This is a genomic window from Microbacterium sp. NPDC058021 (assembly GCF_042885955.1).
In the GTDB taxonomy this organism is placed as follows: domain Bacteria; phylum Actinomycetota; class Actinomycetes; order Actinomycetales; family Microbacteriaceae; genus Microbacterium.
The window spans coordinates 409,791-636,992 of the sequence record NZ_JBHVRF010000001.1; the positions used below are offsets into that span (position 1 = coordinate 409,791).

Consider the following 227,202-nt stretch of genomic DNA (forward strand, 5'->3'; position numbering starts at 1 on the left):
CGACGCCGGCGAGAAGCTCGCGGCGTACCTCATCGAGAACCGGCTGGCGTGAGGGGAATCCGCGACATGACTGACTTTGCAGCAGATTCGATCCTCGTCCACCTGGACGTGCTCCCGAGCGGCGAGCTGGCCAAATCGGCCGCGGGCCTGGTCGGCGCGGCCGCGTCGATCGGCACCCCGGTGGCGCTCGTCGTCGCCGGCGCCGAGCAGCACGACGCGCTGGCATCCGCCGCCGCAGCCCTCGGTGCGCAGGCGGTGTTGACGGCCGACCTCGGCGGAGCCGATACGGCGCTGACCGTGCCGCTCGTCGACGCGCTCGTCGCGGCATCCGACCTCGTACAGCCCGACGCGGTGCTGGTGTCCAACTCCATCGAAGGTCGCGACATCGCCGGGCGCTTCGCCGCCCGCACGAAGCGCGCACTCGCGGTGGATGCCGTCGGCGTCGCCCGCGACGACGAGGGCGTGGTCGCACAGCACTCCGTCTACGGCGGGGCCTACAACGTCACCTCCGCGCCGACGTTCGGCGCCTACGTCGTCACCGTGCGTCAGGGCGCGGTCGACGCGCGCGCCGAGGCCGTCGCGAGCCCCGCGATCACGCGGCTCGACGTGACGCCGTCGGGGGCTCCTGCGGCGACGATCGAGTCGTTCGAAGAGGCCGTCGTGGCATCCTCGCGCCCCGAACTGCGCGGCGCGGCCAAGGTCGTCTCGGGCGGTCGCGGTCTCGGTTCGGAAGAGAAGTTCGCCCTCGTCGAGCAGCTCGCCGACACGCTCGGCGCCGCGATCGGTGCTTCGCGCGCCGCCGTGGATGCGGGCTACGTGCCGTACTCGTACCAGGTCGGTCAGACCGGCGTCTCGGTGTCGCCCCAGCTGTATGTCGCTCTCGGTATCTCGGGCGCGATCCAGCACAAGGCGGGCATGCAGACGGCGAAGACCATCGTCGCGATCAACAAGGACGGCGACGCGCCGATCTTCGACATCGCCGACTTCGGCGTCGTCGGCGACCTGTTCACCGTCGTGCCGCAGCTGATCGCGGCCCTCGAAGCGAAGAAGGCGTAGCGACGGATGGCGACTTACGGGCGTACGGTACGTCGCGGTCTGCCGCGGGTGACCGGCGGCGAGCCGTGGCCGCCGGCGGGCACCGCGCCCGAGGGGGTCGGCGCGGAGGCCGCGCCCGTGGCGCCGGTCGCAGCATCCGCTGCCGCGCCCGCGCCCGCGCCTGCGCCTGCTGAGCCCGTGGCCCAGGCTGCCCCCGCTGCGGCGGCTCACCCGTCGCAGGATGCGCCTTCCGTGCCTGCGAAGCGACAGGATGCGACAGGCGAGCCGGATACGGCCGGCCGAGCGTTGCGTCGCGGTCTGCCGCGCGTTCCCGGCGGCGAGCCCTGGCCGCCCGCCGGCGCCGCCTCCGCCGCCGCGTCCGCGCCGCCCGCCGCGCCGCCCGCGCCCGCGGCCAGCGCTGCTCCGGTGTCGGTTGTGGCGGGTGTTTCGGCCGCGGACCGTGCGGAAGTGACACTCGAGCAGCCCGCGGCGCAGCCGCCGGCGGGGGCGGAGGGTGTCGCGCTCCGGCGCGGACTGCCCCGCACCGTGGGTGGTGACCCCTGGCCGCCGGAAGGCGTGGCACGCCCCGCGTCGGCGACGACGACGGATGCCGCGACGGCGGATGCCGCGACAACGGATGCCGCGACGGCGGATGCCGCGACGACGGATGCCGCGACGGACGCAAGCGCGCCCGTGGCTCCAGCCGCAGCGACGACCTCACCGGCTGCCGCGACCACCCCCGCGACCCCCGCCCCCGCACCATCGACCGAGGTCGCGACCGGACCTCGCCCGCCGCTCACGGTGCCGCGCACCGTGTGGCCGGGAGCCGCGGCATCCCGTCGCCCCGCCCCGAAGCCCGAGCCGAAGCGCATCGGGCCGTTCACGCGCGGCCAGTGGGCCGGCGTCGTGGTCGTCGGCGGCGGCGGCCTGCTCGTCGCCGCGGCGATGGCGGTGTTCTTCGTGCGGTGGTTCCTGAGCCTCGATTTCATGCAGGACTTCCTCGTCACCTACCCGGGCGAGTACCACCTGCCCGAGGGCGCGCCGGTCGGCTTCCCCGCGTGGCTCGGATGGCAGCACTTCTTCAACGCGTTCTTCATGGTGCTGATCATCCGCACCGGCCTGCAGGTGCGCACCGAGAAGCGTCCCGCGGTGTTCTGGACACCGCGCGGCGACAAGAAGGGCAAGACCAGCCTCACGATCTGGCTGCACCAGTCGCTCGACCTCCTCTGGATGGTCAACGGTCTCGTGTTCCTGGTGCTGCTGTTCGTCAGCGGCCAGTGGATGCGCATCGTGCCCACCAGCTGGGAGGTCCTCCCCAACGCACTGTCGGCGGCGCTCCAGTACGTCTCGCTGGACTGGCCCACCGAGAACGGCTGGGTCAACTACAACGGGCTGCAGCAGCTGGCGTACTTCTCGACGGTGTTCATCGCCGCCCCGCTCGCGATCATCACCGGCTACCGCATGAGCGGACTGTGGCCCAAGAAGAACGCCCGCCTGAACAAGGCGTACCCGATCGAGTGGGCGCGCGCCGTGCACTTCCCGGTGATGCTCTACTTCGTGGCGTTCATCATCGTTCACGTCGCGCTCGTGTTCGCCACCGGGGCGCTGCGCAACCTCAACCACATGTACGCCGCGCAGGGCTCGGTCGACGGTGTCGCGTACGCCGACAACTGGACCGGGTTCTGGATCTTCATCGCCTCGCTCGTCGTGATGGCCGGCGGGTGGATCGCCGCCCGCCCGCTCGTGGTCGCCCCGATCGCGCGGCTGTTCGGCACGGTCAGCGGCCGGTAGTCATGACGGATGCCGCGGTGCGCTGGACCAGGCTGGTCACGCGCGTGCAGGCACCCAACGCCGGGCCGATGACGCTCGACGGCACCAACTCCCTCGTGATCGGCGCGCCCGGCGGAGGAGGGGTGGTGGTCGTCGACCCCGGTCCCGAGGATGCCGGCCACCTGCGGGCTCTGCAGCAGTTCGGCCCGGTGGAGCTGATCCTCCTCACCCACCACCACCACGACCACACCGAGGCGGCACCCCGGTTCGCCACGCTCACCGGCGCCCCGGTGCGCGCGTTCGACGCGGCGCTGTGCCTCGATGCGTCGCCGCTGGTCGACGGGGAGCGCATCGAGGCGGCGGGCACGGTCGTCGAGGTCGTCGCGACGCCCGGACACACCGCCGATTCGGTGTCGCTGCACCTGCCGGCGGATGCCGCCGCGGCCGATCCCGCGGCATCCGTCACCGGCAGCATGCTCACCGGAGACACGATCCTCGGGCGCGGCACGACCATCATCGCCTCCCCGGACGGCTCGCTCGCCGACTACCTCGCCTCCCTCGACCGACTGCGCGGGTACGGCGCGATCCCGGCGCTGCCTGCGCACGGTGCGATGCTGCCCGACCTCGCCGCCGTCAGCCGCATCTACGCCGCACACCGCCGCACGCGGCTCGACGAGGTGCGCGCGGCGCTCATGGCCCTCGGCAAGCCCGCATCGACGGATGCCGATCTCATCGCCGCGGTCACCGACGCGGTCTACGGGAGCGTCGACCCCGCGGTGCGCTTCGCCGCCGAGGCGTCGGTGCGCGCCCAGCTGGTGTACCTCCGCGACACCCCCGCGCCCTGACGCCCCGCGGCCCCGACGCCCCGCCCCGCCCCGCCCCGACGCGCGGCCCCGCCACCCCGCCGCCCCGAGGCGCCGACCCGGACGAGGGGATCTGCCGAATCGAGGCCGGTTGCGCTCCGGAAGGCCGCATCCGGGCAGATCTCCGCATCTCGGCAGGCGCCGGTACCGGCGGCAGACCCCGACGGATGCCACTGCCCGACGCGCCGTTCGTTCCCGCAGCCGCCGCGACTACACTGTTCGCACCGCTCACACCGCCTCGGCCAAAAGCCTGAACAGGATGGAACGACGATGACGTCGATGCTGACCGACCCGCCCGCGCTCGAAGACGACGACAGGGCAGCGATCCTCGCCGCGGTGCGGGAATTCGCCGCCGCCGAACTCGCCCCCCACGCCCTCGAACGCGACACCCACGAGATCTTCCCCCGCGAGACGCTGCGCCGGGCGGGGGAGCTGGGACTCGGCGGCATCTGCGTCCGCGACGACGTCGGCGGGGCGGGGCTCGCCCGTACCGATGCCGTCGCCATCTACGAGGCGCTCGCCGCGGGCGACACCGCCGTCGCCGCCCACATCTCGATCCACAACATGGTGGCCGGCATCATCGACGTCTACGGCACCGAGGCGCAGCGCACCGAGTGGCTGCCCCGGCTGGTGTCCCTCGAGGCGGTCGGCGCGTACTGCCTCACCGAACCCGGCGTGGGCTCGGATGCCGCCGCACTCACGACGACGGCCGTCGCCGACGCCGACGGGTATGTGCTGACGGGCGTGAAGCAGTTCATCTCCGGTGCGGGGGAAGCCGCCGTGTACGTCGTCATGGCCCGCACCGGCGACTCGGCCGACCCCGCCACCGCCGGTTCACGTGGCATCTCGGCGTTCCTCGTGCCCGCCGAGGCCGCAGGGCTGAGCTTCGGCGCGCTGGAGCACAAGATGGGGTGGCGCGCCCAGCCCACTCGGCAGGTGCTGCTCGACGGTGTGCGCGTGCCGGCATCCGCGCTCATCGGGGAGCTCGGGGAGGGCTTCCGCATCGCGATGGCCGCGCTCGACGGCGGCCGCCTCGGCATCGCCGCGTGCTCGCTCGGCGGCGCGCAGTGGGCACTGGACCGCGCGGTCCGCTACGTGCAGGAGCGCCACGCGTTCGGTGAAGCGCTCGCCGAGAAGCAGTCCGTCGTCTTCACCCTCGCCGACATGGCCACCGAGATGCACGCCGCGCGCGGCCTCGTCGAGCGGGCCGCCCACGCCCTCGACGCCCGGGCCGACGACGCCGCGGTGCAGTGCGCGATGGCCAAGCGCTACGCCACCGACGTCGGGTTCCGCGTCGCCAACGACGCGCTGCAGCTGCACGGCGGATACGGCTACCTCAGCGAGTACGGGCTCGAAAAAGTCGTGCGCGATCTGCGCGTGCACCAGATCCTCGAGGGGACGAACGAGATCATGCGGGTCATCGTGGGCCGTGACGTGCTGCGCCGCGGGCGCATGCCACGATGAGCGTATGACCGCATACGAGACGCTCATCGTCGAGACCCGTGACCGCGTCGGCTGGATCACGTTGCACCGCCCTGACGCGCTCAACGCATTGAACTCCCGGCTCACAGAGGAACTGGGGGCGGCGGTGGCCGCGTTCGACGCGGATGAGAACATCGGATGCATCGTGCTCACCGGGTCGGAGCGTGCGTTCGCCGCCGGCGCCGACATCAAGGAGATGGCCGACAAGTCGTCGCACGACATGACGATGCACAACCCCTTCGTCGGGCTGGAGGCCGTCGCCCGCGCCCGCACGCCGCTCGTGGCCGCGGTGGCGGGCTTCGCGCTCGGCGGCGGGTGCGAGCTGGCGATGATGTGCGACGTCATCCTCGCCGCCGACACCGCCCGCTTCGGCCAGCCCGAGATCAACCTCGGCGTCATCCCCGGCATCGGCGGCACGCAGCGGCTGACGCGCGCGATCGGTGCGTACAAGGCCGCGGAGCTCGTGCTGACCGGTCGCATGATCGACGCCGCCGAGGCGGAGCGCGCCGGCCTCGTATCGCGGGTGGTTGCGGCATCCGACCTGCTCGACGAGGCGGCCAAGACCGCCCAGGCGATCGCGTCGAAGTCGCTGCCGGTGGTCTACGCCGCCAAGGACGCCCTCCGCGCGGCGCAGGAGACGAGCCTCGCCGAGGGCCTGCGGCTGGAGCAGCGGATCTTCACCTCGCTGTTCGCACTCGAGGATCAGAAGGAGGGCATGGCGGCCTTCCGCGAGAAGCGCTCTCCGCGGTTCCGCCACCACTGAGCCCTGATGCGCCCCTAGGATGCCCACGTGAGCGTCGATCGGGCGGACGGGGAAGCTCAGGGCATCATCGCCCGGGCGGCCCGACTGGATGCCGCGCTCGAGCCCATCGACTGGAGCGTGCTGCCGCCCGGGGTCGATCGCGACACGGTGCCGGCTCCCAGCGGGGATCTGGCCCGCATCACCGCCGGCCCCGTCGACGGTCCGCGTATCGTGCTCGTGCCGGGGGTGACGGGGTCGAAAGAGGATTTCATCCGCATGATGCCGCTGCTGGCGACGGCAGGGTACCGCGTGGAGTCGTTCGACATGGCGGGGCAGTACGAGTCCCACGCGGCGGGCCCCGAGAACCTGCATCCGCCGCAGCGCCACTACACGCTGCAGCTGTTCGTCGACGACCTGCTCGCCGTGCTCGCCACGGGGGCGACGCCCGCCCACGTGCTGGGATACTCCTTCGCCGGCACCGTGGTCTCGGCGACCGTGGTCGCCCACCCCGAGCTGTTCGCGAGCGTCACGCTGCTGTCGGCGCCGCCGCTGTCGGGGCAGGTGCTGCGCGCCTTCAAGATCCTGGGTCCGCTGAGCGGGCCCGTGCCGGCGCGCACCGAGGCCAGGCTCATGATGTGGGGCGTGCGCAACAACCTGCACCACGGGCCACGCGATCGCGCCGTGTTCGTGCGTGCCCGGTTCGCCCTGACCCGCCGCGCCAGCGTCGAGGACATCTTCTGGCTCATGAAGCACACCCCCGACCTCGCCGATGCGATGCGCGCGCTGGGGCTGCCGATGCTGGTCGTCACCGGCACGGGCGACGTCTGGCCCGTTGAGGCGCATCGGGCGTTCGCCGAACGGCTGGGGGCGGACATCGTCATCATCGACACGGGGCACAGCCCCTGCGAGTCTGCGCCCTATCAACTCACCGAGGCGATGCTGACGCACTTCCCGCGATGATCCGCTGCTGCGCCCGCCGCCGGCGGCGCCCCTGCGCGCAGAGCAGGTGGCGTCGGGCCCAGCCGATGTCGCGCCAGTTGACGGCGACGACGTGGAACCCCCACGAGGCGCGGCGGCGGAAGCCGGCGAACGAGTCGAACGGCCGGGCGGAGACCCGCACGCGCAGCCGACGGTCGAACTCCACGCCCGTGCCGGGATCCAGCGCGAAGCTGATGTCAAGATCGTCATGCATCCGGGGGTCGTCCAGGTGCACGCGGCGTCGGGCGTCGAGCCAGGTGTCGCGACGCAGCGCGAAGCTCGAGCCGAACAGCGGCACGTGGCCGATCATCAGCCGCATGAACCAGAAGTACCCGCCCAGGTAGCCGAAGCGGCCGACGACCCGCCACCCCAGCCCCTTGCCGTAGAAGCTGCCGGTGCCGGTGAGCGCGCCGAGGGTGGGGTCGGCGTCGAAGCGTTCGACGAGGCGGGCGATCCAATCCGGGTACGGGAGCGAATCGGCATCCAGCCGGCCGATGATGTCGCCCGAGGCGGCGTCGAACCCGGCCGCCGTCGCGAGCAGCACACCGCGCCGCGGCTCGCGCACGACGACGGCACCGGCCGCACGGGCGACCGCGGCGGTGTCGTCGGTCGAACCGTTGTCGACCACGACGATCTCATCCGGCGGGCGCGTCTGCGCGGCGAGGGAGGCGAGGCAGTTCGCGAGCATGAGCGCATCGTCCAGAGACGGGATGACGACGCTGACGGTGCTCATCGAGCGCCAGCCTAGGCCCTGCCGCGCGTCTGGGGCGGGGGATCGCTCACCCGGCGCGTCGCCCGGGCAGTCGGTCCACGAGAGGGGCCAGCGCTCCCCGCAACAGCCCGACGAGCCCGAACGGGACGAAGAAGGCGAAGAGGATGAGCACGATGCCATAGGTCGCGCCGGTCGCGGCCGGGCTGATGCTCGAGGTGAAGGCCGGCACGTACTGGATGAAGAGCGCTCCGAGCACCGCACCGGCCACGGTCGCGAGACCGCCCACGACGATGAGCGTCACGAATGAGATCGACAGCATGAGCCCGAAGTTCTCCGGGCCGACGAACTCCAGCAGCAGTGCGTAGAGGCCGCCCGCGACGCCCGCGTAGGCGGCCGAGCTCGCGAACAGCCGGGTCTTGGTCTGCCACACGTCCACCCCGAGGGTCTCGGCGACGAGTTCGGCGTCGCGCACCGCGACGAACGACCGCCCCAGGCGTCCCCGCGCGAGCCTGCGGGTCACGACGTAGGCGAGTGCCGCCGTCGCGAGCGCCAGGTAGTACACCCACTGGTCGTGGGCGAGGGGGATGCCCGCCGGTGGGCTGGCGTCGATCGAGATGCCGCGGCTGCCGTGGGTCACCGGCTCCAGCGCGCGGATGACGGCGGGCGTCGCCATGGCCATCGCGATCGTGACGAGGCCGAGCTGCAGCCCACGCAGCCGCAGCGCCGGTAGCCCGATGAGGTAGCCGACGGCGAAGGGCAGGATGCCGGCGATGACGAGGGTGAGGGGATGGGCGATGCCCGCCTCGCCCGCGACGGCGACCGCGTAGGCGCCGATCGCGAAGAACGCCGAGTGCCCGAGCGAGACCTGCCCGCCGTAGCCGACGAGCAGGTTGAGGCCCAGCCCCACGATCGTCCAGATGCACACGAGGGTGACGGCGAGGTTGATGTAGCTCGGGTTCACCAGCGGCAGGACGACAAGCCCGGCCGCCAGGGCCCCACCGAGCACGATGGCCAACCACCGCGGCGGGGCGAGCGGCGGGCGGGGGCGGCGCAGCCATTCGGCGGCCGAGGTGCGCCGGGTGTTCGCCGCCAGCAGTGAGCGGATGGGGGAGGTGACCATGGTCATGCGCGTACCAGCTCTCGTCGGCCGAACAGTCCTTGGGGTCGCACCAGCAGCACCACCACGATGATCAGCAGGGCCACCAGCTGCTTGAGCTCAGACCCGACGGCCGGCAGGTAGCTGCCGGCGAGGTTCTCGATGATACCCACCGCGACGCCACCGACGAGCGCGCCGACGGGGGACTCCAGCCCGCCGAGCGTCGCGGCGGCGAACGCGTAGATCAGCACCGGCGTCATCATGCCGGGGTGCAGGAACAGCTCCGGTGCGATGAGGGTGCCCGCAAGCGCCCCCACCGCGCCGGCCACGGCCCAGCCGACGGTCATGGTGCGCCCGGTCGAGATGCCCGACAGCTCCGCCGACTCCGGAGCGGAGACGGCGGCGCGCATGCGCAGCCCGATACGGGTGAACCCGAACAGCGCCGCGAGCACGAGGGCGGCGGCCAGCACCGTGAAGACGATGCCGATGTCCTGCCGCGACACTGCGACCCCGCCCGCGACGAGCGCGCCGGAGCCGAACAGCGCGGGCACCTCCTTGGTCTGGTACGACCAGACCCACCCGATCAGGGCGTTGAGGGCGATCATGAGGCCGAGGCTGACGATGATGAGCGGGAGATGCTGATGGCGTCGCACGAGCGGGCGGAACAGCAGCCGTTCGATGCCGGCCGACAGCAGCGCGAGCGCGACCATCGAGATCGCCAGTGCCACCCCGATGGGCAGCCCCCACACGGTGAACTGCCACGACAGGTAGGCGCCGAGCAGCGCCAGCTCGCCCTGGGCGAAGTTGAGGGTGCGCGACGCGCGGTACACCAGCACGATCGCGAGGGCCAGTGCCCCGTAGATCGCCCCGGTGGCGATGCCGTCGACAAGCTGCTGCAGGAACATGGGTCGGTCCTCACACCCCCAGATAGGCGCGACGCACGTCGTCGTTGTCGCGGAGGTCGGCGGCGGTGCCGCGCACGGTGACGCGACCGCTCTCGATCACGAGGGCGGTCTCGGCGATGCCGAGGGCGAGCTGGGCGTTCTGCTCGACCACGAGCATCGCGGTGCCGCGCTCGCGCGCGAGGTCGTCGAGCGTCGCGAACAGTTCGGCGGTGATCTTCGGCGCCAGCCCCAGCGACGGCTCGTCCAGCAGCACCAGACGCGGGGCCGACATGAACGCCCGCGCGATGGCGAGCAGCTGCTGCTCGCCGCCGCTGAGCCCCGACGCCGGCCGTGCGCTGCGCTCCGCCAGGCGCGGGAAGCGCTCGAGCCAGCGGTCGGCTTCGGCGGCGGCTTCGCGCCGCGGGCGGGTGATGCCGCCGGCGAGGAGGTTCTCGCGCACCGTCAGCTCGGCGAAGGTGCCACGCCCCTGGGGGACGTGCGCGATGCCGGCTGCGGCGATGCGGTGCGGCGCCCACCCGGTGATGTCGCGCCCGCCGAAGCGGATCGACCCCTCGGTGCGGCACATGCCCGAGATCGTGCGCAGCGTCGTGGTCTTGCCGGCTCCGTTGGCGCCGAGGATCACCAGCCGGCCTGCGTCGCCGACCTCGAAGGCGAGGTCGCGCAGGATGGTGACGGGGCCGTAGCCGGATGCCGTGACGTCGACGGTCAGCACGCTCATGCCGCCGCGCTCCCGAGGTAGGCGGCCACGACGTCGGGGTCGCGCGCGACGGCGTGCGGGTCGCCCTCGGCGATGAGGCGGCCGAAATTGAGGACGACGACCCGGTCGCAGACGCTCGTCACGAGCCCCATATGGTGCTCGACGAGCAGGATCGCCGTGCCCCGCTCGGCTGCGAGACGCCGCAGGGTGGTGCCGAGCTCCGTCACCTCGCCGTGGATGAGGCCGTTGGCCGGCTCGTCGATCAGCAGCAGCCGCGGTTCGCTCAGCAGGGCGCGGGCGAGTTCCACCCGCTTGAGCGTGCCGAAGGGCAACGTGCCGACGATGCGGGTGGCCAGCCGTTCGAGGTCGAGCTCGGCCAGCAGCTGCAGGGCGGTGCCGCGCAGGCGCCGCTCGGTGCGCGCGAGCGCGGGGAGTGCGAGGGCGCTGGCCCAATACCCGCCGCGCGTGGCGTGATAGGCACCGGCGAGCACGTTCTCGAGCACCGTCTGGGATGCCAGCAACCCGAGGTTCTGGAAGGTGCGCCCCACGCCGAGGCTCGCGATGCGGTGGCGGGGCAGCCGCGTCACCTCGGTGCCGGCCACCCGGATGCTGCCGGACCTCGGCCGGTACAGCCCGCCGATGCAGTTGAACAGGCTCGTCTTGCCGGCGCCGTTGGGACCGATGAGGCCCACCACCTCGCCGTCGGCGACCTGCAGGCTCGGACCGTCGAGGGCCTGCAGGCCACCGAACGACAACCGCACGTCGGTGACCTCGAGTAGTGCCGGCATCGGCGTGCTCCTTTCAAGACAGGGGCGGCCGGGTCGGGGCCGCCCCTGCGGGTCAGTCGAGGGTGTAGGTGCTCGCGGAGAGGTCCCACGTCTCGCCGTTGAACACCTGCACCCCGAGCTCCCGGAACACGAACGGGTAGTCGGGGGTCGTGGTGATCGGCACGGTCCCGAGGTCGAGCTCGAGGCCGTCGAACGACGTCGCCGCGGCCAGCAGATCCTCGCGGGTGCAGCCGTCCATACCCACCAGCGCCGCCTCCAGCAGCTGCGCGGTCTGGTAGCCGGTGGCCGCGGGCGCGAGCATCGGATTGACCTCATCGGGGTGGGCGGCAGCGAACTCGGTCCAGGCGTCGAAGCCGGGATCGCCCGCCTGCGAGAGGTCGGTGATGTCGCGCGTGAACGCGATCGACACCGCGCCATCCGCGGCGCCGGGGCCGGCCGGCTTCAGGAAGAACGTGGCATCCGCCGATGTGGAGCTGATGATGGGCGTGGCATCCCATCCCAGCTCCAGCTTCTTCTTGAGCGACTGCGTCGTGAACGCTCCGGTGGCCCAGTTGAGGAACACGTCGGCGCCCGAGGACGCGAGCGCCGTTACCTGGCTGTCGACGGTCGCCGCGCTGAGCTCGTACGGCTCGGCCGCGACGAGCTCCACGTCGGTGCCCTCGAACGCGGCGTCGAAGCCCGCCCGGATGCTCTCGCCGAAATCGTCGTTCTGGTAGAGGATCGCGGCCTTCGCGCCCGGGTGCTCCTCGGCGATGTAAGCGGCGAGGGTCTCGACCTCGAACGCGTACTGCGGCAGGTAGGCGGTGGTCCACATCGTGTCGGTGTGCAGCGTCGGGATGGCGTCGCTGCCGGTGCCGGTGAACAGGTTCGGCACTCCGGCCTCTTCGATGAACGGCGCCACGCCGATCGCGGCGCCGGTGCCGAGCACGCCTGCCAGGGCGAACACGCCGCTCTGCTCGACGAGGGTGCGCACATTGGTCGAGGTCTTCGCCGGGTCGTACCCGTCGTCCATGATCTCCACCGTGACGTCGCGTGAGACGCCGTCGGCGAACTCCAGCCCGCCGGCGGCGTTGATGTCGTCGAAGTACAGCTTCATGGTCTGGGCGATCGCGCCGTAGGCGGCGGCGGGTCCCGAGAGGGCGATGCTGTTGCCGATCTTCACCTCGGTGTCGGTGAAGCCGGGGCTGCAGGCGGCAGCATCATCGTCGGTGTCGGCGACGGGGGCCGCTTCGCGTCCGGCGCAGCCGGAGAGCACGAGGGCGGCGAGGGTGCCGGCGACGACGGCCGGCGCGAGTCGGGTTCGGGTGGTGCGCAGGGTGGACATGATCATTCCTCCTCGAATGATTCGGGTGCTGCAGGCTTCGGGTGCGAACGGCGGACGGGTGGCGGGATCTCGACGGGGCGGTCGACGGCCCGTTCGAGCAGGAAGTAGTAGAGGCGGCCGGCGTCGGCGGCATCCCGGCCCGTCATCACGCCCAGCACCGCGTCGGGGGACAGGCGCGTGAAGTGGTCGATGATCGGCTGACCGTCGTAGCTCATCGACGCGGTGGGGATGCCGTCGTGGACCACCGTGCGCAGCATGGCGCCGCCGCGGGCGAGGGCGCGGTCGGCCGCGAGTGTGCCGTCGGGGCGCTCGCAGACGAGCGGGGCCACGTCGTCGGCGGAGGTGAAGAGCTTGCCGAACCAACCGCTCGCGGCCAGCAGTCGGTGCACGCGGTGGCCGGTGCTGAGGCCCTGACCGCGCCAGAGGCCCCGCAGCTGCGCGGGGGCGACGGCGGGCAGCGACCGCCACAGGTGCGGCAGGTCGTCCTCGCGCACGCGGCCCTCGCGCAACTGGGCGAGCAGGTCGCCCTTCACGGTCGGGGCGGGGTCGATGGCGGGGACCATGCGCAGCACCGGCTTGATCGCGGCGCCGGTGCGCACGGCGTCGACGGCGGCGGCGATCTCGGCGAACGGGAAGGCGGTGACCAGGCGCTCGACCGGCAGCCGGCCGGTGCGCCACAGCGCCGCGAGGAGCGGGATGTCGCGGGAGATGTCCGCGTCGCCCTCGATGACCCCGACGAGGCTGCGACCCCACAGCAGCCGGGACTGCGAGACGCTGATGCGATTGGATCCCGCCCGCAGGGCCACCGTCGCGCAGATGCCGTGCGGGGCGGCGGCGAGAAGCCCCGCGTCGATCGTCGACTGCACGCCGACGGTGTCGAGCACGTGACCGGCCTGCACCCCCGCGGCGGCGAGGTCGTCGGGGGTGAACGCCTCGGTGGCGCCGAGATCGAGCGCGAGCGCGCGGCGGTCGGCGGACGGCTCGCTCACGACGATGCGGGTGACCCCGCGGTGCCGGGCGGCCATGACGGCCGCGAGTCCCGTGGTCCCGGCGCCGAGCACGACGAGCGTGTCGCCCGGCCCGGGGCGCAGCACGTTGATGACGGCGCCGGCGCCGGTGAGGATGCCGCAGCCGAGCGTGGCCGCGACGTCCCACGGGATGTCGCGGTCGATGCGCACCGCGTTGGACTCGCGCGCCACGACGTGCGTCGCCCACGACGACTGCGCCATCCAGCCGGTGGTCGCCGCCCCCGCCTCGCCCACCGCGTCGGCTCGGGCGCCGTAGTTGAGTTCGGCGAAGCGTGCGCAGTACGCGGGATGGCCGGCGGTGCACGAGGGGCACTGCCCGCACGAGTCGAAGCCGAGCACGACGCGGTCGCCCGCCCGCACACCGGTCACGCCCTGGCCGATGCGCTCGACGATGCCGGCGCCCTCATGCCCGAACACGGCGGGGAAGCGGTCGCCCGCCGACCCGGCGATGCCGAACAGGTCGGTGGGGCACACCCCCGATGCGGCGATGCGCACCAGCAGTTCGCCCTGCCCGGGTTCGCGCACGGCGACGTCGGAGAGCGCGACGGATCCGCCGCGCTCGTGAACGAGCGCGGCCACGGCGGCTGTCATCTCTAGGCCGGTGCCAGCTCGCGGTCGGCTGCGCGCAGCGCCACCTTGTTCACCTTGCCGCCGGCGTTGCGCGGCAGCGCCGGTACGAGCACGAGGTCCTTGGGCTGCTTGAAGCGGGCCAGTTTGTCGCTGAGCCACTCCTGCAGCTCCTCGAAGGTCAGCCGCTGCTCGGGCATGAGGGCCACCGCCGCGACGGGAACCTCGCCCCAGCGCTCATCGGCGCGGCCGTAGATGGCGGCCTCGAGCACCTTCGGGTGGCCGGCCAGCACGTTCTCGACCTCGGCGCAGTACACGTTCTCGCCACCGGAGATGATCATGTCCTTCTTGCGGTCCACGACCCAGACGAAGCCCTCCTCGTCCTGGCGCACGAGGTCGCCGGAGTGGAACCACCCGCCCTCGAACGCCTCCGCCGTCTCGGCGGGTTTGCGCCAGTAGCCCTTCATGAGGTTGGGGCCGCGGTAGAGGATCTCCCCCACCTGGCCACGGGGGACGTCGTTCATCTCGTCGTCGACGACGCGGTACTGCAGTGTCGGGATGGGCTTGCCCACCGAACCGAGCTTGCGCAGCGAGTCCTCGCCGCTGAGGGCGCAGGTGATCGGCGTCATCTCGGTCTGGCCGAACACGGCGACGTTCGTGGCATCCGGGAACGTGTCGGCCATCTTGTGCAGCAGCGTGTCCGAGGCGGGGGCGGCGCCCCAGCTGATGATGCGCAGATGCAGGTCGCGGTCGTGCACCGTCGGGTCGGCGCAGATGACCTGCCACTGCTGCGGCACATTGAACACGACCGTGGCCCGTTCGCGCTCCCAGGCGTCCAGCAGCTCGGTGGGGTTGAACGCGCCGAGCGGATGCATGACCGTCGGGATGCCGATGACGAAGTTCGGCGCGATCGAACCGAGCCCGGCGATGTGGAACAGCGGCGCCGTCATGAACGCGATGTCGTCCTCGTCGAAGGTCTGGTTGACCCGCAGGAGCGTGAGCGACTGCGCGAACAGGTTGACGTGGTCGAGCATGGCGCCCTTGGGGCGGCCGGTGGTGCCGGAGGTGTACATGATGAGGCAGGTGGTGTCCTCGGGGACGTCCGGGGCCTCGAAGTCGCCGGCATCCTCGGCGATGAGGTCGGCGAACGACTCCTGCCCTTCGCCGGCCTCCCCGATGACGATGACCCGGCTGATGCGGTCGGTGACCTGCGCGACCGCGCCCACGAGCGGCGCGAGCGCCTGCTCGACGATGAGCACGTCGGCGTCGGCGTCGTCGACGATGTAGGCGATCTCGGGCGGGCTGAGACGGATGTTGATCGGCACCGCGATGGCGCCGATGCGGTTGATGCCGAACACCGCCAGCACCACCTCGGTGCGGTTGAGGGTCAGCAGCAGCACCCGGTCGCCGGCCTTCACGCCGCGCCGCTGCAGGGCGGCGGCGAAGGCGTCCATGCGATCGCGGGTCTGCCGCCACGTGGTGACCTCGCCCAGGAACTTGAAGGCGGTGGCATCCGGCTTCATCTCGGCATGGGTGGCCACCTGGTTCATCCAGTGGTTGCGGCGCGCAGCGGCGGGAATGGCGCTGGGAATCTGATCGGTCATCGGGTCGTCCCTTTTACGTCGTCGTAAGGCTGCCGCAACGCTGCGGCCGGGCTTGGGATGAGTATGCCAGGCACTGCGCGCGTTGTCACCACTTTTTGTTAACAGAGATTCACATTCGGGAGCCGCCGAAGTGAACCGACGATCACGTTTGGCGATGTGCGCGGCGATAGACTGCGGGGATGACCGTCGCCGAGGACCCGATGCGCCCGCGCACCCGGCCCCGCGACCGCAAGCGCCACATCGAGCAGGCCGCGGCACTGGCCTTCGCGCGGCAGGGCTACCACGCCGTCAGCATGCAGGACATCGCCGTGGCGGTCGGAATCTCGGCTCCGGCGCTGTACCGCCACTTCCCCAACAAGTACGCGCTGTTCGTGCGCACCGCGATGACGCTGGCCCATCGGCTGACCGAGGCCACCGACGCGGCGGCATCCGCGGCGCTCGAGTCGGCGGCCGACGCGAAGGCCATGCTCGACGAGCTGCTGGATGCCGTCATCGCCACGACCGTCGAGCTGCGGGCCACCGGCGGGATCTACCGCTGGGAGGGGCGTTACCTCGACCGTCCCGACCGCGCCGCGCTGACGGCGGAGTTCCTGCTGCTGCGCGCGCGGTTCGAGGCCGCACACCGCTGCTACCGGCCCGAGGTGGGCGACGAGGACCGCCGCGTGCTGGTGCTGGCGGCGCTGAGCGTGGTCGCGAGCATCACCGCGCACCACACCGTCGTCGCCGCGCGGACGCTGCGCGGACTGCTCAAGACCGCGGCCTGGCGTGCGCTCGACGGCGACCTGTCGATCGAGGGTCCGTCGTGGGAGCCCGCGCCGCCCGCGGTGCACGCCGCCGAGGGGCGGCGCGAGCGGCTCATCGACTCGGCCGTGCGGCAGTTCGCCGCCCGCGGCTACAACGAGGTGACGATCGAGGACCTCGCCGTCGAGGTGGACCTCACCCCGTCGGGGGTCTACCGTCACTTCGACGGCAAGCCCGCGCTGCTGCTGGCTGCCTGCGACCGGGCGGCGGTGGAGCTGGAACGCTCCGTGCTGCAGGCGCGCGAGTCGGCATCCATACCGCTCGAGGCGCTTCAGCGACTGTGCCGTGTGTACGTGGCGCACAGTTTCGCGCACCGCTCGCTCATGCGGGTGTATTTCTCCGAGCTCGGCAACCTCGCGCCCGAGCAGCAGCGGCGGCTGCGGGCGCTGCAGCGGGCGCATGTGGCCGACTGGGTCGCGCTGCTTCAGGCGGTGCGACCCGAGCTCGGCGGTCGCGAGGCGGCCGTGCTCGTGCACGCCGGCCTCGGCGTCGTCGCCGACCATGTGCCGCTCGCGGCGTCGTCCGATGTCCTCGCCCAACGCCGGCTGACGCGCCTCGTGGAGATCGTGCTCGGCGTGGCCTGAGTCGCGGCATCCGGTCGCCGTGTCGTGTCGTGCTGGTCGGCGGCATCCGTCGCCGTGGTTCGCCCGAAGTGGCGCGGATGCCATCGGGCGGCGCCCCGGGAACCCCCACGCCTCGGCATCCGCCATGTTCTCGGTCATCGCCACTTCTTCGGACCGGTTTCGGCGCTCCGGTCCGAAGGACCGGCTTTCTCCGAAGAAGCGGCGGGGCGGATGCCGAGGGCGGCGGGTCAGCGGCCTTTGCCGTGCAGCATCGGGATCATCTTGGCGACCAGGTGCATGTCGCGCTCGCTGCGGTGCATCGTGAGGAGGTTCAGCGCGGCCTTGCGGGTCTGCCGGGCGACCGACTTCGGAGAGGCGAACTCGCGCAGGCCGTCGGCGCCGTGGATGCGGCCGAAGCCCGACCCGCGCACGCCACCGAACGGCAGCGACGGGATCGAGGCGAAGCCCAGCACCGAGTTGATCGTGACGACGCCCGCTCGCAGCCGCGCGGCGACGGCCTCGCCGGTGCGCGCATTGCGGGTGAAGACCGCGGCGCCGAGGCCGTACGCGGTGTCGTTGGCGCGGGCGATGGCCTCGTCGAGGTTCGCGACCGCATTGACGACCACCGTGGGGCCGAAGGTCTCCTGCTGCACGGCGTCGGCGTCTTCGGGGACGTCCACGAGCACGACCGGCGACACCCGGCGGCCGTCGACCGACTCCGCGCCGCCCAGCACGGCGCGACCGCCGCGGGCGACGGCGTCCTGCACGTGCCCCGCGATGACCTCCGACTGCGAGCCGAGCGTGAGCGGGCCGTAGGAGGGGTGGTCGCCGTCGAGCCGCAGGCGCTCGGCGCGCTCGACGATCTTGGCCACGAGGGCCTCGTGCACCGGGCGCTCGGCGTACACGCGCTCCACGCCGACGCACGTCTGGCCGGCGTTGCCCATCGCACCGAACACGACGAAGTCGGCGGCGGCGTCGAGGTCGGCATCGGCCGCGACGATGAGGGCGTCCTTGCCGCCGCACTCCGCCACGAGCGGGGTGAGGGTCTCGGCGCACGCGGCCATGACGCGCTTGGCGCTGGCCGTCGACCCGGTGAAGGCGACCTTGTCCACGCCCGCCCGCACGAGGGCGGCGCCGGTGTCGCGGTCGCCCGTGGCCACCTGGAAGACGGGCCGGTCGCACACCTCGTTCCAGCGCGCCTCGATCCACCGGGCGGTGCCCGGGGTGAGCTCGCTCGGCTTGAACACGATCGCGTTGCCCGCCGACAGGGCGTAGGAGATCGACCCCATCGGCGTGTAGAGCGGGTAGTTCCACGGGCCGATGACCCCCACGACGCCGTAGGGCTCGTAGCGCAGCGTGGCGCGCTGGTTGTAGTTGATCAGCCCCGCCTTCATGCGCCGCGTGCGCAGCACCCGCTCGGCGTTCTTGGCCGCCCAGTCGAGGTGGCCGAGGGTCAGCATGACCTCCAGCAGCGCGTCGCCGCTGGGCTTGCCGGTCTCGCGCGAGATGACCGCCGCGAGCGATGCCGCATCGCGCGCGATCGCGCCCTTCCAGGCCAGCAGCACGCGGCGGCGGCCGTCGAAGCCGAGTTCGGCCCACCAGTGGGCCGCCTCGCGGGCGACGGTGACGCGCTGGGCGACCTGCGCGGCATCCTCGAGGGCATAGCTGTCGATGACCGATCCGTCGCGCGGATCGTGGGTCGGGTATGTAGTGGCCTGATCGCCGCCTGCAAGGATCGTCATGATCTCGCCTTCCGCTCTCCGTTGAGCATAAGTGAATCGAGATTCACACTAGGCCCGCGCTCGTGCCCGCACAAGGGGCGGATGCGGAGATTTTCGAATCGTCATTAGAATGATCGGCGGAGGTGCCATGACGCAGGAAGCGCCGTCGAAATCGGTCCGTACCAGGGAGCGCATCCTCGATGCGGCCGCCGAGGTGCTCAGCCGCAAGGGGTATGCCGGCACCCGCCTCACCGACGTGGCCGAGGCCGCCGGCGTGCAGGCGCCCGCGATCTACTACTACTTCGCCTCCCGCGACGACCTCGTCGAAGAGGTCATGTGGACCGGCGCCCACCGCGTGCGCGCCCACCTCGAAGAGGTGCTGGCGGCGCTGTCGGCCGACACCGAGCCGCGCGACCGGCTGCTGGTCGCCGTCGAGGCGCACCTGCGGTACGAGCTGCAGATCTCCGCGTACACGACCGCCGCCGTGCGCAACGCCGGCCAGGTTCCCGAGCACCTGCGCGAGCGCCCCGCTGCGGAGGAGAGCGCCTACAGCCGCCTGTGGCGCGAGCTGTTCCGTGATGCGCAGGATGCCGGTCAGCTGCGGGCCGACCTCGACATCAACGTCTTCCGGCTGCTGCTGCTGGGCTCCATGAACTGGGCCGTGGAGTGGTGGAACCCGCGCACCCGGTCGCTGGACGACCTGGTGCGCGCGACACAGGACATGGTGCGCCACGGCACCTTCGCGCACCCCTGAGCGGGCACCGGAACAGGACATGTGCCCGGCGTAGGACGAATCCACGTGGATCGGTCCTACCGCGAGCACATCCCCTACCCGCGGCGCGGCGCGGCGCGGTGCGGTGCGCGGTGCTCAGCCGAACGCGGCCAGCCGCGCGGTGAGCACGTCCCGCGCCTGTGCGACGGTGCGGCGCACCACCTCGCCCGCGGTGGGGATGTCGCGGATGATCCCCTGCACCTGCCCGACCGTCCAGATGCCGGCATCCAGGTCGCCGTCTTCGAACACGCGGCGCCCCCGCGCGCCCGCCACGAGCGGCTGCACGTCGGGGAACCGCCCACCCGCGGCGAGGATCTGCACCACCTCGTCGGAGACGGCGTTCTTGGCCACCCGCGCGGTGTTGTGCAGGCTCCGGAAGATGAGGTTGGTGTCGAGCTCGGATGCCGCGACGATGCGTTCCTTCACCGCCTGCGCGATCGGCGACTCGACGGTGCACATGAAGCGCGAGCCCATGTTCACCCCGTCGGCGCCGAGGGCGAGGGCCGCCGCGAGCCCCCGGCCGTCGGCGAACCCGCCGGAGGCGATGAAGGGGATCTCCAGCGCGTCGGCGGCCGCCGGGATGAGCACGAGGCCCGGCACGTCGTCCTCGCCGGGGTGACCGGCGCACTCGAAGCCGTCGATCGACACCGCCGTCACGCCCACGCTCTGGGCCTTCAGGGCGTGCCGCACCGACGTGCACTTGTGGATCACGCGGATGCCGGCATCGCGGAACATCTCCATGTGCGGCTCGGGGCTCGATCCCGCCGTCTCGACGATCGTGACCCCCGCGTCGATGATGGCGCGCCGGTACTCGTCGTACGGCGGCGGGGTGATCGACGGCAGGATCGTGAGGTTCACTCCGATCGGCTTGTCGGTGAGCGTGCGGGCGCGCTCGATCTCGGAGACGAGGTCGGCGGGCGTGGGCTGGGTGAGCGCGGTGATGATGCCGAGCCCGCCCGCCTCGGACACCGCCGCGGCGAGCTCGGCGCGGCCGACCCACATCATCCCGCCCTGCACGACGGGGTACTCGATGCCGAGCGCCTCGGTGAAGCGCGTGCGCAGCCGCGGCGTCGCCGTGACTGCGGCGGTGGTGGCCGTGTCGCTCATCGGTACTCCTCGCCGGCCTCGGCCCGCGCCACGAGCGACGCCGGCGGGGTGAAGCGCTCGCCGTAGGTCGCGGCGAGTTCGCGGGCCCGCGCGACGAAGCCGGGGAGCCCCCCCTCGTACTGGTTGACGTACTGCAGCACCCCACCGGTCCAGGCGGGGAAGCCGATGCCGTAGATCGAGCCGATGTTCGCGTCGGCGACCGAAACGAGCACGCCGCTGTCGAGGCAGTCGATCGCATCCAGTGCCTCGGCGAACAGCATCCGCTCCTGCAGGTCCTTCAGCGGGATGTCGGTGCGGCCCGAGCCGTACTTCTCGCGCAGGCCCGGCCAGATGCCGACCCGCTTGCCCGTTTCGTCGTAGTCGTAGTACCCCGCGCGCGCCTTGCGGCCGGGGCGGCCGGCCTCGTCGACCATCCAGTCCACGACCGCCTCGGACGGGTGTTCGACGTAGGTCTTCCCCTCCGCCTCCTCGGCAGCCCTGGTCTCGATGCGGATCTTCTGCGTCAGCGACAGGGTCAGCTCGTCCTGCAGCTGCAGCGCGCCGGCCGGGTAGCCCGCCTGCAGGGCGGCCTGCTCCACCGATGCCGGCTCGACGCCCTCGCCGACGGCCGCGACGGCTTCGCCGATGAGCTTGCCGATGACCCGGGACGTGAAGAATCCGCGAGAGTCGTTCACGACGATGGGGGTCTTGCGGATCTGCTGCACGTAGTCGAACGTCTTCGCGAGCACCTCGTCGCCGGTGTTGTCGCCGCGGACGATCTCGACGAGCGGCATCTTGTCGACCGGGGAGAAGAAGTGGATGCCGATGAAGTCCGACCGCCGTTTCACACCTTCCGACAGCAGGGTGATCGGCAGGGTCGACGTGTTGGACCCGAGCACGGCATCCGGCTTCACGATGTCCTGGATCTCCTGGAAGACCTGCTGCTTGACCGGCACCGATTCGAACACCGCCTCGATGACGAAGTCCACACCGGCGAAGTCCGCCGGGTCGCCGGTCGGGTGGATGCGGTCCAGCAGCGCCCGGCTGCGTTCCTCGGTGGTCTTGCCGCGGGCGAGCGCCTTCTGCTCTAGCCCCCGCGCGTAGTCCTTGCCCGTCTCGGCGGCCTCGGCCGAGACATCCTTGAGGACGACCTCGATGCCCGCCTTGGCGGAGACGTACGCGATGCCGGCGCCCATCATCCCCGCCCCGATGACGCCGACCTTCGTGGCGGTGAACCGGGGGTAGCCCTCCGGGCGGCTGCCGCCGGAGTTGATCTCCTGCAGATCGAAGAAGAACGCCGTGATCATGTTCTTCGCGACCTGGCCGTGGGTCAGCTGCACGAGGTAGCGCGATTCGATCGTCGACGCGGTGTCGAAGTCGACGTACGCACCCTCGACCGCAGCGGCCAGTGCCGCACGGGGAGCGGGCATGGGCGCACCCTTGAGCTGCTTGCGCAGCATGGCCGGCAACGCCGGCAGCATGCTTGCGACCCCGGGGGAGGTGGGTGCGCCGCCGGGGAGACGGAAGCCCTTGGCGTCCCACGGCTTCACGGGCGCCGGGTTCGCGGCGATGAAGGCGCGCGCCCGGGCGTCCAGCTCCGCCGCGGGGGCGACCTCGTCGACGATGCCCACCGCCAGCGCGTCATCCGCGCTGAAGCGGGTCGCCGGCAGGATCACTTCCTGCAGGGCCCGCTGCAGTCCCAGCATCCGCACCAGGCGGGTCACGCCGCCGCCGCCGGGGAGCAGCCCCAGCGACACCTCGGGCACCCCGAACCGGGCGCCCTTGGCGTCGGATGCCGCGATGCGGTGGTGGCAGGCGAGCGCCACTTCCAGGCCGCCGCCCAGCGCCGTGCCGTTCATCGTCGCGACGACCGGCTTGCCGAGCTTCTCCACGCGGCGCAGCAGCGCCTTGACGTGCTCGATGTGCGCGGTCTCCTCCGCCGATCTGGCGGGGTCGGCGGCACGGAGCAGATTCAGGTCACCGCCGGCGAACCAGCTGCGCTTGGCCGAGGTGAGGATCACCCCGGCGATGTCGTCCCGCTCCGCCTCGAGCCGGTCGACCGTCGCCTCCAGCGCCGACACGAAGTGCGGGTTCATCGTGTTGACGGCGCTGTCCGGGTCGTCCATCGTCACGGTGACGACGCCGTCGGCATCCTTGTCCCAGGCGTATCCGGTGTACACGGCGATGTTCTCCTCGGTCGACATGCTCAGACCCTCTCGATGATGGTGGCGATGCCCATGCCGGCGCCGACGCACAGCGTCGCGAGGCCTCGGCTCAGGTCGCGACGCTCGAGTTCGTCGAGCAGCGTGCCCAGGATCATGGCTCCGGTCGCTCCCAGCGGGTGGCCCATCGCGATGGCGCCGCCGTTGACGTTGACCTTGTCGTCGGGGATGCCGAGGTCCTTCTGCCACTTCATGACGACGGCGGCGAAGGCTTCGTTGAGCTCGAACAGGTCGATGTCCTCGACGGTGAGTCCGGCGCGGTCCAGCGCCTTCTGCGTCGCCGGGGTCGGGCCGGTCAGCATGATGGTCGGCTCGGAGCCCGTGACGGCGGTCGCGATGATCCGCGCCCGGGGGGTCAGGCCCGCGGCGCGGCCGGCTGCGGCGGAGCCGATGACCAAAAGCGCTGCGCCGTCGACGATGCCGGAGGAGTTGCCCGGGCCGTGGATGTGCTCGATCTTCTCGACCCAGTGGTACTTCTGCAGCGCGACGGCGTCGAAGCCGGCCTGCTCGCCGATGCCGGCGAAGCTCGCCGGCAGCCGGCCGAGCGATTCGACGGTCGAGTCGGGGCGGCGGTGCTCGTCGTTGTCGAGCACGACGACGCCGTTGACGTCGCGCACCGGGACGACCGACCCCGCGAACCGGCCTTCGCGCCACGCCGCGTCGGCGCGTTGCTGGGAGCGCACCGCGAAGGCGTCGACGTCTTCGCGGCTGAAGCCCTCGGTCGTGGCGATGAGGTCGGCGCCGATGCCCTGCGGCACGAAGTAGTTGTCGTAGCCGGTGGTCGGGTCCTGCGCGTACGCGCCGCCGTCCGAGCCGATCGGCACGCGCGACATGGACTCCACGCCGCCGGCGAGCACGAGGTCTTCGAATCCGGATGCCACCTTCTGCGCGGCCAGGTTGACCGCTTCCAGCCCCGAGGCGCAGAAGCGGTTCACCTGCACGCCCGCGACCGATTCGGGAAGCCCGGCAACGAGCGCCGCGGTGCGGGCGATGTCGCCGCCCTGCTCGCCCACGGGGGACACGACACCCAGCACGATGTCGTCGATCGCGGACACGTCCAGGTTCGGGTTGCGCTCGCGCAGCGCGTCGATCAGGGTGACGACCAGGTCGACGGGCTTGGTGCCGTGGAGGGCCCCGCCCTTGTTCTTGCCGCGCGGCGTGCGTACGGCGTCGTAGATGTATGCGTCGGCCATGATGCCTTCCTTCTCAGAGCCCGAGCTCGCGGCCGACGATCTCTTTCATGATCTCGGTCGTGCCGCCGTAGATGGTGGTGATGCGGGAGTCGAGGTAGTCCTGGGCGATGCGGTACTCCTGCATGTAGCCGTAGCCGCCGTGCAACTGCAGGCAGCGCCCGACGATCTGGACGTACTGCTCGGTCGTCCAGAACTTCGCCGCCGCGGCATCCGTCGCCGACAGCTCTCCGGCGCAGTGCTGGCGGATCGCGCGGTCGATGTAGGCGCGGCTGACCGCCGTCGCCGTGGTCATGTCGGCCAGCTCGAACCGGGTGTTCTGGAACGAGCCGATGGGCTTGCCGAACGCTGTGCGCTCCGTCACGTAAGCGAGGGTACGCTCGAGCACCCCTTCGCTGGAGGCCACTGCGCCCGCCGCGATCGACAGGCGCTCCTGCGGCAGGTTGCGCATGAGGCCGAGGAACCCGGAGCCCTCGGCGCCCAGCAGGTTGGCCGCGGGGACCCGCACGTCCTCGAACACCAGCTCGCTGGTGTCCTGCGCGTGCAGTCCGATCTTGTGCAGATTGCGACCTCGGGAGAACCCGGCCATGCCGGATTCGACCACGAGCAGGCTGAGCCCCCGGTGCGGGTCGGGCGAGGTGCGCACCGCCACGGCGACCAGGTCGGCGTTCTGTCCGTTGGAGATGAAGATCTTCGAGCCGTTGACGATGTAGTCGTCGCCGTCGCCGTCGCGGATGGCGGAGGTGCGGATGCCGGACAGGTCGCTGCCGGTGCCCGGCTCCGTCATGGCGATCGCCGTGATGAGCTCGCCTGCGGCGATCCCGGGCAGCCACCGCTGCTTCTGCGCCTCGTCGGTGAGGTCGGTGAAATAGGGGATCACGATGTCGTTGGACAGGGCGATGCCGGCCATGCCGCTGGAGACGGGGTTGCGGGCCAGCTCCTCGGCCATGATCGCGTTGAAGCGGAAGTCGTCCGCCCCGCCGCCGCCGTACTCCTCGGGGACGGCGAATCCGAGGATGCCGGCCTCGGCGGCCGCCGTGAACAGTTCGCGGTCGACCGCTCCCTGCTCGTCCCACCGCTCGACGTGGGGCTTGGCGTGCTTCTCGACGAAATCACGCACGATGTCGCGGAAAGCCTCGTGCTCTTCGTCGTACAGATCGCGGGTCAGCGCCATCGCTCGTCCACCTCTCGGCCGCTTCGATGCGGCGAATGTTTTTATTATGCATTAGAAATAGCACAACGCAACTCAGGTCCAACGCCGAGGATACGGCTTGCGGTCGACAAGGTCTTTAATCAGGATTAGACAAATTCGCTCATCGAAGGAGATGCCATGCCGGATGCCGCGTTGCAGGGGCGCGTCGCGCTGATCACCGCCGCCAGCCGGGGGATCGGACGGGCGATCGCCGAGCGCCTGGCCGCCGACGGCGCGTTCGTGTGCTTGACCGCCCGCAGGGCCGAGGGCCTGGACGAGGAGGTCGTGGCGATCGGCCGCGACCGCGCGATCGCGGTGGCCGGCGCCGCCGATGACCCCGCCCACCGGGAGGAGGTGTTCGCGCGCATCGAGGAGGAGTTCGGGCGGCTGGACATCCTGGTCAACAACGCCGGGATCAACCCCGTCTTCGGGCCGCTGGCCGGGCTGGACCTGGATGCCGCGCGCAAGATCCTCGAGGTCAACGTCATCGGCACCCTCGCCTGGACCCAGGCGGCGCTGCGCAGCGGGCTCGGCGCGCAGTCGGAGCAGGCGGCGGTGGTCAACCTCGCCTCGGTCACCGGGCAGGTGCCCTCGCCCGGCATCGGCTGGTACGGCGTCAGCAAGGCGGCTGTGGCCCACCTCACCCGCACGCTGTCGGTGGAGCTGGCCCCGCGCGTGCGGGTCAACGCGGTGGCCCCGGCGGTCGTGAAGACCCGCTTCGCGCGGGCACTGTACGAGGGTCGAGAAGAGGAGGTGACCGCCGACTATCCGCTCGGCCGGCTCGGCGTCCCCGATGATGTGGCCGCAGCGGTCGCCTACCTCTGTTCGGACGGCGCCGCCTGGGTGACTGGCCAGGTGCTGACCCTCGACGGCGGACTGCTCAACGCGGGGGGAACGGCATGAACGCGGCATCCATCGATCTCGTCGCCCGCACGCGGGCGTTCGTGCGCGACGTGGTGATCCCCGCCGAGCCGGCGTGGGGCGAGACGCTGCGCGAGGACGCACTGGCCGCACTGCGCGCCGCCGCGCGTGACGCCGGCGTGTATGCCCCGCATGCGCCGGTGGAGTACGGCGGGCTCGGGCTGGCGCTGCCGGAGTGGTCGCCGGTGTTCCAGGAGGCGGGGTACTCGCCCATCGGGCCGGCGGCGCTCAACTGCATGGCGCCCGATGAGGGCAACATGCGCCTGCTGGAGGTCGTGGCCGGCCGGGAGCAGAAGGAGCGGTATCTGCGACCCCTCGTGCAGGGCGGCATCCGCTCGGCGTTCGCGATGACCGAGCCGCACCCCGGTGCCGGATCCGACCCGGAGGCGCTCGCGACGACCGCGCGGCGCGTGGACGGCGGCTGGGTCATCGACGGCGAGAAACGGTTCATCTCCGGCGCCGAGGGCGGAGCGTTCGCGATCGTGATGGCACGCACCGAGGCCACGGGGGAGTTCGGCGCCGGTGCGACGATGTTCCTCACGCCGCTGGATGCCACCGGCGTGCGGGTGGGCCCGGGGATCGGAACGATCGAGGCGGCGATCGCGGGCGGGCACCCGCACGTGGTCTTCGACGGGGTGTTCGTCCCCGACGCCGACGTGCTGGGGCAGCCGGGCGAAGGCTTCCGCTATGCGCAGGTGCGCCTGGGGCCGGCGCGGCTGACCCACTGCATGCGGTGGCTCGGCCTGGCCCGCCGCGCGCACGACATCGCGCTGGACCGCGCCGCGAACCGGCAGCTGTTCGGTGCCCGGCTGGGGGACCTGGGGCTTGCCCAGGCGCTCATCGCGGAGAGCGTGATCGACCTGGAGACCACGGATGCCCTCATCGACAAGGCGGCGCGCGTGCTCGAGGCGGACCCCCGCGCCGGTGCCGCACTGTCGTCGGTGGCCAAGGTGCACGCCTCCGAGGCGGTGTACCGCGTGATCGACCGGGCGGTGCAGCTGTGCGGCGGTGACGGGGTGAGCTCGGGGCTGCCGCTGATCCAGTACCTCAACGAGGTGCGGCCCTTCCGCATCTACGACGGGTCCAGTGAGACGCACCGCTGGGCGATCGCCCGGCGCGCGATGCGTGCCCGCGACCGGGAGGTCGCCGCGGGCGAGCCGCGCCGCGACCGTGTCGACCCCGGGGCGTCGCGGTGACCGCCGTCGGCCGGCCGCGCCGCGACGTCGTGGCCGCGGGGGAGCGGCCGTGAGCGCGGCGCTGGGCGCGTGCGTCCGGCCCGTGGCCGTGGTCGTCGCCCCCGGTTCGGGGCGCGTATCGGGTACCGAAGCCGGTTCCCGGGGGGTTTGGGGCGCGTATCGGGCAACGGGTGTGGGGTCGGTGGTTGCTCGCGCCGGGGTGGGGCGCGTATCGGGTACCGAAGCCGGTTCTCCCGGGGTTTGGGGCGCGTATCGGGCAACGGGTGTGCCCGAACCGCGGTTCGGGGCGCGTATCGGGCGCCCGGCCGCGGTGCCGACCGCGGTGTCCCGCACAGCCCCGGGGGTGGCGCGGTGAGCGCGGTTGGCGGCGCCGACATCGCGCGCACCCGCGCGGAGGCGAACCGGATGCCGCTGCCGCCGCTCCTGGTGATCGATCCGCTCCGCGAGTATCTGGCATCCGTCGGGCTCGACGGAGCCGGCGAACTTCACGCGCGACGCATCGGCGACGGACACTCCAACGTCACGTTCGCGATCGAGGTGGCGGGACGCCGCCTGGTGCTGCGCCGCGGACCGCGGCCCCCGCTGCCGCCGACGACCCACGACATGCTGCGCGAGGCGCGCGTGCAGCGGGTGCTCGCCGGTGCCGGCGCGCGCGTGCCCCGCATCGTCGCGGTCTGTGACGACCCCGCTGTGCTCGGAGGGCCGTTCTACGTCATGGAGCACCTCGACGGCGTCGTCGTGACAGACCGCATGCCCGCCCACCTCGACGATCCGGCCGCGCGACGCGAGATGGTGTTCGCGGCCGTCGACGCGCTCGCCGAGCTGCACGGCGTGGATGCCGCGGCCGGCCCGGTCTCGACCCTCGGGCGCCCCGACGGCTACCTCGCCCGGCAGGTCGACCGGTTCGCCGCGCTCTGGCCGACGGTGTCGCGCCGCGTGCTCCCTACCGTCGACGCGCTCGCCGATTGGCTCGCGGCCCACCGGCCGGCGTCGCTGCGCGCGAGCGTGGTGCACGGCGACTACCGCATCGGCAACCTGATGTTCGAGCCCGCGGCGCCCGTGCGGGTGCAGGCGATCCTCGACTGGGAGATGGCGACGTTGGGTGATCCGCTCGCCGACCTCGGGTACATGGTGGCCACGTATGCCGAGTCAGGGGCGGTGGCCACGCCGCTCGAGCTCACGCCCGTGACTCGCGGCGACGGCTTCCCGTCGCGGGCGGACCTCGTCGATCACTACGTCGAGCGCACGGGCGCCGACGTGGCGGCGCTGGCCTGGTACCAGGTGCTGGCGCTGTGGAAGGCGGCGGTGTTCTGCGAGGCGATCCACACCCGCTGGCTCGACGGCGAGCGTCCGGGGGACGCCTTCGCTCCGACGCTGGAGCGTGGTGTGCCGGTGCTGCTGGGGGAGGCGGCGCGGCTGGCGGGGATCGCGGGGGACGCGCGGCGCTGACACGATGAACGCCGCCGCCCCGCTGCAGCGAGGTGGCGGCATCCGTGTCGGCGGTCTGTCACGTCCGCGGCTAGGAGATCTTGCGCTTGTAGATGTTCATCGCCAGGACGAAGGCGACGATGAGGATGCCGACGCACCACGCCAGCGCGACCCAGATGTCCGTGCCCACCGGCTCCCCGGCGAACAGGGCACGAGTGGTGTCGACGATGGAGGTGACCGGCTGGTGCTCGGCGAACCAGCGCACCGGGGCGGGCATGGTCTCGGTGGGCACGAACGCGGAGCTGATGAACGGCAGGAAGATCAGCGGGTATGAGAAGGCGCTGGCGCCGTCGACGGTCTTCGCCGACAGCCCCGCGATCACGGCGATCCAGGTCAGTGCCAGGGTGAACAGCAGCAGCATGCCGATGACCGCGAGCCACTCCAGCACCCCTGCTCCGGTGCGGAATCCCATGATCAGCGCGACGCCGACGACGATCACGAGCGAGACCGCGTTGGCGACCATCGATGTCAGTACGTGGCCCCACAGCACGCCGGAGCGGGCGATGGGCATGGACTGGAACCGCTCGAAGATGCCGCCCTGCATGTCCAGGAACAGCCGGTACGCGGTGTATGCGATGCCCGAGGCGATCGTGATCAGCAGGATGCCGGGCAGCATGTAGTCGATGTACGACTCGGGGCCGACGTCGATCGCTCCCCCGAAGACGTAGACGAACATCAGCATGAGGGCGATCGGGGTGACGGCCGTGGTGATGATCGTGTCGGGGCTGCGCAGGATGTGGCGCAGCGACCGGCCCGTCAGCACGGCGGTGTCGCCGAGGAGGTGCGTGGTCATGAGCGTTCCCTACTGGTGGGCGCCGGCGCCGTGGCCGGAGCGGTGGCATCGCTGCCGATGATGGCGAGGAAGACCTCCTCGAGGGTGGGCTGCTTTTCGACGTATTCGACCTTCGCCGGCGGCAGCAGCTTCTTCAGCTGTGCCAGCGTGCCGTTCGCGATGATGCGGCCCTGGTGCAGGATCGCGATGCGGTCGGCGAGCTGTTCGGCCTCGTCGAGGTACTGCGTGGTCAGCAGCACGGTGGTGCCGCCGCGGGCGAGCGCGCGCACCGCCTCCCACACCTCGAGCCTCGCCTCGGGGTCGAGCCCAGTGGTGGGCTCGTCGAGGAAGATCACCGGCGGGTCGCCGATGAGGCTCATCGAGATGTCCAGCCGTCGCCGCATGCCGCCGGAGTAGGTCCCGGTCTTGCGGCCTGCGGCATCGGTGAGCGAGAAGCGGGCCAGCAGCGCGTCGGCGATCGCGCCCGGGTCCTTCATGTGCCGGAGCTTCGCGATCAGGATCAGGTTCTCCCGGCCGGTGAGGACCTCGTCGACGGCGGCGAACTGGCCGGTGAGGCTGATCGATTCGCGCACCGCGGCCGCCTGCCCGACCACATCGGCACCGTTGACCGTCGCCGTGCCGGCATCCGCCTTGAGCAGCGTCGAGAGAATGCGCACGACCGTGGTCTTGCCGGCGCCGTTCGATCCCAGGAGGGCGAAGATGCTCCCGCGTTCGACGTCGAAGTCCACGCCCCGCAGCACATGCAGGTCCTTGAACGACTTCTCCAGTCCCGCCACGCGGATGGCAGGAGTCTGTGTGGCGGTCATGACTCCGCTTCCTTTCCGGCGGTGTCGCCGGTCACGGCGTCGATGGCCTTGACCAGTCGGGCACGCTCCTTGTTGATCCACTGCCCGGCGGTGTAGTTGCGCATGAACTCCTCGGCGAACTCCACCGGGTCCTCGCCGACGATCGCGCGGATCGGCGTGCCGTCGGCCGCAGCCCGCTCGAACAGATCGGCGAGGTCGCCGAGCATCGCGACCAAGATGTCGCCCTTGGTGATCGAGCCGTAGTACATGAGGTAGCGCTCCAGTGCCGCGGTGGCGGTGCGGTAGTCCGCGGGCAGTTGCGCCACGCGTGCCTTGTACTGCTTGTACTGCTTCTTCTCTTCGATCGGTCCGGTGACCTTTTCGATCCAGCCTGCGGCCATGGTCATTTCCCCCCTCGGTGGAGCTGTTCCAAACGTTCTGCCAGGAAGCTCCACGTCCTCCAGAACTCTTCGAGCTGTTCGTGTCCCTGCACGTTCAGCGAGTACACCTTGCGCGGCGGTCCCTTTTCGGACGTGACCTTCTCCACGTCCACGAGGCCGCGCTGTTCGATGCGGACCAGCAGTGCGTAGACGGTGCCTTCGGCGATGTCGGAGAACCCCTGCTCACGCAGCCAGGTGGTGATCTCGTAGCCGTATGCCGGACGCAGCGCGAGGATCGCCAGGACGACCCCCTCGAGCGTGCCCTTGAGCATCTCGGTCATCTGCTTTCCCATCGCCACCCTTTACTACTCAGTGTTGTTGACTACCGGTAGTCAGTATCACTGAATACCGAAGGATGCACAAGGGGCGGATCCTCCGGTCGCTCCGGTCGCTCCGGTTCGGGGCGCGTATCGGGTGACGAAGCCGCTCCGGCGCCGGTTCGGGGCGCGTACTGGGCGACGGAGGCCATCAACCCCGGGTTCGGGGCGCGTATCGGGTCACGAGGCCACCGGCCCCGGGTTCGGGGCGCGTGTCGGGCGCCGGCGGCCGCCAACCCCGGGTTTGGGGCGCGTATCGGGCGCCGGCGGCCACCGGCCCCGACTTTGGGGCGCGTACTGGGTGACGAAGTCGCTCCGGCGCCGGTTCGGGGCGCGTATCGGGCGAGGGGGCGGATGCCGCGCGTCAGCGCGCGGCGAGCCCGGCGGCGTAGCCCTGCGCGTATGCCTCGTCGGCGCCCAGGTGGAAGAAGTCCCGCTGCGCGGGGCGCACGATCGAGCGGGCGCCGGGGAGCTCGAGCGACCCCACGAGGTCGGCGCGGCCGCGCACGACGGCCACGGGACGCCGCGACGCCTTGCCCTTCACGAGGTCGCCGGCCGCGGCCAGCTCGTCCGCGACGCACGGCATGGTCACCACGAGCGGGCGACCCTCGGCATCCGTCTGTCCGCGCAGGTCCTCCATCACGACGACACCGCCGGCGCCGATCGCGTGGTCGGTCTGCCCCTCGCGCCACGCGCGGCCCAGGGTGTCGGAGACGATGACGCCCACCTGCACGCCGAGCCGCTCGCGGAGGCCCCCGGCGATCGCGCGGGCGGAGGCATCCGGATCCACCGGCAGCAGCAGCACCGTGCCGTGCGGGGTGTTGGAGGCATCCACCCCCGCCGCCGCCGAGACGATGCCGAGCCGATTCTCGACGATGCGGGTGACATGACCGGATGCCGCGGTGCGCGAGGCGACGACGCGCACCGTCTCGGCGGTGATCGCATCCTCGCGGTCGTCCGCGCGGATCATGCGGCCCTCCGCCTTGGACACGATCTTCGAGGTCACCACGAGGATGTCGCCGTCGGCGATGGTGCCGCCGGCGGCATCCGCGATCAGCGCGACGAGGTCATCGCCGGCCGTGATCTCCGGGATGCCGTCGAGCGCCCAGGCCTGCAGCACGACGCTCAGCGGACGAAGCGGACTTCGGTCAGCGTCTCGCCGAGGAAGGGTTCGGTGTGTGCGGCGCCGTCGAGGGCGAAGCCGTTGCGCTGGTAGAACCGGTGCGCGCGGGGGTTGTCCTCGGCGACCCAGAGGTAGGCCTCTTCGTCGGGGTGGATGGCGGCGTCGAAGAGTCGCTGGCCCACGCCGGTGCCCTGATACCGGGCGAGCAGGTAGATGAAGTACAGCTCGCGGCTGCGCGGGGCGTCGCGGTCTCGGGCCGGACCCGAGCCGACGAATCCGACGATCTCGCCGTCGTCGAGTGCGGCGTGCATGCGGAAGTCGGGGCCCTGCTGGGCCCAGTGGGTCCACAGTTCCGCCAGGCGCCGGGGGGAGACGTTCTCGAGCGCGGCCTTGCTGATGAGGTGGTCGTAGGTCTCGTGCCAGCACGCGGCGTGCACGCGGCCGAGGGCCTCTGCGTCCACATCCCGCACCGGACGGACGACGATGTCGGTCTGGGTCTCGCGTTCCATGCCGCGACTCTACGCGCGGGCCGCGTGGCCGCGAAATCGGGATCGCCGGGGTTAATGGGCGGGGTGCGAGCACGGGGGAACGGCCCTACGCGCTCGTTGTGCGGATCCTCAACGCGATTGCCCGAACCGTCGTCGATCCCGCTAGCATCACGCCTCGTGAACGTGTGGTGGCGGACTCTTCTGACGATCCTGCGGGCCAAGGTCCGGCTGCGGCGCAACGGGCCGATCGAGCCGACCGCGGTCGGCCGGGTTCGCCTGCGCACGTTGCCCACCGACATCGACCTGCTGGGACATATGAACAACGGCCGCTACGCGTCGCTGTTCGACCTCGGCCGTTTCGACCTGCTGGTGCGCACCGGCATGTGGGACCTCGTCAACGCCCGCGGCTGGTACGCCGTCGTCGCGAGCGAGACCATCACGTTCCGCAAATCCCTCGGGCTCTGGCAGCGGTTCACCGTGGAGTCGCGGCTGCAGGGACACGACGACAAGTCGGTGTACATGATCCATCGCGCGGTCGTCGGCGGCGAGATCTACGCCGAGATGCTGGTGCGGGCACGCTTCCTGCGCCGCAGCGGCGGCATCGTGCCGCTGGACGAGCTGTTCGAGGCGCTCCACAGGCCCGACGATCTGCCGGCGATGGCGCCGTGGGTGGCCCAGTGGGCGGCGGCATCCGCCCTGCCCTCGACCAAGAGCCCCGCGCCCAGCACCTGGGACTGACCCGCCCCCGGCGGGCAGCCCACGCCGTGATCAGCTCAGCGCGGTGAACACCGGAGCGGCTTCACGCGTGAAGACCCCGATCGTGGCATCCGGGATCTCCTCCCAACGGCGTCGGGAGGCGTGCAGTTCGAGCGGCTCCGAGACGACGAGTTGTGCGTCGTCGGGGAGTTGTTCGGTCACCCCCTTCGCCACGTGCAGCGTCTCGGGCCCGATGCTGTGGAACAGCGACGGCGGCGGCAACTGCGGGGCGTCCGGGCTCGACCAGCGCAGCACCACGAGGCGGCGTCCATCCGACGCGCACATCGCGCCGCGGAAGGCCGCGGCGATGCCGCGGTCGCGACGAGCCGTCTCGACGCGTTCGACCATGCGCCTGAGTGCGGCGACAGGATCGGTGTCCAGCCCGTAGGTGAGGGCGAGGAAGAAGCAGACCTCGCTGTCGGTCGTGCCCCGGATGAACGGGTACAGCTCCGGCGCCACCTCCATCGTCAGTTCGCGCTTGAGATCGGCGAATCCGCCGATCTCGCCGTTGTGCTGGAACATCCACTTGCCGTACACGAAGGGATGCGCGTTCTGATCCGAGATCGTTCCGCCCGGCGCCGCACGCACGTGGGCGAGGAAGCACCCCGATTCGATCTCCGCGGCGAGGTGGCGCAGGTTGTCGCTGTCCCACGCCGGAGTGGACTGGCGGTACTGGCCCGGGGTGTCCCGCCTGCCGGACCACGCGAGTCCGAAGCCGTCGCCGTTGGTGGGGAAGGCGTGCCCACGGAACTGCGACGACATGGCGATCCCGGGCAGGTATAGCTTTCGGGCGACCAGGCTCTGGTCGATCAGCGAATGGTCCGGACGCACGAGCACGTCCTCGACGGGCAGCGGAGAACCCAGATAGGCGACCCAGCGGCACATGTGCCCTCCCTCGCTCGCATTGTGCGGCCATGATCGCAGGGGATCGTCGGCGCGTCGACGCCCCTTCCGCGCCGGAATTCAGGCCGGCGGGGCGTGGAGCGGCCGAATCGGGTCGGATCAGCGCCCAGAGCCTGAATTCCGACACCGCCCGCGGGTGCGTCCGCGGACACCGCCCGCGGACACCGTCCGCGCGACGCGTCCTCCGGCCCGGCAGCCCGCCGCCGACCTAGGCTGGGCGCATGCCGCAGACGCCCCACGATCCGCCGCGCTCCGAGGGGGAACCGCTCGCCCAGCGCGCCGTCGAGCTCGCGCAGCGATGGGTCACCGAGTCGGCGAGCGTCGAGACCGACCCGGCTGCCCAGCGCCTCGCGGGCGTGCTCAAGGACCCCCGCGGCCTGCCGTTCACGATCGGCTTCGTCGACGGCGTCATGCGTCCGGAGAGCCTGTCGGCCGCGGCCTCCCACCTCACCCGCATCGCCCCGCTGGTCCCCGACTTCCTGCCCTGGTACCTGCGCGGAGCCGTGCGCGTGGGCGGGGCGGTGGCGCCCGTGCTGCCGACCCCCGTCGTGCCCATCGCCCGCCGCGTGCTGCGCGAGATGGTGGGGCACCTCGTCGTCGACGCGCGCCCCGACAAGCTCGGCAAAGCCATCGCCCGCATCCGCGAGTCGGGCGCCCGGCTCAACCTCAATCTGCTCGGCGAGGCCGTGCTCGGCGACACCGAGGCGCTCCACCGCCGCGACGGCATCCACGACCTCATCCGCCGCGACGACGTCGACTACGTCTCGGTGAAGGTCTCCGCGATCATGCCGCGCATCTCGCTGTGGGCGTTCGATCAGACGGTGGATGCCGTCGTCGAGCGGCTGCTGCCGCTGTACGTCTCCGCGGCATCCGATGGCACCTTCATCAACCTCGACATGGAGGAGTACCGCGACCTCGATCTCACGATCGCAGTGTTCACGCGCCTGCTCGAAGACACGCGCCTGGCGGGCCTGGAAGCCGGCATCGTGCTGCAGGCCTACCTCCCCGACGCCCTCCCCGCGCTGCAGGAGCTGTCGGCGTGGGCGCGCGCCCGCGTCGCCGACGGCGGCGCCCGCATCAAGATCCGCCTCGTGAAGGGCGCCAACCTCGCGATGGAGCGGGTGGATGCCGCCATGCACGACTGGCCGCTCGCGACCTACGACACCAAGCTCGACACCGACGCGAACTACCTGCGGTGCCTCGACTGGGCGCTGCAGCCCGACCGCACCGCGGCGGTGCGCATCGGCGTCGCCGGTCACAACCTGTTCGACATCGCCTACGCGTGGCTGCTGGCGGGGGAGCGGGGCGTGCAGGACGACATCGACATCGAGATGCTGCTGGGCATGGCCCAGGCGCAGGTGCACGCCGTGGCCCGCGAGGTCGGCCCCGTGCTGCTGTACGTGCCGGTCGTGCGCCCCGACGAGTTCGACGTGGCCATCAGCTACCTCGTGCGCCGATTGGAGGAGAACGCCTCCAGCGAGAACTTCCTCTCCGCCGCCCTCGACCTCGGCGCCGACCCCGCGCTGTTCGAGCGTGAGCGCGATCGGTTCCTGGACTCCCTCGACCGCAGCACCGAGCCGGGCCTGGCGACAGGGCCCCGCCGCACGCAGGACCGCACCGTCGCCCCCGGCGCGGGGCCGCACGCGATCGTGCGCGAGGCCGCTGCCGCGGACGACGACGGTCTCACCCAGGCGGTGCTCGGCATCGCCCGCTCGGCCACGACCGACCCCGACGACACGGTGCCCGTGGAGCCCGCCGTCGATGCCGTGCTGTTCGGCGGTCACGAGTTCGTCGAGACCGCCGTGTTCGCCCCGCGCGAGACCCGCCGCGCGCTCGGTGCCCCCGGCTTCCGCAACGCACCCGACACCGACCCCGCCGTCCCCGCGAACCGGGCGTGGGCGGATGCCGTCTACGCGCGCATCGAGGTGAGTGCGGCGGGGGATGCCACGATCGACGCCGCACGCGTGACCGACATCGGCGATCTCGAACGCGTCATCGCGACCGTGACCGCGGCGGCTGGCGCCTGGGGTGCGCGCCCCGCCGCGGACCGCGCCGTCGTGCTGCTGGCCGCCGGCCGCGCCCTCGAGGCGCGGCGCGCGGAACTGATCGAGGTCGCCGCCTCCGAGACGGCCAAGGTGCTCGCCGAGGCCGATGTCGAGGTGAGCGAGGCCGTCGACTTCGCCGACTACTACGCCGCCACGGCGCGCGAGCTCGACCGCGTCAGCGGTGCGGTGTTCGAGCCGTCGCGGCTGACCGTCGTCGCCCCGCCCTGGAACTTCCCCATCGCCATCCCCGCCGGCGGTGTGCTCGCCGCGCTCGCCGCCGGGTCGGGCGTCGTGCTCAAACCCGCACCGCAGGCGCGACGGTGCGCCGCCGTCATCGCCGAGGCGCTGTGGGCGGCGGGCGTGCCGCGCGACGTGCTCGCCCTGGTCGACCTCGACGAAGGCGAGCTGGGGGAGCGGCTCATCTCCCACCCGGCTGTGGACCGCGTGATCCTCACCGGGTCGTGGGACACCGCGGCGCTGTTCGGGTCGTGGCGCCCCTCGCTGCCGCTGCTGGCCGAGACCAGCGGCAAGAACGCGATGATCATCATGCCCACCGCCGACCTCGACCTCGCCGCCGCCGACCTCGTGCGCAGCGCCTTCGGTCACGCCGGTCAGAAATGCTCGGCCGCGTCGCTGGCGATCCTCGTCGGCCCAGTGGGGCGGTCGCCGCGCTTCGCCCGGCAGTTGGTGGATGCCACGCGCTCGCTGCGCGTGGGGGTGCCGACCGACCCGCGCACCGAGATGGGCCCCCTCATCGAGGTGCCCACCGGCAAGCTCGACTGGGCGCTTCATACGCTCGAGGACGGCGAGAAGTGGCTCGTCGAGCCGCGCCGCATCGACGACGTCGACCCGGAGTACGCCGGGCGCCTGTGGACCCCGGGCATCCGCGTGGGCGTGCAGCCCGGGTCGCGCACGCACCTCGAAGAGTTCTTCGGGCCGATGCTCGGCATCATGCACGCCGGCTCTCTCGCCGAGGCCATCGAGCTGCAGAACGCCGTCGCCTACGGCCTCACCGCGGGGCTGTACACGCAGCACCCCGACGACCTCGCGCTGTGGCTGTCGCGCGTCGAGGCCGGCAACCTCTACGTCAACCGCGGCACCACCGGCGCGATCGTGCAACGCCAGCCCTTCGGCGGGTGGAAGCGGTCGTCGGTGGGCGCGGGCGCCAAGGCGGGCGGCCCCAACTATCTCGTGGGACTCGGCTCCTGGCGTCCCTCGACCGGTGGCTCGGCGTCGTCGACACTGCACCTGCGCGGGCTCGACTCGCGCATCACCGCGATCATCGAAGCGGCCCAGCCGACGCTGGACTACGAGGGGTTCGACTGGCTGCGCCGCGGTGCGCTGTCGGATGCCATCGTCTGGGACCGCGAGTTCGGTGCCGTGCGCGACGTGTCGCAGCTGGGCGTGGAACGCAATCTCTTCCGGTACCGGCCCGCCCAGGGCGTCGCGGTGCGGGCGACGGCGGATGCCACGTGGCAGACGGTGCTGCGGGTGGTCGTCGCCGGCATCCGGGCGGGAACGCCGTTCACCCTCAGCGCGCCGGTGGGCCTGCCCGCAGCGGTGCGTCGCGCGCTCGGTGACGTGGGCGCGTCGGTGCACGTCGAGACCGACGAACAGTGGCTGCAGCGCATCGTGGGCGCCGGCGTCGATGCGGCATCCGCAGACCTCGGGATGCCCTCCGGGCGTCCCACCCGCGCCCGCCTGGTCGGCCCGCGGGAGTCGGTCAGCTCGCTCCACCGGGCGCTCGCCGAGGCGGTCGCCGGCGACCCCGACCTGGCGGTCTACGACAACGAGGTGACCACGGCGGGACGGCTGGAGCTGCTGCCGTTCCTGCGCGAGCAGTCGATCACCATCACGGCGCACCGCTTCGGCAACCCCGACCCGTGGAGCGAAGCGGTGATCTGAGCTTCCGCAGGTGGGCTCTGCAACGTTGTAGGGTGACCCGGGGGAGGTGGCCATGGCGGCGACACTGCATGACGTGGCACGGCTGGCGGGCGTGTCGATCAAGACGGTCTCCAACGTCATCAACGACTATCCCCACATCCGCCCGGCCACGCGCGAAAAGGTGGAGAAGGCGATCGCCGAGCTGGGCTACACGCCCAACCTGACGGCGCGCAACCTCCGCTCCGGGCGCACCGGGGTGATCGCCCTCGCCGTGCCCGACCTCGGGCTGGCGTACTTCGCCGAGCTCGCCGCCGCCGTCATCGCCGAGGCCGAGCGGGCGCACCTGGTCGTGCTCATCGAGCAGACCGGCGGCGACCGCGACCGCGAACTCGAGCTGTTGCGCAGCGGCCGCCTCAAGCTCACCGACGGCCTCATCTTCAGCCCGCTCGGTATGGGGCAGGACGACGTGGCGGCGCTGTCCGTGCCGTATCCGCTGGTCGTGCTCGGCGAGCGGATCTTCGACGGGCCCGCCGACCACGTGACGATGCGCAACGTGGAGGCCGCCCGCGCGGCGACGGAGCACCTGCTGGCATCCGGCCGCCGACGCATCGCGGTCGTCGGCGCGCACGAGGGCGAGGTGATCGGCTCGGCCGGGCTGCGGCTGCGCGGCTACGCCGAGGCGCTCGAGGCGCACGGCGTGCCGTACGACCCCGACCTCATCGGCTACACGACCCTCTGGCACCGCTCGAACGGCGCCCGCACGATGCGGGAGCTGCTGGAGCGCGGGGTCGAGTTCGATGCCGTCTTCGGCTTCAACGACACGCTGGCCCTGGGGGCCGCGCGCGTGCTGCAGGAGGCGGGGCGCACCGTTCCCGGCGACGTCGCCGTGATCGGCTTCGACGACCTCGACGAGGCGCAGTACTCCATCCCGTCGCTCACGACGGTCGATCCCGGGCGCGACTGGATCGCCCGGACGGCGGTCACGACGCTGCGCGAGCGCATCGCGAACACCGACCCCGACGCCCCGCCTCGGCTGCTCCTCGCCGACTTCCGCCTCGTCGAGCGCGAGTCTGCCCCGGCATCGCCCTCCACCACCCGCTGATCGTGTCGCCGCGGCGACCCTTGACAGCGCCCGCTGCTTTCCTCCATCATCTGTACAACGTTTACTTTCTAACGTTGTAAGTCGCGCTCGCCGGCACAACAGGAAGATCGCTCCATGACCCACGCACGTCTCACCGTCGACCCCGCCTTCGCGATCGGCCCCATCCGGCGCCAACTCTTCGGCGGCTTCGTCGAGCACCTCGGCCGGCACGTGTACGACGGCATCTACGAGCCCGGACACCCGAGCGCGGATGCCGAGGGGTTCCGCACCGACGTGATCGAGCTGGTGCGCGAGCTCGGTGTCTCCACGATCCGCTACCCCGGGGGCAACTTCGTCTCGGGGTTCCGGTGGGAGGACTCGGTGGGACCCCGCCAGGACCGCCCGCGCCGGCTCGACCTGGCCTGGCACTCGACGGAGACCAACGAGGTGGGCCTGCACGAATTCTCATCGTGGCTCGACAAGGTCGGCAGCGACCTGATGCTGGCGGTCAACCTCGGCACGCGCGGGACGCTGGAGGCGATCGACCTGCTCGAGTACGCCAACATCCCCGGCGGCACGACGCTGTCCGACCAGCGCATCGCCAACGGCCGGATCGCGCCGTTCGACGTGCGCATGTGGTGCCTGGGCAACGAGATGGACGGGCCGTGGCAGCTGGGCCACCGCTCCGCCGACGACTACGGCAAGCTCGCCGCGCAGACCGCGAAGGGCATGCGGCAGCTCGACCCGGACATCCAGCTCGTCGTCTGCGGATCCTCCAGCGCCCACATGCCCACCTTCGGCGAGTGGGAGCGGGTGGTGCTGACCCACACCTACAACGACGTCGACCTCATCTCCTGCCACGCCTACTACGAGGAGCGCGGCGGCGACCTCGGCAGCTTCCTCGCGTCCGCGGTCGACATGGACGGCTTCATCGAGACCGTCGTCGCGACCGCCGACCACGTGAAGGCCGTCAAGGGCAGCGACAAGCGCATCGACATCTCGTTCGACGAGTGGAACGTCTGGTACATCGACCGCTTCCACGGCGTCGACAAGATCGAAGGCATCGACAACTGGCCGGTCGCCCCGCGTCTGCTCGAGGACGTGTACTCCGTGGCGGATGCCGTCGTGTTCGGCAGCCTCATGATCTCGCTGCTCAAGCACGCCGACCGCGTCACGAGCGCGTCGCTGGCGCAGCTGGTCAACGTCATCGCGCCGATCATGACCGAACCCGGCGGGCCCGCGTGGCGCCAGACCACCTTCTTCCCGTTCTCGCTGACCTCGCGCCTGGCGCGGGGCGAAGCGCTGCGGGTGAAGCTGGCGTCGCCGGAGTACACCACTGCCGTGTACGGCGAGGTGCCCCTGGTCGACGCCGTGGCCACGCACGATGCCGCGTCGGGGGACAGTGCGCTGTTCCTCGTGAACCGCAGCCTCACCGAGGCGATCACCGTCACCGCCGACATCGCCGCGCTCGGGGCGACCGGCATCCTCGAGACGCACACCCTCACCGACGACGATGTCAACGCCAAGAACACGCTGGAGGACCCGGAGCACGTCGCGCCGCGGGAGAACACGTCGGCCGCGATCTCCGACGGCATCCTCACCATCACCCTGCCGCCGGTGTCGTGGACGGCCGTCGCACTCGGAACCACGGCCGGGATGTAAATAATTCTTGACATGGATGCCACGGCGTCCGATACTCGGGAGTGTCAAAGATTCTTGACACCCCCGAGGAGGACGCCGTGGTCTACCAAGAGCGGAACACCTGGGCGGGACTCATCGTCCTGCCCTTCGTGCTGACGGGCTACGTCATCGCGATCCTGCAGGCCGCCGACGGTGGTCCGCTCACCGAGGTGCAGTGGTGGCCGATCATGCTGTGGGCGATCGGCGGCGGCATCGTCGGCTCGATCGTGCTGAGCATCGTGTGGGGGATCCTCGCCGGTCTGCGCGACCCCGAGGGGGCGAGCGCTTCGGATCTGCGCGACCGTGACATCGCGCGCCTGGGCGACCGGGTCGGCCAGGCGTTCCTGGTCATCGCGGGCCTCGGTGTGATCGCGCTGTGCGCGCTGGAGGCTGCGTGGTTCTGGATCGCGAACGCGATGTTCCTCGGGTTCGCGATGTCGGCCCTCGTCGGCGGCATCGCCCAGGTCATCGCCTACCGCCGGGGCCTGGCCTGATGGTCAAGCCCACGAAGGTCACCAACGACATCCGCGGGCTGCGCGAGGCCGCGGGCCTCACCCAGGTGGAGCTCGCCCGGCGCATCGGGGTGACGCGGCAGACGCTCATCGCGATCGAGCAGGGACGATACTCGCCCACCTTGGAGCTCGCCTTCCAGATCGCGCGCGTGTTCGGCACGCCACTGGATGCCGTGTTCCGCTACCCCGACGAGGAGTCGTCATGAGCACTGAAGCCATCCCCACGACCATGACCGCGTGGCGGCAGCACCGCTACGGCGACGCGGACGCTGTGGCCCCCGAGAAGGTGCCTGTGCCCGCGCCGCGCGCCGACGAGGTGCTGGTGCGCGTCGCGGCGACATCGCTGAACTCCGCCGATGCACGCGTCATGCGCGGCGACCCGCTGCTGCTGCGCCTCGCGTTCGGGCTGCGGCGCCCCCGCACGATGGTGCAGGGGCGCGACATCGCCGGCACGGTGGTTGCGGCGGGCGACGGCGTCACGACGCTGCGGGTGGGCGACGCGGTGCTGGGCGAGGCCACCGGCGGCGGGCTCGCACCCTTCGTCGCGGTGCCGGCTGCGCGGCTCGTGCGGCGCCCCGACGGGCTGGAAGACGTCGTCGCCGCCGCGCTGCCGATGGCCGGCGGCACAGCGTGGCAGGCACTCGCGCTCGCCGGTGTCGAGGGCGAGACCGCCCGTGGCGCCCGGGTGCTGGTCGTGGGCGCCGGCGGTGGCGTGGGGCACTTCACCGTGCAGCTCGCGGCGCGGCGCGGTGCCGAAGTCACCGCACTCGCCGGCCCGCGGGCCCTCCCCGTGCTCACCGGGCTCGGAGCCGCGACCGTGCTCGAGCACCGTCGCACGGACCTCGCCCAGCTGCCGGCGGCATCCTTCGACGCCGTCGTGGTGATCGCCGGCGACCATCCGCTGCGGACGCTCCGGCGCCTGGTCGTGCCCGGCGGCACCGTCGCTCTCGTGAGCGGCGGCAGCGGTCCCGTCATCGGTCCGCTCGGCGTCATCGCCCGGGCGATGGTGCTGTCGCTCTTCGGGTCGCGGCGACTGCGTCCCCTCGCGGCCACCGCCAAGCCTGACGTCACCGCCGAGCTCGCGCGTCTCGCCGCGGCGGGCGACCTCGTGCCGCACATCGAGCGGGTGTGGCCGCAGTCCGAGTCCCGTGCCGCGCTCGCGCACATCGACGCCGGACACACGATCGGCAAGATCGTCGTGCGGGCGGAGGATGCCGGATGACGATCACCGCCACACCGGGGCATCCGTCGTGTCACAATGGTCCCGGCGTGTCCGGATCGACCTTTCCCCGCGGCTGACGAACCACGGGTCGAAGGGCCACCGGGCCAGAGGACGGCGTCCGCCGCGTTTCGCGAAGGAGCATGATGTCCACGCACCCCACCCTTGCGCAGCCCCGGTCGACGCCCGAACCCGTGGCCCCGCAGCGCATCGCCCAGCACCGCCGCTACCTGATGTGCCGGCCGGAGCACTTCACCGTCAGCTACCGCATCAACCCCTGGATGGAGCCCGACCGGCCCACCGACACCGCCAAGGCGCTGCGGCAGTGGCAGGACCTGCACGACACCTACGTGCGCCTCGGCCATGAGGTGGAGCTGATCGACCCCGTGCCGGGACTGCCCGACATGGTCTACACCGCCAACGGCGGGTTCATCATCGACGGGCGCGCGCTGGGCGTGCGCTTCCGCGTGCCCGAGCGTCGCGGCGAGGAACGGCCGTTCATGCAGTGGTTCGCCGACCACGGGTTCGACGTCGTCGAGCCCGTCGAGGTGCAGGAGGGGGAAGGCGACTTCCTGCTCGTGGGCGACACGATCCTCGCGGGCACCGGGTTCCGCTCGGTCGGCGACAGCCACCGGGAGGTGGCCGAGGTCTTCGGTCGTGAGGTCGTGAGCCTGCGTCTGGTCGACCCCCGGTTCTACCACCTCGACACCGCGATCGCCGTGCTCGACCCGGTTGAAGGGCCCGGCGGCGTCGAGCGGGCGACCATCGCCTATCTTCCCACCGCGTTCGACGAGGCCTCGCGGGCGATCCTCGCCGAGCGCTACCCCGACGCGATCCTGGTCGACGACGCCGACGGCGCCGTCTTCGGGCTCAACACCGCCAGCGACGGCCGCAACGTCATCGTCTCCCCCCGGGCGGTCGGGTTCATCGCGCAGCTGCGCGAGCGCGGCTACGTCCCCGTGACCGTCGACCTGTCCGAGCTGCTGCTCGGCGGCGGCGGCATCAAGTGCTGCACCCTCGAGCTGAGAGGCTGACATGACCACCGCTTCGCAGAACCTCGACACCGGGGCGCTCCGCGTCATCGCCGCAGAAGAGGCGCACGTCGCCCACAACTATCACCCGCTCCCCGTCGTCGTCGCGACCGGCGAGGGCGTGTGGGTCACCGACGTCGAGGGCAAGCGCTACCTCGACCTGCTGTCGGCGTACTCCGCGATGAACTTCGGCCACCGGCATCCCGACCTCGTCGCCGCCGCCACCGAACAGCTCGGACGCATCACCCTCACCAGCCGCGCCTTCCACAACGACCGGCTCGGCCCCTTCGCCGCGGCGCTGGCGGACCTGTGCGGCAAGGACCTCGTGCTGCCGATGAACACCGGCGCCGAAGCGGTGGAGACCGGCATCAAGGTCGCCCGCGCGTGGGCGTACCGCGTCAAGGGCGTGCCGGCGGATGCCGCGACGATCATCGTGGCGAACGACAACTTCCACGGCCGCACCACGACGATCGTGGGCTTCAGCGACGACCCGACCGCCCGCGACGACTTCGGGCCCTACGCGCCCGGGTTCGTCTCAGTGCCGTTCGGCGATGCCGCCGCGATCGAGGCCGCCATCGACGACACCACCGCGGCGGTGCTCGTCGAGCCGATCCAGGGCGAGGCGGGCGTCATCGTGCCGCCGGAGGGCTACCTCGCCGCGGTGCGGGAGATCTGCACGCGCCGCGGCGTGCTGTTCATCGCCGACGAGATCCAATCGGGGCTCGGCCGGGTCGGGGCGACCTTCGCCTGCGACCGCGAAGGCGTCGTCCCCGACGTCTATCTGCTCGGCAAAGCGCTCGGCGGCGGCATCCTGCCGCTGTCGGCGGTGGTCGCCGATGCCGACGTGCTCGGGGTCATCCGCCCCGGCGAGCACGGCTCGACCTTCGGGGGCAACCCGCTCGCTGCGGCGGTGGGCCTCCGCGTGGTCGAGATGCTCGCCACCGGACGCCTGCAGACCCGCGCGCAGGCGCTGGGGGAGCACCTCGACCAGCAGTTGCGGGAGCTCATCGGCCACGGCGTGACCGCCGTGCGGACGGCCGGCCTCTGGGCCGGCGTCGACATCGACCCCGCCCGCGGCACCGGCAGGGAGATCGCCGAACGGCTGCTCGGACGCGGGGTGCTCGTGAAGGACACCCACGGCCAGACCATCCGCATCGCACCGCCGCTGGTGGTGCGCGCGACCGAGCTGGATTGGGCGGTCGAGCAGTTGCGGGTGGTCCTCGGCTGACCCCGGCATCCCCTCGTTGCAGACGGGGGATGCCGCGCCCGCTGTCAAGTCCACGCCGCCGAAACACCGCGGCAATGCGCCGCGGTTAGGGTGAATGCATGGGTGACCTGTTCGACGGCTACGGCTCTACGCTGGCGCCCCGCAAGACGCCTTCCGGCGTGCCCGCGTTCGACGAGATGTTCGGTCGTCCCGATCACCCCGGAGCCCCCGCGCCGTCGCGTCGGGCCTACCGTGAGCTGTACCAGGCGCTGGCCCAGATGACCCAGGAAGAGCTGCGCGGTCGCACCGATTCGCTGGCCAGCTCCTACCTCGCGCAGGGGGTCACGTTCGACTTCGCCGGCGAGGAGCGGCCGTTCCCGCTCGATGCCGTGCCGCGCATCATCGACTACGACGAGTGGTCGCGCATCGAGGCGGGGGTGAAGCAGCGCGTGCTGGCGCTGGAGGCCTTCCTCGACGACACCTACGGGCACCAGCACTGCGTGCGCGACGGTGTGCTGCCGGCCGGGCTCATCGCCTCGTCGCAGTACTTCTACCGGCAGGCCGCCGGCATCCACACCGCCAACGGCGTGCGCATCCAGGTGTCGGGCATCGACCTCATCCGCGACGAGCACGGCGAGATGCGGGTGCTCGAGGACAACGTGCGCGTGCCGTCGGGGGTCAGCTACGTCATCTCCAACCGCCGCGTCATGGCCCAGACGCTGCCGGAGCTGTTCGTGTCGATGCGCGTGCGCCCCGTCGGGGACTACCCCAACAAGCTGCTCGCGGCGCTGCGCGCCTCTGCGCCGTCGGGGGTGGAGGACCCCAACGTGGTCGTGCTCACCCCGGGCGTCTACAACTCCGCCTACTTCGAGCACACCCTCCTCGCCCGGCTCATGGGTGTCGAGCTCGTCGAGGGCAGGGACCTGCTGTGCGTGGGCGGCAAGGTGTTCATGCGCACGACCCGCGGGCCGCAGCGCGTCGACGTCATCTACCGTCGCGTCGACGACGACTACCTCGACCCGCTGCAGTTCCGCGCCGACTCGATGCTCGGCGCCCCCGGCCTCATGCTCGCGGCTCGTCTCGGCAACGTCACCATCGCCAACGCCGTCGGCAACGGCGTCGCCGACGACAAGCTGCTCTACACGTACGTGCCCGACCTCATCCGCTACTACCTCGCCGAGGAACCCATCCTCAAGAACGTCGACACGTGGCGGCTCGAAGACCCCGCGGCGCTCGAGGAGGTGCTCGACCGGCTCGACGAGCTGGTGGTCAAGCCCGTCGACGGCTCCGGCGGCAAGGGGCTGGTCGTGGGGCCGGATGCCTCGCCCGCCGAACTGGACAAGCTGCGCACGCAGCTGCGCGCCGATCCCCGCGGCTGGATCGCGCAGCCGGTGGTCATGCTCTCCACCATTCCGACGCTCGTCGAGGACGGGATGCGCCCGCGTCACGCGGACCTGCGTCCCTTCGCCGTCAACGACGGCGACGACGTGTGGGTGCTGCCGGGCGGGCTCACCCGCGTCGCGCTCCCCGAAGGGCAGCTCGTGGTCAACTCCAGCCAGGGCGGCGGCTCGAAGGACACCTGGATCGTCGGCGGCTCCGCCCCCGGCCGCGTGGAGTACGGGCAGGGGCAAGGCCTCTCGGGTCTCGTCGCCGACCAGGCGGCCGTGACCGAGGCCATCCCGATCGTCTACGACGGGCAGCCGGAGCCCGCCCACTCCCCGCAGGACCGCCCGCGCTCGACCACCGAGCAGCAGGAGCAGCAGCAGCAGACCCGCGAGGAGGGGACAGATGCTCTCGAGGATCGCTGAGAGTCTCTTCTGGATCGGGCGGTACATCGAGCGCTCCGACGGCACCGCCCGCATCCTCGACGTGCACCTGCAGCTGCTGCTGGAGGACCCGTGGATCGACGAGGACACCGCGTGCCGGTCGCTCCTGAGCGTCATGGGCTCGGCCACCCCCGATGCCCTCGACAAGGTGGAGCGCCAGGACGTGCTCGCCCGCCTGGCCGTGGACCGCAACAACCCGTCGAGCATCGCGTACTCGCTGCAGGCCGCGCGGGAGAACGCCCGCCGCGCCCGCGAGATCGTCTCCACCGAGCTGTGGGAGACCCTCAACACGACCAATTCACGGATGCCGCGGCGGCTGCAGTCCGAGAAGGTGCATGAGTTCTTCCAGTGGGTGCGCGAGCGCTCCGCGCTCGCCGTCGGCATCGTCGATTCCTCCACGAGCCGTGACGAGGCGTGGCAGTTCTTCACCCTCGGCCGCAGCATCGAACGCACCGACATGACGGCGCGCATGCTCGCGACGCGGTCGCTGACCGAGGCATCCGGCCCGTCGTGGACGACCATCCTGCGCTCGTGCGGCGCGTACGAGGCGTACGTGCGCACCTACCGGGGCATGCCGAGCTCCCGCAACGCCGCCGAGTTCCTGCTGCTGGACCGCCTGTTCCCGCGCTCGATCATCTACTCGATCCAGCGCGCCGAGGAGTGCATGGCCGCGATCGACCCGCGCGCCGACCGCGTGGGGCACTCCAACGCGGTCGCCCGTGCGCTGGGGCGCATCCGCAACGACCTCGAATACAGCCCGATCGGCGACATCCTGGGGGAGCTTCCCGAACACATGGAACGCGTGCAGACGGTGACGCGGGAGGCATCCGAGGCGATCCGCCACCGGTTCTTCCCGACGCAGGCCGAGCCCGGCTGGGTGGGGGAGATCTCATGATGCGGCTGCGGATCGAGCACGCCACCGGGTTCACGTATCCGGGGGAGGTGTCGGCGTCGTACAACGAGGCGCGGATGCTGCCGGTGTCGACCGAGAACCAGTTCGTGCTCAGCTCGTCGCTGGACATCGAGCCCTCCTCGAGCGTCAACCAGTACGTGGACTACTTCGGCACGCGGGTGGCGTCGTTCGACGTGCTGTCGGCTCACACCGCGCTGAGCATCACGGCGCGCTCGCTCGTGGAGGTCCGCCCGCGCCCGCAGGACCACCCCGCGATCTCGTGGGAGGACCTCGCCGCCGAAGCGCAGCGGGCCGTGTCGACCGTGGAGATGCTCGCGCAGTCGCCGCGCACGGCGCCGCACCCCGAGGTCGCCGACCTCGCCCGCACGATCGCCGCCCGCCACGACCGCCCCGCCGCCGCGGCGCATGCGATCGCCGTCGCGGTCGGCGAGGCCATGACGTACATGTACGGCGTCACCGGCGTGCAGTCCACCGCGGCCGAGGCCTGGGAAGCGCGCACCGGGGTGTGCCAGGATCTCGCGCACATCACGCTCGGGGCCCTGCGCGCCGTCGGGATTCCGGCGCGGTACGTCTCGGGCTACCTTCACCCCGACCCCGAGGCCGAGGTGGGGGTCGCCGTCACGGGCGAATCGCATGCCTGGGTGGAGTGGTTCGCGGGCGACTGGCAGGGGTTCGATCCCACCAACAACACCGAGATCGGTGAGCGTCACGTGCTGGTCGGCCGCGGCCGCGACTACAACGACGTCCCTCCGCTGCGCGGCGTCTACGGCGGCACGTTCACGAGCGACCTGCACGTGAAGGTGACGATCACCCGCGAGGCCTGACCCGGCCGCCGAGTGAGTATTCGCGGCGCCGAGTGAGTATTCGCAGCGCCGAGTGCGCACTCGTCCGAGTACTCACTCGACGCGATGGATACTCACTCGCGGGCGGGAATGCTCACTCGGGAGCGGTCAGCGCGGGGCGGTCGATGCGCGCACGATGAGCTCCGGTGGGAACACCGTCTGGCGCGGGATGCTGGCGGGGTCCGCCGCCTCCTCCAGCACGATGCGCAGCGCGGTGCGCCCGATCATGCGGCTCGGCTGGCGGATCGACGACAGCGGCACCGCGGCCGCCGCGGCGAACGGGATGTCGTCGAAGCCGATGATGGCGATGTCGTCGGGCACGTGCGCGCGCCCGTCGACCACGAGCGACTGCAGCAGGCCGAGCGCGACGAGGTCGTTGGCGGCGAAGAGCGCGTCGGGCCACTCGTGACGCGGCCGTGCCAGCAGACGCGCGCCGGCGCGAGCGCCCTCATCCACCGTCATCGCGCCGGTCGCGACGACCTCGAGGTCGACCGGCGTGCCGGCGTTCTCGGCCGCCGCCCGCGCCCCGGCGAGCCGGTCGGTGACCTGGCGGATGTCGAACGGACCCCCGACGAAGGCGATACGCCGCCGCCCCGTCTCGATGAGATGCGTCACGGCCAGTCGGCCGCCGGCGATGGAGTCCACCGACACCGAGGAGAATCGGCCGTCCCCGCTGAACCGGTCCACCAGCACCGCCGCGATGCCACTGGCCCGCAGCCGCTGCAGCCGCGAGGTGACATCGCCGTAAGGCGCGATGAGGAGCCCGCGCACCTGCTGCTCGTGGAACAGGTCGATGTACAGGCGCTCGCGCGAGACGTCCTCGTCGGTGTTGCCGTAGAGGATCGCGATCCCGTGACGGGTCGCCTCGTCCTCCGCACCCCGCACGACGTCGGTGTAGAACGGGTTCTGCCCGTCGAGCACGACGAAACCGACCGTCGTCGACACCCCCGCCCGCAGCTTGCGCGCCGCGTCATTGCGCACGTAGCCCAGCTCGTCGATCGCCTGCGTGACGCGCTCGACCGAGTCGGAGGACACCTCGTCGGGGCGGTTCAGCACGTTGGAAACGGTGCCCACCGAGACGCCCGCCCGTTGCGCGACATCGCGGATGCTGACCGGCATGGCACCTCCGTTGTGTCGTCGGATCACGATTCGATCACTGTCGTCTGGCGACTTGACCGCCCCTGGCGGCATCCATAGAGTAGCCGTGAACATGACCTGAATCGATTCAGATCATTCAATCACACCCGATGTGCACCCTCGAAGAGGAGGAGTAGACGTGGCTTTCGACGCCGATACGCCCGATCCCCCGCACGCGCTCGAATTGAAACGCGTCGTGAAGTCGTTCGGGCCGGTGGTGGCGCTGCGCTCGGGCAGTCTCACGCTCGACCGCGGATCGATCCACGCGCTCATCGGCGAGAACGGCGCCGGCAAGTCCACGCTCGTGAAGATCATCGCCGGGCTCTACCGTCGCGATGCGGGCGATCTGCTGCTGGAGGGCGAGTCGGTGGACTTCACCAGCACCGCACAGTCCAAGGCCGCCGGCATCGCGGTGATCTACCAGGAGCCGACGCTCTTTCCCGACCTGTCGGTGACGGAGAACATCTTCATGGGCCGCCAGCCCACCAACCGCTTCGGCCGCATCGACCGCAAAGCCATGCGCACCGAGGCGGTCGAGATCTTCGGGCGCCTCGGCGTCGCGCTCGATCCCGACCGGGTGACCGAGGGACTCTCGATCGCGGACCAGCAGATCATCGAGATCGCCAAGGCCATCTCGTTGGATGCCCGGGTGCTGATCATGGACGAGCCGACCGCGGCGCTGTCGGGTGTGGAGGTGGAGCGACTGTTCGCCGTCGCCCGGAGCCTGCGCGACGAGGGCCGGGCGCTGCTGTTCATCTCCCACCGCTTCGACGAGGTGTTCGCGCTGTGCGACACCGTCACCGTCATGCGCGACGGGTCGTACGTCGAGACGACGCCCATCGCCGAGACCACCGTCGACGAGCTCGTCCGCCAGATGGTGGGGCGCGACGTCACCGAGATGTTCCCGAAGCAGCCCGCCGCCATCGGCGACGTCGTGCTGCAGGTGGAGGGCCTCACCCGCACCGGTGTCTTCCGCGACATCTCGTTCACGCTGCGTCGTGGGGAGATCGTCGGGCTCGCCGGTCTCGTCGGCGCCGGCCGCAGCGAAGTGGCGCGCGCGGTGTTCGGGGTGGACACCTACGAATCCGGCCGCGTCGTCCTCGACGGCGCGGTGCTGCGCAAGGGCGACCCCCGCGCGGCCACGGCACGCGGCATCGCGCTCGTCCCGGAGGACCGGCGCAAGCAGGGCCTCGTGCTCGACGACGGCGTCGCCCGCAACATCACCCTCACGATCCGCTCGAAGCTCGCCAGGTGGGGGCTCATCTGGAACCGGCTCGAGAACGAGGCGGCACGGGTGTGGGCCAGCCGGCTCGAGGTGAAGACGGCCGCATTGGATGCCGAGGCCGGCACCCTTTCCGGGGGCAACCAGCAGAAGGTCGTGCTCGGCAAATGGCTCGCCACCGAGCCCATCGTGCTCATCGTCGACGAGCCCACCCGTGGCATCGACGTCGGCACGAAAGCCGAAGTGCACCGCCTGCTGAGCGAACTGGCCCAGCAGGGCATCGCGATCCTCATGATCTCCTCGGAGCTGCCGGAGGTGCTGGGCATGGCCGACCGCGTGCTGGTGATGCGCGAAGGGCGGCTGACGGCGGAGCTCCCGCGCGCCGAAGCCACCCCCGAAGCTGTGATGTTCGCCGCGACCGCCCCGGCGGAGGCCGCCGCATGAGCACCACCCTGACTCCCGTGCAGCCGGGCACGAGCGGCGCGTCGCGCATCGTGCGGCGCATCGCCACCGCGCGTGAGACCGGCATCGCCGTCGCCCTCGTGCTCGTGATCGTGGCAGCGACCGCGTCGAACCCGACGTTCCTGTTCTCCTCCGACGGATTCCGCGACCTGCTGCTGACGCCGTCGCTGCTGCTGCTGGTCGCCGTCGGCCAGGCGTTCGTCATCATCACGCGCAGCGTCGACCTCTCGGTCGGATCGGTGGTCGGCCTCACCGCCTACCTGACCGGCCGGCTGTTCATCGACATCCCCGGCATCCCGATCATCGTCGTCTTCGTCGCCGGGGTCCTCCTCGGCGGCCTGCTCGGCGCCGTCAACGGCGTGCTCGTGGCGTGGGCCAAGGTGCCGGCGCTCGTGATCACGCTCGGCACGATGTACATCTACCGCGGCATCAACGTCGCCTGGACCGGCAGCGACCGCATCAACGCGTCCGACCTGCCCCGCGATTTCCGCGGTCTCGGCACCGAGCATCTCCTCGGCATCCCGATCCTCACGATCATCGCGCTCGTGGTGCTGGTGGCCGCCGCCTGGTACCTGCGGAACATCCGCGGCGGCCGGGAGCTCTACGCCATCGGGTCCGATCCGGATGCCGCGCACCTCTACGGCCTGCGCGTGAGCCGCCGCATCATCACGGCGTTCGTCGTGTCGGGGGCCCTCGCGGGCCTTGCCGGGGTGCTGTACGCCGCGCGCTACGGCACCGTGAGCTCCGCTGCCGGCTTCGGCTGGGAGCTGCAGGCGATCGGCGCCGCCGTGATCGGCGGGGTGGCGATCTCCGGCGGCGTGGGGACGGTCTGGGGCGCGGCGATCGGCGCCTTCCTGCTGCTGACCATCAACCGGGCGCTGCCGATCCTCGGCATCGACGATTTCTGGCAGCGGGCCGTCGTCGGCGTGCTGATCCTCGGCTCGATCGTGCTCGATCGCCTGCTCGCGGTGCGCCAGCATCGACGACTCATCGCCCAACGGGAGGTCGACCGATGACCGTCGTGACGGATGCCGCCACCGCGCGGGTCTACCAGGCGCACGCGCGTCCCGCGTGGCGCCGGCTGCTGCTGACGCGCGAGACCGCGATCATCGCCCTGCTCATCGTCGTGATCGTGGTGGCGCTGGCATCCGTGCGCAACTTCGACAGCCCGCTCACGGTCACCTATCTGCTGCGCGACATCGCGCCCATCCTGCTCATCGCGCTGCCGATGACGCTCATCATCATCACCGAGGAGATCGACCTGTCGGTCGCGAGCATCGTGGGGCTGTCGAGCGTCATGACCGGCATCCTGACGCAGGCGGGGCTCCCGTTCCCGCTCGCGGCGGCGCTGGCGGTCGTGGTTGGCGCGGTCGCGGGGGCGTTCAACGGCTTCCTCGTGACGGTCGTGGGGCTGCCCTCGCTCGCGGTGACGATCGGCACGCTGGCGCTGTTCCGCGGCATCGCGGTGGGGCTGCTCGGAACGACGGCGATCACCGGCTTCCCCGAGGAGTGGACCGACCTCGCCAAGGCGAACATCCCGGGCACGCCGGTGCCGATGATCATGATCGTGTTCGTGATCCTCGCGGCCGTGTTCGCCGTGCTGCTGCACTTCACGCCGTTCGGCCGGTCGCTGTACGCGATCGGGCTCAACAAGGAGGCCGCCCACTTCTCGGGCATCGACGTCGGGCGGGCGAAGTTCACGCTGTTCGTGCTCTCGGGCGCGGTCTCGGGGTTCGCCGGGGTCTACTTCACGCTGCTGTACTCCAATGCCCGCGGCGACAACGCCATGGGGATGGAGCTGCAGGTGATCGCCGCCGTGCTCCTGGGCGGCGTGTCGATCTTCGGCGGCCGCGGAGCGCTGCACGGCGTGATCGCCGGTGTGCTGCTGATCGGGACCCTCGGCAGCGCGCTGCGCCTGGCCGGCATCACGAGCGACATCATCAACGTCATCACCGGAGTGCTGCTCGTGCTCTCGGTGGTGTCGGCAAGCCTTCTGGCCTGGCTGCATCAGCGGAGATCCGCAGCCGTCGGAAGACGAAGGGGAAGACGCAGCGCCGAAGGCGGCGCTGCCGGTGACGAAACCCACAACCATGCGAGCACCTCGCACCAAGGAAGGAAACAGAGATGATGGGAATGAAGCGGAACCGGCGCGCAGGCGCCGTGGTCGCGCTCACCCTGGGCGCCCTGCTCGTGGCCACCGGCTGCGCCGGCAGCGGAGGCGACGACGGCGGCAGCGGGGGCGGCGACGGCGATGCGGAACTGTCGATCCAGTTCCTGCCGAAGAACCTCGGCAACCCCTACTTCGACACGTCGAATGCCGGGGGCGCAGAGGCCATCGAGGAGTTCGGCGGGACGTACGAGGAAGTCGGTCCCACCGAGGCGAGCCCCACCTCCCAGGTCAGCTACATCCAGACCGCCGCCCAGCAGGGCGTCGGCGGTCTCGTGGTGTCGGCGAACGACCCCGAGGCCATCTGCGACGCGCTGGACGAGGCGCGCAGCGCCGGAGTGAAGGTCGTGACCTTCGACTCCGACACCAACCCCGACTGCCGTGACCTGTTCATCAACCAGGCCACCGCCGAGGGCATCGCGCAGGTGCAGGTCGACCTCATCGCCGAGCAGATCGGCGACGCCGGTCAGGTCGCGGTGCTGTCGGCCTCGGCCAATGCGACGAACCAGAACGCCTGGATCGAGCTGATGCAGGAGGAGTTCGCCGCGAGCCACCCCGACATCGAGGTCGTCGAGGTCGTCTACGGTGACGACGACGACCAGACGTCGTTCGACAAGACGGCGGCGCTGCTGCAGACCTACCCGGAGCTGAAGGGCATCATCTCCCCGACCACGGTGGGCATCGCCGCCGCGGCGCGGTACCTGTCGACGTCGGAGTACAAGGGCAAGGTGGCGCTCACCGGGCTCGGCACGCCGAACCAGATGCGCGAGTACGTCGAAGACGGCACCGTCACGGCGTTCGCGCTGTGGAACCCGGCCGACCTCGGCTACCTCGCGGCGTGGGCGGCGCAGGCGCTCATCACGGGTGAGATCACCGGCGAAGAGGGCGACACGTTCGAAGCCGGCAAGCTCGGCTCGTACGAGGTGGGTCCCGACGCCACCGTGCTGCTGGGCGACCCGTACGTGTTCGATGCGGAGAACATCGGCGACTTCGACTTCTGAGTCACCGGCGGACCGGGCCCGGTGGGGGAGATCCCCTGCCGGGCCCGGTCGCGTCAGGCCGGCGGGCTGTCGGGGTCGAGGGTCTTCAGCGTCTGCTCCTCGGCCTCGTTGTCGGCATCCAGCTGCTCTTCGGTGGTCTCGTCGCCGCCCAGCGGCGCGTCGTCGTCGATCGGCTCGTTGTCGCGTTCCATGCCGCCAGGTTATGCCGCCGAGTGAGTATTCGGGTGGTCGAGTGAGCATTCATGACGCCGAGTGAGCATTCGCGCCGAGTACTCACTCGGCGCGACGAATACTCACTCGGCGCGACGAATGCTCACTCGGCGCGACGAGTGCTCACTCGGCAGCGGGCGGGGCGGCGGTGCTGCGGCGGGTCTCGAGGCGTGGCTGGAACACGACGTTGTGCTCGGGTGCTGCGCCGCTGATGAGCGACTGCATCCGGCTCCACGCCAGCGTGCCGAGCACGTCGTGCGGCACCGACGCGGTCGTCAGCGACGGCGAGAGGAACCGCGCGAACGGGATGTCGTCGAACCCGGTCACCGAGATGTCGTCGGGCACGTGGATGCCGCGCTCGACGAGGCCGTGCACGAGCCCCACTGCGACCAGGTCGTTGAAGGCCAGCGCCGCCGTCGCCCCCGACCGGATGACGGCCTCGACCGCCGCGAGACCGTCCTCGCTGCCCGCACCGCCGGGGACGTGGGTGATCGTCACGTCGGCGAGGTCCTCCGCGAAGTCGCCGAGCCCCTTCACGCGGTTGGCGTTGGCGACGCCCTCGGGGCCGGCGACGTAGACGAGGCGTCGGTGCCCGAGGCTGTAGAGGTGCTGCGCGATCAGCTCGAATCCGGCGCGCGAATCGACCGACAGCGTCGGAGCGCTCACGCGAGGGCTCGACCGGTTCATCAGCACCACCGGGCCCAGCGTCGCTGCGGCGCGCTCCAGATCGTCCTCACTCATCCGCGGCGCGCACAGCACGATGGCGTCGCAGCGGCTGCGCACCTCGGCGGCCAGCACCGGCTCATCGTCGGGGGACTCGGCCGAATCGGCGACGAGCACGCGGTACCCGTCGGCGGCGGCGGCCTTGCTCAGCCCGGCCAGCACCGTCTGGAACGCGGGGTTGGCGAGGTCGGGGACGAGGAACGCGATCGCCTTGGTGCGGCCCAGCGCGAACGAGCGCGCCAGGTGATTGGGGGAGTAGTCCAGCTGCCGGGCCGATTCCCGCACGCGCTCGGCGATCGCCGGTTCGCCGAGGAAGTTGCCGTTCATGACCCGCGACACGGTCGCCGGAGAGACCCCGGCGTGCGTCGCGACGTCGGAGATCGTTGTGGCGCGCGGGCGCTTGGCCATCGGGTCCCTCCCGGACCGGTGTCGGCGTCATCGCCGCGGTCCGAGATCATCCTAGAAGCTGAAACCGCTTTCCCGCGAAGAACCGCGCGCTGCACCACAGAATCCGTGACCGAACGCCACCGCGCGAGAAAGCGGTTTCTTGTAGGCTGGCGCGAACACGACACAAAGGAGCGCCGTGACCACTCTCGATTTCCTCGCCGTCTCCGGCACCGACCTCGTCGACTCCACCGGAACCCCCGTGCGCCTGGCGGGCGTGGGTCTGGGCGGCTGGATGAACATGGAGAACTTCATCACCGGCTACCCGGGCGACGAGGGCACGATCCGCCGCCTCCTGCGCGACCGGATGGGACGCGAGGCGTACGACGCGTACTTCGACGCCTTCACCCGCGACTTCTTCGACGAGCAGGATGCCGCGCACCTGGCATCCCTCGGGTTCAACAGTGTGCGCATCCCGATCAACTACCGCCACTTCGAAGACGACGCGGCGCCGTTCGAGCTGAAGGAGGACGGCTTCGCGCGGCTCGACCGCGTCGTGACGCTCTTGGCACGTCACGGGATCTACTCGATCATCGATCTGCACGCACTCCCCGGCCGGCAGAACCAGCACTGGCACAGCGACAACCCCACCCACCGCGCCGAGTTCTGGAACCAGCGGCACTTCCAGGACCGCGTCGTGCACCTGTGGGAGGCGCTGGCCGACCGCTACAAAGACCGCCCCGAGGTCGCGGGCTTCAACCCGATCAACGAGCCGAGCGACCCGAGCGGCCGAGCCCTGCCGGCGTTCTACGAGCGGCTCGAACGCGCCATCCGGGCGATCGATCCGCGGCACATCCTGTTCCTCGACGGCAACCGGTACTCCACCGATTTCTCGTTCCTCGACGCCCGCGCCGAGCCGATGGCCAACACCGTCTACACCGCGCACGACTACGCGCTGCCGGGGATCACGAGCGCGACGGCGTACCCGGGCGTCACGCGCGGCGAGTACTTCGACCGCTCGGTCGTGGAGCAGACGTTCCTGCGCCGCACCGAGTACATGCGCCGCACCGGCACCCCGATCTGGATCGGCGAGTTCGGGCCGGTGTACTCCGACGATCGCACCCAGGATCCCTGGCGCCTGCAGCTGCTGCGCGACCAGCTGGAGATCTACCGCGAGCACGGCGCGAGCTGGGCGCTGTGGACCTACAAGGACATCGGGCTGCAGGGCCTGGTCACGGCGCGCCCCGGCAGCGTGTACCTCGAGCTCGTGGGCGACCTGGTGGAGAAGAAGCGGCGGCTGGGCGTGGACTCGTGGGGCGGGTCGGATGCCGGGGTGCGCGAGGTGCTCGACCCCATCGACGCCCTCTTCGATCGCGAATTCCCCGACTACGCCCCGTACCCGTGGGGTCGCCAGCCGCACATCGCGGTGCTGGTGCGCCACATCCTGTTCGCCGAACCGCTCGCCGAGCAGTTCGCCGACCGCTTCTCCGGGGCGACGCCCGAGCGCGCCCGCGACCTGGCGGCATCCTTCCGTTTCGACGCCTGCGATGAGCGGGAAGGGCTCTCGGCGGTGATCCGCGAGCACCTGCGCAGCTGAGGGTGACGGGCGGAGCCCCCGCCCGCCCGGCGTTCACCTGTCGCGCAATGTGCCTTGCCCTCTGGTGAAGGGGCATTGCGGGACGGGTGAGCCCGGGCATCCCGCCGCGCGGGGGAACGGCGTGGACTGCCCGTCGGAGCCCGGCGCTCCCCCTCGGGTCACGACCGCGGCGGGGTGAACCCGCGCGAGACCACGTCACCCGCGCGACCGCCGGTGACCGTCACGCGGTCGTTCGGGGCGAGGTCCAGGGCGATCCCGGGGTCGGCGCCGGCCATCGACAGGATGCCGCTCACCCGACCCGCCGCGAGCCCCACCACGGCCGCGACCTCGCCCCGCGCGTCGAGCACGACCCGCCACCCGCGCGGGAAGCCCAGCCATAGCGTGCCGTCACGGTGCACCTCGATGCGCTCGTCGTCGCCGACGAGTTCGTAGTGGATGCCGCGCACGGTGCGGGCGGCGCCGGTGGCGGTGGCCGCCTGGCCGTGGCCGAGCCGGGCGGGCACCAGGCCGCTCAGCCACACCTCGCCGTCGGGACGGGGGAGCACCCCGGCGGCCCGCTCGAGCGCATCGAGCAGCCACAGGATCGAGGGGGAATACGCCTCGGTGTACCCGGCGTCGGCCGACCACGGGTCGTAGCACTGTGCGAACCGATCGTGCCCGGCCATCGCCGCCAGCAGCGGCTCGTGGGTGAGGGCGAGTTCGGCGACGCGACCGTGGTGCTCGAAGGCGTGCGGCGCCCGCAGCAGGCTGAGGGCGTTGACGGGGCCCGCCCACGAGTTGCGGGTGTGGTCGCCGTCGAAGCGCGGATCGTCCATCGCGATGGAGGCGAAGCCGGCTTGCGAGAGGAACCGCCGCGTGTTCATGAGGTGGTCCTCGAGGGCGGTGGCGAACAGGTCGTCGTCGCCGATCTCGCACGCCAGCACCCGCAGCAGCACGTCGGAGTCCACGCGTACGTGGCTGCCGTCGGCGGCCCGGTCGTAGAACATGCCGCCCCGGTGGCACTCCCGCATGAGCGCGCCGCGGGATGCCGCGGCCTTGCGGGTCCACGGCGCCGGATCCTCGCCCAGCTCCGCGGCGATGCGACCGAGGTACTCGCGCTGGCAGGCGACGTTCGCGGTGAGATCGGGGGCCACCAGCGGCAGCAGCGGGGCACCGGGGTCGTAGGTCGCGGCATCCCCGTGATGACAGCGCTCGGGCAGGTGCCAGAAGCGCGGGGACAGGTCGTGTCCGGTGTCGAACGTGCAGAACGCCTCCACGCCACCGGTGCCCCGCGTGTCGCGATGCGCGGCGAGCCACGCATCGTTGCGCACCATCGCGGCGTGCATGCGGGCGAGGTAGTCGCGGTCGCGCCCGGTGAGCAGGTAGTGATTCCAGACGCTGCGGGCCAGCGGCGTCACGGTCTGGATCTGCGTGAACGCCGCGCCGTCGGGGGTGAGCTTGTACGGCAGCAGCCCGTCGTCGCGCTGCGCGGCGGCGAAGGCGAGGTGCGTGGCGCGGGTCACCGAGGGGGCGAACCGGTCGAGCACCTCGGCGTTGATCGTGGCGGTGCTCTCCAGCCACGCGCCGTCGTACGCGCCGCCCTCCCGCAGCAGCGGCTCGCCCGCGCCGATCGGCGCGATGCACCCCCGCAGCTCCTCCCACGCGCGCTGCCAGCGTTGTTCGAGGCCGCCGCCGAGGGCGACGAAACGGATGCCGCCGGCGCGGATCTCCCGCGCGACGGCGTCGTCGTCGCCCGCGTGCGGCAGCGGCGCACCGGTCTCACGCAGGCGGGCGAGCGCCCGGTCGATCGCGGTCATGGCATCCTTCATGCTGATGTCGGCGGGATCACGGTGCCGTCTCGGCGGCGGCGCCCGCAGACGCCGGATGGGCGGACCTCTCACGAGGCCCACCCACCCGGTGCCGCTCGGGTTCAGTCGTCGGCGAGAGCCGCCGACAGTTCGTCGATCCACTGCTGCGCGCCGTCTTGGACGCTGGTGTTGCCGAACAGGATGTCCGACTCGATGCGCTGCGACAACTCGTTGAGCATGGCGCCGCCGGCCGGCTGCGGCGGTGCGTGCACGCCCACCTCGAGCACGGTGCCGAGGTACTCGGCCGACTGCGCGTCGGCGGGGGCCAGCAGCGGCTCGACCACGGCGAGCGTCTCGGGGTTGAACGGGAGGCCGCGGTTGGCGAGGATCAGCTCGGCCGCCGCGGGCTGGTTGAGCAGCCAGTCCACCAGCAGCGCCGCCGCCTCGGGGTGCTTCGACTCCGACGCGATGGCCCAGAACTGCGACGGCAGCACGGCGACGCCCGAGACATCGGTCGACGTCGGCGGCGTGAGGATCTGCACCTCGGCGCCGGTGCCCGCGCCGTATGCGCCGATCTGGTTGCTGTAGGCGAAGGACATGCCCGCCTTGCCGGTGCCGAACAGGCTGAGGTCGGGAGTGACGTTCCAGTGCTCGACGATGACGGACGGGTCGGGCAGGCCTCCGGATGCCACGAGCTCCTGCTCCATCTCGTACCACTGCTGGATGATGTCGGCATCCACCGACAGGTCGCCCTCCCAGTCGTAGATGCCGGTTTCGGTGTACTGCGCGACGTAGGTGCCCAGCACGTCTTGCACGCGCAGGTCGAGCCCGACGATGCCGTCGCCGGCGTTGGCGGAGATCTCATTGGCGATCTCGCCGAACTCCTCCCAGGTCCACGACTCGTCGGGCAGGTCCACGCCCGCGGCCTCGAAGATCGCGGGGTTCACCAGCACCCCGATCGCATTGCCGCCGGTGGGGAGGCCGTAGAGGGTGTCGTCGACGGTCGCGCTGGTGAGGGTGAAGTCGGGGTACGCGTCGGTGGGCAGGTACTCCTGCACCGTCGCGAGGTCCAGCAGCGCGCCGGCCGCGCCGTACTCCTGCGGCTTGGCGCCGCCGAGGGCGAAGACGTCGGGGGCGGTGCCGGAGGCGAAGTCGGTCGCGAGGCGGTTGAAGAGGTCGTCGGGAGCGCCGACGGGCTCCTCCACCACCGTGATGTTGGGGTACTCCTCCTCGAACAGGTCGATCGCCTCGGCCATGATGGCCGAGCGTTCGTCATTGCCCCACCAGGCGATGTGGAGTTCGATCTCGGCTTCGGGGTCGAAGCCCGCTTCGGCAGGGGCGGGTTCGGCGGCGCCGCCGCAGCCCGCGAGGGCGAGGGCGGTGACGAGGATGGTTCCGGCGGCCGCGCGGGCCGCGAGGGGTCGTGCTGAACGCGTCATTGCGCCTCTTTCCATGTCGTGTTCCGGGGGAGCCGGCTCTGGCGCCCCTCGTCCGGCGACGGGGCGCCGGTCGGGCATGCACGCGGCATCCGCAGAAACCGCTTTCACCGGAAAGTAGCAGCGAGCCCCGTCCCTGTCAATTGTTGTTGCATTGTCGTTATTCCGGGGTGATCGGGGTCTGCCGCGGCATCCGCACTGTTTCAAGGGCTGCGGGGCGTTTGACGTCATCGCCGCTGGTGGTCCATACTGATCGGCGCACGTGAAAGCGGTTTCTTCTCACGTGCCGGAACGAGGACGAGGAGGTCTTTGTGAGCAGCATCGGCGAACTGCGCAAAATCGCGATCCGACCGCGCCGTACGGCCGGTGCGGCCCGCGGACGCGCGCGCAACCCCGACAACAAGGCGGGGTATCTCTTCCTCGCGCCATGGCTGATCGGGCTGATCGTCTTCACCGTCGGACCCATGCTGGCCTCGCTCTACCTGGCCTTCACCGACTACAACCTGCTGCAGCCGCCGGAGTGGTCCGGGTTCGACAACATCGTGCAGATGTTCGGCGACGCGCGGCTGTGGAACTCCCTCCGGGTGACGCTCACGTACGTCTTCGTGTCGGTGCCGCTGCAGCTCGCCCTCGCGCTCGCCGTCGCGATGCTGCTGGACCGCGGCATGCGAGGGCTCGCCTTCTACCGCTCGGTGTTCTACCTGCCGAGCCTCCTGGGCGGCTCGGTCGCCATCGCGATCCTGTGGCGCCAGGTGTTCGGCAAGGAGGGGATCGTCAACGGGTTCCTCGCCTGGTTCGGCATCGAGGGCCCTGGCTGGATCTCCCACCCCGACTACGCGCTCGCGACGATCATCATCCTGCACGTGTGGACGTTCGGGTCGCCGATGGTCATCTTCCTGGCGGGGCTGCGGCAGATCCCGGAGATGTACTACGAGGCCGCGCAGATGGACGGCGCCGGCAAGGTGCGGCGGTTCTTCGCGATCACCTTTCCGCTGCTGACACCGATCATCTTCTTCAACCTGGTGCTGCAGATCATCTTCGCGTTCCAGTCGTTCACGCAGGCCTACATCGTCTCCGGCGGCACCGGCGGCCCGTCCGACTCCACGATGTTCTTCACCCTCTACCTCTACAAGGAGGCGTTCACCGAGCTCAACATGGGCTACGCCTCGGCGATGGCCTGGTTCCTGCTGCTGATCATCGCCGCCTTCACCCTGCTGAACTTCTGGCTGTCGAAGTACTGGGTGTTCTATGACGACTGAGCAGCCCGTCCCGACGTTGACCCGCGCGGAAGAGAGTGCCATGACCACGACCACCGACGACACCCTCGCCGTCGTGCTGCCCGACGCGGGCGAGGAGGCCCGCCGGCGGATGCGGCGACGATCGAGCATCCGCTCGGTGTTCAAACACACCGGCCTCATCGCGCTGTCGATCGTGATGATCTACCCGCTCATCTGGCTGGTGGTGTCCTCGTTCAAGCCGAACAACGAGATCTTCACCGACCTCGGCATCTTCACCACCGATCTCACGGCGGACAACTACGTGCACGGCTGGACGGCGCAGCAGCTGCCGTTCACGGTGTTCCTCGGGAACTCCACGATCCTGGTCGTCGGCGCCATCATCGGCAACCTGGTGTCGTGCTCGCTGGCGGCGTACGCCTTCGCGCGGCTGCGGTTCTGGGGACGCAATGCGTACTTCGCGATCATGCTCGGCACGATCATGCTGCCGTTCCACGTCGTGCTCGTGCCGCAGTTCGTGATCTTCCGGGAGCTGGGGTGGCTGGAGACGTTCCTCCCGCTCATCGTCCCGAAGCTGCTGGCGACCGACGCGTTCTTCATCTTCCTGATGGTGCAGTTCATCCGCGGCATCCCGAAGGAGATCTTCGAGGCGGCCCGCATCGACGGGGCGGGGCACGCGCGCATCTTCGGGCAGATCACCCTGCCGCTCATGGTGCCCGCCCTCGCGACGACGACGATCTTCACCTTCATCTGGACGTGGGGTGACTTCTTCGGTCCGCTCATTTATCTGCGCACGCGCGAGAACTTCCCGGTGTCGGTCGCGCTCAAGGGCTTCATCGACGCGCAGTCGTCGTCGAACTACGGGGCGATGTTCGCGATGTCGGTGGTCTCGCTCATCCCGCTGTTCCTCGCCTTCCTGATCGGTCAGAAGTACCTGGTCAAGGGCATCGCGACGACGGGCATCAAGTGAGCGGCGGCACCCTGACCGCGCTGACCCGCTATGCGCTGGTCGGTACCGGCAGCCGGGCGCAGATGTACATCGACGCGCTCGCCGGACCCTACGCCGACACTGCGGAGCTCGTCGCCTGGGCCGACCCCAACCCGGGCCGGGTGGACTGGTACGAGCGTCGGGTGACGGATGCCGGTGCCGCGGCGCCCGCGCGGTTCGATGCGGCGGAGGTCGGGGCCGCGGTCGCGCGTCATGGCATCCAGCGCGTCATCGTCACGAGCCCCGACTGGACCCACGCCGACATCGTCGTGGCGGCGCTGGAGGCCGGCGCGGACGTCGTGGTGGAAAAGCCCCTGACGACCACCGAGGAGGGGGTGCGGCGCATCGCGGATGCCGCCGAGCGCACCGGGCGCCAGGTGATCGTGACCTTCAACTACCGGTATTCGCCGCGCAACGCCGAACTCAAGCGCGTCGTGGCATCCGGGGAGATCGGGGAGGTCACCTCGGTGCACTTCGAGTGGGTGCTGGACACCGCGCACGGCGCCGACTACTTCCGCCGGTGGCACCGCGACAAGCAGTGCTCGGCGGGGTTGCTCGTGCACAAGGCGTCGCACCACTTCGATCTGGTCAACTGGTGGATCGACGACACCCCGACGCGGGTGTTCGCCAGCGGGGGACTGCGGTTCTACGGGGCCGACAACGCGGCGCGCCGCGGGATGGGCCCGCGGCCCGAGCGGGGGACGACCGACTCGCCGCTCGGTGACGCGTTCAGCCTCGATCTGCGCGACGACCCGACGCTGCGGGCGCTGTATCTCGAGCAGGAGCACCACGACGGGTACCTGCGCGATCGCGACGTGTTCGATTCCGGCATCACGATCGAGGACAACCTCTCGCTCGTGGTGGACTACGCCCGCGGGGCGTCGATGTCGTACGGGCTCAACGCCCACGCGCCGTGGGAGGGGTACGTCGTCGCGATCAACGGCACCCGCGGGCGGGCGGAGCTGTCGGTCGTGGAGCGCGGCGCCGTGCTGCTGGGCGACAACGGCCGGCCGTCGTCGATCGTGGACCCGAGCGCGCGACCCGAGCATGTGGCCCGCAGCGCCGCGCGGCCGGTGGCGGAGCGGCTGCTGGTGCAGCGGCACTTCGAGGCGGCGCGGGAGGTGCCGATCCCGGTCGGTGCCGGCGGGCACGGCGGCGGCGACGCGCAGCTGCTGGACGACGTCTTCCGCGGCGTCGGGGACGACCCGCTGGGTCGCGCGTCGACCTGGCGCGACGGCGTGCGGTCGATGGCCGTGGGTCTCGCCGGCAACCGGTCGCTGGCCACCGGCCAAGCCGTCCCCACCGCCGCCCTGAACCTCCCCCTGGCTCCCGAGTGAGCATTCGTCGCGTCGAGTGAGCATTCGTCGCGCCGAGTGAGTATCGGCGCGAATACTCACTCGCGACCGCGAATGCTCACTCGGGGGTGGGAATGCTCACTCGCGTGGGGCCGGGGTAGGAGGCGGACTCGGTCACCAGCGTCGTGCCCGCGGGAACCTGCACGTGCACGGTTCCGGGTCGGGCATCGGTCACGATGTCACCGTGAGGCGTGGGGGTGACCGCCGCGGCCCACCCCAGCGACCCCAGGCAGGGGGCGACCGTGAACCTCCGCCATCCGTCGGCCAGGGGACGGATGCCGAGGACGAGCTCGGGCAGCAGCGCCGCCGGCCCCGCCGACCACGCGTGGCACAGGCTCTTGCCGAACGGGCGCCCGTACATCTGCCACGCCGTCCCCTCGGCGTCGAAGTCCTCCCAGAACGTCGTCGCCCCGGCATCCAGCATGCCGGACCACAGCCGGCGCACCTCGGCCACCGCGGTGGCGCGCTCGCCGAGCCGGCCCAGCGCCATGAGGGCGAACGCGCGCATGAAGGGTGTCCCGGTGGACGAGCGCGCGATGAGGTCGGATGCCGCGGCGGGGGAGCCGACGGTGATCCCGGCCAGCACGGCGAGGAAGTTCGGGTAGGCGCTCGCGCACTCCGCCTCGTCGAGGTATTCGCTCCACAGCCCGGCCTCGGCTCGCCACGCGCGTGTCGCCAGCGTCGCCCGCAGTCGCGTCGCCATCGCCGCCCACTCCGGCGCGCCCGGGTGCCCGGCCACCTCCAGCACCGCTCTGGCGCTGGTCAGCGCCCAGTACCAGAGCATCTGGAGGGCCGTGGACACGCCGTCCTCGCGGACGGTCACGCCCCAATCGAGGAAGACCGCACCGGGGCCCGCGTGCGCGAAGGATCCCGCGGCCCGCGGCGGACGCAGCACGCCGTCTGCGTCGGCATGCGCCGCCAGGTCGGCCACGAACGCGTGCAGGTGCGCCGCATCCGCACGGGCGAACGCGGCATCGCCGAACTGCCGCTGATACTGCCCGTGCGAGATGACCCACCACAGCGAATAGTCCGAGATGCCGTTGACGTACCCCTCGCGCGGCCGCCCCAGCGCACGCAGCGTGGTGCGCACGATCTCGGCGTCGCCGAGAGCGGCGGCATCGGTCAGGACGCCGAGGGCGTGATCGCCCATCCACGGCATGCGATCGCGCTTGATGCCGTCGACGAGGAAGGTCTGCATGCACAGCCGCAGCGTGTACGCGCTCGTCGCCCAGATGCTGTTCAGGGTGGGGTCGTCGGTGAGGAACGCACCACGCCGGGATGCCGGGCGCACATGGGCGTGCACCGTCACGGCATCCGCCGAGGCGCCGGTGATCGAGGCGTACCGGAAGCCGAGCGCATGGTCGCTCAGGTAGACACCGGGGGCGGTCTCGGTGAGGTCGAACCGGCTCTCGCCGGCAGCGGGGCCCGCAGCGGCCTCGGCCTCGGATTCCCCCGTCGTGAGCACGGGTCGCGTCGCCGCGACGATCTCCACCCGCCCGAGCACGGGCGCCGGCAGCGCGTACATCGACGGCGACGTGGCCGTCAGCGGGAGGGCCACGGTGGGCTCGCCGCGCTCATGCGGGGGCACGTCGTCGCCCGCGCGCGCCTCCACCGGCTCCCACTCGTCACCGTCGAGGGACGCCTCCCACCGCCAATCGTCCTCGGGCAGGGCGGCGGCAGGCGGCACGGTGTCTCCCGCGGTACGCACCTCGATCTCGAGCACACCGCCGAGGGCGTCGCCCGAGAGCTCCACTTCCCCGCCGGGACCGATGGGCGCCGTCATCCCGTTCACCCGCACGACGGCTTCGCCGGTCGTGTGCAGGGCGAACGGCGCGGCGGACCGCGGGACGACCGAGCGGAACACCGCCCGCACCGCGGTGCCGCCCACGTTCTCGGCGTAGTCGACGTGCCGATTGGCCCGGCGCCCCTCGTCGATCACGCGGTGGAGGGCGCCGGCCTCGTACTGCTCCCGCGGGTAGAACCATGCCCGGCCGGATGCCGCGACCGGCGCGTCCGGCAGCGTGTCGGCGCCGGCCGCCCGGGAGAGGCGCACGAGATCGTCGCGCTCCCACCGGGCGGGCGGCGCGGCCGGCAGGGGATCGGTCACGTCGACGGGGCGTCGCTGGGGACGACCGCGGCGGCGGTCACGACGACCCGGTGGGTGCCGTGGGTGAGGAAGGTCGGTGCCGCCCCGCCGTCGACCGTCACGGTCGACGCGTCGGTCGTCGGCAGGTCGAGCTCGGCGCGCACGCCGAACGGAACCGTGATCTCGGCGGTGAGTGCGCCGCCGGCGGAGACGGTCCAGTCGATCGCGAGCGCACCGTAGGACGTCTGCACCCGGGCCCGCGCGTGGCGCAGGCTCTCGGCCGGGCGCGGCGCGATCCGCACGACGCGGTACCCCGGTTCGACGGGGTCCAGGCCCGCGACCGTGCGGTAGACCCAGTCGATGACGGCACCGTAGGCGTAGTGGTTGAAGGAGATCATGGTGTCTCCCTCCTTGGAATCCATGGCACCGGTGTGGATGGTGCCGTCGGGGCGGATCGCGTCCCACCGCTCCCACACGGTCGTGGCACCGCGGTCGACCTGGTACAGCCACGACGGCGCCTCGCGACGCAGGAGCATCCGGTACGCCTCGGTGAGGTGCCCGTTGCGGCTCAGCGCGAACAGCACGAGCGGCGTGCCGAGGAACCCGGTGGCGATGCGACCGTTCTCGGCCCGCACGTTCTCGGCGAGGGATGCCGCGAGGGTGGCGCGCTCGGCGGCCGGGACGATTCCGAACTCGAGGCACAGCGCGGCGCCGGTCTGCGTGCGCATCGCCTCGTCGCCCCAGCGCTGCCACACCGCCTCGGCGACGCGGGCGGCCAGGTCGGCGTGCGCCTCGGCGCCCTCCTCGCCGAGGATCGCCTCGGCGCGCGCGAGGAGCGCAGCCGACTGCACGTAGAAGCAGTTCGCGACGAACAGGGGCGACGTCTTGGCCTCCCACGGGCGGTCTCCCGGAGCGTCGGGGTCGAGCCAGTCGCCGTATTGGAACGGCTCTTCCGGCAGCAGCACGTCGTCGCCGGCGCGCCGGCGCAGGTGGTCGACCCAGCGACGCATGCTGTGCAGCTGGGTGCGCAGCACGTCGGTCGAGCCGTAGGCGTCGTAGGTGGACATCGGCACGATCGTGGCGGCATCGGCCCACCCGGCGCGGCCCATGTCGTCGACGGCCTCACCGCCCATCAGCAGGTCACCGGGACGGATGATGTTGGGCACGAGGGATGCCACGGCGCCGTCGTCGTTCTGCTCGACCTCGAGGTCGCGCAGCCACGACGCCCAGAACGACTCGCTGTCGAAGAGCGTGTTCGCCGTCGCTGCGAATGCCTGCGCGTCACCGGTCCAGCCCAGTCGCTCGTCGCGCTGGGGGCAGTCGGTGGGCACCGAGACGAAGTTGTCGCGCTGGGACCACACGACGTTCTCGTGGAATCGGTCCAGCGCCGCGTGGGAGCTGCTGAATTCGGAGCGGGGGGCCAGGTCGCTCGAGATGGCGACGGCGGTCGCCGACAGCACGCGCACGTCGCCGGTCACCTCGGCGTAGCGGAAGCCGTGGAAGGTGAAGGCCGGCTCCAGCATCTGGCGCCCGTCGCGGCCGAGCACGTAGGTGTCGGTGGCCTTGGCGGTGCGCAGCGCCGCGGTGTGCAGGGCGCCGTCGGGCTCGAGCACCTCGGCGTGGCGCACGGTCACGGTATCGCCGCGGCGGCCCTCCACCTCCAGCCGCACCCAGCCGGAGATGTTCTGACCGGCATCCAGCGCGACCGCTCCCGCTCGCTCGGTGGCCGACATCGGCAGCGCCTGCACTTCGCGCACCGGCGCGACCGGGCGCGGCACGAACAGGGCGCGGTCGAAGGGGACCGTGCGCGCCGGCATCCACTCGGCGTCGTCGAACCCGACCACGTCGCTGTCGACGGCGAGGGTGAGGTCGGTGTGCGTGCCGTCGTAGATGCTCGCCGATCGCACGGCGCCGAAGCCGCCGCGCCACGACGGATCGGTCACGATCGTGGCGCGCGCGCCGTCGGCGTCGGTCACCTCGAGCTGGGCGACGGGGCCGATGCGGTCGCCGTAGATCTCGCGGCGGTCGGCGAAGCCCATGCGGCCGCGGTACCAGCCGTCACCGACGGTGATCTCGATCGCGTTCTCGCCCGTGCGCAGCAACGGCGCCACGTCGAGCGTGTCGAGCAGGATGCGTTCCTGGTACGACGTCCACCCCGGGTTCAGGATGCCGTCGGTGGCGCGCTCGCCGTTGATGCGCACTTCGTAGACACCGAGCGCGGAGATGTACAGCCGGGCGCGCCGGGGCGCTGTGGTCAGGGTGAACTCCCGCCGGAAGATCGGCGTCGGCCCTTCGGTCTCACTGGCGATGTCGATGACGTCGGCGTGGAGGTCGGCCCCGGAGAGGGCTCCCTCGACGACGAGTTCGTCGCTCCACGGCGTCCACCCGGCCTCGGTCACCAGGCGCACGCGGTAGCGGCGGACCTCACGGGGGAGAAGCGCTTCAGTGCCGGCCTGCACGTCGATGGCCGCGTCACTCGCGACGGGCTCGCCCGTGATCCAGGCGCCGTCGCCGCGACGCCACTGCAGCTGGTAACCCTGCTGCGTCAGGCCCGGGGTCTCGGAGGCGACGCTCCACCGCAGCCGGATTTCGCCGGACGGGACCGCGACCAGCCGGGGGTCGAACTGCGAGCGCAATTCGGTCACTCGCGTGTGCGCGTCGGACTGGGTGGTCGACAAGACGGTCATCGTCTGCTTCCTCTCGGGCGGCCGGCGTTGCCGCAGGTATGGGGTGCCAGCCGCGTGATGCGGTGCCGGCTTGAATCGCTTCAAGTACGCATTCCCGACTGTACGGTCGAGCGGGCTTGATCGTCAACCGCAGTCCAGATGCGGGAAAAATGCGGAACTTCGCGCCATTGTTGCGATGTCGTAACGACGTCGGCTCTCGCGCGGAAAAACAAGGAAGTGCTGTTTGACAGCACCGTCACGGGGGACGTACATTCACCGTGAAGTGAATCGCTTCAATCAATCGCCGGAACGAAGACGACGGCGAGGTCTACAGGGAGGTAAACCGTGGGAACTACCCCATCGCGCCGCTGGGCGCTGGGAGCGACCGGAATGGTCGCCGCGCTCGTGCTCACCGGCTGCGCCGGCGGCGGAGACACCGATGACGCAAGCGAGTTGTCGGTCTACATCGACAGCAACCCCTCGTCCACCGCACTGTGGGATGCCATCGTCGACGCGTACGCCGAGGTCAACCCCGACGTGACGCTCACGGTCGAGACGCACCCCGCCGGCGGCGAGGGTGACAACCTGATCAAGACCCGCCTGTCCACCGGCGACATGAACGACATGCTCTGGTACAACTCGGGCTCGCTCCTGCAGGCGCTGAACCCGGACCAGCAGTTCATCGACTTCAGCGACGAGGAATGGGCCGACAAGCTCGACCCCAACTTCGTCAAGGCCGTCTCCACCGACGAAGGCCTGTACGGTCCTCCGGTGGGTGCGTCCTTCGCCGGCGGCATCACCTACAACAAGGACGTCTACGCCGAACTCGGGCTCTCCGTCCCCACGACGTGGGACGAGTTCATGGCCAACGCGCAGGCCGTCACGGACGCCGGGCTCGTGGGCGTCATCCAGAGCTACGGCGACGCGTGGACCTCCCAGGTCCCCGTGCTCGGTGACTTCTTCAACGTGACCGCTGCCGACGCCGACTGGGCGGAGCAGTACACCGCCGGTGAGGCGAAGTTCGCCGACGAGCCGGCCGTCGCCGGCTTCCAGCACCTGCAGGATTTCCAGGATGCCGGGCTGCTCAACCGTGACTTCGCCTCCGCGAGCTACGACGACGCCGTGCGCATGCTGGCCGAGGGTGAGGGCGCGCACTACCCGATGCTCACGCAGAACGTCATCGAAGCGGTGGGCGCGAACTACCCCGACGCGCTGGAGTCGATCGGGGTGTTCCCGATCCCCGGTCCCGACGCCGACACCAACGGTCTGACGGTGTGGATGCCCAACGGCGTGTACGTGCCCAAGACCACCGAGGGCGCGAAGCTCGACGCGGTCAAGGAGTTCCTCGCCTGGCTGGTCACCCCCGAGAGCTGCGAGGTCCAGGGCGCGGCGACGACCCTCGGCGGCCCGTTCGTCGTGGACGGCTGCGACGTCCCGGCCGACGCCGCACCGCTCGTGGCCGAGATGCAGCCCTACTTCGACGAGGGTCGCACCGCCGTCGCGCTGGAGTTCCTCTCCGCCATCAAGGGCCCCTCGCTCGAGCAGATCACCGTCGAGGTCGGATCCGGCATCCGCCCGGCCGCCGACGGCGCTGCGCTGTACGACCAGGACGTCATCAAGCAGGCCAAGCAGCTCGGTCTGGACTGGTAACACCACCCGATAACGCGAGGTGGGGCCGGCTGCGGCCGGCCCCACCTCCAACGGAGGAGAACTGATGGCATCCGCGACCATCGCGCCCACGCGTCGCAGTCGACGCACCGCAGGCCCGCAGCCCAAACGCGGGCACAATCCGTACCCGCTGTGGTTCCACATTCCGGCCGGCGTGTTCTTCGTGGCGCTGTTCGTGATCCCCACAGCGGCATCCTTCTACTTCTCGCTGACGCGATGGACGCTGTTCGAGGTCGAGTTCATCGGGCTCGACAACTTCGTGCAGTTCTTCCGGGAACCCGCCCTCGTGCGCGGGTTCACCAATACGTTCATCTACGCGTTCCTGACGTCCGCCGCCAAGGTCGTGCTGGGGCTGCTGCTGGCGATCCTGCTCACCTCGCAGATCATCGCGCGCGGCTGGCTGCGCTCGGTCGTCTTCTTCCCGGTGCTCGTGAGCACGATCGGCGTCGGCGTCACCTTCACGGTGCTGCTGGACCCGTTCGACGGCATCGTCAACCAGCTCCTCGGCCTTGTGGGCATCGAGGGCCCGGGCTGGCTGACCGACCCGAACCTCGCTCTGCTGTCGGTCGCGATGGTCGACATCTGGAAGGGCGTGGGTCTGGCGACCCTCATCTACATCGCTGGCATCGTCGCGATCCCGCAGGAGTACTTCGAGGCCGCGCGCATGGACGGCGCGACGTCGTGGCAGAACTTCCGCTTCATCATCCTGCCGCTGGCGCGCCCGGCGACGGTGACGGTCATCATCCTCTCGCTCATCGGCGGGCTCCGCTCGTTCGACCTCATCTGGGCGATGACCGGCGGCGGCCCCGGCTTCACCAGCGATGTGATCGCCTCCGTCATCTACAAGCAGTACCAGGCCGGATTCTTCGGCCTGTCGACCGCCGGCAACGTGGTGCTCTTCCTCGTCGTCGCGGCGATCGTCGTCCCGCTCTCGTTCTGGCTCAACCGAAAAGGCAGCGAATCGTGAAGACCCGACAGAAGAAGGGCGTCGTCGTCGGCGTCATCGCGATCGTGCTGAGCGCGATCGTCTTCCTGGTGCCCTTCGCCTTCATCGTGCTGACGGCGGGCAAGACGCAGCAGGAGGCGTCCCGGCTGGAGTTCTCCTGGCCGACCGAATGGGTGTTCTTCGAGAACCTCAAGGCGGTCATCGAGACCAACGACTTCATCATCATCCGCGCGTTCATCAACAGCGCGATCCTCACGATCGCGGCCGTGGCGATCATGGTGGTCCTCGGCGCGATGGTCGGCTACGTGCTGCAGCGCCGCCAGTCCCGCTGGAACGGCCTGATCAACATGCTCGTCCTCGCCGGACTCATCATCCCACCGGCTGTCGTCCCCACCATCTGGGTGCTGCAGGGCACGGGGCTGTACGGATCGCTCGGGGGCCTCATCGCGGTGCACGTCGCGTTCGGGCTGTCCTTCTGCATCCTGTTGTTCAAGGCGTTCGTCGGCACGATCCCGCGGGAGCTGGACGAAGCGGCTCTCATCGACGGAGCGGGGCCCATCCGCCTCTTCTTCCAGGTGATCTTCCCGCTGCTGCGCTCCACCATCGTGACGGTGATCGTCGTGCAGGCCGTGACGGTGTTCAACGACTTCACCTACGCGCTGTACTTCCTCCCAGGGGCGGACGGCGCGACGGTGCAGCTCACGCTGTACAACTACCAGTCGCAGGGGCTGAACCAGTGGAATCTCCTGTTCATGGACGTGCTGCTGATCACGATCCCGCCGCTGATCATGTTCATGTTCTTCAACCGCCAGATCGTCGCCGGTATGACCTCCGGAGCGATCAAGGGGTGACCGGACTGCGCTACGGTGACAGTCGAGATGAGGAGCCGCGTGCCACGTGAGTCGGATGCGCCCCCCAAGCTGCGTGACGTCGCGCAGCATGCCGGGGTGTCGATGGGAACGGTCTCGCACGTCCTCAACCACCCGGGAAAGGTGAGTCAGAAGACGCGCGACCGGGTGCGGGCCTCGATCGAGGCGCTCGGCTTCGTGCGCGATGCCAACGCCAGCTCGCTGGCGGCCGGAGGTTCCCGCAGCATCGGTCTCGTCGTGATCGACCTGGCCAACTCGATGTTCGTGGACGTCGCGCTCGGCTCGCAGCAGGTCGCGCGGGAGCGGGGACTCAACGTGCTGCTCGCGGGAAGTCAGGACGATTTCGAGCTGCAGGCCGCGAACGTCGACTTCTTCGACGAGGCGCGCGTGGCGGGGCTGCTGCTGGCGCCGATGCGCGATTCGGCGGGGCAGATCAGCAAGATCCGCAAGCGCGGGTGCCCGGTCGTGCTGGTCAACTACGACCCCGGCCCCGGGGACGACTGCTGCGTCGTGGTGGACAACGAGCAGGTGGGCTACCTCGCAGGGCGCCACCTGATCGACGAGGGCTGCGACCGGCTGATGTTCGTGGCCGGGTCCGACCCCTCGCTGCAACCCGTGGCGCTGCGCCGCGAAGGGCTGCGCCGCGCGGTGCGCGAAACGGCAGGAGCGGTGCGGTTCGAAGAGCTCCACGTCGCCGACCTCACCGAGGCCAGCGGCGTGCGGGCGGCCGAACGCATCGCCGCGCGCGGGCCCGACACGCGCCCCAACGGCGTGGTGGCCGTCACCGACACCCTCGCCGCGGGCTTCATCGCGGAGATGACCCGCCGCGGCGTCGACGTGCCGGGGGAGATGGCCGTCATGGGGTGCGACCACAATTCCACGGCTACGGTCACCTCGGTGACGCTCACCACCGTGTCGATGCACGGTGAGCGTCTCGGTGCCGCCGCGATGGGGCTCCTCCTCGAGGAGATCGCCGACCCCGACGGGCACCTGCATCAGCGGGTCGTCGTCGAGCCGCAGCTGGTGCGCCGGGGTTCGACCACCGGCTTCCGCCGCGCCGCCCTGGCCGCCGAGTGAGCATTCGTCGCGTCGAGTGAGTATTCGTCATCCCGAGTGAGCATTCGTCGCGCTGAGTGAGTATCGGCGCGGGGAGGGCGCTCGCGCACGCGAATGCCGACTCGGCGGCGTGAGTACTCACTCCGCGGCGTGAGTACTCTCTCGCGATCGAGCGCGCCGGCGCAGTTCAGGCGCCGGCGACGATGGCGTTGTCGAGTTCGTCGGCGTCGACGCCGGGCCGGTCGATCCGGTTGGTGAGAAGGACGTAGGCGACACCGGCGGACGGGTGCACCCAGAACTCGGTGCCGGGCCATCCGGAGTGTCCGTAGACGTCGCGGTCGACGAGACCGGGAGCGCGCGTGCGCAGATTGAACGTGAAGCCCCAGTCCTGCCCGCTCTCGGCGGGGTACGGCTCCAGCCGGGGGATGTCTCCGGTGAGCGGTCGGCGCATCATCGCGTGCGTCTCGGGCCGCACGATCTCGCCAGCATCGCGCAGCAGCGCCGAACCGACCGCCAGCAGATCGGTGGCCGTGCCGATCATCCCCGCGCCGGGATGCCGTTGCGTCGCGAACGCCGCGATGTCCACGCCCGCAGCGTCGGCGTCGACGATGGGATGCGGGTCGGCGCCTTCGTCGAGCGTCAGGCCGTCCGCCCCGATCGACTGCGCCCACGCGGCGACATCGGCATCCCAGGTCTGCCCGGTCGCGTGGGAGACGAGCGCCGCGATGCCCTCAAAGGCGAGGGTGGAATACCTGGACGCGGCCCCGGCGGCGAAGTCGCGACCCGGTGTCAGGAGAGCGTCCTGCAACGGTGTCGCGTCGTCGAGCTCCGGCTCGGGGATGCCGGAGGTGTGGCTCACCAGATGCTCGAGCCGCACGATGTCGTCGCGCCACGAGCCGAATCCTGCGACGGCATCAGACAGCGGGGTTTGGAGCGCGAGCCCTCCGCGTTCCACGGCGCGCGCTGCGGTGAGGCCGGTCAGCACCTTGGTGATGGAGAAGAGCCGGTAGGCGTCGTCGACGCTCACCCGGCGACGGGCGTCGCCCCCGAACGCATCGAGCGCGACGACGCCGTCGGCCGTCGCGACGCCGAGCACCGCCGACGGCAGGCGACCTGCCTGCACGTGTCGGCGGGCCCAGTCGAACGCCGCGGCATAGTCCGTCATCGCATCCATCCTCGAATACTCACTCGGAACCTCGAATACTCACTCGGGGGCGAGAATACTCACTCGGCGACCCCAGTACTCACTCGGCGCGGGGGAGGTACTGGAGCGGGGCGTGGGTGCGGGCGACGAGGTCGCGCAGCGATTCCAGCGAGCCGGCCACGAGACCGGCGGCACGCGCCTGCACCAGCAGGTTGCCGAGCGCCGTCGCCTCGACGGGGCCGGCGAGCACCGGCATCCCGGCGCGGTCGGCGGTGCGCTGGCACAGCAGCCGGTTGAGGGACCCGCCGCCGACGATGTGGATCGTCTTCACATCCACGCCGCCGATCGCGCCCGCGAGGCGCGCGGTGTCGGCGAACGCCTGCGCGAGGGATTCCACGATCGAGCGGGCGTACTCCGCGCGGGTGCGCGGGGCCGCGACGCCGTGCTCGGCGCACCACGCGTCGATGCGCGCGGGCATGTCGCCCGGCGGCAGGAAGCGCGCGTCGTCGACGTCGAACACCGGCACGGATGCCGCATCCACCTCGGCCGCCGAATCCAGCAGGGTCGGCAGGTCGATGTGATGTCCCTCCCGCTCCCAGCCGCGCACCGTCTCGCTGAGGACCCACAGGCCCATCACGTTGTGCAGCAGGCGGGTGCGCCCGTCGACGCCGCCCTCGTTGGTGAAGTTCGCCGCGAGGGCTTCGGTGCTCAGCACGGGGCGCTCGACCTCCACGCCCACCAGCCCCCACGTGCCGCACGAGATGTACGCGGCCGACTCGGCCTGCATCGGCACCGCCACGACCGCGGAGGCGGTGTCGTGCGAGCCGACGGCCGTGACGCCCGCCGACGGTCCGGCGCCGAGCGAGGCGGCGACGGCGGGCAGCAGCGCACCCAGGTGATCGCCGGGGGCGATGAGGGTGGGAAGGATGCCGCGGGGGAGCCCGAGCGACGCGATGAGTTCGTCGTCCCACGCAGCCTCGCCGCCGCGGAGCAGCCCGGTCGTGGAGGCGTTGGTGAGTTCGGCGCGGGCCTGGCCGGTGAGCCAGTAGCCGACGAGGTCGGGCACGAGCAGCGCGGTGTCGGCGAACGCCAGCAGGTCGGCCGGCTCCGCGGCCAGCTGGTACAGCGTGTTGAACGGCAGGAACTGCAGTCCGTTGCGGCCGTACAGTTCGGCGTGCGGCATCCGCTCGTGCACCGCGGCGACGCCCTGCTCGGAGCGGGCGTCGCGGTAGTGGAACGGCGTCCCTACCAGTCGGCCCTCACGCAGCAGCCCGTAGTCCACCGCCCACGAGTCCACGCCGATGCTCGCGATCTCGGGGGCGACGCGGAACGCTTCGCGCAGTCCCACGAGGGCGGCACCGTACAGACCCAGCAGGTTCCAGTGCAGCCCGTCGGGGGTGGCGACGGGGTCGTTGGCGAACCGGCCGACGGTGGTCGCCTCGAGCGTGTCGGGCCCGACGTGGCCGACGATGACCCGGCCGCTGGTGGCACCGAGATCGACCGCCGCAACGGTGCCGACCACGGCCGAACCCGACCCGCTCATCGCAGGAACGCGGCGGCGACGCCGGAGTCGACCGGGATGTGCAGACCCGTCGTGCGGGACAGCTCGGGCCCGGTGAGCACGTACACGGCATCCGCGACGTTCTCGGGCACGACCTCGCGCTTGAGGATCGTGCGGTTCGCGTAGAACTGGCCGAGGTCCTGCTCGTCCACGCCGTAGGTCGCGGCGCGGTTGGCGCCCCAGCCCGAAGCGAAGATGCCGGAGCCGCGCACGACGCCATCGGGGTTGATGCCGTTGACGCGGATGCCGTGCTCGCCCAGCTCCACCGCGAGCAGGCGCACCTGGTGGGCCTGGTCGGCCTTGGTCGCCGAGTACGCGATGTTGTTCGGGCCGGCGAAGACGGAGTTCTTCGACGAGATGTAGATCACGTCGCCGCCCATCTTCTGCTCGATGAGGGCCTTGGCCGCCGCCTTCGCGACGAGGAACGAGCCCTTGGCCATGACGTCGTGCTGCAGGTCCCAGTCCTTCTCGGTGGTCTCCAGCAGGGGCTTGGACAGCGACAGGCCCGCGTTGTTGACGACGAGGTCGACGCCGCCGAACGCGAGGAGGGTGGCGTCGATCGCGGCCTGCACGCCCGCGGCATCCGCCACGTTCGCCGCGACGCCGATGGCGACGTCGGTGCCGCCGAGCTCGGCCGCGACGGCCTGGGCCTTCTCGAGATCGAGGTCGGCGACGACGACGCAGGCGCCCTCGGCGGCCAGGCGTGTGGCGATGGCCTTGCCGATGCCGGAGGCTGCGCCCGTGACGAACGCGATGCGCCCCTGGTGGGTCTTCGGCTTCGGCATGCGCTTGAGCTTGGCCTCTTCCAGCGCCCAGTACTCGATGCGGAACTTCTCGGCATCCGAAATGGGGCTGTAGGTCGACAGTGCTTCGGCGCCGCGCATCACGTTGATGGCGTTGACGTAGAACTCGCCGGCCACGCGGGCGGTCTGCTTGTTGGCGCCGTAGCTGAACATGCCCACGCCCGGGATGAGCACGATGAGCGGGTCGGCGCCGCGGATGGCGGGGCTGTCGGCCGTGGCGTGCGCGTCGTAGTAGCCCTGGTAGTCGGCGCGGTACTCCGCGTGCAGCTCCTGCAGGCGGGCGATCTGCTCTTCCACCGACGCGGATGCCGGCAGGTCGAGGATCAGCGGCTTGACCTTGGTGCGCAGGAAATGGTCGGGGCAGCTGGTGCCGAGGGCGGCGAGGGCAGGGGCCTTCTCGGAGGCGAGGAAGTCCAGCACCGCGGCGCTGTCGGTGTAGTGGCCCACCATGGGCTTGTCGGTCGAAGCGAGGCCCCGGATCGTGGGGGCGAGGGCCGCGGCGCGGGCGTGGCGCTCCGCCTCGGGCAGGGCTTCGAAGCCGGCGCGCACGCCGCCGAACGGGTCGGCCTTGCCGTTGCTCGCGATGTAGTCGGCGGCGGTGTCGATGATCCACAGCGAATTGCGCTCGGACTCCTCGGAGGTGTCTCCCCACGCGGTGATGCCGTGGCCGCCGAGGATGCAGCCGATCGCCTGCGGGTTCTGCGCCTTGATCTCGGCGATGTCCAGGCCCAGCTGGAAGCCGGGGCGGCGCCAGGGCACCCACACGACCTTGTCGCCGAAGATCTCCGTGGTGAGCTTCTCACCGTCGGCGGCCGTCGCGATGGCGATGCCCGAGTCGGGGTGCAGGTGGTCGACGTGTGCAGCATCCACCAGCCCGTGCATCGCGGTGTCGATCGACGGCGCGGCGCCGCCCTTGCCGTGCAGGCAGTAGTCGAACGCGGCGACCATCTCGTCTTCGCGCTCGACGCCGGGGTAGACGTTCACGAGCGCGCGCATGCGGTCCAGGCGCAGCACGGCCAGGCCCTGCTCGGTGAGGGTGCCGAGGTCCCCGCCGGAGCCCTTCACCCACAGCAGCTCGACCGGGTCGCCCGTGACCGGGTCGGTCTCGGTGCCCTTGGCGGAGGTGTTCCCGCCGGCGTAGTTGGTGTTCTTGGGGTCCGCTCCGAGGCGGTTGCTGCGAGCGATCAGGTCGGCTGCGGCGGGATTGGTCATGAGGAGGTCACCTTTTCAGTGTTCGTTCGATTGTGACGATGAGGGGCGGGGCCCGCCGGTTCGGTGGCGGACCCCGCCGCAGGATCAGACCGTGGTGGTCTCGCGCGCCGGTGCGGCGCCGAGGCGGGCCTGCGGTGCGCCGTAGCGCTCGAGCTCGATCTCTTCGAGCGTCTTGCCCTCGGTCTTGGGCGCCCAGATGGTACCGATCAGCAGCGCCGCCACGAGCAGGCCGATGATGAGCAGGCCCAGCTGGCCGAGCCCGATGCTGTTCAGCAGCACCGGGAAGACGAGGCTGAGCAGCCCCACCATGACACGGGCGAGCATGAACAGCATGCCCTGGGCGCTCGCGCGGTAGCGGGTGGCGAACAGCTCCGCCGTCCAGAGACCGTAGAACGCCTGCGCGCCCAGTCCCGCCGAGATGCCCCACGCGCACGCGAAGAACAGCAGCGAGAAGACTCCGGGAGGGGCGAAGACGAGGACCACCCAGGCGATGACGCCCAGCAGCGCGCCGCCGAAGTACAGCCAGCGCCGGCTGACGCGGTCGCCGTACCGCATGAACCCGAAGTAGGTGGCCAGCGCCGTGAGCGTCCACACCAGCACCTGCAGGAGGTTCTGTGCGGCGGGATCCTCGAGGCCGGCGGCGGCATACACGCGCGGCTGGAAGATGCCCGCCTGGCCGGCGACGGTGTTCCAGAGGCCATAGACGCCGATGAGGAACGCCAGCGCACCGAAGTTGCGACGATCGGACAGCAGCCCCTTGATGCCGGAGAACAGCGACAGCTTGTCGCCGTTGGCCACGTCTGCGTCGCGGCCTTCCTTCCAGCGCTTCGATTCCGGGAGACCCCGGCGCACCCACCACGTGACCGCCGCGATGACGAACAGGTGGAAGAAGATGAGCCGCGACCCGACGATGCCCAGCGGCAGCACGAGCACGGCCAGGAGGAACCCGACCGCAGGGCCGATCGACCAGGCCAGCTGGGCCGTGCCGACGTGCGCCGCGCGGTGCTCGCTGGGCGCCTCTTCGGCGATGTAGGTCCAGGATGCCGGGACGCCCGCGCCCACGGCGATGCCCATCATCACGACACCGACCAGCAGCACGGCGAAGTTCGGGGAGAACGTCACCATGAGCGCGCCCACCATGAACAGGATGAGGTCGTAGGTGTAGATGAACTTGCGGCCGAGGCGGTCGCACAGCGGGCCGCCGATCGCCGCGCCGATCGCGGCACCGAACGCGTTCGCGCTCAGCGCCGCGACGAGACCGACGGCCGCGTCATCGAATCCGAACTCCTGCTGCCACAGCACGAGGCTCGTCGCCAGCGCGATGATGGCGCCGGCCTCGATGTAGTTCGACATGGCCACGGCGATCGTGGCCTTCCACGCCGTCAGCGGACGGCGGCTCTTGACTGCACTGCTCATCGTGCTTAGGCCCCCCAGCCGGCCTGGGTGCCGCCGACGCGCTCGGACTCGATCTTCTCCTGGTAGCCGGACGCGGCGAACGCGGCCATCGGGTCGGCGGGCAGACCCCGCGACTCGCGCCACTCGGCCAGTGCCGGGCGCACGTCAGTGGAGAAGGCGTCCATGAAGACGGCGTGGGCGCCGAGCACGTCGTTGGCGGACTGCGCCGCCGCGAGGGCGTCGCGATCGACCAGCAGGGCGCGCGCGGTCATCTCCTGCACGTTCAGCACGGAGCGGATCTGGCCGGGGATCTTGGCCTCGATGTTGTGGCACTGGTCGAGCATGAAGGCCACATCGGGGTTGTTGAGGCCGCCGCCGCGGATGACCTCGAACAGGATGCGGAACAGCTGGAACGGGTCGGCGGCGCCCACGATGAGGTCGTCATCGGCGTAGAAGCGCGAGTTGAAGTCGAACGAGCCGAGCTTGCCCAGGCGCAGCAGCTGCATGACGATGAACTCGATGTTCGTGCCGGGGGCGTGGTGGCCGGTGTCCAGGCACACCATCGCGCGCTCGCCGAGGGCGGCGACCTGCACGTAGGAGGTGCCCCAGTCGGGAACGTCGGTGTGGTAGAACGACGGCTCGAAGAACTTGTACTCCAGAACCAGGCGCTGCTGGCCGGTCAGGCGGGCGTAGATCTGCTGCAGGGAGTCCTGCAGGCGGTCCTGGCGAGCGCGCATGTCGGTCTGGCCGGGGTAGTTCGAGCCCTCGGCGAGCCAGATCTTCAGGTCGCGGGAGCCGGTGGCATCCATGATGTCGATGCACTCGAGGTGGTGGTCGATCGCCTTGCGACGCACGGCCTCGTTCTCGTTCGTCAGGGCGCCGAACTTGTAGTCCTCGTCCTGGAACGTGTTGGAGTTGATGGTGCCGAGCGTGACGCCGAGGTCCTCGGCGTAGCTGCGCAGCGCGGCGTAGTCGTCGACCTTGTCCCACGGGATGTGCAGCGCCACCGACGGGGCGAGCCCGGTGAACTTGTTGACCTGGGCGGCATCGGCGATCTTCTCGCGCGGATCGCGGGGGGTGCCCTCGGTGGTCCACACGCGGAAGCGGGTGCCGGAGTTTCCGAACGCCCAGCTGGGCAGTTCGATGCCCTGCTGAGCAAGCGTGCTCTGGATGTCGGGGGAGAGGATGCTCATCAGTGGGTGCTCTCAGTCGTGTCGGTGGTCGCGCCGGACGCGGCCAGTTGGTCGTGGAGGTTGAAGACTTCGGTGAGGGGGGTCGCTGCCTGGTCGGGGCGGCCCTCGAGGCCCTCGAAGAACGGGGCCATCTGGGCCTCCCACCGGGTGGCGACCTCGGAGGCGGCGAGATAGGCCTGGGCGGCCACGTCGTCATCGGTCTCGTAGTAGCCGATGAGGCGGCCGCCGTCGCCGAGGAACAGCGAGTAGTTGCGGCGACCGGAGGCCGCGATCTCCGCGAGCATCTCCGGCCAGACCGGGCTGTGACGGCGGATGTACTCGTCGAGCATGTCGGGTTTGACGCGCAGCTGGAAGCAGACGCGTTGCGTCGGGCTCGTCATTGAGGTCTCCTGGGTTCGGGGCGGAGTGAATCGTTTCAACAGCGTAACCCACCCCCGCGGCGTCCTGCAACGGGAAGCTGCTCGGCTCCTCGGGAGTTGGACGGGCCGCAAGGTGCGAGCGCTAGGCTCGGAAACAGATTCATAAACGAATGGATATTTATGAATGGCAAGGGTGCCGGACCGATGACGAACTACTGGGAGAGCACCGCACCCGGCGAAGGTCGACGGCGTCCGCGCGCGGACGCCGTGTCGGATGCCCGCATCCTGAGCCTCAACGGCACCTGGCGGTTCCGCCTTTCGCCGACAGTGGCCGGCACCGGCGACGCCTTCGTCGCCGACGATTTCGACGACTCGGCCTGGGATGCGATGCCCGTGCCGTCGCACTGGGTGCTCGAAGAGTTCACGCCCCTCGCCGGCGGGCCCGCGCGGTCGATGCTCGGCACCGCTGAGGGCCCGTTGTACACGAACACCGCGTACCCGATCCCGCTCGATGCCCCCCGCGTGAGCACTGAGAATCCGACGGGCGACTACCGCGTCGCGTTCGACGTGCCGGATGCTTGGGCCGGCGGCGTGCTGCGCTTCCAGGGCGTCGATTCCTGCGCGAAGGTGTGGCTCAACGGGCATGAGCTCGGGTGGTCGATGGGCAGCCGGCTGCCGTTCGAATTCGACGCGCCCGTGCGGCCCGGACGCAATGTGCTCGCCGTGCGGGTGCACCGCTGGTCGGCGGGCACCTACCTGGAAGACCAGGACATGTGGTGGCTGCCGGGGATCTTCCGCGATGTCGAGCTGATCGAACGACCTGCGCAGAGCATCGACGATCACTTCGTGCACGCCGACTACGACCATGAGACCGGAGTCGGGATGCTCCGGGTGGAGGCATCCACCTCGGGCATCGTCGAGATCCCCGAGCTCGGCATCCGTCTGGCCACGGGGGAGACGGCGACCGTGCCGGTCGAGCCGTGGAGTGCGCAGTCGCCGCGCCTGTACCGGGGAACCCTGCGTTCCCCCGGCGAGACCATCGAGTTGGCAGTGGGCTTCCGCCGCGTCGCGATCGTCGACGGCGTCTTCACCGTGAACGGCCGGGCGCTGACGTTCCGCGGAGTCAACCGCCACGAGCATCACCCCGACACCGGGCGCACGCTCGATCGCGACACGATGATCCGCGACATCGTCATGATGAAGCGCGCCAACATCGACTCGGTGCGCACGAGCCACTATCCGCCGCATCCCGAGTTCCTGCGCCTGTGCGACGACTACGGGATCTGGGTCGTCGTGGAGAACGACCTCGAGACGCACGGGTTCATCTACGCCGGGTGGGAGGGCAATCCGCCCGCCGAGGCCGTCTGGCGCGACGCGCTGCACGACCGCATGCAGCGCACGGTCGAACGCGACAAGAACCATCCCAGCGTCGTGGTGTGGTCGATGGCCAACGAGAGCATGACGGGCGACGCGTTCGAGGAAATGCGGCGCTGGATCGAGGAGCGCGACCCTTCGCGTGCCGTGCTGTACGAACGCGATCCCAGCTACAAGGACTCCGACTTCTACTCGCTGATGTATCCGTCGCTCGAGCTGCTCGAGCAGATCGGTCGCCGCGAGGAGCCCCGTGGCGGACGTCTCGGGATGCACGGCATGGTCGTCGGAGATGCCACGGCGCCCTTGCCCGACGGCGTGACAGAGGCGGACGAGGAGCGTCGCCGCGGCCTTCCCTTCCTCCTCGTCGAGTACGCGCACGCGATGGGCAACGGACCAGGATCGCTGCAGGACTACTGGCGCATCATCCGCGCGCACGACCGCTTGTGCGGCGCCTTCGTCTGGGAGTGGATTGACCACGGCTTCCACGCGGTGACGGCCGACGGCACCGCGCACGTGCTGCATGGCGACGATCTGGACTACGAACCGCGCGGCGGGCGCTTCAGCCTGCACGGACTGGTCTTCAGCGATCGCACGCCCACTCCGGGCCTGGTCTCCCTCGCGAAGGCCCATGAGCCGGTACTGGTGGAGATCGGCGACGCCGTGGAGATCTCCAACATTCGCCATTGCGCCGACACAGCCGATCTTGCGTGGCGCTGGCGGGTGGAGGTCGAGGGGCACGAGATCGCGGCGGGAGCGCTCGAGGTGCCGGTCGTCGCGGCTGGCTCTTCGGTGAGTGTGATGCTGCCCGACAGTCCTGACGCGGGAGGTGCGGGTGAGGTCGTGCTGACGGTCGAAGCCGTGCTCGCCCACGATGAGCTGTGGGCGGATGCCGGACACGTCGTCGCGTGGGGGCAGGGCGTCGTCGTGGAGCGGGCTCTGCCGGCGGTGCCGTCGGCGCCGACACAGGCTGGTGCCCCGGCGTCGTCGGGAGCAGTCGCTGTCGGACCCGCGCGGTTCGATGCGGCATCCGGTCGTCTCGTCTCGCTAGGTGCACTCGAACTGGACGGGCCGTGGATTGACGTGCATCGCGCGCCCACCGAGAACGACCACGGCCAGGGCTCGCTCAACGACCTCGCGTCGCTGTGGACGGCAACCGGCATCGATCGGATGCTCCCTCGCACGGATCGCGTCGAGCGCGGCGAGGGGTGGCTCCGCGTCGAGGGCCGCACGGCGCCGACGACGCATCCCCACGGCATCGCCTGGTCGATGCTGTGGCAGGCCGACGGCGAGGGCGTCGTGCTGACGACCGCTGTTGACTTCACAGGCCCGTGGCGCGATACGCCGTACATGCACCGCGATATCCTGCTGCCGCGCCTCGGCCTGCTGTTCTCGCTGCCGGCGGGCTTCGATGAGGTCCAGTGGTACGGGCGCGGGCCCGGGGAGACCTACGTCGACTCGTTCGAGGCGTCGCCTCTCGGACGGTTCTCGTCGTCGATCGACGGGCTGCAGACGCCCTATCCCGTGCCGCAGGAGAACGGCAATCATGTGCAGACCCGCACCCTGGCGGTGTCCGGGGAGGGGATGCCGCAGCTGCGCGTCGACGGTATGCCGGTCTTCGACTTCACGGCGCGACGCTGGACGTCGCACGACCTGCAGCGGGCGGCGAAGCCGTACGAGCTCGGGGACTCCGGCCGAGTGTGGCTCAACATCGACCACGCGCAACAGGGGCTCGGCTCGGCATCGGTGGGTCCTGCCCTCCCCGAGCAGTACCGCGTCCCGCGCGAGCACACGGCCTGGAGCGTGCGCCTGGCCGCCGACTGATGTGGACGGTGCGCCGGCACGGGTCAGAGCGCCCGCACGCGCTCCAGCAGGTCGGCGTCGCCGACCTGGCCGCCCTTCAGCAGCAGCTCCAGGCCGTCGATCGCGGGGTCGTCGGCGTGCGCGCGCAGCAGCACCACGTTCGCCCACGGATTCGCGACGATCGACAGCGAGTCGACGCCGAGCAACCGCGTGACCCGGCTCGAGGTGTCCCCGCCGCACACCACCACCCGGCGTACCACTGCGGCATGCGCGGCCGCCGCGACGACGGATGCCGCGGCCTCGGCGATCACCGCGAGAATCTCGTCCGGCCGCACGCCCGAGGCATCCGCGTCGTCCGATGTCAGGACGACGCTGCGTCCGGCTGCGAGGGCGGAAAGCACGTCGTCGAAGGAAGCCGCATCGGCGCCGAATGCGAGCGGACGCACCCACCAACCCGCCGCACGGGCGGCATCGACCTGCCGCCGCGTCTGCGCGGAACGGCTGCCGGAGACGGCGAGCACCGGTCCATCGGTGGGTGTGGTGGTGGGAATCGACCGACCCATGCCGGGAGTCGCCGCCGCGACCGCGTGGCTCAGCCCGCCCGAACCGACCGCGAACACCGGCGTCGGCAGCAGCCCGACCGCGGCACCGAGCAAGTCCAGATGCCGGTCGTCGAGAGTGTCGAGCACGACGGCCGCGGCCTCCGTCGTCGAAAGCCCCGCCGCGATCGCCTCGGGGGACGTGTATGCCGTGTACGGCATGCTGGTGATCGGCAGATCGGTCTGGTGTGACAGGTGCACGGCGAGGTCGGACTCCGTCATCGGCGTGGACGGGTGCGTCGACATCGTCGGCTGCTGGTCGAGCCGGTAGACGACGCCGTCCTCGGCAGCGAAGTGGTGTCCGAAGACGGTGTAGCGGCCGAAGTCAGGCTGCGCGAAGAGCATCGGGACGGGGCGGTCTTCGCACACCAGGGCGCGCCCGAGCTCGATCACGCGGCCGAGGTTGCCGATCGACGGGGAGGAGTCCGCGGTCGAGCACGCCTTGTACTGCACGAGGTGGGGCTTGACGCTTACGAGCGCGCGCAGCGCCGGCTCGAGCTCCGCGTCGAGGTCGGACACCGCGAGCGAACGCGCGATCCCGGCGATCCCGATGACATCAGCCTCGGCCGCGGCGGCGCCGAGCGCCTCTGTGGGCGGCACGCCCACGAACAGGCGCCCCGTCCATCCGCGGCGCTCGAACTGCAGCAGCGCGTCGACGCTGCCGGTGAAGTCGTCGCCGTAGAACGCGGCGCGGACACCGCTAGACACGGACCGGGCCGAACCTCTCGGCCGCCCGACGCAGGGCGCCGGATGCTTCGAAGGCCGCGGCGGCCGACTCGCCGCGCTCGGCGGAGGCCCAAGCCTCACGCATACTCGCGACCCCACCTGTCGCGCCGTCGGGGTGCCCGTGGATGCCGCCGCCGGCGAGCACGAGCAGGTCGGTCGTGCCGACGGCATCGTACGTGGCGTGCGCGAGGCCCGCCCACTGGCCGGAGGAGAGCACGGGCAGTGTCGGCGTCAGCCCGAGGAGGGGTTCGCGCACGGCGGCGATGGAGTCGAGCACTTCGGCGTCCGATTCGTAGAACTTGTTGCTGATGCCGTTCGTGTGCAGGTGGTCGGCGCCGGACAGCCGGGCGAGCTTCTGCCACGCGCGGTAGGCGATGCCGACCTGCTGCGAGCGGCTTATCGCTCCGAGCATGGCACGGTGCGCGTGAATCGGGACGGCGCTGAAGGTGCGCAGGTACTCGATGCCGGCGAGGCCCACGAGGTTCACGCACGCCATCACGGAGGTGCCGCCGGCAGCGACGACGAGGTCGTGGTTCGCTTCGAGGCGTCCGATGTCGTCGGTGATGTTGAACGCGTACATCGGCTTTACGCCGGTGCGGTCGGCGTGACGCTCAAGCACCGGCATCACCGCCTTCACGCGCTCGGCCAGCGGTGCGGAGGGCCCATTGGCCTGTAGCTCATCGTCCTTGATGAAGTCGATGCCCGCCTCGGCCAGCTGACCGGTGAGCTCAGCGAGATCCGCGGGGGGGAGCCCGATTGACGGCTTGACGATGGTGCCGATCATCACGCCCTCGGGGCGGCTCATGAGCCGACGCGTCCCGTCGACGCCGAACGCAGGACCGGCGTAGCGCGCTGCGAAGGAGGACGGCAGATCGATGTCGATCAGGCGGATCGCGGCGAGCTCCTTCAGCTCGAAAAGATTGCCCGCGACTGCGGCGAGCAGGTTCGGCAGCGACGGCCCGAAGTTGTCCAGCGGGAAGCGGAGTCGGAGTATGGCCCGACGGCGCAGCGCCGGGTCGCCGACGGTGCCAGGCAGCGGGCCAGCACCGGTGAGCGGGATCTCCTGGACGCTCTCGACCTGGGCGGCGAAGCGTGCCCGCAGGTCGTCGGACTCGCGTTCAACGCGCACGAACGTGCCGGTGGACTGCTCGCCCGCGAGCACCTCGGCGGCTGCCATCAAGGGAAGGGACGTCTCGATGACGTAGGTGGCGATGACGTTCTGGGTGCTCATGATCGCGCCCTCACCACACCACGGGAAGCCAGACGGACATTTCGCCGGCCCCTCGGTTGCCCCACGCGAAGTAGGGGACGAGTCGGGCGGGGATCGTCTGCAGTGGCGCGTCGTCGATGTCGCGGTAGAGACCGGATGGCTCGCCGGACGGCAGGACGGTGAGCTCGGTGTCCAGTGCGACGACGCGGTGGCCCGCGACATCCGTCTCCACCGGCTCGAGAGCGGTGCCCCGTCGGAACGCCGCCTGCTCGAGGAGGACGCCGTCAGGCAGATCGGCGCTCTCCAGCGCGTAGACGAGGGGGCCGCGCTGCACGGCGACCTGGTTGGTGATCTCCTCGGCGAGGCGGTGTCCGCGCAGCACGCGGATCGGCATCGGCAGATTCAGCTCGACGACATCCCCGGCCTGCCACTCGCGCTCCACGCGCGTGTAGGTGCCAGGTGGGGAGACCTCGACGGGAGATCCGTTCAGGGTGAGCGAGACATCCGTCGACCACCCCGGAACGCGCAGGTGCAGCGGCAGGGCCCCTGAGGCGTCGGTCACCGTGAAGGTGATGCGCCCGTCCCACGGGTAGTCGCTGTCCTCGCGGAGAGCCAAGCGGCCGGCGTCCCCGGCGACGTCGAGGTCGCTGCCGCCGTACTGGTGTACGTGCAGCCCGTCGGCCGACAGCGAGGCGATGCGCTCGTGGAACTGCGCCAGGGTGCGCGCGATGTTCGGCGGGCAACAGAAGCAGGTCAGGTATTCCTGGCGCAGCCGTTCATCCGACGGCGGCGGCGGCGGCACGATCGGCTGGCCCGTGTCACCGGGACGGCGGAGCGGGTACGGAAGTCCGCGCACCTGGCGGAGTGCGTTGGTGTAGAAGTACTCCGAGCCCGCCAGGCTGATGCTCGCGAGCAGTGCGTTGTAAGACACCTGCTCGATCACGTCGGCGTAGCGCGCATCCGGCGCACCGAGCGCCAGCATCCGCTCGCTCCACAGGATCAGGCCGATGTTCGCGCACGACTCCGCGTGGGCGGTCGTGTTGGGCAGCTGGTACGCGCGGCCGTAGGCCTGGTGCACGCGGCTGATCTCGCGCTGCCAGGGGTGCCCATCGGGGGACGCGCCGTCGTAGAGGGCACCGCAGCCGCCGGTCAGGTAGAGCTTGGTGTCGACGACGTCGGCCCAGAGACGCTCGAGGACTGCCGTGATCTCGGGATCGCCGGTCTCGGCGACGAGGTCGGCGAGGCCCGCGTAGAGGTAGTTGGCGCGCACGGCGTGGCCGGCGACGACGGTCTGCTCGCGCACGGCGACGCGATCCTGATTGTCGTCGCCGCCTTCCTCGAAGTCGTCGCGCACGCGCACGAACGACTCCGCGAGGCGCAGGTAGCGCTCGTCGCCGGTGGCGCGGTAAAGCTCGATGACGGCCATGTAGTGCGACGGGCAGATGGCGCTGCGGGCAAGCTCCACGGGCTTTTCGGTGGCCAGGCTCTCCAGAAAGGAGGCCGCCTTCTTGGCCGCAGCCAGGAGCGTCTCGCTGCCGGTGACCTGCCAGTGCCGGATGCCGGCGGTGATCAGGTGACCGAGGTTGTAGGTCTCGAAGTTGAAGCGATCGGCGAGGGCGACGACGTCTTCCTCATTCCGCTCCGCGATGAAGGTCGGAGTGTGGAGGTAGCCGTCGTCGCGCTGCACGGACGCGATGAGCGCGGCGAGGTCTTCGAGGCGCGCCTCGAGCGTGGCATCCGGATCGGTCTCCAGCCGCGCGACGGCCGCCTCGAACCATTTGTAGAAGTCGCCGTCCATGAACGGCGGGCCGACGTGCGATCCGGAGGCGAGGCCGGCCGCCATGTGGAAGTTCGCCAGGCCGGGGCTCGTGTCGGGGTCGCTCAGCGACTCCCAGATGCGGGGGACGGTGACGTCGCGGGTGCGCGTGTGTAGCTCGCCCCAGAATCCCCGCGCCCACCGGGCGTGTGCGGCGTCGAGCGGCCGCAGGGGTGCGTGGGCTCGAAGCTCGGTCGTGGGGGGCATGGGATGCGTCCTTCCAGGAGTGTGGTTCAGCCTCGCGCTGAGACGGATCACCCGGCAAGCGCAGCACTGCTTCGACGATTCAGTCACAAAGTGAATAGAATTTCAACCCCGACTGTTGACACACTTCCCAACTCGACCTACTGTCACTGATGTACCCGCACTCACTTCCGCATGTTCGTCGTCAAGGAGGACGCTATGAATACCCGCAGCACGCGGCGCAGCATGATCGTGACCGGTCTCGCACTCGCCACGATCATCCCTCTGGTGGCTTGTTCCTCTGGGGCCGCCACCCCCGCCTCGAGTGACCCGGCCGCGGCCGAGGGCAACTTCCCCGGCACCGACCCCGATACCTTCACGGTCCTCACCGCCAACGAGAACGCGACCCTCGAGGCGCAGCTCACCGCGCTGAGTGAAGACCAGTGCAAGGCCGAGAACGAGGCACTTCCGCTCGTTCACGAGAAGACGGCACAGGCCGACGTCGTGCAGAAGGTCACTCTCCTCGCCAGCCAGGACGCACTGCCCGCCCACTTCATCGCCGGAACCGCCATGGTGCGTCCGACCGGTGACCTCGGCGTCGCAGGGCTCGTCGTCGACTACGAAGAGATCCTGACCGAGACCGGCGCGTGGGACAACGTGCTTCCCGCCGCGTCATCCACCGTCAACAACGTCTACGGCCAGATGGTCTCGCTCCCGTACCAGTACAACCTCGAAGGCATCTGGTACAACAAGGAGATCTTCGCCGAGCTCGACCTCGAAGAGCCCCAGACGTTCGACGAGCTGATGGATGCCAGCGAGGCGATCAAGGCGGCCGGCTACACGCCGTTCGCGCAGGCCGGATCGCAGGGCTGGCCCCTGACGCGCCTCATGGGTCTGTACATCTTCCGCAACGCGGGTCCGAACGCGATGATCGACATCCGTGACGACAAGGCCAAGCTCACCGACGAGGCGTACGTCGCCGGTGCCGAGGCGCTGCAGACGATGGCCGAGAATGGCTTCTTCGGCGAGGGCTTCAACTCCCTCGAGGCAGACGCCGCCACCGCGGCGTTCCTGACGGGCAAGGCCGCCATGAAGTACGACGGCACCTGGATGCTCAGCAACATCAACGATGAGGCGCAGAACCAGATCGGCGCCGAGAACGTCGGCTTCATGCCGTTCCCGTCCGTTAAGGGTGGCAAGGGCAGCAGCGACGAGTGGCCCGCGAACGCCGGTACCGCGATGGCTGCGAACCCGCAGACCACCGGCCCGAAGGTCGCTGCCTGGTTCTCGTGCATCGCGGAGAACTACGGCCAGCAGGCGCTGCAGGACGCCGGCGTGCTGTCGGGCTTCAAGGTGAACGGCGAGGTCACCGACATCCCCGAGACCACCACCATGGTGCAGGAGAAGATGGCTGAGATCTCCGACACCGTGCTCTGGTTCGAGGCTCTGCTGGACGCCAAGTCGAACTCGCTCGCCTCGACGAACGTCACGCTGCTCACCACGGGTCAGATGACGGCCGAGCAGTACATGACCGACCTCCAGGCCAGCGTCGACGCCAACCGCTGATCGACCTGAGGCCCGACCATCCGCGCTCGGACGGTCGGGCCTCCCTCATCATGGAACCGGGAGGGCTCCGCCGATGAACCGTGTCTTCGGGGACCGCAAGACGATCCTCATCCTCCTGCTGCCGCCACTGGCGATCTACGTCCTGCTCAAGGTCGTGCCGGTGCTGTGGTCGCTGGGGCTCGCATTCTTCCAGGGCAATACGCTCCGGGGCTTCGAGTTCGTCGGAGTGGAGAACTTCACGACTTTCCTCACCGACAAGGCGGCGCTGCAGTCCCTGTGGGTGAGCGTGAGCTTCGCGATCATCGCGACCCTCGCCCAAGTCGCCCTGGGTTACCTTCTCGCACTCCTGTACGTCTTCGTGCTCCGCAAGGGCTCGGCGTTCGTGCGCACCGCAGTCTTCTTCCCGATGGTGCTTCCCACCGTTGCGGTGGCGCTGCTGTTCCGCAGCTTCGTCGCGGTCGGCGACAACCAGGGCCCCGTCAACGACATCATCAACTTCTTCGGAGGCGAGAGCGTCGAGTTTATGGCCTCGACGGCGGGCACGATGTCGACGGCGATCGTCATGACGCTGTGGAGCTCGATGGGCTTCTACGCCGTGCTGCTGTACACCGGCCTCCTCGACATCCCCGACGAGATCATCGAGTCCGCGCGGATCGACGGCGCCGGGGGTCTGCGCCTCGTGCGTCACATCATCGTTCCCCTGTCGGCGCCGATCCTGCTCTCGTCGATCATCTTCAGCCTCAACTCGACGCTCAAGGTGTTCGACAGCCTGCTGGCCCTCAACAAGGGTGGACCCGGGACGTCGACCTCCCCACTGACCCTGTACATGTACCGGACCGCCTTCGAGTACGCCGAGTACGGCTACGGCTCCACGATCGCTCTCGTGCTGACGCTGCTGTGCCTCGTATTCACCCTGACCGTATTCAAGTCATCAAGCAAGCGTGTGGAGGACTGAGATGACCGCCACCCAGACCCTGACCCAGGCGCGGCCCTCGTCGCGCAAGGCGCCCCTCCGTAAGCTCCCCTCGGGGCGCCCGCAGCCGCTCGGACGCCGCGTCATGCGCATCGTCCGCCGTCTGCCGATCTGGATCCTCGTGACGATCGTGCTGGTCGTCGTGCTGTACCCGATGCTGTGGATGATCCTCGGATCGTTCAAGACGCAGACCGAGTTCTTCGAGAACTCGACGTGGGCGCTGCCCGAATCATGGAAGTTCGACAATTACGTTGCCGCGCTCACGCGCGGCAACGTGGCGACCAACTACCGCAACAGCATCCTGGTCACCTTCCCCTCGGTGTTCCTGATCATCCTGCTTGGCGTCGCCGCCGGCTACGTTCTCGAGGTGATGATCTGGAAGGGCCGCCACAAGGTGCTGCTCTTCATCCTCGCCGGCGTCATGGTGCCCGGCCAGATGATCCTGGTGCCCCTGTTCACGGTGTACTTCCGCCTCGGGCTCACCAACACGCTCTGGCCGCTGATCCTCACGTACACCGCGATGGGCCTGCCGCTGACGACCTTCCTCATGGCCGCGTACTTCCGGTCGATGCCGAGGGAGATCTTCGAAGCCGCGACGATGGACGGTGCCAGTCCGCTGCGCTCGTTCTTCGTTATCGCGCTGCCGCTCATGAAGAACGCGATGATCACGATCGGTCTCGTGCAGTTCTTCAGCGTCTTCAACGATCTGCTGATCGCGCTGACGTTCACGACCAGACCCGAATTGGCTACGATCCAGGTGGGCTTGCTCAGCCTGTCGGACGAGTACGGCTCGACCCAGTACGGGCCGCTTTTCGCGGCCATCAGCATCAACATCGTCGTGCTGATGATCGTGTTTGTGTTCTTGAACAAGAAGATCATGGCCGGCCTCGCCGCCGGCTCGGTGAAGGGGTGACCATGACGCGCATCGCGTTCCTGCACACCGGCGCGGTCAACATCGCACCGTTCGGGGCGCTCGCGACGGAACTGCTCCCCGGCGTCGCGGTGGTGAACTACCTCGACGACAAGATCGTCGCGGATCTCAGCGATGCCGCGCGGGTGGCATCCGTCCCCGGTCGCGTCGAAGACCTCGTGCGCGCCGCGGCGGCCGGTGGGGCGGATGCCGTGATGTTCACGTGCTCGTCGATCTCCGAGCTCGCGGCGCCTGCGGGCGCCGCGGCCGGGATCGTCGTGCTGCGGGTCGACGAGGCGATGGCGGATGCCGCGGTGCGCGCGGGATCTCGGATCCGGGTCATCGCGACCCTGCCCACGACCTGCCGGCCGACGCTCGCGCTGATCGAGGAGCGGGCCGCGGCTGCAGGCACCGGCCCGGAGCTGACGAGCGAAGTCGTCGAGGGCGCATTCGAGGCCATCGTGGGTGGTGACCGTGAGGCGCACGACCGGCTGGTCGGCGCCGCGATCGTGCGCGGCGCAGCCGAGGCCGATGTCGTCGTGCTCGCGCAGGCGTCGATGGCGACCGCGGCGGATGCCGTGTCCGTCGACGTGCCGGTGCTCGCAAGCCCCCGGCTCGGCGTGGAGCGGCTGGCCGCTCAGCTCTCGCACTGACGTCGCTCGACTGCGCGAGCGCAGAGCCCCAAGGCGTCACGCGTCGGCGAGGGCCTCTGCCGTGCGCAGATCGGTGATGAGCGTCGTCATCCACTGGCCCGCGAGGGCTCCGCGGATCGCTTCGAGCTTGTGCGGACCGCCCGCGATGCCGACGCGCCGCGGGATGCGCAGCAGCACGTCGACGGGGATCGCGATGATGCGGTCGTCGATCTCGCCGCGCACCTGCGTGCCGTCGGCGCGGAAGATGCGGTGGCAGATGTCGCCGACGGCCCCGGCCGCCAGCAGAGGCTGACGCTCCTCCTCCGTGAATGCGTTGCCGCTGTTGGCGAGCACGTGGGACGGCTCGATGCTGCCGATGCCCATGACGGCCATCGTCAGCTCGCTCCAATGCGTCTGCACTTGCTGCATCGCGGCATCCGCCAGCAGACTGTCGCGGATGGCGGGTCCTGCGACGACCCCGGGCGCGGGGACATAGACGGCTTCGGCGCCGAGCATGCGGGCGAGCTCGTCCAGCAGCCGGTTCGAGTGGCTCTGCGCTTCGGGCGCGCCGACGCCGCCGAGAAGCTGCACGACCTCGATCGCACCCCGTGTCGTGAAGGGGCGGAGGCGGTCCACCATAGCGAGGATCGTCTGGCTCCAGGACGACACTCCTATGCGGTCGCCGCCCGACAGCGTCGCCTCGAGATAGGCGGCGGCGCCAGCACCGATGGAGGCGAGTGTCTCGGCGTCGTCGGCCTCGGGATCGACATCCACGACGACCACCTCGGTGAGGCCGTAGCGTTCCTCGAGCTGTTCTTCGAGCTCGGTGTACACCCCCGGAGCGACGGTGACGGTGGTGCGGACGATCCCCGTCGCCTCGGCGCGCTTGAGCAGTCGTGAGACCTTGGCCTGCGAAATGCTCAGCGCCTCTGCGATCTCCGATTGTCGCGCACCGCGCTCGTGGTACATGCGCGCGATCTTGGTCATCAGGCGCACCTGACCGTCGTGGGGTCGGATGTAGCGATTCGGGGACAAGCGGGGCTCCGATCGTTCGGCGTCAGGAGGGGACGGATTCTCGACGGACTGTGCGGGAGTGCGTGCCTGGGCCGAGGTCTTCCGTGGCCTTTCCCTGGAGGTCAAGGATGCCACTCGAACCGGTCGGGATCACGATCTCCACGCGCAGCTCATCCGCCGTCGTCGTCCACGAGATGGATGCCTCACCGTACGGGGTGAGGTGTCGGGCCGATGCCGAGGTGAGCGCCGCAGACGGACGCGGCGCGAATCGGATGCGACGGTAGCCGGCCTCCTCCGGCGCGATGCCCGCAACGGTGCGGTGCAGCCAGTCGGCCACCGCGCCCAGCGCGTAGTGGTTGAAGGAGGTCATCGTGCCCGGATTGACGGTGCCGTCGGGCAGCATCGAGTCCCAGCGCTCCCAGATCGTGGTGGCCCCCATGCCGATCTGGTAGAGCCACGACGGGCACTCGCGCTCGAGCAGCAGGTTGTACGCGGTGTCCACGTGCCCGTTGTCGCTCAGCGCGCCCGCGATGAGCGGCGTGCCGACGAAGCCGGTCGCGATGCGGTTGCCCGCTTCGGCGACGAGGATGGCGAGCCGGTCTGCGGCGACCCGGCGGCGCGCGGCATCCGGGATGAGGTCGAACGACAGCGCCAGCGCATACGCGGTCTGCGCGTCGCTGGTCATGATGCCGTCGGCACCGATGTACTCCGCGGTGAAGGCGTTGCGCACCTCGGCGGCGAGGGTGGCGTAGTGCGCGGCCTCGGCCGGAAGCCCGAGACGCTCGGCCATCAGTGCGACGGTGCGTGCCGACTGCGCGAAGTACGCCGATGCGACGAGGTGGCGGTCGGTACGGGCATCCGCCGGGTCTTGCGGGGGAGCAGCAGGATCGAGCCAGTCGCCGAGCTGGAAGCAGGTGTTCCACAGCCGGCTCGGGCCGGACAGACGCTCGAGAAGGTCGACCCACTTGCGAGCACTGTCGAACTGCGCACGAACGAGGCCGAGATCGCCGTAGGCCTCGAAGAGCGTCCACGGCAGAAGAGTCGCGGCGTCCCCCCACGCGGCGCCTGGGCGCATAGGCGTCCACATCTTGTCGGCGGGGATCACGGGCACGTACCAGGGGACGGTACCGTCGGGGAGCTGTTCGATGGCGAGGTCTTCGAGCCAGCCGGACAGCATTCCCGAGACGTCGAACAGGAACGACGCGGTCGGTCCGAACACCTGGATGTCGCCCGTCCAGCCGAGCCTTTCGTCGCGCTGGGGGCAGTCCGTGGGGATGTCGACGAAGTTGCCGCGCGTGGACCACACGACGTTCTCGTGGAGACGATCGAGCATCGGGTCGGACGAGGAGAACCACCCGGTGCGCTCGAGGTCGGTGTGGTACACCCGTCCGACGATGTCCCCCGCCGCGACCGCTGCTGCGACATCCGTCGGCCAGCCCGACACCTCGGCGTAGCGGAAGCCGTGGAATGTGAACCGGGGCTCCCACTCCTCGCCGCCCGCGCGGCCGGAGAGCGTGTAGTTGTCCTCCGATCGCGCGTCGCGCAGCGGGCGCGTGTAGACGTCGCCATTTTGAAGCACCTCCGCGGTGCGGATGGTCACCGTCGTGCCGGCCTCGCCGGTGACGCGGATGCGCAAGCGGCCCGCGAAGTTCTGCCCGAAGTCGAGCACCGTCCGACCGGTCGGCGATGTCGTGACCGCGATGGGGTGCAGCTCCTGCGTGCAGCGCACCGGCGGACCCGTCGGGGCGACGAGCGTCGCACGGTCGCGGTGTCGGAGCTGCACCATCTCCCACGCGGCGTCGTCGAAGCCGGGGCTGCTCCAGCCGTCGAGCTCGAGGCGCGCGTCGTAGTCCTCGCCGTCGTAGATGCCGCTGCGCAGGATCGGGCTCGGCGCGACGCGCCAGTCGTGGTCGGTCGCGATGATCTCGCGGGTGCCGTCCTGGTAGGTCAGCTCCAGCTGCGCAAGGAAGGAGAGATCGTCGCCGTACACATTGCGCCAGCCCCCGCGCCAGCCGAGGCGTCCGCGGTACCAGCCGTCGCCGAGCCACGCGCCGAGCGCATTCTCGCCGGTGACGAGCAGGTCGGTCACATCGTAGGTGTAGCACCGCAGGCGCGAGCCGTAGACGGTCCAGCCAGGGGAGAGTGCGTCGTCTCCGACGCGGACGCCGTTGATCTCAGCTTCGTAGAGGCCGTGCGCCGTCGCGTACAGGCGGGCCCTCGCGAGACCGGCTCGCACGTGCACGCCGCGGCGGACGAGCGCCGCGCGCCGAGCATCCGAGGCGGGGTTCTCGTTCCAGGTCGCGCCGATGGGCCATGCCTGCCAGTCGTCGGTCGACAGCAGGCCGGCTTCGAGCGCGGTTTCGGGTGAGGCATCCGACCATTCGCCGTCCTCGCCACGAACGCTGACTCGCACGCCCACGCGTTCTCGGGAAGCGAGGGAGGCGAACGGCCAGGCCACGAGCACCTGCTCGTCGGATTCGACCTCGTGGGAGAGCGCGCGGCCGTCATCGGCGCGGACGTCGATCCGGTACGCGCTCTGGCGCCAGTCGTCGGGGGTGTCGAGGATGGTCCACGACAATCGGGGCGCGCGCTCGCCGATGCCGAGCGGTTCGCGGTGGTGCTCGATCCGCGGAGCGGTGACGGTCGTCATCGAGTCTCCCCCTGAAGCTTGTTTCACTATAGAATCATTATGCAATCTACCGTCCGGAGGGGCGGAACGCGAGAGCAGGGGTTCAATGACGAGCAGCAAGTCCATGACGATCGGCGTGACCGGCAGCGGCGGCAAGCTCGGGAGGGCGACGGTCGACAGGCTGCGCGCCGACGGTCATGACGTGATCGGCTTCGACACGAACGGCATCCCAGGTGCGGGATTCACCCGCGTCGACCTCGCCGACTACGGCCAGACGCTCGACGCCTTCCACGGCGTCACCGCCCGCCACAGCGGGCTCGACGCGATCGTGCACCTCGCGGCGATCCCCGTGAACGGACTCGTGCCGGATGCCGCGACCTTCGACAACAACGTGCGTGTCTCTTTCCACGTGCTGCATGCCGCCCACCGCGTCGGCATCCGCAGCATCGTATTCGCATCGAGCATCACCGCGATGGGGTTCCCGTTCGACGAGGCTCCGCCGAAGCTCCCCGTGGACGACGACTACACGAGCGCCAACAACACGTACGGCCTGGGCAAGGTGGTCGAGGAGGCCATGGCCGCGCAGCTCGTGCGGTGGACGCCGGATGCCTCGATCACCGCGCTGAGATTCACCAACGTCGTCGCGCCCGACGAGTACGCCACCTTCGATCGCGCGGCCGAACCCGACTACCGCCGCGACCTCATCGGATCGTGGATCGACTCCCGCGATGGCGCGCAGGCCGTGGCCCTCGCGCTCGCCGCCACCGCGCCCGGCTTCCGCGTCTACAACGTCGCGGCTCCGACATCCGGAACCGCCGCCCCGTCGCGCGACGTCGCCGAGCGCTGGTTCCCCGGAACCCCCGTAGCCGATGACCTCGGCGAGTTCGAGTCACTCATGTCGACGCGCAAGATCCAGCGCGAACTCGGATTCACCGCCGCCCACGACTGGAGGACCGCACGATGACGGCCCATCCCCGCCATCGCCCGTTCGAGCTCGTGCTCGAAGGGCCCGAGGAGGTCATTCCGGCGACCACCGTGCCGTTCACGACCGTGTTCCGCCTCGGCGAGCAGGACCTGCGCGTTCCCGGATTCTGGGACGGCGGCCGTCGCTATGTCGCACGCTTCCTCCCCGAGCAGGAAGGCGCGTGGGCGTGGCGGACCGAGAGCGCGGCATCCGAGCTCGACGGACTGACCGGCTCCCTCGAGGTACGGGGCTCTGCGGGACCCGGCACCGTGCGCGTCGCGCACCGATTCCACTTCGCGCACGCCGATGGCACACCCCACCGTCCGGTCGGCGCCACGGTGTACAACTGGCTGCATCAAGACGAGCCCCTCTACTCGCAGACCGTCGAGGCGATCGCGGACGCCGGCTTCACCAAGCTGCGGTTCATGGTCTTCCCGCAGGCGGGCGGGCACGTCGAGCACTTCCCGACGCTCCTCCCCTTCGAGAAGGATGCCGCCGGTCGCTGGGACGTCTCTCGTCCCGTCATCGCGTTCTTCCGCCGACTCGACGCCGCCGTGGCGCTGCTCGGAGAGCGTGGCATCCAGGCCGACGTGCTCCTCTACAACTCTTACGACGGCGGGCGGTTCGGCCTGGACGGGCTGACCGAAGAAGAGGATGGCGCGTACCTCCGCTACGTCGTCGCGCGCCTGTCGGCCTTTCCCGGCGTCTGGTGGTCGCTGTGCAACGAGTTCGACATCCTGGACCGTCCGCGCGAGCGTTGGACGCGTACCGGCGAACTGCTCGCCGAGATCGACCCGCACCGACACCTGCGCTCCATCCACAACTGGATCGAGCTCTACGACTACAACCAGCCGTGGGTCACGCATGCCTCGATCCAGAACGGCCACGTCACGACCGAGTTCGGGCGTGCGGGACTCTACCGCGACGTGTACGGCAAGCCGGTCGTGCTCGACGAGATCAAGTACGAGGGCGATACGCCCGAGCGCTGGGGGCACCTGAGTGCACAGGAACTGGTCCACCAGTTCTGGATCGCCACCGTTTCGGGCACCTACGCCTCGCATGGGGAGAGCTTCGTGCTGCCGGACGACGGCCTGCACATCGTGCAGGGCGGGCCGTTGCGCGGTGAGTCGCCCGCCCGTCTCGGTTTCCTCCGCGAGGTGCTCGACGAGCTGGCGATCCCCGGCCTCGACCCGATCGACAAATGGGACGACCCCGAGTACGTGGCCGGTGTCGCGCGGCGCCAGTACCTGCGGTATTTCGGGCGTTCGGCGCCGGCCGAATGGGCGTTCCGGCTGCCGCAATCGACCATGGTCGGCGAGCGGATCCAGGTCGGCGATGCGTTCGAGATCGACGTGATCGACACGTGGAACATGACGATCACGCCTGTCGGACGTCGCTTCGTGCTCGACGACGTGCAGCGCAACGAGGGCTTCGCACGGTCTTCCGGTGCCGTGGCGCTCCCCGAAGGCGAGGCCCTCGCCCTGCGCATCACCCGAGTGGCCTGATGGCGCGGATCGGCACAGCCGTCGGGCTCGGCGTCGCCTACTACAACGAGTACCTGCCCGATCCGTCTCGCCTGGAGGAGGACCTGCGGCTGATGGTCGCCGCCGGCATTCGGTGCATCCGCGTCGGCGAGTCGGTGTGGTCGACGTGGGAACCCGAGGACGGGCGGTTCGACCTCGAATGGATGACGCCGATCCTCGATGCTGCGCACGCTTTCGGCATCGAGGTCATCCTCGGCACCCCGACCTACGCTGTGCCGCCGTGGCTCGCTCACGCGCATCCGGAACTCGCGGTGCGCAGGGCTGACGGCTCACCGGTGCCGTGGGGTGGGCGCCAGGAGGTCGACTACACGTCATCGGTGTTCCGCACCTACGCCGAGCGCGTCATCCGGGCTGTCGTCGGTCGGCACGGGCGGCATCCCGCAGTCGTCGGAGTGCAGCTCGACAACGAGGCAGGACTGCACCTCATCCACAACGCCGATGTCGTCGCGGCGTTCCGGGAGTGGCTCGCGAAGAGGTATGGCACCCCGGAGGCGCTGAACGAGGCGTGGGGGCTGGCCTACTGGTCGCACCGCATCGCGTCGTGGGATGAGCTGTGGGCGCCCGCCGGCAACACGACGCCGGCCTACGCGCTCGCATGGCGCCGATTCCAGGCGGAGCAGACGACGGACTTCCTCGCATGGCAGGCCGTGATCGTGCGTCCGCTCGTCGCTGCGGAGACCCTGCTGACGACGTGCATCGCCTACGGGCGTCCGGCCATGGATGACGTGGCCGTGGGGGAGACGCTCGACATCGCGAGCGGCAACGCGTACTACGCGGCGCAGGATTCGCTCGACCTCGCCCACACCGCCGGCGCCGACGACTGGTTCGCCGACGACGTCGCGCAGATCGTGCTGATGGCCGATCGCATGCGTGCGACACGGGATGCGCCCTTCCTGGTGACCGAGACGGGAGCGACGTCGATCGGCGCCGCGCATGAGGCCCGGCCCCCGTATGCCGGTCAGCTGACGCAGGCGGCCTGGCTGCTCGCCGCCCGTGGGGCGCGACTCGTCTCGTACTGGCATTGGCACACCCTGCACTCCGGGCACGAAGTGCACTGGGGTGGGGTGCTCGGGCACGACCTGAAGCCCGGCCGCGTGTACCGAGAGATCGCCGCGCTCGGCGCGCAGTTCGACGCTGCGTCGTCGTGGCTCTCCGGTGCCGAGGCCGACGCGGACGTCGCGATCGTGATCTCGCACGACAGCGAGTGGGTGATGTCCGCAGAGCCGCCGCTGTGCCGTCCCGACGGCAGCGCCGACCCGCACGCGTACGGTCGGATCGTGCAGGCCTTCGCACGCGGGGCGGTCGATGCGGGGCGCCAGCTCGCCGTCGTGAACGAGCGACAGCTCCCCGAAGCCGCAGCCCTGCTGGGGCGGTACGCGACCGTCATCGTGCCCGGGCTGGTGGCGGCATCCGATCGCACCCTCGCCGTTCTCGCGGACTACGTGCGCATCGGGGGCACGCTCATCGTCGGGCCTCGCACCGGCTTCGGCGACGACGAGGGTCGGGTGCGTTCAGCGGTGGTGCCCGGCGCGCTCGCCGAGGTGCTCGGCGCGTCATACGCCGAGTTCGCGTCGCTGCGCGCCGACATCGTGATCGAGGGTCTGGGCGGCGGGATCGCCCAAGGGTGGATCGACTCCTACGAGCCCCAGGGTGCCGAGGTGCTCGCGCGGTATGCGCATGCGCACTACGGCGCGTGGGCGGCGGTGACCAAGCACGCGTTCGGGGACGGCATCGCGTATGCGGTGGGGACGCTGCCCGACCGCGCGCTGATGGCGCGGATCGTGGCGGATGCCTCCCTTCCGCGCGTCGATTCGCCGCTGCGTCATCGGCCGGCGAGCGTCACGGTCCACTCGCTGCGCGGGCCGCGCGGACGCGTATGGGTCGTGCACAACTGGTCGCCCGAGGAGGGCGAGATCGTGATGGCGCGCACCGTCGTGGACGTTCTGGCCGAGGACGCACCGGTGCGGGCGGGTGAGGCGGTCACGCTACCGGCCTGGAGCGTGTCCGTGTGGGGCGAGATCTCTTCGTGAGCGCTGTGCGTCGCTGAGCGCGCGGGTCAACCCCTGGCGGGGAGATCCACGTGCAGCCAGGTCAGGGGCCCGAGGTGCACGCCGGCATGGCCGGTCGGGGTCGTGATGCGCAGTGTGCGACCGACCGAGTCCATATTGGAGACGAGCACCCGCTCGGCTCCGTCGTCGCTCCGCGCGCCGATCGCCCACACGAGACCGTCCGGGCTGGCGCCGTGCAGCGACGCGCGACCCGAGAGCTCGGCGAGGGCCCGCATCGCCGCAGCCACGGGGCGTTCGGCGCCGGACTCGTCCCGGATGCCGCGGGGGCCCCATTCCTCGAAGAACGTCAGCGTCGCAACTCCCGGCACCGCAAGGGCCGCAGCGCTCGCGATCGTCCAGGCGGCGAGCTGCTCGGCATCCTGACGCGGATCGGTGAGCTCGAGCAGCGCCGGACCATACCCGTCGCGGAGATCGTCGGCGGCCGGACGCGGTGGGGGAATGGTTGCGACGTCGTTGAAGTGCGGACGCAGCCCGATCGGCCCGATGTGCACGGGCACGCCGGTTCCCGACGGATCTGTCTCCCCGCGCGCGGCGTCACTGACCGCAGCCGCGATGACCACACCCTGCTCCGCGACCAGCCGCTGCATCGCCAACGACTCCACGAGCTGCTCTGTGCCGAGGCTGTGGAACAGCGGCGTTACGCTGAAGACGATCCCGTCGAGGTCGCGCGGCAGCCGGTGATGCTCGCGGTTGAGCTCGGTGAAGTGCGAACGGGCTCCGCCCACGACCTCGGTCGAGACGCCGGCATGCGCGAGTGCGCTGCGCAGCGCCGCGATGGCCGAGGCATCTGAGACATGCCGCGACGCCCCCTCGGGCGGGAACGCCGTGACGCGCACGACGTCGTGCCCGCGCAGCGCGGCGACCCCGGTGGTCAGCGCGTCGTCGTCGGCGAGCACGAAGCGCACGTCGAGGGGAAGTCCGGATGACGCTGCCCGGCGCAGTGCGGCACGCCAGTTGCGCGTGGCGAGGTCGAGTTCGACGAGCACAGCCGATGCGGTCGGGTCGAAGGGCGGGGCGGGGTCGGGGGCCGTCGAAGCCGCGACGGCGAGCGAGGGGAAGGCGCCGCCCGCGACGAGGTCGATGCGTTCCGCCGCGGGAGCGGGCGCCGTGGCATCCGTCGGCTCGACATCGATCTCGAGGGTCTGCCGCACCTGATCGCCGGCGTCGAGGGGGTAGGGGAATGGCAGGGCGAGAGGGCGACTGTAGGTCTTGAACGAGGCGTCGGTCCAGTTGCGCTGGTCCTCCATCTCGAACACGTCGCCCTCGAAGCTCATACGCACTCTCAGGCCGTCATGCTCCCAGGCGAGGGCGGAGATGCCGCGCACCGGCTGATGTGGACTGATCGCCCGCGGGAACGCGGTCGACTCCACGTCGCCCTCGGGGTGTACGACCTCCAGCGTTGCGCCGGCGAGTGCGGGAGGATGCAGCACCACGAGACCGGTGCGGTTGGTGTCGAACGGATGCTCCGACTCGAGATCCGCGATCACCACGAACCGCGAACCCCGCGCCTCGACCCGCATGACGCCTCGAAACGAGGAGCCGAGACCGACCGAGCGCACGTGCAGTGTCACGGTGGCATCGGTCTCGCGCACGCGATCGACGATGAGCGGTGCGGTGTCCCAGTTGCGGTCCCGCACGACGGCCCGCGCGGCGCGCAGCACGATGCGTCCGTCATACGAGATGTCGGCGATCTCGTCGTCGCGGAGCTCGAACGACCACGGCCCGCCGCGCCAGGGTCGCGACAGGCGGTGCGTCGAGTCCCAGGCCGTGCTCACAATGGGCCCTATCGCTTGATCTCGTCGAGGTGGAGCATGCGCGCGAGGTTCTTGTCGAGCTCGTCGTCGCGGAAGACCTTCTTCCAGTCTTCCTTGATGATGCTCTCGCGCCCGTAGTCCATCGCGATGAGACACGCGTCGCTGAAGGGATTATCGCCGCGCAGTCCGTTGGCCAGCGCCACCTGGGTGTGCCCGTAGAGGATGCTGCGTGCCGCCGCCTCCGGCACCCCCATCGTGTCGACGGCCTCGGATAGTGCCTCGTTGAGGAGGGAGCCGATCATGCAGGCGACGGTCTCGACCAGCGTTGGCTCAAGCTGGGCGAGCTGCTTGATCGTGACCCAGTGCACGTCGATGACGGGGGCGTAGATCGCGCGAACGGTCGCCTCGACGATGGCCTTCTTGGCCTCGTCGCCGGATTCGATGGCGGCGATGGCATCCTGGGGAGCGGCGATGCCGCCGAACGTGTCAGCCCACTGCTCGGGCGTCTCGCGTTGCAGGAAGATCGACGGATGGCACGGGTGCGCCACGGCTTGGATGACGTCGTCACGCGTCGTGAGGAGCCCTGCGTAGGCGGCGGCGGGGTCGAGGGTCAGCACGATCGCGCCCGCCTTGAGCTGCGGCACGAGGTCGGCGGTGACGGGGCCGAGCGCGAGGTCGGGCACCGCCAGGACGACGATGTCGGCATCGGCGACCGCGACGGTGGCGTCGGTCAGCTCCCGACCCGCGTCGATCGTGCGCTGCTGCCCGGCGGGGGAGTTCTCGACGTAGCGCACCTCGTGGGCGGTCGTGACGAGGTTGTCGGACACGCGCATGCCCATCTTGCCGCCCGCGCCGACGACGGCGATCTTGTAGGACTCGGTCACAGTGTGCTCCTGAGGTATTCGAGGGTGGTGCGGGTCCATTCCCGCTCGGTCTGGATGGTGCTCTCGCCATCCCCTTGCCAGGGGAGCCAGTGCTCGACGATCTCGTTGACGCCGCGCTCGCGCGGGCGGACGGTCTCGAGCAGGTGCGGATAGTCGTGCAGGCCGGTGCCCATCGGAGCTCCGGAGTAGGTGAAGCCGACCCAGCCGGGCTGGCGGGAGAACGCGAAGTCCTTCACGTGCACGTTCTTGACGAGGGGCGCCGTGAGTTCGACCGCGTCACGCGGCAGCTCGAGCCGCGCCGTGACGTTGGCTGGGTCCAGGCACACGCCGAGGCAGTCGCTGCCGACGCGCTCGATGACCGCGACGAGGCCGGAAGTCGCGACCTGTTCGTATGTCTCGAGGGCGAGCGTGACTCCGGATGCCGCATATCGCGGCATCGCGGCGCTCAACCACTCCACGGCTTGGCCCCGGGTCGGACGCGAATCGGGTCCGTAGAGCATGCTGCGCACGAGCACGGCGTCGAACGTCGCGGCCAGCTCGAGGAAGCGGGCGAGCCGTCCGGGCTCGATGCCCTTCGTGCCGAGCTCGATCGTGAGGCCGAGGTCGCGCGCCGCCGCGGCGGCGTCGCGCAGTTCGGCATCCGTCATGCGCTCGAGGGGATCGAAGTCGCAGATCTGGAACAGGTCGACGCCGAGCTCGCGCGTCGCGCGGAACGCGTCGGTCAGCGAGAGGGGTTCGAGCGCGCGGTCGGAGTGCTGCCAGAAGAACGCGTACGTGCCGAGACCGATCATGCGTCGGGCCCCGTGCGTGCCGGGGCGAGGGCGGCGGCTTCGTGGAGGACGGCGAGGAGATTCGCAGGGTCGTGGGCGAAGCGGCCGAGGAATAGCCCGTCGACCGAGCCGTCGAGGCGCCTCAGCAGGCCGGGGCCGGCGGAGCCGCCATAGACGACGGATGATTCGGCTCGGTCCGGGAGGGTGTCGAGCTCGGCGCGGAGCGCGCGGGCGACGGGGATGATGTGGTCGGGCCCCGCTGGCTCGGCCGCGCCGATCGCCCAGACAGGTTCGTAGGCGACGATGACGCGTCCGTCCGGCGCGGAGGCGAGCGCCGAACGGAGCTGGTCGACCACGACGGCAGCAGCGTCCGAGGTCTCGTGCATCTCGCCGAGGCACAGCACCGGAGTGACGCCGTGCGAGAGCGCGGTCGCCACCTTGGCCGTGACGACGTCGTCGGTCTCGGCGAACAGACGGCGGCGTTCGGCGTGGCCGATCTCGACCACTCCGATGCCGATTTCGGCGAGTTCGGCGGCGGAGACCTCGCCGGTGTAGGCGTCGGGCTCGAACTGCGAGACATCCTGCGCTCCGATCACCACAGGCGTTCCCGCGAACGCGTCGACGGCGCCGACGATCTGCGGGAAGGTCGGGATGACGAACAGCTCAACGCTGCCGTCGGCCACGGCGGGGCAGATGCCGACGAGGTCCGCGACGCGCGTGCACCACTCGATCGCCTGACCATGCCCGAAATAGGTCTTCAGGCTCACTCCGACCGTGACGCGTGCCATCAGCAGGATCCGGTGGCTTCATACTGTCCGATGGCGGCGACCTTCTGGGCCGATGCGGACGTCGGGTCGAAGCGATAGGTCAGCCACTCGCGCACCAGGCGGCGGGCGAGTTCAATGCCGATGACGCGTTGGCCCATCGTCAGCACCTGGGCGTCGTTGGAGAGCACGCCGCGCTCGACTGAGAACGAGTCGTGTGCAGTGACGGCGCGGATCCCGGCGACCTTGTTCGCCGCGATCGCGACGCCCAGGCCCGTGCCGCAGATGAGCAACGCGCGGTCGGCTTCGCCGTTGGCGACGAGTTCGGCCGCGGCGATCGCCACGCGCGGGTACGCGGCGTGTCCGTCGGCGCCGACTCCGACATCCACCACCGAAGCCACGAGGTCGTGGACCTCGAGATCGCGCTTGATGACTTCCTTGTAATCGAATCCAGCGTCGTCGCTGCCGATGACGAGGCGCAGGGGCTCGGTCATGATGCGGTCCTTTCGGTCATCGCGACCACATCGGCAACTGCGGCCACGATGAGTGCGAGGGAATGGGCGCCGGGATCGGGGATGCCCACGCTGTTCTGGCCGTGTGCACGCGCGCGTCCCATGCGGGGGAGGAGGTCGGCAGTGGCGGCGGCGGCGGCGGTGGCGACGACGACGGCGGCGCGCCAGCCGTCGGCGAGCGACGCGCCCGCATCGACGGCCGAGGTCAGTGTCGAGGCGAAGGGCACGAGCACGTCGACCATGGTCTTGTCGCCGACTTCGGCCTTGCCATATGACATGACCCCGGTCGCGCCCGCCTCGACGCCCGCTGCGATGTTGGCGGCCGACGGGCGGCCCACATCTCCCAGGTGAGCGGCGAGGGCGGAGAGGATGACGCCCCACAGGGCCCCGGAGGTGCCGCCTGCGCGGTCGGACCAGGCATTCGCCGCGCGCTCCATCACGGTCCCAGCACCAGCGCCCGCGGCGGCCGCGGCCCGGGCCGCGGCGAGGGCGGCGCGTGAGCCTCGTTGCATGCCGATGCCGTGGTCGCCGTCGCCGGCGATCGAGTCGAGCCGGCCGAACTCGTCGACGTTGGCGTCGATCGTCCCTTCGAGCACTTCGAGCACCGACACAACTGTCGCTGCGCACGTGCGCGACGTGGCGTCGCCCGGCGCGATCACAACGATGTCCGCGGTCGGTGCAGAAGCATCTGACCGCACCTGAGGGGCGACCGACCCGCGTCGGTAGGCGGGAGTGTCGACGGGGGTGTCCCAGAGGCGCTCGAGTTCGTCGTCGAGCCAGAACAGGGTGAGGGAGGTGCCGGCCATATCGAACGAGGTGCAGTACTCGCCCACGTGCGGGTCGACGAGCTCCAACCCTGCGCCCTGCAGCAGTTGGGCGATGCGTCGGTAGACGACGAACATCTCCTCGTACTTGAGCGATCCGAGACCGTTCAGAATCGGCACGACCCGCGTGCCCGCACCGTCGGGGCGCTCTTCGAGTAGCCGCGAGACGAGCAGTTCTGCCAGACCGTCGGCGGTCGGAATGTCGGTTTCGTCGATCCCGGGCTCTCCATGGATGCCGAGTCCGACCGCCATGCGACCTTCGGGCACCGAGAACAGGGCGCGGTCGGCGCCGGGAAGGGTGCACCCGGTGAATGCGACTCCCATCGACCGGGTGCGCTCGTTGGCCTTGGTGGCCACAGCCGTGACAGCCGCCAGGTCGTATCCGGCCTCGGCGGCGGTCGCTGCCGTGCGGAACACCGTCAGGTCGCCGGCGATACCGCGACGCTTGTGTCTCACCGCGGGCTGCGCGCTGAAGATGTCGTCCGTCACGGCCACCGTCTCGCACGCGATGCCCTCGGCGCGGAGTCGGTCCTGTGCCGCATCGAAGTTGAGCACGTCGCCGGCGTAGTTGCCGTATGCGAAGAACACGCCACCGCCGTTCTCGGCCGCCTTCGCGACCGCGAACACCTGCTGCGTCGAGGGCGAGGCGAACAGATTTCCCATTGCCGCCCCATGCGCGAGCCCGGGTCCGACCAGACCGCCGAACGCGGGGTAGTGGCCCGAGCCGCCGCCGATGACCACGGCGACCTGGCCTGCGGGGGACCGTGTCGCGCGCACCACGCCGCCGGTCACACGACGCACCGAGCGGGAATGCGCTGCGACGAAGCCGTCGATCATCTCGTCGGCGAAGTCGCCCGGGTCATTCCACAGTCTGGTCATGGTCGATCGACCTCCTCGTCTTCAGGAAGTTTGGCAAACCGGTTGACCACTTGCAAATTAGATCGGGCGGTGGCGCCGGCCCCGTTGCCGCGGGCCGTGGATGAGCGCACCCAGAACGCGCGGAGGTCGTCTTCGTAGAAGCCGATCTTGCTATCGTCGTTGAAGAGGACCCTGCCCTGTGCGCGCAGCACGTTCTCGAAGTTCACGAGGCGGGTCGAGGGGTCCACTCCGCCCCAGACATCCGTGCCCGCTGCCGCGCCCGCGGCGCTGACCTCGGCCATCCACTCGCAATAGTCCTCCCAGGTTCCGCCGTCGAACGCCTCCACGCCGAGGCTGTCGAGTGTCGTGGTGTTCTGGAAGAGGCTCCAGGCGTTCGTGGAGGGGGGAGGCCGGTGATGACGCCATCGACGACACCCGATCCGAGCAGCTGCGCATCGATCGCGTCGGTTGCGATCTAGGCGAGGTCGATCGTCACGACGTCGGGCAGGCCGGTGCCCGCTGCCCCGATCTGACGCTTCTCCCAGTAATCCTGGGGCGCGAGGAAGATGACCTTGATGTCGATGTTCGTATGCTGGCTCTCGAACTCGGCGATCGCCTCGTCGTAGAGCTCTGCGCGTACGTCGTTACCCAGAACGTGAACGAGATCGAGACGTCCTCGTCGGCGTCGGCGGTCGTGGAGGCCGCCCGGGGCGGAGCCGCCGGCGCAACCGCCGAGAGCGAACATCGCTCCCAGGGTGACGGCGGCGAGCGCCGTGGTCGTGCGTGCTGTTTTCCTGAACATCATCGTCCCTTGTCTTCGGCATTCACAGAGGAGTGAGAAAACGTTTCCAGAGTGACCTCAGGCAAACCGGTTGACCGAAGGCGAGCGGAATGCCGCACGCGAGGTAGATTGTGCGCATGCCCGCATACCCTGGCGACGGTTCCGACGCGATCGCGGCCGCGCTGGGCGCCCTGCCCGCGGGCACACCCGTCTCGGAGGTCGCACGACGGCTGATGGACCTGTTCACGAGCGGATCGATCGAGCCGGGCACGCGCCTGCCCCCGGAACGTCAGCTCGCGACCACGCTCGGCGTCGGCCGCTCGGCCGTGCGCGAAGCGCTCGCCGCGCTCGAGATCCTCGGCATCGTTGACGTGCGCCCGGGTTCAGGCACCTACCTGCGCGGCACGGCGAGCGAGCTGCTCCCTCAGACGCTGCGCTGGGGCCTGCTGATCGGGCCCCGCAAGACCGGGGAGCTGCTCGAACTGCGTGCCGGGCTCGAGATCTACGTCGCGCGGCTGGCCGCAGGGCGGGCCGAGGCGTCCACGCTGCAGGAGATCGGCGCCGCGCTCGAGCGCATGCGGTCCTCCGTCGGCGATCTGTCCGCCTTCGCGGAGGCCGACCTCGACTTCCACAACGCGCTGGCCGCCGCCGCTGGCAACGAACAGCTCGTGGACCTGCTGCACGTCGTCCGGTCGCTGCTGCAGGTATACGCCGACCGTGCCGTGCGGGACGAGGCCGAGGTGCGCACCGCCATCGACGAGCACGACGCGGTGGGCCGGGCGGTTCGTGCCGGTGATGAGGATGCCGCGGCTTCGGCGATGGCTGTGCACATGGCGACGGCTGCCGCCCGACTCTCTGCCGAGACGGTGTAGCCCAGCCAGGAGTGGGCGTCGCGTCAGCCGCGCAGTGCGAGGGCGAAGGGGAGCACCGCCGCCGCCCCGGCCCGGCGCAGCTCGCGTGCGGCGATCGTCAGCGTCCATCTGCTGTCGACGAGGTCGTCGACCAGGAGGACCGGCGCGGCGGGAACATCGAGACCAGCGGCGCTGAAGCGTTCCCAGACGCCGGCGAGCCGGAAGGCGCTGTTGCCTCCCGGTGCGCCGATCGGACCGCCGTCGACGAGATCGAGGGTGCCCAGAAACGGCATGCGGCCGATCTCGGCGATGCCGCGGGCCAGCGTACCGACGAGCTGCGGCTTGGATCGTGACGGCATCGCGACCACGGCGACCGGACGCTCGGCCCAGCCCCAATCGGCCAGCACGCGCACGCAGGCGGCCGCCACGTTCGGCGGCACCGGCGCATCGGCGGCGCCGGCCGCGAACATCTCGCGCAGTGTCCCACCCCACCCGAGGTCGGTGAGCCGCGCGAGCGCCCGTCCCGCGTCCGACTGCTCGTCGGCGGGGATGCGACCGCGCACCGGCACGCCGAGCGAGTCGGCACCGGTGGGCCACTGCCGACGGGGTTCGATCGGCACACCGACCCGGTCGAGTGCGGCGGAGGCCGCCTCCGTCGCGTCCTTTCCGATCCCGAGCGGAAACCATGCGCCGGCGCAGTTGTCGCAGCGACCGCACGGGGTCGCGGTGTCGTCGTCGAGGGCGCGCTGCAGGAACTCCATGCGGCATCCGCGGGTCTGCTCGTAGTCGATCATGTGCTGCTGCTCGGCGAGGCGCTCGGCGGCGATACGGCGGTAGCGGTCTTCGTCGTACGTCCACGGCTGGCCGGTCGCGATCCAGCCGCCCTTCGTGCGGGCCACCGCGCCGTCGACATCGAGCACCTTCAGCAGCAGCTCCAGCGGAGTGCGCCGGATGTCGACCAGGGCTTCGAGCGCCGGCGTCGAGAGTGGCCCACCCGAGGCGGAGAGGGCCGAGAGCACGCGCTCGGCCCGTTCTCTGTTGGGCATGGATGCCGTGGCGAAATAGTGCCAGATCTCGCGGTCTTCGGCGCCGGGGAGCAGGAGCACGTCGGCAGACGCCGTGGCGCGCCCCGCGCGCCCGACCTGCTGGTAGTACGACACCGGCGACGACGGTGCCCCCAGGTGCACGACGAAGCCGAGGTCGGGCTTGTCGAATCCCATACCGAGGGCGCTCGTGGCGACGAGCGCCTTGACCCGGTTCTGCTTCAGGAGTGTCTCGGCTTCCTCGCGGTCGTCGGGATCGGTCTGCCCGGTGTAGGCGCGCACGTCGTAGCCGCGGTCGCGCAGCAGCCGGTCGGTGTCGTTCGCGGCGGCGACGGTGAGCGTGTAGATGATGCCCGATCCCGGGAGATCGGCGAGGTGGCTGATCAGCCACGCGAGGCGGCTGGGGGCGTCCGGAAGTCGCAGCACGCCGAGCCGCAGCGACGTGCGGGCGAGGGGGCCGCGGATGACGAGGACCTCGGGCGAGTCCGTGCCCTGGTCGAGAGCGCCCAGCTGCTCCGCGACATCGGCCACCACACGGCTGTTGGCCGTCGCCGTCGTCGCCAGCACGGGGACGCCGGCGGGGATGCTGGCGATGAGGTCGCGCAGTCGTCGGTAGTCCGGGCGGAAGTCGTGCCCCCAGTCGCTGATGCAGTGCGCCTCATCGACCACGAGCAGGCCGATCCTCGGGACCAGCTGCGGCAGTTGCTCCTCGCGGAACGACGGGTTGTTCAGGCGCTCGGGCGACACCAGCAGCACGTCGACCTCGTCGCGGTCGAGCTGTGCGAGCACGTCGTGCCACTCGTACGCGTTCGTCGAGTTGATCGCGACGGCCCGCACGCCCGCACGCCGTGCCGCGGCGATCTGGTCGCGCATGAGGGCGAGCAGCGGCGAGACCAGGATCGTCGGCCCCACCCCGCGTCGGCGCAGGAGCAGAGTCGCCACGAAGTACACCGCGGACTTGCCCCACCCGGTGCGCTGCACCACGAGCGCGCGGCGGCCGCCGTCGACGAGTGCCTCGATCGCCTCGAGTTGCCCGTCGTGGAACTCGGCGTCGTCACGGCCGACGAGGGCGTGGAGCACGTCGAGTGCCTGGGCCCGTGCCGTCGAAGTCATGGGCTCCACCCTGCCTCATGCCACCGACGCCGTGGACCCCCACCCTGCGCCGGCCGCGCCGTAGACCCCGCCCGGCGGCGGAGTCGATAGCCTGGGGCGACGAACGAGGGGACACCGATGGTCGTCAGCATCAGGGACGTCGCGGCGGCGGCAGCCGTCTCGGTCGGCACCGTGTCCAACGTGCTCAATCGGCCCGCGAAAGTGGCGCCGGCCACCGTCGAGCGCGTGCAGCGGGCGATCGACGATCTCGGGTTCGTGCGCAACGACGCCGCCCGCCAGCTGCGCGTGGGTCGCAGCCGCAGCATCGGCCTGGTCGTCCTGGATGCCGGCAACCCCTTCTTCGCCGACGTCGCCCGCGGCGCCGAGGCGCGCGCCGATGAGGCGGACATGGCCGTGCTGCTCGGAAACGCCGACGAGGACGCGGCGCGCGAGGCGCGTTACCTCGAGCTGTTCCTGGAGCAGCGGGTCAACGGCGTGCTGATCACCCCGGCGGACGACGACACCCGGCGACTGACGCGTCTGCGCGATGCGGGCACGCCGGTGATTCTCGTCGACCGTGAGATCCCCGGATCCGGGTTCTCGTCCGTCTCCGTCGACGACATCGAGGGCGGCTTCCTCGCGGCATCCCATCTGCTCGCCGGCGGCAGGCGCCGCCTCATGTTCCTCGGCGGCCCGCAGTCGATCCGGCAGGTGGCCGATCGCCTGGCGGGCGCGCGCCGCGCCGTCGACGCCGTCGACGGCGCCACGCTGCAGGTCGTGGAGATGCCCGCCCTCACCGTGCTGCACGGCCGTGCCGCGGGGCTGGAGGTGCTCGAACGTGCGGCCGCCGAGCGGCCCGACGCGATCTTCGCCGCGAACGACCTGCTCGCCGTCGGCGCCATCCAGGCGCTGTCGATCCTGTCGGGGGTGCGCATCCCCGACGACATCGCGCTGATCGGCTACGACGACATCGACTTCGCCGCCTCGACGATCGTGCCGCTGAGTTCCATCCGTCAGCCCGCGACCCTCATCGGGTACACGGCGGTCGATCTGCTGCTGGCCGAGCTCGACGACCCGCACGGCGACCACGATCGCAACGTGCGCTTCCAGCCGGAGCTGGTCGTGCGCGAGTCCACGAGCGGCTGAACGAGACCGAAAGGCATCCCATGCGACAGACGAGCCTCGGCTCCACCGGCCTCACGGTCGGCGAGCTCACCCTGGGCGCCTCCGCCCTCGGCCAGGGGACGGCGCCCGGATCCCCCGAAGAGGCCCGGGCGGTCGAAGCCGCCGAGGCGTTCCTCGTCGGCCCGGTGCCCCTCATCGACACCTCGAACAACTACGGCGACGGCCGCTCCGAGGCCGTGCTCGGTCTCGCGCTCGCGGCCGTCGGCTCCCGCGCGACGGCCCGCATCGCGACCAAGGTCGACCGCGATCCGCACACCGGCGCCTTCGACCGCGACCGCGTGCTGCGCTCGTACGACGAGAGCCTCACCCGGCTCGGGCTCGACCGCGTCGGCATCCTGCACTTCCACGACCCCTACAGCGTCACCTTCGCCGAGGCGACCGCACCCGGGGGTGCGGTGTCGGCGCTGCAGGAGTTGCGCGATGCCGGAGCGGTGGATGCCATCGGCATCGCGGCCGGTCCGATCCCGATGATGACCCAGTACGTCGAGACCGGGCTGTTCGACGTCGTGCTCTCCCACAACCGGTACACGCTGGTCGACCGCACCGCCGAGCCGCTGTTCGCCGCCGCGCGGCGCCTGGGCATGGGGGTGTTCAACGCGGCGCCCTTCGGCGCCGGCATCCTCGCCAAGGGCGCCGACTCCCGCGCGACGTACGGCTACGTCGACGCCCCGCCGGAGCTCATCGCGTGGATCGCGCGCGCCGAGCAGGTGTGCGCCGACCACGGCGTGCCGTTGGCCGCCGCGGCGCTGCACTTCTCGCTGCGCAGCGACCTCATCGACTCCACGATCGTGGGGATCTCCTCGATCCCGCGGCTCGAGCAGCTGCTCGACCTGCACGCCGTGGCGGTGCCCGAGGCGCTGTGGCCCGAGCTGGAGGCGTTGGGCCCTGCGCCGAGTCCGCTCGCCGACGACGCCGACGGCTGAGCCTGCCGGGCGAGCCTGCCGGGGCAGCGCCTGCGCACCTGGATAGTCTGCGGACGTGACTGACACCCCCCGCCCCGCCATCGGGGTCATGCTGCCCCGCAACACCGACTCCACGCGCGTGCGGGAGTTCGCCCAGCGCGCCGAGCGGCTCGGCTTCGATGAGCTGTGGGTCGTCGAAGACCTCGGATTCCGCGGCGGCATCGCGCAGGCGGGCGCCGTACTCGGGTGGACCGAGCGCATCCGGGTGGGCATCGGCATCCTCCCCGCCGGGGCGCGCAACGCCGCCTTCGCGGCCATGGAGCTCGCGACCCTCGCCCAGCTCTTCCCCGGCCGCGTCGACGCGGGGATCGGCCACGGCATGCCCGACTGGATGCGCTCGGTCGGGGCGTGGACCGACCGGCCGCTGCGCACGCTCGACGCCCACGTGAGCGCGGTGCGTGCGCTGCTGCGCGGCGATGAGATCACCGAAGGGGTGCGACTGGATGCCACGAGCGTGCCGGCCACCCCGCCCCCGCTGCTGCTGGGCGTGCGCGGACCCCGCTCGCTCGCGCTGTCGGGCCGCATCGCCGACGGCACGGTGCTGGCCGAACCCGTGACGCCCGAGTACGCCCGCGCCGCCGTTGCGAGCATCGCGGCGACGGGCGACCACCGCCTGATCGCGTACAACGTGGGTTCGGTCGGACCGGATGCGGCGGCGGCGCTCGCCGCGGTGCGCCCCGCGCTGGCGTGGATCGGGGAGCCCGACTGGGCGCCGCACATCGACCCGCTGCCGTTCGCGGCGGAGTTCGCCCAGCTGCGTGCCCGCAGCGCCTCGCGCGAGGACTTCGTCCGCGATCTGCCCGACGAGTGGGTCGCGCAGCTCGCGCTGGCCGGCACCCCCGCCCAGGTGCGGGCGCGCATCGACGCGCTCGCCGCCGCCGGCGTGCACAGCTCGGTGTTCGCCCCGATCGGCGACCCCGTCGCCGCGCTGGACTCTCTCGCAACCGTCCTCTAGCCCCGCTGCCGAGTGAGCATTCGTCGCGCCGAGTGAGTATTCGTCGCGCCGAGTGAGCATTGAGGACGAATACTCACTCGCGGTCTCGAATGCTCACTCGCGGCCTCGAATGCTCACTCGGCGGGTTATGTTGTGGGGGACGCGAAACGCGAGGGGGCGGCGATGGCACGCAACTGGGCAGGGACCTACACCTACCGCGCGCCGCGCATCGCGGTGGCCGAGAGCATCGACGACGTGCGGCGCCTCGTCGCCGCCGGCGGCCCGGTGCACGCCCTCGGCACGCGGCACTCCTTCACCGACCTCCCCGACACCGACGGCACGCTCATCGACGTGACGCGCATCGACCCCGCCTTCCGGCTCGACGAGGATGCCGCCACCGTCACCGTCGGTGCGGGCACCCGCTACGGCGAGCTGGCGGTGTGGCTCGAGGACCGCGGCTGGGCGCTGGGCAACCTCGGCTCCCTGCCGCACATCAACGTCGGCGGCGCCACCGCCACCGGCACCCACGGGTCGGGCGACCGCAACGGCGTGCTGTCGGCCGCGGTGCGGGGGCTGCACTACGTCGGTGCCGACGGCGACATGCACGAGGTGCGCCGCGGTGACGCCGACTTCCCCGCGCTCGCGGTGGGGCTCGGCGCGTTCGGCATCGTCGTGTCGCTCACCCTCGACGTGCAGCCGACCTTCCGCATGCGGCAGGACATCTACACCGGCATCTCGTGGTCGGCAGCCCTCGCCGGCTACGACGAGCTGACCGCCGCCGGGTACAGCGTCTCGCTCTTCACCCGCTGGGAGGACGACTCCATCGGACACGCCTGGGTGAAGACACGACTGGATGCCGATGACGACCCGGTCGCCGACACCCTGCTCGACGGGGTGCGGGCCGTGGGCGGGGAGTCACCCCTGAGCGGAGCCGACAACGTCACCGAACTCGCCGGCGTCCCCGGGTCCTGGCTGGCGCGGCTGCCGCACTTCCGTCTCGACGCCGAGCCGTCGTTCGGCGACGAGATCCAGAGCGAGTACTTCGTCGACCGCGCCGATGCGCCGGCGGCGCTGCGCGCCGTGCGGGAGCTGGGCGACGGCATCCGCCCGCATCTCATCGTGAGCGAACTGCGCACGGCCGCCGCCGACGAGCTGTGGCTGAGCGCGGCCTACCGCCGTGACGTCGTCGCCATCCACTTCACGTGGCACAACCACCCCGACCAGGTCGCGGCACTGCTGCCGACGATCGAGGCGGCGCTCGCGCCCTTCGGCGCCCGGCCGCACTGGGGGAAGGCGCACCGGTTCGACCGTGCCGCGATGGCGCGGGTGCACCCGAGGCTGGCCGATGCCCGCGCCGTCTACGAGCGGCTCGACCCGCACGGCCGCTTCGTCAACGACCACCTGGTGCGCGTCGGGGTGCGCGAACCCCGCTGACCCGCGAACCCCGGTGACCCGCAACCCCGCTGACCTGCGGCCGACTCGGATCAGACCGCGCGCTTGCGCATCCGCTCGCGCTCGTCGTCGGGCAGCCGGATCGGCGTCGTCGAGGCGAGTTCGTCGGAGAACGCCTCCGGCGGCACGACCGCGAGGGGCCGCGTCTCGCCGACGGTGAGGTGGAAGCGGCGCGACTCGGTGCGCGACACCCGGCCGGATGCCAGCAGCCAGACCGCGCCCACGGCGAACGCGACGAAGGCGGCGATGGCGCCCAGCAGAATCGCCGCACGCGGGCCGTACGCGTCGGCCACCCAGCCCACGATGGGCGCGCCCAAGGGCGTCCCGCCCATCAGGATCGCCATGTACAGCGCCAGCACTCGGCCGCGCAGGGCCGGGTCCGTCGTCGTCTGCACGTAGCCGTTGGCGGTGGTGAGGGTGGTCACGACCGCGAAGCCGGTGAGCATGAGCGTGAGGGCATACAGCCAGTAGTTCGGCATGAAGGCCGAGACCGTCGCCGCGACGGCGAACATGAGCGTGCCGAGGATCACCATGCGGATGCGCGCGCGGTCGCGGCGGGCGGCCATGAGCGCGCCGATGAGCGAACCGATGGCGAGGATCGAGCTGAGCAGGCCGTACCCGTCGGCCTCCTGCCCGAATTCCAGCGCCATGGTCGAGGCGAAGATGGGGAAGTTCATGCCGAAGGCGCCGAGGAGGAACACCATCGCGAAGGCGACCATGAGGTCGGGGCGCTTGCCGACATAGCGGAAGCCGTCGGCCAGACGAGCGGCGCCCGGGGCGTGCACGCGGGGGATGAGCTGGTCGGTGCGGATCAGCATGAGCGCGACGATCATCGCGATGAAGGTGACCGCGTTGACCAGGAACACCCAGCCGGTGCCGACGGCGACGATCACCACACCCGCCACGGCCGGACCGATCATGCGGGCGCCGTTGAAGGATGCCGCGTTGAGCGCGACCGCGTTGGAGGCATTCTCGCGCGAGACGAGGTCGGAGACGAAGGCCTGTCGCGACGGGTTGTCGAACGCGGAGATGAGGCCCAGCACGATGGCGAACCCGTACATCATCGGCAGCGTCATGATATCGAGCAGCAGCAGCACACCGATGATGACGCCCACGATCAGCAGCAGGCTCTGGGTGAGCATCAGCAACTTGCGCCGATCGAAGCGGTCGGCGACCCAGCCGGTGACGCCCACCAGCAGCAGCGGCGGCGCGAACTGCAGCGCCATCGTGATGCCCATGGCGCCGGCGTCGTTGTCGGTCAGCTGCGTGAGCACGACCCAGCTGAGCGCGGTCGCCTGCATCCACGCGCCGATGTTGGACACCAGTGCGCCGATGAACCAGACGCGGTAGTTGAAGACCGAGAAGGAGCGGAACATCGCCGTCATCGTGCGGCCACCTCCCGCATGATCTCCGCGGCCTGGGCGAGCACGGTGCGCTCGGCATCCGTCAGCGATGCCAGGGCGCTCTCGAGCCACGAGTCGCGACGGCGGGTGGTCTCCTCCACGACGGCGCGGCCCTCGCCGGTGAGCGAGATGTTCACCTTGCGGCGGTCGACGGCGTCGGGGGTGCGGGTGATGTAGCCCGATTCCTCGAGGCAGTTCACGGTGCGGTTCATCGACGGGGCCGACACGCGTTCGCGCTCGGCGAGTTCGCCGAGGGTGTGGCCGCCGTGCACGGTGAGAGCGGCGAGCACCGCGAACTGGGCGTCGCTCATGGCGTCGACGGCGCGCTGGGCGCGCAGGCGCCGCGCGAGGCGGAACGTCGCCATCCGCAGGTCGGATGCCGCTGTGGCGAGATCGGGGGACGAGGCGGAGAGGTCTGTTGCAGTCATACGGTTCATTAGCTTAGCTCATTAGTCTTGCTAAGTAAAGTTGGCGGGTGTGTGCCATTGACCAGCGGGCGAGGTGCCCTCTAGGCTCGGGATCGCGACTGGGGAAAGCGCATTCCAACGATTCGAAGGTGAACCGAATGAGAACCCCTGCCCCCCGCACGCCCCGCACATCGCTGCGCTCGCGCACCGTGGCCGTCGCCACGGCGGCGCTCACGGCGACCGCCCTCGTCGTCCCCGTCTCGGCGGCGACGGCGGCGACCCCGGATGCCGCGGCATCCGTCGCCGCACCCCCATCCGCACCCGCCGCCGGCCCCCGCCTCGAAGCGCTCGACCGCGGCGTCGTCGCGGTGCAGACCGGCTCGGGCGTCTTCCTCAGCTGGCGCCTGCTGCAGGGTGAAGCCTTCGGCACCGGTGAGACGGGCCTCGTCGGCACCGACTTCGTCGTCACGCGCGACGGCGAGGCGATCGCGACGGTCACCGACAGCACCAACTTCCTCGACCCCGACGGTACGGCGGCCTCGCGCTACCGAGTGACGCCGGTGCTCGCCGGACGCGAAGGGGAGCCCAGCGCCGAAACCTCGCCGCTCGCCGACAGCCACCTCGACATCCCGCTCACCCGGCCCGCCGACGGCGTGACCCCCGCGGGCGAGGCCTACACCTACTCCGCCAACGACGTCTCGGTCGGCGACGTCGACGGCGACGGTGCCTACGAGTACGTCGTCAAATGGGACCCGTCCAACTCCAAAGACGTCTCGCAGGTCGGCTACACCGGCCCGGTGTTCCTGGACACGTACGAGCTCGACGGGACGCTGCTGAACCGCATCGAACTCGGGGACAACATCCGCGCCGGCGCGCACTACACGCAGTTCCTCGTCTACGACTTCGACGGCGACGGCCGTGCCGAGACGATGCTCAAGACCGCACCGGGCACGAAATCGGTCACCTACGCCGCCGACGGCTCCGTGACAGGCGAGGCGTTCGTCACGATGCCCGCCGACGACATCGTCGCCGGCTACTCCCACGACGACGACTACCGCATGAGCGCCGCCGACTACGAGGAGCACCTGGTGCAGATGTTCCTCGGCTGGGCCGAGCGCGAGGAGGTCGTCTCGGGCCAGTGGCCCGCCACCCTGGAGGAGGCGTTCGGCACCGACGTCACGCACGAGTACCCGCTCTCGCGGGAGAGCGCGGAAGAGCTCGTCGACTACTTCATCGACGTCTACGCGCCCGGCCGATCGGCCCGCAATGTGCTGCGCGCGTTCGAGGGCTTCATCGTCGACGGACCGGAGTACCTCACCGTCTTCGACGGCGCCACCGGTGCCGAGTTGCAGACCGTGCGCTATGAGCCGGGTCGCGGTGACGACGGGCTGCTGTGGGGCGACTACGCGATGAGCCGCATCGAGCCGGGCAACCGCGTGGACCGCTTCCTCTCCGGCGTGGCCTACCTCGACGGCGAGCGGCCGTCGGCGGTGTTCGCCCGCGGCTATTACACCCGCTCCACGGTCGCGACCTATGACTGGGATGGGGAGAACCTCTCGCAGCGCTGGTTCGTCGACAGCGGGCACGTGCCGCTGACGAACCCCTTCAACGACGGCCCGCACGGGCGCGACGGCACCGACCCCGTCTACGGCACGATCACGACGCAGGGCTTCCACAGCCTGTCCGCCGCGGACGTCGACGGCGACGGACGACAGGAGATCGTCTACGGCTCGGCGACCCTCGACGACGACGGCGGGCTGCTGTACTCGTCGTTCGACGTCATGCCCGAGGGCAGCGGTGCGCCGGGCGAGAACACCCGACTCGGCCACGGTGACGCGATGCACGTCGCAGACATCGATCCCGCCCGCCCGGGCCTGGAGATCTTCACCGTGCACGAGGGCGGCGCGTGGGCGCCATACGGCACGGCGCTGCGCGATGCCGCGACCGGCGAGGTGCTCTTCGGCGCCTACTCGGGCCGCGACACCGGCCGCGGCATGATCGGCGACGTGCGCGCCGATGTGCCGGGCATGGAGGTCTGGTCGAGCATGCCGGCCGGCACGGATGCCTCGGGGCTCCTCTCCGCGACGGGCGACGTGCTCGCTCCGACGAATCCCGGCACCAACATGTCGATCCGCTGGGCGGGCGACCTCACCACGCAGATCGTGAACGGCGCGGGGGAGGTCACCCCGACGATCGACGACTGGACGCGGGGCACGCAGCTCACGGCATCCGGAACCCTCACCAACAACGGCACGAAGGGAAATCCCTCGCTCGTCGCGGACGTCTTCGGCGACTGGCGCGAGGAGCTCGTGGTGCGCACGACCGATTCGAGTGCCCTGCGGGTGTACACGTCGACCGAGGTCACCGCGCACAAGCTGTACACGTTGATGCACGACCCGCAGTACCGGGCCGAGATCGCGCGCCAGCAGACGACGTACAACCAGCCGGCCTACACGTCGTTCCACCTCGCCTCCGGGATGGACTTCGCCGCCGTGCCGCTGCGGGCAGCCCCCCAGCCGGTCGCGGCCCCCGGGCTCTCCGTCAGCGGCCGCGACGTCACCGTCACCTGGGAGGCGCCCGCCTTCACGGGCGGGTCCGACATCACGGGGTACGTCGTCACGCTGACGCCGGAAGGGCGCAAGAACGAGCCCCTCGTCACGGAGGTCGCCGCCGACGCCCGCACCGCCACGTTCGCCGGCGTCGCCCCCGGACGCTGGTCCGCCACGGTGGTCGCGGTCAACGCGACGGGCGCCTCGCAGCCCTCGGCGGCGTCGCCCACCGCGACGGTGACGAAGGGGCAGCCGACCCGACTCGTGACCACCGCGAGCGCCTACTGCCTCGGCGGCTCGGTGCGCGTGGGAGTGCTCGCGATCAACGTGGGGGCACCGCGGGCCGACATCACCGTCTCGGTGCTCGGGTCGGAGAAGAGCCGTACCGACGTGCGACGCGGCGGGAGCGTCGCGGAACTGGTCGACAGCGGCACGCGGTCGCTGGCGGCCGGGGTGGCCACCGTGACGGCGACGACCGTCGTCGACGGCGTGCAATACGTCTCGACCTACGAGGCCGCCTACCGCGCGGCATCCTGCCGACGCTGAACGCGCGGGCGGGGGAGGCCGCGGTCTCCCCCGCCCCCGTCGGCGACCTAGACTCATCGGCATGCCCGAGTTCATCGACGCACACGGCATCACGATCGTGTACGACGTGCATCCCGCCCGCTCCGAACCGCGCGGCATCGTGCAGGTGCTGCACGGCGTCGGCGAACACGCCGGCCGCTACGGCGCCCTGATCGACGCGCTCACCGGCGCCGGCTACATCGTGTACGCCGACGACCACCGCGGGCACGGGCGCACCGGCATCCGCCAGTACGGGGGCGATGCGTCCCGGCTCGGGCGCCTCGGCAAGGGCGGGCTGCGGGCGGCGAGGGATGCGGTGTGGCAGCTGACCGAGATCATCCACGACCAGGAGGACTCGGGGCTGCCGCTGGTCCTCTTCGGCCACTCGTGGGGATCGTTGCTCGCGCAGATGCTCGCGAACGAGCATCCCTTCGCCTACGACGGTCTCGTGCTGTCGGGCTCGGGACTGCGCCGGCCGGACTCGCTCAAGGTCGGCAATTACAACGCGCCGTGGGCGACCGCCGACGCGCTGGGGACGGAATGGCTGTCCGCGGATGCGGCGGTGGGTCGTGCCTTCCTCGACGACCCGCTCACGACGTCGGTGCCGCTGGCGAAGCTCTTCGGCGTGCGGGAGGGGCTGCGCCTCTACGGGCTCCCGCGGCGTGATCCCGGGGTCGACCTGCCCGTGCTGCTGCAGGTGGGCCGCGACGACACCGTCGGCGGGCCGCGCAGCGTGCACCGCCTCGCGGACGCGTACCGGCGCCGTTCGGGCTTCACCGACGTGACGACCCTGGTGTACCCCGAGGCCCGCCACGAGATCTACAACGAGGTGGCGCAGGAGCAGGTGCGCGCCGACCTGCTGGCCTGGCTCGCCGCCCGCTTCCCCGCGCGCCCCGCCGCCGCCCCCGAACCGTGAAACAACAACTGACGGCCGAGACGATGGGAAGTTCCCAATGTCTCGGCCGTCAGCTGTAGTCTCAGCGGGCGTCGCGGCGCGGGTCAGCCGTGCGCGCGGCGCGAGCCGCGGCCGCGGCCGGTGCCGGAGCTGGCGCGGATGTCGGCGACCGTGGCGCCGGTGGTCGGACGCGAGGGGCGCTGGGCCGGGCGACCGGATGCCGGTGCCTGACCTGCCGCCGAGCGGGCGCCGCCGCCGGAACGGCCGGAGCCGCCGCGTGCCGCCTGCGACTCGCCGGTGCGGCCGGAGCCGCCGCGTGCCGCCTGCGACTCGCCGGTGCGGCCGGAGCCGTCGCGGCCGGAGCCGCCACCGCGACGCGAGCCGCCGTTGCCGCCGCCGGAACGCTGGCCGCCGTTGCCGCCGCCCGAGCGCTGGCCGCCCCCGCCGCCACCGCGCTGCGGGGTCGAGACGACCGGCGCGGGGGTGACGTGATCGGCCGGCTCGCCGACGAGCACGGAGACCTCGTCGCCGTGGGCGGCGACGGGCTCGAGGGCCGCGGAGACCTGGGCCTTGCGCAGCAGGTCCTTGACCTCGCTGCGCTGGGCGTGCAGGGCCACCGTCACGACGACGCCCTCGGCGCCGGCGCGGGCGGTGCGGCCCGAACGGTGCAGGTACGCCTTGTGCTCCATGGGCGGGTCGACGTGCACGACCAGCTCGACGTCGTCGACGTGCACGCCGCGCGCGGCGACGTCGGTGGCGACGAGCACGCGCACGCCGCCCTTGGCGACATCGGCGCCGAACGCGGCGAGGTTGCGGTCACGGGCGCCCTGCGACAGGTTGCCGTGCAGGTCGACGGCGGGGATGCCGGAGGCCGTGAGCTGCTTGGCGAGCTTCTTGGCCTGGTGCTTGGTGCGGGTGAAGAGGATGCGACGGCCGCGGCCGGAGGCGAGGTGACGCACCAGCGCGGTCTTGTCGTCGGTGCCGGGCACGACGAACACGCGGTGGGTCATCTGGCCCTGGGGGACGCTGGACTCGTCGACCTCGTGACGCACCTCGTCGCGCAGGAACTTGCGCACCAGGGTGTCGACGCCGCGGTCGAGCGTCGCGCTGAACAGCAGGCGCTGACCACCGGCGGGGGTGGCGGCGAGGATGCGGGTGACGCCGGGGAGGAAGCCGAGGTCGGCCATGTGGTCGGCCTCGTCGAGCACCGCGATCTCCACGGCGCTGAGGTCGACGACCTTCTGCTTCATGAGGTCTTCGAGGCGGCCGGGGCACGCCACGACGATGTCGACGCCGCGGGACAGTGCCTGCTCCTGCGGGCGCTGGCTGACGCCACCGAAGATCGTCGTGACGGTGAGGCCCACGGCATCCGCCAGGGGCGCGATGGTCGCGGCGATCTGGGTTGCCAGCTCACGGGTCGGGGCGAGCACGAGGCCGCGGGGGCGACCCGAGCGACGACCGGATGCCGCGGCGCCGGACAGGCGCGCCACCATCGGCAGCGCGAAGGCGATGGTCTTGCCGCTGCCGGTGCGGCCACGGCCGAGCACGTCGCGCCCGGCGAGGGAGTCGGGGAGGGTGTCGCGCTGAATGGCGAACGCCTCGGTCTTGCCGTCAGCGGCGAGGACGGCGGCGAGCTTCTCGGGCACGCCGAGGGAAAGGAAAGTAGACATGTGTGCTTTCGGGCAGGCACACGCAGATCGACAGAGGATCGCGGTGCGGGGGAGGCGACGGCGCGGATTCGCGCATCGGTTCGCCGTTCGAAAAGATGCCGCGATCGGGATCGGGGAGTCGTGACGACGACGTAGTGGCACTGAGGCCACCCGACCAGCCTACCAGCGCAGCGCCGTAGGCTTGACCCATGCACGGTGAGTACAAGGTTCCTGGCGGCAAGCTCGTCGTGGTCGACCTCGAGGTCGACGAGGGGCTGATCACCGATTTCCACCTGGCCGGCGACTTCTTCCTCGAGCCCGACGACGCCCTGGCCGACATCGATGCGGCCGTCACCGGGCTCCCCGTGGAGTCCGACGTCGCCACGATCGCGGCGGCCGTGCGCGGGGCGCTGCCGCCCGGCGCGCAGCTGCTGGGATTCACCCCTGAATCGGTCGGCACCGCCGTGCGGCGGGCGCTGGTGACCGCTCCGGGGTGGCGCGAGTTCGACTGGGAGATCGTGCACGACGGCCCCGTGTCGCCGCAGATGAACCTGGCGCTGGACGAGGTGCTCACCACCCGCGTCGGCGACGGCCGGCGCAACCCGACGCTGCGCCTGTGGGAGTGGAACGAGAATGCCGTCGTGATCGGCTCGTTCCAGTCGTACCGCAACGAGGTCGACCCCGAGGGCGCGGCCCGCCACGGCTTCGACGTCGTGCGGCGCATCTCCGGCGGCGGCGCCATGCTCATGGCGGCGAACTCCATCGTCACCTACTCGCTGTACGTGCCGGCATCCCTGGTCGCCGGCCTCACCTTCGCCGACTCGTACGCCTTCCTCGACGACTGGGTGCTCCAGGCGCTGCGCTCGCTCGGCATCGAGGCCACCTACCAGCCGCTCAACGACATCGCATCGCCGCAGGGCAAGATCGGCGGCGCCGCGCAGAAGCGCCTCGCCAACGGCGGTGTGCTGCACCACGCCACCCTCAGCTACGACATGGACGGCCAGGTGCTCACCGAGGTGCTGCGCATCGGCCGCGAGAAGCTCAGCGACAAGGGGACGACCTCCGCTGCCAAGCGTGTGGATCCGCTCCGCAGCCAGACGGGCCTGCCCCGCGAGCAGATCATCGAGAAGCTGAAGCAGACCTTCGCGAACCTCTACGGCGCGACCGAGGGGCACATCACCGAGGACGAGTACGCCGAAGCAGAGGCGCTCGTGCAGTCGAAGTTCGCCACCGACGCGTGGCTGCACCGCGTTCCGTGAGCGGCGAGCCCGGCGGCGAACCCGGCAGCGTCGAGATCCACCACGGTGACAACCTCGCCGTCGCGCGCACCCTCGCGGCCGGCTCCTTCACCCTCATCTACCTCGACCCGCCCTTCAACACCGGCCGCACGCGCGAGCGCGCCGTCGAGTCGGCTGTCAGAATTCCTGCTGCGGGCGCGGATGCGGCCGGTGGCGGCGCAAAGACGCCGCTCAGCCTGAATTCCGACAGGGATCCGGTGAAGACCGGGTTCCGGGGCCTCGAATACACGCGGCTGCGCGGCGACCTCAGCCGTTACGACGACCGGTTCGAGGACTACTGGGACTTCCTCGAGCCGCGCCTGGCCGAGGCGTGGCGGCTGCTCGCCGACGACGGCACCCTGTATCTTCACCTGGATTACCGCGAGGCGCACTACGCCAAGGTGCTCATGGATGCCCTCGTCGGCCGCGAGCGCTTCCTCAACGAGCTGATCTGGGCCTACGACTACGGCGCGAAGAGCCGCCGCCGCTGGCCCACCAAGCACGACACGATCCTGGTGTACGTCAAGGATCCGCGCGGCTACCACTTCGACTCCACTGCCGTGGACCGCGAGCCCTACATGGCTCCGGGCCTGGTCACGCCCGAGAAGGCGGCGCGCGGCAAGCTCCCCACCGACGTCTGGTGGCACACGATCGTGCCGACGTCCGGGCGGGAGAAGACCGGCTACCCGACGCAGAAGCCCGAGGGCATCCTCCGGCGCATCGTGCAGGCTTCCAGCCGCCCCGGCGACCGCGTGCTCGACCTCTTCGCCGGCAGCGGCACGACCGGCGCCGTCGCCTCCGCCCTCGGGCGCGACGCGGTGCTGGTGGATGCCAACCCCGAGGCGATCGGCATCATGTGCGCCCGGATGCCGCACGCCGTCGTCCACCCCGGATGAGTACCGTCTGAGGCCGCGGCATCCCTAGGCTGGCGTCCATGCGATTCGGACTCTTCATTCCCCAGGGCTGGCGTTTCGACCTGGTCGGCATCGACCCGGTGGATCACTGGACCACCATGCGCACCCTCGCCCAGCAGGCCGACGCCGGCCCCTGGGAGTCACTGTGGGTCTACGACCACTTCCACACCACCCCCGTCGCGAGCGAGGAAGCGACCCACGAGGCGTGGACGCTGATGTCCGCGTTCGCGGCGTCGACCGACCGCATCCGGCTCGGCCAGATGTGCACGTGCATGAGCTACCGCAACCCGGCCTACCTCGCCAAGGTCGCCGCGACCGTCGACGCGATCTCGGGCGGACGCACCGAGATGGGCATCGGCGGCGGCTGGTACGAGCACGAGTGGCGCGCGTACGGCTACGGCTTCCCGCCGATCGCCGAGCGGCTCGGACGCCTGCGCGAGGGCGTGGAGATCATGCACCAGGCGTGGACGACGGGCACCGCGACCCTCGACGGCCGCTACTACACCGCCGACGGCGCCATCGTGCGCCCGCTCCCGCTGCAGCCCGGCGGCATTCCGCTGTGGATCGCCGGGGGCGGCGAGAAGGTGACCCTGAAGATCGCCGCGACCTACGCGTCGTACACGAACTTCGCCGGGTCGATCGAGGAGTTCACCCACAAGTCCGAGGTGCTGCGCGGCCACTGCGACGCCGTCGGCCGCGACTTCGCGGACATCACCCGCTCGTCCAACTTCAACACCGTCATCGCCGACACCGAGGCGGAGGTCGCCGACCGGGTGGCCGCCGTCGTCGCGCGCCTCGCCCCCTTCGTGGGTGCGGAGCGGGCCGGCCACATCGAGCGGGAGTACCGCGAGTCCCCGGGCGTCGGCACGCCCGAGCAGGTCGCCGAGCGGCTCGCCGCCCGCCAGGCCGCGGGCCTCGGATACGCGATCCACTACTTCCCCGAGGCGGCCTACGACCGCTCCGGCATCGAGCTGTTCGAGCGCGAGGTGGTCCCCGCGCTCAGCTGACCAGCGGTCGCGCGCCGGCGTAGCCGTCGGTCACGACGTCGGGGGTGCCGGGCGCGCCCCCGAACACACGCGCCGTCCCGGGGCGGGTCGACCACGGCATCCACCCCGGGTCGCCGTCGCGGAGGTAGGCGACGGCCGAGCCGTGCAGCGCATCGGCGAGCGCCTGCGGCGGGGCGGAGCCTGCCACCGCCGCGACGCGTTCGGCGTCGAGGTGGTCGAACCAGAACGGCACGTCCAGGCAGTGCGTCGCCAAGCCGCTCGCGGGCGAGGGCCACGAGAACCGGTACACCCACGTCGGAGCGGTGGCATCCCGGCGCGCGTCGGCGGCGCGCACCACGACGGAGCGGAACACCCGGTCGGTGACGAACCGGCCGAGCACCGCCGCGGTGCCCCGGCGCCGGAGCGCCCGGTTCGCGGCGAGGTAGGCCCGCCGCATCCTCCGGTCGCGGAGCACGAGCGAGACGGCGACGGATGCCGGCAGCCACCGCAGCGTGTTCTTCATGCCGTCGAGCACGCCGGTGAACTCGTCGTCGGTCGTGCCGAGCACGAGCGGCTTGTCGGCGCCGATGCCCGCGGCCAGGCCTTCCAGCGTCGGCCGGGGCAGCAGTTCGCCGTCGACGAGCGGCCCCCACGGCGGACCTTCGTCCAGGAGCGCCCGCACCGGCGCGAGCCGGCCGGTCGCCTCGGGTCTGCCCGCCGCCTCCTGCAGTGCGTACAGCCGTTCCTCGGGCACCGAGGCGAACCCGTCGCGGGTGGGGGCGACGCCGGCGAGGGCGGCGAGGCGCCGGGCGGCGGCCGCGGCGCGGTCGGGCTGCACGTCGCCGATCGCGGCGGAGAGAGCGAGGGCGCTGTGGAAGAGGTGCTGCGCGGCCGGCATCGACAGCAGCGTCAGCACCGCGCCGCCGCCGGCGGACTGGCCTGCGATCGTGACGCGGCCGGGGTCGCCTCCGAACACCGCGATGTTCTGCTGCACCCATTCGAGGGCGGCCAGCCAGTCGCGCACGCCCCGGTTGGTCGGTGCGCCCTCGATGGCGCCGAAGCCGTCGAACCCGAGCCGGTAGGAGATCGTCACCGTCACGACGCCGTCGCGGTTGAACGCCCGGCCGTCGTACCAGCTGCTGGCGGGGGTGCCCGAGGTGAAGCCGCCGCCGTGGATGTACACCAGCACCGGGAGCAGCCCGGAGGCGTCGGGGCGCGGGGTGAAGACGTCGACGTTGAGCGTCGAGTCGCCCGGCACGACGGGCTCGGGGATGATCGTCATCCCGTCGTCGGTACGGTGCACGGTGGGGCCGTGGGTGGTGGCATCCCGCGTGCCCTCCCAGGGCTCGACGGGCACCGGCGCGGCGAAGCGCAGGGGTCCGACGGGCGGCTGGGCGAAGGGGATGCCGAGGAATGCCGCCGATGCGGCGCCGTCGTGTTCGCGCCACACTCCGCGCACAGCTCCGGATGCGGTGGTCACGACGGGGGGTGCGGTCATGGGTCGAGCGTAAACCGGCCGGGTGCGTGGCCCGAAACGGTGACATATGGTGTGCCCATGACACCGCAGTCACGCCCGTCGGCATCCGATCTCACCCTCCAGGAGAAGGCGTCGCTGACCAGCGGCGCGGACTTCTGGACTACGAAGGCCGTCGCGCGCGTCGGCATCCCCTCGATCATGCTGACCGACGGGCCGCACGGCCTGCGCAAGCAGATCGGCGCCACCGATCACCTCGGCCTCGGGGCGAGCGTGCCGGCGACCTGCTTCCCTCCCGCCGTCGCGCTCGGGTCGTCGTTCGATCCCGAGCTGGTGGAGCGGGTCGGGGCGGCGCTCGGGCTCGAAGCGGCCATCGAGGACGTCGCCGTCGTGCTCGGCCCGGGCATCAACATCAAGCGCTCGCCGCTGTGCGGACGCAACTTCGAGTACTACTCCGAGGACCCGCTGGTGTCGGGGGTGCTCGGGGCGGCGGCGGTGCGCGGCATCCAGTCCCGCGGGGTCGGGGCGTCGCTGAAGCACTTCGCGGCGAACAACCAGGAGACCGACCGGCTGCGCGTGAGCGCCGACATCGACCCGCGGCCGCTGCGGGAGATCTACCTGCGCGGTTTCCACCGCGTCGTCACCGAAGCCCGGCCCTGGACGGTGATGTGCGCGTACAACCGCATCAACGGGGTCTACGCCTCGGAGGATCCGTGGCTGCTCACGCGGGTGCTCCGCGACGAGTGGGGGTTCGACGGACTCGTCGTGTCGGACTGGGGCGCGGTGGAGGACCGCGTGGCCGGGCTCGTCGCGGGGCTGGACCTCGAGATGCCGGCCAGCGGCGGGCGCACCGACGCGCAGCTGGTCGCGGCGGTCGAGGACGGCAGCCTCGACGAGGCGGCGGTGCACCTCGCCGCCTCGCGCGTGATCGACCTGGTTCAGCGGACCGGCCGCCGGCCCGCGGCGCCGGCCGCGCTCGACGTCGACGCCCACCACGCCCTCGCCCGCGAGGCCGCGGGGCGGTCGATCGTGCTGCTGCGCAACGACGGCGCCGTGCTGCCGCTGCGACGGGACGCGTCGCTGGCGGTCATCGGAGCGTTCGCCGCGGAGCCGCGCTACCAGGGCGCCGGGTCATCGCTCATCAACCCCACCCGCCTCGACACCGCCCTGGAGGAGATCCTCGCGCTTGCCGAGGGCGACGTCGTCTACGCGGCCGGCTTCACGGTCGCCGGCGACGCGGCGGCGGCAGCCGGCGACGGGGCGGGCGACGGGGCGGGTGACGTGCCGGATGCCACGGCGCTCGTGGCCGAAGCAGTCGAGGCCGCGGCATCCGTCGAGACCGCCATCGTCTTCCTCGGGCTCCCCGCTGCGGCGGAGTCGGAGGGCTTCGACCGCGAACACATCGACCTGCCCGCCGACCAGCTGGCGCTGCTGGCGGCGGTCGTCGCCGCCAACCCCCGCACCGTCGTCGTGCTCTCCCACGGCGGCGTCGTGGCGCTGCCCTTCCGCGACGACGTCCCGGCGATCGTCGAGGCGTGGCTCCTGGGGCAGGCGGGCGGCGGGGCGACCGCCGACGTGCTGTTCGGCGTCGTGAATCCGTCGGCCAAGCTCACCGAGACGATTCCGCTGCGCCTTGCGGACACCGCCGCGTTCGGCAACTTCCCGGGGGAGTTCGGGCACGTCCGCTACGGCGAGGGCATCCTCGTCGGCTACCGCTGGTTCGACGCCCGCGCGCTGCCGGTGGCGTACCCCTTCGGCCACGGGCTGTCGTACACCTCGTTCGCGTACGGCCCGCCCGCGGCATCCGTCGCCGACGACGTGCTGCGGGTCACCGTGACCGTCACCAACACCGGCGACCGCGCCGGGCGGGAGGTCGTGCAGCTGTACACCGCGGTGCCCGCGTCCACCGTGCCGAGGGCGCCGCGCGAGCTGCGTGCCTTCACCGGGGTGACGCTGGAGCCGGGGGAGACCCGCGAGGTCGAGCTCACCGTGCCGCGCGCCGACCTCGCGCACTGGGACATCCGCAGCGACCGATGGCTCGTCGAGGGCGGTGAGTACCTCGTGGAGGTCGCCGCCTCCAGCCGCGACGTGCGGGGCACCGCCACCGTGTCGATCGTCGGTGACGAGGTGGTGCTGCCGCTGACGATGGCATCGTCGGTGGCCGATCTGCTGACCCACCCCGTCGCAGGTCCCATCGTGCAGGAGGCGATGGGAAGCCTCCTGGGCGGGGCGGGAGCGGGTTCGCTCATGCCCGGCGAGGCGATGCAGAAGATGATGGGCTCGTTCCCGATCGGCCGGCTCGCCGGCTTTCCCGGGCTCCCGGTGACGTTCGAGCAGATCGAGCAGCTCGTGGCCATGGCCAACGGGCCCGGCGCCGCCGACTGAGGACGGGAAAAGAGCGGGCCTCGGCAGCGCTGATGCGCTCCCGAGGCCCTGTCGGCGCCCGTTCGGGTCAGGCGGCCGACCATCCTCCATCGCTGGCGAGGGTGACGCCGTTGACGTTCACGCCGTCGTCACTCAGTAGGAAGGTGATGGATGCCGCGAGGGCGTCGGCCTCGACGGGGTCGGGGAGGATCGCCATCGCCGCGCGCACGCGCTCGGCGCCCAGCGGCGAGGCGAACTTCGCCTCGATGTTGGTGATCGTCGCTCCCGGCGCCACGGCGTTGCAGCGGATGCCGCTCGGGCCGTACATGAACGCGGTCGACTTGGTGAGCCCGACGACGGCGTGCTTGGACGCCGTGTAGGCGGCACCGGCTGCCGAGCCGCGCAGGGCTGCTTCGGAGGCGGTGTTGACGATCGAGCCGCCGCCCTGCGCGAGCATGGTGGGGATCACGGCGCGCATGAGCTTCATGGTGCCCGTGACGTTGATCGCGATGACGCGGTCCCAGACGGCATCGGTCACGTCGCCGACCGGCGTCATGTCGTCCATGATGCCGGCGATGTTCGCGAGCCCGTCGATCGTGTCGCCGGCGGCCTCGATGATGCGGGCGATGCCGGCGTCGTCGGTGATGTCCGCGACGATGGGGGTGATGTCGGCCCCCGGGTGCTCGGCGACGAACTCGTCGAGGCGCTCCTGGCTGACGTCGACGGCGATGACCCGACCGCCCTCGCGGGCGACGCGCGACGCGGTGGCGCGGCCGATGCCGGAGCCGGCGCCGGTGACGATGTGGGTCTGTCCCGTGAAGCGGCCCTGGTCGAGGCGCTCGGTCCACTCGCGCAGCGGCACGGTGGGTGCGGCGTCGGTCTCCTCGGTGACCTCGACGGCCGGGACGACGCCCTCGGGGACCTCGCCGGCGGCGGCACGGCGGACGAGCTCGTCGAGCATCTCCTGGGTGAACGAGCCGCGGCTCAGCTTGATGAGGCGCTTGATCGCCAGGCGCTTGACCGGCTTGAACACCTCCGGCGTCTGACCGCCCTGAGCGAGCATCTCGGAAAGGATGGCGTGGCCGGCCGGGTCGGCGAGCCAGTCGGCGATTGCGGAATCGCCGGTGAGTGGTGCAGTGGCCATGATGGTTCCCCTTCTACCGGACAAGTGTGTCCGGTACTAACGTATACCCGTGGACATGGAAGCGGAAGCACCCCGTAAGACCAACCGGGGGCCGGCCGCCGGGCCGGAGAACCGCCTGGCTCTCCTGCGGGCCGCCCGCGAGGTCTTCACCGAGTCCGGACTGTCGGCGCCGTTCTCCGCCGTGGCCAAGCGCGCCGGCGTCGGGCAGGGGAGTTTGTACCGCCACTTCCCCGATCGCACCGCGTTGGCGGCGGCCATCTTCGAGGAGAACGTCGCCGAGATCGAGGCGTTCCTGGCCCCCGAGGAGCGCACCCTCGATGACCTCCTCGACGTCATCGTCGACCAGGCCGTCGTCTCCACCGCGCTCATCGACCTCACAGTGGGCAACCGCCATGATCCCGCCGTCATCGCCCTCGGCGCCCGCTTCCACGACGTGGTCGAGCGCCTCCTCGCCCGGGAGCGGGCAGCGGGTCGCGTCGGCGAGCACGTCGACACCGCCGACATCATGATGGCGGCGGGGATGCTGGCGGGGGAGCTGGCCCGCACCGACGAGGCCGAGCGTGCCGGGACGTCGGCCCGGGCCCGGCGGCTGTTCCGGCGCGCGTTCGCGGCCTGAGCCGGCCGGGTGCCCCGTTGCGCCCGGCCGGCCCAGCCCGGCCCGCTCCACCCGCGCCCGACCGTCACGAGTGCAGGAATGCCAGCAGCACCTCGTTGACCTCGTCGCCGTGGGTCCACAGCAGTCCGTGCGGTGCGCCCTCGATCTCGACGTACGTGGCATCGGGCAGCAGCTCCCGGAAGCGCCGGGCGGTGGCATCGATCGGGAGGATGCGGTCGGCGGTGCCGTGCACGATGAGGGCGGGCACGCCGATCTGCGGGATGTCGGCCCGGAAGTCGGTGGGCCAGGTGAGCGGGGCTGCGGCGATGGCGGTGTTGCCGGCCTGGTTGGCCACCGCGATGCTCGCATCGACCGCCTCCTGCGAGATGCGCTCGCCCAGCAGATCGTCGAGGTTGTAGAAGTCGCGGAAGAAGCCGCCCACGAACCCGTAGCGGTCCGCGCGCACCGCGTCGGCCGTCCCGCGGAAGAACTCCGCCGGCGCCGCGCCCTCGGGGTTGTCGTCGGTGATCGCCAGGAACGGCTCGAGCGAGCCGAGGAAGGCGGCCTGCGAGACGCGGGCGGCGCCGTAGCGGGAGAGGTAGCGGGCCACCTCGCCGGTGCCCATCGAGAAGCCGACGAGCGTGGCATCCTCGAGGTCGAGCTCCTCCATCAGCGCGTGCAGGTCGGCCGCGAAGGTGTCGTAGTCGTAGCCGGAACCGGCCTTGCTCGACGCGCCGAAGCCGCGACGGTCGTACGCGATCACGCGGAAGCCGGCCTCGAGCAGCACGGCCTGCTGCTTGGTCCACGATTCGCCGTTGAGCGGGAACCCGTGGATCAGCACGACCGGACGGCCGGTGCCCTGGTCGGTGTAGTAGAGGTCGATGTCGGCAGAGTTCTCGGTCGCCACGGTGATGTACGCCACGGTGTCTCCTCGCGCCGCGGGGGACGGATGCCGCGGCTCACGAAGACGGTAGAACGCATCGTTCCCCGCGCGCCAGGGGTTGCGCGGGGAACGAGGCGGGTGGATGCCGAGACTCAGGCGTCGCGGGCGGGGCCTCCCGACGGTGCCACGGTGAAGATGTGCGGTGCGGCGAAGCCGGCGGTGTCGAAGGCGCGCGTCACGGCATCGGTCACCGCCGCCACCCGGTCGTGCTCCACGAGCGCGATCGCGGAGCCGCCGAAGCCGCCGCCGGTCATGCGGGCCCCGAGGGCGCCCGCGGCGACGGCCGCCTCGACGGCGGTGTCGAGCTCGGGGACCGAGATCTCGAAGTCGTCGCGCATGGAGACGTGCGAGGCGTCGAGGAGGCCGCCGATCGCGCGGGGTCCGTCGGTGCGCAGCGCCTCGACGGTGTCGAGCACACGCTGGTTCTCGGTCACGACGTGGCGCACGCGCCGGAAGGTGACGTCGTCCATCAGCTCGCGGGCGCGGTCGAGGTCGGCCACCGACACGTCGCGCAGCGACGGCACGCCCATGATCGCGGCACCCTGCTCGCACGATGCGCGGCGCTCGCCGTAGCCGCCGGTGGAGTGGGCGTGCTTGACGCGCGTGTCGATGACGACGAGTTCGAGCCCGGCCGGCGCGAAGCCGAGGTCGATGACCTGGGTCTGGAGCGTCCGGCAGTCGAGGAAGATCGCGGCGTCGGGCTGGCCCAGCGTCGAGGCCATCTGGTCCATGATGCCGGTGGGGGCGCCCACCGCCTCGTTCTCGGCGCGACGGCCGACCTGGGCGAGGGTCGCCCCGTCGAGGGCGAGGTCCCACGCGGCCGACAGCGCGGCGGCCGTTGCGCCCTCCAGCGCGGCCGACGACGACAGGCCGGCGCCGACCGGAACGTCGGAGGCGAAGGCGAGGTCGACACCCGTGACCGCATCGGCGGTGAGGGCGGCGGCGTGCAGCAGCGCCCAGGCGACGCCGAGCGGGTAGGCCGACCATTCCGGCACCCGCAGGTCGCCGTCGCTCGGGAAGAGTGCGTCGAGGTCGGCGAGGGCCACCTCCACCGGCACCGGGTCGAAGGTCGACACGACGCGGATGTTCCCGTCGGTGCGCGTGCCGAGGGCCACGTGGGTGCGGTGCGGGGTGGCGAACGGCAGCACGAAGCCGTCGTTGTAGTCGGTGTGCTCGCCGATGAGGTTGACCCGGCCGGGCGCCGACCAGATGCTGTCCGGCTCGTGGCCGCTCAGCGTGGCGAACAGGTCGCGGGCGGCGCGCACCGAGGATGCGGCAGAGGGCTCGGTCACAGGGACACTCCTTCGATGGCGGTGCGCAGCCGGTCGGCGGCGACTTCGGGGGGCACGTCGCCGATCCACGCGCCCATGGCCGCCTCGCTGCCGGCGAGGAACTTGAGCTTGTCGGCGGCGCGGCGAGGGCTCGTCAGCTGCAGGTTGAGGCGCACGGTGTCGCGGCCGTGGCGCACCGGGGCCTGGTGCCACGCGGCGATGTACGGCGTCGGGGAGTCGTAGAGCGCGTCGATGCCGCGCAGCAGGCGCAGGTACATCGGCGCCAGCTCGTCGCGCTCGGCATCGGAGGTCTCGCTGAAGTCGGCCACGTGGCGGTGCGGCAGCAGGTGCACTTCCAGCGGCCAGCGTGCGGCGAACGGCACGAACGCCGTCCAGTGCTCGCCGCTGAGCAGCACCCGTTCGCTGCCCCGCTCGAAGTCGAGGATGCGCTGGAAGAGATCGGGCGCGGTGCGGTCGATCGAGTCGAGCAGCCGGGTCGTGCGCGGGGTGATGTACGGGTAGGCGTAGATCTGGCCGTGGGGGTGGGGGAGGGTGACCCCGATCGCCTCGCCGCGGTTCTCGAACGGGAACACCTGCTCGACGCCGGGGAGCGCGGACAGGGCGGCGGTGCGGTCGGCCCATGCCTCGATCACGGTGCGGGCGCGCGTGACCGACTGGGTCCCGAAGGAGCCGGAGTGCTCGGGGCTGAAGCACACCACTTCGCACCGGCCGACGGAGGAGCGGGTACGCCCGAGCCCCAGGTGCTCGAGGTCCTCGATGCCGCGCGGCGGGTCGGTCGCTGCCGGTGCATCGCCGTGCGCCTCGGCGAGGGCCGGGCCGAAGGAGGGGGACTTGTTCTCGAACACCGCGACGTCGTAGCGCGACGGGATCTCCGACGGGTTGGTCGGGGTCTGCGGCGAGAGCGGGTCGAGCTCGGCCGGCGGGAGGAACGCGCGGTTCTGCCGGGAGGCGGCAACCGAGATCCAGTCGCCGGTGAGGATGTCCTGACGCATCGTGGCGGTCGCCGGGCGCGGGTCGAGCGTGCGGGCATCGACGGCGCGCTCGGGACCGAGCGTCGTGTCGGGGTCGTCGAAGTAGATGAGCTCCCGGCCGTCGGCCAGTCGCGTGGGACGTTTGACGACACCGGCACCGAGGGTGACGGCGGCGAGGTCGTGCTGCTCTGGCATGTTCACGTCAACATGCTACGTCGGCGGCTGTGTTATCGTCAACATCACCTGGTGAGAGAGGATGCCGTGGCCCACGACCCGATGGCGGATCCCGAGCGTTCCGGCGGCGCGCCCGTTTCCGCGCGCCGGGTGTCGATGCTCGACGTCGCTGCCCGGGCGGGCGTCTCTGGGCAGACGGTGTCGCGGGTGGTCAACGACAGCCCGCGGGTCGATCCCGCCACCCGGGAGCGGGTGGAGCAGGCCATGGCCGACCTCGGCTACCGCCCGCACCGCGCGGCACGGGCGCTGCGCACCGGGCGCACCCAGACGATCGGCCTCGTCGCGACGACGCTGGCCACCATCGGCAACTCCCGCATGCTGCAGGCCGTCGTCGAGGCGGCCGCGGCCCGCGGCTACGCCGTCACCGTCGTGACGCTCGATGCGGCATCCGGTATCGGCGACGCCTTCGCGCGGCTGCGCGACCAGGGGGTCGACGGGGCGATCGTGCTGAACGAGGCCACCGCCGTCGTGCGCGACGCCACGGCGCCCCAGGGCCTGGCCCTCGTCGTCGTGGACTCACCGCCCGACGATCGGTTCGCCGTCGTCGGCACCGACCACGCCGAGGGCGCACGTCTGGCCACCGAACACCTGCTGCGGCTCGGTCACGACACGGTATGGCACCTGGCCGGACCCGAGCCGTCGTTCGCGGCGGGGGAGCGCGAGCGCGGGTGGCGTCAGGCGCTCCGGGATGCCGGTCGCCCGGTGCCGCCGCCGGTGCGGGGGGATTGGACCGCGGCATCCGGCCGGGGCGCCGCTGCGGCGTTCGGCGGCGACGTCACGGCCGTCTTCGCCGCCAACGATCAGATGGCGCTGGGGCTGCTGCGCGCCCTCGCGGACTCCGGCCGGCCCGTGCCCGAGCGGGTCAGCGTCGTCGGGTTCGACGATGTGGCCGATGCCGCCGACTACCGGCCGCCGCTGTCGACGGTGCGTCAGGACTTCGACGCGCTGGGCGCCGCGGCGGTGACGGCGCTCGTCGGAGCCATCGAGGGCACGATCGAGGGCGCCGGCCACGCACCGGCGCTGCTGCCCGCCACGCTCGTGGTGCGCGACAGCACCGCGCCCCCGCCGGCGCGCTGACCCCCGCGCGCACCGCGGCGTCGCGAGCGTAGGCAAGGGGCCGAGCGTAGGACGTTTGCGGTGGCATCCGTCCTACCGTCGCCACATCTCCTACGCCCGCGACGCGCGAGGGCGCCCCGCGCGGGGATCAGTGCGCGGGATGCCGGTGGGTCAGTCCGCGGCCCGGCGGGCTTCCCAGCCGGTGCGCACCATCTCGTCGACCGAGTAGCGGTTCTCCCACTGCAGGTCGCGGGCGGCCAGCTCGCCGGTCGCGACGATGCGGTCGGGGTCACCCGCGCGGCGCGGGGCGATCTCGGGCGTGAAGTCGATGCCGGTCACGCGCGCCATGGCATCCATGATCTCGCGCACCGACAGGCCGTTGCGCGACCCCAGGTTGTACGCGGCCTCGACGGGCTCGCCGGCAGCCAGGCGCTCGGCGGCCACGACGTGCGCCGCGGCGATGTCGGCGACGTGCACGTAGTCGCGCACGTTGGTGCCGTCGGGGGTGTCGTAGTCGTCGCCGTTGATGCGGGGCGTGCGGCCCTCGATGAGCGCCTCGAACACGAGCGGGAACAGGTTGTGCGGGCTGGTGTCGTACACATCGCGGTCGCCGGAGCCGACGACGTTGAAGTAGCGCAGCGACGTGTGCCGCAGCGGCTTGTCGGTGTCGGCCGTGGCGACGGCCTGGTCGCGCAGCAGCCACTCGCCGATCAGCTTCGACTCGCCGTAGGGGGACGCCGGGCGCTTGGGGAGGTCCTCGGTGACGAGCTCGACGTCGGGGGTGCCGTAGACGGCTGCCGACGAGGAGAACACGATCTTGTCGACGCCCGCATCGGCCATCGCCTGCAGCACGACGCGCGTGCCCTCGACGTTCTGCTCGTAGGTGTGCAGCGGCCGGGTCACCGAGACGCCGGCGTACTTGAAGCCGGCGACGTGGATGACACCCTCGACCTCGTGCTCGCGCAGGGTCTGGGTGACCAGCTCACGGTCGAGGATCGTCCCCTGCACGAACGGCACCCCCTCCGGCACGAACGACGCGTGGCCGCTGGAGAGGTCGTCGATGACGACGGGGTCGAGGCCCGCCGAAGCGAGCGCGCGGACGACATGGGCACCGATGTAGCCGGCACCGCCGGTGACAAGCCAAGACATGACTCCATCCTGCCGGATGCCGTCGCGCGCGTCCGACCTCGGCTACTCGACCTCGTGTCCCAGATCGGGACGCGCGACGAAGCGGGCAGTGGCGTCGGTGAGCGCTTCGAGCTCGACGATGACGACCTCGTTGCGCCCGGCGCGGGTGACCGGGCCCGGCACGTAGAGCGTGCGCTGCGGGCCGCGGCGCCAGTAGCGGCCGAGGAAGAACCCGTTGACCCAGGCGAAGCCCTTGCCCCAGCCGGCGGTGTCGAGGAAGAGGTCAGCCGACGCGTCGAGGTCGAATGCTGCGCGCAGGCCCACCGGCCCTGCGGCGCGGCCACCGGCCACCGGTGTCGCCACCGCGGCGTCGGCCACCGCCCGTCCGAGCGCGGGAACGTCGAAGGTGCGCACGTGCCACGGGCCCGCGAGGGGCTCGCCGTCCAGACGAACGTCGCCGACGAGGCCCTTGGGTTCGCCGATCTTGGTGTCGTAGTTGACGCGGCCGGTCTCCTCGACCAGCAGGCGCAGGCGGCGTCCGGCCGGGAGTGCCAGGGCGAGGTCGCCGACGGTGCGCTGCAGGATGCCGACGGGCCGGGAGTCCACCGACACCCACGCGTAGTCGCGCACGTCGGCGTCCAGCACCCGGGTGCGGTCGATGTCGACGGATGCCGCGTACTCGGCCAGCACCAGGTCGGGGCCGAGCTCGTCCAGCGTCGGCGGGGTGTCGAACTGCCCGCGGTCGGTCGCGACGAGGGGCAGCGGGTCGCCGACCGATTCGAGCGCCACCTGCAGCACGGGGGCGTCGACGGGCTCGGGGAGCGGCTCGTCGGGCACCGGGGCGTGCTTGGCGATCACATCGCGGAAGGCGCGGAACTTGCTGGTGATGTCGCCGGACTCGGTGATGGGGGAGTCGTAGTCGTAGGAGGTCACCAGCGGCAGGTAGCGACCGGAGTCGTTCGCCCCGTTGGTGAGGCCGAAGTTCGTGCCGCCGTGCACCATGTAGATGTTCACCGACGCGCCCGCCGCGAGCAGCTCGTCGAGGTCGCGCGCGGCATCGGCGAAGGTCGTCGTGTGGTGCTTCTCGCCCCAGTGGTCGAACCAGCCGCACCAGAACTCCATGCACATGAGTGGGCCGGTCGGCTGGTGCTCGCGCAGGGTGGCCAGGCGCTCGCCGATGCGGGAGCCGAACGATCCGGTCTTGTGCAGACCCTCGTGCGCGCCGCCTTCGAGCATGTGCGGGATGGGCTGGTCGACCTGCGTGAGCGGCACCGTGATGCCGGCCGCGCGGGTGAGGCGGATGAGCTCGGCGAGGTAGGCCTTGTCGGCGCCGTACGCGCCGTACTCGTTCTCGATCTGCACCAGGATGACGCTGCCGTCCCGGTCGATCTGGCGGGGCGCCACGATCGCGTTGATGCGGTCGAGGAAGCTCGTGACGGCCGCGAGGTAGCGGGGATCCGAGCTGCGCAGCTTCATGTCGGTGTCGGCCGTGAGCCAGGTGGGGAGACCCCCGTTGTGCCACTCGGCGCAGATGTAGGGACCGGGTCGCACGATGGCGTGCAGGCCCTCCTCGGCGACGAGGTCGAGGAAGCGGCCGAGGTCGAGGCCGCCGGCGGCATTCCACTCGCCCTGCACCGGCTCGTGCGCGTTCCAGGCGACGTAGGTCTCGATGGCGTTCAGGCCCATGAGCTTGGCCGTGCGCAGGCGGTCGCGCCACAGGTCGGGGTGCACCCGGAAGTAGTGCATCGCACCCGAGATGATGCGGTGGGGTTCGCCGTCGAGGAGGAAGTCGGTCTCGCCGATCTGGAAGCGGGAAGTCATCGTTCCAGCCTATCCAGCAACCGTTTTCCCCCTGCGCGGCGCCGGGCCGTGTCAACTCGGTGTCGGGTCAGCGCAATCGCAGCCCGAGACCGTCGTGCGCCACCTCCGTCGCCCGGCCGCCGGCGATCGCCACGGGGGAGGGGCCTTCGAGGGCGCCGAGGGCACCGAAGCCGGCATCCTCCACGTCCTCCACGAGTGGTTCCGCGGCGCCGGGCGCCGTCGGAAGGCACAGTGCCAGCTGCCCCGACAGCTCGGGGAGCAGGTGCGGATGCAGCGCCGCGCCATGACCGGCCGCGAGGTCGGCGATGCGCAGGAACGGCGTGATGCCGCCGACGCGCACGATGTTGGGCTGGACGATCTGCGCCGCACCGGCGCGCAGGTACTCCGCGAACCGGTAGCCGGTGTGCAGGTTCTCGCCTACCGCGATCGGCACGCCCGATGAGGCGGCCAGGCGCCGGGCGAGCTCGGTGTGGCCGGCGAGGTCGTCGGCCCGCAGCGGCTCCTCGATCCACGCCGGCGTCACGGCGGCGAGGGCGTCCAGCGCCCGCGTCGCCCGGTCGAGGTCCCACCGCTGGTTGGCGTCGATCATGAGGGCGCGGTCGGGGCCGATCACCTCGCGCACGGCGCGGAGGCGTTCGAGGTCTTCGGCCACGTCGGGCTTGCCGACCTTGACCTTGACGGCGTCGAACCCGGCAGCCACCCAGCGCTGCGCCTGGGCGACGAGGTCCTCGAGTGGGTAGTGCAGGTTCACGCCGCTGCCGTAGGCACGCACCGCGCAGCGGCGACGGCCGATCAGGTCGGTGAGCGAGCCGCCGGCTGCGCGCGCGGCGGCATCCCACAGTGCGAGATCGAGCCCCGCGAGCGCGATCGTCGTGAGGCCCCCGCCGCCGGCTTCGTGCAGGTGCTCCCACATGCCCTGCCACGCCTGCCCGGGAGCGGCCGGGCGGCCCACGGCGGTCGCGGCGATGTCGTGCTGCAGGAGCGCCTGCACGGCCTCGGCACCGATCTGCGGCGTCCAGGAGAACCCCCAGCCCTCGGCGCCGTCGCTGCGCACGACGCGCGTCGCGATGACCCCGATGCTCGTCACGTCCGCACCCCAGGGCCGGGTGAGCGGCACGCGCACGAGCCGGGAGTGCAGCCCCGCGATGGTGGTCACACCAGCGCCCGTCCTGCGGCGAGGATGTCGGCCAGCCGTGCCTCCTGCGCCGGCGTCGGGTCGACCAGGGGGGCTCGGACGCCCCCGACGGGCGTGCCGCCGAGGCGGAGCCCCGCCTTCACGAGAGACACCCCGAACCCGGGCGTCTCGTCGCGCAGCGCCACCAGCGGCGCGTAGAACCCGTCGAGCAGCTCCCGGCGCCGGGCCTCGTCGCCCTCGATGTACGCCCGGTAGTAGGCGTTGGCGACCTCGGGGGCCATCGCGAACGCGGCGGAGGAGTACAGCGCAATGCCGATGCCGCGGTAGGCGGCCTGCGTGAGTTCGGCGGTGAGCAGCCCGTTGAAGAATGCGAAGTCCTCGCGCCCGGCACGTGCGACCGCGCGCACGATGAGCTGGGCGGCGCCGATGTCGCCGACGCCGTCCTTGAATCCGACGACCTTCGGGTTCTCGGCGAGGCGGCGCATCGAGTCGGCGGTGAACTGGGCGTTCGCGCGGTGGTAGACGATCACCGGCAGGTCGGATGCCGCGGCGATCGCCTCGACGTACGCGACGAGCCCTGCCTGCGGCGCCCCCACCAGGTACGGCGGCAGCACGAGGAGGGCATCGGCGCCGGCATCGGCGGCGTGGCGGGCGACCTCGAGCGCGTGGCCGAGTGGACCGCCCGCGCCCGCGACCACCGGCACCGCGCCGGCGACGGCGGTGACGGTCGTGGCGACCACGGTGGCCGCCTCACCGGCGGACAGCGCATGGAACTCGCCCGTGCCGCACGAGGGGAAGACTCCGCCGGCGCCGTGGGCGAGTCCGGTGGCGACGTGGCCGGCCAGCAGGTCGGCGTCGACGTGGCCTGCGGCGTCGAACGGGGTGACGGGGAAGAAGAGGATGCCGTCGAAGTTCATGCGGGAACGTCCTTTCGGGGGCTGTCGGCGGCGTCCGCCGCGGCGAGCTCGGTGCGCCAGGTGTGCTGCGGTCCCCAGCCGAGCAGCCGCCGCGCCTTGGCGGTGGAGAAGGCGGGAGCGGTGCCGGTGAGGCCGGCCGCGACGTCTTCGGTGCCGGGGAAGAACCGCGGGATGAGGTCGGCGAGGGGTGCGCGGGCCAGGGCGTCGTCGGCGCCGACGAAGAACGTCTCGCCGTTGGGGATGTCGCCGAGGGCCGCCAGCAGCGTGTCGACGAAGCCGGCGACGTCGCGGGCGTCGACGTAGTTGAACACCGCGGGGGCGGAGAGCGCCGGATCGTCGAGGCGCTCGCGCACCGTGTGACCCTGCTGGGTGGGAGCGCCCGCCCACTCGTCGGGGGTCAGCACGTAGCAGGGGCGGAACGCGGCGTACCGCACGGCATCGCCGGTCTGGCGCTGCAGCATCGCGAGCGTCTGCTCGATGAGCAGCTTCGACAGCGCGTAGGCGTTCCAGGGGCGCGGCGGCGTGCGCTCGTCCAGCGGCAGCCGGTCGGGAACCCACCCGGTCGGGGCGCCGTAGCCGAGCACGGTGGGGCTCGAGGCGGCGACGATCCTGGGGATGCCCGCAGCGACCGCGCCGCCGAGCACCGAGAGGGCGAGCGTGGCGTTGGCGCGCATGATCTCGTGCTCGGGTGCGCTGAAGGGCACCGCGATCGCCGCCAGGTGCACGACCGCGTCGGCACGCGCGTCGGTGAGGGCTGCGCGCGTGGCATCCGCGTCGCCGAGGTCGATCGCGCGCTGCTGGACACCGGCCTCGTCGAGGGCGGGCACCGTATCGCGGTCGAGGGAGAGCACGTCGTGACCGGCGGCTGCGAGCCACGACGTGAGGCTGCGGCCGAGCCGGCCGGCGCCGCCGGTGACGACGATGCGACTCACGGCGCCTCCGCGGCGAGCAGGCGGATGCCGAGGTCGCCGACCCGCACCGGCATCCCGGTCTCGAGCGAACGGTTGCCGGCGATGCCGACGGCGATGGAGCGCACGCCGTCGCGCCAGTCGGCGGGCCGGCCCAGCGCGTCTTCTCCCGGCCCGGCGAAGACGTCCGACAGCAGCAGCGCGTCGCCGCCGCCGTGGCCGCCTGCGGCGCTCGTGATCGGCACCTCGTACGCCGCCTCCCAGTGCCGCTGCACGAGCAGGCGCTCCCCCTGCGGGCGGAGGGATGCCGTGTCGCCCGCGGCCACGGCGCTGGGGTCGAGCACGGGGTGCAGGCCCTCGTCGGCGAGAACGGCGCCGCGCTCTGTGACTTCGAGTTCCGCGCGGCCGAGGGTGCCGTTGACACCGACGCGGTACCCCTCCCACGGGGAATGGGCGTTGAGCGAGTACGACAGCGTCGCGCCGCGGGAGTAGTCCACGACGAGGGCCAGGTTGTCCTCGATCGTGATGCCGGGGCCGAAGACGTCGCGGTCGCGCAGGTACCCGTCGTGCTCCTCGGCGTCGAGGTAGAGCGCGGCCAGGCGCGGGTCTTCGCGCAGGTCGAGTTCGAACGGGTCGTGTGCCCCCTCGTGTGTGCCGCGCGCGGGCCGTGGGCCGAGACCGCGGGCGGCGGCGTTGTCGGCGCCGTAGAAGCGCAGCCCACCCGAGGCATACACCCGCCGCGGCTCCTGCTGCAGCCACCAGTTGACGAGGTCGAAGTGGTGGCTGGACTTGTGCACCAGCAGCCCGCCCGAGTGCTCCTTCTCGCGGTGCCAGCGGCGGAAGTAGTCGGCGCCGTGCTTGGTGTCCAGCAGCCACGTGAACTCGACCGAGGTGACCTCCCCGATCGTGCCGTCCTGGATGATGCGGCGCAGCGCGCTGTTGCGCGGTGAGTACCGGTAGTTGAAGGTCAGCACGACCTCCCGGCCGGTGCGCTCGACGGCATCCTCGATCGCCGCGGCACCGGCGGCGTCGATCGTGAGGGGCTTTTCGACCACGACGTCCGCGCCCGCCTCGAGCGAGCGCACGATGAGCTCGGCGTGCAGGTCGTCGCGCGCGCACACGATGACGCGGTCGATGCGCTCGGCGGCGATGAGGGTCTCGAGGGCGTCGGGGTGCCACACGCCCGGCGCTGCGGCGCCGCGGGACACCGCGCGATCGGCGGCGTAGGCCGCACGCACCGGATTGGGCTCGACGATGGCCACGAGCTCGGCGCCACCGGCGTGCTCGCCCGTCATCGCGTCGACGTACATCTGCGAGCGGTGGCCGGCGCCGAGCAGGGCGTAGCGGGTCTTCGACATTGGAGCCTCACGTCAGGAAACGCTTTCAGGAAACGTTTTCTGACCCTAGCACGCGCACCGGACGGGCGACAGGATGCCGCCTCAGCGGGCGGCGGGACCGGTGCTGGCGCGGGCGACGAGCCGGGGTTCGAGCGACACTGCGGCATCCGCTTCGCCGCCCTCGAGCTGAGCGCGCATCGCCGCCCACGCCCGCGCGCCGAGATCGGCCGTCGGCACCGCCGCGGTCGTGAGCGGCGGGGTCGTGTACCGCGCGAACGGGATGTCGTCGCAGCCCGTCACCGACAGGTCGGCCGGCACGCGGATGTCGGCCTCGGCGAGGGTGGACAGCAGTCCCATCGCGACGAGGTCGTTGAAGGCCAGTACGCCGGTGGCCCCCGTCGCCGTCACCGCCTCGCGTGCGGCGGCGCCGCTGTCGAAGTCGGCGCCGCCCGGCACGATCGCGATCTCGAGGCCAGGGTGCCGCTCGAGGGCATCGGCGACGGCGGCGCGCCGCTCGGCGTCGGCCGCGCTGCGGGGCGGGCCCGCGAGGTAGGCGAGCCGGCGGTGCCCGAGGCCGTGCAGATGGTCGATCAGCCCGCCGAACGCCGTGCGGTAGTCCGCCGCGACGACGGGCGTGCCGTGCTGCGGCGGCCGGTTCACCACGACCGCGGGGGTGAGGGTGGGAAGCAGTGCGGCCAGCTCGGCGTCGCTCATCCGCGGCGCGCACAGCACGACGCCGTCGGTGCGCCGGCGTGTCTGGGTGGCCAGCACCGCCTCCTCGTCGACCTGCTCGGCGGAGTCGGCGATGAGCACGTGGTAGCCGTCGTCGGCGGCGGCGCGGCTGAGTCCGCGCAGGATCCCCACGAACGTGGGGTTCTCAAGATCGGGTACGACGACCGCGATGGTCTGCGTGCGACCGAGCACGAGGCTGCGGGCCAGTGGGCTCGCGGTGTAGCCGAGGGCCAGCGCCGCCGCGCGCACGCGCTCGGCGAGCTCGGCGTCGACGGTGGCGTTGTCGTTCATGACGCGTGACACCGTCGACAGGGATACCCCCGCCTGCCGGGCGACGTCGGTGATGGTCGTCCTGCCAGGTGTTCTCGCCATGTGCGGCATCCCTTCCGGGCCGCGGCCCCGGAGCCATACTATGGCGAGAAATCGTTTTCCAGCGGTCTTCGGCCGCGTGACCCGTGAGGTGCCCATGCCGTCTGCCCCCGATCGCCGAGTCAAGCAGCAGCGCGTCGCGCGCGTGCGGGTGGATGCCGGTGGCGCGGCGCTCGTGCTCACCTCGCACGAGGCGGTGTCGTGGTACCTCGACGGGGTGCGCACCCACGTGTCGCTCGCGGGGCCGCCCGTGCTGGCGGTGCGCATCGACGACGACGGCGACACCCTGTTCGTCGCCGACAACGAGGCCGACCGGCTCGTCGCGGAGGAGCTGCTGCCGGATGACGCCACCCGTCTCGTGCGCGTTCCCTGGCAGACCCCGCCGGCCGAGGCCGCCGCCGCGCGGTCGACGGCCGCTCCGGCTCTCGGGGAGAGCGCCGTCGCGTCCGCGCTGCGCGCCGCGCGGGCGAGCCTGCTGCCGGGGGAGCGCGACCGGTACCGGGCGCTCGGGCGGGCGACGGCCGAGGCGATGACCGATGCCGCCTCGAGCCTGGACCCCGCCGACACCGAGCGGCACGCAGCGGCGACGCTCGCCGCGGCGCTCGTGGCGCGCGGCATCGACCCGCTCGTGATCCTCGTCGCCGGCCGGTCGCGTCTCGCACACCGGCATCCGCTCCCCACCGATGCGCCCCTCGGCGACCGGGCGATGCTCGTGGTCTGCGGTCGCCGCCACGGACTCATCGCCAACGCGACGCGGTGGGTGGGCGCGGCGGGACCTTCCGATGAGCGCATCCTCGCGGTCGAGGCGGCGTTCCTCGCCGCCACGCGGCCGGCGCAGTCGCTGGCGACGGCGTTCGCGGTGGGATGCGCCGCCTACGGCGCGAGCGGCTTCGACGCCGACGAGCGGCGTCGCCACCACCAGGGCGGGCCCACCGGCTACGCCGGCCGCGACCCGCGGGCGACCGCGGCGACCCTCGACGCGATCGTGGAGCACCAGGCGTTCGCGTGGAACCCCAGCGCGCCCGGGGCGAAGGTCGAGGACACGGTGCTCATCACTGCGACCGGCGTGGAGGTTCTCACCGTCGACGCCCGGTGGCCGGCCGTGATGCATGCCGGGCTCCGCCGCCCCGCATCGCTGCCGTTCGGCTGACGCGGTCACGGGATCCGCCGCAGCAGATGCGGTGCGCCGGTCGCGTGGCTAGCATGGCACTGTGGAACGGAAACCGCTTTCCCACTCGCCGGAGCTGATCGACGGAGCGCACCCGGCGCGGTCGGTGCTGCGCCTGCTCGCCCGCCGTCCCGGCCGTATGACGCTGGCGATCGCGGCCTTCGCGATGAAGGAGGTGCCGCTGTGGTTCCTCCCGGTGATCACCGCGGCGATCATCGACATCGTCGCGACCGGGGGCGAGGTGAGCGCCGTGCTCTGGTGGTTCGCGCTGGCCGCGGTGCTGCTGGTGCAGAACTACCCGAATCACATCCTGTACACCCGCAGCTTCATGACGGTGGTGCGCGACACCGGCGCCGACCTGCGCAACGCCCTCGCCGCGCGGCTGCAGAGTCTGTCGATCGGCTACCACTCGCGGGTGAGCTCGTCGATCGTGCAGACCAAGGTCGTGCGCGACGTCGAGAACGTCGAGCTCATGCTGCAGCAGGTCACCCATCCGCTGCTGTCCGCGACCATGGTCATGATCGGCGCGATCTCGATGACCGCCGTCGCGGTGCCGCAGTTCCTCCCGGTCTATGCGCTCGCGGTGCCGATCGCCATCGGCATCCGCTACGGCATGCGCAAGCGCTCGCAGGAGCGCAACGAGGTCTTCCGTCGCGAGGTCGAGACGCTGTCGGCGCGCGTCGGCGAGATGGCCTCGCTCATCCCCGTGACCCGTGCGCACGGCCTGGAGCAGACCGCCGTCACACGCGTGACGCATGGCGCCGAGGGCGTGCGCCGCGCCGGCCTGCACCTCGACATGCTCAACGGGCACGTCGCCTCGATCTCGTGGGTCGCGATGCAGCTGCTCGGGGTGGGCTGTCTCGTCCTCGCCGCCGTCTTCTCCCTCACCGGCATCCTCCCCATCTCCCCGGGCGAGGTCGTGCTGCTGTCGACCTACTTCACCCTGCTCACCCAGGGGCTCACCCAGCTGCTCATGCTCATCCCGGTCGGGGCGCGGGGCCTGGAGTCGGTGCGCTCGATCGCCGAGGTGCTGCAGGAGCCCGACCTCGAGCTGAACGAGGGCAAGCGCGCCGTGTCGCGGGTGGCCGGCGACATCGCGCTGGAGCACGCATCGCACCGTTATCCCGGTGCCGACGACGACGCCCTGCACGAGATCGACCTGCACATTCCGGCCGGGCGCACGGTCGCGTTCGTCGGCTCGTCGGGGTCGGGCAAGTCCACGCTGCTGAACCTCGTGCTCGGCTTCCTCCGGCCCACGAGCGGGCGGATCCTGCTCGACGGCGACGACATGCAGCAGCTCGACCTGCGCACGGTGCGCCGTGCGGTGTCGGTCGTGCCGCAGGAATCCGTGCTGTTCGAGGGGACGATCCGCGAGAACGTCGCGTACGGCCTGCCGGATGCCACCGACGAGCGCATCGAGCAGGCGCTGCGCGACGCCAACGCGTGGGAGTTCGTCACCGCCCAGCCGGCCGGCTGGAACACCGTCGTCGGCGAGCGCGGTGCGCGCCTGTCGGGCGGGCAACGGCAGCGGCTCGCGATCGCCCGGGCGCTCGTGCGGGACCCCCGCATCCTGCTGCTGGACGAAGCCACCAGCGCGCTGGACCCCGAGTCGGAGGAACTGGTGAAAGAGGCCCTCGGCCGGCTCATGCGCGGGCGCACGACGCTCGTCGTCGCCCATCGGCTCTCGACCGTGCGCCAGGCCGACCGCATCGTCGTGCTCGAACACGGGCGCATCGTCGAGCAGGGCAGCCACGACGAGCTGGTCGCCGCCGGGGGCCGCTACGCACGACTGCACCTCACCCAGGCGGGCCCGGGCTGAGCAGCCCGCCGCCGACTCCCACCGACCGCCGACCGCAACGGAGCGAGATGACCGACGCCACCCCCACCGCCCCCGCCACCCCCACCGCCCCCGCCACCCCCACCGCCCCCACCGCCCCCGGAGGGAGCCGGCCGCTTCGGGCCGCCATCATCGGCACCGGCGCCATCGCCCACGCGCACGCGCAGGCGCTGGCCGATCTCGCACCGCGTATCGCGCTGGTTGCCGTGGTCGACGTGGACGTCGACCGGGCCGCGGCCTTCGCGCAGCGCTTCGGCGCGGCCGTGGTGCACGCCGACGTGGCGGCGCTCCTCGACGCCGAGCGTCTCGACCTCGTGCACATCTGCACACCGCCCCAGACGCATGTGCCCCTCGCGATCGCGGCGCTGCGGGCGGGGGTGGCGGCGCTGGTCGAGAAGCCCACCGCGTTGAACCTGGCCGAGATGGACGAACTCGTCGCGGTCTCCCGCGAAACCGGGGTGCCCGCGCTCACCGTCTTCCAGCACCGATTCGGCGGTGCGGCGCAGCGGTTGCAGGCGCTCGTCGCGGCCGGGGTGCTCGGCCGGCCGCTCGTGGCGACGTGCGAGACGCTGTGGCATCGCACGCCCGACTACTTCGACCTGCCCTGGCGGGGGCGCTGGGACATCGAGGGCGGCGGACCCACGATGGGGCACGGCATCCACCAGTTCGATCTGCTGCTGGCGGTGCTCGGTCCCTGGGCGCGCCTGACCGCGTTCGCCGCGCGCCAGAGCCTGCCCACCGACACCGAGGACGTCTCGATGGCGCTCGTCGAGTTCGACAACGGGGCGCTGGCGACGGTCGTGAACTCGATCGTGTCGCCGCGGGAGACCTCCCGCCTGCGGTTCGACTTCGAGTACGCCACGGTCGAGGTGGAGCACCTCTACGGCTACACCGACGCCGACTGGACGTTCACCCCCGCGCCCGGCCACGAGCACCTGGCGGCCCAGTGGACGACCGACGGCGGCACCGATGTCAGTGGGCACCGCGGTCAGCTCGCCGCCATCGTCGACGCGCTCTCCGCCGGGGAGACCCCCGCCGTGGCGGCGGAGGACGCCCGCCGTACCCTGGAGTTCGCGGCGGCGACCTATGCGTCGGCCTTCCGGGGCGTGCCGATCCGGGCCGGCGAGATCACCGGTGACGATCCGTTCCGTCACGCGATGCACGGCGGCGCCGTGCCGTGGCCGCCATACGAACCCGCACGGGAGGACGCGCGATGACCCTCGCGATCACACACGACGACGGCACTGCGTTCACCGTGCGTGATGGCGAGGTCGAGCTGCTGCGCTACACGTACGTGCCCGATTCGCCGCAGCTGGAGTCGCCCAAGCCATACCTGCATCCGCTGCGCACCCGCAGCGGCCGCACCGTGAGCCTGTACCGTCCGCACGACCACGTCTGGCACAAGGGCATCGCGTGGTCGCTGCCGGTGGTGGGCGAGGAGAACTTCTGGGGCGGCCCGACGTACGTGCACGGCCGGTCGTACGTGCAGCTGCCCAACGACGGCACGCAGGCCCACCGCGGGATCGACGCGGCGGAGGTCGACGCCGACGGTGTTGCGCGATTCGCGCACGACCTCGAGTGGATCACCCAGGGCGGTGTCCGCCTGTTCACCGAGCGGCGGACGATCACCGCCCGCACCGTCGAGGACACCGCATGGGCGCTGACCTTCGACACCGCGATGACCAATGTCACCGGCGAGGCCATCCCCCTCGGCTCGCCCACGACGAAGGGCCGTGACAACGCCGGCTACGGGGGCCTGTTCTGGCGCGGGCCACGTTCGTTCACCGGCGGCACGCTCGTGACCGCCGCGGGCACCGGCTCGGGTGACGACGTGCGCGGTCAGCGGCACGAGTGGATGGGTTTCGCGGGACGCCACGATGAAGTCGACGCCGCTTCGCTCATCGTCATGGTGGATGCCGCGGCCAACCCGCACCACCCGCCGCAGTGGTTCGCCCGCTCCGACGAGTTCGCGTGCCTCAACCCCGCTCCCTTCTTCAGCGAGGAGCTGGTCGTCGCGCCGGGGGAGACGGTGACCTTCCGCTACGGCGTCGCGATCGCCGACGTGGCATCCATCGCGATCGACGACACCGCCACGGCGGCGGCCCTCGCCGATCGCGTGCGAGCGCTGCTGTGACGATGCCGCTGTTTCCCGGCGGGGTCGCCGTGAGCGGTCTGGACGTCTACGACTGGGGAGCCGTCGACGGCAGGTGCGGTGGGTCGCCGCACCTGCACACCGCCTCGAGCGAGGGGTATGTCGTCGTCGGCGGCTCCGGGGCCGTGCACACGGTGTCGGCGGAGGGTGTGGCCGAGCACCCGCTCGCCGTCGGCGACGTCGTCTGGTTCTCACCAGGCACCGTGCACCGGCTCGTCAACGACGGCGATCTGCGCCTGGTCGTGGTGATGGCCAACGCGGGGCTGCCCGAGGCCGGCGACGCGGTGCTGACCTTCCCCGCCGAGGTGCTGGACGATGCCGAGGCGTACGCGGCGGCCGCCGCCCTGCCGGCGGGTGACGGGCGGGCGGCTGCCGCTCGCGCGCGGCGCGACCTGGCGATGGCGGGGTACCTCGAATTGTGTCGCACGGTGCAGCGCGACGGTCCGGCCGCGCTCGCCGCGCTCCACGCGCGTGCCGCGCGGCTGGTGCGGGACCGGGCAGAGCACTGGCGGCAGCAGTGGGAGCAGACGGTGGGCGCGGAGACCGACCGCACACGCCGTCAGCTCGCGGCGCTCGCGGCGGGCGACCCGGGCGCGCTGGCGACGGCATCCGTCGTCCGAGGCGAGCCCGCGGGCGGGGAACCCGGCTTCGGGATGTGCGGACGCCTGCACACCTGGCGCTGGCCCTCGGCCTGACGGTCAGGCCCGCGCCGGGGCCGGGGTGCGCCGCGGCGGCCACGGCACGAGCATCGACGTGCGCCGCTGGTAGTCGGCGTAGGCGGGGTACTTCGACGCGCTGATCGACTCGGTGAAGATCGTCGAGCCGATGAACAGCACCGTGAGCAGGGCGGCGCCGGCGATGGTCCAATTGATCGCTCCGCCCCAGAGCCCCAGCCCCGCACTGACTGCGGCGGTCGCGCCGATCGCATAGAAGACCCACCACTGGGCCTGCTCGAAGAAGAAGTTCGGGTGCCGGCTCACGCGGAAGAGCCCCGTCGTGACGAAGCCCGGTTCGAGGGTGCCGCCGGCCCGCTTCTTGGCCTGGTGGAAGTTCCACTGCTCCTGGTCGGCCACCGTCTCCCCGGCCAGGAAGCACAGGAAGAGCGCCGCGAAGACGAAGTCCCATACGGTGAGCGGGGACGGGTGCAGCCAGGCCTGGAACGCCGGCAACGTGATGAGCACGAGCAGCGCGTTCTGGTACAGCACGATGAACAGCAGGTTGAACACCTGGAACATCGCCGGTGACATGCGCGTGCGCAGGATCGCCCAGCGGTAGTCCTCCATGCCGCTGTACCCGCCCTTGCGCGCGAAGTTGAACGTCAGCCGCGCGCCCCACGCCGTCACGAGCACGGCCATGACGATGAGTCGGGCCGCGTCCTCACCGTCGGTCAGGGCGGCCACGGCGAACACCCAGACGTACACCACCGGGACGATCGACCAGATGCGGTCCACCCAGGAGGTGTCCTTGGTGATGAGGGAGAGCACCCAGCACGCCGCGCAGGTGACGGCGGCGACGATGAGAACGATCGGCAGCGGATCCATGGGGCGAGGCTAGGCCCGGATAGCGCTTTCCGGCCAGGGGTCCTAGGGTGGATGCCACGTCCTGCCGTCCGGCTTCCTCCGACCGAAGGTCCCCCTTGGCCACTCCGCTTCGCTGCGCGATCGTCGGCACGGGTGCCGTCGCGCACTTCCACGCCCGCGCCGTCGCGGCGTATCCCGATGCCCAGTTGGTCGCCGTGAGCGACCTCAGCCGAGACGCCGCCGAGGCGTTCGCAGCGCACTGGGCGGACCCCGCCGTGTACGACACGCTCGAGGAGATGCTCGCCGCCGAGCAGCCCGACGTGGTGCTCGTGTGCACGCCGCCGGGAGCGCACGCCGACCAGGCCGTCGCCGCGTTCGCCGCCGGCGCGCACGTCGTGGTGGAGAAGCCGCCGGCACCGTCGCTGGACGAACTCGACCGTATGCGGGACGCCGCCGAGGCCGCGGGCCGGCAGTTGGCCGTGGTGTTCCAGCAGCGCACCGGCACCGCCGCCGCGCACGCGCGCGGCCTGCTGCGCTCGGGTGCGCTCGGGCATCCGCTCATCGCGGTGTGCCAGACGCTCTGGTACCGCGACCCCGCGTACTTCGCCGTGCCGTGGCGCGGGGCGTGGGAGACCGAGGGCGGCGGCACGACGCTCGGTCACGGCATCCACCAGCTCGACCTGCTCGCGTTCCTGCTCGGCGACTGGACGAGCGTGCAGGCGCGCCTGTGGCGGCTCGACCGCGAGACGCAGACCGAGGACGCCTCGACCGCGACGGTGACCTTCGCCGGGGGAGTGGTGGCGCAGATCGTCACCAGCGCGGTCTCGCCGCGCGAGGTCAGCTCGATCCGCATCGACACCCAGAAGGCCACCGTCACCGTCGACCACGTGTACGGCCACGGTCACGAGAACTGGCGCATCACCCCCGCTCCCGGATTCGAGGAGGATGCCGAAGCCTGGCAGCTTCCCGAGGCGGAGGAGCGCAGCGACCACGCGCCGCTGCTGCGCGACGTGTTCGACGCCCTCCGCGCGGGCACCCCACTCCCGCCCACCGCCGATGCGCCGGCGCGCTCCCTCGAGCTGGTGGCGGCGATCTACGCCTCCGCCGCCGGCGACGGCGCCGTGATCACCCCCGAGGTCCTCGCCACGCACCCCACCCACCGGCAGGGGTTCGCGAGCCCTGTGACCGACCTGCGCCCAGAGCACGCGTGAGTGCTGCCGAGCTGTACCGCGACCCGGTGTACGACGGGGCGACCGACCCCACCGTGGTCATCGCCGGTGACGGCACCTGGTGGATGTTCTATACGCAGCGCCGGGCGACCCACCCCGACCCCGGGCCCGGCGTCGCGTGGGTGCACGGCAGCCGCATCGGGGCGGCCCGCTCGCGCGACGGTGTCGCCTGGGAGTATGCCGGCACGCTCGAGCCGGATGCCGCAGGCCTCTCGTTGAGGCCGGGGGCGCCGCCCGCGGAGGTCGCGGTCACCCACTGGGCGCCCGAGGTCATCCACGACGGCGCGCGCTGGCGCATGTACCTCACCGAGATCGACGGGGTCCCCGACCGGTGGCCCGGGTTCGCCCGGTCCATCGTGGAGTACGTCTCCGACGACCTGCTGCGGTGGCACCGGCGCGGACCGCTGCCGCTGGCCAGCGACCGGGTGATCGACGCCGCCGTCGCCCGCACCCCCGACGGCCGGTGGCGGCTCTGGTACAAGGACGAAGCCGCCGACAGTGTCACGAAGGTCGCCGCGTCCGACGACCTCGCCCACTGGCGCGACGAGGGCACCGCGATCGGCGGCCGCCCGCACGAAGGGCCGTCCGCTTTCGAACTCGGCGGCTGGTGGTGGCTGATCGTCGACGAGTGGCGGGGTATGGGCGTGTACCGGTCCCGAGACGCCGTCGCGTGGCAACGGCAGGGCGAGGCGGATGCCGTCATCCTCGGCGCCGGCGCGGCGCCGGGCCCGGGGTTCGGTCACCACGGCGCGGCCGTGCGCGACGGGGACGACGTCTGGTTCTACTACTTCGGGCACCCGGCGCGGGCTGCCATCGTCGATCCGGAACGCGAGACCATCGACGACCGCCGCTGCGCCGTCTACCGGGCCCGTCTGCGTGTGGAATCCGGCGTGCTGGTCGCGTCGGGCGGATAACCCGACGCCGGGACACGGCTGAAGTCAGAACGGTGCGGGTTGCTCGATCGCGGCCAGCGCCGCGAACTCCAGTACCCGCCGCGGAATATCGAGGTAGACGCGGCCGGTGGGGCTGGTCCATTCCAGGATGCCGTCGGCTTTCTGCGCCACGCTCCACGCGGTGCCGTGTTTGACGGGGTGATGTCGCCCGGGGCACAGGTTCGCGAGATTGTCGATGCGGGTCGGGCCGCCGCGGGCGGCGTCGATGGTGTGGTCGTGGTCGCTGTGCCGCGCGGCTCTTCGACAGCCGGGGAACCGGCAATGCTCGTCCCTCGCGTCGAGGAGGCGTCGCATCTGCAGTGTGGGCCGGTAGGTGTCGACCTGCTGCACCGCGCCCGTCGTCGGGGAGGTGAAGACCCGTTGCCATATGTTCGCGGTCGCGGCGAGGCGCCGGGCGGTGTCGGGGTCGATGGGGCCGTACCCCACGAGTTCGGCAGGTGCGGTGCTGGCGCCGGCGAGGGTGGCGGCGGGGATGACGATCTGCACGTGTGCCGTGATCGCGGAGCCCTCGGGGATGCTCCCGGACGAGACCGGCGCGCTCGCGTGCCCGGTGAGGAGCAGGTCGGCCAGCACGTCCGCGCGGATCTGATCGGTCGTGCGCCGGTCGGTCGCCAGCGCGTCCGCGGCGCCATCAGGCGCGCCACCTGCGCCCTGCGCGCCCTGTGCGTCCTGCGCGCCCTGTGCGTCCCGTGCGTCCCGTGCTGCGGCGATGATCTCCCGGGCGTGCTGGGTGAGTCGGTCCTTGATCGCGTACGCCAGGGCCGCGGGGAGCACGGCGGCGAGTTCTGCCACCCCGTCCTCGAGGTCCCGCACCCACACCCGCCGCTGCCCGGCCGCCTGCTCGTGCCGCTCGGCCAGCGGCACCGGGTCGAGTCGCTGCGCGAGGATCAGCACGCTCGGCTTCGCCCGCCCCGGCGTCTCCCGCTCGCACACCACCAGCGCGGCCTGCTCGAACCTCGCCCGCGCAGCGGGGTCGGTGATGCGGGCACCGGCATCCTGAATCACCCGGACATGCACGACATCGATACGGCCCGTCTCCAGCGCCGCCAGGGTCGCCGCGAACCGGTCCACCAGCACGGTCGCGTCATGCATCCGGTCCTGCATGCCTCGATCCGACCGCCGCAGCACCGCTGCCACTTCCGCCGCCATGCTCCGCCGCGGCATCTCCCGCTCCCGCCCCTCACTCGACGGCACCAGCGCGGTCTGCTCCGCCGCGATCGCCTCCGCCCGCGCCAGCAACCGCATCTCTCTCGCCTGCAACTGCGCAATCCGTCGGCGCGTGTCCGCCAGCCCGGACACCACCGCACCGGCCGACAACACGTCGATCGAGGGGAGGGTCGGAGAACTGTTCATACCCCGATTCTGCCGACCCCCTCCGACATCGAACGCGGTCAAAAACCCCCGTGACCTGGGGTTGTGGATAACCCGCGAACTCTCCATCGGTGGAGGAGGCGCTGTGGCCGACGGCCCTGCCCGCGCGGCCGCCGATAGTTGTTCTGTCGCGTCGCGAGCGGGACCGGCGACCTCCCGCGTCAGCAACGCCGTCACCGCCAGGGGCGGTCTGACGGCTTTGTCGCCCCCGTACGATGGGAGACCCTGAGACCGGTACCAGGTTCGAGCGAAGACGGGTTTCGGAAAGCGTCTTCCGAACTCCTTGCCATTCAAATCCGGGCGTAGTACCGTATCGGCAAGCGCTTTCCCACCGCACCGCATTCGGAGAGCGCCACACCGCACCCACGGACAACGAGCGTCCGGCGGAATCATGACGAACACGGACGTTCCAGGAAGGACAAAGATGTTCAGCACCAAGCGGGCACTCGCCGCGGTCGCCCTCGCGACCGGCGCAGCCCTCGCCCTCGCCGGCTGCGCCGGCGGCACCTCCGAGGAGGCCGCCGCCACTTACGACCCCGACGAGAAGGTCACGCTCGACCTCGCGTTCTGGGGCAATGACGTGCGCGCCGGGCTCTACAACGAGGCCATCGCCGCCTTCAACGAGGAATACCCCAACATCACGGTCAACGCCTCGTTCCTCGGCTTCCCCGAGTTCTGGGAGAAGCGCCAGACCGAGGCGGCCGGCGGCGGCCTGCCCGACGTCATGCAGTTCGACTACTCGTACCTGCGCCAGTATGCGCAGAACAACCTGCTGCTGGACCTCGACCCGTACTTGGGCGAGATCATCGAGACCGAGCCGCTCCCCGAGAACATCCTCGCGATCGGCGTCGTGAACGACACGACCTACGCCATCCCGACCTCCACCAACGCGTGGGGCCTGTTCACCAACCCCGTCGTGCTCGAGAAGGTCGGCGTCGAAGAGTTCGCCGGCGGGTCGTGGAGCGACTACGCCGACTGGATGGGCGAAGTCACCGAGGCCGGCGCCGGTGAGATCTGGGGCGGCGGCGACTACACCGGTCGCATCCAGAACTTCGAGCTCCAGCTGCGCTCGGAAGGCTCGCAGCTGTTCAGCGAAGACGGCGAGCCCGGCTTCGACGAGGAGCGCCTCACCGAGTTCTGGGAGGAGGGCGCCCCGATCCGCGAGGGCATCTCGTTCCCGCAGCAGCTGGTCGAGGAGCTCACTCCGCTCGGCCCCTTCGACACCGGCCTCGCCGCGAGCGAGCTGACCTGGGACAACTTCGGTGCCGGCTACCTCGGCAACCTCGGCGAGGGCTACACCGAGCTCGGCCTCATCGAGCCCCCCGTCACCGAGGAGGGTGCGAAGGACCTGTACCTGAAGCCCTCCATGCTGCACGCCGTCTCGGCCAAGACCGAGCACCCCGAAGCCGCCGCGACGCTGGTGAACTTCCTCATCAACTCGCCCCAGTCGGGGGAGATCTTCGGCACCAACCGCGGCATCCCCGCCTCGGAGACCGCCCTCGAGGCAGCCGAGCTCGACCCGCTCAGCCAGCAGGTCGCCGACTACGAGGCATCCATCGCCGATCGCCTCGGCGACGCCCCGCCGGTCCCGATCGTCGGCTACGGCACGCTCGAGGAGAAGTTCCGCCAGCTCGGCACCGAACTCAACTTCGGCACGATGACCGTCGAGGATGCCGTCGCGCAGTTCTTCAGCGAGATGGACCTCGTCCTCAACCAGTGAAGGCGCGCGGGGGCCCGGATGACTGCGTCCGGGCCCCCGCCGTATCCGGCTCCCCTCACACCTCAGGAGTACCCGTGAGCACGACCGCGACCAGGGTCATCGTCACCAAGGAACAGCCGTCCAAGCGGCGGGTGATGCGAAAGCAGCGCCCCGAGCATCTGTCCCGCCCCGGCCAGCGCCAGCGGGCCCGCAAGGAGACCGTCGCCGGGTACGCCTTCCTCGTGCCGTGGCTGGTCGGCTTCTTCGGCCTCACGCTCCTGCCCATGGGGTACTCCCTGTACCTCTCGTTCACGAGCTACAACATCTTCGCGCCGCCCAAGTGGATCGGCCTGGACAATTACATCCGGCTGTTCACGAACGATCCGACCTTCCTGCAGTCGGCCCAGATCACGCTGATCTACGTGCTGGTCGGCACGCCGATCACCCTGCTGGCGGCGCTCGGCGTCGCGATCCTGCTCAACTACCGCGACAAGGGCGCCGCGTTCTTCCGCTCCGCCTTCTACGCCCCCTCGCTCATCGGCGGCTCGGTGTCGGTGGCGATCGTCTGGCGCGCGATGTTCTCCACCGACGGTCCCGTCGACAACGGTCTGACGTTCTTCGGGATCGACCTCGGCGGCTGGATCGGGCAGCCCTCCCTGATCCTCCCGATGATGATCCTGCTGTCGGTGTGGCAGTTCGGCGCGACGATGGTCATCTTCCTCGCCGGCCTGAAGCAGGTCCCCAAGGAGCTCTACGAGGCGGCCGAGATGGATGGCGCGAACGCCTGGCGCCGGTTCCGCGCCGTGACCATCCCCATGCTGTCGCCGGTCATCTTCTTCAACCTGCTGCTGGGCCTCATCGGCGCCTTCCAGGTGTTCGCCTCGGCCTACATCATCTCCAACGGCTCGGGCGGCCCCGCGGGCATGACGAACTTCATCACCGTCTACCTCTACAAGACGGGATTCTCCGACGGCCGCATGGGCTACGCCGCCGCCATCGCCTGGGTGCTGCTGGTCGTCGTCGCGATCATCGCCTTCATCCTCTTCCGCACCCAGAAGTCGTGGGTGCACTACTCGGGAGACAACCGATGACCATTTCCTCCTCCCAGAACGCGCTCGTCCAGATCGAGAACCAGGTCGACCCCGACCCGAAGGTCGCCCCGCGGCGCCGCATCACACGCAAGACGTGGCAGACCGTCGTCTGGTTCGTCGCACTGCTGGTGATCACCGCGGTGGTGCTGTACCCGCTCATCTGGCTGTTCGTGTCGACGTTCAAGCCCAACTCCGAGTTCGGCCAGAATCAGGGCCTCATCCCGCAGAGCCCGACGCTGGACAACTACGCCAAGGTGATGGAGGGCATCGCGGGCGTGCCGATGGGACAGTTCTTCTGGAACTCGTTCGTGCTGGCGGCGCTGTCGGTGATCGGCACCGTCCTGTCCTCCGCCCTGGCCGCCTACGCCTTCGCGCGCCTGCAGTTCAAGGGCCTCGGCATCCTCTTCGCGGCGATGATCGGCACGCTGCTGCTGCCGTTCCACGTCGTGATCATCCCGCAGTACATCCTGTTCAACAATCTGGGCCTGGTGGACACGTTCGTGCCGCTGATCCTGCCGAAGTTCCTGGCGACGGAGGCGTTCTTCGTCTTCCTGCTCGTGCAGTTCATCCGGCAGATGCCGCGCGACATGGACGAGGCCGCGAAGATCGACGGCGCCGGCCACCTGCGCATCTTCTGGTCGATCATCCTGCCGCTGATCAAGCCCGCGCTCATCACGTGCGCGATCTTCTCCTTCATCTGGGCGTGGAACGACTTCCTCGGGCCCCTGCTGTACCTCACCAGCCCCGAGAACTATCCGCTGCCCATCGCGCTGCGGCTCTACAACGACCAGAGCTCCACGAGCGACTACGGCGCCACGGTGACCGCCTCGTTCGTCGCGCTGCTGCCGATCCTGCTCTTCTTCATCGTCTTCCAGCGGTTCCTCGTCGACGGCGTGGCCACGCAGGGCCTGAAGGGCTGACCCGTGTCCACCGCCGTCCGTCGTGAGGCCAGCGCCGCCCGTCGCGAAGAGCTCTCCGGCGCAGGGCCGGTGCGCGAAGAGCGCCCGCCGGCGCTCTTCCCCGGCGCCACGGGACGGTTCGCGCTGTTCGGCGAGGTGCTGCTGACCGGGCTGCTGGTGACGATCGTCGGGCTCGGCGTCGTGACGATGCCGGCCGCGCTGGCCGCCGGCATCCGCCATATGCGTCGCTACACGGCCGCCGACGATTCCCGGCTGCAGTTCTTCTGGGCCGACGTGCGCCGGGGGCTGCTCCCGGGCGCTGCGGTGGGCGCCGTCGCGCTGGTGGCGACCCTCGTGCTGCTGCTGGACATCGACCTCGCCCGCTCCGGCTTCCTGCCCGGCGGCCCCGTGATCGAGGTCGTGGGGTGGGTGGGCCTGGCCGCCGTGGCGCTGACCCTCCTCGCCGCCGCCGGAGCGTGGACCCCCGAGACCGGATGGCTCGCCGCCGTGCGCGCGGTGCCGGCGCTGGTGGCATCCGACGTCGCCGGCGCTGTCTATCTCGTCGCCACCGCGGGCTTCGTCGCCGTGGTCACCTGGGCTCTCGTGCCGCTGTTCATCCCCGCGGTCGGATGCGCCGCCCTCGCCGTCGTGGCGGTGCCGGTACGGCGCCGCGGCCGCGCCTGACCGCACCACCCCGCCGCGATGCGGCGCGTCCCATCGGAAGGATCCTCCGTGACGTCTGCCTCTGGGCACATCGACCCGCACCTCGAGATCTCCGCGCTCGACCGGCGCCTCTTCGGCGGCTTCGTCGAGCACCTCGGCCGTCACATCTACGACGGCATCCACGAGCCGGCGCATCCCACGGCGGACGCCGACGGCTTCCGCACCGACGTCATCGAGCTCGTCAAGGAACTCGGGGTCTCGACCATCCGCTACCCGGGCGGCAACTTCGTCTCGGGCTACCGCTGGGAGGACGGCGTGGGTCCGGTGGCCGAGCGCCCCCGCCGCCTCGACCTGGCATGGCACTGCACCGAGACGAACGAGGTGGGGCTGCACGAGTTCGCCGACTGGCTCGACAAGGTCGGCAGCGATCTCATGCTCGCTGTGAACCTCGGCACCCGGGGCACGCAGGAGGCCATCGACCTGCTGGAGTACGCCAACGCGGATGCCGACACCGACTGGACCCGCCGGCGCGCCGAGAACGGCCGCGACGAGCCGTTCGCCGTCAAGATGTGGTGCCTGGGCAACGAGATGGACGGGCCGTGGCAGCTGGGTCACCGCAACGCCGACGACTACGGCAAGATCGCCACGCGCACCGCCAAGGCCATGCGCATGCTCGACCCCGGCATCGAGCTGGTGGTCTGCGGTTCCTCCGGCAGCGGCATGCCGACGTTCGGATCGTGGGAGCGCACGGTGCTCGAGCACGCGTTCGACGACGTCGACTTCATCTCCTGCCATTCGTACTACCAGGAGATGGGCGGCAACGCGCAGGAGTTCCTCGCCTCGGGCGTCGACATGGCGCGGTTCATCGATTCGGTCGTGTCGATCTGCGATGCCGTCGCCGCGACGAAGAAGAGCGACAAGCGCATCATGATCTCCTTCGACGAGTGGAACGTCTGGTACCTCCACAACGACGAGGGCGGCCAGAACGACAAGCCGGAGGAAGCGGGCTGGCCCGTCGCGCCGCGTCTGCTCGAAGACCGCTACCACGTGCTGGATGCCGTCGTCTTCGGTGACCTCATGATCACGCTGCTCCAGCACGCCGACCGGGTGAAGTCGGCCTCACTCGCGCAGCTGGTGAACGTCATCGCGCCGATCATGACCGAGCCCGGTGGCATCGCGTGGCGCCAGACGACGTTCTTCCCGTTCTCGATCACGTCCCGCCTCGCAGGAGAGCGCGTCGTGCGGGTGCCGGTGACGTCCGGCACCTTCACGAGCGAGCGGTTCGGCGAGGTGGCATCCGTCAACGCGGTCGCGACGATCGACGACGAGGGCGTGAGCGTCTTCATCGTGAACCGATCGACGACCGACGCCATCGACCTCGCGGTGGACCTCACAGCCGTGGTCGCCGCGTTCGGGCGTGACCTGCAGGTGAGCGAGTCGCACCTGCTGCACGACGACGACATCTACGCCGCGAACTCGCTCGAGGATCCCGAGCGCGTCGGCGTGCGGGCGATCGACGCCGTCGCCGTCGCGGATGGCTCCCTGTCGCTCACACTTCCGCCGGTGGCGTGGGCCGCGGTGCGACTGAGCTGAGCCATGACCGCGACAACGGGAGATGCTTGCGGAAAGCGTCTTCCGCTGTCAGGATGAATTCACCGGAAAGCGCTTACCAACAAGCGTCGAGCAGAAGGAACGACAGTGTCAGAGACGACCACCCTGCACATCCCCGCCGCGGCATCCGCCCCTCAGGTGCGTGAGATCGGCATCATCATGAACGGCGTCTCCGGGCGCATGGGCTACCGGCAGCACCTCGTGCGCTCGATCCTCGCGATCCGCGAGCAGGGCGGCATCGAGCTGCCCGACGGGTCGAAGGTCACGGTCAAGCCGCTGCTGGTCGGACGCAGCGAGGCCAAGCTCGCCGAGCTCGCCGCGCGCCACGGCATCGAGGACTACACGACCGATCTGGATGCCGCCCTCGCCGACCCGCGGTGGGAGATCTACGCCGACTTCCTCGTCACCAAGGCCCGCGCCGCGGCGCTTCGCAAGGCGATCGCCGCAGGCAAGACGATCTACACCGAGAAGCCCACCGCCGAGTCGGTGGAGGAGGCGCTGGAACTGGCCAAGCTCGCCGCCGAGGCCGGGGTCAAGACCGGTGTCGTGCACGACAAGCTGTACCTGCCGGGTCTGCAGAAGCTCAAGCGGCTCATCGACTCCGGGTTCTTCGGCCGCATCCTGTCGGTCCGCGGCGAGTTCGGCTACTGGGTGTTCGAGGGAGACTGGCAGCCCGCGCAGCGGCCCAGCTGGAACTACCGCGCCGAAGACGGCGGCGGCATCATCGTCGACATGTTCCCGCACTGGAACTACGTGCTGGAGAACCTGTTCGGTCAGGTCAAGAGCGTCTACGCGCAGGCCGCCGTGCACATCGCCGACCGCTGGGACGAGAACGGCGAGCACTACACCGCCACGGCGGAGGATGCCGCATACGGCATCTTCGAGCTCGAGGGCGACGTCGTCGCGCAGATCAACTCCAGCTGGACGGTGCGGGTCAACCGCGACGAGCTGGTGGAGTTCCACGTCGACGGCACGCACGGCTCCGCCGTCGTGGGCCTGTTCGGCGCGAAGATCCAGTCGCGCAACGCCACCCCGAAGCCGGTGTGGAACCCCGACCTGGCCGACGACCACGATTACGACGCCGACTGGGCCGCCGTCCCCACCAACGACGTCTTCCAGAACGGGTTCAAGCAGCAGTGGGAGGAGTTCCTCGTCTCCTATGCCACCGGCACCGAGTACGAGTTCGATCTGCTCTCGGGCGCCCGCGGCGTGCTGCTGGCCGAGGCGGGCCTGCGCTCCAGCCGCGACGGCTGCAAGGTCACGCTGCCCACCCTCACCCTGGAGTGATCGTGACGACGCTGACCCTCCTCGCCGCCGACGGCGCCGTCGCAGAGACGCCGCTGCTCGAGGCGCCGCAGTACACCCGGCCGCGGGTGCCGCTGCGCTCGCGCACCGCCTACGCCGCCGCGCACGTGGTGCCCGTCGCGTGGGGCGACAACACCCCGGGCGAGCCGGCGCAGATCGACTGGGATGCCACCCTGGCGTTCCGTCGCAGCGTGTACTCGTGGGGGCTCGGAGTCGCCGACGCCATGGACACCGCGCAGCGCAACATGGGACTCGACGCGGCGGCGACGCGCGAGCTCATCGCGCGGTCGGCGGAGGTCGCCCGTGAGGAGGGCGGCGAGGTCGTGGTCGGCGTCAACACCGACCACGTCGAGGCCGATCACCTGACGCTCGACGAGATCATCGCCGCGTACCTCGAGCAGCTGCACTTCACCGAGGAACAGGGTGCCGGCCCCGTCATCATGGCCAGCCGCCACCTCGCCCGCACGGCCGCGTCGGCCGAGGACTACCGCCGTGTCTACCGCGCGGTCCTGCAGGGGGCGACCACCCCCGTCGTGCTGCACTGGCTCGGCACCGCGTTCGACCCGCAGCTGGCCGGCTACTTCGGATCGACCGACTGGCGTGCGGCATCCGAGGTGCTGCTGCAGATCATCGGCGAGAGCCCCGACAAGGTGGCGGGCGTGAAGATGAGCCTGCTGGATGCCGCGTCGGAGGTGGCGGTGCGCGAGCGCCTGCCCGAGGGCGTGCGCATGTTCACCGGCGACGACTTCAACTACGTGGGACTCATCGGCGGCGCCGACGTGCCCGACGCGGTCCAGCCCCCGCGGGACCCCGCGAGCCCCCGGCAGCACTCCGACGCGCTGCTGGGTGCGTTCGCGACCCTGGCTCCCGTGGCATCCGCGGCGATCCAGGCCCTCGACGCGGGCGACCCCGACCGGTACCTGCAGATCCTCGGCCCCACCGAGGCGCTCAGCCGGCAGGTGTTCGCCGCGCCGACGTTCTACTACAAGACCGGTGTGGCCTTCCTCTCGTGGCTCAACGGCCACCAGGGCGCGTTCCAGATGGTGGGGGGCCTGCACGCGGCGCGCAGCCTGCCGCACCTGTCGCGCATCGTCGAACTCGCCAACGCCGCACACGCCCTTGAGCGCCCCGAGCTGGCGGCCGAGCGGTGGCACGGGATGCTGCGCCTGAACGGAGTGGACGCATGAGCGTGGATCCGCGCCTTTCGATCAACCAGGCCACCATCAAATACGCCGACCTCGTCACCGCACTGCGGGTCACCGCCGACGCCGGGGTCCCGGCGATCGGGCTGTGGCGGGAGCCGGTGCAGGAGGTGGGCCTCGCCACGGCGGCGCGCATGCTCGCCGACTCGGGGCTGCGGTTCACGACCCACTGCCGCGGCGGCTTCTTCACCCTCCCGGAGGGGCCCGCGCGTCGCGCGTCGCTGGAGGACAACCGCGTCGCGATCGACGAGACCGCCACCCTCGCCGCGGCGGGGGCCGAGGGTTCGACCGCGATCCTGGTCCTCGTCGCGGGCGGTCTGCCGGAGGGGTCCCGCGACCTGGCCGGAGCGCGCGAGCGCGTGCGCGACGCGATCGGCGAACTCGCCCCGCACGCGGCGGCCGCCGGGGTGACGCTGGCCATCGAGCCGCTGCATCCGATGTACGCCACCGATCGCTGCGTCGTCTCCACACTCGGGCAGGCGCTGGACATCGCGGCCGACTTCGACCCCGCGGTCGTGGGGGTCACCGTCGACACGTTCCACATCTTCTGGGACCCGGAGGTGGAGGTGTCCATCGCCCGAGCCGGGCGCGAGGGGCGCATCGCCACTTACCAGGTGTGCGACTGGAAGACGCCGCTGCCCGCGGACGTGCTGCTGGGGCGCCACTATCCCGGCGACGGCGTGATCGATCTGGCGACGCTGACCGCCGCCGTGATGGACACCGGATACGACCGCGACATCGAAGTGGAGATCTTCAACGAGCAGATCTGGGCCACCGATCCGCTCGTGGCGGTGCAGCGCACCGCAGCCGCGTTCGGCGGGGCGGTCTCGCCCTACCTGGGCGCAGCTCTAGAATCACGATCGTGACCGACGCCACCGAACGCCTGCGGTCCGGCTCCGCCACGCTCCACGACGTCGCGCGCGAGGCGGGGGTGTCACTGGCGACCGCGTCGCGCGTGCTCAACGGCTCGAGTCGCAAGGTCGCGGAGTCGTACCGGGAGCGCGTGCAGGCCGCAGCCGATCGCCTGGGCTACAGCGCCAACCTCTCCGCACAGGCCACGGCGCGCGGCACGTCGGCGATCATCGCTCTGCTCGTCGCCGACATCGCCGACCCCTACTTCGGCGAGATCGCCTCAGGGGTCGCCCAGGGCGCCGACGACGCGGGTCTTGTCGTCACCATCGCCATCACCGCGCGCGACACCGACCGCGAGGTGCGGCTCGTCCGGGCGCTGCGCGGTCAGCGGCCGCGCGGGGTCATCCTCGCGGCCTCGCGCGCCGCACCCGAGATCGCCCCCGAACTCCTGGCCGAGCTCGACCTCGTCACCGCGGCCGGCGGGCGGGTCGTGGCCCTCGGGGCCGGAACCGACACCGTGCGCTCGGTCATCATCGACAACCGCGGCGGCGCCCGCGACCTCGGTGCGGCTCTGGCCGACCGCGGCTACCGGCGGGCCGTCGTGCTGGCCGCCGCCGAGGGCGTGCTCACCAGCGACAACCGCGTCGCCGGCTTCACCGAGGGCTTCACCGCCGCCGGGGGCGAGGCGCCCCGCGTCTACCGCGGTGCATTCACCCGCGAATCGGGGGGCGAAGCCATGGCCACGGCCCTCGCCGACGGCGTGGAGCCGCACACCCTCGTCTTCGCCGTCAGCGACGTCGTCGCGATCGGCGCGATGTCGGCCGTGCGCGCGGCCGGGCGCGACCCCGGCACCGACATCGCCTTCGCGGGCTTCGACGACATCGCCACGAGCCGGGACGTCACTCCCGCGCTGACCACCGTGCGCGTGCCGCTGAGCGACGTGGGCCTGGAGACCTTCCGCGCCGCGACCGAGCCCGACTGGACGCCGCAGCAGCTGCCCCTGGAGGTGCGGCTGCGCGACAGCACCCCGCCGTTGTCATGAGGGTCGTCGTCGCACTCGACAGCCTGAAGGGGTCGATCGGCGCCGCCGCGGCATCCCGTGCCCTCGCCGAGGGGTGGCACGACGTCGCCTCCGATGCCGCGATCGACCTGCGCCCCATGGCGGACGGGGGAGAGGGCACCCTCGACGCGTTCGCCGCTGCCGTGCCGGGTGCCCGGCGGGTGCCGGTGCGGGTGACCGGGCCCGACGGCACCGAGATCGACGCGTCGTGGCTGCTGCTGCCGCCGACCCCCGACGCCCCCGCGGGCACCGGGGTGGTGGAGCTGGCATCCACGTCGGGGATCGAGCTGCTGGGGGAGCGGCGTCTGCCGTGGGATGCCGACACCACCGGGTTCGGCCAGGCCATCGCCGCGGCGCTGGACCACGGCGTCTCGCGGCTCGTGCTCGGCATCGGCTCGAGCGCCTCCACCGACGGCGGATCCGGGATGCTGCGCGCGCTCGGGGCGGAGGTGACGGATGCCGCCGGGGCTCCGGTCGTGCCCGGCCTGCGGGGCCTCACCGGCGCGACGGCCGTGGACGTGTCGGGGCTCCGCCTGCCGCCGGTCGCCGGTGCGGTCGTGCTCACCGACGTCACCAATCCGCTCTGCGGACCCGCCGGGGCCGCGGCGGTGTTCGGGCCGCAGAAGGGGCTCGATGCCGACGGCGTCGCCCGCGCCGACGCCGCCCTCGCCCGCTGGGCCGCACTCTTCGCCGGGGACCCCGCGCTGTCGGATGCCGCCGCGATCCCCGGCACCGGCGCTGCGGGCGGCACCGGGTTCGGCCTGGTCGCGTGGGGCGCGCGGCTCGTTCCCGGGGCGCCGGAAGTGGCCGCACTCATCGGGCTGCGGGACGCCGTGGCCGGTGCCGACCTGGTCGTCACGGGCGAGGGCTCGTTCGACGGTCAGTCGGCCGCCGGCAAGGTGCCCACCTTCGTCGCGGCCCTCGCCGCCGAGGCGGGGGTGCCCGTCGCGCTGGTGGCAGGCCGGATCGCCGACGATGCCGACACCGCGGGCTTCGCGGCATCCGTCTCGCTCACCGCCCTCGCCGGCAGTCCCGCCGCGTCCCTCGCAGCCCCCGCCCGCCACCTCCGCACCGCTGGCGCCGCCCTGGCCCGCGCCTTCCCCACCCCGCGCTGACCTCGGGTCGCCGCGCCGCCTGCGATCGCTGAAACTACAGCTGGTGGCCGAAACAACGGGAAACAACCATTGCGTCGGCCGCCAGCTGTAGTCTCACGGTCCGCCGGTCTGCCGGTCCGCCGGTCCGCCGGTCCGCCCGTCCGCCGGCCCCGCCCCGCCCGGCCCCGACGCTGAGACGAATGCGGGCGGCCGAGACGGTGGGTATCGCCCGCGGTCTCGGCCACCGGTATTCGTCTCACCGATCGGCGGCGCGGCCGGGCGCGGGGCGGGGCGGGGCGGGCGGGCTACTCGGCGACGGGGCCGAGGAGCGGGGCGGGGACGAAGCGGGCGGTCGAGGCGAGAGCCTGCTCCAGCTCGATCACCCGCACCCGGTTCGCGCCGGTGCGGGTCGCGGGCGCGGGCACGAAGAGGGTGCGCTGCGGCCCGTTGGCCCAGTACCGCCCGAGCAGCAGGTCGCCGACGATCACGAACCCCTTCCCCCATTCGGCGGTGTCCAGGAACAGGTCGGTCGGCTCTGCCAGGGTGAACGTGCCCTCGAGCACGGTGAGTTCCGGGGCGGATGCCGCGTCTTCCAGTCCGATGGGGGTCGCCGTCCAGCCGGTCAGCGGGGTGCCGTCGAGCATTGCGGGACCGATGAGCCCCTTGGGCTCACCCAGCCGCACGTCGTAGTTCACGCGCCCCTGCTCCTCCACCAGCACGCTCACCACGCGTCCCGCCGGGATGCGCAGCGCCCGCTCGTGGCGCGTTCGCGAGATCGTGCCGACGCGCACGCCGTCCACCGACACCCACGCCTGGTCGCGCACTTCATCGAACGACAGGATGCCGCCGGCGAAGCCGGTCGGCAGGGTCGCCTCGTAGCGCAGCAGGGCGCCCAGATGGCCGAGGTCCTCGAATGTCGGCGGGTGCTCGCGGACCGCACCGGTCACCGGGTCACCCGCACCCGCACCCCCCGCCGCGGGCCGCAGCGGCACATCGAACTCGGGCGCGGGCGCAGCCGGCTCCGGGACCTCGGCCGGCACCGGGGCGTAGCGGGCGATGACCTCGCGGAACGCGTGGAACTTCGCCGTCGGGTTGCCCGCTTCGTCCAGCGGGGCGTCATAGTCGTACGACGTCACGATCGGCAGGTACCGCCCCTTGTCGTTCGCACCGTTGGTGAGCCCGAAGTTCGTGCCGCCGTGGAACATGTAGATGTTCACCGACGCGCCCGCCGCCAGCAGCGTGTCGAGCTCGGCGGCCGCTTCGGCGGCATCCGTCGTGTGGTGCACGCCGCCCCACCAGTCGAACCAGCCGTCCCAGAACTCCGAGCACATGAGCGGACCGTGGGGCTGGTGGGCGCGCAGCGTCGCCAGGCGCTCGGTGGCGCGCGACCCGAAAGAACCGGTGGTGTGCAGTTCCGGGAGCGTGCCGGCGGCGAGCATGTCGTCCATCGGCTGATCGACCGTCGTCAGCGGCACGGTGATGCCGGCCCCCCGCGTGATGCGCACGAGTTCGGCGAGGTAGTCCTTGTCCGAACCGTAGGCACCGTACTCGTTCTCGATCTGCACGAGCACGACGTTGCCGCCGCGGTCGATCTGCCGCGGTGCGACGATGTCGTAGACGCGCCGCAGATACGTCTCGAGCGCCGCGAGATAGGCGGCATCCGAACGCCGCAGGCCGATGCCGGGCATGCTCGTCAGCCATACCGGCAGTCCGCCGTTGTGCCATTCCGCGCAGATGTAGGGGCCGGGGCGCACGATCGCGTGCATGCCCTCCGCTGCCACGAGGTCGAGGAAGCGACCGAGGTCGTTGGCGCCGGAGGCATCCCACTGTCCCCGTACCGGCTCGTGGGCGTTCCAGGCGACGTAGGTCTCGATCGTGTTCAGGCCCATCAGACGTGCCTTGCGGATGCGGTCGGCCCAGTGCCCCGGGTGGATCCGGAAGTAGTGCAGCGCCCCGGCGATGACCTGGTGGGGGCGGTCGTCGAGGAGGAAGTCGTCCTCACCGATGGCGAAGGTGCTCACGTGGTCCTTTCGGGGAGGGGAGCGGGTTCCGGGCGGTGGACACCCCGCGGACGGTAGCCGAGGGAGTCCGACAGCCCGACGAGATCGGCGAGGTACCAGATGATCGCCAGCCACATCTCGGTGCCCTGCAGACCGGGGTCGTCGGCTTCGAGGCGGAAGGCCATGCCGGCCCCCGGGTGCCAGTGCGCGAGCGCGTGGTCGAGGAGATCCTCGGCGAGCGAGCGGATCTCGGCCGTGCGGTAGCCGGTGCCGCGCGTGAGCCACAGCGGGTGGGCGATGTCGAGCACCGTGCAGGCGTCGCGCCGCGCGGGATCGAGCCATCGCTCGTCGCGCGCGTGCCGCAGCACCGTGTCGATGACCGCATCGCCGTGCAGCACCGGTACCCCGAACTGAGCGAAGGTCCCGCGGGAGGCTCGGTAGAAGCCGTTGACCAGCGGCAGCAGCCCGCGGTCGGGGGTGGCCCGCCCCCACATGCCGCTGCGGGCGTCGGCGCGGGTGACCAGCCACCCGAACAGTGCCTCCTCGACCCCCGCGGGAACCGGGTCGCCGCGGCGCTTGGTCCACAGCAGTGCCGTGCCCAGGGCATCGACGTGGTGGCCGGCGTGCCATGCGTCGGTCTCCCAGGGCAGCGACTCCAACCGCTCGACGATCGAGGCGGGGGTGGCGGCGGTGATGAGGGTGAGTGGATGCCGGAAGGCGGCCCCGAGCAGATCGAGCGCGTACCCGGTGCTCAGCACGTGGTAGGCCGCCGCGGCGTCGGACCAGTCGAGTGGACCGGCAGCGCCCCACTCGGCGACGGCGCCGGTGGCGGCATCCTGTGCACCCTGCAGCAGGGCGACGAGGTCGTCGCGGTCGGTGCCCGGCGGGGGAGACCCGAGCAGCAGATCGGCGATCTCGATCGCGTCGCCCTGGGCGCGTACGGTGATCGGCGCACCCGGACGGTCCCGGTACCGGCCGGTGTCGGCGTCGTGCGCTCGCCGCAGCAGCGCGTCGGCGTCGGCGCGGGCCGCGTCGGCGAAGGCCGCCAGACGCGTGGTGAGCGGCGAGACGTCGGGGGCCGCGGGTGGCACGCGCCATCGCAGCAGGCGGGCCGGATTCCCCCCGACGATGGCGCCGGGCGCGACATCCTTGGTCACCACGGCGCCGGCGGCGAGCACGGCATGGGAGCCGACGGTGACACCGTCGAGCACGACGACGTGCGACCCGATCCACACATCGTCGCCGACGCGCACCCCGTCGCTGCGCAGCGGCTGGCGGTGCACCGGGATGCCGGGAGCCATCGAGTGGTTGAATCCGAGCACCGAGCTGTGCGCACCCATGCGCACCCCGTCACCGAAGACGACCCGCCCACTCACGACCGTGTACGGGTTGATCGAGCAATCCGCACCGATCTGCACCGTGCCGGTGAGGTACGCCCCGGCCGCGACGTACGAGCGGTCGCCGAGGGTCAGCGTGTCGGCGTCGACGGCGGCCAGTTCCGAGACGAAGCAGTCCGCCCCGAACCGCCACTCGGGATGGGCGCGGGTCAGCACCTGCTGGTGCTGTCGTTGGGCATCCTGCGCCGCGGGCGTCGCGGTCGTCCAGAAATCCCACGGCGAGTGGTCGTGGCGGTCGATCATCCGTCGGCCCTCAGGTGCGGGGAGCGGCGGTGGAGCCGCGCACCTTCAGCCGCGGGTTCAGCAGCACCCGTCGCGTGGCGCGCGTCGGGTCGGCCAGGCGCGCCGCGAGCAGGTCGACCGCCGCCTCGCCCACGCTGACCCGCGGGGGTGCGATCGCCGTGAGGGCCGGCGTGAACAGCTCGGCGACCTCGTCGTCGTAGGCGATGATCGACAGGTCCTCCGGCACCGAGATGCCGCGGTTGAACGCGAGGTCGACGAAGGCCATGGCTTCGGGGTCGGAATGCACGAGCAAAGCCGTCACCCCCGTGCTGAGCGCCTGGTCGAGCGTGGCGTCGACGGCAGCGGAGAAGTCCGCGCTCGTGCGGTCGGGGAGGGTGGACTCGATGTGCTCGGCGGGGGTGAGGCCGAGCTCCTCGCAGGCAGCCTGCCACCCGGCGGCGATCTTGCGGGAGGTGGGGGAATTGCGCGAAAGCACGAGCCCGACCTTGCGATGCCCGAGCGAGGCGAGGTGGCGCGCGGCCAGGACAGCACCGAGCGCGTGATCGGTCGTGACCGATTCGGCCGGCACCCCCTCGGGCTGAACGAGCCCGTCGCGTTCGACCAGGACGCTCGGCGTGCCGCATTCGGCCAGCCACTGGATGACGTCCTGCGCGTGCGGGGTGTCGGTGTTGGGGGCGACGATGAGGCCGCGTACGCCGCCGTTGCGCACGAGGCGCTCGAGCACCGGCCGCTCGTCCTGCAGTTCGTAGGATGCGCCCCTCAGCTGCACGCGCAGGCCATGCCGCCGTGCGGCGGTCTCCATGCCCCGCACGACGCCGGGCCAGTAGTAGTTCAACGACGGTACGAGCACGGCGATCGAGCCGGCATCGGCCGCGGGCGGGGCGCCGGCGGGCTGGTCGGCGGCGGGGATGGCGCCACCGTGGACGCGCACCAGCAGGCCCTCCTGCTCCATCTGCGCGAGGTCGCGACGCAACGTCACCGTCGCCGCACCGAGTTCGTCGGACAGCTGCGAGATGCGCACAGCGCCGTCGCGCTCCATCGCGGTCAGGATGTGGCTGCGGCGTTCGGCCGGCAGCGGCGCGGGTGTGGGATCGGTCATCGTCGGTCGTCCTCGTCTGCTACGTCCAGTTCTATCGTGACTCGGAGTCGATCACGGCCATCCAGCACGATTGCCAGTCGTGTCAGGCGCGTTCCCCACACGTCCGAGAGCATCGGATCGTCCAGTTCGCGCACGTCCACCCGGTGGGCGGCGTCGGCCGGCCAGGTGAGGCGCACCGGGCGCGCGCCGCCCAGAGGCAGCACGCGTGCACGCCCCGGCGAGACCGTGACCTCGCCCGCCAGCAGCAGGTGCAGCACCGACCCCGGCCCGGCGGTGTCCCAGCGATCGGAGAGGCGCACGCACCCGGTCGCGCGGTCCAGTCGCACCGACCGGCTCCAGGAGACACCCGACAGCGGGTACGCGCCGCCGATGTCGAGGTCGATGGTCGTGCCGTCGTCCCCGCATCCGACGGCGACATCGGATGCCGCGAACTCCGCGCCCACACCCTGTGGCGTGCCTGCGATCTCCGGCACGTTGTGCCAGCTGCTCTGCATCGTCCAGATGTCGTACCGATCCGGCCCGAACGTCTGTGCCGTGTAGGTGGGCCTGCCTGCGTCGACCACCACCGGCACGCCGTCGACGGCGACGATGACCGAGCCGACGTCGTTGTGGTTGTGGTTCTCGCCGTTGTGTCCGCCCTTGACCACGACGCTCAGCCCGGCGGCCGACCCGGCGCCGGGTCGTGCGAGCAGCACCTGGGTGGACGCAAGCCACACGTCGCGCGGCAGCGGCGAGTGCTCGGGGGCGGCATCGATCCAGGCGGGGTCGGTGAGCCCACGCAGCAGCCGACCGAACCCTTCGTGCTCGGTCGCGGCGCCCGACGTCGGCTCCCGGTGCGCGGCGGCGTGGGCACGCGCCGCGTCGTCGCCGACGGCGCGGGCCGCGCGGTGCAGCGCATGCCACGGCTGGTGTGCGGGGGGTCGGGCGGGGCCGTCGGCGAGGTTGACGTACCAGGGTCCGCCGAGGTGCATGCGGTGGGGGAAGGCGACGGTCTCCCGCAGCGCGGGCACTGCGGGTGCGGCATCCCACCGGCCCTCGGTCGCGAAGGCGAGGATGTCCAGCGCCTCCAGCGCGCGGCAGGCGCCGTTCCACCAGTACGCGTATCCCTCGTCGATCGCGCCGTCGTCGGGCAGGACCGCCACGTAACGGTCGATGCCTTCGACAGCCAGGCGCACGACCGCTTCCCGCTCGATGTCGTCGTCGACGAGAGCCAACGCGGCGACGAGCACATTTCCGTGGATCCACGGGCTCCAGTTGTGCACGTGGCCGTCGAGCCCCAGCCAATGCCAGTCCCGCCGCCGGAGGAACGGTTCGATCACCCGCACCCGGGCTTCGTGGCGGATGCGTGCACGCAGGCCGGGGTAACGCTCGTCGAGTGCTCCTCCGAGCAGATGATCGATCCAAGCCAGCTGCCCGACGACCTCGCCCGCGCCGAGATCGAGGAACGGGTCGGTCACGGTGGCCAGCACGCTGCCGTGGGCGCGGTGGGTGTCGTCATGGGCGGGCCAGCACCACGAGGACTGCTCGGCGAGCAGCCAGACGCCGTCTGCCACCTCGTCGAGGAATGCCTCCTCGAGGGTGACGGCCGCGGCGACCGCGGCCCGGCTGAGTCGACGCTGCCGCTCGAAAACCTGCTGCTCCCACCCGTCGCGGTCGCCGTCGCGGTGCACGCGCGCTGCGGCGCTCGCGAGCGGTTGCGGCCACGGGGAGCCGGCTTCGGTGCGAGCTGCCGCGACGATCGCAGTGACGGCTGGGCGGTCTGCGCGGCCGTCCGGGCCCCATGTCGTGCGATCGGCCGCGGGCGGCACCGGGAGGGCGTGTCCGACGGGTCGCAGGGTCGCATCGTGGGTGAAGAGGGCGTGCAGTGGCCCGGCGAAGGCGTTGGGGCTCAGCTCCACGCTCGTGTCCTCTCCGACCGAGGCGCGACTCGGCGCATCGATCAGAAACGATCATAACAAGTCGGTTTCGGTCTTGCAATTGATCGAAACAGGTTGATAATCTCCGAATCGGTCGCCGTTGTTGACGATCAGATCTTTCGAAGGAGAACCGGTGGCTCCCGACCTGAAGGCCACACACGGCGCCTGGAGCCGTGATGACTGGCTTGCCCGCGCAGACGCGATGCTGACCGCGGCCCGCCGCCACGCCACCCCCGGCGCAGGGCGGATCGTCTTCCCCGGTGGCGAAGGGGGCTACGGCCACGCGGTGGACGGGCTCGAGGGTTTCGCCCGCACCTTCCTGCTCGCAGGCTTCCGCATCGCCGGCGCGCAGGGCGAAGGCGTCGACGACCTGATCGACTTCTACTCCCGCGGCATCGCGTCCGGCGTCGACCCCGATGCCACCGATCGCTGGGTGCGCATGGACGAGCACGCGCAGGCGAAGGTCGAGGCGGCATCCATCGCCCTCATCCTCGACCTCACCCGCCCGTGGATCTGGGATCGACTGGACACCACGACGCAGCAGCGCGTCATCGACTACCTCGCACCCGTCGTCGGCGACGACACGTACCCGCAGACGAACTGGGTGTGGTTCCGCATCGTCGTGCAGACCTTCCTGCGCTCGGTCGGCGGGCCCTGGTCCGCCGACGACATCGCCGCCGACCTCGCCCGCCACGACACGTTCGTGCGGGAGGGCGGCTGGCTCTCCGACGGCGACGAGCGCTCGTACGACCACTACGTCGGCTGGGCGCTGCACGTCTACCCCATCCTGTGGGCGCGGATGTCGGGCGCGCAGGAGCTGTCGGGCGGTCGCACCGTCGCCGACGTCGCCCGCCTCGACCGCTTCCTCGCCGACGCCCTCGTCCTCGTCGGCGGCGACGGCTCGCCGCTCGTGCAGGGACGGAGCCTCATCTACCGGTTCGCGGCCGCCGCGGCCTACTGGGCGGGCGTCGTCGCCGAGGTCCCCTCCCACTCGCCCGGCCGACTGCGAAACGCCGCGGAGGCGATCGTCGGGCACTTCGCCGACCACTCCGCCCCCGATGCCGACGGGATCCTCACCATGGGCTGGCACCACGAGTGGCGCCCCCTGGCCCAGTCGTACTCCGGTCCGGGCTCGCCCTACTGGGCGGTGAAGGGGTTCCTCGGCATCTCGCTGCCCGCCGACCACCCGGTGTGGGCGGCTCCGGCGGAACCGCTGCCGGTCGTCGAGGCCGACCAGCTCATCGCGATCGCATCCCCCGGTTGGGTCGTCTCGGGCACGCGCGCCGACGGCATCGTGCGCATCGTCAACCACGGTACCGATCACGCCCATGCCGACGCCCTGGTCGCCGACTCACCGCTGTACGCGCGCATCGGCTACTCCACCGCGACGGCGCCCCTCGTCGACGAGCGCGGCTGGATCGAACCGCTCGAACAGTCGGTCGCCCTCGTGGATGCCGACGGTCGCGGCACGCACCGCGCCGCCATGACGCTGCTCGAGGCCCGCGTGCAGGACGACGAGGACGGCCACCTGGGCATCGCGTCGTCGACATGGCAGGCGCACTGGGTGACGCCCTCGCCGACCGCGCACCGGCACGGCTCGGGCCTCGCCGGCGCGGCCGAGGTCGCCGGGCGACTCACGGTGCACTCGCTCGTGCGCGGCTCGTCGGAGGTGCGCATCGCGACCGTCGATCGGCTGGCCCCTGGCCTGGATGCCGCCTCGCTGCGGCTCCGCGTCGGCGGCTGGGCCATGGCGGGCGACGATCCCCGCGGCGGGTCCGATGCCACCGGAGCCTGGGCGCTCGCGCGGGAGCGGGTCAGTGGCATCCGCTCACTCACGGACGGAGCCCCCGCCCTGGTCGCCCGCGACGACGCGAGTCCGCTCGGGTCGCACGCTCTCGTGCCGACCACAGAGCACGCGGTGCGCACGGGCGAGCCCGTCATCGTCCTCATCGACCTCGCCGGCGGCGACGACCCCGTGGCCCCGGCCGCGACGGTCGCGCTCGACGGCCGGACGGTCACGGTCGACTGGCCCGACGGCCGTCGCACCGTGAGCCGCCTCGCAGACCCCGAGTCGCCCGATGCGACCCGGCACCACGAAGCCCGCAGTGGGGCTTCGAACGCAATCGCAAAGGAGCAATACGCATGAAGCGCAAGTTCGCAGCCGCGACGGCTGTGGTCGTCATGGCCAGCCTCTCGCTGGCGGCCTGCAGCGGCGAGGCCGAGCCCGCGGCCGACGCCGAAGCCGGTCCCGTCACCCTCACCCTCTCCGGGTGGAGCCTGGCGACGACGCCCGAGTTCCAGGTGCTCGCCGACGCCTTCCACGAGAAGAACCCCGACGTCACCGTCGAGCTCAAGGAGTACGACGCCGCCGAGTACAACACGCTGGTCACCGCCGACCTCGCCGCGGGCGTGGGCCCCGACATCATCACGCAGAAGGAGGTCAAGTTCGTCACGACCTTCCAGGAGGGCGGCCAGCTGCTCGACGTCTCCGACGTCGAACTGCCCGACGGCATCGGCGGCGCCTCGTCGTACGAGGTCGACGGCGTGGCATACGGCGTCCCGTACCGTCAGGACCGCTGGGTGCTGTTCTACAACACAGCGCTGTTCGACGCCGCCGGCGTGGACTACCCCGACGGTACGTGGACGTGGGACGACTACGCCGAGGCCGCCACCGCCATCTCGCAGGCCGGCACCGCGAAGGGCGCCTACCAGCACCGCTGGCAGTCGACCGTGCAGGGCTTCGCCAGCGCTCAGGAGGGCACCGACATCCTCGAGGGCGACTACGGCTACTTCGCCGACTCGTACGAGCGGGTCCTGGAGTTGCAGGACGCGGGCGCACAGATCGACTTCAACACCTCCAGCGCCAACCAGCTCACCTACCAGGGCGAGTTCGGCAAGCAGAATGCCGCGATGATGCCGATGGGCACGTGGTACACCGCGACGCTCATCTCGCAGCAGGCGGCAGGCGAGGCCGATGACTTCGAGTGGGGCATCGCTCCCATCCCGCAGCTGGACGACTCGACGACCGGAACCGACAACACCCCGGTGACCTTCGGCGACCCGACCGGTCTGTCGATCAACGCCGGCATCGACGAGTCGAAGGTGCAGGCGGCCAAGGACTTCCTCGCCTTCGCCGCGAGCCTCGAGGCGGCAGAACTTCTGGCCGAGATCGGCATCACTCCGGCCGTCGCCGACGACAACGTCACCGAGGCCTACTTCGCCGTCGAGGGCGCACCCACCGACGACCTGTCGAAGTTCGCCTGGTCCACCGGTGACGTGGCGCCGGAGAACCCGACGTCGAACAAGACGGCGTCGATCCAGAACATCCTCCTCGACATGCACACCGCGATCCTGTCCGGCTCGACCTCGGTCGACCAGGCGATCAAGGACGCGGAGGCGCGCTTCGAGAACGAGGTCGGCAGCGACTGACCCCACGTCGGTCCGCCGACACCCCGCGGCCGGCGCGGCGCGCCCGCGCCGGCCGCATCCCCTGCGTCCTCCCAAGGAGACCCCATGACCACCGCCGCCGCCACGAAGGCCGGCAGCCCCGAGCCGTCGCTGCGCCGCCGTCGATCCAAGCTCACGCTGCGCAACACGCTCCTGGGCTGGAGCTTCATCCTCCCCAACTTCATCGGCTTCGCCACCCTCACCCTCGTCCCCGTCGTGACGCTGTTCTACATGTCGATGACGAACTGGAACGTCTTCGGCTCCGCGACGTGGGTGGGGTTCGCCAACTTCGAGCGCCTGTTCGGCGACGGCAGCTTCCGGATCTCGTTCTGGAACACGATCTACTACGCGGCGCTGCACATCCCGCTGACGATCGTCGCGGCCCTCGGGCTCGCGTTGCTGCTGAACAACAAGCTGCGCGGCGTCGCCTTCTTCCGCACCGCGGCGTTCCTGCCCTACATCACCTCGATCGTCGCGATCGCGGTCGTGTGGAACCTCCTGTTCAGCCCCGACTACGGCCCGATCAACCAGATCCTCCGCGCCATCGGCCTGGCCAACCCTCCGGGATGGCTCACCTCGTCCGACTGGGCGATGCCGGCCGTCGTCATCGTCGGCACGTGGCGGGACATGGGCTACTACATGATCCTGTTCCTCGCGGGCCTGCAGACCGTGCCGCGTGAGCTCTACGAAGCCGCGCGCGTGGACGGTGCCGGCGCGTGGCAGCGCTTCCGCAACGTGACGCTGCCGTGCCTGCGCCCGACGATGTTCTTCGTCACCGTGATGCTGACGATCAACTCGTTCAAGATCTTCGATCTCATCCTCGTGATGACCGACGGCGGTCCCGGACAGTCCACGTCGGTGATCTCCCAGTTCATCTACCGCAAGGGATTCGAAGAGAACCAGTTCGGCTACGCCTCCTCGGCGGCCGTCGTGCTCTTCTTCCTCTGCATCGCCGTGACCATCTTCCAGTTCATCTGGAACAAGCGGAGGAACGCCTGATGACCGAGCTGCTCGTCCCCGCCGACGACCGCCGCGCCCTGCGCAAGCTGGCCGAGGACCCCTCACCCGGAGCGGACACCCCCGAGAAGCGCACCCCGTTGCAGCGATTCGGACGCGTCGCGCTGTACACGGCGCTGCTGATCGCCGCCGCCGGGCTCCTGCTGCCCTTCTTCTGGATGGTCATGAGCTCGCTCAAGTCCGCCAACGAGGTCTTCTCGGTGCCCGTGCAGTGGATCCCCGAGGTGTTCGTCTGGCAGAACTACATCGACATCTGGACCGAGTCGAACATGCTCGTCTGGATCCGCAACACCCTCCTGCTGGCCGTCGTCGTCACCTTCCTGCAGGTGCTCACTGGCTCGTTCGCGGCCTACGGCTTCGCCCGCATCCGCTTCCCCGGGCGCGACGTGCTCTTCCTCTGCTACATCGGCACCATCGCCGTGCCGTGGCAGTCGTACATGATCCCGCAGTTCATCCTGCTGTCGGACATGAAGGTGGCGAACACACTGTGGGCGATCATCCTCATCCAGGCGTTCGGTGCGTTCGGGGTGTTTCTGATGAAGCAGTTCTACGAGACCATCCCCGAGGACCTGTCCGAAGCGGCACGCCTGGACGGCCTCAGCGAATACGGCATCTGGCGGCGCATCATGCTGCCGCTGTCGGTCCCGGCCATCGCCAGTCTGTCGCTGCTGACCTTCACGAGCACCTGGAACGACTACCTCGGACCGCTCATCTACTTGCGCAACCCCGACCTGTGGACGATCCAGCTGGGCCTCAAGAGCTTCGTCAGCAACCTGTACGACACCGACTACGCGCTGCTGTTCGCGGGCCTGACCATCTCGGTCATCCCGATCGCGATCGTCTTCCTGCTCGGCCAGAAGTACTTCGTCGAGGGCATCGCGACCAGTGGGATGAAGGGCTGAGGCGATGAAGCGCATCTCGCACAGCACCTACACCACCATCTTCGGGGTCGCCTATCTCGGGCTCATGACCAACCTCGCCCTGGTCGTGGCCTGCCTTCCGCTGGTGGTGCTGCTGGTGATCACCGATCCGGCGCTGTCCTGGCCCCTCCTCGCAGCGGTGGCCCCGCTGTGCGCCCCGGGCCTCACCGCAGCCTTCCAGGCGTTCCGCGCCCACGGCGCCGGCGACCCGCAGGTCGTGCGGGCGTTCGTGCGGGGCTGGCGTCAGACCTGGCGGAAGTCGATGATCGTCGGACTGGTGGTGGCCGTCGGCCTCGTGGTGGTGCTGGTGGACGTGCGCTTCTTCTCTCCGATGCAGGCCGGCGTCGCGATCATCCCGGCGCTCGGAGTCATCGCGGTGCTGCTGCTGGCGGCGGGGCTGGTCGCGCTGGTCGCACTCGCCGAGGAACCGACCGCGCGTCTGGGGGCCGTCGTCAAGGCCGCGCTGTACCTGAGCGTCCGCCGCTGGTGGCTGAGCCTGGTCTCCTTGGCCGTCCTCGCCCTGCAGGTCGCACTGTTCACCGCCATGCCGGCTATCGCGATCGGACTCACCGCCGCGCCCGCGCTGTACGTCGCTTGGGCCAACGCCCGCTACATCCTCCGCCCCGTGCTCGCTGACCCCGAGCCCGTGGCCGCCTGATCCAGAAGGACACCTCTTCCATGACCTCCCTCCCAGACACCGGCGCCCCGGTCGCGATCGATCCCCGCATCGACGCCGCCGTGACCGACGTCCTGGTCACCCTCCGCCGCAACATCGACGGCTTCGGCCTGCGCTACCCCGACGACACCACCGACGGCGCCCGCTATCCGGTGCGCCCCGCCAGCGGCGACTTCGCCGCGGGGGCGAACCGCGGCTGGACGACGAGCTTCTGGCCCGGAATGATGTGGATCGCGTGGGAGACGACCGGCGATGACGTGTTCCGTCGCGCGGGTCTGGCTCACCTCGCGGACTTCGCGCGGCGAGTGCGCGACGAAGACGACCTCGACACCCACGATCTGGGCTTCCTCTACACCCTCGCCGCCGTGGCGCCCTGGCGTCTGCTCGGGGATCCCGAGGGCCGCTCCGCGGCATTGGATGCCGCCGAGCACCTCATGCGGCGTTTCCTCGAGCCCGCAGGGATCGTGCAGGCGTGGGGCGATCTGTCCGATCCCGCGCAGCGTGGTCGCACCATCATCGACAGCCTCATGAACATGCCTCTGCTGACGTGGGCGGGGGAGCAGACGGGCGATGCGCGGTTCGCCGACGCCGTGCGCCGTCACACCACGCAGCTGCGCACCCACATCCTGCGTGAGGACGACACGACGTTCCACACCTTCTACTGGGATGCCGAGACGGGTGAGCCCCTGCGCGGTGCGACCGAGCAGGGCGCATTCGACGACTCGTGCTGGGCGCGCGGACAGGCGTGGGGCATCTACGGCTTCGCGCTGAATCACCGGGCGACCGGCGACGAAGCGCTGTTGGACGCGTCCCGCCGCTGTGCGGAGTACTTCCTGGCACACCTCCCGGCCGACCGCGTGCCGTTCTGGGACATGGTGTACACCGACGGAGCCGATGCGCCCCGTGACAGCTCGTCGGCGGCGATCGCGGTGTGCGGCCTGTTCGAGCTGGCGGAGCTCGAGACCGATGCGGCCCGCGCCGCCCGGTGGCGTGAGGCCGCGCAGGGCATGCTCGCCTCGCTCATCGAGAACTACACCCCTGCCGATCCGGCGGATTCCGACGCCGTGCTTCTGCACAGCGTCTACGACTTCCCCAAGGGGATCGGGGTCGACCAGGGCACGCTGTGGGGCGACTACTTCTACCTCGAGGCGCTGACCCGCGCCGCCCGGCCCGGCTGGCGGCCGGCGTGGTGAGGTTCGTCTCCTACCGCAGCGGATCCGCGCTGCGCGCCGGCGCGGTCCTGCGCGCCGCCGACGGCGACCGGCTGCTCGACCTCGGCGCCGACCCGCTCGTGGAGATCCTCTCCGACGCAGGGCGGACGGATGCCGCGCGCGCCGCCGTGGCGGCAGCCGACGCGTCGGCGCTGCCGGCACTGGCATCCGTACGGCTGGAGGCGCCCGTGCGGCCCGGCACGATCCTCTGCCTCGGCTACAACTACCGCGGCCACGTTCCCGACGGCGTCGACCCGACCGCCGACGACCCCGCCACGCCCGACGTGTTCGTCAAGACGCGCAACACGCTCGCGGGACCGGCGGACCCGGTCGTCGTGCCGGCGGTGGCCGACGATGTCGACTACGAGGGAGAGCTCGCCGTCGTGATCGGGCGGCGGGCGAAGGACGTCACGCCGCAGCAGGCTCTGCGCCACGTCGCCGGTTACACGATCCTCAACGACGTGTCCGACCGCTCCTGGCAGCGGCGGCAGAGCCAGTGGGCGCTGGGGAAGTGCTTCGACTCGTTCGCGCCGCTCGGACCCTGGATCGTCACGCCCGACGATGTCGGCGACCCGCAGGACCTGCTGGTGGAGGTCGTCCGCGACGGCGTGGTGACGGTGTCGCAGTCCACAGCGACGACCATCTTCCCCGTCGCCGACATCGTGTCCTACCTCAGCCAGGTCATGACCCTGGAGCCGGGGGACGTCGTCTCCACCGGTACACCGCAGAAACTCCCCGAGGCCCAGGCCGCACACCGGCCGCTGCGCCCGGGCGACACCGTCACCGTGCGCATCGCGCGCATCGGTGAACTGACCACCACCTTCATCGGAGGAACCGCATGATCCTTGACAGCTTCCGCCTCGACGGGCGGGTCGCCCTCGTCACCGGCTCCAGCCGCGGCCTCGGGCAGGGCGCGGCCGTGGCGCTCGCCGAAGCCGGTGCCGACATCGCGCTGGTCGACCGCGGTGACGGCAGCGAGACCGCCGACCGCATCGCCGCCACGGGCCGACGCGTGCACCGCATCCAGCTCGACCTGGGCGCGGCGACGCCGGCCGAGCTGGCGGGCGCGATCGACGAGGCCGTCGCCGAGCTCGGACGACTGGACATCCTCGTCAACAACGCCGGCACCATTCGGCGTACGCCCGCCGCCGACCACTCGGCCACAGACTGGGACGAGGTGCTCGCGCTCAACCTCGACGCCGTATTCCACCTGTCGCAGGCGGCCGGCCGACTCATGATCGCGCAGGGCCATGGCCGCATCATCAACATCGCCTCGATGCTGTCGTTCCAGGGCGGGCTGTTCGTACCCGGCTACGCAGCCTCCAAGCACGCGGTCGCCGGCCTCACCAAGGCGCTCGCGAACGAGTGGGCAGCCTCCGGCGTCACCGTCAACGCGATCGCTCCCGGCTACATGGCCACCGACAACACCGCGCCGATCCGCGCCGACGTCGAGCGTGAGGCCACGATCCTCGCCCGGATCCCGGCAGGCCGATGGGGGACGCCCGAAGACCTGCAGGGCGCCTTCGTCTTCCTCGCCTCCGATGCCGCCGCCTACGTCACGGGGGCCATCGTCCCCGTCGACGGCGGCTGGCTCGTCCGCTGAACACCCCCACCCAAGGAGGAACCCCCATGCAGCAGCGTTACGCCACCAACCCGGCGCAGATCCCCGGTATGACCACCGCCGACCTGCGCGACCAGTACCTCGTGCCCGATGTGTTCGTGCCGGGCGAGATCACCGTCGTCTACACGCACCACGACCGCATCGTGCTCGGCGGCGCCGTGCCCGCCGGAAAGGAACTCTCCCTCCCCGGCTACCCCGAGATCCGTAGCGACTACTTCCTCGAGCACCGCGAGGTCGGCATCATCAACGTCGGCGGCACCGGCACGGTCACCGCCGACGGCGAGGTGTACACCCTGGTCAAGGGTGCCTGCCTGTACCTGGGTCGCGGCATCCGCGAGGTCGTCTTCGCCGATGCCGACGGCGACACCGGTGCGCAGTTCTACCTGTTCTCCGCGCCGGCGCACACCGCCTACCCCGCCGCGCTCGTCTCGCCGGGCGAGGGCACGGTCCGGGAGCTCGGCGATCAGGTCACCAGTAACCGCCGCACGCTCAACCAGTACATCCATGAGAACGGCATCAAGAGCTGCCAGATCGTCATGGGCGTCACCGAGCTGCACCCGGGCTCGATGTGGAACACCATGCCGGCACACACGCACGACCGTCGCACCGAGTGCTACCTGTACTTCGATGTGCCCGAGGATGCCCGTGTCATCCACCTGCTGGGCGAGCGTGAGGAGACCCGGCACCTGGTCGTCGCCGACCGGCAGGCGATCATCTCTCCCAGTTGGTCGCTGCACTCCGGCGTGGGCACGTCCGCCTACTCGTTCATCTGGGCGATGGCGGGGGAGAACCAGGCGTTCGACGACATGGATGCCGCTCCCGTCACGACACTGAAGTGACCGGACGCCGCGCCGGCTCCGGTGCCGTGCTGCTCGCGATCGGGGAGACCATGGCCATGGTCGCCCCGATCGCGGCCGTGCCGGTCGAGGAGGCGGAGACCTTCCGGGTGGATGCCGGGGGCGCCGAGTCCAACGTCGCCGCCCATGCGGCGGCGCTCGGCGTGACGGCGGTCTGGTACTCCCGGCTCGGCGACGACGCACTCGGGCGACGGGTGGCATCCCGTGTCGCCGCCCGCAGCGTGGACGTCAGCCGTGTCGACACGGACCCGCGGCATCCGACCGGCCTGTACGTCAAGAATCCCGGTCACGGCGTGACGTACTACCGGGCGGGTTCGGCGGCGTCGCATCTGTCTCGGGCCGATGCCGACGCGCTGGTGCTCGACGGGATCGACATCGTGCATCTGTCGGGCATCACGGCGGCGCTGTCGGTGTCTGCTGCGGCGTTCCTCGCGCGCGTGATCGACCGCGCGCGGGGTGCCGGGGTGATGGTGAGCTTCGACGTGAACCATCGCGCGGCGCTGTGGCCGGCCGAGGCGGCGGCCGCGCCGCTGCTGACTCTCGCCCGCCGCGCCGACATCGTCTTCGTCGGCCGTGACGAGGCCGAGACCCTGTGGGGCGCGGCGACCGCCGACGCGGCGCGCGCACTGCTCCCCGCCGTGCGGCAGCTCGTCGTGAAGGACGGCGCGGTGGGAGCGACCGTCTTCGAGGCGGGTGCCGCGGTGTTCGAGCCCGCGCTCGTCGTCGACGTCGTCGAGCCCGTCGGCGCCGGCGACGCCTTCGCCGGCGGCTACCTCGCCGCGCTCCTGGCAGGCGAGCCTCCTGCGGCGCGCCTGCGCCTGGGACACGACCGCGCTGCCCTCACGATGGCCACTACGGGGGACTTCCCCGACCCCACCCAGACCCGTTCCTCCGAAAGGACCCCCGCATGACCGCTTCGGCCGATTCCCGCCGCTTCGACGAGATCTTCGCAGGCGCGCCGCTCATGGCGATCCTGCGGGGGATGGGTGTCGAGCGTTCCGCCCGGCTGGCCACCACTGCATGGGATCTGGGCATCGACTCCGTCGAGGTGCCGCTGCAGACCGAGGAGGACGACCGGGCGCTGCGCGAGGTCGTGCGTATCGGGGCCGAACGCGGCAAGGCGGTCGGGGCCGGCACGATCCTGACGGTGGCCCAGGTGGATGCCGCGGTCGCCGCAGGCGCGGCCTATCTCGTCTCGCCCGGCCTCGACCCGGAGATCGTGCGGGCTGCCGCGGAGCGCGGCATCCCGATCCTTCCGGGCGTGGCCACCCCGAGCGAGGTCGGCCAGGCCGTCGCGCTCGGTCTCACGTGGCTGAAGGCGTTCCCGGCCCAGTGGCTGGGAGCGCACTGGTTCGCGCACATCCGCGGCCCGTTCCCGCAGGTGAAGTTCGTCGCCACCGGCGGCATGGATGCCGGCAACGCGGGCGAGTTCCTCGCCGCCGGGGTCACCGTGGTGGCCGTCGGCTCCGCCCTCGAGAACGAGGCCCAGCTGCCGCGCCTGGCCGCGCTCCTGCAGTCGACCCCCTGACCCCCCGCCCCCGCCCGCCCCGCCCTCGCCTCCGTGCGCTGAGACGAATGCGGGCGGCCGAGACAGTGGGTGATACCCGCGGTCTCGGCCGCCGGTAGTCGTCTCACGGATCGAGGGGGCGGCGCGGCGCGGCGTAGACCTGAGCCATGACCCTCACCACCCTGCTCCCGACTCTCCGAGAATCGATCCCGAGTCCGTTGCGCAGCGAGCTCTGGCCGGCGAGAGCCGTTGCGGGCACCCGGGACGTCACCATCGCCGGCGTCTCCCTGCTGCGCTACGTGGACCTGTGCGCGACGCCCTGCGTGACCACCGGCGCGGCGGTCATCCCGGTCTCGGGCGGCATGGCATCCGCGACCGAGTGGACGAGCGTCGTCGTGGCGGCCATCACCGGGGTGAGCGAGGACGGCATCCGCACCCTGATGGTGGATGCCGCTCTGCACGCGGTGCCGCACATCGGCGGCGAGTTGCGGATGATCGGCCGGGTGTCGCACGCTCCTGAGCGTGCCTGGGTCGTCCTCGACGCGCGCGGCGAGCGGGTCGCGCTGGACGCACCGCTGCTGCCTGCGGACCTCCGCCCCGGCGACCTGCTCGCGCTGCCCTGCCGCGGCGCGATCGGCCTCGGCGACATCCGGGGCGACGCCCGCCCATGACCGGCATGCGCGGACCCGCCCTGCGGTTCCTGCTCGAACGGCGCCCGACGCCGGCCGGGGGAGCCGGGTACGCCGCACGCCCCGCCCCGTCCGACGGCACCGCGCTCGTCGTCATCGACCTGCGCGCATGCCCGACCGCGCGGCTGCGCGAAGCCGTGCCGAACGCGCGAATCCAGCGGGCGGTCACATCCAGCGGCGCGCCTTGAACACCAGCCACAGCGTCACCGAGGTCGCCGCCATGGCCGCCAAGGCCATCGGGTACCCCCACGGCCATTCCAGTTCTGGCATATAGGCGAAGTTCATGCCGTAGATCGTGCCGACCAGCGTCGGTCCGAAGAGGATCGCCGCCCATCCGGAGATCTTCTTCACCTGCTCGCTCTGCACGAGAGCCGTCTCGGTCTGCCGATGCGTCACGAGCGTGGCGTTGACGGTGAGGGCGTTCTCGAGGATCGATCGCATGGCCGCGAGCTTGTCGGTCACTCGGATGACGTGGTCCAGCACGTTGCGCAGCGACCGCTGCAGTTCGATGTCCGGCCGTGCGGTGTCGACGCCGGGCAGCAACCGCTCAAGCATGTCGGTGAGCGGCTCCGCGGCGCGCTGAAAATGGATCACCTCGCGCGACAGGTCGTAGATGCGCCGGGTGAGCTCGGTGCCGGTGTGTCCGAACAGGGCGTCTTCGATCTCGTCGACGTCCGTCAGGAGCCCTTCCACCACCGGTGCGTACTCATCGACGACCTCGTCGAGGATGGCCGCGAGCACCGCTTCGGGGCCCTTGCCCAACAGCTCGGGCTGCTGCTCGAGCCGCCGACGCACGGTTGCGAGGTCGGGCACCTCGGCGTGGCGGATCGTGACGACGAAGTCCGGGCCGACGAAGACGTGCAGCTCGCCGAACTCCACCGTCTCGGTGGCATCGTCGTACCGCGCGGGCCGGAGCACCGCGAAAAGCGTGTCGCCGTAGCGTTCGATCTTCGCGCGCTGGTGGCCCGACAGCGCGTCCTCCACGGCGAGTGGATGCAGCCCGAACTCGGCTGCGACCTGCTGGATCTCCTCCGGTGTCGGTCGCAGCAGGCCGATCCACGCCATCCCGCGGTTGTCCCGCATGTGCTCGAAGGTCTGCTCGAGGCTCTCCGGGTTGCGGATGCGCACCCCGTCGACGTAGACCGCGTTGTCGATGATCGGCATACGGCCAGTCTGCCTCGCGCCGCCGCCCGCCCTCGTCACCGCCGCGCCCTCCCCGCCCGCCGCCAGCCCCCACCGGTGAAACGACAGCTGACGGCCGAGACAGTGGGTAATAACCACCGTCTCGGCCGCCAGCTGTCGTCTCACGGATCGACGAGGGACGGCCGCGACCGCGACCCCGCGGGGTCAGCCGCCGAGGGCGGCGGCGACCACGGCGCGGGCCTCGGCCTGCACCTCGGCGAGGTGCTCCGGGCCGCGCAGCGACTCGGCGTACAGCTTGTAGACGTCCTCGGTGCCGGAGGGGCGGGCGGCGAACCACGCGTGCTCGGTCTGCACCTTGAGGCCGCCGATCGCGGCGCCGTTGCCCGGCGCGTGCGACAGCTTCGCAGTGATGGGCTCGCCGGCGAGCTCGGTGGCGGTCACGGCATCCGGCGACAGCTTCGCCAGCGTCGCCTTCTGGGCCGGCGTCGCGGGCGCGTCGACCCGCTGGTACGCCGACGACCCGAACTCGGCCTCCAGTTCGGCGTAGCGCTGCGACGGCGTCTTGCCGGTCACGGCGAGGATCTCCGCCGCCAGCAGGCACAGCAGGATGCCGTCCTTGTCGGTCGTCCAGACGGTGCCGTCCTTGCGCAGGAACGACGCCCCCGCCGACTCCTCGCCGCCGAAGGCGACAGAGCCGTCGAGCAGACCGGGCACGAACCACTTGAACCCGACGGGCACCTCCAGCAGCCGGCGGCCCAGCGACTCGGCGACGCGGTCGATGATCATCGACGACACCAGGGTCTTGCCCACGGCGGCATCCGCCGGCCACCCCTCGCGGTGGCGGAAGAGGTAGTCGATCGCGACGGCGAGGTAGTGGTTGGGGTTCATGAGCCCGGCATCGGGCGTGACGATGCCGTGCCGGTCGGCGTCGGCGTCGTTGCCGGTGAGGATGTCGTAGTCCGCGCGCGCCGCGACGAGGGATGCCATCGCCGACGGCGACGACGGATCCATGCGGATCTTCTCGTCCCAGTCCAGCGTCATGAACCGCCACGTCGGGTCGACGTCGGGGTTGACGACGGTGAGGTCCAGCCCGTACTCCTCGGCGATGAGCGCCCAGTACTCCACCGACGCCCCGCCGAGCGGGTCGGCGCCGATGCGCACGCCGGCGGACCGGATCGCGTCGATGTCGATGATCGAAGCGAGGTCGCGCACGTAGGCGCCCCGGAAGTCATAGCTGCCCAGGGTCGCGGTGTCGATGTCGGCGAAGCGGGTGCGCGTGACGCCCTCGAGCCCCGCGGCGATGAGCGCGTTGGCCCGGTCGGCGATCCACCCCGTGGCGTCGGTGTCGGCCGGTCCGCCGTGCGGCGGGTTGTACTTGAATCCGCCGTCGCGCGGCGGGTTGTGCGACGGGGTGACGACGATCCCGTCGGCGCGGCCGGGGTCGGCGGCATCCATCCCGCGGTTGTGCGTGAGGATCGCGAGACTCAGTGCGGGCGTCGGCACCCACGCGTCGCGGGAGTCGACCCGCACGTCCACGCCGTTGCCGACGAGCACCTCGATGGCGCTGCGCTCGGCCGGGCGCGAGAGCCCGTGGGTGTCGCGGCCGAGGAACAGTGGACCGGTGATGCCCTGGTCGGCCCGGTAATCGACGATCGCCTGGGTGGTGGCGAGGATGTGATCCTCGTTGAAACTGGTCGACAGCGACGAGCCGCGATGGCCGCTCGTGCCGAAGGCCACGCGCTGCTCGGGTACCGAGGCGTCGGGCTTGCGGTCGTAGTACGCCGACACGAGTTCATCGATGTCGACGAGGTCGGAGGCTTCGGCGGGCTGTCCTGCACGGCTCATGCGCACAGTCTGCCACCCGGGCCGCCGACGTGCGCGGACTAGGCTTGCTCCCTGTGAGCACCGCGCCCGACTCCGCCGCCCGCCGCACCTACAGCTACCTGGGTCCGGCCGGTACCTTCACCGAGGCGGCGCTCGCGCAGGTCCCCGAGGCCCGCGACCAGCAGTGGCGTTCCGTGCGCAACGTCGGCGAAGCGCTCGCGGACGTCGTCGAGGGCCGCTCGGATGCCGCCATGATCGCCATCGAGAACTCGATCGACGGCGGCGTGTCCACCGCGCAGGACGCCCTGGCGACGATGCCCGGCCTGCAGATCGTGGGCGAGTATCTCGTGCCGGTGAACTTCGTGCTGGTGGGCCGTCCGGGCACCTCGTTGGCGGACGTATCGCTGGTCGCCGCGCACCCCGTCGCCTACGCGCAGTGCCTGCAGTGGCTCTCCGCCCACCTTCCCGCCCATGCGCACCTGCCGGCGGCGAGCAACGTCGCCGCGGCGCTGGACATGCTCGACGGATCGAGCAATGCGGATGCCGCGATCGCGCCTCCCGGCATCCTGGAGCACCACGACCTGGAGCCCTTGGCCGAGGCGATCGGCGACAACCCGAACGCCGTCACGCGATTCGTGCTCGTGAGCCGCCCCGGTGCCCTGCCCGCGCCGACGGGCGCGGACAAGACGTCGATCATCGCGGAGCTGCCCGACGACCACCCCGGCGCCCTGCTGGAACTGCTGGAGCAGTTCTCGACCCGCGGCATCAACCTGTCGCTCATCGAGTCGCGTCCCATCGGCGACGCGCTCGGCCGCTACCGCTTCGTCATCGACGCCGACGGGCACATCCAGAACGAACGCATGGCCGACGCGCTGCTCGGGCTCCGACGCTTCAGCCCGCGCGTGCTGTTCCTGGGCTCGTATCCGCGCGCCGACCGCTCGATCGTGCGCTACCCCGACCGCTACTCGGACGAGGTGTTCGTCGAGGCCCGGGACTGGCTGCGCGGCCTCATCTCCGGCGAACTCGCGAGCTGATCACCGCCCGCGAGCCCGGCGACCAGCCCGGGCCGGTCGCTCAGGCGCCGAGCGCCTCGACGAGCAGTTCCAGCGTGCGCGCGCGGCCGTCGGTGCCGTCCAGCGCCTCCGTCGCGCGGGATGCGGCGATGGGCGACACCATGATCTCGTCCACGCCGTGCGTCTGGGCGAGGCTCTGCAGCTCGGATGCCGCCTGTGCACCGGTGCCGATGATCCAGCGCTGACGCATTCCCTCGATGAGCGGGGTCATCGCGTCGTCGATCTCGGCGGCCGCCGCCTCTTCGACGGTCTCCAGCGCCCGCATCGGGCGGTTCAGGCGCAGGCGCGCCATCGCGCGCAGCTGCGGCAGGGCGCGGGCCTCGGCCTCTTCGGCGGTGTCGGCGGCGACGACGTTGGCGGTGAGGAAGGTCACCGGCTCCGGGTGTGCCTCGCTCGGACGGTACTGGCCGCGATAGAGCCCGAGCGCGCGCTCGAGGCCTTCGCCGGAGAAGTGGTTCGCGAAGACGTAGGGCAGCCCGAGGGATGCCGCCAGCTGGGCGGAGTAGTCGCTCGATCCCAGCAGCCACACCTGCGGGGTTCCGGTGGCCGCCGGGGTCGCGTGCACGTCGTAGGTGCCGCCGGAGGTGAACTGCAGCGTGGCGCCCTCGGGGGAGACGAGCGCGAGGATGTCCTGCACGTGCTGCGGGAACCGCTCGACGTCGCTGGAGGTGCCCGACATGCGCAGCAGCTGCGTGATGACCGGGTCGCTGCCGGGGGCGCGGCCGATGCCGAGGTCCACGCGGCCCGGCGCGAGCGCCTCGAGCGCGGCGAACTGCTCGGCCACCACGAGCGGGGCGTGGTTGGGGAGCATGACGCCGCCGGACCCCACGCGGATGCGGGAGGTGCGCGCCGCGGCCGCGGCGATGAGCACGGGCGGGGTCGTCGAGCCGACCGAGGCCATGTTGTGGTGCTCGGCGAACCAGTAGCGGCGCAGCCCCAGCGCGTCCGCGCGCTCGGCCAGCGCGAGCGAAGCCGCCACCGCCTGCGCGCTGGTCTGGCCGGTGCGCACCGGCACGAGGTCGAGGACGGACAGGGCGGGGCTGGTCGAAGTGCTCATCCCCACGTGCAACCGGGGGCGGGCGCCGGGCATTCCGACCGGGCCACGCCTCGGCGGGTGCGCCCGGTCACCGCGCGCGCTTGACCGCCTCGTACGCGGCCAGCGCCGCCGTGCGCGTCGCGGCGAGATCCACGATGGGCTCGCGCCCCTCGGCGTTGGGAGCCCATCGCGCCGTGTAGGCGCCGTCGGGGTCGAACCTGGTGCGCTGCAGCTCGGGGTTGAAGACCCGGAAGTAGGGGGCGGCATCCGCGCCGGAGCCGGCGACCCACTGCCAGTTGAACGGGTTGCTCGCATCGTCCGCGTCGACGAGGGTGTCCCAGAACCACTGTTCGCCGTGCCGCCAGTCGATCAGCAGGTTCTTCACCAGGAACGACGCCGCCACCATCCGCACGCGGTTGTGCATGAAGCCGGTGCGCCAGAGCTCGGCCATGCCGGCGTCCACGAGAGGGATGCCGGTGCGGCCGCGCTGCCAGGCTTCGAGGTGCCCGCGGTGAAGCGGCGGCCACGGGAAGGCGTCGAACTGCGGGCGCAGGTTCTTCGTCGCGAGGTCGGGGAAGTGGTGGAGGGTGTGCCACGCGAATTCGCGCCACCCCAGCTCCGACAGGAACCGTCCCGCGCCGGGTGTGCCGGTGGCGGCATGCCACACCGTGAAGGGACTCACCTCTCCCCACCGCAGCCGCGGCGACAGCAGCGATGTCGCGCCCGCCGCCGGGGAATCCCGCGCCCGGTCGTAGCGCCCGAGGTCGTCGTCGAGGAACTCCCGCAGCCGCTCCCTGGCCGCGGGTTCGCCCGGCTCCCACCTCTCCCGCAGACCTTCGGCCCAGTCGGGTCGGTGGGGCAGCAATCCCCAGTCGTCGAGGGTGTCGGATGCCGGTGCGCGCGTGGGGCCGGTCACCGTCCGGGGCTCGGGCAGCGGCGCGCGCGGCGCTGGGAGGGACAGGCACGCGCGCCAGAACGGCGTGAACACCGAGAACGGCGTGCCGCCGCCGGTGCGCACCGTCCACGGTTCGAACAGCACCGACCCGGCGAACGAGGCCACCGTGACGTCGTCCTCACGCAGCCCCGCCTTCAGCCGCGCGTCGATCTCCCGCGCCGCGCCGTAGCGACGATTCCAGAACACCGCGCCGGCGCCGGCATCCGCCACCGTCTCGCGCACCACCTGCGCGGCGGGGCCCCGCCGCAGCACGAGGGTGCCGCCGCGCTCGGCGAGGCGGTCGGCGAGCGAGGCGAGGCTGTGGTGCAGCCACCAGCGCGCGGCGCCGCCGAGGGGGCGGATGCCGGGGGACTGCTCGTCGAGCACGTAGAGGCCGACGATCGGTCCGCCGCGGTCGATCGCCGCACGCAACGCCGGGTTGTCGGCCAGGCGCAGGTCCTCGCGGAACCACACGATCGAGGGGGAGGTCATGCCCGCCTCACACGGGGAGGGTGTGACCGGACGGCACCGTCACCCGCAGCGCCCCCGGCTTCACGCGGGTGCGCACGTGCACTGCCTCGCCGAACTCGTCACCGTCGAGCTGCACCGGCTGCGCTCCCGCCGGGGCGATGTCCATCGCCGGGCCGCGGGAGTAGCGCACCGCGGTGTCTTCGGTGCGCAGCGCCAGCGCGCGCCGGCCCGCGCGGAACCGGCGCAGCACGCTGTTGTCCCACGCCACCCGCCGCCACACGAACAGCCAGCCGAAGGGGCCGGCGGGCTGAAAGACCACGACGTCCAGTTCGCCGTCGATGACCGACGCCTCGGGGATCAGCTCGAGCCCGGCCGGCAGCGAGCCGCAGTTGGCGAACAGCACGCTGTGCACTTTGGCCGAATGCATGCGGTGGCTCTCGACCTGGTAGACCACGCGGAAGGGCTGGGCGTTCACGAGCGACCGGGCGGCGCCCTCGACGTAGGCGACCCAGCCGACCGTCTTCTTCAGCTGCGGGTTGGTGTTCGCGATCATGGCGGCATCCAGCCCGATGCCGCCCATCACGACGAACGCGTGCTCGTCGACCTGCCCGTCGGGGCGGCGGAGCGTGGCGAAGCCGATGTCGATGTCTTCCGTGTCCCCCTCGAAGGTCGCCCGGACCATCGTCTCGGCGTCGCCGAGGGGCAGCCGCAGATTGCGCGCCAGCAGGTTGCCGGTGCCGCTGGGGACGATCGTGAGCGGGATGCCGGTGTCGCTCACGGCTCCCGCGACGGCCCGCACGGTCCCGTCGCCGCCGGCGACCAGCACGGCTGCCACCCCCTGGGCCAGCGCATCGCGGGTGGCGCCGTCGCCCAGGTCGTCCACCGTGGTGCCGAACATCAGCGGCGGCGCCCATCCCGCCTCTTCCGACAGCCGCTCCACGGCGGCGCAGAGCGTTGCGGCATCCACCTTGATCGGGTTGTAGACCAGCGCGGCGCGAGGGGCGGCGGGCACGGTCATGCAGACACGATAGCCCGGCTGTGAGGGCGGGGCCTGTGCGAGGATTGTCGGATGATCGATCCCGCTCTGCTCCGCGACCAGCCGGACCTCGTCAAGCGTTCGCAGCAGGCCCGCGGTGAGTCGCCCGAGACCGTCGACGAGGCCGTCGCGGCCGACCGCGCCCGCCGCGCGGCGATCACCGCGTTCGAAGAGCTGCGCGCCGCGCAGAACGCCCACGGCAAGCGGGTCGCGCAGGCGCCGAAGGACGAGAAGGCGGCGCTGGTCGCCGAAGCCAAGGACCTCAGCGACCGGGTCAAGCGCGCACAGGCCGCCGTGGCCGAGGCCGAGGCCGCGGCCGACGCCGCGTTCGCCAAGCTCGAGAACATCGTGATCGAGGGTGTCCCCGCCGGTGGCGAGGACGACTTCGTCACCCTCCGCACCCACGGCGAGCCGCTCGAATTCGATTTCACGCCGCTGGACCACCTCGCCCTCGGCGAGAAGCTCGGCGCGATCGACATGGAGCGCGGCACCAAGGTGTCGGGCTCGCGCTTCTACTTCCTCACCGGCATCGGGGCGCGGCTGGAGCTGGCCCTCATGAGCCTGGGGCTCGACCGCGCGCTGCAGGGCGGGTTCACCCCCATCATCCCGCCGACACTCGTGCGCCCCGAGGTCATGCGCGGCACCGGGTTCCTCGGCCAGCACGCCGACGAGGTCTACCACCTCGCCGACGAGGACCTCTACCTCGTCGGCACCAGCGAGGTGCCGCTCGCGGGCTACCACATGGACGAGATCCTCGACCTCTCCGCCGGGCCGAAGCGCTACGCCGGCTGGTCGACCTGCTACCGCAGCGAGGCCGGCTCCTACGGCAAGGACACCCGCGGCATCATCCGCGTGCACCAGTTCAACAAGCTCGAGATGTTCGTCTACACGACCCCTGAGGATGCCGAGGCCGAGCACGAGCGGCTCGTCGCCGTGCAGGAGCAGCTGCTGCAGGATCTGGGGCTGAGCTACCGCGTCATCGACGTCGCCGCGGGCGACCTCGGGTCCTCGGCCGCGCGCAAGTACGACATCGAGGCGTGGGTGCCCACGCAGGGTGCGTACCGCGAGCTCACCAGCACGAGCAACTGCACCACCTACCAGGCCCGGCGCCTGGACATCCGCTTCCGACCCGACGGCGGCAAGACCGCGCCGGTCGCGACCCTCAACGGCACGCTCGCCACCACCCGCTGGATCGTCGCACTGCTGGAGACCCACCAGCGCGCCGACGGCTCGGTGACGGTGCCCGAGGTGCTGCGCCCCTACCTCGGCGGGCTCGAGGTCATGGAGCCGATCGCATGAGCAAGGCCCACCTGCCCGCCACCGGCAGCGTCGAGGTCACCCAGCCCGGCGACGCGGCGGAGCTCGTCGAGGACATCGCGGAGGATGCCGAGAATCCGCTCGTCGCCACCGAGCGCCTGCTCATCGTGCTCGACATCGACGGCACCATCCTGCTCGAGGACGAGTCGCTGAGCCCCGGCATCGTCGAGGCCGTCGCGCACGCGCACCGCGCAGGGCACGAAGTGATGCTCGCCACCGGCCGCAGCTGGGAGAGCACCCGCGGCATCATGCGCGTGCTGGAGATCGCCCCCGAATACGTCGTGTGCTCCAACGGTGCCGTCGTGATGAAGCGCGTCGACGGCGACGAGGTGCGCTACGAGCGGTTCCACACCGAGACCTTCGACCCCACCGAGGTACTGACGCTGCTGCGCGAACATCTCCCGCACGCGCGGTACATGGTGGAGCTGCCCGACGGGCGACGCCTGTACACCGAGGAACTCGACGACTGGAACCTGCAGGGTGCCAAGCGGGTGACGTTCGAGGAGCTCTCCGCGCAGCCGGCATCCCGTGTCGTGGTCGTCTCGCCCGACGAGACCGAGCAGGACTTCGTCGACCTCGTCGCGCGCATCGGCCTCAACGAGGTGTCCTACGCCGTCGGCTGGACGGCGTGGCTCGACATCGCTCCGCGCGGAGTGGACAAATCCTCCGCGCTGCAGCTGGTGTGCGACTGGCTGGGTGTCGACCCGGCGCACGTCCTCGTGATCGGCGACGGCCGCAACGACATCGGCATGTTCCGCTGGGCGCGGGAGCACGGCGGGCGCGCCGTGGCGATGGCCCAGGGCGTGGAAGAAGTGCGCGCCGTGGCGGGGGAGACCACGGGCTCCGTCGAAGCTGGCGGCGTCGCCGCCGTGCTGCGCGCGCTCTGAGTCGACGCGCACACGCGGCCCGCGCGTCATTCAGCGGCTGTACAGCCGTCGCCGAGACAATGGGAGACGGTGCCGTCGACTAGACTCGGGGCCTGTTCGACGGATGCCTTCGCGTGTCCGCCGGGAGGGTTGTCCGAGCGGCCGATGGACCTGGTCTTGAAAACCAGTGGGCAGCAATGTCCCGTGGGTTCGAATCCCACACCCTCCGCCAAGGCACTCGGGTGTGACGATAAGGGCCCGTCCCACCCGAGAGGACCCGCGTGAGCACCCCCGACCCCAGCGGCAGGCCCACCGGCGCTGCGCGCGCCAGTCGGCGCCCCCTGGCGCGGCACGGTGCCCACCGTTCGCCGGGGCCGTTCGCCCAGGTGCTCAAGTTCGTCGGCATCGCCCTGGCGGTCGTCCTGGTGGCTGCGGGCGGCGTCGCCGCCTACACGGCGTACGACCTGGCATCCAGCTTCGCCGACGGATCGGTCGACCTCGAAGGCCAGGAGGCCGTGCCGCCGGACATCGGCGAGATCGAGGGAGGCGTGAACCTCTTCCTCGCCGGCACGGATGCCTGTGAGCCCGAGTACGCCGCCTACTTCGGCGACCGCTGCACCGGCGCCGACGCCGAGGGCGAACTCAACGACGTCAACATGCTCGTGCACATCTCCGACGCTCCGCGCCGGGTGACCGTCATCTCGTTCCCGCGTGACCTCATGCTGCCGATCCCGGCGTGCACCGAACCGGGCGGCTACACGAGCTCGGCCATGCGCAAGCAGCCGCTGAACTCGGCGTACTCGTACGGCGGCGAGGCAGGGCTCTCCTGTGTCGTGTCGACCATCTCCGAGCTGACCGGCCAGGACATCCCGTTCGCGGCGAAGGTCACCTGGGGTGGCGTGATCGAGGTCACCAACGCCATCGGCGGCGTCGAGGTCTGCATCGCCAACGGCATCCGCGACCCCCACACCGGCATCGACTGGGAAGCGGGCAACCGCACCATCGCGGGGCTCGAGGCGCTGCAGTTCCTGCGCACCCGTCACGGCGTCGGCGACGGCGGCGACCTCGGCCGCATCAGCAACCAGCAGCAGTACATGTCGCGGCTCGCCCGCAAGCTCGTCAGCGACGAGGTGCTCTCCAATCCGGCGACCCTGTACTCGCTGGCATCCACCGCCGTGAAGAACGTCACGCCCAGCAAGACGCTCACGAACCCCGTCACGCTCATGCAGATCGCCCTCGCGGTCAAGAACGTGCCGTTCGAGGAGATCGTCTTCCTGCAGTACCCCGTGCTGACCGACCCCGATGACCCCAACAAAGTCGTGCCCGACTACGACTCCGCCGAGCAGCTGTGGGCGGCGCTGGAGGCCAACCAGCCCATCGTGCTCAGCGGCGAGGCCAGCCAGGGTGACGGCGTGGTGGTCGTCGAGCCCGAAACCCCTGCAGCTCCCGCTCCCGCACCGGACGCCAGCGCTGCGCCGACGGACACGACCGCGCCGAGTGTTACTCTGCCATCGTCCATCGCTGGCCAGACCGCCGCGCAGGAGACCTGTTCGAACGGAAATGTGAGCGAATGACCCCACGCAGCGCCCGAGGGCGACGGCTGCCGATCGCCCGCCATGGCGCGCTGCGTTCCCCCAATCCGCTCCTGCAGATGCTCACCGTCGTGGGCGTCATCGTCGCCGTCGTCGTGGTGTCGGGTGTCAGCGTGGCCGGATACGCGGCCGTGGGCCTGGTGTCGGACTTCGCCGAGAACGCCGTCGAGCTCGACGACGCTCCCGCCGCGCCGCCGAGTCTCGGGGCCATCGAGGGCCCGATCACGATGGTCGTCACGGGCACCGACGAGTGCGAGGACGAGATCGCCGACTCGTTCGGCGGCCGGTGCAAGGGGCCGGATGCCAGCGGGCAGCTCAACGACGTCAACCTGCTGGTGCACATCTCCGATGCGCCGCGGCGCGTGACCGTCGTGTCCTTCCCGCGCGACCTCATGCTGCCGATCCCCTCGTGCACCCGCGAGGACGGCTCGCAGACATCGGCGATGCGCAAGCAGCCGCTGAACTCCGCCTACTCCTACGGCGGGCTCGGCTGCGTCGTCAACACCTTGTCCTCTCTCAGTGGCCTGAGCGTGCCGTACGCCGCCAAGGTGAGCTTCGGTAACGTCATCAACATCACCGACGCCATCGGCGGGGTCGAGGTGTGCATCGCCGGCGGCGGCATGCGCGACCGTCACACCGGGATCGACTGGCCGGCCGGCATCCGCACGGTGTCGGGCTACGACGCGTTGCAGTTCCTGCGCACCCGGCACGGCGTGGGGGACGGCTCGGACCTCGGCCGCATCAGCAACCAGCAGCAGTACATGTCGCGCCTCGTGCGCAAGCTCGTCAGTGACGAGGTGCTCAGCGACGTCGGCACCCTCGGTGCGCTCGCCGGCACCGCGGTGAAGAACGTGACGCCGAGCGATTCGCTGGCCAACCCGCTGCGGCTCGTGCAGATCGCCCTCGCCGCCAAGGATGTACCGTTCGACGACATCACGTTCCTGCAGTACCCCACCTACACCGACCCCGCGGATGTCAACAAGGTGGTGCCCGACTACGACGCGGCGGAGCAGCTCTGGGCGGCGCTCATCGCGAACCAGCCGCTGCAGCTGAGCGGCGAGGCGGGCAAGAACGACGCGGTCGTCGTCGTCGAGCCGCCCGCCGCCGAGGCGCCGGCGGACCCGGCCGTCGTCGAGGGCGAGACACCCCCGGCCGAGGTGCCGGCGGTGCCCGACGGCACCGTGGTGCTGCCGCAGTCGATCACCGGTTCGACCGCCGCGCAGGAGACCTGCTCGGTGGGCAACGTTCCCGGGTGAGCCGTGTTCGTCCAGGGTGCGCGACCGGGTTATGATGGCTGAGTGCGTCCGCCGGGAACGGCTGGCGCCTGGAGACGTCGCATAGTCCGGCCTAGTGCACCACCCTGCTAAGGTGGAGTCCCCTTTATGGGGACCGAGGGTTCAAATCCCTCCGTCTCCGCCACTTCCTCTGCTCTGAGCTCCGCGGTTTCGTCGTGCCTGGCACGTACCAGCGCATCCCGCAGTTGAGCGCGGGTGGTGATGCCGAGCTTCGGGAAGATCTTGTACAGGTGCCCCCCGACGGTGCGCGGTGAGAGGTGCAATCGCAGTCCGATCTCCTTGTTGGACAGCCCGCCCGCGGCGAACTCCGCGATGCGGGACTCCTGCTCGGTGAGATCGGCGACGTGCATCACGGCGCTGCGCCGGCAGGCGCGCAGTTCGCGGTGCACCCGGGCCAGCCATGCGCCCGACTGCACCGTCTTGAACTCCGCCTCGACCCGGAGAAGCTGACGGCGGGCTTCGGTGGTGCGGTGCAACCGCCTCAGGTTCTCGGCGTAAACGAGGCGCAGACGGGCGGACTCGTACACGAACGGCAGTGTCGGCGCACGGGCGAGGAGATCCTCCGCGGGCGTCAGGGTGGCGCGTGCGGCGATCGCCGCTTCGCAGGCGGCCAGCACGAAGGCCGCCCTCTCGGAGGGGCGCGGGCCCAGGATCTCCCGAGCCTGTTCCACCCGGGCGACCGCCTCCTCCCGCTGCTGCACAAGAAGCGCGTAGTCGACGAAGTCGAACAGCTCCACCGGGCCGCGCGGGCCGAACGTGAGAGTGAGGATGTCGGGTTCTCGCGTGGAGAGCAGGGCCAGCGCGCGCTCGTAGTTGCCCTGGGACCCCTCGATCATGACGTCGACCGAGTCCATGACCAGCCGAAGGCGATACGCGCGCCGTAGCGCCGGCTCGGAGCGGATTCGGTCCAGCCGCTCGCGCGCCGGTGCATGTTCGCCTCGGAAGGCTTCGACCAAGGCGAGCAGGGCCTCGGCGTTGAGCCGCATCAGCGGGGCGGGGACGACGCTCGTCGCATCCATCGCGGTCGTCAACTCGGCGCCGAGCAGGCTCCAGTGCTGGTTGTGCGCGAGCATCACCGAGACCCACGTCGCGGCGATCGTTCTCACGAGCCGGTTTCCCGCGCGTGTACTCGGCCGGGGAGGGGCCGGGTGTCCTTGGCGCATGTCACGGAATGTGTCCAGCAGCGAGGCCGTGCATCCGGCCAACTGCGACCATCCCCTCCCGTCGGCGGCGGGGGGATCGAGGTGCGGTTCGGATGCCGCGTGCAGGGCGCCGACGGCGCGCACGATGGCGAGGATCGCCGGATGAGCGGGCGTGGGCGCGGTCGAGACCGCTTGGAGGAATCCGTCCCAGGTGGACGGATCGCCGTCGATGAGGTTGGCGAGCGCGTAGACGGTGAGCGCCTCGTCGGCCGCGCTCATGGAAATGCCGGGCTCCTCCAGACGCGCCAGAATCGTGGCCCGCGCGGCGACGGTATTGCTCTCGACGAGCGCTTGGCGCAGCGCCCTCGCGGGGGCGCTCTCGCGGACGAGCATCTTGGTGTCGCTGGCCGTGAAGTTCTTCAACACGCGCTCAGCCTCCGAGAAGTCGCCCTCGAACGCGGCGAGGTTCGCCGCAGCCGCCGCGAACGATGCGGTGGCGTCGGGACTGCTCGCCGCCTCGGCGGCGCGGACGAGGCACACCATCGCCCAGGAGGGACGGTCCGCGCGCGCGAAGAAGTCCGCCGCCGCCCCGAGGTCGACGGGCTCGACCGCCTCCCGGGCCAGCAGCAGATGGAGCGCGCCGCCGTGCGGGGTCGAGGGGGCCGAGAAGCAGAGGCGACCGGCAGCCCGATGGTCGTCGGCGTCAGCGCCGGCGAGCACGGCGACGCGGTGGACGTCCGAACTCCACGTGACGAGCCCGCCGCGCTCGACATCGACGAACCCGGTGGCCGAGGTGGCTGCGGCGTCCAGCGGGCCGGCGCCCGCCTCGCCCTGGAGGGCGAGCGCGAGGACACGGCCGCGAAGCGCGGGCGGCAGGGCCCGGAAGTCGGCGGCGGCGGCCGCGCCCTCGGGGGTGAGGTCGCTGAGGCGGGGGAGGACGTCCGGCCAGTGGTCCTGGCGGGACAGGCGCGTGATCGCCGCCGCGGGCGCCCGCAGCGTCCCGAACACGTCTTCCACGTGCCGGAGGATGAGCGCAGACGGTGCGGGTGCGTCCGTCGCCGAGGGTGGGCTCCCCATGGTTCATTGTACGAAAACACCCCTGACCTGCATCCTTCGCTGCGCGATCGAGTCGCTGCGGGGTGTTTTCCGGCCCGCGACCCGTGTGACCTGCTTCGACGTGTCGATGACTCACGTCAGTCGATCGACTCTTCCTGGCCATGGCGCTCGCGGCGGATCATCACCTCGTGGCGCACCCGCGCCGACGATCCGGAGGCTCGGAGCCTGGAGGGGGAGATGACATGAGTAGCCATGTGCTCGGAAAGGCGCTCGGCACGCACGGACAGGACTCATGACCGTGTCCCCCAACGTCAACACCACCGTCGTCCTCGTGCACGGGGCGTTCGCCGAGAACTCCAGCTGGAACGGCGTGATCCAACGCCTGACGCAGAGCGGGGTGCGCGCGTTCGCGGCATCCAACCCGTTGCGCAGCCTGACCGGCGATGCCCAGTACGTCGGCGACGTGGTGCGGGGCGTCGACGGTCCTGTGGTGCTCGTGGGGCACTCCTACGGCGGCATGGTGATCACGCAAGCGGCGGCTTCGGCAGACAACGTCCAAGCCCTCGTGTACGTCGGCGCCTTCGCTCCGGACGCCGGCGAGTCGGCGCTCCAGCTGACCGACCGCTTTCCCGGCAGCTCGCTGGACCGGGCCGTGTCGGGCGTGCCGCTCGCCACGGGGGAGACCGACCTCACCATCCGCCCTGAGGTGTTCCGCGAGCAGTTCTGCGCGGACGTCGATGCAGACACCGCCGCCCTCATGGCCGCGACCCAGCGCGCGATCTCCGATCGCGCGCTCAGTGAACCGCTGACCACCTCGACACCGGCGTGGCGTTCCCTCCGCTCGTGGTTCGTCTCCGGCGGCGCCGACAAGAACATCCCCGCCGCCGCGATCGCGTTCTTCGCCGAGCGCGCCGGCTCGGAGGGCACGACGGTCGTGGCGGACGCATCCCACGCGATCGCTGTCTCGCAGCCGGATGTCGTGACCCGCACGATCCTCGCGGCCATCATGCGGTGACCCGGGATATCCACCCACGAAACACAAACCCAGAAAGGAAGACTCATGCACACTTCCGAGCAGGAGATCAAGAACATCGTGCTGGTGCACGGAGCGTTCGCCGATGGATCCGGATGGCGCGGCGTCTGGGAGCGGCTGCGGGCCAGCGGCCACCGGGTGACGATCGTGCAGAACCCCCTCACGTCGCTGGCAGACGATGTCGCGGCGACCAGACGGGTCCTGGACATGCAGGACGGCCCGACGATCCTCGTCGGGCATTCATGGGGCGGCACGGTGATCACCGAGGCGGGCAACCATCCCCACGTCGCCGGGCTGGTGTACGTGTCGGCGCTGGCGCCCGACAGCGGCCAGAACACCGCTCAGCAGTACGAGGGCTTCGCGGCGAACCCCGACTTCGTCATCGACGTCGGCGACGACGGGTACGGCTTCCTTCACCCCGACACGTTCAAGATCGGGTTCGCCGCCGATGCCGGCGACGATGACGCGGCGTTCCTGCGCGACTCGCAGGTGCCCATCAACATGTCCGCGTTCGCCACGCCGGTCACGCATGCCGCCTGGCGTGACAAGCCGGCATGGGCCGTCATCGCCAGAGAGGACAGGTCGTTCGATCAGGCCATGCTGACCCATATGGCCACGCGTGCCGGTGCGGAGATCACGTACGTCTCGGCGAGCCATGCCGTGTTCATGACCCAGAGCGGAACCGTCAGCGAGGTGATCCGCACGGCCGCGCTGAACGCGCTCGCGCACGCTCGCTGAGCCTTACCGGGCGAGGGTCGGCGGTAAACTGGAGGCGCCGGAAAACCGGCGTATCGAGCGGGCCGACCGCACGATGACCCTTCGTGCGGGTGGCCCGAGATTGCGAGTCCCCTCATGAAATCCTGGCGTTTCCACGGAACCGACAAGCCCCTCACCCTCGAAGAGGTCGAGGCGCCCCACGCGGGCCCCGGAGAGGTCGTGGTCGCCGTCAAAGCGGCGGGCCTGTGCCACTCCGACGTGAGCGCGCTCGACGACGCGGGCTGGATGCCGTTGTTCCCTCGCCTGCCGATGACCCTCGGCCATGAGAACGCCGGCGTCATCATCGAGGTCGGCGAAGGCATGGATCACTGGAAGGTCGGCGATCGGGTCGGCCTGGCACCGGTCATGCCCGACGGCGATGCCATCGGCTATGGCGCGTGGGACGGCGGCTTCGGCCCGCAGATCCGCGCGACCGAAGCCAACCTGGTCCGCCTGCCCGACGAGGTCTCCTTCGAGCTGGGCGCCATGGCGACGGATGCCGGCCTCACTTCGTACCACGCGATGGTCGCCGTCGGCGGGGCAGCGAAAGGCAAGAAGGTCGGCGTCATCGGCCTCGGCGGCCTGGGCTACATCGGCGCGCGCGTCGCCGTGCTGCTCGGTGCGGAGGTCTACGGCGTCGACGTGAACCCCGCCGCCCGTGAGCTGAAGGACGAGATCGGCCTGGCCGGAGTCGGGGAGACCATCGCGGAGTTCGCCGACAAGGGCCTGGACCTCATCGTCGACTACGCCGGCTTCGGCACGACGACCTCGCAGGCCATCGAAAGCCTGGCTGAGTTCGGCACGCTCGTGCAGGTGGGGATGGGCCGGCTCGAGTCCACGATCAACACCTACCCGATCATCATCAACCAGCTGACGATCCGCGGCTCCAAGTCCGGCACGAAGGAGGACCTCGAGGCCCTCTACGAGCTGATGAAGTCCGGCGACCTCAACCCGCCGCTGAACATCATCACGCCCGCGGAGATCCCCGCCTCCCTCGACCGGCTGCGGGAGGGTGGCGTCGTCGGTCGCCTGATCGCGGTCTACGAGGACTGAGTGATACGGCAGGGAGGGCCCACGCTTCGGCGGGCCCTCCCTGTCGTCTCAGTGCGTCACGCGCCGCTGGGTACGAGTTCCGCGGCGTTCTGCTCCTCCCACGTGGGGTAGTCGGTGTAGCCCTCCTCCGCACCGCCGTAGCTGCGTCGCATGTCGGTCGGAGTCAGCGGCCAGTCGTTCTGCATCCGCTCGACCAGATCGGGGTTGGACATGTAGGCGCGGCCGAAGACGAAGAGGTCGGCCTTGCCGGCATCCAGAGCCTTCTGGGCGAGTTCTTTGGTGAGGTCGCCCGAAGCGATCACCGTGCCGTTGTAGCGCTCGCGGACGAACTCGTACGGGAAGCGATGCCAGATCTCGCCGTCCACGATCTCCTCGTTCGGCTGGTTGGCGAGGCTCCGCAGGCTCTCCGGAGTCTGGAACGCGACGTAGGCGAGGTCGAGCTCGTTGAGGCGGTCCAGCAGGATCGAGTACGTCTCCGCCACCTCGTTCTCGGCGATGCCGTTGAACCGGATGTTCGGGGAGATCTTCACGGCGATGCGGTGGCTCGTGCCCCACGCGTCGATCAGGCGGCGCAGCACCTGCACCATGAACTCGGTGCGCTTGTACGGCGTGCCCCCGAACTCGTCCGTCCGCTGGTTGGTCTCGTCGGAGAGGAACTGGTGCGGCAGGTAGCCCGACGCACCGTGCAGTTCGATGCCGTCGAAGCCCGCGGCCTTGGTGCGCACCGCGGCCCGGTGGTAATCCTCGATGAGGTCCCAGGTCTCGGCCGTGGTCAGCTCGTGCAGGTTCGTCGTCATGGGCGAGTATCCGTTCTCGCGCGTGAAGATCATCGCGTCGGCGGGGGTGGTGCTGGAGGAGACCATCTGCAGGCCGCCGTTGTTGACCTCGTGCCCGACGCGCCCGGTGTGCTCGGACTGCAGGAAGATCCGGCCGCCTCGGGCGTGCACGGCATCCGTCACGAGACGCCAGGCATCCTCCTGCTCCTGCGTCGCGATGCCGGGGATGTCGAAGTATCCCTGGCCGCGACGGTCGGGCCAGGTGCCCTCGGTGATGATGAGCCCGGCCGACGCGCGCTGTGCGTAGTGCAGCGCCATCACCGGGGTGGGCACGCCCTCCGGCGTCGCCTTGGCTCGCGTCATCGGGCCCATGACGATGCGGTTGGGGAGAGTGAGGTCCTTGAGCTGGAACTCGTCGAACAGGGAGGGCATGATCGCCTTTCGTCTTATGTGGTCAGACCACACGCTACAGCGCTGGATGCTCCCTGTACAGAGTTCGGATGCCGCCTATTGCGACTCCGTGGCGGTGTCGGTCGGGTGGTCGTCCACCGACGGCGGCGGCGGCGACTTCTGCTGCGCCCGCACGGCGGTGGACACGTTGCCGTGGATGTGATCGACGCCGATGCGCTCGAGCACGCCGTCGCGGGCGAGGACCGCTTTGACGGCGGTCTTCAGCCGGGCGAGGCGCAGCGTGACACCGGAGTCGACGGCGAGGGTGACGAGGTCATCCAGCTTGGCCGCGCCCTGCGAATCGATGAAGTTGATCCCGCCGCAGTCCAGTACGACCGCCGTCAGATCGGGTGTCGAGTGGATGATCTCGCGGATGCGATCCTCGAGCGCATCGGACGTTGCGAAGAACAGGCCCCCGTCCATGCGGATCACCACGATGCCGGGGATCCGTTCGTCGCCGGGGTGCTCGCCGGCATCGCGGAAGACCTCGGTGCCGGCTTTTCGCGCGAGGGTCGCGATGTAGGGATGGGTGGCGACGGCGATGAGCCAGAGCAGCGACAGGCCGATGCCGATGACGACGCCCGCCAGCACCCCGAATGCCAGCGTGCCGACGATCGCGGCGATCGCCACCCAGAAGTCGAACGGCTGCACGCGGATGAGGCGTCGCATCTCGGGGATGTTGATCATGCCCATCGCGACGGCTTCTATGATGAGGGCTGCCAGGACCGGCTTGGGGAGCGCGGAGAACAGCGGCGCCAGCACCAGCAGGGTCAGCAGCACCGTGACCCCGGAGGTCAGCGACGCCGCTCCGGTGCGAGCACCGGAGCGGTCGTTCAGAGAGCTCGCCGACAGGCTGGTCGACACCGGCATCCCCTGGAAGAGCCCCGACCCGATGTTGGCCATCCCCTGTGCGACGGACTCCTGATCGATGTCGACCTGGTAGCGGTGCTTGGCGGCGAACGTCCTGGCATCCCCCGCCGTCTGGGAGAACCCGATCATCACCAGCGCCACCGCCGCGATCACCACGGTCCCGGCGTTCTCCCACATCAGGGCGAGATCGGGAAGCCGCAACGACGGCAGCCCGCGCGGCACGTCCCCGACCAGGGCCACCCCGCGGGAGCCGAGTTGCAGCAGCCACGACGCGACCAGCCCGCCGACGACGAGGACCAGCGCGCCGGGGATGCGCGGTGCCACCCACCTGAGCCCGAAGACGACGACCAGCGAGGCCACCCCGACCAGCAGGGTGGCCGGGTGTGCCTCTCCCAGCGAGCCGAACCACGACCAGAGCTCCTGGAACGAGTTCGTGCCGTCGGCGGTGGTGCCGGTGATCTTCGGCAGTTCGGAGATGATCACATCGATCGCGGCGCCGAAGAGGAAGCCGGTGACCACGGCGCGGGACAGGAACTGCGCGATCCAGCCCATCCGGAACACGAACAGGATCAGGAAGAGGATGCCGGAGGCCAGCGTGATGCCCGCGACGAACGAGGCGACATCCTGCTGGCCGGTGATGCCCGAGACGAGGACGGCGCTGGCGGCCACGGCGGCCAGCCCCGAGCTTGGTCCCATCGAGATCTGACGACTGGTGCCGAAGATCGCGTACAGGATCGCACCCGCGGCCGCGGCGTAGAGGCCGTTCTGCAGCGGGATGCCGGCGATGCCGGCGTATCCCAGGTTCTTGGGGACGATCAGCGCCGCCACCGTCACGCCGGCGATCAGGTCGCCGCGCAGCCAGCTGCGGTCGTAGGAGCGGATCCACCCGAGGATCGGAACCAGTCTGGCACCTCTGCGCCGTTTCATGATGCGAGCTGCGGACCGTCAGGTACGCGCCCGGTCGAGTTCGTCGGCCGCGCACCGGCAGCCGGTCGCGATGAACTCCGCCGCGGACACGTCGGGGGGTCTCGTCTTGATCTCGGAGGACGCCATGGCGCCATCCTGCAACCGCGACACGGCCGAGGGAAGACGTCCCCATGTCCCGCGGTGACGGAATGCGCTCTCGGTGACAGATCGACGCGGCCGGCGGGGGTGCCCGCCCCGTGCACCCCCTCGCCCGCGCCCGCCTGACCGGGCAGAGTGGGCACAGTCGACGACCGCGCTGTCCTGGCGGCAGCGCATCGTCGCGCGGGGAGGCAGCGACATGGGCGATGACGCCGAGACGGCGGGCGGTATGGATGCGATGACGCACGGCATCGCGTTCTGGGTGGAGAGCCCCGGGGTGGGGGCGCTGCGCCGGGAGCCGATCGCCGCGCCGGCGCCCGACGACGTGCAGGTGCGCACCCTGTACACGGCGATCAGCCGGGGGACAGAAGCGGTGGTGTTCCGCGGCGAGGTGCCCGAGCGTGAGCGCATGCGCATGCGGGCGCCGTTCCAGCACGGCGACTTCCCCGGCCCCGTGAAGTACGGCTACCTCAACGTCGGCGTCGTCGAACGTGGACCGGCGTCGCTGCGGGGCAGGACGGTGTTCACGCTGTTCCCCCATCAGTCCCGGTTCGTCGTCCCCGCCACGGCCGTCGTCCCGGTGCCCGACGGCGTGCCCGCCCGGCGTGCGGTGCTCGCCGGCGCTGTCGAGACGGCGGTGAACGTGCTGTGGGATGCCGCGCCCCTCATCGGCGACCGGCTCACCGTCGTCGGTGCCGGCATGATCGGGTGCGCCGTGGCCCGCCTGGCGCGCGGCATCCCGGGCGTCGACCTCGCCGTCGTCGATGCCGATGCCGGCAAACGCGACGTCTGCATGGCGCTCGAGGTTCCATTCCACCTCCCGGCCGATGCCCCGGGTGACCGCGACATCGTGATCGACACGAGCGCCTCCGAAGAAGGGCTGCGCCTGGCGCTGCGGACCGCGGTGACGGACGGAGTCATCGTCGAGGCGAGCTGGTTCGGCAGCCGCGACGTGCGGCTGCCGCTGGGGGAGGACTTCCACTCGCGACGCCTGACGCTCCGCTCCAGCCAGGTGGGCGCCGTCGCGCCCGGGCGGCGCGGCACCCGCAGTGCGACCGACCGGCTCGCCCTCGCGCTGCAGCTGCTGCGCGACCCCGGCTTCGACACGCTCCTGACCGACGACGCCCCCTGGCGTGAACTGCCGGCGGTCATGGCCGCGATCGCCGACGGCGGCTTGCCCGGGCTGTGCCACACGATCGACTGGAGTGACGCCCCATGACCTACACGCTCACGGTGCGCGACCACATGATGATCGCGCACAGCTTCACCGGTGCCATGTTCGGTCCCGCCCAGCAGCTGCACGGGGCGACCTTCGTCGTGGATGCCGCCTTCCGCGCGGCGCGGCTCGACGAGCACGGCGTCGTCGTGGACATCGGACGCGCCGCGGAGGTGCTGCGCGGTATCCTCGCGTCGCTGACTTACCGCAACCTCGACGAGGACCCTCGCTTCACGGGGGTCAACACGACCACCGAACGGTTGTGCGCGTTCGTCGCCGAGCGCCTCGCCACCGCCGCCCGTGCCGGCGAGCTGGGCCGCGACGGGGCGGACCTTCACGCCATCGCCGTCACGCTGCACGAGTCGCACATCGCGTGGGCGACGTACGAGGTGGCGCTGTGACCGGCGCGCTGTGGTTCGTCGTGCCGCCCGGAATCGACGACCCCGCGCGGGTGAGCGGCGGCAACGTCTACGACCGGCAGCTGCGCGACGGGCTGATCGGGAGGGGGTGGCGGGTGCGCATGGTCGAGGCCGCGACTGCGGATGCCGGGGGGTTGCGAGCCGCGCTGCGGGGTGCGCCCGACGGCGCGCTCGTGCTCGTCGACGGGCTCGTGGCCGGTGCCGCCGCGGACGTGCTCGTGGAGTCGGCCGCGCGGCTGCGGCTCGTGGTGCTCGTGCACATGCTGCGGGCGGCGATGCCGGATGCCGACGCGGGTGCTGTCGCCGACGAGCGTCGCGCGCTGGGGGTCGCCCGGTTGCTGATCACCCCGAGCCGGTGGCTGCGCGCGCAACTCGCGGACGACGGCCAGAGCGTCCCCATCGTCGTCGCCTCGCCGGGTGCGGCAACGGGGGCTGCGGCGACGGGCACCCCGGGCGGATGCGCGCTGCTGTGCGTGGGGGTCGTTGCGCCGCACAAGGGGCAGGACGTGCTCGTCGATGCCCTCGCCGCAGTCGGCACCGTCCCGGACTGGGTCTGCACGTTCGCCGGCGCGACGGACGCCGATCCGGCGTTCGTGGCCGCGGTGCGCGCCCGGGCGGCCGCACTCGGAGAGGGGGAGCGGATCCACTTCGCGGGTGTGCAGATCGACGCCGGGATGGACGGCCTCTACCGCCGCAGCGATCTGCTCGTCGCACCCTCGCGTGCCGAGGCGTACGGCATGGCGATCGCGGAAGCCCGCGGGCGCGGCATCCCCGTCATCGCCAGCCGCGTGGGCGGGATCCCGGAGGCAGTGGGAACGGATGGCGCGGCGCTGCTCGTGCCACCGGGGGATGCCGCCGCGCTCGCGGGTGCGCTCAGGCGGTGGATGACCGATGCCGGATTGCGGCGTCGGCTCACGGCGCAGGCTCGTGGCGTGCGGTCGCGCGGCCGCGCGTGGGAGGATGCCGTCGCCCGAGTGGCGACGGCATTGGCGGACGTGCCATGACCGCCGTCCGCCGCCCGTACGTCACCTTGAGCTGCGCGATGTCGCTGGACGGCTGCCTGGACAGCACCGCTCCGCATCGTATGGCGATGTCGAACGCGGAGGACTTCGATCGCGTCGACCAGCTGCGCGCCGACCATGACGCGATCCTGGTGGGCGCCTCGACCGTGCGGCGGGACAACCCGCGACTGCTCGTGCGCAGCGCGGAGCGTCGCGCCGCGCGGGTCGCGTCCGGACGGCCCTCGTCTCCGGCGAAGGTGACGGTCACCGCCACCGGCGACCTGTCGCCCGAGGCTGCGTTCTTCACCGCGGGCGACGGAGACAAGTTCGTCTACTGCCCGCGCGGTGCGGCCGACGCCCTCACGCGCGCGGTGGGAGACCGCGCGACGGTCGTCGCCCTCGGCGACGCGGTCGTGGCGATGGGCGACGCGCTCGCCGATCTCGCGCGCCGCGGCATCGCGCGGCTCATGGTCGAAGGTGGCGGTCGCATCCACACGCAGTTCCTCGCGCAGCGGCTGGCCGACGAGCTGCAGCTGGTGATCGCGCCGTTCTTCGTGGGCGAGGTCGGCGCGCCGCGCTTCGTGCATCCCGCCCGGTTCCCGTGGGACGAAGCCCACCGGGCGCGGCTGCTGGACACCCGCCGGATCGGCGACGTCGTGCTGCTGCGCTACGCGATGTCCACGCGCGCTCTGGCGGAAGCCGACGTCGGCGGGTGACCGGCCAGGCCGGCCGGGCCCGAGGCGTTCTCCCCGAGCAGTGACCGGGCGAGGAGAGTGGATCCCGCCACGGCCGCAGGCATCGTGGCCACCGCGCCGAGCGGCACCAGGAAGCACAACTGCGTGGCCACGCCGAAGCCCAGCATGCGCGCCCGGTGCTGTCGCATCAGCCGTCGCCGGGCGGCGGCGTCGAGGCCGCGTGCCGACAGTGCACGGGTGGCCAGCTCGTCGGCGAGCAGCCATCCGGTCAGCAGCACGCCGCTGACCGCACCGAGGATGCCGCCCACCACGGGGACGAGGCCCAGCAGCGCGGCCAGCAGGGCGACTGCGATGCCGCGGGTGAACAGTGCGAGCCCGTCGCGCAGCGATCGCCAGAATCCGTAATCGGCGTCGATGCCGGCACTGCCGGCATCCGCCTCCACCGCCTTCCAGATGCGGTCGTAGAACGGCTCTCCGATGAAGAGGGTGATCGCGGTGAAGGAGACCGCGACCAGCACGAGCGCGGCACCGACCATCGCGGTGCCGACGGCGAGGCGGATGACGGTGACCCACAGCGCCGGCCAGCCATCGGCGAACGGGGTCACCGCCTCGGTGAGGTCGGGGAGGAAGATGCCCAGGGTGATGAGTCCCGCCAGGAACAGCGCGCCCACGACTGCCGCGGGGACCAGGCCCAGCGCCATGGCGCCGGGGCGTCGCCGCCAGAACGCGAATCCGCGGCCCAAGAAGGCCATTCCCCGGGTGAACTCGCGCATGGACCCGAGCCTACCGGCGCCGCATCATCGTCACGCTGGCCGTCGGTCGTTGCGAGAGTCGTGGTCCCCACGACCCGCCGCGTCGCGAGCGTAGGAGATGGGCCGAGCGTAGGACGTTCGCGGCGGCATCCGTCCTACGGTCGCCACATTTCCTACGCGTGTCACCCGCTCGGGCGCGGCAGCCCGTATCGCGGCATCCGCCTACGGCGTCAAGTCGAGGCGACGCAGCAGCTGCGCGTTGAGGGCGACGACGACGGTCGAGGCCGACATCAGGATCGCGCCCACCGACATGGGCAGGACGAAGCCGAGGGGGGCCAGGATGCCGGCGGCGAGCGGCACAGAGATGAGGTTGTAGCCCGCTGCCCACCACAGGTTCTGGGTCATCTTGCGGTAGCTCGCGCGGGACAGCGTGATCACCGAGAGGACCGATCGGGGGTCGGAGCTGGCGAGGATGACGCCCGCGGAGGCGATCGCCACGTCGGTGCCGGCCCCGATCGCGATGCCGACGTCGGCCTGCGCGAGCCCGGGGGCGTCATTGACGCCGTCGCCGACCATCGCGACCTTCTTCCCTTCGCCCTGCAGGTGCGCCAGCTTCGCCGACTTCTCCTCGGGGCGCACGCCGGCGAACACGCGGTCGATGCCGAGTTCGTCGGCCACGGCGCGGGCGACGGCCTCGGCGTCGCCGGTGATCATGACGACCTCGAGGCCCAGGGTGTGCAGCGCCGACACGGCCTCGCGGGATTCGGGTCGGATGTCGTCGGCGAGCTTCAGCGCGCCGACCACCGCGCCGTCCACGACGACGTGCAGGATGATCGCGCCCTCCGACCGCCACTCGGCGGTCGCCGCGACTTCGGTCGCGCCCACGTCCGCGAGCAGTCGCGGCCCGCCCACGCGCACCTCGTGGCCGTCGACGGTCGCGGTCACGCCGACCGCGGGGGAGGAGGCGAAGCCGCTCGCCGCAGCGGGGGTCAGCCGACGGCCTGCGGCCGCGCGCATGATCGCCCGGGCGAGCGGGTGCTCGCTGTCGGCCTCCGCCGCGGCGGCCAGCGCGAGCACCCCCGCCGCGTCGTGCCCGGTGACGGGGGCGATGTCGGTGACGGTGGGTTCGCCCTTGGTCAGCGTGCCGGTCTTGTCGAACACCACGACGTCGACGGTGCGCATGGTCTCCAGCGCCCGCCGGTCGGTGATGAGAACGCCGCTGCGCGCCGCGCGCTCGGTGGCGATCGACACCACGAGCGGGATCGCGAGACCCAGCGCGTGGGGGCAGGCGATGACCAGCACCGTGATGGTGCGGGCCACGGCAGCGTCGGGATCGCCGGCGATCGACCAGGCGACGGCGGTGATCGCGGCGGCCGACAGGGCGAACCAGAACAGCCACCCGGCTGCACGGTCGGCGATGCGCTGGGCGCGGGAGGTGGAGTTCTGCGCCTCGGCGACCAGCCGCTGGATGCCGGCGAGGGTCGTGTCATCCCCCGTGGCGGTGACTTCGACGCGCAGGCCGGAATCGGTGGCCACGGTGCCGGCGACGACCGCATCGCCGATGCGGCGTGCCACCGGTCGGGATTCGCCGGTGACCATCGACTCGTCGATGTCGGCGCGTCCGGTGACGATGCGACCATCCGCCGGAATGCTCGCGCCGGGGCGCACCACAACGACGTCGCCGACGCGGAGGTCGGCGGGGGAGACGTGGGCGATACGGTCGCCTTCGACCCGTTCGGCCTGGTCGGGCAGCAGCGCGGCGAGGGAGTCCAGTGCCGAGGAGGTCTGGGCGAGGGAGCGCATCTCGACCCAGTGGCCGAGCAGCATGATGACGATCAGCAGCGCCAACTCCCACCAGAACTCGAGTTCGTGGTGGACCAGACCGAGGGTCGCCGCCCACGAGGCGGCGAACGCGACGGTGATGGCCAGTCCGATCAGCAGCATCATGCCCGGCCGCCGCGACCTCAGTTCCTCCACGGCCCCGGTGAGGAACGGCCAGCCGCCCCACAGGAACATCACCGTGCCGAGCACGGGCGAGATGAAGGTCGCCCCGGGGACATCCGGCACGGTGTAGCCGAGGAGCATGGCGAACATGCCGGAGAACGCCACGACGGGGACCGCGAGGACGAGGTTGACCCAGAAGAGCCGGCGGAAACGGGCGACGTGATCGCCGTGACCGGCATGCCCGTCGTGGTGCGCATGTGCGGTGTGCGTCATGACGTCTCCCTCGCTCCCCGGGACCCGGGTCGCTCTGATCGAATATACCCCCCTGGGGTATCTGTCGAAACGAGGTCGAGGCTGCGCGTATTCCCGATGTCGGGAGGGCGCTCAGCTCGCGCGCACGTGCCGCCCGCACGTCGGCGCCGCGTCGTCGTGGCTCTGCACCTCGGCGCCGCCACAGCGGATCTCGCCGGGGGTGACCGTGCCCTCGCACGGGATCACGAGCAGGTCGCCGACCGCGATGTCGCGGGGGAGGCGCAGCCGGGGACCATCGGCGGCAGCGGCGGCGCGCAGCCGCGCGCGAACGGTGCGGCGGGGCGGCGTGCGGCCGACGAGGCGGGTCTGCGAGACGTGCGGCTCGCACCCGCTCAGGTCGGCGTCGATGACGACGTCGACGGGGCCGTGCCCTTCGCCGGGGCTGACCGAGGCGACGCGCGTGACGACGAGCGAGACGAAACGCTGGCGGATGGGGGATGTTCCCCACACCTGGGGTGCGGCCCGCCCGATGCGCACGGACGGGGTCGCAACACGTCCCTGCTGGGCGAGGGACTCGCCGTCCACGAGCACATCGGCCTCGCGCAGCGTCGCCGCCGCCGGCCAGACGGACGGCTCCAGCAGGTGCGCGACGGTCAGGTACCGGGCGGCGGTCATCGTGTGCATGAGCATCATGTGTCCGGTCTACGGCCGCGGCGGGCGTGGCGGAAGCGGCGCTCACGGTATCCATGCGGCTTCCGCCCGAAATCGCCACGCCAGCCTCGCGCGAGCACACGGGCGTCGGCAACGCAAGTCCCTCCTGTGCCCTCGCGGCGTTGCCGACACTGGCAGGCCGGGCCCCGACGGGGCCGTCAGAGCACTCCGAAAGGAATGGCACGGTGACTCAGCAGAACCAGGACACCCGTACGGACGCGCCAGACCCCGACGGCGCCGGTAAGCCCGATGCCCCGACCGAGATCGAGAAGCGCTCGTGGAAGTACGTGCTGGTCAAGACCGTGCGTGAGTTCACGGCCGATCAGTGCATGGATGCCGCGGCCGGCCTCACGTATTACGCGGTGCTGTCGATCTTCCCCGCCCTCATCGCGATCTTCTCGCTGCTGGGGGTCTTCGGTCAGAGCGGGGCGGCCGCAGATGCGGTGCTGGGGATCGTCGAAGACGTCGCGCCCGGCGACACCGCCGACGCGCTGCGCGGCCCGATCGAGCAGCTGTCCCAGGCCCCGGGAGCCGGTCTCGCCCTCATCATCGGCATCCTGATCGCCCTGTGGTCGGCATCCGGCTACGTCGGTGCCTTCAGCCGGGCGATGAACCGCATCTACGAGATCGAGGAGGGACGCCCCTTCTGGAAGCTGCGTCCGATGCAGCTGCTCGTGACCATCATCGCCGTCGTCTCGCTGACCATCGTCGCCGCGGCGCTCGTGCTCTCCGGCGACGTCGTCGACGCCGTGGGAGCGGCCATCGGCGTCGGCGAGGGCGTGCGCATCGCGTGGAGCATCGTGAAGTGGCCGCTGCTGCTGGTCGTCGTGGTCTTCCTCGTCGCCGTGCTCTACTACGCCACACCGAATGCGAAGCAGCCGAAGTTCCGCTGGGTGAGCATGGGCGCCGTCCTTGCGATCGTGGTGCTCGCGCTGGGCACCCTCGGCTTCGGGGTCTACGTCGCCAACTTCTCCAACTACGACCGCACCTATGGATCGCTGGCCGGTGTGATCGTGTTCCTGCTCTGGCTGTGGATCGCGAACCTGGCACTGCTGTTCGGAGCGGAGTTCGACGCCGAGCTCGAACGGGGCAGACAGCTGCAGGGCGGCATCGCGGCCGAGGAGGACATCCAACTGCCGGCGCGGGATACGCGCCAGAGCGACAAGCGCGCCGAGAAGGAACGGCGCGACATCGCCGAGGGGCGCCGCATCCGGGAGCAGCACGACCGGTCGTGACCGACCGGGATCGATCAGGCGGGCGAGCCCACCGCCGAGGCTCGCAGCTGCGGGGGCAGCTCGGGCACGACGGTGATCACCATGTCGTGGATCTTCCAGTCGAGGCCCTTGCACTCCTCGGCTGCCGCGTGGAGCTGCTCGAGGCCGGGGGTGCGTCCGCGTCGCGGCACGACGAAGGCCTCGACGTGGAAGAACTGCCCCTGATCGCGCACACGCGAGGCGACGGCATCCACCCAGCGCAGCCCTCCCAGGTACTCGTCCACGAGGGCGGCGTCGGGGTGCGGGCGGCCGTCGTCGAACGTGGTCGCCCTCGTGTCCATGAGATCCGTGATCGCTGCGCGGGTGTTCTTGACGCCGTCCCACAGGATGCTGAGGGCGATGAGGGATGCCGCGACGGCGTCGGTCCACCACCAGCCGATGCCGATGCCCGCGACGCCCACGATGGAACCGGCGGCGGTCATCCAGTCGGCCTTGTTCATGTCGGCGTCGGCGTAGAGCACCTTGTTGTGCAGCTCTTTCGCGAGCTTCATCTTCACTCGGCCGAAGTAGATGGGCAGCGGAATGGTCAGTGCCATCACCGCCATCATGAGCCAGCCGAGCCAGACGCTCTGGCCGAACAGTTCCACGGATCCGATCGGCGGGCGCTCGCCGCGGATCAGTCCGATCCCTGAGTCGACGAGCAGGAACGCCCCCATGGCGAACAGGGCGACCCCGGCGACGAGGTGCGCGACGCCGACCGAGCGGAAGAACCCGTACGGGAACTTCTCGGTGGGGCCTTTGGCCATGATGCGCACCGCCAGCAGGAAGGCGATGGGCGGCGCGAGCGAGAGGAGGTCCTCGATCCACGCGGCCTTCATCGCCTGCGAATTGCCCATCACGAGGTAGACCGCGGTGATCGCCACGGCGAGGAACGCCAGCGTGTACCACTCGAACCGGATCGCCCGCCGGAGGGTCGGCGAGTGCGACGGCGGCAGCGGGAGCGGCGGCGGGAGCGGGGTCATCGGTCACTCCCGTGCTCGCGCAGGAACTGCTCCGTCGTCACCAGGAAGCGGTTCTCGCCCATGCGCGTGAGGAGGACGTGCTTCTTCACGGTGCCGTACGGGTCGGCCGCCTCCGTGTAGGGGGTCGTGATGGCCGCGAGCTCGGTCCAGGGGGTGTCGTCGGTGAAGCCCCCGATGGCGAGGTCGAGGTCGCCCCGGTTGAGCGCTTCGGCCAGTGCCGCCTCGCTGCTCTCAGTCCACACGATCTCGGCATCGAGTTCGTCTGCCAGGTGCTCGACCAGGTCCACCTCGGTGCCGCTCGGGCGGGCGGAGGAGCCGGACGTGTCGGTCCAGGGTGGGTTGTGGGTGATGCCGACACGCAGGTCGCCGCCGGTCACGCGGTCGAGGGTGTCGTCGGTGTCTGCGGGAACGGCACCGCAGCCGACGAGCGTCGCCAGGAGCCCGATCACGACGATCGGGGCGACGCGTCGGCCGCGAGGGCGGAGGGGCGGAGCGGACATGCCGTCACCATAATCCGCTCCTGAAACGGGTCGCACATCCTCCCCAATCGCTCGCGAACGTGCTACCGCCGCGTCAGAACTCGTCGACCGACGTGTCGTTGCGAGGGTCGTCGTCCATCATCTGCGCCGCGGGGGAGGGCGAGCTGTCGTTTCGCACCCGGTCCGCGGCGCGGCGCAGGCGCGCGACCAGCTCGTCGTCGACGACCTCGTCGTAGGGGGATTCCTCGGTGTCGGCGATCAGCTGGCTGGCCGGACCGATCAGCACCTCCGACATCCCCGGCGTGCCGTCGTCGTTCAGTGTCGGGATTTGCGTGGTGGCCGACGTTCCCACCTCTGCCAGCGCCTGCGCGTAGTCGATCAACGCGTGGGCGATGGCAGAACCGGTGAGGATCGAACTGCCCGCGTAGTGAACTCTCTCCATGACCCGCTTTTGTACCCACTGCGCGGCGTCACGCACACCCGCTTCCGCCCGGGGCCCAGATGGGATAGGAAGAGGGCGGTCATCCATGCCGTTCCAGCAGCCGGGGTGGGAAGGGGCTGATGCCGTGGGCAAGTTCATTTTCGAAGGGCAGCTGAAGGCCGATTTCGAGGACAGACTGCTCGCCCACCTGCAGGTGGTGATCGGGGCGAAGCTTCGCCGCGGGGAGTCGTTCCATTTCACCTGGCGCGACGACGCCAGCATCGGCGACGGGCGCACCACCATCTGGCTGCACCCTCGCAGCGTGCTGGTCTACAAGTACTACGGCAGCCGCCGCGTGCCGCTCAACCCGGCGTGGCTGGGCGCCCTCACCTACACCGCGAACTCGCCGCAGGGGCTCTATGTCGTGCCCGAGCCCGCCCCCGACGCCGAGGCGGTGAAGTTCGATGAAGCGCATTGACATCGCCTACGGCGGAAATTCCTATTCGGTCGGCGGGCGCGACTTCGCCGAGTTCCGCGATGAGATCGCGGCGCGTGTGGCTGACGGGTCGGCCGTCTTCTGGCTCGAGGTCAATCAGGGCGAGGGCGAACCGCGGCCGACCTACCTCCTCATCACACCGGCGACCCAGCTCGCTCTGACGCCGATTCCCGGCGACGACGACCCTGCCCAAGCCGCCCGCTGACCCCGATTCCCGACGCCCGCTGACCCCGGTTCCCGGAGCCCGCTGACCCCGGTTCCCGGAGCCCGCTGACCCGATCCCCGTCGCCGGCTGGCCCCACGCGTGGGCGGGCCGTTCTCCGGCGCGCGGACGACGGCATTTCTCCCGGCTCGACCCACGCCAATGTCGCGTCGTGCTGGGTAGTGTTCGCGGTGAACAGTTACTGCCATTGAAATCAGATTGAGACTTGATCAGACGCGGATCGGCGGTATTGTGAACGCAAACATCCATCTCATCGACGAGGATGGCGAACGCAGCATCTCGCATCAACGGCCGATGTACACCAGCCGCGCATGGGGCGCGGCTTCCTCGAAGGGGAGCGACACATGACATCGAAGTTCCGCGGCGGCCGTGCCGCCGCAGTCACGGCTCTGGCAGCCGTGTCGGCGGTTGCCCTGGCCGCGTGCAGCGGCGGGAGCGCAGGCACGGACCCGGAAGAGGCATCCGGCGATCCGGTCGAGATCACCTACATCCACCGTCTGCCCGACGGTGAGGGCATGACCGCGGTCGCGGACATCGTCGACCGCTGGAACGAGGACAACCCCGGCATCCAGGTCACCGCCACGAAGTTCGACGGCGCGGCCAGCGACCTGATCCTCAAGCTCGAGACCGACGTCAAGGCCGGCAACGGGCCGTGCCTGGCGCAGCTGGGCTACTCCGAGGTCCCGCAGCTGTTCGTCAAGGGTCTGCTCGAGGACGTCGCCGCCGAGGCCGGCAAGTACAAGGATGACTTCGGCGCCGGCGCCTACGCGATGATGACCGTCGGCGACGCCGTCGTCGGTCTGCCGCAGGACACCGGCCCCCTCGTCTACTACTACAACGAGACCGAGTTCACCGCCCTGGGCCTCGAGGTCCCGACCACGATCGAGGAGCTCGCGGCCAGCGCGGCCGTCGCTGCCGACGCGGGCAAGTACGTCGCGGCCTTCACTCCGGACGAGGCCCTCAACTGGCTCTCGGCGCAGTCCGCCGCAGCCGGCGACGTCTGGTTCGACACCTCGGGCGACTCGTGGTCGGTCGACGTCGAGGGCCCGGGCAGCCAGAAGGTCGCCGCGTTCTGGCAGGGTCTCGTCGACGGGCAGGACGCCCTGATGACCGAGCGCTGGGGCGAGGGCTTCACGCAGGCCATCAACGACAGCGCGCTCATCGGTCACATCGGCGCCGCCTGGGAGGCGGGCTTCATGCTCGACTCGCTCGACGGCACCCCGACCGAGGGCCAGTGGCGCGTCGCGCAGCTGCCCGACTTCGGCGCCGGTGCGCTCTCGGGCCCCGACGGTGGCTCGGGCGTGGCCGTGATGGCCGGCTGCGAGCACCCCGCCGAGGCGATGGCGTTCAACGGCTGGTTCAACACGCAGATCGATGACCTCGCCTCGCAGGGTCTGGTCGTCGCCGCCAACGGCACGCCGGAGACGAGCGAGAAGATGCTGCGCCAGTTCGGCGGCCAGGACGTGCTCGCCGAGCTCGCCACGGCATCCGCTGCGATGAACCCGGAGTTCGTCTACGCTCCCGGCTTCGCCTCGCTCACCACGATGAACGAGACCGCCTCCGGCGTCGCCTCGGGTGCAGCGTCGGTCGCCGACATCTTCACCACGGGACAGAACGACGCCGTCTCGGCGCTGAAGGACCTGGGTCTGCCGGTCGCGGACTGACGCGCTCCGCCGACACACCGCTGAGCCGGCGGAGCGCATTGACCACACCATGTGCTCTGCCGGCTCCTGCACTTGAAAGACGATGAGATGACATTGACCACCCCGCCCACCGTGGCCGCCGCGGCCGCGACAGCCCGCGCGACCTCGCCCACGCGAAAGGGCCGAGGCCGACGCGGCGGCGCCCGGCGCGAAGCGTTGACCGGCTGGGCGTTCATGGCACCGTTCTCGGTGCTGTTCATCGTCGTCTTCGTCATCCCGATCGCCGTGTCGATCCGGGCGTCGATGTTCAGCGAGGTCCCCTCGGGTGAGGGCCTGTACGGCGGCGGGGAGCTGGTGGAGGCCTTCGTCGGCTTCGACAACTTCGCCATCGCGATCGCCAACGAGACCTTCTGGGCCGGCATGGGCCGGGTCGTGCTGTACGCGATCGTGCAGATCCCGATCATGACGATCGCGGCTCTGGGCCTCGCGCTCCTGCTGGATTCCTTCATCGTGCGCCGCCCCGGCGTGTTCCGGCTGTCGTTCTTCCTGCCGTACGCCATCCCGGGCGTCATCGCCGCGATGATGTGGCTGTACCTCTACACCCCCGAGGTGTCGCCGTTCATGCAGTACCTCCCCGAGGGGACGGACTTCATGGCGCCGGGCACGATCCTGCTGTCGATGGCGAACATGACGACGTGGACGTACACCGGCTACAACATGCTCATCTTCCTCGCAGCCCTCCAGGCTGCACCGCGTGATCTGTACGAGGCGGCCCGCATCGACGGGGCCTCGGGTTGGCAGATCGCGATCAAGATCAAGGTTCCGCTCGTGCGGGGGGCTGCCCTCCTGGCGGTGCTGCTGTCGATCATCGGCACGATCCAGCTGTTCAACGAGCCGACCGTGATGGAGAGCCAGAACCCCTGGATGGGCAAGGGCTACACGCCCATGATGCTCACCTACAACTCGCTGCTGGGCGCCGTCTCGCCGTCCGGCACGGGCATGGCATCCGCGTATTCGCTGCTCATGGCGGTCATCGCCGGCGGACTCGCGATCGTCTATGCGGTGCTCCAGCGCCGCAAGGGAGGAAACTCATGACCACCGCGATCCGCACCGGCAACCGGCGCGCCCGCAAGGTCGACTTCGACCTGCCTCCCAAGAACGCCCTCCCCAGCCGCCGGGGGAAGATCGCCGGCCTCATCGCCCTCATCGCCGCCGCGGTCTACTTCCTCGGGCCCGTCTACTGGCTCGTGGTGGCCTCGACTAAGAACAACCGCGACCTGACGTCGACCTTCGGCTTCTGGTTCGCGGAGTGGAACCTCGGCGCGAACTACGACAGCCTCATGTCCTGGACGCAGGGCATGTTCTGGCGGTGGGTGGGCAACTCGATCTTCTACTCGGTGACGGCCGGTGTCGTCGGCACGCTCTTCGCGATCATGGCCGGCTACGCCATCGCGAAGTTCTCCTTCCCGGGTAAGAAGGTCGCCGTCGCGATCATCATGGCGGGCCTGCTGATGCCGGTGGCGCTGCTGACCGTGCCGCTGTATCTGGAGTTCCACGCGCTGGGGCTCGTGGACACCGTGTGGGCGATCATCATCCCCTCCGCCGTCTCGCCGTTCGGCGTGTTCCTCGGGATGGTCTACGCCCAATCCGTGCCGACAGAGCTGCTCGAGGCGGCGCGCATCGACGGAGCGGGGGAGTTGCGCATCTTCTTCACCATCGTGATGCGGCTGCTCGCACCTGCGATGGTGACGATCTTCCTGTTCATCTTCGTGGCGACCTGGAACAACTTCCTGCTGCCGTTGCTGATGGTCTCCTCGCAGGAGCTCAAGCCCGTGACGCTGGGTCTGTTCGGCATGATGAGCTACTTCTCGCCGAACAAGGGAGCCGTCATGCTCGGCGCGCTGTTGGGCGTGCTGCCGCTGATCATCCTGTTCTTCACGCTGCAGCGCTACCTGCGCTCGGGTCTGGCCGCCGGCGCCGTGAAGGGCTGAGAGCCGCCCGCCCGCGCTGGCGAGTGAGTGCGCCCCGGGAGTCAGGATCGCCTGACGCCCGGGGCGCCGTCGCGTGCGCGCGCGCGTGCACGGGGGCTCGGGGTCGGGGTCGGGGTGCCCTGGCATCCTGCTCGCTCGTCGCAAAAGCCCCCATGCTTGCCCCCGGCGGGCCTTTTGCGACGACTGAACCAACCGGCGATCCGCTCGGTCGTTGCGAATGTCCCTGGGGGCGCGCGCGGCGGGTCCTTCGCGACGACCGACGTGCGGGGGCCGTGCCCGCGCCATCGGCGCGGTACGTCGTGGCTCGGTGCGTGCCGGCATCCTGCTCGCTCGTCGCAAAAGCCCCCATGCTTGCCCCCGCCGGGCCCTTTGCGACGACTGAACCAACCGGCGATCCGCTCGGTCGTCGCGAAAGTCCCTGCGTGCGCCCCGCGGCGGGCCCTTTGCGACGACCGAACGCCGGGTTCGGCGCCCGCCGGTGTGGCGCCTGCTGCGCGGCGCGGCGCGCGCCGGCATCCGCTCGGTCGGCGTGAAAGTCCCCGAGGAGCCCAGAGGTGGGACGGATGCGACGACCCAACCCGCCGGCGTCCGGCTCGGTCGTCGCGAACGGCCCGGATGGCGCCGCGCGGCGGGACGGATGCGACGACCGAACCAGCCGACGACCGAACCGACGAGAGGTGCGGCCGGAGGGTCAGGAGCCGATGAACTCCTCGGTCATCCCGAGCGAGGCGACGTCGCGGATCTCCAGGGTGGCCGGCAGCTGCTCCAGGTCGAGCACCCGCACGTCGTTGCGTCCGACGCGCCACAGCGGCGCGGGTGCGTACAGCGTCTCCTGCGGGCCGACGCTCCAGTAGCGGCCGAGCAGGAAGCCGTTGAGCCACACCAGGCCCTTGCTGCCGCCGGGGAGTGCGAGCCAGGCATCCGCCGTCTCGACGAGGTCGACCGTCGCCGTCGCCAGACCCGCCGCTGCCTCGGTGTCGCCGACGGCGACGAGCGAGCCGTCGAGCGGGACGATGCGGTGCGTCCAGCCGTGCAGGTAGCGCCGGCCGAGCAGCACGCCGCCCATGATGCCCTTGTGCTCCCCGGTGAGGGGGCCGTAGTTGATGCGGCCGAGGCTCTCCACCACCAGCGTCAGGTCGTGCTCGCCGTCGTGGCCGTGGAGGTCGACACTCGTGCGCCCGTCGCGTTCGAGTGTCGCGATCGGCTCGCCGTCGATCAGCACGATCGCGCGGTCGTGCAGACCGCGGATGCTGAGGGTCTTCTCGTCGCCGATGCGGACGCGGGTCTCGTAGACGACGAGGCCGTCGGCCACCCCGAGCTCCTCGAAGGTGGCAGGGATGCCGGTGCGCTCGCCTGCCGGCAGGGCGCGCAGGGTCGCGGCGAGCGAGCCCTCGCGGGCCAGTGGCAGCGTCTGCGGCTCCTGGAAGCGCGGCTCGGCCGGCACCTCGGGGAGCGGGCCGTCGTGGAACGGCGCGAATGCGGCGCGCAGGGCCTCGAACTTCGCGCCCAGCCTGCCGTCCTCGGCGATGGGGGCGTCGGAGTCGTAGCTGGTCACCGTCGGCTGCAGCACGCCGTCCCAGTTCGCACCGGCCCACAGCCCGAAGTTCGTGCCGCCGTGCGCCATGTACAGGCTCACCGAGCCGCCCGCCGCCAGCAGCGCGTCGACGGTGCCGGTCATGCTCTGGGCGCTGCGCACGTGATGCCGCTCGCCCCAGTGGTCGAACCAGCCGCCCCACAGTTCGCTGCACAGCAGCGGCGTCGCGTCCGGCAGCAGGTCCCGCGCGGTGTCCACCCCCGTGCCGAACGTGAAGCTCGGCATGGCGCCGGACACAGACCCGTGGTGCTGCATGTCGGCGGTGATCCCGTCGGCGGTGGTCAGCAGCTCCACGATGCCGTGGGCGCGCAGCAGGTCGCGCTGGTGCTCGAGGTAGACACGGTCCGACCCGTAGGAGCCGTACTCGTTCTCCACCTGCACCGCCACGATGGGGCCGCCTCGGCCGGCCTGGAGCGGCGCGAGCCGGGGGAGGAGCTCGGCGTACCAGGCTTCGACCGCGTCGAGGTAGACGGCATCGCTGCTGCGCACGCCGCGGGTGCGGGCGGTGAGCCACGACGGCAGACCGCCGTTGGACCACTCCGCGCAGATGTAGGGGCTCGGTCGCACGTAGACGTCGAGCCCGACCTCGGCGGCGAGGCGGATGAAACCCTCGATGTCACGCCAGCCGTCGAAGCGGCGCTCGCCCTCGACCTGCTCATGGAAGTTCCACGGGATGTAGGTGTCGACGGTGTTCGCGCCCATCGCCGCGAGCCGGCGCAGCCGATCTTCCCACAGGTCGGGATGCACGCGGAAGTAGTGCACAGCGCCGGCGAGCATCCGGTGTGGCCGACCGTGTCGCAGCAGCGTCTCGGACTCATATGTGAGCGCTGATACTGCAGATCGCTGGCCGCCAGCTGCGGGCGTGTCCATCCGGGGCTCCCCCTCGTGTTTTTTCGGGACCTCATGATCCGAAGTGATCGATGTTTGCGTTCACATCTCATGACATCCTGCCCTATTTCCCCACGCGATGGAATGTTCGGCTCCCCGCTCACTACGATGAGTCCATGCCGCGTCGTCCAGCGGGGGATCGAGCCCCGAGTCAGGTCGACGTCGCGCGCGTCGCGGGGGTCTCCACCCAGACGGTCTCGCGGGTGATCGCCGGGCAGTCCAACGTGCGTCCCGAGACCGCCCACCGGGTGATGGCGGCCGTCGAGGCGACCGGCTACCGGCTGCACGCGGCCGCGGCCTCGCTGGCGTCCGGACGCACCCGCATGCTCGGGGTGATCACGATCTCCACCGCGCAGTACTCCACGAGCGCGATCCTCCTCGGCATCGAAGCCATCGCGGCGGAAGAGGGCTATGCCGTCTCGACCGCGAGCGTTCCGCACCACTCCGCCCCGCTCGCCTTCGTCGACGCGTTCGACCGGCTCGAGCGTCAGGGTGCCGAGGGCATCATCATGCTCGCGCCGGTGGGGTTCCTTCCCGATGCGCTGGGCAGCCGCACCGCCCGCACGCCCACGATCGGACACCGCCAGGACGACGGGCACGGCGCCGATGTGCTCATCGACCAGCGCGCCATCGCCCGCGTCGCGACCGAACACCTGCTCGACCTCGGGCACGAGACGGTCTGGCACGTCTCGGGCGACGAGTTCTGGCAGGAGTCGGTGGCCCGTCGTGAGGAGTGGCAGGACGTCCTGCTCGAGCGCGGCATCACGGCGCCGCCGGTGATCCCCGGTGACTGGTCGCCGGAGTCCGGTTACCGCGCCGGGCGCACGCTGGCGGCCATCCCCGGCGCGACAGGCGTGTTCGTCTCGAGCGACGAGATGGCCTTCGGAGTCGTGCGGGCCCTGCACGAGGCGGGCCGCTCGGTGCCGGGCGACGTGTCGGTCGTGTCGGTCGACGACATCGCGCTCGCCGCGTTCGCCACGCCGGCGCTGACCACGGTGCGTCAGCCGTTCGAGCAGGTGGGTCGCACGGCGGCCGACCGGGTGATCTCGCTGATCGAAGGGCGCGAGGCGCAGACGACGTCGCCGGTCGCGCCCGAGCTCATCGTGCGCGCCTCCACCGCCGCTCCCCGCGCGACGGTCTGATCCCCGCTCCCGACGGCCCGGTGTTCCGCGTGTCGCCAATTGCTCACTAGACTGAGTGAAACACCGCACTCGCAATCACAAACGATCAAACTCTGATCAGGCGACGCGGGGGAGGCAGGCAGGCGATGCACGGCGAAACGACCTACATGGAGACCGAGCTGCGGACGCAGCCCCAGATGTGGGCGCGCGCGGCGGAACTGGCGGCGAGCCAGACCGTGCTGCCCGAACCCGGTGCGCGCGTCGCGGTCGTGGGCTGCGGCACGTCCTGGTTCATAGCGCAGGCCTACGCCACGCTGCGCGAGCGCAGCGGCGCCGGTATCACCGACGCCTTCGCGGCATCCGAGATGCCCGACCGCGACTACGACGTCATCGTCGCGCTCACCCGCTCGGGCACGACGACAGAGGTGCTGCAGCTCGCCGTGCGCCGCAAGGGCCGCACGCGCCTGGTGGGCGTCGTCGGCGACGACACGTCGCCGCTGGTGGGAATGGTGGATGCCGCCATCACGATGCCCTTCGCCGATGAGCGCTCGGTCGTGCAGACACGGTTCGCCACCACCGCGCTGGCCCTGTTCCGCGCGTCGCTGGGCGAGGACCTCACCCCGGTGATCGCCGACGGTGAGCGCGCGATCGCCGAAGACCTGGATGCCGAGCTGATCGACGCCGAGCAGTACACCTTCATCGGCACGGGCTGGTCCATCGGCCTCACGCACGAGGCCGCGCTGAAGATGCGCGAGGCATCGCAGTCGTGGACCGAGTCCTACCCCGCCATGGACTACCGTCACGGCCCGATCGCCATCGCCGCGCCGGGCCGCGTCACGTGGTCGTTCGGCGCCGCGCCCGAGGGACTCGCCGAGGAGGTCGCCCGCACCGGCGCCCGCTTCGAGCTGAGCGGGCTGGACCCCATGGCCGACCTCGTGCGCGCACAGCGGGTGGCCCTCGCCCGCGCCCAGGCGCGCGGGCTCAACCCCGACCTGCCGCGCAACCTCAGTCGAGCGGTCATCCTCGACGCATGAGCGCACCGAGCCTCGGCGACGGCCCCGTCGTGCTGTCCTTCGACGTGGGCGGCACCGCGACGAAGTCGGCGATCATCGACGCCGCGGGGACGGTGACGGGCCTGCGCCGCACGCCGACGCCGCGCTCGCAGACCGACCCCGCCGGTGCGATCGCCGAGCACCTGGGGGTGCTGGCGGAGCAGTACCGCGCCACGCACCCGCAGCTGGTTCCGGTCGCCGCCGGGCTCAGTGTGCCGGGGCTCGTGGACGAGGACGCCGGGCTCGGCATCTTCTCCGGCAACCTGGGGTGGCGGGACGCGCCGCTGCAGGCGCTCGCCGAGGCCGCGCTGCACGTTCCGGTCGCCTTCGGCCATGACGTGCGCGCCGCCGGCCTCGCCGAGCACCGGTGGGGCGCCGCGCGCGGCCACCGTGACGCGATGGTCATCGTCATCGGCACCGGCATCGCCTCGACGATCATCGTCGACGGGGTGGCGCTGGTCGGCGGCGGGTACGCGGGCGAGATCGGTCACGTCGTCTCGGAGCCCGGCGGCGAGCCCTGCCCCTGCGGCGGGATCGGATGCCTCGAGACGGTAGCCTCGGCCGGCGCGATCGCCCGCCGCTACCGCGAGGCCACGGGGCGCGACGTCGACGGTGCGCGGGGTGTGCTCGAGGCCATGGGCCGCGGCGACGACGACGCACGACGCGTCTGGGACGGGGCCGTAACGGCGCTCGCGCACGAGATCGCGCGGGCCGTCACGGTGCTCGCACCGGGGATCGTCGTGGTCGGCGGCGGGCTCGCCGAGGCGGGGGACGCCCTCTTCACACCGCTGCGGGAGCGCATCGGCGGCATCCTGAGCTTCCAGCGCGTGCCCGACCTCGTGCCGGCCGTCCTCGGCGAGGACGCGGGCCTCATCGGCACGGCGCTGCGCGCCCGCCGGCGCATCGGCGCGTGACCGCATGATCCTCACCGTCACGCCCAACCCGGCCCTGGACTGCACGTGGCACGTCGACGCCCTCGTCCCCGGGGACTCGCACCGCGTCGGCACGGGCGCCGAGCGTGCCGGCGGCAAGGGCGTCAACGTCGCCCGCGTGCTGCAGGCCACCGGATCCGACACCCTGGCGCTGGCGACCGCCGGGGGCGACACGGGTCGGGCACTCGCCGCCGACCTCGGCGCGTCGGGTGTGCCCCACCGACTGGTCCCCGTGGCCGCCGCGACCCGTCGCAGCATCGCCGTCGTCGACGACCGTCACGGCGAGGCGACCCTGCTGAACGAACGCGGCGGTGGACTCTCGCCGGCAGAGGCCGACGCCCTCCTGGATGCCGCCCGCGCGCTCGCCGCGCAGGCGACGACCGTGGTGGTCTCGGGGAGCCTTCCGCCCGGCATCCGGAGCGAGGACATCGGCCTGCTCGTGGCCGACCTCGTCCGCGCCGGCACGACGACCATCGCCGACGTCACCGGTCCCGCCCTCCTCGCCGCCGCGACGGCGGGTGCCCACGTCGTCAAGCCCAACGCCGCCGAGCTGCACGAGACCACCGGATGCCACGACCCGCTCACGGGCGCTCGAGTGCTGCTGGAGCAGGGCGCGGGCCTCGCGGTCGTCTCGCTCGGCGGCGACGGGATGCTGCTGGTGCGCCGCAGCGCGCCCGACCGGGCCCTCCGTGCCCGCCTTCCCGAGATGCTCCACGGCAACCCGACCGGTGCCGGCGACGCTGCCGTCGCCGCCATCGCCGCGCTGCTGGCGCGACGGGGCGACGCGACCGACCTCACCGACGACGACCTCGTCCACCTGGCCCGTGCCGCCGTCGGGTGGTCGGCGTCGGCGGTGCTCATGCCCCAGGCAGGTGAGGTGTCGCCCGAGCGCGACCGGCTCGCCGCCGCCGTGATCCTCGACCATCCCCACCCCCGGAGCTGACATGACGCTGACCACCACCCAGTCGATCCTCGATCAGGCGCGCGACGCCGGCACCGCGACCGGGGCGTTCAACGTCATCCACCTCGAGACCGCCGAGGCCCTGGTGCGCG

Annotated in this window: 192 protein-coding genes, 2 tRNA genes and 1 pseudogene (2 of these 195 running past the window's edge); 112 read left to right on the forward strand and 83 right to left on the reverse strand. The window is 71.1% G+C overall.

Annotated features, from left to right (window positions below; all coding sequences use genetic code 11):
* From ACFVR6_RS01980 to ACFVR6_RS02010, 7 genes are all read left to right on the forward strand, one after another.
* A protein-coding gene (locus ACFVR6_RS01980; protein WP_386958309.1) for an electron transfer flavoprotein subunit beta/FixA family protein crosses the window boundary here: on the forward strand, positions 1-52 show its final stretch. The gene continues 725 nt to the left of window position 1, outside the view; the window shows 52 of its 777 coding nt (coding positions 726-777); its start codon lies off the left edge, out of view; it ends in the stop codon at positions 50-52.
* Positions 53-66: 14 nt separating this feature from the next.
* Positions 67-1,056 carry an electron transfer flavoprotein subunit alpha/FixB family protein gene (locus ACFVR6_RS01985; RefSeq protein ID WP_386958311.1) on the forward strand — a complete coding sequence of 330 codons (990 nt, stop codon included), beginning with the start codon at positions 67-69 and terminating at the stop codon, positions 1,054-1,056.
* A gap of 447 nt (positions 1,057-1,503) precedes the next feature.
* Positions 1,504-2,826, forward strand: coding sequence for a cytochrome b/b6 domain-containing protein (locus ACFVR6_RS01990; RefSeq protein WP_386958313.1), 1,323 nt, complete (start codon positions 1,504-1,506; stop codon positions 2,824-2,826).
* 2 nt (positions 2,827-2,828) lie between these two features.
* On the forward strand, positions 2,829-3,650 hold the full coding sequence (locus tag ACFVR6_RS01995) for an MBL fold metallo-hydrolase (protein WP_386958315.1): 822 nt from the start codon (positions 2,829-2,831) through the stop codon (positions 3,648-3,650).
* Between the two features lie 288 nt (positions 3,651-3,938).
* The gene (locus ACFVR6_RS02000; RefSeq protein WP_386958316.1) at positions 3,939-5,132 is read left to right on the forward strand and encodes an acyl-CoA dehydrogenase family protein; all 1,194 of its coding nucleotides are present in this window, start codon (positions 3,939-3,941) and stop codon (positions 5,130-5,132) included.
* A 4-nt stretch (positions 5,133-5,136) separates the two neighbouring features.
* Positions 5,137-5,913 carry an enoyl-CoA hydratase-related protein gene (locus ACFVR6_RS02005; RefSeq protein WP_386958318.1) on the forward strand — a complete coding sequence of 259 codons (777 nt, stop codon included), beginning with the start codon at positions 5,137-5,139 and terminating at the stop codon, positions 5,911-5,913.
* Positions 5,914-5,940: 27 nt separating this feature from the next.
* Positions 5,941-6,852, forward strand: a complete 912-nt coding sequence (locus ACFVR6_RS02010; RefSeq protein WP_386958320.1) for an alpha/beta fold hydrolase — start codon at positions 5,941-5,943, stop codon at positions 6,850-6,852.
* Here the strand turns inward: ACFVR6_RS02010 and ACFVR6_RS02015 are convergent.
* From ACFVR6_RS02015 to fadD5, 8 genes are read right to left on the reverse strand one after another with little or no spacing between them, the layout of a single operon-like run.
* Positions 6,818-7,603: a glycosyltransferase family A protein gene (locus tag ACFVR6_RS02015; RefSeq protein WP_386958322.1), complete on the reverse strand. Its 786-nt coding sequence runs from the start codon at positions 7,601-7,603 to the stop codon at positions 6,818-6,820. The two genes, ACFVR6_RS02010 and ACFVR6_RS02015, sit on opposite strands and share 35 nt — an antisense overlap.
* Positions 7,604-7,649: 46 nt before the next feature.
* Positions 7,650-8,708 (reverse strand): branched-chain amino acid ABC transporter permease, encoded by a 1,059-nt coding sequence (locus ACFVR6_RS02020; protein ID WP_386958324.1) that lies wholly within the window; start codon positions 8,706-8,708, stop codon positions 7,650-7,652.
* Complete coding sequence (locus ACFVR6_RS02025; RefSeq protein ID WP_386958325.1) at positions 8,705-9,583, reverse strand: branched-chain amino acid ABC transporter permease; 879 nt, start codon at positions 9,581-9,583, stop codon at positions 8,705-8,707. Before ACFVR6_RS02025 ends, ACFVR6_RS02020 begins: the two co-directional genes overlap by 4 nt.
* A gap of 10 nt (positions 9,584-9,593) precedes the next feature.
* Entirely contained in the window at positions 9,594-10,301 is a 708-nt protein-coding gene (locus ACFVR6_RS02030) for an ABC transporter ATP-binding protein (protein ID WP_386958327.1), read from the reverse strand.
* Complete coding sequence (locus ACFVR6_RS02035; RefSeq protein WP_386958329.1) at positions 10,298-11,068, reverse strand: ABC transporter ATP-binding protein; 771 nt, start codon at positions 11,066-11,068, stop codon at positions 10,298-10,300. The genes ACFVR6_RS02030 and ACFVR6_RS02035 overlap by 4 nt, the downstream gene beginning before the upstream one ends.
* Positions 11,069-11,120: 52 nt before the next feature.
* Positions 11,121-12,392: an ABC transporter substrate-binding protein gene (locus tag ACFVR6_RS02040; protein ID WP_386958331.1), complete on the reverse strand. Its 1,272-nt coding sequence runs from the start codon at positions 12,390-12,392 to the stop codon at positions 11,121-11,123.
* A 2-nt stretch (positions 12,393-12,394) separates the two neighbouring features.
* The gene (locus ACFVR6_RS02045) at positions 12,395-13,999 is read right to left on the reverse strand and encodes an alcohol dehydrogenase catalytic domain-containing protein (RefSeq protein WP_386958333.1); all 1,605 of its coding nucleotides are present in this window, start codon (positions 13,997-13,999) and stop codon (positions 12,395-12,397) included.
* Between the two features lie 14 nt (positions 14,000-14,013).
* The gene (gene fadD5, locus ACFVR6_RS02050) at positions 14,014-15,591 is read right to left on the reverse strand and encodes a fatty-acid--CoA ligase FadD5 (RefSeq protein ID WP_386958335.1); all 1,578 of its coding nucleotides are present in this window, start codon (positions 15,589-15,591) and stop codon (positions 14,014-14,016) included.
* Positions 15,592-15,770: 179 nt separating this feature from the next.
* Between fadD5 and ACFVR6_RS02055 the strand changes: the two genes are divergently transcribed.
* Entirely contained in the window at positions 15,771-16,976 is a 1,206-nt protein-coding gene (locus ACFVR6_RS02055) for a TetR/AcrR family transcriptional regulator (RefSeq protein WP_386958337.1), read from the forward strand.
* A gap of 227 nt (positions 16,977-17,203) precedes the next feature.
* On the opposite strand, the gene ACFVR6_RS02060 is transcribed toward ACFVR6_RS02055, so the two are convergent.
* On the reverse strand, positions 17,204-18,697 hold the full coding sequence (locus ACFVR6_RS02060) for an aldehyde dehydrogenase family protein (protein WP_386958339.1): 1,494 nt from the start codon (positions 18,695-18,697) through the stop codon (positions 17,204-17,206).
* 127 nt (positions 18,698-18,824) lie between these two features.
* Between ACFVR6_RS02060 and ACFVR6_RS02065 the strand changes: the two genes are divergently transcribed.
* Entirely contained in the window at positions 18,825-19,430 is a 606-nt protein-coding gene (locus ACFVR6_RS02065; RefSeq protein WP_386958341.1) for a TetR/AcrR family transcriptional regulator, read from the forward strand.
* 114 nt (positions 19,431-19,544) lie between these two features.
* Here the strand turns inward: ACFVR6_RS02065 and ACFVR6_RS02070 are convergent, their stop codons facing one another.
* Genes ACFVR6_RS02070 through ACFVR6_RS02085 form a run of 4 tightly spaced genes read right to left on the reverse strand, consistent with a single transcriptional unit; the run spans position 19,545 to position 25,120 of the window.
* Positions 19,545-20,555, reverse strand: a complete 1,011-nt coding sequence (locus tag ACFVR6_RS02070) for an NAD(P)H-dependent flavin oxidoreductase (RefSeq protein WP_386958342.1) — start codon at positions 20,553-20,555, stop codon at positions 19,545-19,547.
* Positions 20,552-22,738, reverse strand: coding sequence for a 3-hydroxyacyl-CoA dehydrogenase NAD-binding domain-containing protein (locus tag ACFVR6_RS02075; RefSeq protein ID WP_386958343.1), 2,187 nt, complete (start codon positions 22,736-22,738; stop codon positions 20,552-20,554). Before ACFVR6_RS02075 ends, ACFVR6_RS02070 begins: the two co-directional genes overlap by 4 nt.
* Positions 22,739-22,740: 2 nt before the next feature.
* Positions 22,741-23,949: an acetyl-CoA C-acetyltransferase gene (locus ACFVR6_RS02080; protein WP_386958345.1), complete on the reverse strand. Its 1,209-nt coding sequence runs from the start codon at positions 23,947-23,949 to the stop codon at positions 22,741-22,743.
* 13 nt (positions 23,950-23,962) lie between these two features.
* On the reverse strand, positions 23,963-25,120 hold the full coding sequence (locus ACFVR6_RS02085; RefSeq protein WP_386958347.1) for an acyl-CoA dehydrogenase family protein: 1,158 nt from the start codon (positions 25,118-25,120) through the stop codon (positions 23,963-23,965).
* 156 nt (positions 25,121-25,276) lie between these two features.
* Between ACFVR6_RS02085 and ACFVR6_RS02090 the strand changes: the two genes are divergently transcribed.
* The 3 genes from ACFVR6_RS02090 to ACFVR6_RS02100 all read left to right on the forward strand — a co-directional run bounded on the left by ACFVR6_RS02090 (position 25,277) and on the right by ACFVR6_RS02100 (position 28,704).
* Positions 25,277-26,041: an SDR family oxidoreductase gene (locus ACFVR6_RS02090; RefSeq protein WP_386958349.1), complete on the forward strand. Its 765-nt coding sequence runs from the start codon at positions 25,277-25,279 to the stop codon at positions 26,039-26,041.
* Positions 26,038-27,255 (forward strand): acyl-CoA dehydrogenase family protein, encoded by a 1,218-nt coding sequence (locus ACFVR6_RS02095; RefSeq protein ID WP_386958351.1) that lies wholly within the window; start codon positions 26,038-26,040, stop codon positions 27,253-27,255. The genes ACFVR6_RS02090 and ACFVR6_RS02095 overlap by 4 nt, the downstream gene beginning before the upstream one ends.
* A 351-nt stretch (positions 27,256-27,606) precedes the next feature.
* Positions 27,607-28,704 carry a phosphotransferase family protein gene (locus tag ACFVR6_RS02100; protein WP_386958353.1) on the forward strand — a complete coding sequence of 366 codons (1,098 nt, stop codon included), beginning with the start codon at positions 27,607-27,609 and terminating at the stop codon, positions 28,702-28,704.
* Between the two features lie 70 nt (positions 28,705-28,774).
* On the opposite strand, the gene ACFVR6_RS02105 is transcribed toward ACFVR6_RS02100, so the two are convergent.
* From ACFVR6_RS02105 to ACFVR6_RS02130, 6 genes are all read right to left on the reverse strand, one after another.
* On the reverse strand, positions 28,775-29,536 hold the full coding sequence (locus ACFVR6_RS02105; protein WP_386958354.1) for an ABC transporter permease: 762 nt from the start codon (positions 29,534-29,536) through the stop codon (positions 28,775-28,777).
* Complete coding sequence (locus tag ACFVR6_RS02110) at positions 29,533-30,342, reverse strand: ABC transporter ATP-binding protein (RefSeq protein ID WP_386958356.1); 810 nt, start codon at positions 30,340-30,342, stop codon at positions 29,533-29,535. The genes ACFVR6_RS02105 and ACFVR6_RS02110 overlap by 4 nt, the downstream gene beginning before the upstream one ends.
* On the reverse strand, positions 30,339-30,722 hold the full coding sequence (locus tag ACFVR6_RS02115) for a DUF1048 domain-containing protein (RefSeq protein WP_386958825.1): 384 nt from the start codon (positions 30,720-30,722) through the stop codon (positions 30,339-30,341). The genes ACFVR6_RS02110 and ACFVR6_RS02115 overlap by 4 nt, the downstream gene beginning before the upstream one ends.
* 2 nt (positions 30,723-30,724) lie before the next feature.
* A complete protein-coding gene (locus tag ACFVR6_RS02120; protein WP_386958358.1) occupies positions 30,725-31,054 on the reverse strand; it encodes a PadR family transcriptional regulator in 330 nt (109 codons plus the stop codon).
* 388 nt (positions 31,055-31,442) lie between these two features.
* Positions 31,443-32,198 carry a coenzyme F420-0:L-glutamate ligase gene (gene cofE, locus ACFVR6_RS02125; RefSeq protein ID WP_386958360.1) on the reverse strand — a complete coding sequence of 252 codons (756 nt, stop codon included), beginning with the start codon at positions 32,196-32,198 and terminating at the stop codon, positions 31,443-31,445.
* Positions 32,199-32,203: 5 nt separating this feature from the next.
* Positions 32,204-32,710, reverse strand: coding sequence for a GNAT family N-acetyltransferase (locus ACFVR6_RS02130; protein ID WP_386958362.1), 507 nt, complete (start codon positions 32,708-32,710; stop codon positions 32,204-32,206).
* A gap of 156 nt (positions 32,711-32,866) precedes the next feature.
* Here ACFVR6_RS02130 and ACFVR6_RS02135 point away from each other — a divergent pair, with 156 nt between their 5' ends.
* Positions 32,867-33,427: an acyl-CoA thioesterase gene (locus ACFVR6_RS02135; protein ID WP_386958364.1), complete on the forward strand. Its 561-nt coding sequence runs from the start codon at positions 32,867-32,869 to the stop codon at positions 33,425-33,427.
* Between the two features lie 30 nt (positions 33,428-33,457).
* On the opposite strand, the gene ACFVR6_RS02140 is transcribed toward ACFVR6_RS02135, so the two are convergent.
* Positions 33,458-34,330: a class II glutamine amidotransferase gene (locus tag ACFVR6_RS02140; protein ID WP_386958366.1), complete on the reverse strand. Its 873-nt coding sequence runs from the start codon at positions 34,328-34,330 to the stop codon at positions 33,458-33,460.
* A gap of 239 nt (positions 34,331-34,569) precedes the next feature.
* Here ACFVR6_RS02140 and ACFVR6_RS02145 point away from each other — a divergent pair, with 239 nt between their 5' ends.
* From ACFVR6_RS02145 to ACFVR6_RS02195, 11 genes are all read left to right on the forward strand, one after another.
* A complete protein-coding gene (locus ACFVR6_RS02145) occupies positions 34,570-38,298 on the forward strand; it encodes a bifunctional proline dehydrogenase/L-glutamate gamma-semialdehyde dehydrogenase (protein ID WP_386958368.1) in 3,729 nt (1,242 codons plus the stop codon).
* Between the two features lie 52 nt (positions 38,299-38,350).
* Positions 38,351-39,379, forward strand: a complete 1,029-nt coding sequence (locus tag ACFVR6_RS02150) for a LacI family DNA-binding transcriptional regulator (RefSeq protein ID WP_386958369.1) — start codon at positions 38,351-38,353, stop codon at positions 39,377-39,379.
* A 114-nt stretch (positions 39,380-39,493) separates the two neighbouring features.
* On the forward strand, positions 39,494-41,020 hold the full coding sequence (locus tag ACFVR6_RS02155; RefSeq protein ID WP_386958371.1) for an arabinosylfuranosidase ArfA: 1,527 nt from the start codon (positions 39,494-39,496) through the stop codon (positions 41,018-41,020).
* A gap of 41 nt (positions 41,021-41,061) precedes the next feature.
* Positions 41,062-41,532 carry a hypothetical protein gene (locus tag ACFVR6_RS02160; RefSeq protein ID WP_386958373.1) on the forward strand — a complete coding sequence of 157 codons (471 nt, stop codon included), beginning with the start codon at positions 41,062-41,064 and terminating at the stop codon, positions 41,530-41,532.
* Positions 41,532-41,756 (forward strand): helix-turn-helix transcriptional regulator, encoded by a 225-nt coding sequence (locus ACFVR6_RS02165; RefSeq protein WP_386958375.1) that lies wholly within the window; start codon positions 41,532-41,534, stop codon positions 41,754-41,756. The genes ACFVR6_RS02160 and ACFVR6_RS02165 overlap by 1 nt, the downstream gene beginning before the upstream one ends.
* Positions 41,753-42,772 (forward strand): NAD(P)-dependent alcohol dehydrogenase, encoded by a 1,020-nt coding sequence (locus tag ACFVR6_RS02170; protein WP_386958377.1) that lies wholly within the window; start codon positions 41,753-41,755, stop codon positions 42,770-42,772. The genes ACFVR6_RS02165 and ACFVR6_RS02170 overlap by 4 nt, the downstream gene beginning before the upstream one ends.
* 143 nt (positions 42,773-42,915) lie before the next feature.
* The gene (gene ddaH, locus ACFVR6_RS02175) at positions 42,916-43,803 is read left to right on the forward strand and encodes a dimethylargininase (protein WP_386958379.1); all 888 of its coding nucleotides are present in this window, start codon (positions 42,916-42,918) and stop codon (positions 43,801-43,803) included.
* 1 nt (position 43,804) lies between these two features.
* Positions 43,805-45,028 carry an ornithine--oxo-acid transaminase gene (gene rocD, locus ACFVR6_RS02180; RefSeq protein WP_386958380.1) on the forward strand — a complete coding sequence of 408 codons (1,224 nt, stop codon included), beginning with the start codon at positions 43,805-43,807 and terminating at the stop codon, positions 45,026-45,028.
* 98 nt (positions 45,029-45,126) lie between these two features.
* Complete coding sequence (locus ACFVR6_RS02185; RefSeq protein WP_386958382.1) at positions 45,127-46,815, forward strand: circularly permuted type 2 ATP-grasp protein; 1,689 nt, start codon at positions 45,127-45,129, stop codon at positions 46,813-46,815.
* Positions 46,796-47,728: an alpha-E domain-containing protein gene (locus ACFVR6_RS02190; RefSeq protein ID WP_386958383.1), complete on the forward strand. Its 933-nt coding sequence runs from the start codon at positions 46,796-46,798 to the stop codon at positions 47,726-47,728. The genes ACFVR6_RS02185 and ACFVR6_RS02190 overlap by 20 nt, the downstream gene beginning before the upstream one ends.
* Positions 47,725-48,570: a transglutaminase family protein gene (locus ACFVR6_RS02195; RefSeq protein WP_386958385.1), complete on the forward strand. Its 846-nt coding sequence runs from the start codon at positions 47,725-47,727 to the stop codon at positions 48,568-48,570. Before ACFVR6_RS02190 ends, ACFVR6_RS02195 begins: the two co-directional genes overlap by 4 nt.
* A gap of 126 nt (positions 48,571-48,696) precedes the next feature.
* On the opposite strand, the gene ACFVR6_RS02200 is transcribed toward ACFVR6_RS02195, so the two are convergent.
* Positions 48,697-49,707 carry a LacI family DNA-binding transcriptional regulator gene (locus ACFVR6_RS02200; RefSeq protein ID WP_386958387.1) on the reverse strand — a complete coding sequence of 337 codons (1,011 nt, stop codon included), beginning with the start codon at positions 49,705-49,707 and terminating at the stop codon, positions 48,697-48,699.
* 157 nt (positions 49,708-49,864) lie between these two features.
* Here ACFVR6_RS02200 and ACFVR6_RS02205 point away from each other — a divergent pair, with 157 nt between their 5' ends.
* The 4 genes from ACFVR6_RS02205 to rhaS are packed head-to-tail and all read left to right on the forward strand — an operon-like array spanning position 49,865 to position 54,577.
* On the forward strand, positions 49,865-51,391 hold the full coding sequence (locus ACFVR6_RS02205) for a sugar ABC transporter ATP-binding protein (RefSeq protein WP_386958389.1): 1,527 nt from the start codon (positions 49,865-49,867) through the stop codon (positions 51,389-51,391).
* Positions 51,388-52,425: an ABC transporter permease gene (locus tag ACFVR6_RS02210; protein ID WP_386958391.1), complete on the forward strand. Its 1,038-nt coding sequence runs from the start codon at positions 51,388-51,390 to the stop codon at positions 52,423-52,425. Before ACFVR6_RS02205 ends, ACFVR6_RS02210 begins: the two co-directional genes overlap by 4 nt.
* Positions 52,422-53,537, forward strand: a complete 1,116-nt coding sequence (locus tag ACFVR6_RS02215; protein ID WP_386958393.1) for an ABC transporter permease — start codon at positions 52,422-52,424, stop codon at positions 53,535-53,537. Before ACFVR6_RS02210 ends, ACFVR6_RS02215 begins: the two co-directional genes overlap by 4 nt.
* Entirely contained in the window at positions 53,534-54,577 is a 1,044-nt protein-coding gene (rhaS, locus tag ACFVR6_RS02220; protein ID WP_386958395.1) for a rhamnose ABC transporter substrate-binding protein, read from the forward strand. The genes ACFVR6_RS02215 and rhaS overlap by 4 nt, the downstream gene beginning before the upstream one ends.
* 53 nt (positions 54,578-54,630) lie before the next feature.
* On the opposite strand, the gene ACFVR6_RS02225 is transcribed toward rhaS, so the two are convergent.
* Entirely contained in the window at positions 54,631-54,768 is a 138-nt protein-coding gene (locus ACFVR6_RS02225) for a hypothetical protein (RefSeq protein ID WP_386958397.1), read from the reverse strand.
* A 142-nt stretch (positions 54,769-54,910) separates the two neighbouring features.
* Positions 54,911-55,918 carry a LacI family DNA-binding transcriptional regulator gene (locus ACFVR6_RS02230; RefSeq protein WP_386958398.1) on the reverse strand — a complete coding sequence of 336 codons (1,008 nt, stop codon included), beginning with the start codon at positions 55,916-55,918 and terminating at the stop codon, positions 54,911-54,913.
* A gap of 175 nt (positions 55,919-56,093) precedes the next feature.
* On the opposite strand from ACFVR6_RS02230, the gene ACFVR6_RS02235 reads away from it, so the two are divergent.
* Positions 56,094-57,491 carry a glycoside hydrolase family 5 protein gene (locus ACFVR6_RS02235; RefSeq protein ID WP_386958400.1) on the forward strand — a complete coding sequence of 466 codons (1,398 nt, stop codon included), beginning with the start codon at positions 56,094-56,096 and terminating at the stop codon, positions 57,489-57,491.
* A gap of 158 nt (positions 57,492-57,649) precedes the next feature.
* Here ACFVR6_RS02235 and ACFVR6_RS02240 read toward each other — a convergent pair whose 3' ends face one another.
* Both ACFVR6_RS02240 and ACFVR6_RS02245 read right to left on the reverse strand, forming a co-directional pair.
* Positions 57,650-59,287 (reverse strand): MGH1-like glycoside hydrolase domain-containing protein, encoded by a 1,638-nt coding sequence (locus ACFVR6_RS02240; protein WP_386958402.1) that lies wholly within the window; start codon positions 59,285-59,287, stop codon positions 57,650-57,652.
* A gap of 113 nt (positions 59,288-59,400) precedes the next feature.
* Positions 59,401-60,717, reverse strand: coding sequence for an ABC transporter substrate-binding protein (locus ACFVR6_RS02245; protein WP_386958404.1), 1,317 nt, complete (start codon positions 60,715-60,717; stop codon positions 59,401-59,403).
* A gap of 308 nt (positions 60,718-61,025) precedes the next feature.
* Between ACFVR6_RS02245 and ACFVR6_RS02250 the strand changes: the two genes are divergently transcribed.
* From ACFVR6_RS02250 to ACFVR6_RS02260, 3 genes are read left to right on the forward strand one after another with little or no spacing between them, the layout of a single operon-like run.
* On the forward strand, positions 61,026-61,973 hold the full coding sequence (locus tag ACFVR6_RS02250; RefSeq protein ID WP_386958405.1) for a carbohydrate ABC transporter permease: 948 nt from the start codon (positions 61,026-61,028) through the stop codon (positions 61,971-61,973).
* Positions 61,974-62,013: 40 nt separating this feature from the next.
* Positions 62,014-62,919, forward strand: coding sequence for a carbohydrate ABC transporter permease (locus ACFVR6_RS02255; RefSeq protein ID WP_386958407.1), 906 nt, complete (start codon positions 62,014-62,016; stop codon positions 62,917-62,919).
* Positions 62,916-64,274 carry a Gfo/Idh/MocA family protein gene (locus ACFVR6_RS02260; protein ID WP_386958409.1) on the forward strand — a complete coding sequence of 453 codons (1,359 nt, stop codon included), beginning with the start codon at positions 62,916-62,918 and terminating at the stop codon, positions 64,272-64,274. The genes ACFVR6_RS02255 and ACFVR6_RS02260 overlap by 4 nt, the downstream gene beginning before the upstream one ends.
* A gap of 76 nt (positions 64,275-64,350) precedes the next feature.
* Here the strand turns inward: ACFVR6_RS02260 and ACFVR6_RS02265 are convergent, their stop codons facing one another.
* Together ACFVR6_RS02265 and ACFVR6_RS02270 are read right to left on the reverse strand one after the other, a co-directional pair.
* Positions 64,351-66,399 (reverse strand): alpha-L-rhamnosidase-related protein, encoded by a 2,049-nt coding sequence (locus ACFVR6_RS02265; protein ID WP_386958410.1) that lies wholly within the window; start codon positions 66,397-66,399, stop codon positions 64,351-64,353.
* A complete protein-coding gene (locus ACFVR6_RS02270) occupies positions 66,396-69,065 on the reverse strand; it encodes a family 78 glycoside hydrolase catalytic domain (RefSeq protein ID WP_386958412.1) in 2,670 nt (889 codons plus the stop codon). The genes ACFVR6_RS02265 and ACFVR6_RS02270 overlap by 4 nt, the downstream gene beginning before the upstream one ends.
* 324 nt (positions 69,066-69,389) lie before the next feature.
* Here ACFVR6_RS02270 and ACFVR6_RS02275 point away from each other — a divergent pair, with 324 nt between their 5' ends.
* The 4 genes from ACFVR6_RS02275 to ACFVR6_RS02290 all read left to right on the forward strand — a co-directional run bounded on the left by ACFVR6_RS02275 (position 69,390) and on the right by ACFVR6_RS02290 (position 73,604).
* Positions 69,390-70,694: an ABC transporter substrate-binding protein gene (locus tag ACFVR6_RS02275; protein ID WP_386958414.1), complete on the forward strand. Its 1,305-nt coding sequence runs from the start codon at positions 69,390-69,392 to the stop codon at positions 70,692-70,694.
* 64 nt (positions 70,695-70,758) lie between these two features.
* On the forward strand, positions 70,759-71,679 hold the full coding sequence (locus ACFVR6_RS02280; protein WP_386958416.1) for a carbohydrate ABC transporter permease: 921 nt from the start codon (positions 70,759-70,761) through the stop codon (positions 71,677-71,679).
* Complete coding sequence (locus tag ACFVR6_RS02285; RefSeq protein WP_386958418.1) at positions 71,676-72,509, forward strand: carbohydrate ABC transporter permease; 834 nt, start codon at positions 71,676-71,678, stop codon at positions 72,507-72,509. Before ACFVR6_RS02280 ends, ACFVR6_RS02285 begins: the two co-directional genes overlap by 4 nt.
* Before the next feature lie 39 nt (positions 72,510-72,548).
* A complete protein-coding gene (locus ACFVR6_RS02290) occupies positions 72,549-73,604 on the forward strand; it encodes a LacI family DNA-binding transcriptional regulator (protein WP_386958420.1) in 1,056 nt (351 codons plus the stop codon).
* Positions 73,605-73,770: 166 nt separating this feature from the next.
* Here the strand turns inward: ACFVR6_RS02290 and ACFVR6_RS02295 are convergent, their stop codons facing one another.
* The 6 genes from ACFVR6_RS02295 to ACFVR6_RS02320 all read right to left on the reverse strand — a co-directional run bounded on the left by ACFVR6_RS02295 (position 73,771) and on the right by ACFVR6_RS02320 (position 81,271).
* Positions 73,771-74,748: a serine hydrolase domain-containing protein gene (locus tag ACFVR6_RS02295; RefSeq protein ID WP_386958421.1), complete on the reverse strand. Its 978-nt coding sequence runs from the start codon at positions 74,746-74,748 to the stop codon at positions 73,771-73,773.
* A gap of 79 nt (positions 74,749-74,827) precedes the next feature.
* A complete protein-coding gene (locus tag ACFVR6_RS02300) occupies positions 74,828-76,270 on the reverse strand; it encodes a rhamnulokinase (protein WP_386958423.1) in 1,443 nt (480 codons plus the stop codon).
* Positions 76,267-78,303 (reverse strand): bifunctional aldolase/short-chain dehydrogenase, encoded by a 2,037-nt coding sequence (locus ACFVR6_RS02305; RefSeq protein ID WP_386958425.1) that lies wholly within the window; start codon positions 78,301-78,303, stop codon positions 76,267-76,269. Before ACFVR6_RS02305 ends, ACFVR6_RS02300 begins: the two co-directional genes overlap by 4 nt.
* Positions 78,304-78,387: 84 nt before the next feature.
* On the reverse strand, positions 78,388-79,719 hold the full coding sequence (locus tag ACFVR6_RS02310; protein ID WP_386958426.1) for an MFS transporter: 1,332 nt from the start codon (positions 79,717-79,719) through the stop codon (positions 78,388-78,390).
* A gap of 5 nt (positions 79,720-79,724) precedes the next feature.
* A complete protein-coding gene (gene rhaI / locus ACFVR6_RS02315; protein WP_386958428.1) occupies positions 79,725-80,891 on the reverse strand; it encodes an L-rhamnose isomerase in 1,167 nt (388 codons plus the stop codon).
* Positions 80,891-81,271 (reverse strand): L-rhamnose mutarotase, encoded by a 381-nt coding sequence (locus tag ACFVR6_RS02320; protein ID WP_386958429.1) that lies wholly within the window; start codon positions 81,269-81,271, stop codon positions 80,891-80,893. Before ACFVR6_RS02320 ends, rhaI begins: the two co-directional genes overlap by 1 nt.
* 183 nt (positions 81,272-81,454) lie before the next feature.
* Between ACFVR6_RS02320 and ACFVR6_RS02325 the strand changes: the two genes are divergently transcribed.
* The gene (locus ACFVR6_RS02325) at positions 81,455-84,445 is read left to right on the forward strand and encodes a glycoside hydrolase family 2 TIM barrel-domain containing protein (protein ID WP_386958431.1); all 2,991 of its coding nucleotides are present in this window, start codon (positions 81,455-81,457) and stop codon (positions 84,443-84,445) included.
* A 23-nt stretch (positions 84,446-84,468) separates the two neighbouring features.
* Here the strand turns inward: ACFVR6_RS02325 and ACFVR6_RS02330 are convergent, their stop codons facing one another.
* Genes ACFVR6_RS02330 through ACFVR6_RS02340 form a run of 3 tightly spaced genes read right to left on the reverse strand, consistent with a single transcriptional unit; the run spans position 84,469 to position 88,982 of the window.
* Positions 84,469-85,731 (reverse strand): four-carbon acid sugar kinase family protein, encoded by a 1,263-nt coding sequence (locus tag ACFVR6_RS02330; RefSeq protein WP_386958433.1) that lies wholly within the window; start codon positions 85,729-85,731, stop codon positions 84,469-84,471.
* Entirely contained in the window at positions 85,724-86,980 is a 1,257-nt protein-coding gene (locus ACFVR6_RS02335) for a RuBisCO large subunit C-terminal-like domain-containing protein (protein WP_386958435.1), read from the reverse strand. The genes ACFVR6_RS02330 and ACFVR6_RS02335 overlap by 8 nt, the downstream gene beginning before the upstream one ends.
* Before the next feature lie 10 nt (positions 86,981-86,990).
* On the reverse strand, positions 86,991-88,982 hold the full coding sequence (locus ACFVR6_RS02340) for a glycoside hydrolase family 127 protein (protein WP_386958437.1): 1,992 nt from the start codon (positions 88,980-88,982) through the stop codon (positions 86,991-86,993).
* Between the two features lie 195 nt (positions 88,983-89,177).
* On the opposite strand from ACFVR6_RS02340, the gene ACFVR6_RS02345 reads away from it, so the two are divergent.
* From ACFVR6_RS02345 to ACFVR6_RS02360, 4 genes are all read left to right on the forward strand, one after another.
* Positions 89,178-90,524 carry an ABC transporter substrate-binding protein gene (locus ACFVR6_RS02345; protein WP_386958439.1) on the forward strand — a complete coding sequence of 449 codons (1,347 nt, stop codon included), beginning with the start codon at positions 89,178-89,180 and terminating at the stop codon, positions 90,522-90,524.
* Between the two features lie 73 nt (positions 90,525-90,597).
* Positions 90,598-91,479 (forward strand): carbohydrate ABC transporter permease, encoded by an 882-nt coding sequence (locus ACFVR6_RS02350; RefSeq protein WP_386958441.1) that lies wholly within the window; start codon positions 90,598-90,600, stop codon positions 91,477-91,479.
* 1 nt (position 91,480) lies between these two features.
* On the forward strand, positions 91,481-92,410 hold the full coding sequence (locus ACFVR6_RS02355; RefSeq protein WP_386958443.1) for a carbohydrate ABC transporter permease: 930 nt from the start codon (positions 91,481-91,483) through the stop codon (positions 92,408-92,410).
* A gap of 2 nt (positions 92,411-92,412) precedes the next feature.
* Positions 92,413-93,060, forward strand: coding sequence for an aspartate/glutamate racemase family protein (locus tag ACFVR6_RS02360; RefSeq protein ID WP_386958445.1), 648 nt, complete (start codon positions 92,413-92,415; stop codon positions 93,058-93,060).
* Between the two features lie 36 nt (positions 93,061-93,096).
* Here ACFVR6_RS02360 and ACFVR6_RS02365 read toward each other — a convergent pair whose 3' ends face one another.
* Entirely contained in the window at positions 93,097-94,026 is a 930-nt protein-coding gene (locus ACFVR6_RS02365; protein ID WP_386958447.1) for a sugar-binding transcriptional regulator, read from the reverse strand.
* A gap of 70 nt (positions 94,027-94,096) precedes the next feature.
* On the reverse strand, positions 94,097-96,703 hold the full coding sequence (locus ACFVR6_RS02370; protein ID WP_386958449.1) for a family 78 glycoside hydrolase catalytic domain: 2,607 nt from the start codon (positions 96,701-96,703) through the stop codon (positions 94,097-94,099).
* An 85-nt stretch (positions 96,704-96,788) separates the two neighbouring features.
* On the opposite strand from ACFVR6_RS02370, the gene ACFVR6_RS02375 reads away from it, so the two are divergent.
* From ACFVR6_RS02375 to ACFVR6_RS02385, 3 genes are read left to right on the forward strand one after another with little or no spacing between them, the layout of a single operon-like run.
* Positions 96,789-97,646 carry an NAD-dependent epimerase/dehydratase family protein gene (locus tag ACFVR6_RS02375; protein ID WP_386958451.1) on the forward strand — a complete coding sequence of 286 codons (858 nt, stop codon included), beginning with the start codon at positions 96,789-96,791 and terminating at the stop codon, positions 97,644-97,646.
* Positions 97,643-99,151: an apiosidase-like domain-containing protein gene (locus tag ACFVR6_RS02380; protein WP_386958453.1), complete on the forward strand. Its 1,509-nt coding sequence runs from the start codon at positions 97,643-97,645 to the stop codon at positions 99,149-99,151. The genes ACFVR6_RS02375 and ACFVR6_RS02380 overlap by 4 nt, the downstream gene beginning before the upstream one ends.
* Positions 99,151-101,220, forward strand: a complete 2,070-nt coding sequence (locus ACFVR6_RS02385) for a beta-galactosidase (RefSeq protein WP_386958455.1) — start codon at positions 99,151-99,153, stop codon at positions 101,218-101,220. The genes ACFVR6_RS02380 and ACFVR6_RS02385 overlap by 1 nt, the downstream gene beginning before the upstream one ends.
* 26 nt (positions 101,221-101,246) lie before the next feature.
* On the opposite strand, the gene ACFVR6_RS02390 is transcribed toward ACFVR6_RS02385, so the two are convergent.
* From ACFVR6_RS02390 to ACFVR6_RS02425, 8 genes are all read right to left on the reverse strand, one after another.
* Entirely contained in the window at positions 101,247-103,034 is a 1,788-nt protein-coding gene (locus ACFVR6_RS02390) for a hypothetical protein (RefSeq protein ID WP_386958457.1), read from the reverse strand.
* A gap of 8 nt (positions 103,035-103,042) precedes the next feature.
* Positions 103,043-103,936, reverse strand: a complete 894-nt coding sequence (locus tag ACFVR6_RS02395; protein ID WP_386958459.1) for a phosphogluconate dehydrogenase C-terminal domain-containing protein — start codon at positions 103,934-103,936, stop codon at positions 103,043-103,045.
* Complete coding sequence (locus tag ACFVR6_RS02400; protein WP_386958461.1) at positions 103,894-104,688, reverse strand: sugar phosphate isomerase/epimerase family protein; 795 nt, start codon at positions 104,686-104,688, stop codon at positions 103,894-103,896. Before ACFVR6_RS02400 ends, ACFVR6_RS02395 begins: the two co-directional genes overlap by 43 nt.
* Positions 104,685-105,455: a triose-phosphate isomerase family protein gene (locus ACFVR6_RS02405; protein ID WP_386958463.1), complete on the reverse strand. Its 771-nt coding sequence runs from the start codon at positions 105,453-105,455 to the stop codon at positions 104,685-104,687. Before ACFVR6_RS02405 ends, ACFVR6_RS02400 begins: the two co-directional genes overlap by 4 nt.
* Positions 105,455-105,925 carry a ribose-5-phosphate isomerase gene (locus tag ACFVR6_RS02410; RefSeq protein WP_386958465.1) on the reverse strand — a complete coding sequence of 157 codons (471 nt, stop codon included), beginning with the start codon at positions 105,923-105,925 and terminating at the stop codon, positions 105,455-105,457. Before ACFVR6_RS02410 ends, ACFVR6_RS02405 begins: the two co-directional genes overlap by 1 nt.
* Positions 105,922-107,646: a dihydroxyacetone kinase family protein gene (locus ACFVR6_RS02415; protein WP_386958466.1), complete on the reverse strand. Its 1,725-nt coding sequence runs from the start codon at positions 107,644-107,646 to the stop codon at positions 105,922-105,924. The genes ACFVR6_RS02410 and ACFVR6_RS02415 overlap by 4 nt, the downstream gene beginning before the upstream one ends.
* Positions 107,643-107,972, reverse strand: coding sequence for a hypothetical protein (locus ACFVR6_RS02420; RefSeq protein ID WP_386958468.1), 330 nt, complete (start codon positions 107,970-107,972; stop codon positions 107,643-107,645). Before ACFVR6_RS02420 ends, ACFVR6_RS02415 begins: the two co-directional genes overlap by 4 nt.
* Positions 107,973-108,100: 128 nt before the next feature.
* On the reverse strand, positions 108,101-108,427 hold the full coding sequence (locus tag ACFVR6_RS02425; RefSeq protein WP_386958470.1) for a hypothetical protein: 327 nt from the start codon (positions 108,425-108,427) through the stop codon (positions 108,101-108,103).
* A gap of 116 nt (positions 108,428-108,543) precedes the next feature.
* On the opposite strand from ACFVR6_RS02425, the gene ACFVR6_RS02430 reads away from it, so the two are divergent.
* Positions 108,544-109,278, forward strand: coding sequence for a FadR/GntR family transcriptional regulator (locus ACFVR6_RS02430; RefSeq protein WP_386958471.1), 735 nt, complete (start codon positions 108,544-108,546; stop codon positions 109,276-109,278).
* A 23-nt stretch (positions 109,279-109,301) separates the two neighbouring features.
* Here ACFVR6_RS02430 and ACFVR6_RS02435 read toward each other — a convergent pair whose 3' ends face one another.
* Positions 109,302-111,413, reverse strand: a complete 2,112-nt coding sequence (locus ACFVR6_RS02435) for a RecQ family ATP-dependent DNA helicase (protein ID WP_386958473.1) — start codon at positions 111,411-111,413, stop codon at positions 109,302-109,304.
* A gap of 117 nt (positions 111,414-111,530) precedes the next feature.
* Here ACFVR6_RS02435 and ACFVR6_RS02440 point away from each other — a divergent pair, with 117 nt between their 5' ends.
* From ACFVR6_RS02440 to ACFVR6_RS02455, 4 genes are all read left to right on the forward strand, one after another.
* The gene (locus ACFVR6_RS02440) at positions 111,531-112,538 is read left to right on the forward strand and encodes a LacI family DNA-binding transcriptional regulator (RefSeq protein WP_386958475.1); all 1,008 of its coding nucleotides are present in this window, start codon (positions 111,531-111,533) and stop codon (positions 112,536-112,538) included.
* 20 nt (positions 112,539-112,558) lie between these two features.
* Positions 112,559-113,500 (forward strand): aldo/keto reductase, encoded by a 942-nt coding sequence (locus ACFVR6_RS02445; RefSeq protein WP_386958477.1) that lies wholly within the window; start codon positions 112,559-112,561, stop codon positions 113,498-113,500.
* A 55-nt stretch (positions 113,501-113,555) separates the two neighbouring features.
* Complete coding sequence (locus ACFVR6_RS02450; RefSeq protein ID WP_386958479.1) at positions 113,556-114,494, forward strand: LLM class flavin-dependent oxidoreductase; 939 nt, start codon at positions 113,556-113,558, stop codon at positions 114,492-114,494.
* Positions 114,495-114,656: 162 nt separating this feature from the next.
* Entirely contained in the window at positions 114,657-115,907 is a 1,251-nt protein-coding gene (locus tag ACFVR6_RS02455) for an FAD-binding protein (protein ID WP_386958480.1), read from the forward strand.
* A 50-nt stretch (positions 115,908-115,957) separates the two neighbouring features.
* Here the strand turns inward: ACFVR6_RS02455 and ACFVR6_RS02460 are convergent, their stop codons facing one another.
* Positions 115,958-117,301, reverse strand: a complete 1,344-nt coding sequence (locus tag ACFVR6_RS02460) for an MFS transporter (RefSeq protein WP_386958482.1) — start codon at positions 117,299-117,301, stop codon at positions 115,958-115,960.
* 5 nt (positions 117,302-117,306) lie between these two features.
* Positions 117,307-117,756 carry a MarR family winged helix-turn-helix transcriptional regulator gene (locus ACFVR6_RS02465; RefSeq protein WP_386958484.1) on the reverse strand — a complete coding sequence of 150 codons (450 nt, stop codon included), beginning with the start codon at positions 117,754-117,756 and terminating at the stop codon, positions 117,307-117,309.
* A 137-nt stretch (positions 117,757-117,893) separates the two neighbouring features.
* Here ACFVR6_RS02465 and ACFVR6_RS02470 point away from each other — a divergent pair, with 137 nt between their 5' ends.
* Positions 117,894-120,830, forward strand: a complete 2,937-nt coding sequence (locus ACFVR6_RS02470; protein WP_386958486.1) for a rhamnogalacturonan lyase family protein — start codon at positions 117,894-117,896, stop codon at positions 120,828-120,830.
* A 61-nt stretch (positions 120,831-120,891) separates the two neighbouring features.
* Complete coding sequence (locus ACFVR6_RS02475; RefSeq protein WP_386958488.1) at positions 120,892-121,764, forward strand: alpha/beta hydrolase; 873 nt, start codon at positions 120,892-120,894, stop codon at positions 121,762-121,764.
* A gap of 83 nt (positions 121,765-121,847) precedes the next feature.
* Here the strand turns inward: ACFVR6_RS02475 and ACFVR6_RS02480 are convergent, their stop codons facing one another.
* Positions 121,848-123,413 carry a DEAD/DEAH box helicase gene (locus tag ACFVR6_RS02480; RefSeq protein ID WP_386958490.1) on the reverse strand — a complete coding sequence of 522 codons (1,566 nt, stop codon included), beginning with the start codon at positions 123,411-123,413 and terminating at the stop codon, positions 121,848-121,850.
* A 188-nt stretch (positions 123,414-123,601) separates the two neighbouring features.
* On the opposite strand from ACFVR6_RS02480, the gene ACFVR6_RS02485 reads away from it, so the two are divergent.
* Genes ACFVR6_RS02485 through ACFVR6_RS02495 form a run of 3 tightly spaced genes read left to right on the forward strand, consistent with a single transcriptional unit; the run spans position 123,602 to position 126,590 of the window.
* A complete protein-coding gene (locus ACFVR6_RS02485; protein WP_386958492.1) occupies positions 123,602-124,651 on the forward strand; it encodes a lipoate--protein ligase family protein in 1,050 nt (349 codons plus the stop codon).
* Positions 124,630-125,565 carry a DNA-methyltransferase gene (locus ACFVR6_RS02490; protein WP_386958494.1) on the forward strand — a complete coding sequence of 312 codons (936 nt, stop codon included), beginning with the start codon at positions 124,630-124,632 and terminating at the stop codon, positions 125,563-125,565. Before ACFVR6_RS02485 ends, ACFVR6_RS02490 begins: the two co-directional genes overlap by 22 nt.
* A gap of 38 nt (positions 125,566-125,603) precedes the next feature.
* Entirely contained in the window at positions 125,604-126,590 is a 987-nt protein-coding gene (locus ACFVR6_RS02495) for an LLM class F420-dependent oxidoreductase (protein ID WP_386958496.1), read from the forward strand.
* On the opposite strand, the gene ACFVR6_RS02500 is transcribed toward ACFVR6_RS02495, so the two are convergent.
* Complete coding sequence (locus ACFVR6_RS02500; protein WP_386958498.1) at positions 126,583-128,067, reverse strand: carboxylesterase/lipase family protein; 1,485 nt, start codon at positions 128,065-128,067, stop codon at positions 126,583-126,585. The genes ACFVR6_RS02495 and ACFVR6_RS02500 overlap by 8 nt on opposite strands.
* Before the next feature lie 57 nt (positions 128,068-128,124).
* On the opposite strand from ACFVR6_RS02500, the gene ACFVR6_RS02505 reads away from it, so the two are divergent.
* On the forward strand, positions 128,125-130,428 hold the full coding sequence (locus ACFVR6_RS02505; protein ID WP_386958500.1) for a glycoside hydrolase family 3 C-terminal domain-containing protein: 2,304 nt from the start codon (positions 128,125-128,127) through the stop codon (positions 130,426-130,428).
* A 67-nt stretch (positions 130,429-130,495) separates the two neighbouring features.
* On the opposite strand, the gene ACFVR6_RS02510 is transcribed toward ACFVR6_RS02505, so the two are convergent.
* Positions 130,496-131,551 (reverse strand): SDR family NAD(P)-dependent oxidoreductase, encoded by a 1,056-nt coding sequence (locus ACFVR6_RS02510; protein ID WP_386958502.1) that lies wholly within the window; start codon positions 131,549-131,551, stop codon positions 130,496-130,498.
* Positions 131,552-131,606: 55 nt separating this feature from the next.
* On the opposite strand from ACFVR6_RS02510, the gene ACFVR6_RS02515 reads away from it, so the two are divergent.
* Entirely contained in the window at positions 131,607-132,167 is a 561-nt protein-coding gene (locus ACFVR6_RS02515) for a TetR family transcriptional regulator (protein WP_386958827.1), read from the forward strand.
* Between the two features lie 64 nt (positions 132,168-132,231).
* Here ACFVR6_RS02515 and ACFVR6_RS02520 read toward each other — a convergent pair whose 3' ends face one another.
* The 3 genes from ACFVR6_RS02520 to galT all read right to left on the reverse strand — a co-directional run bounded on the left by ACFVR6_RS02520 (position 132,232) and on the right by galT (position 135,547).
* A complete protein-coding gene (locus ACFVR6_RS02520) occupies positions 132,232-133,068 on the reverse strand; it encodes an alpha/beta fold hydrolase (RefSeq protein ID WP_386958504.1) in 837 nt (278 codons plus the stop codon).
* A gap of 113 nt (positions 133,069-133,181) precedes the next feature.
* Positions 133,182-134,381 carry a galactokinase gene (gene galK / locus ACFVR6_RS02525; protein ID WP_386958506.1) on the reverse strand — a complete coding sequence of 400 codons (1,200 nt, stop codon included), beginning with the start codon at positions 134,379-134,381 and terminating at the stop codon, positions 133,182-133,184.
* A complete protein-coding gene (galT, locus tag ACFVR6_RS02530) occupies positions 134,378-135,547 on the reverse strand; it encodes a galactose-1-phosphate uridylyltransferase (protein WP_386958829.1) in 1,170 nt (389 codons plus the stop codon). The genes galK and galT overlap by 4 nt, the downstream gene beginning before the upstream one ends.
* Positions 135,548-135,682: 135 nt before the next feature.
* Between galT and ACFVR6_RS02535 the strand changes: the two genes are divergently transcribed.
* Positions 135,683-136,663, forward strand: coding sequence for a LacI family DNA-binding transcriptional regulator (locus ACFVR6_RS02535; protein ID WP_386958831.1), 981 nt, complete (start codon positions 135,683-135,685; stop codon positions 136,661-136,663).
* A gap of 150 nt (positions 136,664-136,813) precedes the next feature.
* Here the strand turns inward: ACFVR6_RS02535 and galE are convergent, their stop codons facing one another.
* From galE to ACFVR6_RS02570, 7 genes are all read right to left on the reverse strand, one after another.
* Positions 136,814-137,791: a UDP-glucose 4-epimerase GalE gene (gene galE, locus ACFVR6_RS02540; RefSeq protein ID WP_386958508.1), complete on the reverse strand. Its 978-nt coding sequence runs from the start codon at positions 137,789-137,791 to the stop codon at positions 136,814-136,816.
* Between the two features lie 42 nt (positions 137,792-137,833).
* Positions 137,834-139,591, reverse strand: a complete 1,758-nt coding sequence (locus ACFVR6_RS02545) for a glycoside hydrolase family 35 protein (RefSeq protein WP_386958510.1) — start codon at positions 139,589-139,591, stop codon at positions 137,834-137,836.
* A 67-nt stretch (positions 139,592-139,658) separates the two neighbouring features.
* Complete coding sequence (locus tag ACFVR6_RS02550) at positions 139,659-140,747, reverse strand: mandelate racemase/muconate lactonizing enzyme family protein (protein ID WP_386958512.1); 1,089 nt, start codon at positions 140,745-140,747, stop codon at positions 139,659-139,661.
* The gene (locus tag ACFVR6_RS02555; RefSeq protein ID WP_386958514.1) at positions 140,744-141,643 is read right to left on the reverse strand and encodes a 5-dehydro-4-deoxyglucarate dehydratase; all 900 of its coding nucleotides are present in this window, start codon (positions 141,641-141,643) and stop codon (positions 140,744-140,746) included. The genes ACFVR6_RS02550 and ACFVR6_RS02555 overlap by 4 nt, the downstream gene beginning before the upstream one ends.
* A complete protein-coding gene (locus ACFVR6_RS02560) occupies positions 141,640-142,575 on the reverse strand; it encodes an NAD-dependent epimerase/dehydratase family protein (RefSeq protein ID WP_386958516.1) in 936 nt (311 codons plus the stop codon). Before ACFVR6_RS02560 ends, ACFVR6_RS02555 begins: the two co-directional genes overlap by 4 nt.
* Positions 142,572-143,909, reverse strand: a complete 1,338-nt coding sequence (locus ACFVR6_RS02565) for a Gfo/Idh/MocA family protein (RefSeq protein ID WP_386958518.1) — start codon at positions 143,907-143,909, stop codon at positions 142,572-142,574. The genes ACFVR6_RS02560 and ACFVR6_RS02565 overlap by 4 nt, the downstream gene beginning before the upstream one ends.
* Before the next feature lie 81 nt (positions 143,910-143,990).
* Entirely contained in the window at positions 143,991-144,992 is a 1,002-nt protein-coding gene (locus ACFVR6_RS02570; RefSeq protein ID WP_386958520.1) for a LacI family DNA-binding transcriptional regulator, read from the reverse strand.
* Positions 144,993-145,086: 94 nt separating this feature from the next.
* Here ACFVR6_RS02570 and ACFVR6_RS02575 point away from each other — a divergent pair, with 94 nt between their 5' ends.
* The 5 genes from ACFVR6_RS02575 to ACFVR6_RS02595 all read left to right on the forward strand — a co-directional run bounded on the left by ACFVR6_RS02575 (position 145,087) and on the right by ACFVR6_RS02595 (position 150,841).
* Positions 145,087-146,139, forward strand: a complete 1,053-nt coding sequence (locus tag ACFVR6_RS02575; protein ID WP_386958522.1) for a M24 family metallopeptidase — start codon at positions 145,087-145,089, stop codon at positions 146,137-146,139.
* Between the two features lie 61 nt (positions 146,140-146,200).
* Positions 146,201-147,976: an ABC transporter ATP-binding protein gene (locus tag ACFVR6_RS02580; RefSeq protein ID WP_386958524.1), complete on the forward strand. Its 1,776-nt coding sequence runs from the start codon at positions 146,201-146,203 to the stop codon at positions 147,974-147,976.
* Positions 147,977-148,023: 47 nt separating this feature from the next.
* Positions 148,024-149,211 (forward strand): Gfo/Idh/MocA family protein, encoded by a 1,188-nt coding sequence (locus ACFVR6_RS02585; protein WP_386958526.1) that lies wholly within the window; start codon positions 148,024-148,026, stop codon positions 149,209-149,211.
* Positions 149,208-150,128 carry a DUF6807 domain-containing protein gene (locus ACFVR6_RS02590; protein WP_386958528.1) on the forward strand — a complete coding sequence of 307 codons (921 nt, stop codon included), beginning with the start codon at positions 149,208-149,210 and terminating at the stop codon, positions 150,126-150,128. The genes ACFVR6_RS02585 and ACFVR6_RS02590 overlap by 4 nt, the downstream gene beginning before the upstream one ends.
* Positions 150,129-150,130: 2 nt before the next feature.
* Positions 150,131-150,841: a cupin domain-containing protein gene (locus ACFVR6_RS02595; protein WP_386958530.1), complete on the forward strand. Its 711-nt coding sequence runs from the start codon at positions 150,131-150,133 to the stop codon at positions 150,839-150,841.
* A gap of 3 nt (positions 150,842-150,844) precedes the next feature.
* On the opposite strand, the gene ACFVR6_RS02600 is transcribed toward ACFVR6_RS02595, so the two are convergent.
* Complete coding sequence (locus ACFVR6_RS02600) at positions 150,845-151,687, reverse strand: DUF1295 domain-containing protein (RefSeq protein ID WP_386958532.1); 843 nt, start codon at positions 151,685-151,687, stop codon at positions 150,845-150,847.
* Positions 151,688-151,782: 95 nt separating this feature from the next.
* On the opposite strand from ACFVR6_RS02600, the gene ACFVR6_RS02605 reads away from it, so the two are divergent.
* Positions 151,783-152,877, forward strand: coding sequence for a Gfo/Idh/MocA family protein (locus ACFVR6_RS02605; protein ID WP_386958534.1), 1,095 nt, complete (start codon positions 151,783-151,785; stop codon positions 152,875-152,877).
* Positions 152,874-153,809: a family 43 glycosylhydrolase gene (locus ACFVR6_RS02610; RefSeq protein ID WP_386958536.1), complete on the forward strand. Its 936-nt coding sequence runs from the start codon at positions 152,874-152,876 to the stop codon at positions 153,807-153,809. The genes ACFVR6_RS02605 and ACFVR6_RS02610 overlap by 4 nt, the downstream gene beginning before the upstream one ends.
* Positions 153,810-153,833: 24 nt before the next feature.
* Here the strand turns inward: ACFVR6_RS02610 and ACFVR6_RS02615 are convergent, their stop codons facing one another.
* Positions 153,834-155,201 carry an HNH endonuclease signature motif containing protein gene (locus ACFVR6_RS02615; RefSeq protein WP_386958538.1) on the reverse strand — a complete coding sequence of 456 codons (1,368 nt, stop codon included), beginning with the start codon at positions 155,199-155,201 and terminating at the stop codon, positions 153,834-153,836.
* 442 nt (positions 155,202-155,643) lie between these two features.
* Here ACFVR6_RS02615 and ACFVR6_RS02620 point away from each other — a divergent pair, with 442 nt between their 5' ends.
* The 10 genes from ACFVR6_RS02620 (at position 155,644) to ACFVR6_RS02665 (ending at position 166,716) form a co-directional block, all read left to right on the forward strand.
* Positions 155,644-156,939, forward strand: coding sequence for an ABC transporter substrate-binding protein (locus ACFVR6_RS02620; protein ID WP_386958540.1), 1,296 nt, complete (start codon positions 155,644-155,646; stop codon positions 156,937-156,939).
* Positions 156,940-157,013: 74 nt separating this feature from the next.
* The gene (locus tag ACFVR6_RS02625) at positions 157,014-158,009 is read left to right on the forward strand and encodes a carbohydrate ABC transporter permease (RefSeq protein ID WP_386958542.1); all 996 of its coding nucleotides are present in this window, start codon (positions 157,014-157,016) and stop codon (positions 158,007-158,009) included.
* On the forward strand, positions 158,006-158,929 hold the full coding sequence (locus tag ACFVR6_RS02630; RefSeq protein WP_386958544.1) for a carbohydrate ABC transporter permease: 924 nt from the start codon (positions 158,006-158,008) through the stop codon (positions 158,927-158,929). Before ACFVR6_RS02625 ends, ACFVR6_RS02630 begins: the two co-directional genes overlap by 4 nt.
* A 3-nt stretch (positions 158,930-158,932) precedes the next feature.
* Positions 158,933-159,592, forward strand: a complete 660-nt coding sequence (locus tag ACFVR6_RS02635; protein ID WP_386958546.1) for a hypothetical protein — start codon at positions 158,933-158,935, stop codon at positions 159,590-159,592.
* An 18-nt stretch (positions 159,593-159,610) separates the two neighbouring features.
* Positions 159,611-161,164 carry an arabinosylfuranosidase ArfA gene (locus tag ACFVR6_RS02640; protein ID WP_386958548.1) on the forward strand — a complete coding sequence of 518 codons (1,554 nt, stop codon included), beginning with the start codon at positions 159,611-159,613 and terminating at the stop codon, positions 161,162-161,164.
* A 177-nt stretch (positions 161,165-161,341) separates the two neighbouring features.
* Positions 161,342-162,469, forward strand: coding sequence for a Gfo/Idh/MocA family protein (locus tag ACFVR6_RS02645; protein WP_386958832.1), 1,128 nt, complete (start codon positions 161,342-161,344; stop codon positions 162,467-162,469).
* A gap of 2 nt (positions 162,470-162,471) precedes the next feature.
* Entirely contained in the window at positions 162,472-163,674 is a 1,203-nt protein-coding gene (locus ACFVR6_RS02650) for a DUF993 family protein (RefSeq protein ID WP_386958550.1), read from the forward strand.
* Positions 163,671-164,555, forward strand: coding sequence for a sugar phosphate isomerase/epimerase family protein (locus ACFVR6_RS02655; protein WP_386958552.1), 885 nt, complete (start codon positions 163,671-163,673; stop codon positions 164,553-164,555). The genes ACFVR6_RS02650 and ACFVR6_RS02655 overlap by 4 nt, the downstream gene beginning before the upstream one ends.
* Complete coding sequence (locus tag ACFVR6_RS02660) at positions 164,552-165,583, forward strand: LacI family DNA-binding transcriptional regulator (RefSeq protein ID WP_386958554.1); 1,032 nt, start codon at positions 164,552-164,554, stop codon at positions 165,581-165,583. The genes ACFVR6_RS02655 and ACFVR6_RS02660 overlap by 4 nt, the downstream gene beginning before the upstream one ends.
* Positions 165,580-166,716: a glycerate kinase gene (locus tag ACFVR6_RS02665; RefSeq protein ID WP_386958556.1), complete on the forward strand. Its 1,137-nt coding sequence runs from the start codon at positions 165,580-165,582 to the stop codon at positions 166,714-166,716. Before ACFVR6_RS02660 ends, ACFVR6_RS02665 begins: the two co-directional genes overlap by 4 nt.
* Positions 166,717-167,000: 284 nt before the next feature.
* Here ACFVR6_RS02665 and ACFVR6_RS02670 read toward each other — a convergent pair whose 3' ends face one another.
* From ACFVR6_RS02670 to ACFVR6_RS02685, 4 genes are read right to left on the reverse strand one after another with little or no spacing between them, the layout of a single operon-like run.
* Positions 167,001-168,716, reverse strand: a complete 1,716-nt coding sequence (locus ACFVR6_RS02670) for a glycoside hydrolase family 35 protein (RefSeq protein ID WP_386958558.1) — start codon at positions 168,714-168,716, stop codon at positions 167,001-167,003.
* Positions 168,713-170,335: an acyltransferase gene (locus ACFVR6_RS02675; protein WP_386958560.1), complete on the reverse strand. Its 1,623-nt coding sequence runs from the start codon at positions 170,333-170,335 to the stop codon at positions 168,713-168,715. Before ACFVR6_RS02675 ends, ACFVR6_RS02670 begins: the two co-directional genes overlap by 4 nt.
* 10 nt (positions 170,336-170,345) lie before the next feature.
* Positions 170,346-171,434 carry a substrate-binding domain-containing protein gene (locus ACFVR6_RS02680; protein ID WP_386958562.1) on the reverse strand — a complete coding sequence of 363 codons (1,089 nt, stop codon included), beginning with the start codon at positions 171,432-171,434 and terminating at the stop codon, positions 170,346-170,348.
* The gene (locus ACFVR6_RS02685; protein ID WP_386958564.1) at positions 171,431-173,332 is read right to left on the reverse strand and encodes a heparinase II/III domain-containing protein; all 1,902 of its coding nucleotides are present in this window, start codon (positions 173,330-173,332) and stop codon (positions 171,431-171,433) included. The genes ACFVR6_RS02680 and ACFVR6_RS02685 overlap by 4 nt, the downstream gene beginning before the upstream one ends.
* Positions 173,333-173,483: 151 nt before the next feature.
* Between ACFVR6_RS02685 and ACFVR6_RS02690 the strand changes: the two genes are divergently transcribed.
* The 13 genes from ACFVR6_RS02690 to ACFVR6_RS02750 all read left to right on the forward strand — a co-directional run bounded on the left by ACFVR6_RS02690 (position 173,484) and on the right by ACFVR6_RS02750 (position 185,483).
* Positions 173,484-175,496, forward strand: a complete 2,013-nt coding sequence (locus ACFVR6_RS02690) for a DUF2264 domain-containing protein (RefSeq protein ID WP_386958566.1) — start codon at positions 173,484-173,486, stop codon at positions 175,494-175,496.
* The gene (locus ACFVR6_RS02695; RefSeq protein ID WP_386958568.1) at positions 175,493-176,779 is read left to right on the forward strand and encodes an ABC transporter substrate-binding protein; all 1,287 of its coding nucleotides are present in this window, start codon (positions 175,493-175,495) and stop codon (positions 176,777-176,779) included. The genes ACFVR6_RS02690 and ACFVR6_RS02695 overlap by 4 nt, the downstream gene beginning before the upstream one ends.
* Before the next feature lie 84 nt (positions 176,780-176,863).
* Positions 176,864-177,796: a carbohydrate ABC transporter permease gene (locus tag ACFVR6_RS02700; protein ID WP_386958570.1), complete on the forward strand. Its 933-nt coding sequence runs from the start codon at positions 176,864-176,866 to the stop codon at positions 177,794-177,796.
* Entirely contained in the window at positions 177,796-178,716 is a 921-nt protein-coding gene (locus ACFVR6_RS02705) for a carbohydrate ABC transporter permease (RefSeq protein WP_386958571.1), read from the forward strand. Before ACFVR6_RS02700 ends, ACFVR6_RS02705 begins: the two co-directional genes overlap by 1 nt.
* Positions 178,717-178,720: 4 nt before the next feature.
* Positions 178,721-179,392 carry a DUF624 domain-containing protein gene (locus ACFVR6_RS02710; RefSeq protein WP_386958572.1) on the forward strand — a complete coding sequence of 224 codons (672 nt, stop codon included), beginning with the start codon at positions 178,721-178,723 and terminating at the stop codon, positions 179,390-179,392.
* A 20-nt stretch (positions 179,393-179,412) separates the two neighbouring features.
* Positions 179,413-180,603 carry a glycoside hydrolase family 88 protein gene (locus ACFVR6_RS02715; RefSeq protein ID WP_386958574.1) on the forward strand — a complete coding sequence of 397 codons (1,191 nt, stop codon included), beginning with the start codon at positions 179,413-179,415 and terminating at the stop codon, positions 180,601-180,603.
* Positions 180,597-181,463, forward strand: coding sequence for a fumarylacetoacetate hydrolase family protein (locus ACFVR6_RS02720; protein ID WP_386958576.1), 867 nt, complete (start codon positions 180,597-180,599; stop codon positions 181,461-181,463). The genes ACFVR6_RS02715 and ACFVR6_RS02720 overlap by 7 nt, the downstream gene beginning before the upstream one ends.
* Complete coding sequence (gene kduD, locus ACFVR6_RS02725; RefSeq protein ID WP_386958577.1) at positions 181,460-182,224, forward strand: 2-dehydro-3-deoxy-D-gluconate 5-dehydrogenase KduD; 765 nt, start codon at positions 181,460-181,462, stop codon at positions 182,222-182,224. Before ACFVR6_RS02720 ends, kduD begins: the two co-directional genes overlap by 4 nt.
* 26 nt (positions 182,225-182,250) lie before the next feature.
* Entirely contained in the window at positions 182,251-183,081 is an 831-nt protein-coding gene (gene kduI, locus ACFVR6_RS02730) for a 5-dehydro-4-deoxy-D-glucuronate isomerase (protein WP_386958579.1), read from the forward strand.
* Entirely contained in the window at positions 183,078-184,010 is a 933-nt protein-coding gene (locus ACFVR6_RS02735) for a sugar kinase (RefSeq protein ID WP_386958581.1), read from the forward strand. The genes kduI and ACFVR6_RS02735 overlap by 4 nt, the downstream gene beginning before the upstream one ends.
* A complete protein-coding gene (locus tag ACFVR6_RS02740; protein WP_386958583.1) occupies positions 184,007-184,627 on the forward strand; it encodes a bifunctional 4-hydroxy-2-oxoglutarate aldolase/2-dehydro-3-deoxy-phosphogluconate aldolase in 621 nt (206 codons plus the stop codon). Before ACFVR6_RS02735 ends, ACFVR6_RS02740 begins: the two co-directional genes overlap by 4 nt.
* A 146-nt stretch (positions 184,628-184,773) precedes the next feature.
* Entirely contained in the window at positions 184,774-185,277 is a 504-nt protein-coding gene (locus ACFVR6_RS02745; RefSeq protein ID WP_386958585.1) for a hypothetical protein, read from the forward strand.
* Positions 185,274-185,483, forward strand: coding sequence for a hypothetical protein (locus ACFVR6_RS02750; protein ID WP_386958586.1), 210 nt, complete (start codon positions 185,274-185,276; stop codon positions 185,481-185,483). The genes ACFVR6_RS02745 and ACFVR6_RS02750 overlap by 4 nt, the downstream gene beginning before the upstream one ends.
* On the opposite strand, the gene ACFVR6_RS02755 is transcribed toward ACFVR6_RS02750, so the two are convergent.
* Positions 185,461-186,459, reverse strand: a complete 999-nt coding sequence (locus tag ACFVR6_RS02755; protein ID WP_386958588.1) for a magnesium and cobalt transport protein CorA — start codon at positions 186,457-186,459, stop codon at positions 185,461-185,463. The two genes, ACFVR6_RS02750 and ACFVR6_RS02755, sit on opposite strands and share 23 nt — an antisense overlap.
* 183 nt (positions 186,460-186,642) lie before the next feature.
* A complete protein-coding gene (pgm, locus tag ACFVR6_RS02760; protein WP_386958590.1) occupies positions 186,643-188,283 on the reverse strand; it encodes a phosphoglucomutase (alpha-D-glucose-1,6-bisphosphate-dependent) in 1,641 nt (546 codons plus the stop codon).
* A 53-nt stretch (positions 188,284-188,336) separates the two neighbouring features.
* On the opposite strand from pgm, the gene pheA reads away from it, so the two are divergent.
* Entirely contained in the window at positions 188,337-189,296 is a 960-nt protein-coding gene (gene pheA / locus ACFVR6_RS02765) for a prephenate dehydratase (RefSeq protein WP_386958592.1), read from the forward strand.
* 40 nt (positions 189,297-189,336) lie between these two features.
* Here pheA and ACFVR6_RS02770 read toward each other — a convergent pair whose 3' ends face one another.
* From ACFVR6_RS02770 to ACFVR6_RS02780, 3 genes are all read right to left on the reverse strand, one after another.
* Complete coding sequence (locus ACFVR6_RS02770; protein WP_386958593.1) at positions 189,337-190,392, reverse strand: LLM class flavin-dependent oxidoreductase; 1,056 nt, start codon at positions 190,390-190,392, stop codon at positions 189,337-189,339.
* Positions 190,393-190,459: 67 nt separating this feature from the next.
* Positions 190,460-191,797 carry a cryptochrome/photolyase family protein gene (locus ACFVR6_RS02775; RefSeq protein ID WP_386958595.1) on the reverse strand — a complete coding sequence of 446 codons (1,338 nt, stop codon included), beginning with the start codon at positions 191,795-191,797 and terminating at the stop codon, positions 190,460-190,462.
* Between the two features lie 7 nt (positions 191,798-191,804).
* Positions 191,805-192,794 (reverse strand): diacylglycerol/lipid kinase family protein, encoded by a 990-nt coding sequence (locus ACFVR6_RS02780; RefSeq protein WP_386958597.1) that lies wholly within the window; start codon positions 192,792-192,794, stop codon positions 191,805-191,807.
* A 51-nt stretch (positions 192,795-192,845) separates the two neighbouring features.
* Between ACFVR6_RS02780 and serS the strand changes: the two genes are divergently transcribed.
* The 6 genes from serS (at position 192,846) to ACFVR6_RS02810 (ending at position 198,006) form a co-directional block, all read left to right on the forward strand.
* Positions 192,846-194,111: a serine--tRNA ligase gene (gene serS / locus ACFVR6_RS02785; RefSeq protein ID WP_386958599.1), complete on the forward strand. Its 1,266-nt coding sequence runs from the start codon at positions 192,846-192,848 to the stop codon at positions 194,109-194,111.
* Positions 194,108-195,016 (forward strand): HAD family hydrolase, encoded by a 909-nt coding sequence (locus ACFVR6_RS02790; RefSeq protein WP_386958601.1) that lies wholly within the window; start codon positions 194,108-194,110, stop codon positions 195,014-195,016. The genes serS and ACFVR6_RS02790 overlap by 4 nt, the downstream gene beginning before the upstream one ends.
* 123 nt (positions 195,017-195,139) lie before the next feature.
* A tRNA-Ser gene (locus ACFVR6_RS02795) sits at positions 195,140-195,227 on the forward strand.
* Positions 195,228-195,276: 49 nt separating this feature from the next.
* The gene (locus tag ACFVR6_RS02800) at positions 195,277-196,569 is read left to right on the forward strand and encodes an LCP family protein (RefSeq protein ID WP_386958603.1); all 1,293 of its coding nucleotides are present in this window, start codon (positions 195,277-195,279) and stop codon (positions 196,567-196,569) included.
* Positions 196,566-197,843: an LCP family protein gene (locus tag ACFVR6_RS02805; RefSeq protein WP_386958605.1), complete on the forward strand. Its 1,278-nt coding sequence runs from the start codon at positions 196,566-196,568 to the stop codon at positions 197,841-197,843. Before ACFVR6_RS02800 ends, ACFVR6_RS02805 begins: the two co-directional genes overlap by 4 nt.
* A 70-nt stretch (positions 197,844-197,913) precedes the next feature.
* Positions 197,914-198,006: transfer RNA gene (locus ACFVR6_RS02810), tRNA-Ser, on the forward strand.
* A gap of 118 nt (positions 198,007-198,124) precedes the next feature.
* Here ACFVR6_RS02810 and ACFVR6_RS02815 read toward each other — a convergent pair.
* Positions 198,125-200,101 (reverse strand): annotated as a pseudogene (locus ACFVR6_RS02815) (hypothetical protein); the annotation flags it as partial.
* Between the two features lie 271 nt (positions 200,102-200,372).
* On the opposite strand from ACFVR6_RS02815, the gene ACFVR6_RS02820 reads away from it, so the two are divergent.
* The 3 genes from ACFVR6_RS02820 (at position 200,373) to ACFVR6_RS02830 (ending at position 202,922) form a co-directional block, all read left to right on the forward strand.
* Complete coding sequence (locus ACFVR6_RS02820) at positions 200,373-201,095, forward strand: alpha/beta fold hydrolase (RefSeq protein WP_386958606.1); 723 nt, start codon at positions 200,373-200,375, stop codon at positions 201,093-201,095.
* A 45-nt stretch (positions 201,096-201,140) separates the two neighbouring features.
* On the forward strand, positions 201,141-201,851 hold the full coding sequence (locus tag ACFVR6_RS02825) for an alpha/beta hydrolase (protein ID WP_386958608.1): 711 nt from the start codon (positions 201,141-201,143) through the stop codon (positions 201,849-201,851).
* Between the two features lie 114 nt (positions 201,852-201,965).
* Complete coding sequence (locus tag ACFVR6_RS02830; RefSeq protein WP_386958610.1) at positions 201,966-202,922, forward strand: zinc-binding dehydrogenase; 957 nt, start codon at positions 201,966-201,968, stop codon at positions 202,920-202,922.
* Between the two features lie 56 nt (positions 202,923-202,978).
* Here the strand turns inward: ACFVR6_RS02830 and ACFVR6_RS02835 are convergent, their stop codons facing one another.
* Positions 202,979-204,130 carry an alkene reductase gene (locus ACFVR6_RS02835; protein ID WP_386958612.1) on the reverse strand — a complete coding sequence of 384 codons (1,152 nt, stop codon included), beginning with the start codon at positions 204,128-204,130 and terminating at the stop codon, positions 202,979-202,981.
* 75 nt (positions 204,131-204,205) lie between these two features.
* Entirely contained in the window at positions 204,206-205,945 is a 1,740-nt protein-coding gene (locus tag ACFVR6_RS02840) for a SulP family inorganic anion transporter (RefSeq protein WP_386958614.1), read from the reverse strand.
* A gap of 337 nt (positions 205,946-206,282) precedes the next feature.
* Between ACFVR6_RS02840 and ACFVR6_RS02845 the strand changes: the two genes are divergently transcribed.
* Genes ACFVR6_RS02845 through ACFVR6_RS02860 form a run of 4 tightly spaced genes read left to right on the forward strand, consistent with a single transcriptional unit; the run spans position 206,283 to position 209,435 of the window.
* Positions 206,283-207,302 carry a zinc-dependent alcohol dehydrogenase gene (locus ACFVR6_RS02845; RefSeq protein WP_386958616.1) on the forward strand — a complete coding sequence of 340 codons (1,020 nt, stop codon included), beginning with the start codon at positions 206,283-206,285 and terminating at the stop codon, positions 207,300-207,302.
* Positions 207,299-207,700 carry a 6-pyruvoyl trahydropterin synthase family protein gene (locus tag ACFVR6_RS02850; protein WP_386958618.1) on the forward strand — a complete coding sequence of 134 codons (402 nt, stop codon included), beginning with the start codon at positions 207,299-207,301 and terminating at the stop codon, positions 207,698-207,700. The genes ACFVR6_RS02845 and ACFVR6_RS02850 overlap by 4 nt, the downstream gene beginning before the upstream one ends.
* Entirely contained in the window at positions 207,697-208,722 is a 1,026-nt protein-coding gene (locus tag ACFVR6_RS02855; protein ID WP_386958620.1) for a glycosyltransferase family 4 protein, read from the forward strand. Before ACFVR6_RS02850 ends, ACFVR6_RS02855 begins: the two co-directional genes overlap by 4 nt.
* Positions 208,719-209,435, forward strand: coding sequence for a RibD family protein (locus tag ACFVR6_RS02860; protein WP_386958622.1), 717 nt, complete (start codon positions 208,719-208,721; stop codon positions 209,433-209,435). The genes ACFVR6_RS02855 and ACFVR6_RS02860 overlap by 4 nt, the downstream gene beginning before the upstream one ends.
* On the opposite strand, the gene ACFVR6_RS02865 is transcribed toward ACFVR6_RS02860, so the two are convergent.
* The 3 genes from ACFVR6_RS02865 to ACFVR6_RS02875 all read right to left on the reverse strand — a co-directional run bounded on the left by ACFVR6_RS02865 (position 209,387) and on the right by ACFVR6_RS02875 (position 213,055).
* The gene (locus ACFVR6_RS02865; RefSeq protein WP_386958624.1) at positions 209,387-210,187 is read right to left on the reverse strand and encodes an EI24 domain-containing protein; all 801 of its coding nucleotides are present in this window, start codon (positions 210,185-210,187) and stop codon (positions 209,387-209,389) included. The two genes, ACFVR6_RS02860 and ACFVR6_RS02865, sit on opposite strands and share 49 nt — an antisense overlap.
* A gap of 201 nt (positions 210,188-210,388) precedes the next feature.
* Positions 210,389-212,383, reverse strand: coding sequence for a heavy metal translocating P-type ATPase (locus ACFVR6_RS02870; RefSeq protein ID WP_386958626.1), 1,995 nt, complete (start codon positions 212,381-212,383; stop codon positions 210,389-210,391).
* A 111-nt stretch (positions 212,384-212,494) separates the two neighbouring features.
* Entirely contained in the window at positions 212,495-213,055 is a 561-nt protein-coding gene (locus ACFVR6_RS02875) for a hypothetical protein (protein WP_386958628.1), read from the reverse strand.
* 203 nt (positions 213,056-213,258) lie between these two features.
* Here ACFVR6_RS02875 and ACFVR6_RS02880 point away from each other — a divergent pair, with 203 nt between their 5' ends.
* Positions 213,259-214,308 carry a YihY/virulence factor BrkB family protein gene (locus tag ACFVR6_RS02880; protein ID WP_386958630.1) on the forward strand — a complete coding sequence of 350 codons (1,050 nt, stop codon included), beginning with the start codon at positions 213,259-213,261 and terminating at the stop codon, positions 214,306-214,308.
* Positions 214,309-214,322: 14 nt separating this feature from the next.
* Here ACFVR6_RS02880 and ACFVR6_RS02885 read toward each other — a convergent pair whose 3' ends face one another.
* From ACFVR6_RS02885 to ACFVR6_RS02895, 3 genes are all read right to left on the reverse strand, one after another.
* The gene (locus ACFVR6_RS02885) at positions 214,323-215,309 is read right to left on the reverse strand and encodes a cation diffusion facilitator family transporter (protein ID WP_386958632.1); all 987 of its coding nucleotides are present in this window, start codon (positions 215,307-215,309) and stop codon (positions 214,323-214,325) included.
* A complete protein-coding gene (locus ACFVR6_RS02890) occupies positions 215,306-215,809 on the reverse strand; it encodes a transporter substrate-binding domain-containing protein (protein ID WP_386958633.1) in 504 nt (167 codons plus the stop codon). Before ACFVR6_RS02890 ends, ACFVR6_RS02885 begins: the two co-directional genes overlap by 4 nt.
* A gap of 73 nt (positions 215,810-215,882) precedes the next feature.
* The gene (locus ACFVR6_RS02895; RefSeq protein ID WP_386958635.1) at positions 215,883-216,266 is read right to left on the reverse strand and encodes a hypothetical protein; all 384 of its coding nucleotides are present in this window, start codon (positions 216,264-216,266) and stop codon (positions 215,883-215,885) included.
* Positions 216,267-216,354: 88 nt separating this feature from the next.
* Between ACFVR6_RS02895 and ACFVR6_RS02900 the strand changes: the two genes are divergently transcribed.
* The 5 genes from ACFVR6_RS02900 (at position 216,355) to ACFVR6_RS02920 (ending at position 220,562) form a co-directional block, all read left to right on the forward strand.
* Positions 216,355-216,687 (forward strand): DUF7882 family protein, encoded by a 333-nt coding sequence (locus ACFVR6_RS02900; protein ID WP_386958637.1) that lies wholly within the window; start codon positions 216,355-216,357, stop codon positions 216,685-216,687.
* Positions 216,674-216,910, forward strand: coding sequence for a hypothetical protein (locus ACFVR6_RS02905; RefSeq protein WP_386958639.1), 237 nt, complete (start codon positions 216,674-216,676; stop codon positions 216,908-216,910). The genes ACFVR6_RS02900 and ACFVR6_RS02905 overlap by 14 nt, the downstream gene beginning before the upstream one ends.
* A gap of 362 nt (positions 216,911-217,272) precedes the next feature.
* A complete protein-coding gene (locus ACFVR6_RS02910) occupies positions 217,273-218,592 on the forward strand; it encodes an ABC transporter substrate-binding protein (protein ID WP_386958640.1) in 1,320 nt (439 codons plus the stop codon).
* Positions 218,593-218,679: 87 nt separating this feature from the next.
* A complete protein-coding gene (locus ACFVR6_RS02915; protein ID WP_386958642.1) occupies positions 218,680-219,666 on the forward strand; it encodes a carbohydrate ABC transporter permease in 987 nt (328 codons plus the stop codon).
* Complete coding sequence (locus ACFVR6_RS02920; RefSeq protein ID WP_386958644.1) at positions 219,663-220,562, forward strand: carbohydrate ABC transporter permease; 900 nt, start codon at positions 219,663-219,665, stop codon at positions 220,560-220,562. The genes ACFVR6_RS02915 and ACFVR6_RS02920 overlap by 4 nt, the downstream gene beginning before the upstream one ends.
* A 691-nt stretch (positions 220,563-221,253) precedes the next feature.
* Here the strand turns inward: ACFVR6_RS02920 and ACFVR6_RS02925 are convergent.
* Entirely contained in the window at positions 221,254-223,026 is a 1,773-nt protein-coding gene (locus ACFVR6_RS02925; protein WP_386958646.1) for a glycoside hydrolase family 35 protein, read from the reverse strand.
* Between the two features lie 134 nt (positions 223,027-223,160).
* Here ACFVR6_RS02925 and ACFVR6_RS02930 point away from each other — a divergent pair, with 134 nt between their 5' ends.
* From ACFVR6_RS02930 to ACFVR6_RS02950, 5 genes are all read left to right on the forward strand, one after another.
* A complete protein-coding gene (locus ACFVR6_RS02930; protein WP_386958648.1) occupies positions 223,161-224,186 on the forward strand; it encodes a LacI family DNA-binding transcriptional regulator in 1,026 nt (341 codons plus the stop codon).
* A 125-nt stretch (positions 224,187-224,311) separates the two neighbouring features.
* Positions 224,312-225,199, forward strand: coding sequence for an SIS domain-containing protein (locus ACFVR6_RS02935; protein ID WP_386958650.1), 888 nt, complete (start codon positions 224,312-224,314; stop codon positions 225,197-225,199).
* Positions 225,196-226,131: an ROK family protein gene (locus tag ACFVR6_RS02940; protein ID WP_386958652.1), complete on the forward strand. Its 936-nt coding sequence runs from the start codon at positions 225,196-225,198 to the stop codon at positions 226,129-226,131. Before ACFVR6_RS02935 ends, ACFVR6_RS02940 begins: the two co-directional genes overlap by 4 nt.
* Positions 226,132-226,135: 4 nt before the next feature.
* Positions 226,136-227,092, forward strand: a complete 957-nt coding sequence (locus ACFVR6_RS02945; RefSeq protein ID WP_386958653.1) for a 1-phosphofructokinase family hexose kinase — start codon at positions 226,136-226,138, stop codon at positions 227,090-227,092.
* A gap of 1 nt (position 227,093) precedes the next feature.
* Positions 227,094-227,202, forward strand: partial view of a class II fructose-bisphosphate aldolase gene (locus tag ACFVR6_RS02950; RefSeq protein WP_386958655.1) — the 5' end (the start) only. The gene runs 740 nt beyond the window's last position; 109 of the gene's 849 nt are visible here — the first part of the coding sequence; it begins with the start codon at positions 227,094-227,096; its stop codon lies off the right edge, out of view.

What these genes read in the sequence shown, in the direction of transcription:
- ACFVR6_RS02590 (WP_386958528.1), top strand. Translation starts at nt 149,208, where the DNA reads ATGACCCTCGCGATCACACACGACGACGGCACTGCGTTCACCGTGCGT.
- ACFVR6_RS02270 (WP_386958412.1), bottom strand. Translation starts at nt 69,065, where the DNA reads ATGACCGTCTTGTCGACCACCCAGTCCGACGCGCACACGCGAGTGACC.
- ACFVR6_RS02000 (WP_386958316.1), top strand. Translation starts at nt 3,939, where the DNA reads ATGACGTCGATGCTGACCGACCCGCCCGCGCTCGAAGACGACGACAGG.
- ACFVR6_RS02825 (WP_386958608.1), top strand. Translation starts at nt 201,141, where the DNA reads ATGCACACTTCCGAGCAGGAGATCAAGAACATCGTGCTGGTGCACGGA.
- ACFVR6_RS02350 (WP_386958441.1), top strand. Translation starts at nt 90,598, where the DNA reads ATGAACCGTGTCTTCGGGGACCGCAAGACGATCCTCATCCTCCTGCTG.
- ACFVR6_RS02055 (WP_386958337.1), top strand. Translation starts at nt 15,771, where the DNA reads ATGACCGTCGCCGAGGACCCGATGCGCCCGCGCACCCGGCCCCGCGAC.
- ACFVR6_RS02665 (WP_386958556.1), top strand. Translation starts at nt 165,580, where the DNA reads ATGAGGGTCGTCGTCGCACTCGACAGCCTGAAGGGGTCGATCGGCGCC.
- ACFVR6_RS01985 (WP_386958311.1), top strand. Translation starts at nt 67, where the DNA reads ATGACTGACTTTGCAGCAGATTCGATCCTCGTCCACCTGGACGTGCTC.
- ACFVR6_RS02535 (WP_386958831.1), top strand. Translation starts at nt 135,683, where the DNA reads ATGCTCGACGTCGCTGCCCGGGCGGGCGTCTCTGGGCAGACGGTGTCG.
- ACFVR6_RS02645 (WP_386958832.1), top strand. Translation starts at nt 161,342, where the DNA reads ATGAACGGCGTCTCCGGGCGCATGGGCTACCGGCAGCACCTCGTGCGC.
- ACFVR6_RS02745 (WP_386958585.1), top strand. Translation starts at nt 184,774, where the DNA reads ATGACCCTCACCACCCTGCTCCCGACTCTCCGAGAATCGATCCCGAGT.
- ACFVR6_RS02585 (WP_386958526.1), top strand. Translation starts at nt 148,024, where the DNA reads ATGACCGACGCCACCCCCACCGCCCCCGCCACCCCCACCGCCCCCGCC.
- ACFVR6_RS02380 (WP_386958453.1), top strand. Translation starts at nt 97,643, where the DNA reads ATGACGGCCCATCCCCGCCATCGCCCGTTCGAGCTCGTGCTCGAAGGG.
- ACFVR6_RS02295 (WP_386958421.1), bottom strand. Translation starts at nt 74,748, where the DNA reads ATGACGGACTATGCCGCGGCGTTCGACTGGGCCCGCCGACACGTGCAG.
- galT (WP_386958829.1), bottom strand. Translation starts at nt 135,547, where the DNA reads ATGCCAGAGCAGCACGACCTCGCCGCCGTCACCCTCGGTGCCGGTGTC.
- ACFVR6_RS02370 (WP_386958449.1), bottom strand. Translation starts at nt 96,703, where the DNA reads ATGACGACCGTCACCGCTCCGCGGATCGAGCACCACCGCGAACCGCTC.
- kduD (WP_386958577.1), top strand. Translation starts at nt 181,460, where the DNA reads ATGATCCTTGACAGCTTCCGCCTCGACGGGCGGGTCGCCCTCGTCACC.
- ACFVR6_RS02410 (WP_386958465.1), bottom strand. Translation starts at nt 105,925, where the DNA reads ATGACCGAGCCCCTGCGCCTCGTCATCGGCAGCGACGACGCTGGATTC.
- ACFVR6_RS02770 (WP_386958593.1), bottom strand. Translation starts at nt 190,392, where the DNA reads ATGAGCACTTCGACCAGCCCCGCCCTGTCCGTCCTCGACCTCGTGCCG.
- ACFVR6_RS02495 (WP_386958496.1), top strand. Translation starts at nt 125,604, where the DNA reads ATGCGATTCGGACTCTTCATTCCCCAGGGCTGGCGTTTCGACCTGGTC.
- ACFVR6_RS02185 (WP_386958382.1), top strand. Translation starts at nt 45,127, where the DNA reads ATGGGTGACCTGTTCGACGGCTACGGCTCTACGCTGGCGCCCCGCAAG.
- ACFVR6_RS02940 (WP_386958652.1), top strand. Translation starts at nt 225,196, where the DNA reads ATGAGCGCACCGAGCCTCGGCGACGGCCCCGTCGTGCTGTCCTTCGAC.
- ACFVR6_RS02455 (WP_386958480.1), top strand. Translation starts at nt 114,657, where the DNA reads ATGGCACGCAACTGGGCAGGGACCTACACCTACCGCGCGCCGCGCATC.
- rhaS (WP_386958395.1), top strand. Translation starts at nt 53,534, where the DNA reads ATGATGGGAATGAAGCGGAACCGGCGCGCAGGCGCCGTGGTCGCGCTC.
- ACFVR6_RS02475 (WP_386958488.1), top strand. Translation starts at nt 120,892, where the DNA reads ATGCCCGAGTTCATCGACGCACACGGCATCACGATCGTGTACGACGTG.
- ACFVR6_RS01995 (WP_386958315.1), top strand. Translation starts at nt 2,829, where the DNA reads ATGACGGATGCCGCGGTGCGCTGGACCAGGCTGGTCACGCGCGTGCAG.
- ACFVR6_RS02700 (WP_386958570.1), top strand. Translation starts at nt 176,864, where the DNA reads ATGACCACCGCCGCCGCCACGAAGGCCGGCAGCCCCGAGCCGTCGCTG.
- ACFVR6_RS02755 (WP_386958588.1), bottom strand. Translation starts at nt 186,459, where the DNA reads ATGCCGATCATCGACAACGCGGTCTACGTCGACGGGGTGCGCATCCGC.
- ACFVR6_RS02460 (WP_386958482.1), bottom strand. Translation starts at nt 117,301, where the DNA reads ATGTTCCGCTCCTTCTCGGTCTTCAACTACCGCGTCTGGTTCATCGGC.
- ACFVR6_RS02230 (WP_386958398.1), bottom strand. Translation starts at nt 55,918, where the DNA reads ATGGCCAAGCGCCCGCGCGCCACAACGATCTCCGACGTCGCGACGCAC.
- ACFVR6_RS02870 (WP_386958626.1), bottom strand. Translation starts at nt 212,383, where the DNA reads ATGACGCACACCGCACATGCGCACCACGACGGGCATGCCGGTCACGGC.
- ACFVR6_RS02375 (WP_386958451.1), top strand. Translation starts at nt 96,789, where the DNA reads ATGACGAGCAGCAAGTCCATGACGATCGGCGTGACCGGCAGCGGCGGC.
- ACFVR6_RS02020 (WP_386958324.1), bottom strand. Translation starts at nt 8,708, where the DNA reads ATGACCATGGTCACCTCCCCCATCCGCTCACTGCTGGCGGCGAACACC.
- ACFVR6_RS02440 (WP_386958475.1), top strand. Translation starts at nt 111,531, where the DNA reads ATGGTCGTCAGCATCAGGGACGTCGCGGCGGCGGCAGCCGTCTCGGTC.
- ACFVR6_RS02480 (WP_386958490.1), bottom strand. Translation starts at nt 123,413, where the DNA reads ATGTCTACTTTCCTTTCCCTCGGCGTGCCCGAGAAGCTCGCCGCCGTC.
- ACFVR6_RS02115 (WP_386958825.1), bottom strand. Translation starts at nt 30,722, where the DNA reads ATGGCCGCAGGCTGGATCGAAAAGGTCACCGGACCGATCGAAGAGAAG.
- ACFVR6_RS02280 (WP_386958416.1), top strand. Translation starts at nt 70,759, where the DNA reads ATGGCATCCGCGACCATCGCGCCCACGCGTCGCAGTCGACGCACCGCA.
- ACFVR6_RS02775 (WP_386958595.1), bottom strand. Translation starts at nt 191,797, where the DNA reads ATGACCTCCCCCTCGATCGTGTGGTTCCGCGAGGACCTGCGCCTGGCC.
- ACFVR6_RS02165 (WP_386958375.1), top strand. Translation starts at nt 41,532, where the DNA reads ATGGTCAAGCCCACGAAGGTCACCAACGACATCCGCGGGCTGCGCGAG.
- ACFVR6_RS02875 (WP_386958628.1), bottom strand. Translation starts at nt 213,055, where the DNA reads ATGATGCTCATGCACACGATGACCGCCGCCCGGTACCTGACCGTCGCG.
- ACFVR6_RS02130 (WP_386958362.1), bottom strand. Translation starts at nt 32,710, where the DNA reads ATGGAACGCGAGACCCAGACCGACATCGTCGTCCGTCCGGTGCGGGAT.
- ACFVR6_RS02655 (WP_386958552.1), top strand. Translation starts at nt 163,671, where the DNA reads ATGAGCGTGGATCCGCGCCTTTCGATCAACCAGGCCACCATCAAATAC.
- ACFVR6_RS02715 (WP_386958574.1), top strand. Translation starts at nt 179,413, where the DNA reads ATGACCTCCCTCCCAGACACCGGCGCCCCGGTCGCGATCGATCCCCGC.
- ACFVR6_RS02255 (WP_386958407.1), top strand. Translation starts at nt 62,014, where the DNA reads ATGACCACGACCACCGACGACACCCTCGCCGTCGTGCTGCCCGACGCG.
- ACFVR6_RS02085 (WP_386958347.1), bottom strand. Translation starts at nt 25,120, where the DNA reads ATGGCGCTGACCCGCGATCTGTACGACGAAGAGCACGAGGCTTTCCGC.
- ACFVR6_RS02120 (WP_386958358.1), bottom strand. Translation starts at nt 31,054, where the DNA reads ATGGGAAAGCAGATGACCGAGATGCTCAAGGGCACGCTCGAGGGGGTC.
- ACFVR6_RS02885 (WP_386958632.1), bottom strand. Translation starts at nt 215,309, where the DNA reads ATGACCCCGCTCCCGCCGCCGCTCCCGCTGCCGCCGTCGCACTCGCCG.
- ACFVR6_RS02060 (WP_386958339.1), bottom strand. Translation starts at nt 18,697, where the DNA reads ATGACGATCCTTGCAGGCGGCGATCAGGCCACTACATACCCGACCCAC.
- ACFVR6_RS02500 (WP_386958498.1), bottom strand. Translation starts at nt 128,067, where the DNA reads ATGACCGCACCCCCCGTCGTGACCACCGCATCCGGAGCTGTGCGCGGA.
- ddaH (WP_386958379.1), top strand. Translation starts at nt 42,916, where the DNA reads ATGTCCACGCACCCCACCCTTGCGCAGCCCCGGTCGACGCCCGAACCC.
- ACFVR6_RS02395 (WP_386958459.1), bottom strand. Translation starts at nt 103,936, where the DNA reads ATGGACCCGCACCACCCTCGAATACCTCAGGAGCACACTGTGACCGAG.
- ACFVR6_RS02835 (WP_386958612.1), bottom strand. Translation starts at nt 204,130, where the DNA reads ATGCCCTCCCTGTTCGACGAGTTCCAGCTCAAGGACCTCACTCTCCCC.
- ACFVR6_RS02805 (WP_386958605.1), top strand. Translation starts at nt 196,566, where the DNA reads ATGACCCCACGCAGCGCCCGAGGGCGACGGCTGCCGATCGCCCGCCAT.
- ACFVR6_RS02920 (WP_386958644.1), top strand. Translation starts at nt 219,663, where the DNA reads ATGACCACCGCGATCCGCACCGGCAACCGGCGCGCCCGCAAGGTCGAC.
- ACFVR6_RS02850 (WP_386958618.1), top strand. Translation starts at nt 207,299, where the DNA reads ATGACCTACACGCTCACGGTGCGCGACCACATGATGATCGCGCACAGC.
- ACFVR6_RS02930 (WP_386958648.1), top strand. Translation starts at nt 223,161, where the DNA reads ATGCCGCGTCGTCCAGCGGGGGATCGAGCCCCGAGTCAGGTCGACGTC.
- ACFVR6_RS02215 (WP_386958393.1), top strand. Translation starts at nt 52,422, where the DNA reads ATGACCGTCGTGACGGATGCCGCCACCGCGCGGGTCTACCAGGCGCAC.
- ACFVR6_RS02140 (WP_386958366.1), bottom strand. Translation starts at nt 34,330, where the DNA reads ATGTGCCGCTGGGTCGCCTATCTGGGTTCTCCGCTGCCCGTCGAGGAC.
- ACFVR6_RS02510 (WP_386958502.1), bottom strand. Translation starts at nt 131,551, where the DNA reads ATGGCCACTGCACCACTCACCGGCGATTCCGCAATCGCCGACTGGCTC.
- ACFVR6_RS02400 (WP_386958461.1), bottom strand. Translation starts at nt 104,688, where the DNA reads ATGATCGGTCTCGGCACGTACGCGTTCTTCTGGCAGCACTCCGACCGC.
- ACFVR6_RS02750 (WP_386958586.1), top strand. Translation starts at nt 185,274, where the DNA reads ATGACCGGCATGCGCGGACCCGCCCTGCGGTTCCTGCTCGAACGGCGC.
- galE (WP_386958508.1), bottom strand. Translation starts at nt 137,791, where the DNA reads ATGTCTTGGCTTGTCACCGGCGGTGCCGGCTACATCGGTGCCCATGTC.
- ACFVR6_RS02080 (WP_386958345.1), bottom strand. Translation starts at nt 23,949, where the DNA reads ATGGCCGACGCATACATCTACGACGCCGTACGCACGCCGCGCGGCAAG.
- ACFVR6_RS02435 (WP_386958473.1), bottom strand. Translation starts at nt 111,413, where the DNA reads ATGACTTCGACGGCACGGGCCCAGGCACTCGACGTGCTCCACGCCCTC.
- ACFVR6_RS02820 (WP_386958606.1), top strand. Translation starts at nt 200,373, where the DNA reads ATGACCGTGTCCCCCAACGTCAACACCACCGTCGTCCTCGTGCACGGG.
- rocD (WP_386958380.1), top strand. Translation starts at nt 43,805, where the DNA reads ATGACCACCGCTTCGCAGAACCTCGACACCGGGGCGCTCCGCGTCATC.
- ACFVR6_RS02600 (WP_386958532.1), bottom strand. Translation starts at nt 151,687, where the DNA reads ATGGATCCGCTGCCGATCGTTCTCATCGTCGCCGCCGTCACCTGCGCG.
- serS (WP_386958599.1), top strand. Translation starts at nt 192,846, where the DNA reads ATGATCGATCCCGCTCTGCTCCGCGACCAGCCGGACCTCGTCAAGCGT.
- ACFVR6_RS02555 (WP_386958514.1), bottom strand. Translation starts at nt 141,643, where the DNA reads ATGAACTTCGACGGCATCCTCTTCTTCCCCGTCACCCCGTTCGACGCC.
- pgm (WP_386958590.1), bottom strand. Translation starts at nt 188,283, where the DNA reads ATGAGCCGTGCAGGACAGCCCGCCGAAGCCTCCGACCTCGTCGACATC.
- ACFVR6_RS02320 (WP_386958429.1), bottom strand. Translation starts at nt 81,271, where the DNA reads ATGACGAGCCCGACGCAACGCGTCTGCTTCCAGCTGCGCGTCAAACCC.
- ACFVR6_RS02830 (WP_386958610.1), top strand. Translation starts at nt 201,966, where the DNA reads ATGAAATCCTGGCGTTTCCACGGAACCGACAAGCCCCTCACCCTCGAA.
- ACFVR6_RS02695 (WP_386958568.1), top strand. Translation starts at nt 175,493, where the DNA reads ATGAAGCGCAAGTTCGCAGCCGCGACGGCTGTGGTCGTCATGGCCAGC.
- ACFVR6_RS02780 (WP_386958597.1), bottom strand. Translation starts at nt 192,794, where the DNA reads ATGACCGTGCCCGCCGCCCCTCGCGCCGCGCTGGTCTACAACCCGATC.
- ACFVR6_RS02155 (WP_386958371.1), top strand. Translation starts at nt 39,494, where the DNA reads ATGACCCACGCACGTCTCACCGTCGACCCCGCCTTCGCGATCGGCCCC.
- ACFVR6_RS02170 (WP_386958377.1), top strand. Translation starts at nt 41,753, where the DNA reads ATGAGCACTGAAGCCATCCCCACGACCATGACCGCGTGGCGGCAGCAC.
- ACFVR6_RS02845 (WP_386958616.1), top strand. Translation starts at nt 206,283, where the DNA reads ATGGGCGATGACGCCGAGACGGCGGGCGGTATGGATGCGATGACGCAC.
- ACFVR6_RS02840 (WP_386958614.1), bottom strand. Translation starts at nt 205,945, where the DNA reads ATGAAACGGCGCAGAGGTGCCAGACTGGTTCCGATCCTCGGGTGGATC.
- ACFVR6_RS02040 (WP_386958331.1), bottom strand. Translation starts at nt 12,392, where the DNA reads ATGTCCACCCTGCGCACCACCCGAACCCGACTCGCGCCGGCCGTCGTC.
- ACFVR6_RS02305 (WP_386958425.1), bottom strand. Translation starts at nt 78,303, where the DNA reads ATGACCAATCCCGCCGCAGCCGACCTGATCGCTCGCAGCAACCGCCTC.
- ACFVR6_RS02105 (WP_386958354.1), bottom strand. Translation starts at nt 29,536, where the DNA reads ATGACCACGCACCTCCTCGGCGACACCGCCGTGCTGACGGGCCGGTCG.
- ACFVR6_RS02430 (WP_386958471.1), top strand. Translation starts at nt 108,544, where the DNA reads ATGCCCGCATACCCTGGCGACGGTTCCGACGCGATCGCGGCCGCGCTG.
- ACFVR6_RS02385 (WP_386958455.1), top strand. Translation starts at nt 99,151, where the DNA reads ATGGCGCGGATCGGCACAGCCGTCGGGCTCGGCGTCGCCTACTACAAC.
- ACFVR6_RS02225 (WP_386958397.1), bottom strand. Translation starts at nt 54,768, where the DNA reads ATGGAACGCGACAACGAGCCGATCGACGACGACGCGCCGCTGGGCGGC.
- ACFVR6_RS02640 (WP_386958548.1), top strand. Translation starts at nt 159,611, where the DNA reads ATGCGGCGCGTCCCATCGGAAGGATCCTCCGTGACGTCTGCCTCTGGG.
- ACFVR6_RS02445 (WP_386958477.1), top strand. Translation starts at nt 112,559, where the DNA reads ATGCGACAGACGAGCCTCGGCTCCACCGGCCTCACGGTCGGCGAGCTC.
- ACFVR6_RS02110 (WP_386958356.1), bottom strand. Translation starts at nt 30,342, where the DNA reads ATGACCGCCACACAGACTCCTGCCATCCGCGTGGCGGGACTGGAGAAG.
- ACFVR6_RS02075 (WP_386958343.1), bottom strand. Translation starts at nt 22,738, where the DNA reads ATGTCGACCGAGGAGAACATCGCCGTGTACACCGGATACGCCTGGGAC.
- ACFVR6_RS02595 (WP_386958530.1), top strand. Translation starts at nt 150,131, where the DNA reads ATGCCGCTGTTTCCCGGCGGGGTCGCCGTGAGCGGTCTGGACGTCTAC.
- ACFVR6_RS02710 (WP_386958572.1), top strand. Translation starts at nt 178,721, where the DNA reads ATGAAGCGCATCTCGCACAGCACCTACACCACCATCTTCGGGGTCGCC.
- ACFVR6_RS02865 (WP_386958624.1), bottom strand. Translation starts at nt 210,187, where the DNA reads ATGCGCGAGTTCACCCGGGGAATGGCCTTCTTGGGCCGCGGATTCGCG.
- ACFVR6_RS02790 (WP_386958601.1), top strand. Translation starts at nt 194,108, where the DNA reads ATGAGCAAGGCCCACCTGCCCGCCACCGGCAGCGTCGAGGTCACCCAG.
- kduI (WP_386958579.1), top strand. Translation starts at nt 182,251, where the DNA reads ATGCAGCAGCGTTACGCCACCAACCCGGCGCAGATCCCCGGTATGACC.
- ACFVR6_RS02195 (WP_386958385.1), top strand. Translation starts at nt 47,725, where the DNA reads ATGATGCGGCTGCGGATCGAGCACGCCACCGGGTTCACGTATCCGGGG.
- ACFVR6_RS02575 (WP_386958522.1), top strand. Translation starts at nt 145,087, where the DNA reads ATGCCGTCTGCCCCCGATCGCCGAGTCAAGCAGCAGCGCGTCGCGCGC.
- ACFVR6_RS02310 (WP_386958426.1), bottom strand. Translation starts at nt 79,719, where the DNA reads ATGAGCAGTGCAGTCAAGAGCCGCCGTCCGCTGACGGCGTGGAAGGCC.
- ACFVR6_RS02910 (WP_386958640.1), top strand. Translation starts at nt 217,273, where the DNA reads ATGACATCGAAGTTCCGCGGCGGCCGTGCCGCCGCAGTCACGGCTCTG.
- ACFVR6_RS02890 (WP_386958633.1), bottom strand. Translation starts at nt 215,809, where the DNA reads ATGTCCGCTCCGCCCCTCCGCCCTCGCGGCCGACGCGTCGCCCCGATC.
- ACFVR6_RS02015 (WP_386958322.1), bottom strand. Translation starts at nt 7,603, where the DNA reads ATGAGCACCGTCAGCGTCGTCATCCCGTCTCTGGACGATGCGCTCATG.
- fadD5 (WP_386958335.1), bottom strand. Translation starts at nt 15,591, where the DNA reads ATGACCGATCAGATTCCCAGCGCCATTCCCGCCGCTGCGCGCCGCAAC.
- ACFVR6_RS02030 (WP_386958327.1), bottom strand. Translation starts at nt 10,301, where the DNA reads ATGAGCGTGCTGACCGTCGACGTCACGGCATCCGGCTACGGCCCCGTC.
- ACFVR6_RS02090 (WP_386958349.1), top strand. Translation starts at nt 25,277, where the DNA reads ATGCCGGATGCCGCGTTGCAGGGGCGCGTCGCGCTGATCACCGCCGCC.
- ACFVR6_RS02150 (WP_386958369.1), top strand. Translation starts at nt 38,351, where the DNA reads ATGGCGGCGACACTGCATGACGTGGCACGGCTGGCGGGCGTGTCGATC.
- ACFVR6_RS02545 (WP_386958510.1), bottom strand. Translation starts at nt 139,591, where the DNA reads ATGACTTCCCGCTTCCAGATCGGCGAGACCGACTTCCTCCTCGACGGC.
- ACFVR6_RS02360 (WP_386958445.1), top strand. Translation starts at nt 92,413, where the DNA reads ATGACGCGCATCGCGTTCCTGCACACCGGCGCGGTCAACATCGCACCG.
- ACFVR6_RS02335 (WP_386958435.1), bottom strand. Translation starts at nt 86,980, where the DNA reads ATGAGCACCCAGAACGTCATCGCCACCTACGTCATCGAGACGTCCCTT.
- ACFVR6_RS02565 (WP_386958518.1), bottom strand. Translation starts at nt 143,909, where the DNA reads ATGTCGAAGACCCGCTACGCCCTGCTCGGCGCCGGCCACCGCTCGCAG.
- ACFVR6_RS02245 (WP_386958404.1), bottom strand. Translation starts at nt 60,717, where the DNA reads ATGACGCGTTCAGCACGACCCCTCGCGGCCCGCGCGGCCGCCGGAACC.
- ACFVR6_RS02145 (WP_386958368.1), top strand. Translation starts at nt 34,570, where the DNA reads ATGCCGCAGACGCCCCACGATCCGCCGCGCTCCGAGGGGGAACCGCTC.
- ACFVR6_RS02325 (WP_386958431.1), top strand. Translation starts at nt 81,455, where the DNA reads ATGACGAACTACTGGGAGAGCACCGCACCCGGCGAAGGTCGACGGCGT.
- ACFVR6_RS02620 (WP_386958540.1), top strand. Translation starts at nt 155,644, where the DNA reads ATGTTCAGCACCAAGCGGGCACTCGCCGCGGTCGCCCTCGCGACCGGC.
- ACFVR6_RS02365 (WP_386958447.1), bottom strand. Translation starts at nt 94,026, where the DNA reads ATGACCAAGATCGCGCGCATGTACCACGAGCGCGGTGCGCGACAATCG.
- ACFVR6_RS02345 (WP_386958439.1), top strand. Translation starts at nt 89,178, where the DNA reads ATGAATACCCGCAGCACGCGGCGCAGCATGATCGTGACCGGTCTCGCA.
- ACFVR6_RS02680 (WP_386958562.1), bottom strand. Translation starts at nt 171,434, where the DNA reads ATGACCGATCCCACACCCGCGCCGCTGCCGGCCGAACGCCGCAGCCAC.
- ACFVR6_RS02925 (WP_386958646.1), bottom strand. Translation starts at nt 223,026, where the DNA reads ATGGACACGCCCGCAGCTGGCGGCCAGCGATCTGCAGTATCAGCGCTC.
- ACFVR6_RS02340 (WP_386958437.1), bottom strand. Translation starts at nt 88,982, where the DNA reads ATGCCCCCCACGACCGAGCTTCGAGCCCACGCACCCCTGCGGCCGCTC.
- ACFVR6_RS02615 (WP_386958538.1), bottom strand. Translation starts at nt 155,201, where the DNA reads ATGAACAGTTCTCCGACCCTCCCCTCGATCGACGTGTTGTCGGCCGGT.
- ACFVR6_RS02675 (WP_386958560.1), bottom strand. Translation starts at nt 170,335, where the DNA reads ATGATCGACCGCCACGACCACTCGCCGTGGGATTTCTGGACGACCGCG.
- ACFVR6_RS02505 (WP_386958500.1), top strand. Translation starts at nt 128,125, where the DNA reads ATGACACCGCAGTCACGCCCGTCGGCATCCGATCTCACCCTCCAGGAG.
- ACFVR6_RS02210 (WP_386958391.1), top strand. Translation starts at nt 51,388, where the DNA reads ATGAGCACCACCCTGACTCCCGTGCAGCCGGGCACGAGCGGCGCGTCG.
- ACFVR6_RS02240 (WP_386958402.1), bottom strand. Translation starts at nt 59,287, where the DNA reads ATGACCGCGATCGACCGGGCGCTCGCCCGCCTGCGTGAGACCGGTGCG.
- ACFVR6_RS02355 (WP_386958443.1), top strand. Translation starts at nt 91,481, where the DNA reads ATGACCGCCACCCAGACCCTGACCCAGGCGCGGCCCTCGTCGCGCAAG.
- rhaI (WP_386958428.1), bottom strand. Translation starts at nt 80,891, where the DNA reads ATGAGCATCCTCTCCCCCGACATCCAGAGCACGCTTGCTCAGCAGGGC.
- ACFVR6_RS02200 (WP_386958387.1), bottom strand. Translation starts at nt 49,707, where the DNA reads ATGCCGGTCAGCATCCGCGATGTCGCGCAACGGGCGGGCGTCTCGGTG.
- ACFVR6_RS02465 (WP_386958484.1), bottom strand. Translation starts at nt 117,756, where the DNA reads ATGACTGCAACAGACCTCTCCGCCTCGTCCCCCGATCTCGCCACAGCG.
- ACFVR6_RS02515 (WP_386958827.1), top strand. Translation starts at nt 131,607, where the DNA reads ATGGAAGCGGAAGCACCCCGTAAGACCAACCGGGGGCCGGCCGCCGGG.
- ACFVR6_RS02485 (WP_386958492.1), top strand. Translation starts at nt 123,602, where the DNA reads ATGCACGGTGAGTACAAGGTTCCTGGCGGCAAGCTCGTCGTGGTCGAC.
- ACFVR6_RS02005 (WP_386958318.1), top strand. Translation starts at nt 5,137, where the DNA reads ATGACCGCATACGAGACGCTCATCGTCGAGACCCGTGACCGCGTCGGC.
- ACFVR6_RS02070 (WP_386958342.1), bottom strand. Translation starts at nt 20,555, where the DNA reads ATGAGCGACACGGCCACCACCGCCGCAGTCACGGCGACGCCGCGGCTG.
- ACFVR6_RS02425 (WP_386958470.1), bottom strand. Translation starts at nt 108,427, where the DNA reads ATGTTCAGGAAAACAGCACGCACGACCACGGCGCTCGCCGCCGTCACC.
- ACFVR6_RS02300 (WP_386958423.1), bottom strand. Translation starts at nt 76,270, where the DNA reads ATGAGCGGGTCGGGTTCGGCCGTGGTCGGCACCGTTGCGGCGGTCGAT.
- ACFVR6_RS02630 (WP_386958544.1), top strand. Translation starts at nt 158,006, where the DNA reads ATGACCATTTCCTCCTCCCAGAACGCGCTCGTCCAGATCGAGAACCAG.
- ACFVR6_RS02935 (WP_386958650.1), top strand. Translation starts at nt 224,312, where the DNA reads ATGCACGGCGAAACGACCTACATGGAGACCGAGCTGCGGACGCAGCCC.
- ACFVR6_RS02860 (WP_386958622.1), top strand. Translation starts at nt 208,719, where the DNA reads ATGACCGCCGTCCGCCGCCCGTACGTCACCTTGAGCTGCGCGATGTCG.
- ACFVR6_RS02405 (WP_386958463.1), bottom strand. Translation starts at nt 105,455, where the DNA reads ATGGCACGCGTCACGGTCGGAGTGAGCCTGAAGACCTATTTCGGGCAT.
- ACFVR6_RS02740 (WP_386958583.1), top strand. Translation starts at nt 184,007, where the DNA reads ATGACCGCTTCGGCCGATTCCCGCCGCTTCGACGAGATCTTCGCAGGC.
- ACFVR6_RS02705 (WP_386958571.1), top strand. Translation starts at nt 177,796, where the DNA reads ATGACCGAGCTGCTCGTCCCCGCCGACGACCGCCGCGCCCTGCGCAAG.
- ACFVR6_RS02190 (WP_386958383.1), top strand. Translation starts at nt 46,796, where the DNA reads ATGCTCTCGAGGATCGCTGAGAGTCTCTTCTGGATCGGGCGGTACATC.
- ACFVR6_RS02905 (WP_386958639.1), top strand. Translation starts at nt 216,674, where the DNA reads ATGAAGCGCATTGACATCGCCTACGGCGGAAATTCCTATTCGGTCGGC.
- ACFVR6_RS02915 (WP_386958642.1), top strand. Translation starts at nt 218,680, where the DNA reads ATGACATTGACCACCCCGCCCACCGTGGCCGCCGCGGCCGCGACAGCC.
- ACFVR6_RS02470 (WP_386958486.1), top strand. Translation starts at nt 117,894, where the DNA reads ATGAGAACCCCTGCCCCCCGCACGCCCCGCACATCGCTGCGCTCGCGC.
- ACFVR6_RS02035 (WP_386958329.1), bottom strand. Translation starts at nt 11,068, where the DNA reads ATGCCGGCACTACTCGAGGTCACCGACGTGCGGTTGTCGTTCGGTGGC.
- ACFVR6_RS02065 (WP_386958341.1), top strand. Translation starts at nt 18,825, where the DNA reads ATGACGCAGGAAGCGCCGTCGAAATCGGTCCGTACCAGGGAGCGCATC.
- ACFVR6_RS02415 (WP_386958466.1), bottom strand. Translation starts at nt 107,646, where the DNA reads ATGACCAGACTGTGGAATGACCCGGGCGACTTCGCCGACGAGATGATC.
- ACFVR6_RS02945 (WP_386958653.1), top strand. Translation starts at nt 226,136, where the DNA reads ATGATCCTCACCGTCACGCCCAACCCGGCCCTGGACTGCACGTGGCAC.
- ACFVR6_RS02570 (WP_386958520.1), bottom strand. Translation starts at nt 144,992, where the DNA reads ATGGCGAGAACACCTGGCAGGACGACCATCACCGACGTCGCCCGGCAG.
- ACFVR6_RS02025 (WP_386958325.1), bottom strand. Translation starts at nt 9,583, where the DNA reads ATGTTCCTGCAGCAGCTTGTCGACGGCATCGCCACCGGGGCGATCTAC.
- ACFVR6_RS02095 (WP_386958351.1), top strand. Translation starts at nt 26,038, where the DNA reads ATGAACGCGGCATCCATCGATCTCGTCGCCCGCACGCGGGCGTTCGTG.